Consider the following 230,686-nt stretch of genomic DNA (forward strand, 5'->3'; position numbering starts at 1 on the left):
TTAACAGTGCGGTGCTCTACCACTGAGCTACTTCGGAATAATGTTTAAGTACTTGTCGACTTTTTCTATTATAAAGAGACCTGAGACAATCGTCAATACCTTTTTCATTTATATTTATTATTCTCTGTTTCTTACCAAAACAAAGGAATAGAATAGCAATCAAAAAAGGATGCCCATCCTGCGGACATCCTTTTTCTATTGAAAATGTTATTGTGCTGCCAGCTTTCCTGAACAGCGCCCACATCTATAACGCTCTGTGTTCATTCGGATCTTGCGTGTGTAATTTGTTTTGCATGCTACGCACTGGTAAACATATGATTTTGCGGAACGCTGCTTTGCTTTGTTTTCGAGCATGGAACAAAAGCGCGGTGATCCTGTTCTCTTCAACAATTCTCTGAAATCCTGATCCCGGTGCTTGTATCCTCTTCCTTCTATATGAAGGTGATAATGGCATAGTTCATGTTTAATAATGCCTTCAAGTTCGGCATAGCCAAACTTTTCATAAGAGCTTGGGTTAATTTCGATATTGTGGGAACGCAGCAAGTATCTGCCTCCTGTCGTCCGAAGCCTGGAATTGAAAACACCTTCATGCTTGAATGCCTTCTGAAAGTTTGTCCATGAAATCTCTTTGATTAGTCCAGTCAGTTCTTCGTTGGTCATGTTAACTCCCCTATGTTCCGTGTTAAAGGGTCTGCTCTTTCGGCTGCAGCATCGTCAAAGCAATGCGCCCTTTGTCTTTTTCTACTTTTTCCACCCAGGCGGTAACAATATCTCCAACTGCCACTACTTCCAGCGGATGCTTTACAAAGCCTTTCTTCAATTTCGAGATATGAACCAGTCCATCCTGTTTTACCCCAATATCCACAAACGCACCAAAGTCCACAACGTTGCGGACAGTCCCTTGCACTTCCATGCCCGGCAGCAAATCTTCCATTTTCAAAATGTCATTTTTCAATAATGGCTGCGGGAATTCGTCACGCGGATCACGGAATGGTTTTTTTAAGGCGTCTACGATATCTTTCAACGTAATTTCCCCTACATCCCATTTTCCGCTTAACTCTGGCAATTCAAGCGCTTCGAGCTTTTCAGAGATCCCTGCTTTCCCAACAGATTTCTTGTCTTCTCCAACCAAGTTCAACAACTTTTCTGCGATGTCGTAGCTCTCCGGATGGATGCCGGTTGCGTCCAACGGATTCTTGCCTTCTGGAATCCGCAGAAATCCGATTGCCTGTTCATAGGTTTTTGCACCTAAGCGTGGAATTTTTTTCAGCTGAACACGTGATGTAAAGCGGCCGTTTTCATCCCGCACTTTGATGACATTTTCCGCTACAGTTTTGCTTAATCCAGCTACGTATTGCAACAGCGAGGAGGACGCCGAATTGACGTTGACGCCGACTTGGTTAACAGCGGTCTCTACAACAAAGGTCAATTGATCTGCCAACTTCTTTTGTGAGACGTCGTGCTGATACTGTCCAACACCGACTGCTTTTGGATCGATTTTCACCAATTCCGATAGCGGGTCCTGTAGACGGCGTGCAATCGATGCCGCACTGCGCTCTTCAACTTTCAAATCAGGAAACTCGGCACGGGCGATGTCAGATGCCGAATACACACTGGCACCTGCTTCGTTGACAATGACATACGATATGTCAGCCGACGTTTCTGAAAGAAAATCTGCCACAAACTGCTCGGTCTCGCGTGATGCGGTACCATTTCCGATTGCCATAATTTCAATCGGGTACTTCGCAGTTAAACGCTCCATGATTTTTTTTGATCCTGCTTGGTCTGATTTTGGCGGATGCGGATAAATGACTGCCACTTCCAGCAGCTTGCCTGTCTCATCAATGACCGCCAGTTTACAGCCGGTCCGGTATGCCGGGTCAACACCCAATACCATTTTGTTTTTCATCGGCGGCTGTAACAATAAATTCCGGAGATTTTCCGAGAAAATGTGAATGGCTTGGGTTTCGCCTTTCTCACTCAGTTCGGTCCGAATTTCCCGCTCAACTGATGGTTGGATCAATCGCTTGTAGCTGTCTTCAATCGCTTCTGCTACAGCTTCACTTGCCGCACTCGCCTGCTTCATCCATTTGTTTTTCATCAACGTGACAATGCGATCGGCTGGCGGATTGATGGAAACTTTTAGAACTTCTTCTTTTTCACCACGGTTGATGGCCAAAATTCGGTGTGGGACAATTTTCTGTATGGCTTCTTCGTACTCATAATACATTTGAAAGACTTGCTTCTCATCTTCGTGGTTTTTCTTGGCGACGGTGGCAATCGTTCCGTCTTTTCGTGTCATGTAACGGATTTTTTCGCGGATATCCGGATCATCTGCAAACAGTTCCGCTAAGATATCCTGCGCTCCTTGAATCGCCTCTTCCGTGGATGCGGCACCTGATTCTTCGTTTACAAATGACTGTGCTTTGTCTGCTAACTTTTCATTGCCAGGCTCCATCAACCAGTCTGCCAGTGGCTGCAGCCCTTTTTCTTTTGCAATGGTTGCTTTGGTCCGGCGCTTTTGCTTGTACGGCCGGTATAAATCTTCGACTCGCTGCAAGACAGTGGCATTGTGAATCGCCTTCTCCAGTTCGTCCGTCAGTTTTTCCTGTTCCGAGATGGAACGGATCACGTCTATTTTTCGCTGTTCTAAATTCTGAATGTATGTATATCGGTCATCGATTGCTTTGATCTGGACTTCGTCTAAAGAGCCCGTTGCTTCTTTTCGGTAACGCGCGATAAAAGGCACCGTGTTGCCATCTTCAATCAAGGCAATCACTTGTGCGACTTGGTTATTGCGTACGCCCGTTTCTTTTGCGATTAATGTATGAATCTGTTGCATTTCCATCTGGACACTTCCCTTCAGTTCTTTTTCATTTTAACACATTCGCAAAAGGAGACGCGCGTCACAACCAAGCTGTACAGGAGTCCCCGAAACAATCTCAACAGGTGCTGGACATGAAAAAAGAAGCCTGCTCATTTGAGAAGGCTTCCTGTTATGAATGTTGCATCGTCACCCGTTTCAATGGATGTCAGAATGTCACGATATAATTGCTCTGGCAGTCCGGCTTTGCGCATCATGGCTTTTGGATTTCTTAGATCTACGCCATCGGAATGCATCAAGAACAAATCGTCCTCCACGTATGTGTAAAGCTGTGTCCGTAATTTTTGCGGACGCCCTGACAAATACCCCATCACCGGCAACGGGTAAATGATTTCATCTGTCGCTTTGCGGTACACATAAAATCGGATATTGCCAACGCAGCTGTATTCAAGTGTTTTTTCCTTGAAATCAACTTTAAAAATAGCAACAGCAGCACCGCGCTTTTGGAGCATTAATCCATTAAAACGAAACATTAATTGATCAATGGTTTCATGGTGAAATTCCCGTAAGATTTGAGGAATAACTTGAGACGACTCCCGCGCAATTGGACCACTGCCTAATCCATCAGCTACAGAGCAAATAAAATAATCTTCCGTCAACACGGTATGGTAGCTGTCGCCGGATTCATAATTCCCTTTTTTTGCTTCATTGAAAATATAAGCATCTACAAAACTATGCTGAATCTTTTCCACTACGAAACTCCGCCGGCTGCTAATATAGCTTCCTGAAGTTTTTTAATGGCTTTTCTTTGCAGACGGGATACGTGCATTTGAGAAATGCCAAGCTTATCGCCAGCTTCTTTTTGGCTCAACTGCTCTATGTAGGTGAACTGGATGATTTGCTTTTCCCGTTCAGAAAGCACGCTCATCGCTTCAGCTACAAGCATCCGCTGATCCGCTTTCTCGTATCCGTCGTCTTCCTGGCCGACTACATCAAACAATGTTACGGTACTGCCATCTGAATCTGCCTCCAAAGAGTGGTCCATTGAAAGTGCCTGATAGCTTTTGCCCATTTCCATTGCTTCCAATACGTCGTCTTCTTCAACATCCAGGTATTCGGCAATTTCCCATACTTGCGGCGAACGCTGCAGCTCTGTGGTCAGCACTTCGACCGTCGCTTTAATACGGGGACCCAATTCCTTTATGCGCCGCGGAACATGGATTGCCCATGTCTTGTCACGCAAAAAGCGTTTGATTTCGCCGATAATCGTAGGCACAGCAAAAGCCTCAAAGCTACGGCCAAATGAAGGATCGTAACGTCTGATAGCTCCTAAAAGTCCCAGCATGCCCACTTGCGCAATATCTTCATGATAAGATTTACCATTCGAATATTTACGTGCAATGGATTCGACAAGACGCTTATAATTCAACACTAAATTTGTTTGGGCTTCTTCATCTTCTGTCTTTTGATAAGCTTCAATCCACTCAAGCACCTGCTCTTTAGTAGGCTGATTAGGATGAGACTGTTTCGACATCCTTCTCCACCTGCTCTCCTTCAACATGCTTTGTCATGAAGATTGTTACTCCTTCTTGATGATGAACTTTGACTTCGTCCATCAATGTTTCAATCAAATACAAGCCGAGACCTCCTTCACGAAGAAAAGCACCTTCTTCTTGATCGTGATACGGACCCACTTTTGCCTTTGTTTCTTCGAAATTAAAGCTTTGGCCATGATCCGCTACCATAATTTCAATCTTGTCTTCATAAAGGGCGCAGCCGATGACAACTTCGCCTTCCTCGCCTTCTGTGTAAGCATGTTGGACCGCATTGGTCACAGCCTCGCTTGAAGCGATTTTCAAGTCCTCTATATCATCAAACGAAAAACCGATACGGCTGGCTAAACCTGAAATAGTCAGTCTTGCAACCCCGACATACTGGGATTTTGCAGGAACTCTCATTTCCACATAATCGAAAGGACGCATGTTAGTTACCACCCTTCCCGACAGATTCGATATCCATAATATCGCCTAAACCTGTAATATCGAACAGTCGTTTTAGTCGTGCAGAGAGTCCTTTTAACTTTACATGGCCGCCATTTGCATTGACCGATTTATAAAAAGCCACAAAAACTCCCAATCCTGTACTATCCATATAGTTAACGTCGGAAAGATCCAACTCTGCTTTCAATCCTTGATGATTTTGGTAAGCTTCTAATTTTTCACGTAGGACCGGTGCAGTATGTGCATCGATTTCCCCGCGGATAAATCCGTCTAAGATATTGTTTTCTTCAGTTAAGTCCACTTGAATATTCATTGTGATTCGACACCCCGTTTTTTAAAATTCAATCCGTTCATAAAAAGCTATTCTAAGCCTCTATACCACAAATTGCCTATGCCTAAACCTTGTCTACACTTTTTTATAAATCACCAATGTGAAGTCATCCTGAAACTGAGCGCTTTGCATGCGTTCGAGTTCATCGTAGACATACTGAACAATCATTTGTGCGGATTCTTTTTTCTTTCGTTCAATCAATTCATAAATAACTTCACGCTCAATAAAGCCTTCATCGTTGCGACCTTCTGTTACCCCATCCGTCATCATAATGACAAGATCGCCTTTTTCCAAATCCACTGTATGTTCTTCATAGACGGCTGCCGGAGAAACACCAAGCAATAATCCTTTGGCATTTAACTCGACAAATTCCTCGTCTTTGGCGCGGTAAAGAATCGCTGGTTCATGTCCTGCAGAACCATAAGTCAAGCGCGCCTTCTTAGCATCATAGTTGCTGTAGAACATCGAGACGAACATCGAATCATCCACACTTTTTTCAACAATCCGGTTGATGACGCCCAGAACGTCTTTCGGTAATGCATACGCACTGTTTAAACTGTCCATCCCGAATTTGATCATGGACATGCAAAGAGCAGCTGGCAAGCCTTTACCAATAACATCCGCCACTGCCACTCCAGCATAGCCGTCATGGTCACTGACAAAGTAAATGTAATCTCCGTTCATTTTGCGCGCAGGAATAGAAAGAAGGCCAATTTCCAGACCTTCCAGTACAGGCAATTTGGTTTTCAGCAACGTTTCCTGAACATTTGCTGCAAGATCCATTTCCACTTTCAGTTCTTCCTGCTGTTTCAGTAGGCTTTGCCGTTCCTGAAGCGCCAACCCATAGTTGATCATCATTTCAATTAAAAAATCAAAAGAGTGCCATACAACATCCGGCAATTCACCGTAAAGCTCTTGAATTGCCGCCTTGTGCATGCTGATGACTTCTTCGGGTGCAATATTCTCCAGAATAAGCTGGCGGCTGAAATTTTGGCCGACATATAAATTTTGCTCTGTCTGTTTTTTTGTGTATTCTTTTAAAATTTCTTTGTATTGAACCTCAATTTCTTGAGACATTAGGCGTTCCCCCTAACGAAGCCACTTTGTAGCTCTTATATCTGTACCTTCGCCTAAAATTGTTTCGATTTTGAAATCATCCATTAACCGCTTAACGCCAGGCAATCCTGCTCCTAATCCGCCGGAAGTCGTAAAACCATCTTCCATTACTTTGCGGATATCCGGGATTCCAGGGCCGCTGTCTGCAGCAATGATCAAAATCCCTTTCATGCCATTTTCGGTTAATTGCTGAATTTCAATTCGGCCTTTACCGGCATATAAATAAATATTGCGAGCAAGCTCGCTGATGGCCGTCGTAATGCGGGCCTGGTCAACTGTGCCAAAGCCAAGCTCTTTCGCTACATTGCGTCCGAGTTGTCTTGCAGCAACAATATCCCATTCTGTCAAAATTTCCACCGAGGACTGGTCGCTCATTTTTAAGCCTCCAATTCCAATTGAAGTTTATCCAAACCATTTTCTAAATCTAGTGCTGTCATAACATCTTCAAGTCGAATTCCTAACTCGATCAAAGTGATAGCAACTGCTGGCTGGATACCGGTAATGACTACTCTGGCCCCCATCAGGCTTGACATACTGATGACGTCTCCCAGAACTTTCGCGATAAATGAGTCGATGAAGTCAATGGACGTCAAATCGATTACGACGCCCCGCGCACTTGTTTCATGCAGCTTTGTTAATAAGTCCTCTTGAAACTGAAGAGCTGTCTGATCATCAAGTTCCCATTGAATCGAAACAATTAATGTATCTCTTAACTTTAAAATTGGAATTCTAAAATTCATTAGTCTTCAACCTCCACAATTTTTCGGTTTGTCCAAGCCAGCGCCTGTTCCACGCCCCGCTGCAATGTGCTTGTTGTCGTAAAGTCATTTAAATTGATTCCAAGCGTCACGATGGTCTGTGCAATTTCGGGACGAATCCCAACTAACATACATTTTGCTCCGACCAGGCGAACAGCGTCTGCGGCCTGAATAATGTGATGAGCAACCATTGTGTCGACTACAGGAACGCCGGTAATATCAAGCAGCACCACTTCTGCACGATGCTTCACAACACCTTCCAGCAAATTCTCCATAATTAATTTTGCGCGCTCTGTATCGATTGTTCCGACTAATGGCATAACGGATACTTTTTCAAAAACTGGAATAAGCGAAGCGGAAAGTTCCTGCAACGCAATTTTTTGCAAGCTGACTGTGCGTTCCCACGTTTTAGAATACGCTTGGATGGTGCTTTCGCGAATCGGTGAAATCCAATTGCTGAACTCTTTCACGTAAGCGGCAATATTGCCTTCATGTATTATTTCTTCCTTGCTCATATTGTCATAAATAATTTCAGCAAAATGAGTGATTGCTTTTGTCACGAATGTAATCGACCACCCGAGACGAACCACCTTTTCTGCGAAGTCGTTTAATCGGCTTTCGTAAGCTTGATGGCTTTCGAGTAAATGTGAAATCATCAACTCCGCAAACTCATGACTTGTTTGATTCATCAGTTCTTCAGGCATCATTTGGAAAGAACGTTCGTTTTCCTCTTCTTTCATTTTTTGCTGCCATTGCGAAATGATTTCGGTTAAATTGCCCTGTATATATTGAGCCATCTGTTTATTCATACTGGTAAAAAACCCTCCCTGCGACACTATGTATCTCAAATTTTATCTGCTACTCTTTATTGTATCGGAAATTCGTTTTTTTCACATCTTTTTTGTCGGCAAGCCCATTTACTGGAAAAAAGGCGCCTCGAGAAAAATTCTCGAAGCGCCTTTAATGGAGTATGTATGCTTAAAATTTTACGAGACCCACGCTGATTTCCAATGCTTCATCTACTTTTTCCATCAGTGTATCGTCAAGTTGGGTGATTTTATCGGTTAGCCGCGACTTATCAATGGTCCGCAATTGTTCAAGCAGAATAACTGAATCACGCTCAAAGCCATATTTTTTGGCGTTAATCTCTACGTGAGTCGGCAATTTGGCTTTTTGAATCTGTGCTGTAATTGCAGCAATGATGACAGTGGGACTGAAACGATTCCCTATATCGTTTTGAATCACCAGGACAGGGCGGGTCCCACCTTGCTCAGACCCGACGACCGGTGATAGTTCTGCAAAAAAAACATCCCCGCGTTTTACAATCAAGTTGTCACCCTCCGCTTACGAGTCGCACTGTCGTGTGCTCCGCTTCGTACTCAGCGTGAGAACATTCACAAGCAATCGATAGATTGATTTGTGACATCTCCACGTAGCCCTTGATCATCGCTTCCCGAATATGATATGAGTCGTACAGATTCTTAGTCACTCGATGCGTGGAAACGTAAATAAAATCTCCACTTTCTTGAACACGTTCATCTGAATGAGTTGTCAACTCCGAAATAAATTGTTTTGGCAATTTTACAACCACTTCTTTTGTCTTTGACTTCTCGTACACAGCCGACACCTCCGAAAATCCCGTTCTTCTGTCTTTATCTTTCTTATCTTAACATTGTATCAGGCTCCTGAAAAGGCAAATCGGCAACTTTGGTGCTGTCCGAGTAAACCCGTGGCACCCTTTTTGTTAAAATACAAGGGATTTCATAAGGGATGGTTTCCAGTCTGCGCGCCCATTCATCGATGAAAATTCGCTGCCCGCCCTGACTGCCGATCAACTGGACTTTTTCTCCAACCGGTAATTTTTCAGAAAGACGAACCATGCACTGATCCATGCAAATTCGGCCAACGATTGGCATGCGCCGTCCTTTTATCAGGACATCTTGTCCCTGCAGCCCACGAAGCATGCCATCCGCATAACCAATTGGCAATGTCGCAATCCACTCATCCTGCTCAGCGCGATAAGTTGCTCCATAACTGAGACCTTCTCCAGCCTTTACTTTTTTCACATGAACAATTTCTGTTTCCAGGCTGAGCGCAGGATGCAATTCAAATCCCATTGCCTCTCCTACGTAAGGAGAAGGAGCAATGCCATACAACGAAATTCCAACACGAACCGCGTCACATGACAACTCCGGATTCATGGCCGAAGCTGCACTATTGGATACATGAACCATAACAGAAAGATCGTCTAATTGATCGATCACTTTATTCATTGCGCGCACCTGTTCCAGGAATAGCGGGGAATCCTGCTCATCCGCCGTGGCAAAATGTGTGAAGATCCCTTTAAAGTCAAAATCGTGGCCAGCAATAAAACCAAGAGCCTCGTTCACTTCTTCCAACTGAACACCAATGCGCCGCATTCCGGTATCTACTTTCAAATGAATCTTCAACTTATTCAATTCAGCCGACAAGTGAGCCGCTGCCATCGACAGCCACTCCAAAGAAACCGCAGTAACAATAATATTGCGCTGCTGCGCGACCGGCAAAAACCTCGCCGGGGTTGCTCCCATTACAAGCAGTTCTGTTTCGATGCCTTCGTTTCGAAGAAAAAGCGCTTCATCCGGTGTTGCAACAGCCAGCATGCTCACGCCACTTTCGATTGCTGTCTTGGCAACTGCCAAAACTCCATGACCATATGCATCGGCTTTTACGACTGCGATCACTTGAGCATTGCCGCTTTGCTGTTGAAACGCTATTAAATTCTTTTTGATCGCACCTAAATCAATGACCGCTTTTGTCGGCCGGTATTGTTCTGTCATCGTCACACCGCCCAGTTAATTTGTTTGTATCAGAACTTGCGCTGCCGCAAATTCTTTTGAATGAGTAATGGATACTAGACCCATTTCGATATTCCGGAAATAAACAGACGGTTTGCCTTTGGCATCTTTCCTGATTTCAATATCTTGAAAAGAACATTCACCGCCGATTCCCGTACCATTTGCTTTTGAGAACGCTTCTTTTGCTGCAAAACGGCCCGCTAAAAACTCAATTTTTCGATTTGCTGTTAATTGGTTGTACTCATCTTGCTCGTATTCGGTTAAAATGCGCTCCCGAAATTTTGGGGATTTAGTATCTAATCGCCGGATTCGTGACAATTCAACGACATCCAATCCGATTCCTGTAATCATAAATGTTTCTCCTTTCAATCGCAAACAGGTAACAGGTATAATTAAAGATATGAAATAGAGGTGACAAAATGTTTATTCGTACAGAAAGCTTTAAGCAATACTTGCGTATGTATCCGGTCGTTTCCACCTTGATCGCCCTTAACTTATTGGTTTATCTCTTGGGATTGCTGCCATTATTGGGGGATTGGATTTATTTTTATGGTCTCGGCTCCAACTTTTACATTGCAGAAGGTCAATGGTGGCGCTTCTTTACCCCGATTTTCCTGCATGGCGGATTGATGCATTTGCTGTTTAATATGTTTTCCTTGTTCCTATTCGGACCAGAATTGGAGCGCTTAACCGGTAAAGTTCGCTTTATCACGATTTACCTGCTGGCAGGATTGTTTGCTTCGGCAGCTACTTACTTCTTGCAGCCGCTCGATTATGCTCACGTCGGAGCCAGTGGCGCTATTTTCGGTGTTTTTGGAGCATTCGGTGCATTGGTGTATTACGGAGGACGTGCTTTGCCGCAACTCAAACAAATTATACTCCCAATTATCGTCATTAGTATAGTGATGACTTTCTTGACACCTAACGTCAATGTCACCGCTCATATCGCCGGAATGATTACAGGGTTTTTGATCGGACTCAGTTATTTCCATCCAAAACGAATTGTCAGTTGGCGAGCTAAAAAATAAGAACAGCCGGAATGAATTATTCCGGCTGCTTTTTTTTGGAAATATAATGGTTTAATTTTCAAAGTTTTTGGTTCCAGATGGTTCATACCAGGCCAAAATTCGGCTCGCGTCATCTTTCTCCATGTGCGGAGTGGACGCAGTGGCTCCCATCATACCGGATTTGATTGTCGAATTGATGGAAGCGAGCCCTCTCCGGCGCTGAAAATAGCTTTGCGTCACTTGAACGACTTGCACACGTTTTTTCAGCATGAAGTAACGGTGTTTGCTGATTCCTCTGAATTGCATGGTCAGTTGTTTTTCGCCAAGTGCATAACCTGCTGTCCGGTGCTGCCAAACTCCAATAGCCACAACAAACGGCACGAGAATCAGCGCTAACAGACCGTACGGATAGAAAAAATACCCAACCACCGCTAATACTGGCGATAGCCAAAGCAAGTCCAGTCGGTAGAAAAAGTGAACACTGCGCTTTGGTGCCTTATTCAATTCAGGCGCCCATTCGAGTTCCGGAAACAAATCAGCCAGTATGGGGATCATCCGCTCTGCTTTGACCAGAGGAAACAAGCGGATTTTTTCATCCTTATCTCCAATTGAACCTCCTGCACTTTCAACAAGGACCGTTGCATACCCAAAAATTTCACGCAGCGGATTTTGGCTTACTTTAATCCCTTGCACGCGCTTTAATGGCACAGATACTTTCTTTTTTTCCAGTAATCCTCTCGTAATGTAGATATGGTCTTCATCCCGCTGAATGGTGAATTGGTAGTTTGCTACGATGGTCATCACAACCGAAATAATCCACGCAATCAACAAGACAATAAAGATTGTCAGTACTACAATCAATGCCCCAAAACGCAAAAACAGCATAACTTCCTCGTAAATGGCATCATACGGAATCAGTTCTGAAAACTGCGACAGGAAAAACGCAACCGCCGAAATCACCACTCCGATCCCACCAGAAGTTGTAGCAAGAATCAACAACTCTTTCATGGACATGGTGTAAAGCACTTTTGTTTCTTTTTTAGCCGGAGTCGGTGCTTCTACGTATTCCACCGGTCCCATCACTGGAAGGTCGTCTTCTGGAAGCCGGTATTTTGCCTTTTCCATTTCGTTTTCGATTCGGTCTGCATCTTCTCGGGATATGGCTGTCAACTCAGCCTCGGCCTGTCCTGCTTTGCCAGAACCTCCTGTTTCCACTTTCACTTTTACCAAGCCAAGTGGACGATGGAAGATGCCTTCTGTGTAATTCAGGCTTTGGATCCGGTCAAAAGGAATATACCTCTTTTTCTTCACAAAAAGACCGTACTCAATGCGCAGCTCTCCATCTTCAAACCAGTAAACAAAACGTTTCCACTTAATGATTCCAGCAACCAGCAGGAAAATCAGCGCCACGCTGCTCACGATAAGAGGAATCAAGCCCTGCCACCCTTGGTTAAACATCGAGCTAATGCCGCCGTCTCTAAATATATTGACACCAAAAACGATGACAAACGGAACGATTAATTCTTTCAGACCTTTAATAAAATTTAAAAACGCAGAAATGGGATGCAGCTTATAACGTTCTTCATACATCGTCTTCCGCCACCCTTGCCAATACAGAGATTCTCGCTCTTAATTCATCCGCTTCTGCCGTGACCAATGCGGGAATGGTATGTGTCGTTGCAGCAGTGGAAATGGAGATCTCAGCCAAGTCATACTTTCGCAAAATCGGTCCCTGTTCAGTGTCCACATGCTGCACCCGGACCATTGGCACCAATGTTCGAGTTACGACAAACAAGCCGTGCTGCAATTCGATTTCTTGTTCTCTTACTTCATAGCGCCAGCGTTGCCAGCGAATTTTGGGAAACCAGTAAATCAGCAAAAAGCCCAGCAGCACAATAATTGCGCCATAAACAGCATACAGCCATTGCGGCCAGTCGAAGAAATACGTTAATACCCCAGCTCCAATTGCGATCAGTGCGATTACTGCAGTTTCCATGCTGCCGTATACACGCCAAACAGTTAAGCCTTTACGTGAAATTTGATTTTTTGGTTGGTTGTCCATTTGCTTCTCTCCAATCGCTTTCCTATCCATTATACGATTTGCTCATCGTTACGTTTCATTCAATTGTAACTGATATCCGGACAGCAAAAAAGGATGGATGCAAACAGTTTCCTGTTTGCATCCATCCTCGAGTTGATCGGTATTAAGATTCGCTGCGGCGAGTTGTACGTCCTGGACGTCCGCCGCCAGTTCCACTTCCGCCTTCACGGCGTCGGCTTGCGCCTGAGCTCGCTCCACGGCTTGATGAAGATGGACGAGATGAGCTTGAAGAGCGATTGCCTTTATAGCCGCCGCCTCCGCCACTGCGTCCGCTTCCGCCTTTACCTTTGTATCCGCCGCCTCCGCGTGATGGCAAAGGACGTTCTTCAGAGATAGAGACTGGAACATCTTCCGGTTCTTTAGTCATTGTTTTAAGAGCTGCTGCAATCAAGTCAACTGCTTCGTGTTTTTCCAACATTTGAGTTGCAAATTCACGGTAGTCGCCAAGATTGTTTTTCTCAGTCATTTCAACTAATTGCTCCATAGCAACGCGTTTTTGGCCAAGTACAGCCTCATCAGCAGTTGGAGGAACTAAAGCTTCCATTTTTTTCTTAGTTGTGCGCTCAACGATGCCCAAGTAGCCCATTTCACGTGGTGTTACAAACGTGACTGCGACTCCTTTTTTACCTGCACGGCCAGTACGGCCAATACGGTGAACATAGCTTTCAGGATCTTGAGGAATATCAAAGTTGTATACGTGTGATACGCCTGAGATGTCAAGTCCACGAGCTGCTACATCTGTTGCAACCAAGATATCGATTTTGCCTGCTTTGAACTGCTTCAAAACGGACATGCGTTTTGCTTGGCTTAAATCGCCATGAATTCCTTCAGCCAAATAGCCGCGGATATTCAAAGCTTTTGCTAATTCGTCAACCCGGCGTTTTGTACGTCCAAAAATGATCGCAAGTTCAGGCTGTTGAATATTCAAAAGACGTGAAAGAATGTCGAATTTTTCGCGTTCTACTGATTTAACATAGAATTGCTCAATGTTTTCAACAGTCATTTCTTTTGATTTGATTTTAACGATTTCAGGAGTCTTCATGAATTTCTCTGCAATGCGGCGGATTGCATCCGGCATAGTTGCTGAGAACAACAATGTCTGGCGAGTGTCAGGAACACTTGACATAATTGTTTGAATGTCTTCGATAAAGCCCATGTTCAACATTTCGTCTGCTTCGTCAAGGATCAATGTGTTTACATTGTCCAATTTAAGAGTACGGCGGTTGATATGGTCTAATAGACGTCCTGGAGTACCAACGATAATTTGCGGGCGGTTTTTAAGTGCACGGATTTGTCGGCTAATTTCTTGGCCGCCGTATACTGAAAGAATACGCACGTTTTTATCTTGGCCCAATCTGTAAAGTTCTTCAGAAACCTGGATAGCCAATTCGCGTGTTGGTGCGATGATCAATCCTTGAACATTACCGTCTTTAGTGTCGATTTTTTCAATCAAAGGAATACCAAAAGCGGTTGTTTTACCAGTACCCGTTTGTGCTTGTCCGATGATGTCCTTGCCTTCCATTCCAAGACGGATTGTTCCCTCTTGAATTGGTGTTGCTTCTTCAAACCCCATGCGTTTTACGGACTTTAAAGTTGTTTCGCTAATATTTAACTCTGAAAATTTTACCAAATTTTTTCAATCTCCTTTTGTCTTCATCTGATTTACAAATGGTGTACATTTTAGATGAATAGTGACAAGGGCGAGCCTTTATGAGGAAGTTTCACGTCGAAAATCATACTCTGTAGTTTTAAGTCAGAGGGGATGTGTGAACAGGAAAAGCTCGGGCTTTGCCGAGCGGTCTGAACGACGGGCAGTTAGTACCCTATCTATAGAACAAACCGTTTTGCTCAAAAAAATACTCTTCACAGGGAAGAGTGTTTCAAAAATGTATCCATTGCTTTCAAAAGAATACCACGTTTTTTTATCATTTGCAATCAATCTGCAAAGGTTCTAATAATCAGTTTACTCTGCGCCTTTGTTCATAAACGCATAAACTTCCTTAAACCAATCGTCGCAGTCATCGCTGTAGCAGATCAAGTGCTTGCCCGTTTCTGAATGGACCATGTGTTTTTCATCAGAGCCGATGTGGTCATAAATAAAGTCTGCGGCAGAAGCTGGGACAACACTGTCCTTACCGCCCTGAACAATACAAACTGGAACTTTGATTTTATCGTAGTAGGGTTCCACCATCTTGACGACTCGCAGAAATTCAACAGCTGAACTGACAGGCGTATTTGTTAACTTGTATTCATACAAATGAAAAGATGGGTTTTCCGCTATTCTGCCAGCCAATGCATCCCGCATCGTTTCCTGCACTTCTTCAAAAATCTGTGCAGGGCTAATGTATTTAGCTGCGGCACTTAATAAAACCAGACGATCGATTTTGTAGCGCATCGCTAAGTACATAGCAATTAAGCCACCCATTGAAAAACCAACAATGATGATGCGATCTGCTGATTTTTTTAGCCTTTTGAGCGCCAGTTCTGCTTCCATCATCCAGCTTTCAGCCGAAATACTTTTTAAAGCCAATTTTTCGCCATGGCCGGGAAGCGTTGGTATTTCGATTATCCAATCGGTTTGCTCCGTCAAAAAATCAGCAAATGGTTCAACTTCAAACGGGCCTCCTGTAAAACCATGGATGCAAAGAACGCCAGTCTTCAAATTGTTCTCCTCTTTTCACTGATAAGCAGTATAGCTTTGTGGCAAAGAGCAGCGCTTCGCCAGTGCGTCTTATGCCCGTCGAATCTATACGAGCGCTTGCGCTTTTCTTATTGTCCAGACTCCAGCGCCCAGATTCGATGGGCACTTGCGCTTTTCTTTATTCAGCTTTAGTAAAAGGTTCGATGATGTTTTCCAGTGCCATGCCGCGGGAACCTTTCACTAAAACTACCGAATCTTTATTTGTGTGTTTCTTCAACAGGTCGATAATCGGCCCATAATCATTTTCACTCCACAATAGCTTGCCCGTGTAGTCCGGCTGCAACTTGTCATATAGCCATTTCATACGCGGGCCATAAAGGCAGACGCCAGCCAGACTTTCGGAAATGTATTTGCTGAGCTCTTCGTGATAGGTTTGCTCATCATCTCCGAGTTCCAGCATGTCACCAAGAACGACCCATTTTTTGTCTTTCATCGTCGTTTCCCGGATAAAGTTTAAAGCTGCATTCATCGATGAAGGCGCAGCGTTATAAGCATCATTGATGAACATAGCGCCATTTTCTGCTTGAACCATCTGCATGCGCATATCGGTTAAAGCTGCGTCCTTCAGCGATTTGCGAATTTGTTCTTCTGACAAACCTGCTTCAAGCGCAATTAAAATAGCCGCTAACGTGTTTTTCACCTGATGCTCACCCAATACCGGGATGGTAAAGGCTGCATCGATGATTCCACTGACCATAAAGCTGCTGCCATTTTCAGTGGCTTTGATATCGGTCACTGTCAATTCGTTATTGTCGTCGAATCCAAAAGAAACTCCTTGCGGAAAATCTTCCATGAACGGCTGCAGCAATGGCTCATCGCCGTCATAGAACAGCTTGCCATGTTGCTGGAGACCAGCAGTGATTTCGAATTTTGCTTCTGCAATGGCTTCACGAGATCCAAGATCCTGCAAATGCGCTTCTCCAATATTGGTGATGATGGCATAATCAGGACGGGCCAGCTCAGACAGAAATTCAATCTGTCCTTTGCCGCTCATACCCATTTCCAACACCGCGACTTTGGTATCTTCTTCTAAAGATAAAATGGTTAATGGCAGACCTAATTGGTTATTGAAATTTCCAGGTGTTTTTTGAACCTTGAAATAAGGCTTTAAAACACTGGCCACCAAGTCTTTTGTCGAAGTTTTTCCGTTGGAGCCTGTAATCCCCACAACGAGTGCCGACAATTCGTCCCGATAAGCACGGGCCATTTCCTGCAAAGCGACCTCGCAGTCATCTACGAAAAGCAAAGGCAAATCTTCCGGAGCACCCGGTTCATCGCGCTGCCATAACGAAGCGGCTGCACCTAATTCGATGGCTGAACGGACATATTTATGCCCATTCACTTGCTCGCCACGGAAAGGAATGAACAAATCGCCTGGCTTGAGCGTTCTCGTATTAATTGAGGCCCCTGTTACGTCAAAGCCTTTTAAATTAGTTTTGATATCAAGCCATTTGGCTACTTGCTCAATCTTTTTTTTCATTTGGTTTCTCCACTCAATCTATTTTAACTTGCAGTAATTGTTTATCTTCATGACGTTCAATCGCTAAAGCGATCAGGCGTTCAATCAGTTCCGGATACGGCAATCCGGTATGTTCCCAAAGCAGCGGGAACATGCTGTAAGGCGTGAATCCCGGCAAGGTATTGACTTCGTTAATCAAGATTTCATTGGCTTCTGTGACAAAAAAGTCTGCGCGCACAAGTCCTGAGCAGTCCAAGATTTTAAAGGCTTTTTTGGCGTCTCTTTCCAACTTTTCATAAACTGCATGATCCAGCTCCGCGGGAATAATCATCGCTGTATCGCCATCTTTGTATTTTGCCTGGTAATCATAAAAAGCTTTTAGCGGCTTGATTTCCCCTGCAACTGAACAAGCTGGCTCATCATTTCCAAGCACGCCTACCTCGATTTCGCGGGCAACTACTCCCTGTTCAACGACAATCTTGCGGTCAAATTTCAAGGCTTCTTTTACGGCAGCAATCAATTCTTCACGATTTTCGGCTTTGCTGATGCCAACACTTGATCCTAAATTAGCAGGTTTCACAAATACCGGCCAAGCAAGTTCTGCTTCTACCTTATCCAGCCACAAGCCCTGATCTTTATCCCATTCTCTTCTTATAAAATACACATAAGGCGTTTGTTTTAAACCTGCCTGCTCGAACAGCTGCTTCATGACTACTTTGTCCATGCCTGCCGAAGATGCCAGCACACCGTTTCCGACGTACGGAATATTCATGACCTCAAGCAAGCCTTGAACGGTCCCATCTTCTCCGTTCGGTCCATGCAATAAAGGAATAATGACATCCAGTGCTTTCCCGCTTTCGGCGGGAAGAAATCCGGAGATGTCATTTGGCTTTGACGACTGCCCAGCCAATTGAAGCTGTCCAATCGATTTTGCCGTTTCTTCGAGGCGGTCGCCTTTTCTCCATTCACCATCTTGTGTAATGTAAATCGGATACACTTCATACGCATCAAAATCAATTGCTTTTGTAACCGCAAGGGCTGTTGACAGAGAAACTTCATGCTCTGCTGATTTGCCTCCATATAATAAACCAATTCTTTTTTTCATCCAAGAAACCTCATTTCATTATCCATATTGCTTAGTTTATCACGAACCTTTAACGACGAATATTTTTTTCCTGTCAGCCCCCGAAAATTTTCAAGCCGGCTACTCCGGCAAGGATGCATGACAAGAAAAACAATTTCGCCGGCTGCCGGCTTTCATTAAAAAACAGCATGCCAACCAACACACTGCCTGCAGCCCCGATGCCTGTCCATACTGCATACCCTGTTCCAAGTGCAATAGTCGTCAGAGCCAGCGACAATAAATAGAAGCTGAGTGCACCGGACAAAACGGTCAGGCCAGTATACAACTTCACTTTAAAGCCATTCGATAATTTCATCGTGGTGACAAAAGCGACCTCAAACAATCCAGCAGCAATTAAAATTAGCCAATCTATCATGATTTCACCTGCTTACTTGCCTCTTCTTTTCCATCCATCACTTTTAGCCCAACGATTCCAAACAGCAGCAAACTCAAAAAGAACAGTTTTTCCAAACTGGCATTTTCACCGAATAGCCAAATTCCAAGAATAGCCGTTCCAGCAGCACCAATGCCAGTGAAAACCGCATAAGCCGTACCGATAGGAATCGTCTTCATCGCAATGGAAAACAACAAGAAGCTGATGACGATAAAAACCAATGTGACAAGAGAGGGAGCCAAATTAGTAAAGCCGTCAGCAAGTTTCAAGCCGATTGCCCATACAATTTCTGTGGCTCCTGCAATCAAAAGATAAATCCAAGCCATATGCTTTCCTTCTTTCATTTTCAAACGCATTTAACTTTCATCTCTTTATATAGCTTCCGGCAGGTCAGCAAGCAAAGACTCGCAACTCAACCTATAGTGTAATCAAAAATCAACTCGAAAAAAATAATACCTGTTTCCAGGTATTATTTCCATACTTTTTGTTTTCTGTCGTAGATGATCTTACGTGAAATCCCCTGTTTGGTGTACTCTTCAATATCGGACCAGAACTCGTCGAGAAAAGAGATTTCCTCTACTGGACGAATATGCAATTCAATGGTGCTTTTGGTTTTTTCGGGGTCTGCCAATGAGATGAGCACGCCTTCACGGTAATTTTTCTTCAAGGATTGCAGAATTTCAGCTGGCAGCTCCGGTATCAGGTCCTTAGCTTTTCGACGCCAAAAATTCTGTCCATTCTCTTCCCTGCGAATTAAATACGTGAAATAGTTTCCGACAAGCTCATTCAGGCGTTCTAATTTGCGGAAGTAAATTTTTGTGGTTTCTTCTTCTTCGCTGGACAAATAAACGAATTCATTTTGAAGCGTCGAATAAAACGGCGTCTTCACTGGTTCTTTTTTATGGCCGATGTACAATAATTCGGCCTGCTCCTGGGGCGTCAGGGAATTTAGTTGTTTTTCACTCTTGAAATCAATCCAGCAAAATTCGCTCTTTTTGTTTGCTCGCGCTTTCCGCAATTGCCCGAACTCTTCCTGTGTAGCGAATTCCATGTGAGTGTGCATATTAAAAGATGCATCTTCATATGGGTGTTTTAGCAGCAACAGATTTTTGGGCAATTTCATGGCATCCAAAAAATGGGCAAAGGTAAGTCCGCTGAATAAGGCAAATTGATCAGACTCGTTCAGATAAATATATAAATGCTGTATGTACGCATCCGTGTTCAACGGTTTTTTTACCATATCCCCCACTCCATTCCATTTTCTATTATACGACCAAAACAGCCAAATATGAAACATACCTACTCCAAATGCGTCATTACTTTTGTCATGCGCATATTACAGATATATACGTTATAATATATTCCGACTCATAATAATAAAAAGTACAGGTGGAAAATACATGCAAACTAACAAAAGCTTTACCGACCGCATTGATTGGTCGCTGGCTTTCATCCTATTTCTGTTCTTTATTGTCAGCCTGGTAGCTATTTCTTCTGCCCAAACTTCCGGTCAATATTTGACGAATTTTGTTCCAAGGCAAGCTTTATTTTATATCATTTCCACCGGGATGATTGGAATATTGATGTATTTCGACCCAGAACAATATAAAAAAATGGCCTATTATTTATACGGCTTCGGCATTCTCCTGCTCGTCCTTTTAATGATTTCACCGGATGGGGTAGGCCAAATCGCTGAACCGGTTAATGGGGCAAAAGCTTGGTTCCATACACCATTCGTCAATATTCAGCCCGCAGAATTCATGAAAACCTTCTATATATTGGCATTGGCAAAAATGATCTCTACTCACCACGAACAACATCTGATCAAAACCATCAAATCCGATTTTTATTTATTAGGGAAAATCGCACTTTGTTTAATTATTCCGTTGGGCTTTATTCTTCTGCAGCCCGATTTGGGAACTGCATTAGTATTTATCGCCATTACATTAGCGGTTGTTGTAGTCTCGGGAATTTCCTGGAAAATTATTGCACCAAGCTTTGGCGGGGTCGCTGTTATCGGTGCCTTATTGCTCTGGATGACCATCAATGCCCAAGACTTCCTGTCTAATGTCTTTGGTTTGCAGCCTTATATGTTTGAACGGATTTATACATGGCTTGATCCATACTCCTATGCAGAAGCCGGTGGATACAATCTGATTGCCGCAATGAACGCTATCGGTTCAGGAGAAGTGTTCGGAAAAGGCTACCAAGGACGCCAAGTCTATGTGCCGGAAAATCATACAGACTTTATCTTCACGGTTATTTCGGAAGACTTCGGGTTTATCGGCGCCAGCGCTGTTATCATTCTATTTTTCATGCTAATCTATCACTTGACCAAAGTTACGCTGCAATTCAAGGACACATTCAGCACCTATGTATGCGCAGGAATTATTGCAATGATTACGTTCCACGTATTCCAAAACATTGGCATGACGATTCAACTTTTGCCGATCACAGGCATCCCTCTTCCTTTTATCAGCTATGGAGGAAGTTCGTTAATCGGGAACATGCTGGCTCTCGGGATTGTTTTCAGCATGAAATTCCATCATAAAACTTACATGTTCGATAAAAACAAAAAATAAAAACTCCGACATCCTGCGTCGGAGTTTTTATTGTTGAGACTGTGTGTGAACTGGTTGAGGCAAAGCAATCGCTTTGATTAATTCAACGCGGGATTTTGTGATTTTTGCTTGGATTCCAAGTTTCGACAAATTTGAAACGATATTGCGAACATCTACGTTTTTCGCCATCCATATCACCTCTTTGTGTTTTTCATTACTTATAAAGACGTATTTGAACTTGCCGTGTTTCAGGGGCAAGGTATAAATTGTTGACTTTTCTGTGTCTATGTTTATAATACCATCTTTTCAGGATTTTAAACTTATCATTTTGATGACATTTAAGAATCTGATGTAAATCGGTTGCTTTATATACCCCTTAGAGGTATATTGGGTTTAGAATAAAGATTGGAGGATCTTCAGATGAGCGAATTAATTGAAGAACCCTTTGCACTGGATACCTCTTGCAGGAAAAGCCATCATCCCCTATCTGTCAAAAGAGATTTAACCAATCGATTGAATCGCGTTGAAGGTCAGATCCGCGGCATTAAAGGCATGGTGGAAAAGGACGTTTATTGCGATGACATCATCACGCAACTGGCTGCTACACAATCTGCTTTAAATAGCGTCACCAAAGTTTTGCTGGAAGGCCATTTGAAGGGCTGCGTCAAAGAACGTCTGGAAAATGGAGAAGAAGAAGTGTTGGACGAATTGCTTATTACCATTCAAAAAATGATGCGTAAATAATAGGAGGAATTTTTTATGAAAGAACAAATCAATCTACAAGTTAGCGGCATGACATGCCAACATTGTGTAAGTTCCGTAAAAGACAGCGTTATGGCTTTACCGGGCATAGACAAAGTCGAAGTGTCTTTAGAAAACGGTTCTGTTGACGTCGCTTACGACGCCGCGACAGTTGAAGTCAACCAAATTGCAGAAGCTATTGAAGATCAAGGATACGATGTGGCAATGTTAAGCGAATAACTGCGGAAACGCAGTTATTTTTTTCAAAATAATATACCCCCAACAGGTATATAACTTTAAAAGGACGGGATTGTTATGAGTACTAAACAAACTGAACTGGCGATTACCGGCATGACGTGTGCTGCTTGCGCGAACCGCGTCGAAAAAGGACTGCAAAAACTGCCTGGCGTTTCGGAAGCCACCGTCAATTTTGCCACTGAAAAAGCTTCAGTAACTTATGATGACAACCAGGCATCTATGACCGATGTCCAATACAAAGTAGAACAATTGGGATACGGCGTGCAACAGGAAGAAATTGATTTTTCCATACAGGGCATGACCTGCGCTAATTGTTCTGCGCGCATCGAAAAAGTTTTAAATAAGATGGAAGGTGTCCAATTGGCTAACGTCAATTTGGCAATGGAAACCGGCCATGTATCTTACAATCCTGGAACCGTCACTCCCGAGGACTTTGTCAAACGAATTCAGTCGCTGGGTTACGATGCAGTCCTCAATCAAGAAACTGAAGAAGCGACAGACCACAAAGAACAGGAAATTAAAAAGAAAACACGCTTGTTCTGGATTTCTGCCGCCCTTTCTTTTCCATTGCTATGGACCATGTTCAGTCATTTTTCCTTTACGTCCTGGATGTACGTACCTGAGATTCTCATGAATCCGCTGGTTCAATGGGCATTGGCAACACCTGTCCAATTTTGGATCGGGGCTTCCTTTTACAAAGGAGCCTACTTTGCATTAAGAAATAAATCCGCAAATATGGATGTTCTGGTTGCTCTCGGCACCTCCGCTGCTTATTTCTACAGCGTTTACCTGGTGTTGGCAAATTGGAATATGGGACATAATATGGGCTTGTATTTTGAAACCAGCGCCGTATTAATCACCTTAATTATCTTAGGAAAAGTATTTGAAGCACGTGCAAAAGGCCGTTCTTCTGATGCTATTAAAAAACTGATGAAACTGCAGCCGCAGCATGCTTTGGTTGAACGCGGTGATGAGTTTATCAGCTTGCCGATTTCAGAAGTTAAAACCGGAAATATTTTGTTGATTAAACCAGGGGCATCCATCCCGGTTGATGCGGCTGTCCTTTCAGGCAACTCAGCCGTAGATGAATCCATGTTGACCGGCGAAAGCTTGCCTGTCGACAAAGAGACGGGGGATGCCGTTTTTGCGGCAACGGTCAACTCCAACGGATCGCTTCGTGTGCGAGCCGATAAAATCGGCAAAGATACTGTGTTGTCGAATATCATTCGCGTCGTTGAACAAGCGCAAGGTTCCAAAGCGCCGATTCAGCGGCTGGCTGACAAAATTTCAAGCATCTTTGTTCCAATTGTCGTGGGCATCGCCATCATTACGTTTCTTGTTTGGTATTTCCTTGTGGCACCCGGAAACTTTGCGGCTGCTCTTGAAAGCACCATCGCAGTTCTGGTCATTGCCTGCCCCTGTGCACTTGGCTTGGCTACACCGACTTCAATTATGGCTGGCTCCGGACGGGCTGCCGAACAAGGCGTCTTGTTCAAAACCGCAGAATCTTTGGAAAATACTAAACACATTGATACTGTCGTTCTGGATAAAACGGGCACCATCACCAATGGGCGCCCTGTCGTAACAGATTTTATTCCAGCAGGTAATGTTGATTTGGATGAATTGAAAAACTTGGCGGCCAGTGCAGAAAACCAATCTGAACACCCGGTGGCTCAAGCCATCTCTGAGTTTGGGGAATCCACACTGAACGTTAGTGCTTTTAGTGCAGTGCCAGGCCATGGCATCCGCGCTACCGTAGCGGACCGGGAAGTGGTTATGGGCAACCGCCGCTTAATGGATGGACTTTCGGTTGATGAAGCACAAGCTGAAGCTTTTGAGAGCGATGGCAAAACGGTCATGTTCATCGCTGTAGATGGGCAATACAGCGGCCTCATTGCAGTAGCAGACACCATCAAAGACACTGCAAAACAAGCAGTCCAGGAAATGAAAAGTATGGGGCTTCATGTGGTCATGCTGACGGGAGATCAAGAGCGCACAGCTTCAGCTATTGCCAAACAAGTGGGCATTGATGAAGTGTTTGCTGGGGTCTTGCCTGCGGAAAAAGCAGATGTGGTTTTGAAACTTCAAGCTCAAGGCCGACGCGTCGCCATGGCTGGAGATGGCTTGAACGATGCGCCTGCACTGGCCAGTGCTGACGTTGGCATGGCCATGGGCACAGGAACAGCCATTGCCATGGAAGCGGCCGACATCACCTTGATGCAAGGCGATTTAATGCGTGTGGTCGATGCGATTCGGATGAGCCGACTCACTGTTCGGAATATTAAACAGAACTTGTTCTGGGCACTTGCCTACAACTCCATCGGTATCCCGATTGCGGCAGCTGGTTTTCTGGCCCCGTGGCTTGCAGGTGCCGCGATGGCATTTAGCTCCGTATCAGTTGTCATGAATGCTTTGCGCCTTCAGCGTGTAAAACTGGATAAATGATGATTAGTTTATCGAAGAGGTCCAGAAATGGACCTCTTTTTCCTGTCATTGTTCTATCAGTGAAACAAGAGTAAAATAAGGGCATATTCTTTTGAGAAAGCAGGAATCTCTACTTATGAAAAAAACCATTTTACTGCTGATGTCCGTCCAGTTTTTTGTGTACTTGGGATTCGGCATCATCATCCCTATTTTGCCCGAAGTCGTTGTTCAGCAAGGCTACTCGGAAATCCACGTCGGTGGACTAATCACCATCTATGCCCTGTCTTCCTTTTTTACCGCACCGCTTTGGGGAAAGCTTTCTGATAAGACGGGACGAAAGAAACTGATTCTTGTCGGCTTGGCTGGATTCAGCTTGAGCTTCTTCCTATTTTCGCTGTTCCTTGATAACTTGGTGCTGCTGTATCTTTCACGCATTGTCGGCGGCTTGTTTTCCGGTGCCCTTTATACTGCTGTGACCGGCTATGTGGCAGACATCACGACAAATGAAGAGCGCAATAAATACATGGGGCTTCTCGGCATGTCAATTGGCCTCGGCTTCATTTTTGGGCCTGCAATTGGCGGACTTCTCGGTGCAGTTTCCTTGTCTTTGCCGTTTACGGCTTCCGCAGTTCTGGTCCTCCTGTTAATGGGTTATGCGAGCCTTGTTTTAAAAGAACCTATTCGAAAAGGCGAAGCCGTGAAACGCGCGCTTTTGCCGAAAGGTTCCAGCACACTTTGGCAATTCCGCATCCGCTACTTGTTTCTATTTTCTTTTATGGTGACTTTCCTGTTGGCAGGATTGGAGTCTACCTTCCAACTGTTCCAGATCGACCAGATTGAAATCACACCGCTTCAGCTCGGTTACTTGTTCATGGCCAGCGGATTTGTGGACGCTGCCATCCAAGGCGGCGTTGTTCGCCGAATTAAAGATGGTGCCGAAACAAAATGGATTATTGGAGCACAGATCGTCACAGCTCTCGGCCTAGTGATTCTTCCCTTTACCAGCAGTCTGATTTTTGCAGGGGTTGCCCTCAGTATTTTTACTGCCGGCAATGCCTTGGCACGCACTGCATTGGTATCACTGACGTCAAAAGAATCAGGCGGAAAGTACGGAACGGCTGCCGGCATGACGTATTCAATGGACAACCTTGGCCGCATTATCGGGCCATTGACGTTCACATGGCTCCTGACAATGCAATCCGGCAGCATCTACTATTTATCTGCCGCACTAGCGATTGCCAGCATTCTGCTGATCCTGTTCTACAGATCCTCCACTAAAACTTTGCGAACTGCTGAAGAAACCAGTACTTCTGTATAAAAATTATAAGATCAACTTTAAAGGCATCGCTGAGCGCGATGCCTTTAATATGAAAAAAATATAGCAGCCTTGCTTTACAAATAAAGAGTCAGCCAAAATACATGCAGCAGCAAAATAAGCGTGTATAGCGTGTTAACACCAATAAAAGCGTAACGCCAACCCCGGGATTGGATCCAAACAAACGGTGTGTACAGAAAGGCAAAAAGACAAAGAGATAAAAAAATTTTTATCGCTAAAAGCGTTAGTGGAGAAAATGATGCCAATAATGGATTCGCCTCAGTTACAGCACCCGATAGTAGCCCCACATAAGTCAGCACCCCATCAAGGAAGTTCAAGATCATCAAACTCCAAATATGCTTTTTTAAAGGTGCTTTGCTTTTTCCCATCCCCATGTGCCACACCCTCACTTGATCAGTCATATGCATTTAGTACTGGAATACCCGAATAATAATAATATTATACATCAAAAATTAGGTATTTAATCACAAATTTTTTAAAAATAAATATCAATATCGTATGCAAAAAATAAAAAACCAGAAATTTTGTATTACAAAATTTCTGGCTCGTCTAAAATATTTTTTTGAAGTTTAGGATGCGCTTCTTTCAACACAGATGGGCGCATTAAATAGCTCGTTAGTCCAATTAGGCAAAGGCTGCTTGCACCAACAATGTATTCTGCCGGTACTAAATCGTAGAGTAATCCGAACACCAGATAACCAAGCGGCATCATGGCCATTGCCATGGATTCCAGAATTCCAAAGACGCGGCCACGGTATTCTTCCTCTACATCCTTTTGCATCATGACACCGATCGGCGTATTCACACACACATTGGTGACACCAAACATAAGCATCAGCACAAGGAAATAAACAACGGTTACACCGTAGGACATGCCAATAACGAGCGGAACGCTCATCCCCGCAAGCAGCACAGACATCGCCAATATCCCTCTTTTAGCAAACTGCAAAGGAAACTTCACTTCTTTGCTGACAGAGAAATGGATGGACGCTGCCAGCATACCCACCGCAATCATCGCTTCAATCATCCCGAAATGCGTCGCTTCCACTTGCAGTTGCTGAACTGCAATAAATGGCAGGCCAATCATCAATGAAGAGAAAAAGAAGTTGATGCCGATAGCGGTTGTTACGATAACCATAATGACGCGATTGGATTTCAAGTAAGAAAATCCTTCTTTCATCTCCGTCAACATCGTTTTTTTCTTTTCATCCGCTGGTTTTTCGCCGCGTACTGTAAACAACCGGAAGTTCATCGTCGATTCCAACAAGACAGCAATAGCATAGGCAGCGACTTGAATCAGCAAGAATACGTTCATTGACACAAAACCGAAGAGGATGCCGCCAACCACCGGCCCGCCTATCGTGGCAATCGAAATGGCCGATTGGTTAAAGCCCATTGCGCGTTGTATACGATCCGGGTCAATGAGATTAGCGATTGACGAAGAAAATGTGACACTCGTAAACATCGAACTCACCGACAGAAGCGCAGTCGTCGTGTAAATGGCTGTTAACGACAAGCTGTTCATCAAACCAAACACCAGTAAGCCCGCTACTGCAAGTACACTTGCCAGTTGCGACAGAATTACAATCACTTTTTTCGAATACTTATCCGCAGCGTATCCGGCAAACGGCGCCAATAAAGATCTTGGCAGTATGCTGCAAATCAAGTTAATCGCAAAACTTGCGGCTGAACCAGTCAAGGCTAATACATATAAACTGATGCCAAATGCATAGACAGAGCTCCCAAATGTCGAAATCAACTTGCTGGCCGTAAACGTGTACAAGTGATAAGTCGCCCGTTTGATGCGTACTGCTTCCTGCATGCTTTCACTCCCTTAGAGAAAGTTTAATTTAATTAAACAAAATATAACATAGAAAAATTGGCGCTGCAAGTAAAAGTTTAATATAATTAAACTACTGAAAGGAAAGGTGATCACATGGCTACTTTAGGCGAACGCATCAAAGATTTACGCAAACAAAAGGGCTTGACGCTGCAGTCTTTAGCGGGCAATCAACTGACTAAAGGCATGCTGAGTTTGATTGAAAACAATAAGGCGAATCCTTCAATGGAAAGTCTCGCTTATATAGCAGAACGGTTGGGTGTGGATCGCAATGAACTGCTTGAAGATATCTCGACCAATGAACTGCGAAACTTATTGGAAAAGATCGAACAGCTTTATACGCAGGAAATGATCAGTGATGAGCTGATTGTGAAATACAAAGAAATTGTCCGTGAAATCAAGCCTCACATCGATAAACTGCCTTTTCGCTACGAATCCGCTCGGCTCCTCGAAATCTACAGCCGTTGCAGTTACCATACTAAGCAGGATGGCTGGAAAGAGCATTTAGCAAAAGCCGAGGAAATCTATGAAACTCTGCACATGATTAATCAAAGTGCAGATCTCCATATCTTTAGGGCAATGATGGCTTTCACGGAGCACCGCTACAGCGAGGCTTTGGATATGATCCAAACATCCAGGCGGATTTTTGAAGAGCGCACCGGCATTTTAGATCCACTGAAAAAACTGGATTTTGATTATTATGAGTCTATCCTCTATTCGGCAGTTGGAGATACGGATAGCTCTAAGCGCTTGATGAAAGACGCGATTGATTACTCTAAAAAAAAGCAACTGTTTTACCGTATTGACGCGCTTTATCGACTCGCCGGCTTTCAAGCAGTTTTAAATAACGACACCGCCAACAAAGACCACTATATTTCCAAGCTTCGCCTATTCGCTGATTTTACAGACGATGAAGAAATTAAAGCGGTGGCAGATGCCATCGAAATTCATTACTTAAACTCTTTTGCACACGACTATAAGGCAGCTAACGCACTGATTGAGAAGAATTTGGAGAAGCACCAGGAGGACAAAATCTTTTTATTCGCACTGGAAAAAGGCAAAGCCTTGTATGGCTTAGGACAGTTGGAAGAAGCTTTGGACTGGCTGAAAACACACACACTTTGGGAATTTCTTCATCACCCTTATGATTTATCCATGCATTACGAAAAAGATGCCTATATGGCATTAATTTACATGAAGCTTGGCAACAACGAACTTGCAGTAAAACATGCTACGATCGCTAAAAATTTGATTGAGCCCATGCCTGATTTGCCGTACAAAACATTCATCTTAAATGTTTACGAACAAGTGACTGCATAGCAAAACCCGCCATATTTTTATGGCGGGTTTTGCTATGCATGATAACGCTGATAATTTTTATAAAACTCTCGAAACTGCTGCCAGTCTCGGTCAAATTCTGGTTGAATGCAAGAAATTTGAAAAAGACTGCGGTCTTTTAAATAACTGCTCGCAGCATGAAGTTCAAAACCTGATAAATGAGCGTCCTGAAACAGAAATCGATTTTCTTCAGTCGTCTTAAAAGTCCGGGATGTCGGGTAGCCAGTCGACAGGGATGGCCAATCTTTCGTATCTTCCTGCAATCGCTTTAAACGCTTTTCCAAAATTTCATAACGCTCCGGATAAGCGTTTAAAGCTTGCTTTAGGCTCTCCAGCAAGCTTGATGGAAACGTAAAAGGAATATTTGCGGCGGCATAAAGCCCCAAATCTAAATAACTTGGCAATTTATTATCTGATGTAATTTCATGATGCGCAAAGACAACAGCGATTCCACTCATTGTTCCGACGGCCTTGCCGCTTGCAGCCGTTGCCATCCAAACATCTTTCAAGGAAAATGGCAATGCACCAAAGCTGCTAATGCAGTCCAGGCATAACTTGATCTCCAGCTGCAAACAAACATCAGCTAATAGGTGAAAATTGTTTAGTTGTCCGGTCGACGTTTCACCGTGGACCATAAGCACCCAAGCATAGTTTCCTGTTTGCAGCGTTTGGTCAATTTTTTTACTATCAAAAGCCTCGCCCCATGACGCGCTTTCCACTGTATAGTCCAAACCCATACGTTCTGCTTGATTGACCAATCTTCTGCCAAACTCCCCATTTACCAAAATCAGGCCTTTGGCGTCCAGTCGCTTGATTTGCGCAAGCATCGCTTCATTGGCCAAGGTTCCACTTCCCGCTAGTAAATAAGGAGTCGATCCCGCCATCTCACCGAGCATGCGGTCCACCTCCTGCCGCACACCATGAAAAGCTGCAGACCGATGGGAAATGGGTGGCTGTTGGAAGGTCGCTGCAAGGGACTCCGTCAATATGACTGGCCCAGGCAGGAACAATCGGCGTTTTGTCTGCAGTCTCGCTGCCACAGAATCGTTATACTGACGCCGTGTTGTGACCATCGGAACGAATACTGCCTCGCCTGCGCCCACCGAATCGGCAAATGGCCGAAATCCGAGTTGGCCATATAATTTCAGTTGCTGAGTAGTTCCAGAAATAATGGCCGATTCAAAGCCTTGCTCCAGGCAATAATCAGATAGCGCCCGCGCCAGCAGAAAAAAGACACGGCCGTTGCGATGTGCTTTACGGATAGCCAATAAACGGATTTCACAGACCTTGCCGGCATCCGGCAAAAAATCTTCCACTTTTCCAATTTTCAAATCCAGAGAAAATGGCCGTTCCGATCGCAAGGCAATCATCCCTACTACGTCCTGATCCGACAGCACAATCAAGTAGGTGTTTTGCTCATGAAAAGGATCTGTCCGCCTGCCGCTGGCATCTGCCTGATGTTGAGGAATTTCTTCGACAAATGTTTCATAGTTCAAGCGGGCAATTTCAGCAAACTCCTTTTTTGTCCGGGCAATCTTGCACCAATACACAGCCGGCCGCCTCCCTTTTACTTCCTGAATGCATCCTCTACTTGATAAAGACTTAAATCAATCTCCACAGGTTCCCCGAGAACCAATTTCGCCAATTGGCCACCCAAATAGGGGCCGGCTGTCAGCCCTGAAGCCCCCAACCCGTTTGCTGCAAAAAAGTTCGCATGTCCAGGAACCTGCCCAATAAATGGCAGAGCACTTGTGGTTGCCGGCCGAAAACCTGTTGCCGCACCTGCGATCTCTGCCTGGCTGAGCCCAGGCGCTGCTTCCAGGGTTTTATTCAAAATATGATGCACGCCACCCGCTGTCAGCTTGTTATCAAAGCCAACCCCGTTTTCGTGCGTCGCTCCAGCGACAATTTTGCCATCATCAAAAGGCACGATGTATTGGCCATAAGGCACCATTGCCACTGGCCAGTTGCCAGTTGCTTCGCTTTCCGTCTGCAAATGAAGAATTTGAGCTTTTTGTGGTACGATATCCACGTCAAGCCCCAAAGGCTTGAATAAATCAGCTGCCCAGGCGCCTCCTGTCGAGACGACTCGATCTGCCAATAGGTTCTCCCCATTTATATCTACGCCAACGACTTGCGAATTCTCAATCAGCAATTTGGCATCACCCGTTAAGCGTTTCGCCCCAAGCTTTACCGCTGCGGAAATTAGCGCATCGCGAATGGCCCGCCCATCAACACGAGCTGCCCCGCTGACCCATAATGAACCATATTCTTCTGTTGCAAACGGGAAAAGCGCCCTTGTTTCATCTGGCGATAATCGTTTGATGTCCCCCATTTCGGGTGCATCTATCCGCCGCTCATATGCCTTCTGCTCCATTTTATCGAGCTTGCTGTCTTCGTGGATACTGACAATACCGACTTGTTTATAGCCGGTATTGGTTTCACCCAATGCCTCCAGTTTCCGAATCAATTCCGGGTAGTATTTTGCGCCGTTTTTAGCCAGGCCGTACCAGGCTTTATTTCTTCGCTGTGAAATCCATGGACATACAATGCCAGCTGCTGCTCCAGTGGCCTGCCCTTTGTCTCCGCGATCTACCAATACTACTAAGGCTCCTGCTTTTGCCGCATGATACGCTGCAGAAGCTCCTAAAATTCCTGAACCGATAATTATCAATGATTTCATCTCTACACCTATTTTCACAAAGTCTCGTGCCTCTATTCTAGTCCAGTCAGCCACGAGACTCAAACTCATTCCATAAATTTTACAGCCAACGGATTCAGAATTGAATTTTGGGGTAAAGCTATAATAGGAAGTTACCGGAAGTTTACTAGAGGAGGAATCAGTTTTATGGAAAGAAGTACAGCAACTGAAAACATTTTACCAATGACATCTATTCGAAGCGGGTCTGGAACCGAGATGGCTCCTGACGTATATTGCCATACGGTGCAGGTGGCAAATGTTTTCTTCATCGGGAATCCTAATATCAGCAACGAATGGGTATTGGTCGATGCTGGCATGCCACATTCCGCAACAAAAATACTGAAGGCGGCTGAAAATCGTTTCGGGCCTGACCATCAGCTTAAAGCAATCATTTTAACGCATGGCCATTTTGACCATGTCGGCGGATTGATTGATATTCTGGAGCAATACAAAGTTCCGGTGTATGCACATCCGCTGGAGTTCTCCTATTTGAAAGGCATAACCGATTATCCAGCGCCTGATACTTCCGTTGAAGGCGGGATAGTAGCGAAAATATCAAAAATTTTCCCTACCGAAGCAATCGATATCACCGCTCACATTCACGAGCTCCCGTCAGACGGCACTGTGCCAGCTATGCCTGGCTGGCAATGGGTTCACACCCCAGGCCATTCAGAAGGCCATGTTTCACTGTTCCGTGAGCAAGAACGTATACTGATTGCTGGAGATGCTTTTGTAACGGTAAAACAGGATTCACTATACAAAGTGCTGCGCCAGAAAAAAGAAATTCACGGCCCCCCTGTCTATTTAACAACCAATTGGCGTGCTGCCTGGGAATCTGTCTGCAAATTGGCCGATTTGCAGCCTTCTATCGCCGCGACCGGACATGGCAAACCAATGACGGGTGCCGCGCTTGCTAAAGGCCTGGTCGATCTCGCCAAGAACTTTCAAAAAACTGCTGTACCCGCTTACGGAAAATACGTCCATACAAAATAGACGAATCAAGCGGCAAGAACAGCGGGGACCAAACCGCTGTTTTTTGCTGACTTTAAATAATTCAAAAAAATTTCACAATTAAATGTTTAGCCTTTTGGATATACGGGTAAACAAAGAAAGCAGTCTCTGCTATAACAGAAACGCAAGTAAGTCAAATAAGGAGTTGAGCTTTGATGAGTAAGAAAGCATTATTTATTTCGGATCATGGAGATCCTTTAGCTAAACTCGGTGGCAAACAGGCGGGTGGCCAAAATAACTACGTTAAACAACTAGCACTTGCATTAGAAGATAAAGGATGGCAAGTTGATGTCGCTACACATTGGTGCGATTCTTCTGCCCCTCAAATAGAAACCTTCGGAACTGCATGCCGCGTCATCCGACTCGAAGCAGGACATAGAGGATTTGTCTCAAAAGATGAAATGTACTCAATGCTTCCAGCTTTCTACGAGGAAATGAAAAGTACAATGAATCTTGAATCTTATGATATTGTCCATACACATTATTGGCTTTCGGGCTTGATCGGCAAGAAACTGAAAAAAGACTTTGGTCTCCCATATGTACACACTGCACATTCACTTGGATGGGCAAAAGAAAAAGCAACCGGCGTTCATGACCAACGCAGAATAAACGCAGAAAAAGCAATTTTAAAAGACGCAGACCAGGTATTGGCTACCACCAATAATGAAAAACAATTGATTAAAACTTTTGTTGATTCTCCTTCTCCCATCAAAGTTATCCCCATCGGAGTAGACCAGGCATTCAAAGTGCGTGGCAACCGAACGCATTTACGGAAAAAATTCGGCTACAGCAATCCTCTCTTTGTTTTTGCTGGAAGATTAGAAGTAACTAAAGGTATTTTCACCTTACTAAAAGCTTTTCAGTTACTGGCAGAAAAAACAGGTCCTTCCAACACTCCACACCTAGTAATAGCAGGCGGAGATGCGGATTCCATCGATTTGGAAACCAAACTGCCAAGAGATGAAAAGCTGCGTGAAGCAGTCAGAGGCATCGAGGACCGCATTGAGTTTCTTGGGCCCCAGTCTCAAGCCGAACTTGCTCTCTTATTCAATTCAGCTACAGCAACAATTGTGCCCAGTTTCTACGAGTCTTTTGGAATGGTGGCTGCAGAAGCTCAAGCTTGCGGCAGTCCAATCATTGCATCGGATGTCGGCGGATTGAAAAACGTTGTTCAAGACGGCATCACAGGCTTGCTCGTTGAAACGAAAAACGAAATCGACTTAGCAATCGCGATGGAAGTTTTATCAGCAAATACGCTGTTAACAGAACGGTTGAGCCGTCAAGCGGTGCAAATCGCCCGCAAAGACTTTGATTGGGATTCCATTTCCACTCGCATAAATTCATTGTATGAGGTGATCATCGGTGCACGGAGCAACGCATTTATTAGCAACAGACTTGGACGGAACACTGGTCGGTAATGCCAACAGTTTAAAAGAGCTATTGGCGTTTTACGACAGCCAACCTTATCAAGTTTCCCTAATTTACATTACGGGCCGCCACTATGATTCCGCCTTATCCCTCATTAATGAAGAAAATTTGCCGGTTCCCCAAGTCCTTATTACGGATGTAGGAACCGGGATATATACAGGTAAGCAGCTGCAGCAGGATTTGGAATGGACCAGACGCCTCGAACAGTGCTGGAACCCCCAACAAATAAATTCAGTTGCCAGCCGAGTTTCAGGGCTCTCGTCTCAGAATCTCCCTATTACCAATCGCTGTTCCTATTTCGCTTCCGATACTGCTGTTGTGGAAGAATTCGCTGTGGAGTTGAGTAAAAGTAATATTCCACATAAATTAATTTACAGCGGCGGCCGGGATGTTGATATTTTGCCACCAGCCAGCGGCAAAGGACAAGCTTTGCGGTACATTCTCGATAAATACAATCTGGCTGAAGCAAAGTTGCTGGTAGCTGGTGATTCCGGCAACGATATAGAGATGCTCACCATGGGCTTTCCTTCAGTCATCGTTGGAAATGCACAGCCTGAACTGCTTGAACAAGCAGAACATCCATCTATTTACCGAGCCAAGCAAAAATATGCTGGCGGCATCCATGAGGCATGGAAATATTTTTATACGGACTAACCACTCTCCCCTTTGAGCATACCAATTTGTTCAAGGGGGTTATTTTATTCGCCATTGGAGAAGCCTGCAGGTAATCGTTTGTTTTTTTGCCTATATGGTTTATATTTAGTAAGAAGCCATTTTATAATCAGAAGATTTGTATACATAAAGTTAGTTAACGTCAATTCACAACAGGAGGAAATTGAGATGAGCAAAGTTTCGAATTTACAAAAAGAGTCCTTGGTTATGCTAAAAGAAACAAGCCGGACCTTTTTCATCCCAATCAGCTTTTTGGAACCCACTTTAAAGAAAACTGTCGGCTCTGCCTACCTTTGTATGCGGGCAATTGATGAAATTGAAGATCATCCAGAGCTGGATGATCAAGTGAAAATCAACTTGCTGAGCAGCATTCAACAGATGTTGGCTACTGACTTTGATGAGGCGCGCTATTTAGAACTTGTCACTCCTTATGAACAATTTCTGCCTCCTGTCACCATGCGCCTGGCTGACTGGATCAGCGTATGCCCTGAAGACATTAAAGGAAAAGTCATGGAGTCCACTGCCATTATGGCCGGCGGCATGTCCAAATGGGTAGAAAAAGATTGGGTCATTAAAACAAAAGAAGACTTGGATGAATATACTTATTACGTGGCGGGCCTTGTTGGCACTATGCTGTCAGACATTTGGTACTGGTATGATGGTACTGAGACAGATCCCGATCACGCCATTGCTTTTGGCCGCGGGCTGCAAGCAGTCAATATGCTGCGGAATTATGACGAAGATTTTGAGCGCGGAGTTACATTCGTCCCAGAAGGATGGACACGTGAAGATATGTTCAATTACGCGAAAAATAATTTGGCGAAAGCTGATTTGTATGTGAAGCCAATCAAAAACAAACGAATTTTGATGTTCTGTAAAGTTCCATTAGCTTTGGCGCACAGCACTTTAAAAGCATTAAAGTCAGGAAAAGAAAAAATGAGCCGCCAGGAAGTCGAAGGCATCGTTGAGCAACTAAAACAAGAAGAGCATTTAAGTTGATACATTCCGGCCTTAGCTTTCTGAAGAGGCCGGATTTTTTTGAATTCCTCCGCATTATTTGTATAATATAGGAAGTTTTTTTATAATGAGATAAAAGTTGAACTAGTAATGCCATCTCTTGAGATTCCGCAGCCTGCTATATAAAAATCCGATGCGAAAGTTTAAATGGTGGAGGTTGGCCCTGAGCAATTGCAGTGATGAAGAAAAGTAGATTTCTTTAGCTCAGCTTATACAACAACTATCAGTTAGGAGAATTCCCATGACCGTGACCCTTATCAGTATTTTCACTGCGGCTATTTTTATTTTCAATATTATTCTGGCAGCAGCGCTCGTCTTTCTCGAAAGACGGGATGCATCTTCAACGTGGGCTTGGCTGCTGGTTCTATTTTTTGTTCCCATATTAGGATTCTTTATTTACCTGTTTTTAGGCAGAAAGCTGCGCCAAAAAACGCTTTTCAAATGGGAAGGCAGCGGGAAACGGATTGGCATCGAAAGCCTTATTGCTCACCAAATGAATGAACTGCACGATAACAGTTTTCATTTTAAAAATGCCAATACGAAAAATTACAAAGATTTGATTTATCTGCATCTGCGAAATAATGGTGCTTTGCTGACACAGGATAACAGCATCCAAATTTTTAATGATGGACGTGTTAAATTCGATTCGCTGCTGCGCGATATCGCAAAGGCTACAAACCACATCCATATCCAGTACTATATTTTCCGATTGGATGAACTGGGCACTCGTATTGTGGATGCTTTAACTGAAAAAGCAAGAGAGGGCGTGAAAGTGCGCTTGCTGTACGATGATATGGGTTCGCGCAGCTTGAGCAAACGACATTTCAAGAAACTGACGGCAGCGGGAGGCGAAGTGGAAACTTTCTTTCCTTCCATTTTGCCAATCATCAACCCCCGTCTAAACTACCGAAATCACCGGAAGATTGTTGTAATTGACGGTCAAGTCGGCTATATCGGCGGATTTAACGTGGGGGACGAGTACATTGGTTTAAGCCGAAAGTTTGGTTATTGGCGAGATACTCACCTACGTCTTGAAGGCAGTGCCTTGCATCCACTGCAGACACGCTTTATTCGAGATTGGAACCAGGCTTCTGCACATCACGATATTGAGTATGATGAATTTTTCTTTCCGGTCAAGCCAGCAAGAGGAAACACTTCCATGCAAATCGTTTCCAGTGGCCCTGATGAGGAATGGGAACAGATTAAAGATGGCTACCTAAAGCTAATCAATCTGGCTAGGGAGTATATTTATATTCAAACTCCTTATTTTATTCCAGATGCTAGTTTTTACGATGCGATCCGCATCGCTGCTTTATCAGGAATCGATGTACGCATCATGATTCCAAATAAACCCGATCATCCTTTCGTCTATTGGGCTACTTATTCATACGCTGGACAAATGTTAAGAGCCGGAGCCAGGGTATTTATTTACGACAATGGCTTTCTTCATACGAAAATGATTGTGACAGACAATAAAGCCTCTACTGTCGGAACTGCCAACATCGATGTCAGAAGCTTTAAACTGAATTTTGAAGTCAATGCCTTCATTTATGACGAAAAAGTATCCAGTGACCTGGCAGAACTGTTTCATCGAGACATGAAGCTGTCGACCGAATTAACGTACGAGATGTATTTGCACCGTACCCGAATGATCAAAACCAAAGAATCGATTGCGCGTCTTTTAGCGCCGATCTTATGAAAAACATCGCTTGTCTTTAGCTACCAGCAGCATTTTTCCTCACAAAAAAACGTCTCCTTATTTCTCGGAGACGTTTTTGCTTGTTAAATCCCTAAATATTCTTCCAGTGTGATGCCTTTTTGATAAATTTCCGCAGCCACATCTGTCCCAACATATCGGAAATGCCAGGATTCGTGCATATACCCTGTGATCTGCTCGCTGCCTTCTGGGTAGCGCAGTATAAAGCCGTACTCATGGGCGTTGGCTGCCAGCCATTTGCCACCATCCGTGTCCCCAAAAGATGCGGATGCCCAATGTTGTTCCTGCCCAGCTTCTCCAATATCAAATGCCAGACCTGTTTGGTGTTCTGAATAACCAGGACGTGCGCTGTACCGGTCTGCAGCTTGTTGGCCATCCTTTGCTACATAGCCTTCATACAACTGTTTTTGCCGCGCAAAGTCACGGTAGGTACTGAATGCCGAAAGATTTAAGCCATCTTCGGCCGCTGCAGCTTTCATCGCTTCAAAAGCTGTCCGTGCTTCCGGCACTTCCCCAGGCGCATAAGTTTCGGGCAGCGGATGCTGCTTGTTCGCAAGCAGGACGCCATCAATCAAGGTTGGTTCTGTGGGCAATGCACTGTCTTCCGGATAAACAGTGGCATCAGGCGCCGCTTCTGCTGCAGGTTCTTCCTCCGATGTTGCCGGCTCTTCAGGTTCAGTTGGCACTGCGACTTCCTCTGTTGGCGCTTCTGTTGCCTTCTCTTCAATTGCCGCAGTCTCTGTCAATGCTCTCATGCTCTGCTCAACGTCCCAGTCATGTATGTAAAGCCACACTGCTGCTAATGCAGCCATAATTGCTGACACACTAATCACCGCCCATTTTATATAAAACTTTTTTTCTTTTTGTTTTGCCTTTTCCATAAACTTCATGTTAAGCCTTCCTTCTGTCAACTTGTTATTATTCTACCATTTTTATTACTGAATTTCTTCTTCGGCGGGTGGTATTCCCTCGGTTTTTAATCTGCAACTTTACTAAATGCCACACCGGTTTTCCTACTTCCAAATTCGATCATCCAAGTAAAAAACGACCCCCATAAGACTTATGGTTTTTTCGAATAAATGAGTAGAAACACACAAGGAGTGGGAACAGTGGATCGCATAACTAAACGTGATATCCAGACACTGATGAACCAGTTGGATACACTACTCGAAGAACGAATGAAACAAAAGCACGAATATACAGAGACAGCGCAAGCTCAATAATTGAGTTTGCGCTGTTTTTCAATTTTATACTAAAATAGTTCCTAACACGACAAAGAACAAGATACCGAAAATAACGCTCATGCCAAGCATCCACTTGGCTTCCCGGTGCATGCCTTGGGCTTTCATATGACGATACCGGAAGCTGTTTGTCAGAACAAATAACAAGGTCATGAACAAGACAGCCACTTCCAGATAGCCGAATATCAGAAAAGTTAATGCGGTGACACTCAAAAGAGCAATGCCGATTCCTTGCAAAATTTTCATATTCACGTAAGTATCCCCCAAAAAAGAAAGCCGGCAATATTTGCCGGCTTTTCAATTATTATTTTTTATCTTCTACTGCTTCAAGCGCTATTTCCGGATGATTCGAATAGAATTTACGGCCAATGAAGGTCTGGATGATCAACAAGATCCCTCCGACTGCCCAGTAAACTGGTAAAGCCGCCATCGATGTAAACGAAATGAACATAATCATAATTGGTGAAATGTATACAAACAATTTCATCTGCTTTTGCTGCTGTTCAGGCATAGTCCACAACGAGACTTTCGCTTGGAAGAAATACACAGCTCCAGCAATCAACGTCATGATGACATCGGGTGATCCAAGATTAAACCATAGGAACTCGTGAGAACGAACATCTGGCGAGTACAAAATTGCGAAATAGAGACCCATGATGATTGGCATTTGGATAATGACTGGTAAACATCCCATATTAAGCGGATTTACTTCGTGTTTCTTATAAAGACCCATCATTTCCTGCTGCAGTTTCATCTGCTCTTCTTTGTCCTTTGTTTCTTTCAAGCGCTTTTGGATATCTTCCATTTCGGGACGCATTTTATCCATCTTGACTTTCATTCCTTGCTGACGCTTATATGTGCGCAGCATGAAAGGCATTAAGACCAAACGGATAATGATTGTAATGACAACAATAGCCATACCGTAACTACCGCCAAACAATCCACCTAAATAATCCAAAGAGATATCAAACGGTTTTACAAAGATCGTGTAAAAGATTCCTTCTTTGTTTTCAACAGCCGAACATCCACTCAAAATAACAGCAGCAGCAGCCATCATCATTAATAATGTAATTTTCTTTTTCAATTTAGTCACCTTCACCTTTTTCAACTACTAAGAAGTATAACGATAAGCGCGACAAAATTCAATCCATGGATAGAACACTCTTGGTTTTTTTAATTTTTGTGACAACATTACGGCTTTCCATACCGCAAGATGGATCGCTGATTTACTGCTCAACTATGCATTCGCAGCGCTTGCAGACAGCAATTCCAACAGTTGAAAGACTACTTATTGAATCAGACAAACCCAACTTGACTTAAATGAAAAATGAGCAAGAAAAAAAGGAGAATTTCTTCTCCTTACTTGGCATTAGGCAATGTGTAGCGGAAATATGGAATGTGTTGGCTGTCACGGAATTGCTTTGGTGTGACGGCAGTATATTTTTTGAAAATCCGCGTAAAGTAGCTTTGGTTACAGAAATGAAATTGCTTGGAAATATCGGAAATGCCTTTATCCGAGTGGCGAAGGTAGTATTGAGATTCTTCAACACGGCGAACGTTTAAATATTCAACAAGCGTAATGCCAGCATGTTCTCTAAAAATACGGGACAAATGGCTTGTCGAAATACTGAAGTGCTTGGCGATTTCTTCAACTGATAAATCACGCTCTACTTCATCGTTGATGTAGATCACGACTTTATTTACTGTCTGATGACCAAAAGAAGGCTGTTTGCGTTCAGAGATAATCGATACAAAGAACTCAATCAGTTCATCAGCTACAAACATAAATTCTGAATCATTCATGTGCTTATCTACTAATTCCACACAAGCCGAGTTGAAAGCGAATGCTTTTTTAGGAGGTACACGCATTTCATAAAGTTTGCGTGCCATGACAGAAGATAAAATGATGTAATAGTTGCGGATAGAGCGGATAATGTCTTTTTCCGAACGAAGCGAAAGCATGTCGATTAATTCTCGCAATGTTTCTTTAGCCCGTTCTTTTTCCAAATGATGAATCTCGTACATTAACTGTGTTTCGATTTCAAAAAATTTATCCAACCCTTCAATTTGGTTTAAATTTTCTGTTTCAGTCATAAAAATTTTCGAAACCGTTTCTTGAATAGATGGTGCTGTGATAATATTCATCGTTTCCCCGTCTTTCTTTTTACAAGTTTTTGCAGCAATACCTCAACTATATACTGAAATAGCCAAAAAGAATAGAGTTATGCTGCTAATTTTGTAATTTTTTTATGTAATTTGTTCTATTAATCAAAACCCCCTCTTATGCCATCAGTAATGTTTTAATACAAAATTTATACTATATATAACGTATTCTTTTTAAAAAGGTTTCATTTCACTTTATCTAAGCAAAAGTTTAACAGGAATATAAAGCAAACGTCAGAAAAAGACTGATTGCCCTAAATTCCTGTTTAGCGTCCATTGAATCATTAAGTTTATCCCCAGAAAACTATTCGGTAAAGCATTTTGCTTTCATTCGTCTTTATCAGGTGGGATAAGTGCCCGAATATGCCTCGGCAATACTTCGATGACAAATGGAGTGGTGGCGCCTTCGTCTCCATCTATATTACAAGACAAGGGTTCATTGGTTTTAATCGATACTTTTGTTGTATGGACGGCCTCTACAGAAGGATCTTCTTCCAGCTTCCCTCTTATAACGGAAGTGGCAATGCGGATAAATCCTGGCAAAGCTGCATTTTTTACAATATACAAATGCAAAAGACCATCATCAGTTAATGCTTCCGGTGCCAACTTCTCAAAACCGCCTACTGAATTTGTCAACGCGACCAAGACCAGTTTTGCTTCTCCTGACCATACTCCATGGTCATGCTCGATTTCAAAGTAAGTTTCTGTATCTGCCGTAACGGCTTTTATTCCTTCGACAAAATAGGCTAAAGCACCCAATTTGGTTTTCAATTCAGGATCAACATCATAGGTGGATTCTGCAATATCTCCAATTGCCAATATATTCATAAAGAAATGGTCTCCGACTTTGGCGATGTCCACTCGCTTTTCATAGCCGGTTTTAAGGGCTTCGATAGCCTCCGGCGGATCCAGCGAGATCCCTAAAGCACGTGCAAAATCATTGACAGTGCCCAGTGGGATCAACGAAAACAAGGGCTGATGCGGCTGTTCCGCCAAACCGGATACCGCTTCGTTTATCGTGCCATCCCCACCCATTGCGACAACAAAATCATATTCCTTTTCACAGGCTTCAGCAGCAAAATGGGTAGCGTCTTTTGCCTTCTGCGTTTCTCTTGTATCTACTTCATATCCCATTGAAGCAAGCATTTCTTCTACGTCTTCACGGTATTCCGCAGCACGCTCTTTTCCAGAAGATGGGTTTAATATAAACATTGCTTTTTTCATCATCAGACCTCCGATGGTATAATACAGCTATAGCTATCTTTATCCCGATATCAGGGTGAACAAAACGACTAACTGCGATTTGTCCAAGAAAGTAGGAGCTGTCTTGCGCCTTTTTATTTATGTTATTATCTTTTTCACTTTTTTCGACTTGTTTGCCCAACTTCCCATTATGAGCACTTATGCTGTGTCTTTAGGAGCCAGTCCTTTTATCGCAGGGCTGGCAGTTGGGATGTATTCGCTATCCAATACATTCGGAAACCTTATCTCCGGTATTTTTTCCGATCGAAAAGGTCCTTTTGCAATTTTAGTGATCGGCTTGCTATCGACCAGCATTGCCTTATTTACTTACGCTGCCGTAGATGGACCTTACAGTTTGCTGGCTGTCAGATTTTTTCACGGTCTTGCTGCCGGCCTCACAGTACCTGCAGCTTTTACGTACTTGGCCAACCGCACCGAGTCTTCAAAACGCGGAAAAGGTGCGGCTATATCAGGTGCCTTTGTCGGTTTGGCGGCCATAATTGGACCCGCTTATGGAGCCATTTATGCGAGCCGCAACGATGTTCCCCAAACCATGCTGCTTACAGGCACGCTAATCTTGTTACTGGGAGTTGCTGCATTTTTCACATTGCGGCAAACCATTATAAAGAAAGAGCCCGTTATTAAAAATCATGTTTCGTTTGGAGATGTCCTAAGAAATATCGGATTGATTCGATCTTTTACAGGTGCTTTTTTTCTGATGTTTTCACAAGGTGTTCTCGCTTATATGTTACCGCTTAAAATCGAGTCGCTTGGGCTGAATTCGCAGCTCAGCGGGTTGCTGCTGAGCACCTTCGGAATTTCAGCCATTCTGGTGTTTCTGCTTCCGGTCAACCGGATTTTCGATGCTGCCAAACCAATTTATACGTTAATTGCCGGGTTTGCACTAATGGGCTCTTCTCTATTTTCCCTTAGTGCTGCAGCTGTTGAAACATTGCTCTATGCCAGCATGTGCACTTATGGACTTGGCTTCGCATTATTGTTCCCTTCAATCAATTCCATTTTGATCGACTCGACAAACACTGCATCACGCGGTCGGGCATATGGGTATTTCTACGCCTTCTTTTCGATTGGTGTCGTGGCCGGCTCCAGCATTATAGGATTCTTTGCATTAAACCCGAACCAAGGTTTTCTCGTCAGCGGTTCGCTATTGTTTGTTGTTGCCGCGTTGAATGCGATAAGCCGCAAAAGATAATAGTCAATAAAAAGGATGGTCTGGGACCATCCTTTTCTTATAAGTTATCTGTGCCGATTTTATTTTCTGAAGCGGCTGAAGTGGTGTTTTCAGCTTTTTCACTGCTGTTATCGTTTGACGACAGCTTTACATCGCTTTTTTCTTTATCTTGCTTGTGTTGCTGCTGCTCATTGTAGTATTGAACGCTCGCTGATGCTCCGCCTTCTGCGACCATTTTGTTTTCACGTTTTTCAGTGGTACTTGGCTCTTCAGTAGTTTTCGAAATCGGGTTGCCGTCTTTATCAAGGTTTTGTGATTCCATATAAGAATTCACCTTCACTTTCGTATTATTGAATGCCTTTGTGGCTTTTTCACGGTTTTCGGGATTCTTGAAATATGCATATGCTCCAGCAGCCAATCCTGCCAATAAAAGACCTCTTCCTCTTGCCATTTGCAGCACTCCTCTTTGAATTTTGTTTGATATTTAATATTTACCCTTATATTCATGAAGTTAACCTTCTTTTACATGTCAAAAGTATTACATTTTGATGTGCGTAAGTTTCATATCAATATGTGGAATTCCATCTTCATCGTAACTGTCAGATACAGGTTCAAACCCAAATGATTGATAAAACTCCTGAAGATAAACCTGCCCCTGTAATTGAATGGCGGTTGCCTTCCATTCTGTCAAAATGTAATCAACGCTTCTCTCAATCAATTCTTTCGCCAGTCCACGCCCTCGGGCATCTTTGCGGACAATGACCCGTCCAATAGATGGCAGGTCATATTTGACGTCTGCCGGGACCAATCGTGCGTAGGCCAGAACTTCATTATTTTCACTGTAAAGCAAATGAACAGACTGCTGATCTAAATTATCAAGTTCCGGGTAAGCACAATTTTGTTCCACCACAAATACCTCTACTCGGAGCTTTAATACTTCATATAGTTTTCTCGCTGCTAGTTCGTCGAATTGATAGGTCTTCCAGTTCATATCATGCATCCTCCTTTTGCTTCTATTATTCCACATTAGTGGCTATTGGGCTCTTTTTTTGATATGATTGCAGAAAGAATTTCAGAGGTGATTGCATGATTCGAACCGGTACATCCGCAGATATCACATCTGTTCAGGAAATTGCCAAAATTAGCTGGAATGATACATATGCTGGCATCATTCCCTCTACCGTCCAACAAAGTTTTCTGGATAAGTCTTATTCTACTCCAATGATGGAGATGCGTTTAAAAAGAACAATTATCTTATTAGCAGAACATGAAGGTCAGCCCGTCGGCTTTGCTAATTTTACGAAAGTGGATGAAGATGGCGACGCAGAGTTAATCGCCATTTACATGAAGCCGGAATTTCAGCGCTCGGGCTATGGCAAGCAATTGCTTAACAGCGGCTTAAGCTATTTGCTTAACGGCAACCAGCTATTCGTTTATGTGGAAAGCGAAAATACAAAAGGCCGAAACTTTTATGAAGCAAACGGCTTTAAATTTTTAGAGGAATTCGAAGAGCTATTCGAAGGACATCCTTTGCAAACAGCTAAATATGTTTATCATTTGAAAGAAGCTGCCTTATAGGTGGTTTTTTTTTTGCAGAAACAGTAAAAGAGACGGTTAGGCACGCATGCCTAACCGTCTCTTTCTATTTTCACCTTGTTGCCTCCTTACAGCGGACGGTAAGGTGTATCGTCATCATTGCGTGTTGGCGTCTCATCGCGCCGTACCGACTCTTCTTTTCTGCGAAGCTGATCTTCCTGGTATTTAAAATCATCATCGCGCGAATTTTGATTGGTTTGTACACGTGGTTTGCGAACGAAACACATAATTGCAGCAATGTAGAAAATAATAGATGTTAACGACAACAATCCATCAAAAACCCCAGCAAGAATAAAGAATATACCTGCAGTAGACGCTTTTCCATTTTTCCGAAGATTGACCAAAGCAAGAATTGCAAAGATTGTACTCAATACTAACAGTGCAATTAACGTCCATCCCACTACACCAAAGCTTGAGGAGATCATATCAACAACCATTTGGGCTTCTTCCGGATTTGAGAACGCCGGATCCGACATGATCTCGTCTTCTATAAACTGTTGAAATTCGGGTGTTCCCTCGACACTGGCATAACTCGCCATTGCAAAGCCGATCAATGCAATAACTAAAATGTTTAAAATAATTCCGATAATACCGAGCACTTTCTCTCCCGCTCTGTTGACTGTGTTTTGCTCCATTTAATCCACCTCTTCTTTTTTTACTTTGAATCCCTGCATTAGTATACGTATCAATGGGGATTTGGTTTCTTATATTACAATGTTCCCGTAATAAAATTAATAAAACCTGTTTAAAAAATTGAGGTGCGGGTAGATTATTAATATCAAACATTTGAAAGGGGTTCTAAATAATGGAAAAAAACATCATTTTTAACCAAGCAGATTTCTTGTACGGCATCGGAGGAGCTTCAGTTTTAACGGCAATCGTTTTCTTTATCACTAGCATCTAAAGCGGAGGTACCGAATGAATAACTACATAATGTTTTTTAATTAGAAAAAGCAATCCACTCGACTGACAGCGGATTGCTTTTTGTGTGTTCTTTATTCCGTTCTCGCGAACAGCTGATGGCAGTTTTATGGCATCAGGATCTTTTTTATATTTTGACGTCATCGTATTCTTTGTAACGGTCAAAAGCCGTCACAGCGTACGAGCAAACGGGTTCCATTTTATAATCGTGTTCGCGTGCGTAGTCTGCGGCCCGGTCTAACAGCTTTTTAGCCAATCCTTGGTTGCGCAGCGATTCATCGACGAATGTGTGCTCGATGACCATTACGTTTGCCAATTCTGTCCATGTGATTTCTGCCTTTGTCTTTCCTTCTTCTTCTAAACGATAAGCAAACTCTTCGCTGCCCAATTCGATTAATTTAAAATCCATTTCCCCTTCTCCTCCTATTCACTGATTGATGCTTAATGGCCGAAGAGATGCTTCGATCTCTGCACGTTTCGGCTCTAAGAATGGCGGCAGCGCCAGCTCTTCTCCTAAAGCATCCATTGACTCATCTGTCGCAAATCCCGGCTCATCTGTCGATAACTCGAAAAGAATGCCATTGGGTTCACGGAAATAGATTGCCTTAAAGTAATAACGGTCTACTTCACCTGAAGTGACAAAACCATTTGATCGCAAATAGTCATTCCACTTGCTGTAATCTTCGTACGTTTTCACTCGGAACGCCACGTGATGGACACTCCCTCTTCCCGGACGTTCCGGCGGAAGGTCTGAACGTTCTTCTAAGTGTATTTCGCCAGCAGGCCCTCCTTTTCCTGTCGAAAAGACCAAAATATCTTTTTGTCCTTCTACAGTAGACGGGTAGTCCCCCACTAGTTCAAACCCCATAATGTCTGTCAACACGGATGCTGTTTTCTCACTTTTCCGGACCGTTAAACGAACATGCCCCAATCCGACAATCGCAAATTCTTCCGGAATTCCAGCTCTTTCCCAAGGTATTCCATATCCAATTCCGCTGCCATCGTCAACAACCAGCATTAATCTCGAACCTTCGAAATCCTGGAACGTTAAGGTTGAACGGTTAAAGCGCTTTTCAATATGGCCATGAGGAACCTGCAATTCGTCAAAGCGATTGATCCAGTAATCCAGTGCATTTTCACTCTTTACACGGAATGCTGTGTTGCTGATACTCGAAACCCCTGGATGTGTACGTCCGGCCATCGGAATATCAAAATACGTCATATCAGTGCCTGGAGTTCCCACAGCATCAGCATAAAATAAGTGGTATGAAGATGGATTGTCCTGATTGACACTTTTCTTCACTAAGCGCATGCCCAATATGCGTGTAAAAAAATCATGATTGGCATCAGCATTGGCTGTTAAAGCAGAAACGTGATGAATTCCTTCTAATTTCATTTAAATTCCTCCCATTTATCTTGAATTCGAGATATTAATTTCATATTATCACTGTCTTTTACTGTTCGCAAGCCATTAAACTCCATTAAAAAACGAGCAAGCCTTGTTTTCAAGGTTTGCTCGTTCCACTTAATTCAACCAACCGCGTACTGTATCGGCTATATTTCGGAAGAAACTTTTTACACTTTCCCAAAATCCTTCATCGTTCACAATTGTGCCGATTTGGTCTTCAATGGTTTGGCTCAAATCTTCCAATTGCGTTGACCATTGCGAAAAATCAATATCAAGTTGACGAATGCGGTCCATCAAATCCACCAATAATTGGCGGTCTTCCGGGCTTAACTCGATTTGCAGATTGTTCAACTGATCTTCGACAATTTGTTCCACTTCTTCACGCGTGGCTGGATTTTGTTCAGCAATCTGCTTTTTGATTTCTGTCAACAGTTCGCTGACTTTGGCATCTTCAACGCCGCCGTCTGCAAGTTCAGTTGCAACGGTCAATTCATCATTTGCAACATCTGTCCGTTCCGGGTCCAATTCTTCGCCGTTTACTTCATAGGCTTTATAAATTCCTACAAGTGCTGAATGTCCAGTTACTGCTTTCGGTGCTGCCACTTCGACAGTAGCATTTTCAATACCCGCAGTCAGCATGGCATTGGCGTACATTTCAGAGGTAACTTGTGTAATGTTGTCAGGCGTGACGATTTCAATGACCAAACCTGCTCCTTCATCTTTACGGATAATCTTCGCAGATGAGTACATATTGGCACGGGAATCGCCGTCTTCAATGTAGTTAACCAAATCCTCGCCGGTCACTTCAATTTCTTCCACGTCGGCTTCTCCTGCAACATCCAAGCTATCGGCAACAGATGTTTTTTCATCGGCTGATAAATCGCCTCCGTATACAACGATTGGCAGACCGAACTTTTCATTGATGCCGACATTTGCTGAGCTGTATGACGGCAACGTAACAGACAACGCAAACAGTATGGCTATAACAGTAAGTAGTTTTTTCATTTTTTAATTGCCCCTTCCCCAAATTAATACCAGTTGAACTTAAGAATTATTACGATCTTCCCGCTCTTAGAGCAATATCCGTATCATATGACCCTGAAAGCCGAGCGGTTTTGCAAAGAATCTGTGTAAAAGATTAATAGTTCAACTTCTATAAATACGAAATTAATTTGAAAAGGTTGCGTTACTTGGTCGACTTGGTCCAGCCTTCTTCTTGAATGATCTGGCGGTTTTTATATAATTTGCCGAGCGCACGTTTGAATGCCGCTTTGCTCATGCCAAAAATTTCAAGGATTTCATCCGGCGAAGATTTATCGGTAAATGGCATTTTGCCGCCTGATTCTTCGAGATAACGCATGATTTCATCTGCGTCATCTGACAAGCGCTCCTGTTTTCTTGGAAGCAAAGAACCGTTTAGCGTGCCATCGTCTTTGACGTCAATGATGCGAACCGTTTTTTCTTCACCCAGGCGCGGTTCTTCTTCCCGCTCGGTTTCGTGGACGAAAATCCGGTACATTTCCGGAACAGACAACATGAAGGTACCAACCGGCAACAAGCGATACGCGCGTGCCTGCAGATTTTGGTTAAACGCCGTTTCTGGTGCGGGCTGCATCAATTCCAAAACTTTTTCTTCAGTTGCAAGGCGTCCGTATAGGTCGCCATGGCGATCTGTACGGAGCGTCATGAAAATATGGTCGCCTTGCTGCGGCCATAATTCCAGGATTTGCGGAAGATCTGCAGGCAGTAAGTATACTTCCCGCGTTGTGCCAATATCCACTACGGCGCCTTCTCGTTGAGACACTTTCAATACTTTTGCCCAGCCATACTCACTTGGCAGAATGTGAGGAATCATCGGTGTCGCCGAAACGCCTCCTTGGCGGTTACGGTAAAGGAAAACTTCAATCTCTTCTCCGATTTCCTGTCCCTCTTCTATTTCGGACGCGTTCATCATTACCTCGTCGCCTGAACCATCTGATAAGATCCATTGCGATGTGGAACGGTCTTTTACTTGTAGCATTGCTTTTAATCCTGGATGTAAAGCCATATTATGATCCTCCTATTTTTGTTAACTGTCTTTTCCTTCTTGTTTCAACTGTTCAAGTTTGTCCCTGAAATCCGGGCTTTCTTCCAATAATTGGACCAGATCGGCAATCCGATCGATTGAATTCCAGCTCAAGTGGTGTTCGATTCCTTCCACGTCTCCATAGATGCGTTCTTCTTCCACACCAATAACACGAAGAAACTGCTCAAGCAGGCCATGCCGCTGCAACAGCCTCTTGCCCAATTTTTGGCCTTTTGGCGTCAGTACAAGGCCTCTATAGCGTTCGTAGATCAAGTAGCCATCTTTATCCAGCTTCTGCACCATCTTGGTGACAGAAGAAGGCAACACCGATAAGGCCTCCGCGATATCTGATACGCGCGCATAGCCTTTTTGCTCAATTAATGAGTAAATGATTTCAATATGGTCTTCCATACTTGGAGTAGGCAAAATTCTTTCCTCCCTCACGTAGCTATGTTCAGTTTACTATACCGCCATCATTGAAACAACTGGACTTGAGTGCCCTGACAACAGTCCGTTTTTTCAGAAAGGTTTAACACAATTGTCTTTAGGGTATATTCTACTATACACAAATTACTTATCAACGAAAGGTTAGGTGAAAAACATGGGACGCATTCTTTGGATTATTTTAGCGGTTATTATCGTAGTATGGCTAGTCGGATTCTTATTGGACGTAGCAGGCGGACTAATACACATTCTTTTAATCATTGCAGCAATCGTTTTAGTTATCAACTTGGTTACTGGACGTAAAGGCGTATAGCCTTAGCAACGATTAAACATAAAAAGTTGTCTCAAAAGCTGAAGTAAACGGCTTGGGGCAACTTTTTTATTTGCCTAATAGCTCTAATCAAAACAGGAGAAAACCAATACCGATTGGTTTTCTCCTGTTTTTGAAACGTTTATTATTCCCTAATTTTCGCATACACACAGGTATCCCGAAGTTTGTTGCCGACTCGTGAGACTTTATCGTTGCGCAGAACCCCTTCCAGTTCAAAATGCAGGCGGTTGGCAACTGCGCGGCTGCGGACATTGTCCGGATCGCAGCGAATTTCAACACGGTTAGCGCCGAGTTCTTCAAACGCAAAGCGCGTAATGCGTTCTACTGCCTCTGTGACAAACCCTTGGCCTTCAAATCGGCTGTCGACCCAATAGCCAATCTCAAATTTACGGACTTCCCAGTCAATGCGGTGAAGTCCTGTAGATCCGATAAACTGCCCGTTTTCCTTCAGGAAAAAATGCAGTCGCAAGTCTTTGCGCAGCTTAAAGTCGGCCGCAGCTTCAATCAAAGTCGCTTCCGTTTCAGACAGATCCGGTTTTTGCTGGGCAAATGGCAGCCACGGACGAAACGCTTCCAGCGAATGCATAACCGCTTCGTAGCTCGCTTGCGCATCTTCACGTCTCGGTGCACGGATCAATAGCCGCTCCGATTCGAATTCATCTGGAAAATCGAGCAATACCGGATTGAACGGCGGTTCTTTGGATTCGATGATGGCGTCGTCCCACAGCACCGGCGTTGTGATGCCCGCTTGCCAATCTTCCCGTGTCATGCCATACGTTACCGCATCGTAGTAGCGGTTCTCTCTTGGCGAAAACCAGGCTTGTCGAAGATGTGCTTCTTTCACGAAACCAGTTCGTTCAAAAGCTTTACGCATCGCAAAATTATCATGTCGTGTATTGCCTTCCAATCGAATTTTCTTCTCCGGCAATGAAAAGACAAAGTCAGCGACCAATTTTAATGCTTTTGGGCCGTAGCCTTTGCGGCGGTAAGGATCGGCAATCCGTAAATCAAATAGCGGAATGTCATCCTGCAAATCGAATATTTTTACTAAGCCAATCTGCTGATTTTCTTCATTTTCAATCCAAAACGTTGTCACTTGATCTGACTTATAGCCGCCTTCTTCAATCGTTTTTTCAATCAAAGCCCGGACTGGATGCTCATGTCCATGAAAAGGCCATGAATTTGTCGTCATAAAATGAATCAGCTGCTCTTGCTCTTCCATCGTCCATTCTGTTAACTTCAACACAAAACCCCCAAACGTACCTCACTTCTGAACTTTCACAAGACGCAATGCATTCAAGATTACCAAGAGTGTGGCACCCATGTCTGCGAAGATCGCAATCCACAGTGTTAGCCAGCCCGGAATAATCAACAGCAATGCAAGGATCTTGAGCCCTAATGCAAAGACGATATTTTCTTTTATTATACGCAATGTCTTTCGGCTAAGTCGAATTGTATAGGGAAGTTTCTCTAAATCGTCTGCCATCAAAGCAATATCTGCCGTTTCCAGCGCAGCATCTGTCCCTGCCCCACCCATTGCAATGCCGATACTGGATGCTGCCAGCGCTGGTGCATCGTTAATGCCATCACCGACCATCGCTACTCGACCGTACTGCGTTTTCAACTCTTTAATGGCAGATAGTTTGTCTTCCGGCATTAATCCTGCACGGACATCTGTTACACCGATTTCAGCGGCAATTGCTTTTGCCGTTGCCGGATGGTCGCCAGTCAGCATGATTGTCTGACGAATTCCCATCGCTTGCAACTTTTTGATAATTGAGGGACTTTCGTTTCGGATGGCGTCTGCGACTGCAATCGTTCCAAGCAGCTCCGTTTCTGAAAATACGGCAGTAACGGACTTTCCACTTTCTTGCAATTTCCGGGCCTTTGCCGGAATGCGTAAACCTTTTTCTTCTGCCCAGTCCAAACTGCCAACATAAACGATCTGTCCATTGACATCTGCATAGGCGCCTTTGCCGGTTACAGAATTAAACCCTTCGGAAGCATAGACACCCGCTGATGCTTTTGTAATGGCTTTTGCCAAAGGATGCTGCGACATGGCTTCAACGGATGCTGCCAGTTTCAACAGTTCTTCATCGGTGATTGTGTCCTGGGACGAGACGTCCGTCACTTCCGGATAGCCTTTGGTCAAGGTTCCCGTTTTGTCGAAAGCGATGGCATTGATCCGTCCGGTTTCTTCCAAATGCACGCCGCCTTTAATGAGCACCCCTTGACGCGCAGCATTACCGATCGCTGTGACAATCGCAACCGGGGTTGACACAACCAGCGCACATGGGCAACCTACAACAAGCACTGCCAAGCCCTGGTAAACCCATAGTTCCCAGTTTCCGGTCACAAACCCCGGAATTATAGCGACAAAAAAAGCGATAGCGATGATGGCCGGTGTATAGTATTTAGCAAACTGATCAATAAATTTCTGAGTCGGTGCTTTTTCCGCCTGCGCTTCTTCCACCAGATGAATGATTTTTGCGATGGTGGTGTCTTCCACACGTTTGGTAACGGTCACTTCAAGTGCACCTTCTTCATTCATCGTTCCGGCAAACACATCATCTCCGACAGTTTTGATTGCAGGAATCGATTCTCCGGTAATGGCTGCCTGATTGACGGCAGATTGACCACTGAGAACCGTTCCGTCCATGGCAATTTTTTGCCCGGGTTTGACGATTAAAATGTCTCCAATACGGATGTCTTCCGTATCCATTTCGACCAATTCACCGCTGCGTTGAATGAGCGCACGTGCTGGAGCCAAATCCATCATGCTGCGGATTGACTGGCGCGCTTTGTTCATTGAAAATGATTCCAATGCTTCACTAACAGCAAAAAGGAAAACGACAACCGCGCCTTCACGCCATTCCCCGATAATAACAGCACCAATGATCGCAATGGTCATCAATGTTTTCATATCAAACTGGAAGGTGCTGAGATTTTTCAGCCCTGTCAAAAACATGTGGTAACCGCCAATTGCCATGGAACCGCCAAACAGTGCGATGGACCACGGATGCGTTTCACTAGTCTGGAATGACACAAGAATTCCTGCAATCAGCAACAAGAGCGAAAGAGCCGTCTCGATCGTCTGGCGGCGCTGATAGAACGGAACGTGCTGCAGTTTTTCTTTTTCGGGATAAACCTTTATATGGTCAAAGGCGCCTGCTTTTTCAAGCGCTTCAATCGTTGCATTCCCATCGATTGTCAGTTTGGATGCACCAAAGTTCAAATTGACGTTTTTTATATCTGGCAAATTCCGGATGTTTTTTTCAAACTTGGCCGCGCAGCTGGTACACGATAAGTTTTCAAGGCGGTAGGTTTTAACCATTTCCATTACCTTCTTTCGTGTGTTCATGGGCGATGGTCACCAATTGCCGGACATGATCATCTGAAAGGGAATAGTAAATCTGTTTTCCTTTGCGCTCAGATTTCGCCAAAGCCCGCTCGCGGAGGTAACGCAAATGATGCGATGCTGTGGCTGTAGACGATCCAATAACTGCAGCAATATCACAAACACACATTTCTTCTTCTATTGTTAAGGCGTACGCAATGTTCAATCGCGTTTCATCTGCCAGCGCTTTGAATAAACTTGCAACATCGCTTAAATCGGTCATCTGTTTTTGGACACGTTCGACCGCTTCCGGATGAACTTTCGTCACTTCACATACTTCTTTCATGCCATCACCTCTTCATTCAAATAGATGTTTGATTGTTTTCTTCAGTATATCTACCCACCACCTTACGGTCAAATGGATATTTGAATGAATCATATTTACTTACCTAAAAAAAGGTGATACAGTTTTAAAGTTATTGCATAGAAAGCTTGCGTCGACTAGGAAACAACAACCGGTTCATGACGCACCAGAGAGTAAAAAATCGGCATATTTAATATAGAAGGAAGTGGACGTTTTTGAATACCTTATCTTATAAAGAACAATGGTTCGGCAATATCCGCGGAGACATTTTGGCTGGAATTGTTGTTGCACTCGCACTGATTCCGGAAGCCATCGCGTTTTCCATCATCGCAGGTGTCGACCCGATGGTAGGCTTGTATGCTTCGTTTTCCATCGCCGTCATCATTTCGTTTGTTGGCGGAAGACCGGCCATGATTTCAGCGGCGACCGGTGCCATGGCACTGGCGATGGTCTTACTGGTTCGCGACCATGGACTCGACTATTTACTGGCAGCAACCATCCTGACGGGTGTGCTGCAATTGATTTTCGGCGTACTGAGAGTTGCCCGCTTTATGAAATTCATTCCGCGTGCCGTCATGATCGGCTTTGTAAATTCACTCGCTATCTTGATTTTCATGGCGCAAGTGCCGTTCATTTTTGGGATCAACACGCTCACTTACGTTTTTGTTGGCATCACGCTGGCGATTGTCTACATCCTGCCGCGTTTTTTCACAGCGATCCCGGCACCTTTGATCGCGATCCTCTTTCTCACAGGAATTGTTATGTACGGTGGCATCGACATGCAGAATGTCGGCAGTCTTGGCACTATTTCACAAACTTTGCCAAGCTTCTTTATTCCAAATGTGCCATTCAACTTTGAAACCTTGCAAATCATTTTTCCAACCGCACTGGCTTTGTCTATCATCGGCTTGCTGGAGTCCCTATTAACTGCCTCCATTATAGATGATGCAACAGAAACCGATTCGGACAAAAACCAGGAAGCACGCGGACAAGGCATTGCCAATGTCATTACCGGATTTTTTGGCGGAATGGCAGGCTGTGCCATGATCGGCCAGTCTGGCATCAATGTCCAGTCCGGCGGCCGCGGCCGTCTATCTACCTTTACTGCCGGCGCTTTCCTGATGTTCCTGATCATCGTCCTCGGCAACTGGGTAGTCCAAATTCCGATGCCGGTCTTGGCGGGCATTATGGTTATGGTCTGTATCGGCACTTTTGACTGGGGCTCGTTCAAGTATTTAGCGACTGCCCCGAAAGCAGATGCGATCGTGATGCTGCTGACAGTTGTGGTGGTCGTTTACACCCATGATTTGTCCAAAGGCGTATTTGCCGGCGTTATTTTAAGTGCTTTGCTGTTTGCCGCCAAAATTTCCAAAGTGGACATCCGCAAAGAAGGATTGGAAAGCAATGCGTCGAATAGATATACCATACACGGACAATTGTTTTTCGCTTCTTCCCAGGACTTTGTTTCTGCATTTGATAAAGTAGATGCTTCCGAAGAAATCATCCTGGATTTTTCAGATGCCACTGTCTGGGACGACTCAGGCGTCGGGGCAATCGACCGAGTCATGAATAAACTGCAAGCGCAGGGACAAACTGTCGAAATTGTTGGTTTGAATGCGTCCAGCCAAAAACTCGTAGATAAATTAGCGACTTACGGGCAGGCAGGCAAGAGCACACATTAAGGGGGTTGCTCCAATGTATGAGAAAATTTTAGTGGCAGCGGATGGCTCCGACCATTCAAAAAGAGCCGCTCACGAAGCCGTCCGAATGGCTAAAGCCAATCCACAAGCTTTCGTTACCTTGCTGTACGTCATCGATTACGAAAAAGCACGAACTGAAATTCTTCATGGCCAAAGCAGCGACCAAGTCCACTTGGAACGCCGCAAGCATTTAGTGCCGCTCGAAGAAATCTTTCGTTCTTCTGGGGTTGATTTTGAAACCAAAACACTGCATGGCGTTCCGGGTCCAACCATTGTGAAGCACGCCAATGAAACCGGCTATGATGTCGTATTGATCGGCAGCCGCGGATTGAACGCGCTTCAGGAAATGGTGCTCGGCAGCGTCAGCCATAAAGTGGCCAAACGCGTTCAAGCTCCTGTCATTATCGTCAAATAAACTCAGCCGCTTTTCGTGAACTTGCGAAAAGCGGCTGAGTTTTTGTATGTTTTTAATTTTCGGTCGTTTATCCGGATTTGTGGTCGTTCACGAAAAAACTCCTCCTGCTGGGATCGCAGGAAGAGTCCGAATTTATTGCATCAAGACGTAGCCAAGGCTGAATAATAAAAGGCCGCTCGCTAAAGTGGCAATGATATATCTGCTGCCCTGCAGCCATTTGCCATCTTCAAAATCTTTGACAGCATCTAAAGCCATTGTTGAAAATGTGGTAAAGGCTCCAAGAAAGCCTGTGATCCAGAAAGCCGACAAGCTGCCGCTGCCAACAAACGCGCCAAGCACCAATGAACCGATGCTGTTGACCAGCCAAGTGGCGGCTTTTGGCTGCCACGACCGGCTTTCAACCAGCAAGTAGAACAGATAACGCGTGATGGCTCCTAAAAATCCACCAATCGCAATCCCGATCATAGCGACACCCCTCTTCGGCCAATCCACAGTCCCGCAGCCGCAGAGGCAATGCAAACCACTGTCATGCTCCCAGCAAACATCAGTCCGAACCAAAGGGATGACTCAAGGTAGTGAAACCAGTCAGCAGAAAACGCGGAAAAAGTCGTAAATGATCCTACTAGACCTGTTGACACCAATAACCGAACCTCTGCTGACTGGTGTGCCAAGCGAATTGCCGCTAATCCTATCAAAAAACTGCCCACTATATTGACGATCCAAAGCCCAAGCCCTCCTGCAACCGCCATGTATATACTTGCACGCAACAACGCGCCAATCGTCCCGCCCAGCCCTACCGCCAGTATCCTCTTCATTTCCAAACGCCCCGCATCTGTTTTTCTTCAGTATAACTTATTGAAAAAAACAATGTTTATTTGTCACTTCAAGGACTTTTTCGGCGGCGAGTACTTGGAGAAATTTAATCAGCAGAGTTCCTCTTGTTTTAATTTCATACGGATCAGTTTTAAGCATACATAGAGCAATTAAGCCGGAAAACTGCTTTTCTAAAGCAGCTGACCCGGTTTCTTCTGTTATTCAACTAACTCAGTTTATAAAACCTCATAAGCATCAATCATCTTATTGACATCATTCTTGCTATTGAACATCAATACATCGAGGATCGACAGGCCTTTATGGAAAGATCCCTGTTTTTGGTCATATGGCAGCAATTGCGAAGTGTAGAAAGCCAATTCTATCCCATGTTGGGAATACTTTTCTTTACTATATATCCCTTGCCCTCCTGGAGCATTTATGTACATATTTGCCCCATAAAATTCCGAAAGCTGCAATCCCCAATCATCAGGCTTTTGGATCTCTTTAAACTCAATATTTAAATCAGAAAGCCATTTTATATTATGATCAATCCCTAAAAATTCACACACTTGTATAAGGGCGTTAGTGTTAAATTCTGCTAAACTGTCTGTTGTATAATCCAAACAATTGCTCAAAAGGTTCAAGACTTCGTCATAGTAAGGCGCTATTTTTTTGTAAACTTCCAAGTTTTTCAAAATTGTTTGTTTCCATTCAGCAGATTCACTCAATTTAATTGATTTGATCATCGTATTTTGAGGTGATTTTATCGTGGAAACATTTATGTAAACAGGTTCCCCGCATGGACCCAATATCCGATTTCTGTTTATCCACCCTCTTCTAATGTATTGTGCTGTGTCAAAAACAACAAATACATCTGCATATTTTATTAGAGTAAAATACCCGATATAAGGGAAAAAATAAGGTTGCATCAATACAAGTTTCATATACCCAGAAAAATTTCTTTGCTTTAAATGATCCGCATCCTCTTTAATCCCATACGCCATGTCATTAACTCCTTTCCTAATACTTTCATCCATTCCTTTTGAACAGGGTCTTCACGTCTAGAAATCACTTTATCATAGGTGCTCTATTTACCTATTTCAACGGGCACCCATCCCTCCGTCTATTCTATATTGGCTGCCAGTGATAAATTGGGAATCCTCGCTTGCCAGAAACAAGATCAACTTTGCAACTTCGTTCATGGTTCCATATCTTCCTAACGGGATACGGGAAGATATTCTGCTTCGAACTTCTGAAGGGTCATCGGGATTGATGCTTTCTTCGTTTTTCCGCATCATGTCTGAATCCAATGGGGCCGGATGGATAGAATTGACACGGACTGAGTTACTTGAAGCTTCCAGGGCTGCCGTTTTTGTCAGACCAACAACTGCATGTTTAGTGGCCGAGTAAAGTGAATTCCTGCTGCTGCCCATGAGACCTGATACTGAAGAAGTATTAATGATGCTGCCGCTCTGCTGCTCAATCATGACTGGCATCACATGTTTCAATCCCAGAAAGACTCCCTTCACATTGATATTCATAATCATTTCAAAGTCTTCTACTGTCTGATCCACTAAGGCAGCCACTTTTCCTAGCACCCCTGCATTGTTTAAAAAGATATCTATTCTTCCCCATTTTCCAATCACTTCTTCTACGTAACTCGAAACAGCCGGTTCCGAAGTTACATCTGCCACGATGCCCATCACTTCTCCTCGAAAGCTGAGCTGTTCTACAAGAGTTGACAACGACTGCTCATCGTAATCAACGAGCGCCACTTTGGCCCCTTCCTCTAAAAAAATTTCAGCTGCAGCTTTCCCGAGGGATCCTGCTGCGCCTGTAATCACGGCTACCCGATCTTTTAGTCTATCAGCCACTTTTTTCCCCTCCTTCAGCGTCATCTACCAATAAATTCTCCAGCTGCAGAATCTATAATTTTTTCGTTTTTCCAATACCCGTTTATTTCACAGAGCTCTTCATATTCGCTTTTTAAAATTCCTACTATAAGCCGGTCATAATATCTGTTGTTCCGGTAGGCGTGATCACGGATTCGCCCTTCCTCTACCCAGCCGCATTTTTTAATGAATAAATTATAAGAAGGAATATTATGCTCGACAATATCACCGTCAAGACGATGCAACTGCAGTTCTTCAAAAGCATATTTCATTGTAGTCATAACCGTATCGCGCCCGTAGCCATGCCCACGCATATTCTTTTTCCCAATTAAAATGCCGTGATGGGCAGAGCGATTTTTCAAATCGATATTGGTAATATTGGAAATGCCGATAAAGCCATCTTCTTTTGTGTCAATTGCAAGCCGCAAATTTCGATCGTCGTATGTCAACCGATCAAACCATCTGTTCTGTTGCTCGGAAGAAATTGGAATAGACCAGCCTCCAATGAGATTGGCTATTTCAGGATCGTTATGAAAATTCTTTAACTCCTCCATGTCTTCTCTCTCTAAAGCACGCAGCGTAACTTTTTTTCCTGTAATGTTCATCTTTGCCCCTTCTTTCTGCAAGTATTGGTGAATCGCCTGATATCTTCCACAAGCTCTGGCGACTATAAGCCAAGCATATTACGTTCGCCTTCAATTTTTTGTTTCCTGAAGCATTTCTCTACTTTTACAGCTTAATCAGACTATTTTACTCATTCACCACCTATTAACTCACTTCTTTCTGCTTAAATATCCCATCTTTTTTCATTCTATCATACTTTTGAATCAATATTACTGATAATTTAGAAAATATTTTTAGAGCAATATATAAGTTATCGGCTTTATAGATGTGGACGCTCTGCACTCTACTCGTGCAGAGCAAAATCAACAAATAGCCCCCGATGGAATAAGACAGATCATCCATCAAGAGCTTTAATTGACCTTCGGTTTGATTGATTTTTAATTTGAGCTGAGCACCTCAAAGCACCAACTCTTTTATTTAGACTTCGAACAATAATTCCCTTGAGGGACCAGTAATCCATTCATACTACTTTTATATAAAATTCGCACTCCTCAAACTCGAGCTCCGTTTTAATTCTGCATTGCTACGGAGACCGATGGGGGTACATCCAACATCAAAATGAACCATACCAAACACTTTCAACTCCAACTTACTGAGCTTTTAATAGTAATGTTGCCCCTTCAATATCATCCATAATTTCAGTTTCGTGAAATCTGCCCTCTGCCCAATCGTCCACTTGGTTATGAAAGTAATCCGACTTCATGTGTCCGCTTAAGCCAGGCCCCACGATATGATAAGCACTCGATAAGTCGGCAAGATCCGCTACAAAACGCCAGGAGGCCCCATGATCAACATCGCCTTCCGGTGTCGATGCAGCAGCCTGCACCGTAACATTGGATCCGCCAATTGGCACCCGATCCGGGTTAAGAAACTCTGCAAATATAGGTGAAGCACCGGCAAGCGGATGCGGGAACGTTAATTGATGATGCTCACCCCACGCCCAATCTGCCGAATCATTTCCTTGTTCTTCTTCTATTTCTTCAACTGCCGCTGCCAGTGAATCCACAAGCCATTTTTCAGCGCCGCCGTATTCCGTTACCCAAACGCCTTCTTCGCCGGCAAACGCACTTCGCATCATTTCATCAGTGATGTGATTTTTGCCCGCCAACATATCGAAAACGTCTTCTGGAAATTCAGCCGACAATAAGGTTTCCGGCAGCTGTTTGATCCATTTGTGGAAAATCAGTGGCGCAGCCTGATCTTCACTGTCAACTTGATCCCATTCTTCAAGCACGGTGAGCAGCTCATTGTATTCATCCGTCTCGTTGCGTACGGTGGAAATCATGTCCTCTAAAAATTCAGCTGCATATAAATTCTGTTGGTCCATCTGAAGTTCCATCATATCCTGTGCCGTCAGATCATCCGATGCTTCCAGCACTTCGGCAATTCGTTCGTAGCGATATGGCTGCGCCCAAAAGTCGGTAATGTGATGAGGGTAGGAATCATCAATCACTTCATTGTTTGCTGTGGCAATAAACCCGCTTTCCGGATTGACTGACATCGGCAATTCATCAAACGGCACATAGCCATCCCAGCCGTATTGGGCAGAATCTCCTGGAACTGGCAATTGGCCGTCGCCGGATTTCCGTATTGGGATGCGCCCATTTGCTTTGTAGGCAATTGTGCCATCTGTAGATGCAAAGACAAAATTTTGAGCAGGCGCCTGGAAATCTTCCAGTGCCAATTCAAACTCTTCCCAATTGGATGCTTTGTTAAAGTTCAATACGGCCTGCAGTTCCAGTGTCGGCTCCAGTGCAGTCCACTGCATCGAAAAGACCGCCCCTGGCTCTTCTTCGTCATACAGGACATTGGAAACGACAGGTCCATGCCTTGTTACTAGCACTTCGAACTCTTCGGTTTCCCCGCCTTTCACTTTGATCGGTTCATTTCTGACTTCCGCCTGTTCCCACTCGCCTTCATACTGGAATTGGGTCGGATCATCAGGATTTGGCGTTTCGATGTAGAGATCCTGAACATCCGGTCCGACATTGGTGACGCCCCAAGCGATCTCTTCGTTATGGCCCAGGATGATGCCTGGGATTCCGGCAAAAATAACGCCGCTGACATTTTGTTCCGGTGACTCCAAATGCATTTGGTACCAGATGGACGGCGTGCTGAGCCCAAGATGCGGATCGTCCGCAAGCAATGGTTTTCCGCTTGCCGTTTTGTCTCCGGATACTACCCAGTTGTTGCTGCCGTTAAATTCAGGTGGAATAACCGAGGCATCGAATTCCCCAGCCACTTGGACAGGCTGCTCTTTGTTTGCTGCCAAAATTGACGGTGCAATTTCCGGGTAAGAGATAAACAACTCGCGAGCTTTGTCTTCTGGGAATTCGTTCAACGCCCAGTGGCGGACGGCCAGCGTATTCCAGTGCCCTCCGAGATCGTAGGCCATGAACTTGCCGATTGTCAGGGAGTCGACAGGCGTCCATTCCGTTGGTTCGTAGCCAAGCAAAGCAAACTCAAAGCTTAGTTTGCCATCTTTCTTGGCCTCTTCCATATAGGCATTGACTCCTTCTGCATACCATTCCAAAACCTGTTTGGCTTCTGCATCATAGCCATCCCAGGATTTTTCCGCAGCATCCCGCAAACTGAAAGTCCGAAAAAACTTATCCGTATCCACCGCATCTGCTCCAATTACTTCCGCTAATTTGCCGCTAGCCTGCCTGCGGGACAGGTCCATCTGAAACATCCGGTCCTGGGCTTGCACATATCCTTGCGCCCGGTAAAGATCAGCATCTGTATCTGCTTGAATATGCGGTACACCCATATCGTCACGGATAACCGACACATCGCTGTCGAGTACCGCAACTGCCGCTTCTCCTTCAATAAGCGGTTTCGACTTCCCTATGTAAACGTTTACAAAAATAAGCGCTGCAACTGCAACTGCTGCCAGAATTCCAATAACTCCAAGAAGCCATTTTAGCCATCTTTTGTTTTTCACTTTCTCTCCCATTATCTTGCCCCCTTTTCTTATGGTGCTTTATTCGACTGGCGAAGGATAAATCCCTTTTTTGAAAAGAATAAATCTGTATAAAACAGTTTATTTCCCCACAAAAAAAGACGCCCCGCTATGGGACATCTTTCAATCAAACTTGATCTTCTCCGACAATTTTCACTTCCAACTCTAAATCAATGCCGAATTTTTCTTGTACAGCCGCTTTCACCATTTCAATCGTTTGGATGTAATCGTTCGCAGATGCATTGTTTTTGTTAACAATAAAACCAGCATGCTTCGTAGAGACTTCTGCTCCACCGAAGCCGCGTCCCTGAAGGCCGCTGTCTTGAATTAACTTGCCGGCAAAATTGCCTGGTGGACGTTTAAAAACGCTGCCTGCAGAAGGAAATTCCAACGGTTGTTTTGTTTCCCGCTGAAACGTCAATTCTGTCATTTTGGCATCAATGACCGTTTGCTTGCCGACTTCCAGCTCAAACTCAGCGGATAGGACATAAAATCCTTTTTTCGTAATGATGCTTTTCCGGTAGCCAAGCTCCAAATCTTCTTTGGACAAAATCAGCTTTTCGCCCTCTTTTGAAAGGACAGTTGCCTGTTGAATGACGTCTTTTATTTCTCCGCCGTAAGCACCTGCATTCATCGCCATGGCGCCGCCAATAGAACCTGGTATTCCGCAAGCAAATTCAAATCCTGTCAGCTGTCTGGCTGCAGCAACTTTTGACACTTTTTTAATGTTTGCCCCGCCCTGCGCGTAGACTGTCGTACCGTCAATGGAGATTGCCTGTAAACTCTTTAAAGTCAGAACGATTCCACGAAATCCTCCATCACGGACGACCATGTTTGATCCATTTCCAAGGAGCAGTAATGGAATATTGTTAGTATATGCATACTTCACAGTAAAAGCAGTTTCATCTTCTGTCGTCGGTGTTACAAAAATATCAGCAGGCCCACCCATTTTAGTTAATGTATGAAGGTGTAGCGGTTCATCCATCTTGACGTGATCATCTGCCAAAAAACCTCGCAGATCCGTCAACCATTGTTGTTTCGTCATCTAAAGCAAATCCCTTCTAAACTTATGGCTTCTACTAGTATCCAATTTTCATCCTGATTTGACAAGCAATATAGCCAGGTTCAGGCCAAAAGTCCAATAAAATAATATCTCGAATTCGAGAATTATTAATTAAAAACTATTGACTTTGAGATTTATTGCCGTTATATTTAGTTTAGAACAACATTTCTAGGAGGAATTTAACATGAAAAAATGGACAGTAGACACGGCGCACTCAGAAATCGGCTTTTCAGTAAAACACATGATGATCTCAAAAGTAAAAGGCTCTTTCGCATCTTATGAAGCGAATGTAGAAGCAAACGAAGAAGATCTTCAGAATGCATTGATTGACTTTAAAATTGACGTAGCAAGCATCAACACAAACAATACTGACCGCGACAACCACTTGCGTTCAGCTGACTTTTTTGATGTTGAGCAGTTCCCATACATCACATTCAAAGCTAATGACATCGTTAAAAAAGGCGGCGAGTACGAAATGACTGGCGACCTTACGATGAGAGGCGTTACACGTCCGGCTACTTTTGAAGTAGAATACGGCGGCAAAGGCACGAACCCTTGGGGCGTAGAAGTAGTCGCGTTTAACGTAGAAGGCAAAGTAAACCGCAAAGATTTTGGCCTTACTTGGAACCAAGCGCTTGAAACAGGCGGCGTAATGGTTGGCGAAGACATCAAAATCACATTAGAATTAGAAGGCAACCCAGCATAATAAAGAGACATTCAAAAAGCAGTGTGAGGAATTTTCCTCGCACTGCTTTTTTATTGAACGTTTTTAGTGTCCATATCTTCATTTATCGTCTTATGCCCGTCGGAGGCCCGCAGGATGCAGGTCAGCTAACCGTTGCGACAGGAAGTCGCAACGGTTAGCATCAGATGTTAGGCAACTTTCGCTTTTCTATTTGTCCAGCTCCACCTGCCAGACTCTAGGGTCATAAGCCACTCCGGCTGTGCGGCTGAAGAAACGCCGCTTCGCCGGAGCGTCTTATGCCTGTCGAATCTACACGGCAGCTTTCGCTTTTCAGTATTCCTGCTCAATTTTTGGCAATGGTTTAACTGCCGGACCATTCAGTACATCGCCTGTATAGGAGAAGCGGGAACCGTGGCATGGACAATCCCATGAACGTTCGGCATCGTTCCAATTAACTTCGCAGCCCATATGCGTACAGGCTGTATCCACCAAATGGACCTGGCCGTATTCATCCCGGTATCCGCCCGCTTTTTTCTTGCCGACTTTAACCAGCGCCCCCTCGTCTTTGCCAAGGTCTTCGACGGTTTTTGAGGCTCTTTTTAGCTTTCCTTTGACCAGTTCCTTAGCAACCGAGGCATTGTCTTTCGCAAAGCTCGCAACATCCACCGCTTTCATTTTAGGGCGGGTTGGACTGAAAACAGGTGCGTAGTGATTTTCCTTTTCCAAAATTTGATCGGTCAGCAACATACCGGCTAGTGCGCCGTTGGACATTCCCCATTTATGGAAGCCGGTCGCGACCAATATATTGTCATAGCCGGCAGTGATGGTCCCAATATAAGGAATCTGGTCGAGCGTGGTCATATCCTGAGATGACCAGCGGTATGGGATTTCCTGAATGCCGAAATGTTCCTCGCCAAACTTCTCCAAGTTGTGGTAATGCTCCATCGTTTCGCTTGAACTTTTTCCTGTTGCATGGCCTTCCCCGCCAATCAGCAGCAGCTTTTCCCCATCGTCTCCTGGCGCATAGCGCAGGGAACGGGATGGCATGTCTCCACTGATATACATATCGTTCGGAATGTTGCCACTCACTTTAGCTGCAATGGCGTATGAGCGATTGACCGATAAGCGTGAAAAGTACATGCCGTCAAAATCGTTAAACGGATAATGTGTGGCGACAATCACTTTATTGCACGACAAATGTGACAGGTTTTCGGTTTGAATAACGGGATCTTTTTTGCTCAAAATCTTTACAGCACGGGTCTGCTCGTAGATTTTCCCGCCAAGCCGGTCAATCTCTTTGACCAATCCAGCCAAAAACTTCACGGGATGGAACTGAGCCTGGTTGCGCATGACGATAGCATCTTCCACATGAAACGGCAACTCTACTTCGTCTTTTGCCAGTTCCCCGTCAATGCCCAATTGCAGGTAGGCCTCTGCTTCTTTCTGTACTAGCTTTGCTCCTGCAGTTGTATTGGCATAGACGAAAGAGTTGTGGTGTGAAAAATCGCAATCGATGCCAAGTTCTTTGGCAGTTTCTTCAATAAACTTCAACCCATCCATGTTTGCCTGGTAATACAGCTTCGCTTTTTCCTCGCCTACAAGTTTCACGAGCGGATAATAAAAAAGGCCATGCTGTGCAGTAATTTTTGCTGTTGTATTGCCTGTTACCCCATCGACTAATTTGCCGGCATCGATTAAAGTTACCTTCTTTCCGGCTTTTGCCAATAAGTAGGTGCTGATGATTCCAACCATACCCCCGCCAACAACGGCAATATCTGTTGATTCATTTTCCTGCAATGCGGGATAGCTTGGAATATCTTTGTACTCTCTCCAAAACGATTTCTGTTCTTCTGGAACTCGACTTGCATTATCACTCTGCACCATACCGTTCCTCCTCAAAAAGCTTTTAATAAATGTCTACCCCTAATGAAGAATCCTAATCAAATTAGCAGCCATCAAGTTTCCTATTTTTTGGATAGACTGTTCAGATCGGACGAAATACTGGCCAATTTTCAAAAATACTGTCCGTTGCCGCTCATTTACTGTCCACTACTCCAAGTCTACTGTCCAAACGAAAAAAAGGACCACCCTTAGAGGGCAGTCCTTTATTTAAAAACTTAGGCGTGTACTTTTACTAAAGCATTTGCAGATTGCTCTACGCGTTTCATGCCTTCAGCAACGATTTCTTCTGCACGGTCCGGGTACATATTATGTCCCTCAATGATCACTTCTTCGATGTCAGTGATGCCAAAGAAGTCCATGATCAAGCGAATGTAGTTAACGCTCATTTCAGCAGGAGCCATTTCAGGTGATGAATAAACTCCGCCGCGTGCGTTCAAGATGATGACTTTTTTCTCAGGTACAAGACCGACCGGGCCTTCAGCTGTATACTTGAATGTTACGCCTGCGCGGTAAACGTAATCGATGAATGTCTGCAATGGCGCAGGAATTGTTTTGTTCCATAATGGGAATGCGAATACGACAACATCAGCGTCCATGAATGCATCCATTGCTTTATTGGCTGCCGTTAGAATGCGCTGTTCCAAATCCGTCATTTCTTCAGCTTGTGCTGATTTTTGCATAGCATCAAAGAAATCCTGGCCAAAATACGGCATGTCTTCTTTGAACACATCAAATGTATGAACGTCCAGCTCAGTGCCCATTCCGATAGAATCCATGAATACTTCGTACATTTTACTGGAAACCCCTTCAGATGCAGGGCGGTTGTTTGCTTTTACTACTAAAACATTTGTCATTAAGTTAAAACTCCTTCTATAATTATATTAAAATTATTTATCTCAAATTAAAAGCACTTTATCATCTTAAGAAAATAGAGAGTAAAAGTCAATTACTCTGCCTCCCTGTTATACCCCATCGCAAGAATCGCCTGTGCAATAACTCGTTTTCTTTTTACCCAATGGCTTTAACTTAGGACGAATTCCTTCTTCTTCAGCAATTTGTTCCAACGCTTCAACAAATGCTTCCAACGGCTGCGCACCCGAAATTGCATACTTGCGGTTTACCACAAAAAACGGGACGCCTTGTACGCCAATTTGGCCAGCTTCGGCAATATCAAGCTGAACCTCCGCCATGAATTGATCCGATTCCAGCACTTGTTGCGCCTCGCTGCTTGATAGTCCGACTGCTTCCACGATATTCAATAAGATCCTGTGGTTGCCGACATTTTTTGCTTCAATAAAATATTGATGCATAAGCTGTTCAGTCAGTTCTGCATCTTTATTTTTGGTTTCAGCCCACTTCACTAACCGGTGAGCAGCCAATGTATTGGCTTCCATCATGTTATCAAAATCATATTCCAAACCAACAGAACGGGCATGCTGCGCCACTCCTTCAGTCATCTCTTTTGCTTCTTCAATCGTTTTCCCAAATTTCTTTGCCAAACTTTCATAAGTTGGGACAGCAGAATCAATGGGTGTGTCCGGATTTAATTGATAAGCCTTGAACGAAACTTCTGCCTGGCTTTCGAAGCCTGACTGAACCAACGCGTTTTCCAAAGTTCTCTTGCCTATATAGCAGAATGGGCATACATAATCTGACCAAACTTCAATTTTCATAGTTATCCACCTCGCCATTAACTATAGCAACGAAAACAACAGCGCTCAATTTTTTTGCCTGTGGAAAGAAAAGCGGAGGCGATCGTGTTAGACCTGAGAGAAATTAAGCGCATCACGGAACCACAAAAAAACTGACTCCCTATAGGGAATCAGCTTAATGCTTCTGTAATGACAGGAACAATTTGTTTTTTGCGTGATACGACGCCAGGCAACAGGACACGGTTATCAACTACACTCGTTTTAAAAGCACCTTCGACAATGCCCGCTCGTTCACCCAGAACGATGGCCACTGAATTGTTGTTTAGAATATCCGTAACAGCAAATACGAAAAGATCCAAACCTTTAGCAGAGATGGCATTTTCCATTAGCACTTCAAGCTCTTTTTGGCGGACCATGACTTCTTCTACATCAATTGCATTAACTTGAGCAACTTCAAATCGGCGATCGCCTGCTTCAAATTCTTTTGAGTCCAATGAAATCAAATCTTCTAATGTTTTGTTGCTAAGATCCGCTCCGGCTTTCAATAGGTCCAGGCCGTAATTTTGTACATCCACATTCGCTATGCGCGCTAATTCTTTAGCGGCTTCAACATCTTGCGCGGTACAGGTTGGTGACTTGAAAAGAAGGGTGTCTGAAATAATCGCGGAAAGCATCAATCCGGCAATATTCATTGGTACTTCCACACCATTTTCTTTAAATAGCTTCAGGATAATGGTTGTTGTGCAGCCAACAGGCTCTGCGCGGAAAAAAAGCGGATCCGTCGTTTCAAAATTGGCGATACGGTGGTGGTCCACTACTTCAATCACCTGAACTTCATTGATGTCTTCTGCACTTTGCTGCCGTTCATTATGATCCACCAAAATGACTTGTGCAGCCTCTTTAGCAACCTGCGTCACCAAACGCGGCTGATCAAATTTGAACGTCTCCAAAGCGAATAAAGTTTCATTGTTTACTTCACCTAAACGAACTGGCTCAGCCACCATGCCCATTTCATTCTTCAAGTAAGCGTATGAAATGGCCGAACAAATTGAATCAGTGTCCGGATTTTTATGACCTAATACTAAAACTTTTGACATAAATAATAGCCCCCTGTAAAACTTAGTTTCTGTATTTATTCTATCATAAGTACAGCATTTGAAAAAATTGAACTGACATCCAATAGAAATAAATCTAAAAGAGTATAAAGTTTATAGAATTATCTGTATTTTATAAATTCATCATGTACAATAGCACATACTAATGGTATAATATGACTAACTAATTTAAAGTTAGGTGGAAGGAAGCGATGCCCATGACCATTTTACTGGAAAAGAAATACATTCCTCTGGCCGATTATTTCTCTGGAGCGACAAATCCCTCAATAAAACTAACATTTTCTGAAATCGAACAAATTATGGGCCAAAATTTACCTAATGCCGCCTACTTGAATAAAAGCTGGTGGAAAAAGACGAAAGCACCAGCCAAGCACTTTCATGCATGGGTAGATGCCGGTTATTTTGTTAGTGATGTTGAGCCGGATCGCTTTGTTGTTTTTGATCGGATCGACCTTTCAAATGGCAACGGCAATGGCCATGACGAAGAAGATCAGGACATCCTGCTGATTCGAATAGCTGAGCACGGGGATGCGCGCTCTCTCGCCGCCTTGCAGAAAGCAGTCGAATCCGAATCTGATTACATGTTGTACGCAAAAGACGAACGGACACAATCCACCCAAAAAGTCCGAAAACAAATCATTGAATGGAAACAAAGCGGGCACTCAACCATCATTATTGCCATTCTAAACGGCCAGCATGTTGGCTATTTGATGATCATGGGCAATGACGCAAAGCGCGCTGCACACCGCGCCACTATCGATCTCGGTCTTCAAAAAGAAGCACAGGGCAAAGGAATTGCCAAATCGTTGCTCGATAAAGCAGAAGCATGGGCCAAAGAAAAAGGCATCAGCCGACTTGAGCTGGCAGTTATTGAAGAAAATGAACCGGCACGCAAGCTATATGACAAAGCAGGCTTTGAATCTGAAGGCATTCGCCAAAAATCTATGATGATTAATGGCAAGCCCCATAATGAAATTTATTTAGCGAAGTTTTTGGATTAGAAAAAGAGCGTGTAAGAACCACGCTCTTTTTCAATGGGCTTTAATCATCACAAAATTTCCCCACAATAAAACCCGGACCAGCTTAGCTGATTCGGGTTTTATTCACGTTAAGCTAATTTTTCCAGCAAACGCAGAGACTCGCGGTTGAATGCCGGCAAGTCATCCGGCTGGCGGCTAGTAACCAATTGATCTTGGCACACTGCCACTTCTTCGTCGACTACAGTAGCTCCTGCATATTCCATATCGACTTGAATCGATTTAAAGCCTGTTGCTTTGCGGCCTTCTAATGCTTTAGCCGTAATTAATAACTGAGGGCCATGACAAATTGCAAAGACCGGTTTTTTTGCATCCATAAATGCTTTTGTGAATGCCACAAAACGATCATCTGCACGCAATTGGTCTGGAGAAAATCCGCCTGGCAAGAAAAGCGCATCGTAATCTTCTGGGCTGACCTCGTCAATGCCTTTGTCGATTGTGACAACAGCTTCACCTTGTTTGCCTGTCACTTCATTGCCTGCTTCTTTTTCGATAGTGAAGACTTCGTGACCCGCATCATTAAACGCTTTCGATGGATCTGTATATTCCACATCTTCGAACATGTCTGTAATTAAAGTTGCGATTTTTGCCACTTTCTACCACTCCTTCTGTTTAATCATTCTCTTTCAGTATTCCACCAAAAGATGACATTAAACACAAAACTAGCGAAATTTCGAGACAAATGGATTTTCCGTCTCCCAAAAGCGGTACGGATAGTCGACTGCTTCAAGCGAATTGCCAATACCGACGCGCGGTCCGACCGATACGGCATGAACAGGATCTCCTTGCGCAATATAAAGCGGCTTCTCAGAAAAATGGCTGCCGTAATGGTCCATTGTAATAGCCATTGCCTTGGTCAGTTTGCCCGGTCCGCTGGTCCAATTTTTCATTGGCATGTGCTCGCCGCGCAGTTTCGCCATCAGTTCAATGCCTTCTACCGGTTCCACTGCACGAATCAAAATCGCGCGCGGAGTATCTTGTGGTCCGCTGACGACATTGATCAATGTGTGAGTGTGCATTTGGTACGTATAAATGAGTCCAGGTTTTCCGAACATAATTTCTGTACGCTTGGTACGGCGATTGCCAAAGCTATGGGCCGCCCGATCTTCTGCACCCATATACGCTTCGGCTTCCACAATGCGTCCCGCAACGACGCCTTCCGGCAATTCATGGACCAAAATTTGGCCAAGCAAGTTGCGAGACAACTCCAATGTCGGAGCATGAAAAAATTCTTCAGCGACGGGTGTAAACATAATATCTCCTCCTCCCGGCATTATACCGAATGGATGGCGGTCACTGCCTGGATAAGCGGTTCGAGTTCGTGAATTCGATTATCGTTAAAAGCTTCCACTATAGCACTGCCAACAATAAAACCGTCTACATCATCTCGCAGCATGTCGACATGGCTGCTTTTTGAAATTCCAAATCCAGCGTAAACCGGAACCGGACTTTTGTCTCGGACTTTGCGCATAAAGGCTTTCACATCTTCCGACATTTCGTCACGTGATCCTGTTATGCCTTTGACCGTTACTGCATAAACAAAACCTTCTGCTCCACTCAAAATATCATCCAGCCGCACATCAGTTGTCGTCAATGTTACCAACTGAATCAATTTGATGCCTTCTTTATCTACATGGGGCTGTACCAACTCTTTATGTTCATAAGGAAGATCTGGGATGATGATAGCTGAAACGCCCGCTTTACCGCTTTCAGATGCAAAACGTTCCACTCCAAATTTCAGCACTGGGTTCAAATAAGTCATAATCAGCAGCGGAATTTCAATCTGGAAAGTCCAGGTTTGCATTTCTTCCAGCACTTTCTGCAGCGTCACGCCTTGTTTTAAGGCGCGGTTGCCTGCTGCTTCGATTGTTGGCCCATCCGCTACTGGGTCAGAAAACGGGATGCCGATTTCGATGGCCGTCACCCCTGCTCCCTGCAAGTATTGTACTTGCTCCTTCAAACGGTCAAGACCGCCGTCTCCTGCCATAATGTAGGCAACAAACGCTTTGTTTCCTGAACTCTTGAGCTGTTCCAATCGTTTCATGACAGTCCCTCCAATTGCTCGGCATAGGTAGCTATGTCTTTATCGCCACGGCCTGATACACAAATGATCAAAATCTGATCAGCTGTCATCGTCTTAGCCTGCTTTTCTGCCTCTGCAATGGCATGCGCTGTTTCAAGAGCAGGGATAATTCCTTCCAGACGGGACATGCTAATGACTGCATCAAGTGCTTCCTTATCTGTAATCGACCGGTATTCAACACGGCCGATATCCGCTAAATACGCGTGTTCTGGCCCAATTCCAGGATAGTCCAGTCCAGCAGAGATCGAATGCGCTTCTTGTACTTGCCCTGCATCATCCTGCAGCAATTTCATCATCGCGCCATGAAGTACACCTTCTGATCCCTTTGTTAAGGTCGCAGCATGCTTTTCTGTATCTACACCTTGGCCAGCTGCTTCAACACCGATCAATTGAACGTCTTTATCTTTAATGAATGGATAAAACATGCCGATCGCATTGCTGCCGCCGCCTACGCATGCCAAAATAGCATCAGGCAAACGCCCTTCTTTTTCCAAAATCTGGCGTTTTGTCTCATCACCAATAACGCGTTGAAAATCGCGTACCATCGTTGGGAATGGGTGCGGCCCTAGAGCCGAGCCGATTAAGTAATGCGTATCTTCCACGTTAGAAACCCAGTAGCGCAAGGCTTCATTGACCGCATCTTTTAACGTCGAGCTGCCTTTTGTGACACTTTCCACACGCGCACCCAAAAGTTTCATCCGAAAAACATTCAGTTGCTGGCGTTTAATGTCTTCTTCTCCCATAAAAATAACGCATTCCAAATCAAACAATGCACAGATTGTCGCTGTTGCTACACCGTGCTGGCCCGCTCCGGTTTCTGCGACAATTTTGCGTTTGCCCATGCGCATAGCGAGCAAGGCCTGCCCAATCGCATTGTTCACTTTATGGGCACCCGTATGGTTCAAGTCTTCCCGTTTCAAGTAAATTTTCGGTCCACCCAATGATTCTGTCATACGCTGAGCGAATGTCAGCGGCTGTTCACGTCCAACGTACTCGGACAAATAATGATGGTATTCTTTTTGGAATTCTGGATCTTCTTTTACTTCGTTATAAGCATCTTCCAATTCTTTAACGGCTTTCATCAAAGTTTCCGGCACAAATTGTCCGCCGTACTTGCCGAAAAATCCAACTTTCTCTATTGTCTGTTCCATCGAATCATCCTTTACTCGTTTTATGAATTTCTGGATTTTCACTGTATCTTTACGGCCATCTGTTTCAACACCGCTTGAAACGTCGACCATATATGGTGTTGTCTGTGTAATCGCTGCGTGAACATTTTCTGGATTCAATCCACCCGCCACGATGAGACGTGATGGATCGATATCCGCTCCATCAAGCAGAGACCAATCAAATACCTTGCCGCTTCCCCCGCGGTAATCAGTGCCCGGAGCATCTACCAGCACATAATCAGCAATGGATCTGCCCAATTTGTCAGCATCTTCTTTCGAGCGGATGGAAAACGCTTGAATAACCGGCACCTGAATTGCTGTGATCAACTCATCCGGCTCATCGCCGTGCAGCTGAACCATCGTCAGTGGAACCCGCGCAATCGTATCTTCTATTTCTTCCAAAGAAGCATTCACGAACACACCAATTTTATCGGCATCTACCGGAATGTGTTTGGCCAATTCAGCCGCCTGTTCAATTGTCACCTGGCGCTTACTTGGAGCGAACACAAAACCAATGGCATCTGCCCGCTTCGCCGCTTGAACATGCTGCTCTTCTTTCAAACCACAAATTTTCACTTTCGTCATTGGACTGCCTCCTCACTTGTTGCCTGACGAATCCAATTGCCCGGATCTTCAGATCGCATTAATGCCTCGCCCACCAAAATTCCGGAAGCGCCACTGGCATATGCGAACTTCGCATCCTCTTTGGTATTCATTCCACTTTCACTGATCAGCACCCGTTCGCCGTCAAATGGAAATTTCTCTGCCAATTGCGCCGTCCGTTCAACCGAAACGTCAAAGGTTTTCAGGTTGCGGTTATTGACGCCAATCAGCTTGGCATCCAGCTCCAAAGCTATCTTCAGTTCTTCGTCGTCATGGACTTCCACTAAAACTTCAAGCCCTTTGGACACCGCATACTGATAAAGGCTGTGCAGCTCTTGTTTTTCGAGCGCCGCAACAATCAGCAGGATAATGGTTCCTCCAGCATGTTGCGCACGGTCAATTTGAATTTCGCTGACCATGAAATCTTTGCATAACACAGGAATTGAAACGGCTTGCGCCACTTTGCGCAGGTCATCAATGGATCCTTTAAAATACGTTTCATCGGTGAGCACGGAAATAGCTGCCGCTCCCGCTGCTTCGTATTTTTTTGCCTGAGCTACGACATCCACTCTTGTCTGGATATCGCCTTTAGATGGGGATGCACGTTTTATTTCTGAAATCACGCCATTCCCTTTCTGCAAACGCTGCAGCAATTTTGATTTTTCCGGAAAAGTGATAGTGCTCGGCTCTAGCGGTTTATACGTTTTTATTTCTTCATGTTTGGTTGCAATGATTTTATCCAATATCGTCATACAAATACCTCCGCTGCTAACCGGTGCAAGTCAAAGACACGCGCGGTTTCACCTGATTTAATTGATGCTTTTGCCTGATGCACGCCTTCCGCTACAGTTCCGGCTTTGCCGCTGACATACAGAACTGTTCCTGCATTCAGTGCCACCGTATCCAAGTAAGGGCTGTCTATTCCTGATAAAACATCCATAAAAATTTCAGCATTGCGCTCTGGGTCTCCGCCGCGAATCGCTTCAATCGGCGCAACTTCCAAGCCAACTTCATTTGGATGGATTGTCATGTTGCGTTTGCCATGCTCATCGAAGACGATCAGTTCGTTGGTGCCGGCAAGCGACAATTCATCCAATCCGCCCGCACCGTGAACCAATGCCCCTTTTTTTCTGCCCAGCCGAATGAGCGCATCCGCCATTGGCTCTAACATGTCTAAGCGATAAACACCGGTCATTTGAACCGTAATGGGCAATGGATTTGCCAATGGTCCAACCAAGTTAAAGATTGTCGGAGTTCCAATTTCTCTGCGGATTCGGCGCAAACCACCAAGTGCCGGGTGGATTGCAGGCGCAAATAAAAGAGCAATCCCCGTCTGGTCCAACATTGCCGGAATTGAAGCAATATCGGCTTTTGTCGAAATGCCCAATGCTTCCAACACGTCGGAACTGCCGGTCTTGCTGGAAACACTGCGATTGCCGTGCTTCGCAACGGTCAACCCACAGCCCGCCAAAACGAAAGCGGTCAATGTGCTGATGTTAAAACTGTAGGATCGGTCTCCCCCAGTTCCACAAACATCGACCAGTTCTCCTTCTATTTCAGGAAGTTTCACTGCTTTTTCACGCATTGCTTTAACCAAACCGACCAATTCATCTGCCGTTTCACCTTTTTCATGCAAATCGGATAAAAACTTTTTAATCTGTTGCTCATCTATTGTACCGTCCAGAATTTCCAACGATTTTTCATACATTAATTGTTCGCTCATATTCTCTGCTCTGCTCATCCTGATCTCTCCTCGTCTTGTTTTGGAATACAAAAATCCCCGCAACCAGATGAATCATCTGATTGCGGGGACGGTTAAAACCGCGGTACCACCACGCATTAATGCAATAAACTTTTGCACTCACTTAAACAGGCTCTTCGCCTTTCCCTTTAACGCAGGGCTTACGTCTCCCTTACTCGCTTCCGCTTTCAGGCCAGCTCTCCTAAGTCCATTCGCGCAGTTTATCCAATCAGCTTGCACCAGCCGCTGACTCTCTAAATGAATCTCCCTGCCTACTCGTCTCAATCCTCGATTTATACACTCTTCTATTCTGGTCTTTTCTAGGCTCTTCTCTCAAAAGGACTTGCTTCTCGTACAACAAGTGACCCTAATCTTAAAAGGTTTTGTTTATTCTGTCAAGTAAAAGAAATGCAGAAGCACCTGTAGAGGTCCGACGGGCAAAAAAAGCACCAGTAGCCAGTTTCTCTGGACACTTGTGCTTGAACAAACATGAATCACTGGTAATAGCCATCCAGTTCTTTTCGCAAAGCCGCTTTGAGAAATTTTCCGACTGAGGTTTTCGGCACTTCTTTCAAAAAGACCACATCGTCCGGAACCCACCATTTGGCAAATTGACTCTCCAGGTATGTCAGCAATTCCGATTTCATCGCTTCATCTTCAGCATAGCCTTCTTTCAGGACTACACAAGCAAGCGGACGTTCGAGCCATTTTTCATGGGGAATCGCGACAACAGCTGCTTCAAAAACAGAGCCATGGGTCATCAGCGCATTTTCCAAATCAACAGAAGAAATCCATTCTCCCCCGCTCTTGATCAAATCTTTTGTTCGATCCGTCAACTTGATGTAGCCATCCGGTTCAATGACGGCAATGTCTCCCGTATAAAGCCAACCCTCTTTAAAAGCGTCTTCCGTCCGTTCATCCTTATAATATTCATCGGCAATCCATGCACCTTTGACGTTCAATTCTCCCATCGTTTCACCGTCCCAAGGAGCTTCCCCATTTTCATTCACAATCCGCACTTCCAGCCCCGGCATCGGTAATCCCGCCATTGACCGGCGTTCGATCCGCTCGTCCATCGTCATATCCGCCATAGTCGAAGTCGTAATAGCCAAACTAACAAGTGGTGAAGTCTCCGTCATGCCATAGCCGGTGACAAAAGGCACATTGTATTTTTCTTCAAATGCCCGGATTAACCCTTTCGGTGAAGCCGATCCCCCGCAGATGATCATCCGCAACGTTTCAATATTGCGCGGATTTGCTTCCAACTCTTTTAAGACGCCTAGCCAGATAGTTGGGACACCGGCAGTCAACGTGACTTTTTCTGATTCAATCAAATCCAGCAGCATGCCCGGAGCAAACCCTGGTCCCGGCAGTACTTGCGTAGTGCCGAACAGGACACTTGCAAACGGCAGTCCCCATGCATTGGCATGGAACATCGGGACAATCGATAATGCAATATCGCGTTCAGACAAGCCCATTGCGTCGGACATGCCGAGGGCATAGCTGTGCAGCACCAGCCCCCGATGTGTGTAGACGACCCCTTTTGGATTTCCGGTAGTCGCCGACGTATAGCACATGCCCGCCGGTGTGTTTTCATCCAGATCTTCAGGGAATTCAAAGCTGCCATCCTCAGCCGCCAGCAGCTCTTCGTATGAATGGACATTTTCAAGTGAGATGTCCGGCAAATCTGTCCCGTCTTTCATGACAACAAAATGTTTGACCGTTTTCAGCATTGGCGCCAACTTTTCAATTAACGGGAACAAATCGTGATCAACCACTAGGATTTCATCTTCTGCATGATTGATGACATAAGCGATATGTTCGGGAGACAGCCGGATATTGATCATGTGTAAAATAGCGCCAGCACCAGGCACCCCAAAGTACAGTTCCAGATGGCGGTGATGATTCCAGGCAAAACTTCCAACTTTTGTACCGCGCTCCATACCGATTTTGCTTAAAGCTGCGGCCAATTTGCGGGTGCGTACCGCAAATTCTTTATAAGGAATACGGTGAATCATATTTTCTCCAGTCCGTGAAACAATCAATTTTTCTGGAAAGTAGCGCTCTGCTCTTTTTACGAAAGATGATAATAATAACGGCGAATCCATCATGTCACATCCGACTCCTTCTTCGTTTTATTTCGCTCAATGAAAAACGGGTGCTTGTGCCGCTCATCAGCCTTCAATACAGGTGTAAGACAAGCATCCACGCTGAGTGATAGCCGGTACCATTCCTGCCAGTCTTTTGATTTGAAAAATGCTGCCACTTCTTGGTGTTCGAGACTTCCTACCGGTTTCCCAGCCCACTCCAACCACTCTGACCGTTGGAAAAAATCACAAAAAGCTTGCCAAAATTTATGTTCCAACGCTCCTAAAGTTAACCAGCGCCTGTCTTTTGTTTCATAAATGGCATAACATACCCGAGCACCGCCAATTTCTGGAATGCCCTTTTCCGATATGCCAGCTTCAAAATAAGCATCATGATTGCCAAGAAATTCCGCCATAACTTCAGCCAATGCAATATCTAGATATTGCCCCTGTCCGGTTCGGAACTTTTTCAATAGCGCAGCAAGCAGCTGTTCCGAAGCGATCAAACCTCCAGTAAAATCAGCGAAGGTATTCGTCGGATGAATGGGCCTGCCAGAAGCATCGCTTAATTGATCCAAGGCACCGGACAAAGCCATATAATTCAAGTCATGGCTTCCCAATTCCGCCATTTCACCTGTTTGGCCATAACCTGATAGCGAGCAATAAACCAAATCCGGCTTAACCGTTTTTAGGCTGTCATAATCCAAACCCAGCTTCTTCAAGACACCCGGCCGGAACGTCTCAATCAGCGCATCTGCACCTTTGACCAAATCCAGCATTTCCAGACGGCCTTCCGGAGATTTCAAGTCGATATGAACAATCGTTTTGCCACGGTTGTTCGCCACATGGACGTGCCCTCCGCTCATATAGCGGGCAGGGTCACCTTCTGGCGGTTCTATTTTAATAACTTCCGCACCCAGTTCAGCAAGCCGCATTCCCGCATAAGGCCCCGGAACATAATAACTAACATCCAGGACCCGTACACCTTTTAGCGCATTTTTCATTTACAGCCCCATCCGCTTGGCAATAATGGTTTTCATGATTTCATTGGAACCGGCATAGATTGCAGCTACCGGAATGTCCCGGTACCGGCGCGCAATTTTATATTCTTCCATATATCCATATCCACCATGCAATTGCATGCATTCACCAGAAATCTTTTTGGCTGTGTCGGTCAGCCAGTATTTTGCCATCGATACCTTGGAAACGATATCTTTTCCAGCCATATGGTCTTCAATCAATGATTCCAAGAATGAATGGCCCAGTTCGATTTCCGTCGCCATTTCCACCAGTTTGAACTGCGAGTTCTGAAACGAGCCAATCGGCTTGCCGAATGCTTTTCTCGATTTTACATATTCCAACGTCATTTCAAGCATATCCTCAGAAGCCACCTGTGCCGCTAATGCGACTACCAGCCGCTCCTGCTGCAGTTTTTCCATCAAATAGGTAAAGCCTTTATTTTCTTCGCCAATTAAATTCGAAGCAGGGACGACGCAGTCTTCAAAATACAGTTCGGACGTATCCTGTGCATGAAGGCCTACCTTATCGAGCTTACGCCCTTTCGTAAAGCCAGGTGTCCCCTCTTCTACCATCAAAAGAGAAATCCCCCGGTGTTTCGGTTCTGCCTTTGGATCGGTTTTTACGACCACCAGCACCAACGTCGAATTGATGCCGTTGGTAATAAAGGTTTTCTGGCCATTGACAATATAGGTGTCACCATCCCGTACCGCTGTAGCTGATATATTTGCGAGGTCAGATCCTGCTCCGGGCTCTGTCATGGCGATGGCTGTGATATGATCTCCCGAAACACAGCCCGGCAGCCAGCGCTGCTTTTGCTCTTCGTTTCCGTACGCTTCAATATAAGGAACAGTAATGTCATTGTGCAGGCCAACTCCTGTCAAACTGGCACCCACACGCTCCATTTCTTCACCAATAACAACGGCGTAACGGAAATCAAGGCCAAGGCCGCCATATTGTTCTTCTACCTGGGGACTCAAGAAACCCATATCACCAAGTTTTTTCCAGAATGACTTGGGGATTAGGCGATCTTTTTCCCATTGGTCATAATTCGGGACTGCTTCTTTCTCCAAAAATTTTCGCAACGATTTGCGGAACATCACATGCTCTTCTTCTTCAAAACGGTATTTCGCCATTCTTTCATCTCCCTTATTTTGGCTGCATCCGGATTGCTCCGTCGAGTCGAATCGTTTCGCCATTCAGCATCGGGTTTTCTGTAATGCTTTCCACCAATTGTGCGTATTCAGCAGGTTTTCCGAGACGCGCCGGAAATGGCACTGCTGCCGATAATGAAGCAATTGCCGCATCCGGCAAGCCTTCGACCATCGGCGTCTCCATCAAACCAGGTGCAATCGCCATGACACGAATCCCATCTCTCGCAAGTTCTCGGGCAATGGGCAATGTCATCGATACCACGCCCCCTTTTGATGCACTGTAAGCCGCTTGGCCAATTTGACCCTCATAAGCTGCAACAGATGCAGTCGAAATGATGACTCCCCGTTCACCCTCTATGTTCGGTTCGTTTTTCTGCATAGCTGCTGCCGCAATGCGAATAACGTTAAAACTGCCAACTAAATTCACTTTGATGACTTTTTCAAATTGATCCAAAGCAATCGGTGTACCTCTGGATAACACTTTTCCCGGCGTACCGATGCCTGCACAATTGACAACTAAATCAATGCCACCAAACTGTTCCAGCGTTTCACTGATATTCTGTTCGACCTGCCCTGCATTCGTTACGTCAGTTTCTTTGTAAATAACCGATTCTTCGCCTAACTCTTGAATCAGTGCTCTTGCCCGTTCCGAATTCAAATCAAAAATAGCCGCCTTTCCGCCACTTTCTGCTATACGCCGTACTGTCGCTTCTCCAAGTCCCGATGCCCCACCCGTAACCACTGCTTTAATCTGTGAAAATTCCATTGTCATCCCCCTTAGATTTCAAAACGTTTTAAAGTTTTTCAATAATCGTAGCGTTTGCCATACCCATTCCTTCACAGATTGCCAGCAGACCGTAGCGGCCATTTGAGCGTTCTAATTCATGCATCAACGACACCAACAGCTTGGTTCCCGTCGCACCAAGTGGATGACCGAGCGCAATAGCTCCTCCGTTGACATTCAACTTTTCGGGATCTCCGCCAATATCACGCAACCAGGCAAGCGGGACCGGTGCAAATGCTTCATTCACCTCATAACGATCCATGTCTCCGATTTCAAGTCCTGCTTTTTCCAGCACTTTTTTTGTGGCCGCTATCGGACCTGTCAGCATTAAAGTCGGATCAGAACCGACCACTGTACGCGCCAGTATCCGCGCTTTCGGCTTCAATCCGAGTTCACGTGCTTTTTCAGCTGACATCAATAGCACAGCTGAAGCACCATCACTCATTTGGCTGGCATTGCCAGCAGTAATTACACCTTTGTCATCAAAAACAGTCTTCAATCCAGCCAGAACTTCCAGCGTTGTTCCAGGACGCGGCCCTTCATCCACAGCTGCTATTTTTATTTCCCCGTTTTCGTCTCTCGTTTCAATAGCGACAATTTCACGTTCGTACCACCCTGCCTGAATAGCATGTTGAGCGCGTTCATGGCTTTGCACCGCAAAAGCGTCAAGCTGCTCACGGGTGAATCCCCATTTTTCAGCGATGCGTTCTGCAGATAGTCCCTGATTGATAATTTCGTATTGATCCGTCAGCTTTTTACTTGGTAATATTCCTTGCATATTGGAGAACATCGGGACACGTGTCATGCTTTCGACACCACCTGCAATAACAATGTCCATGTCTCCTGCTAAAATCGCTTGCGCGGCGAAATGTACGGCTTGCTGGCTCGATCCGCATTGGCGGTCGATCGTTACTCCTGGCACGTAATCAGGAAACCCGGCAATCAATGCTGCAGTGCGCGCAATATTTCCGCCTTGCTCACCCGACTGAGAAACACAGCCTAAAACAACATCTTCAACATCTCCTTTTTTTACCCCAGCACGCTGTACTAGTTCTTCCAACACAAAAGCAGCCAATTCATCTGGGCGCGTCGAGGCAAAGAGACCTTTTCTTCTTCCTACCGGAGAACGAACTCCTTCTATAATTACCACTTCTCTCATGCACTTCACCTCATCTCTTATTTTTTGAATCCGCTTTCATTTATCGGAATTGAATGACTATTCACTCATTACAATTATTGTACAAGAACCCTTTAACAAATGCCACAAGAAAAATGGAGACACCTATGCACCCCTAACAGCCATAAGACATGCGGTGCTCTTTGCCGCGTTTCCGATATTTCAATCAAAAAAATTCCGCAGCCTAAGCCACGGAATCATTTCTTATTCTTCAATTAACCCTTTTTCAATAAGGAACTCACGAGCAACGTCAGCAGCTACTTCCTGGTCTACATCAATACGTGAGTTCATGGCCAGCATTTCCTCTTCGCTGATTTGCCCTGCCAATCCGCTCAGTACTTCCTCAAGTTCTGGATATTCTTCAAGTGTCTCCATTCGCACGACCGGTACTGCGTCGTATTTCGGGAAAAATGAAAGATCATCCTCTGTTGTCGCAAGATCGAACAATTCAATGCGGCTATCTGTTGTGAAGGCTGGAATAACATCTACTTCTCCACTTTGAACAGCTTCGTACATGATGGCTGGATCAAAACTTTCGGTAGCAGAAAATTCGAATGGATACGTCGCAACAAGGTCATCAAACCCGTCCCCCTGGCGCTCATAGAAAGGGTGCGGTGCGCCAAAACGCATGTCTTCCGATTGCGATAGTTCCGCTAAGTCCGAATATGTTTCGGCGTCATAACCACTGTCTTTTGAAAATGCCAACGTATAGCCATTTTCAAATCCAAGCGGTTCCAGCCAAGTCGCTCCTAAAGTATCTTCATAGCCTGCTCGAACAATCTCCAACACTTCTTCTGAAGACTGCCCGGGCACGGATTCTTCCTTCAAAACATCTTTCAGACCCGTGCCTGTGTATTCTACGTACATATCAATGTCGCCGTCTTCTAGCGCGGGTGTTAAAATTGCCACTTCCCCAAGGCCATCTTCGTATTCCACTGTGTATTCCGAATTCGCTTCAATGTACTGCCCAAGAATATGGGGCAAAATGTACTGTTCTGTCCATGGTTTACCTCCGATTACAAGCGGTTCCGATGCATCTCCACCTGATCCACATCCAGCAATGACCGCAGTCCCAGCCATTAAAATACCTAATGCTGTTTTTTTCATTTTAATTCCCCCTATGTTTTCAAGCCTTTTGGCGTGGCTTTTTTTTCAATCCACTTTAATATTTGATCAAATCCAATTGCCAGTAAAGCAACCGGAAGTGCACCAGCTAATACCAACGAGTTGTTATACGATTGCAGGCCGCGATAAATGATGTCACCCAATCCACCTGCTCCAACGAATGTGGCAAGCGTCGCGATTCCAACCGTCAATACGGTCGCAGTCCGTACACCGGCCATGATAAACGGCAATGCTAAGGGCAGCTCGATTTGGCGCAAAATTTGCATCCGAGTCATTCCCATTCCCCTGCCGGCTTCGATAGTTGAACCATCGACACCCGCAATTCCAGCATAAGTATTTCGCAAAATCGGCAGCAAAGCGTAAATAATGAGTGCTATCAATGCAGTTGGTGAACCAATTCCTAAAATCGGCACCAAGAAGCCGAACAAGGCAAGACTTGGAATGGTCTGGAAAACTGCAGTCACACCAATAATTGGTTCAGCGTAGCGCCGATAGCGGGTAATGATAATTCCCAGAGGCAATGCAATCGCAATGCCAATGGCCACGGCTACAAATGACAAGTAAATATGTTCCAATAACGCACTGAGAATCATGTCTTGCCGGCTGACAAGGGTATCCAGAAAATTTCTCATGCCAGTGCCCCCGTTTCCTTAGCAAGTGCGGCTTTTAATAAATCACGTTCAGTGGCGTATGCCACAATACGCCCATCTTGAATGATGGCCAAATGATTTTGACTGCTGTGATCCAGCTGAAAAAAAGCTTTTTCAATAGTAGAATCTGCTGTAATTTCCTCAGCGTCTCCAGACCATTCCGTTTTGAACAAGCCCAGAAATTCCAACAGCCTTTTTTCCCCAAATGTCCGTTTTTGATTAATGCGCTCGACACCAATAAAGTTGCGAACAAACTCATTGGCGGGGTTGTCAATCAATTGCTGCGGCGTTCCTGCCTGTTCGACTTGCCCATCGCGCATCAAAATAATGGAATCTGCAATTTTCAACGCTTCATCCATATCATGCGTTACAAAAACAATGGTTTTATTGATAGTTTGCTGAAGGTTTCGGAGTTCGTCCTGCAGCTGTTCCCGGCTGATGGGGTCGAGTGCAGAAAAAGGTTCGTCCATTAACACAATGTTCGGGTCTCCAGCAAGTGCTCGTACGACTCCCACACGCTGCTGCTGTCCACCACTTAATTCGAGGGGATAGCGGTCCATATAAGTCGCTGGGTCCAGGCCGACTAACTCGAGCAACTCACGTACCCGCTCTTCTTTTTTTTCTTTTGTCCATTGGAGCAAGTTAGGGACGAGTGCTACATTGTCCGAAATGGTCATATGAGGAAAAAGCCCAATGCGTTGAATAACATAGCCGATCGAACGCCGTAATTGTACTTCGTCCATTCCATTAATGGGTTTTTCATCGATATAGATGCTTCCGGTAGTCGGTTTTTCCAGTTTGTTAATCATTTTCATCAAAGTTGTTTTTCCACACCCACTGGGACCGATGATGGCAGTCAATTCGTGAGTGGGGAGTACGAGTGAAATGTCTTTTAAAGCTTCCGTTCCATCCTGAAAGCGCTTTGTGACATTTTCAAATCGAATCATAGCATCCGCTCCTTTCTGATTCTTTCAGCCTAGCTTTTTTATACCCTCTAGCAGGTCGCTTTACTCCTCTAAAAGTTTCACGGAATAATTAGTGTTCTCCAAACACGAGATGCACCGGATTAGCAATTTGCGCGTAACCGATTTCTCTGTATATTTTATTGGCGGTGGCGTTGCTCAAATCCGTGTAAAGCATGACAAAGTCAAACTCTAGCAGTAGTTCCTCTGTAACTTCAGCAACCAGCGTCCGGGCATATCCTCTGCCCCGATAGTCTTTCGGAGTAAATACGAAGGATACCGTAATGCCATTTTTAGAAGGACGCGCTTTCTTCATACACGACACGACCACTCCGGCTACTTCCCACACGTAGACTTCCTTTCTTTCTAAAAACTCGGCGATCCGGTGCGCTGCTTGTGTCTGGGTAGAGCGCCCAATCCCCGTATCCTCCTCAAAGAGCCTATACCATTCTTCAAGAAGCTCTGTATCTTTTTTACTGGCAACTCGCCACGCACCCTCACTTTTTTTCAATCCTTTATTTACTGCATCGATGCGATATAACCCCTGGTTCATCATTACTTTTACGTGTTCTTCTGTCGGTTTAGTCCAGGCTTCCGCAAAAAGACGGCTTGTCTCCTGCTCCCCCACAACCCCAGTGATTTCGACTCCAAGATTCTGCAAATGTCCAGCAATCTCTCGTTCAATTTCTGGCAACGGCTGAAAAATGACTAACTGTAAAGCATGAGGCGGCGTCATCAAACAAGCCCCAACAATCTCACCTTCAATTTCTGCAATCGCTAAAAAATACTCTTCATACTGGTTTTTTTGAATCTGGCCAAGCACTCCCAAAAACAAACTATAGATATCTTCATTTTTATACAGTAGCGGTGCAACTTTGTCCGTAAACGTTGCCGAATCAGAGTAGATAAGCAGTTCCATTTCCCCACGCCCATTTCTTTCGTAATTCCTCTTCATAAGTATTAGCTATATTATGGAAAATCTCCTGCTCGTATTTATATTTCTTTCATGAAAAAACAACGTCCTCCGAATAACGATTGGAGACGTTGTTTTTGAGTCGGCTTATTCCAATTCCATTTGCTTTGTTTCGGTCCCTAAAAATGCTACTGCCATTGCTCCAATGAGTATGGAAACACAGAAAATCCCAAAAATCACATTGATGCCAATACCAGCTGTCAGCATTGAGCCAACCAAAAGCGGACCAAGAACGCCGCCAATGCGGCCAAAAGATGCCGCCATTCCGGTTCCGGTTCCGCGAATCACAGTCGGATACTGTTCCGGTGAATACGCGTACAACGCTCCCCATGCTCCCAAGTTGAAGAACGACAGGAAAGCGCCCGCAACAATTAATAAAGTAATAGTATCCGCATTGCCAAACGCCAATGCACTGGCAGCTGTTCCGATTAAATACGTGACCAATACAAATTTTCTGCCGGCACGCTCGATCAACCAAGCTGCAGAAAAATAACCAGGCAATTGTGCCAACGTCATGATTAATACATATTGAAAACTCTGGATAAGGGTGAAGCCTTTAAGCACCATGACACTCGGCAACCAAAGGAACATTCCGTAATAAGAAAAAACAACCGTAAACCAGACAATCCACAGCATTAAAGTAGGACGTCTGTATTTTTTTGACCATACCTCTTTAATATTGGTAGAAACGGATCGTAACACATTCTTTTTCGCTGAGAACTGAGGTGAATCGGGCAAATTGATGCGAAGATACAATGCATAAAATGCTGGCAATGCTGTCAGCAGTAAAGCCACACGCCAACCGTACTCTGGAATGATAAAATACGAAATTACCGCTGCGACCAACCAGCCTGCTGCCCAAAAACTTTCCAAAAGAACAACAACGCGCCCCCGTTCTTTTGCTGGTACACTTTCTGAAACTAAAGTAGATGCTACCGGCAGTTCACCACCTAATCCCATCCCTACAAAAAAGCGCAGGACCAGGAACGCTGCAAGTGTCGTTGTAAAAGCCGAGATTCCACTGGCAATCGAAAACAGCAGCAAAGTAATGATGAAGATTTTCTTTCTGCCCACACGGTCTGCATAAATGCCGAAGACGAAGGCACCAACTGCCATTCCGATTGAGTTGACACTTCCAATCCAGCCCATTTCACTGGAAGTCAGACCCCAATCTTCGTGCAAGGCTGCGATAACAAAAGCTAAGATGCCGACATCCATTGCATCAAAGAGCCAACCCAGCCCTGCAACCCACAATAATTTATTTCTTGAAATAGAACTTGGATTTTTTTCAGCCACAGTCGACATTGTCATTCTCCTTGTCTTTACACATGTATAGTTCTGTCTTTACACACTATACGCTTGTGGCGAATTGGTGACAAGTCCCGTCGAAAAAGTCTTTTTTTTCTAATAAATAAAGATCGGAAAGAGAAGTTTTTTAAAAATCAGTTGGAAGAATTGTTTGAAGTTGAAATCATTGCGGCATTTACACTGATCATCATCGCTGCTTGCTGTGCTTGCATCAAAGTTTCCAGCGAAGTGGCAAACGTCATGGCAGAAATATCCTGTACTTCTATATGGTCCGTCATTGCTTGCTGAACAGCTGTCGAAAAAGCCATATCCTTATACCAGCGAAAAATCTTATTACTTTCCAGTTCACGCGTATTTTCCGCAATCGCTCTCAGTGCCTCCCCATCCACTTGTGTCACCGCTAAAAATCCAAGAATGGGATACTGCGCCAAACGTATTTTAATTTTTTCATCTTTGAAAAATTGGTGGATAGCCAATACCCGCCCTACCATTTTCGGATCATATCCCGGAAGATCAAACGTCATAATTTGGGACAGCCATTGGAGATCATTGCCCATAGTAAAACCTTGCTCGCGAAGATCACGATAATACATATTCATGGTCGCTGCGCGCTCTTCAAGGGAACCTTCCCTGTCGCTAAGCAATGCTGCGTAAGGGATGTCTTCGTTTGATGTAAGAAACTTATGGTGCTCTTTCATCTCTTCGTACAATTCTCTTGTTCGTTCGGCTTCTTCCGGTTTTTTCATTAGCAAAGCTGCGAGATACGTATAGGAAGTTTTCCAGAATCCTGCATCATTCAATGCTTTCTGATTTTGATTGACCAGTTTTAATGAACTTTCCACATCCTCTTCTCTCATCACCATGAAGGCGGCCGCCACATGAAGCAAGTGGGAGCGAAGAGGTGAAGTCCATCCTTCGTTCTTTTTAATGATTTCAACTGCTGCTTCATGGATGTTCTTCTCAAAAGCTTGGTCACGTGATAAATAGATATTCGCGACAGCTAATGCAATTCGTTTGTCTACTGCCCAGCCTGTAGTTGTTGATACTTCCGAGAAAGTTTGTTCAATGCGTTTGATATCCATAAAAAAGCCTCCTTTTCTCTATTATTACGAGAAAAGGAGGTGAGAAGTTTCAAAATCAGACGATCAAGACCAGGCTAACAGCCATGACGGCCATACCGGCTACTAGTCCATAGATAGACAGATGCGCTTCATCATAGCGTTTGGCAGCAGGCAACAGTTCATCAAGTGAGATGAAGACCATGATGCCGGCTACGCCTGCAAATATAATTCCAAACAAAGTATCACTTAGAAATGGCATCAGGAAAAGCCAAGCAGCAATTGCTCCGACGGGTTCTGAAATCCCCGAAAGAAAACTGTATTTAAAAGCCTTCTTTCGGCTTCCGGTTGCATAATAAATTGGGACCGATACAGCAATCCCTTCCGGAATATTATGAATTGCTACCGCAATGGCGATGGCGATTCCGAGCGCTGGATCCTGTATCGCTGACATGAATGTCGCAATTCCCTCCGGAAAATTGTGGATACCAATTGCTAAAGCAGTAAAAATACCCATCTTGCGAAGCCGGGCATATTCATCATTGGTAGGTCCGTCATCCATATCCTCTACTGTTTTGACTTCATGCGGATTTCCAAGTTGAGGAAGAATCCGATCTAATACCGCCATAAATACCATCCCGCCAAAAAAGCCAGCCAGAGTCAGCCAATATCCCATACTTTCGCCATGGGCATTCGTCAGAGAATCTTTTGCTTTAACAAAGATTTCAATTAAGGAAACGTAAATCATCACACCAGCTGAAAAACCCAGCGACACTGAAAGGAATTTTGTATTAGTGCGGGATGCAAAAAATGCAATTAAACTGCCAATCCCTGTTGCCAGCCCAGCAAAAAGAGTTAACCCTAGCGCAAATAAGACTGTACTGTCCATAGACATGCCTTCCTCCCGATTCTAGTGAATAAGGTTATTGTACGCCAAAAGTTTCCTTAGTGCAACTTTTTTTAATAAGGAAAGATTTTCAATTATTCATTTATCTCACTCTTCCAAGCAAGGATTTCAGCTTTCTCCAATCTTCATCCTTTAACTCGCGGACAGGCGGATTATAAAATACGCTGGCTGGATGAAAAGTTGGGAATATGTGATAAACTTCGGCAGTTTCTTTAAAAGCTCCTTCTTTGTCATCCCAATATAAAATGGGCGTTTCCATTAAGGCTCCGTGAAGTTCCGTGACTTTTGCCTTTGGCCCGATCAATCTTTGCAATCCCACATTTCCTAAGGTCACAATCAGCGGAGGCTGAACATCCCGAATCTCTGTATCCAGTATCGGTGCATGTGCGATAATTTCCTTTTTGCTTGGCGCCCGGTTGTATTTTCTTTCAAGAGTCTCCCCGTTGCGTTTGGTTTTGGTTCCCCACTTATAGGGACGGCTCCGCACCGCACTTGTAATATAAACATCTTCTCTTGCCAATCCGACACTTTCCAAAGATGCCATTAATTCTTTTCCAGCCCGTCCCGTAAAAGGAATACCGGTTTCTACTTCGTTTTCTCCTGGCGCTTCTCCCACCAACATGATTGCAGGATTTTCAGGGCCACTTCCCCAGACAAAGCCCTCAACAGGGTAACCTTCGATTCTTTTTTTCCCCAGTGCAGCTAGTTCTTCTGAAATTCTATACATTCGAATCCACTCCAATTCCTAATACGTCAGGAAACCTAACATTAAAATAAAATAACACTTGCATTATCAGAAAATATAAACTAATATGTTAACAAACCTAACATTAAGGAGGAAAAGACATGAAAAAGATTGAAACGATTATTCGGCCCTCTGTTTTCGCGGATGTTCGCCAGGCTTTGGCGCTTGAAGGAATAGACGGTTTGAGTGTAACGGAAATTGCGGGAATCGGAAAGCAGGAAGGCCGAGTCGGTTTATTCCGTGGCAATGCCTACACGATGGAATTTTCTCCGAAACTAAAATTGGAAATGGTAGTGGATGACGATAAGGTCGAAGATATCATCCAAGCTTTACTGGAATACGCTTCAACCGGACAAGTTGGAGATGGCAAAATTTTCATTTTACCTGTCGAAGAAGCAATACGAATCAGAACAAAAGAACGCGGCATTGTCGCGATTGGATAAGGAGGAGATTAGATGGAAGCAGTTCAAAGTTCAGTAGATATGTTGTGGGTAATGCTTGGGGCTATGCTGGTATTTTTCATGCATGCAGGATTCGCTATGGTGGAGTCGGGCTTTACACGTTCTAAAAACACCTTGAATATTTTAATGAAAAACATGATTACTGTTGCACTTGGGTCGATTCTTTATTTTATCGTTGGATACGCTCTTATGTTTGGCCCGTCGGCTTTCGGATTAATCGGCACAGAAGGGTTTGCCCTATCAGGGGTTGAAGACATTGGGTTCTTTGTCTTCCAGGCAGTTTTTGCCGCCACATGTGCAACGATCATTTCGGGTGCGGTAGCTGAACGGATGCATTTATCTGCTTATATCCTGTTGACAATCGCCATGACTGCTGTTATTTATCCAGTCGTCGGACATTGGGTATGGGGCGGCGGCTGGCTGTCAGAAATCGGCTTTATTGATTTCGCCGGATCTACGGTAGTGCATTTAACTGGTGCAGTTGCTGCATTTATTGCTGCTTGGAAAATTGGCCCCCGCATTGGCAAGTACAGCGGCAAGTCCGTCAATACGATTCCTGGCCACAGTTTACCGCTTGGCGCACTAGGCGTCTTCATTCTTTGGCTCGGCTGGTTCGGATTTAATGGTGGCAGCACCTTGGCAGCTGATCCTGCACTCGTGCCTCCAGTAATTGCCAATACACTCTTGGCCGCTTCTGCCGGCGTCCTTGCTACTGCAGGATATACACGCCTGCGCTATGGCCGCATTGATGCTTCATTGACCATGAACGGTGCGCTCGCAGGTCTCGTCGGAATTACAGCAGGTGCGGCAAACGTTTCCCTTATTGGCGCCATCGCCATTGGTTTGATAGCGGGAGTCATCATGACCGAAGCAATCCGTTTGTTGGATTCTAAAATTCGTGTCGATGATCCGGTCGGAGCTATTTCTGTTCACGGTATTGCAGGTATCTGGGGGACGCTTGCAGTCGGCTTGTTTGATACTACCAACGGTTTATTTTATGGAGGCGGCGTAGAAATTCTTGGACTCCAGGCAGTGGGAGTTTTGGCAGTAATTGCATGGGCTTCCATTTCAACTGGACTGGTGTTGTTCGCTATTGGCAGCCTTGTGCCACTCAGAGTGACTGCTGAAGAAGAAGAAGTTGGCTTAGACTTTTCAGAGCATGGCTCTCAGGCTTACTCCATGCAGGATGTCCTGCTTGGTTCACCGACTGGTGGCAATGATTCATTTGCGCATCGACTGAACCAGCTGGGTGACGCACCAACTTCTCAAAAACCAACTTCATAAATAAAACAAAAAAGAGGGAAATCCGGTTACTCCGGAAATCCCTCTTTTTTTCGTTCCTCCACTCTTTTTCGAAACTGGCGCTCACGCAACTCATACCAGACAGCTACTGCCACAAACCAGGAATAGCCAACAAACAAGCCGGCAGTTATATCAGAGAAATAATGCTCGCCTCCTGCCACTCTTGATAAAGCGACAAGTACCGATAGCCCGACAGCCGACAGCCAAATAAGCGTTTTGGTTTTTTTGGAGGCACTGCCTTCGGAAAGAAAGTAAGCCAGTGTAAACAAGTACAGCATACCAACCATCGAATGATTGGATGGGAAACTGAAAGATTCAAGGCCGTGTTGCAAATCTGGACGCGGACGTTCAATCCATTCTTTCATTACTTGATTCAACACATTTCCTACACCCACAGCCAAGAAGACAAACAACATTCCCCGGTAATTTTTCCGGAACAGCCACAGGTAAATAAGCAGGGCCAGACTTACACCAGCAATCATCCAAGGCTCTCCTAAAACTGACATGCCGTCGAGCAGCGGTTGTCCACCCAATAGTCCGGCCGCTCGCTGATCGATTCGAATCATAGCTGGCTCAGAATAGTTTACAAGTATGGCAAAAAAACCAAGTAAGGTCGCTACTGCCAACGGATAAAAAAGACGCTTCACGATCTCCACCTCTTCCCTCATTATTTACAGTTTATCATAAGCAAACTAAAAACCCCGCTCACCATTTCGGCAAGCGGAGATGATTGTCAGTTTCGTTATTGGCGTTCCATTACCCCATCAACCATTTTGTATACTTTGTCGCAATAATCGACTAGCCGAATATCGTGAGTCACCACAATCGTGGTTGTTTTCTTGCTTTTTGTTTCTGTCTTCAATAATTCCATTACCTCATAAGCCCGGTCCGAATCTAAAGAAGCGGTCGGTTCATCTGCTAAAATGATGGAAGGATTGCTGTATAACGCTTTAGCAATTGCCACCCGCTGGCGTTCGCCTCCCGAAAGATCCGATGGATATTTGCCCCGGAGGTCGCCAATCCCCAAATCTTTATAAAGCTGTTCAAGCTGTTCTTTGGACATATTATCTTTTTTTACTTTATCCAATAGCTTCAACTGTTTTTCCACCGTCAAGAACGGCACCAAATTAGATGCCTGCAGAATAAAACCAATTTCTTTCAAACGAATTTTAGAAAGCTGTTTATCGTTTAGCGCGGAAATGTTTGCGTTGTTAATTAAAACTTCTCCACTTGTTGGAGACAAAAGCCCGCCGGCAACCGTTAAAAAGGTGCTTTTGCCAGAACCTGAAGGCCCAATGACCGCGATCAGTTCTCCTTGTTCTGCACGAAAGTCCGTTTCTTTCAATGCGTCCACTTGTTTATGTCCTGTACCGAATGATTTTTTCACTTGTTTCATTTCCAATACCGGCATGAGTTAACCTCCAATCGCTTTTAATGGATCAATTTTTACAATCGTCAACACAGAGAAGACGGCTCCTAATATGGCAACCAAAATCAGAATCCCTCCATAGATCAGCATTATTGGTATATCAAACGATACCGGAACTGCAGCCGGCAAAAAAGCACCTGTCAGAAGCGTTAGTCCGAGGCCTACTACCACACCAATCGCAGCTAAAATGGCTGTTTGCGCAACAACTGACCGCGCCAGATAGCTGCTCGGAATTCCCTGTGCTTTCATCACGCCAAACATGCTGATTTTCTGGACAGTCAGGACGTAAAGGAATATCGCAACGATTACAGAGGAAATAACAAACAAGAAATAAATCATAAAATTTAACGTCAAGCTTTGTTCTGTATAGCCAGGAAGGCTTTCAATGAAAGTTTCCGTCTCGATTACAGCCAAATCTTGCTCATCTGTTACCTCGGAAAGATCGGCTGTCCGCACGACAACACCGCTAATTTGGCTATCAGCTTCAACATCTTCACCAAACTTCACGCGTTCAAATGTTTCCAAATCTGTATACAAAACAGGTGCGGCGTTAAAACGTGCTTCATCTGTAAATCCAACAATTTCCAAGGATTCTTCTGTAGAAGATAAGCTTAAGGTATCTCCTAACTCAAAACCATCATCTTTCAGAGAATCTCCAGCAATCACTTCATTGCCGGTGGTAAATGCAGTGCCTTCTGTTATTTCCGGCATAATAAATTCATCACTGTCAATTCCAAAAATCGACACATTGGCTTTTTGATCCCCGGTTTGCGCAATGGCATTGAGCTGTCCAAGCACAGCCGTTTCTTCAGCATTGATGCCGTCAGCTAAATCGATGGCAAAAGAAGACTGTGTCAGGCTTTGATCCGACTCCTCAGTCAATACGATGGCATCTGCTTCCCATTTGTCTACGGCTTCTCTGTTTAAGCTTGCCAGTCCGTTTGCTAAACCCGACAAGAAAAACACTAAATAAGCGACCAACATCAAAACACCGATGATCAATGTAAACCGAAGTTTATTTTTCAAGATTTCATTCCATGCCAAAAACATCTTTTCACTTCCTTTTCATTGATTAAAACAGGTGGAACTAATACTTCGTTTGTTGTACTGAAAAAAGATAACGAACCCTTCTCATAAACTAAGTATGAAACAACCAAAAAAGCTGTGTTCTTTAGTCCAGTATACTTTTTGTTATTCTCCATTATACTGCATACGCGTATCTCTTTCCTTTATCAACCTTATATAAATATAATATTTATTGCAGATTTGTGAAAACTCATCAAAAAAGGCGAACCGCTTGGGGTTCGCCTTTTCTCATCTTACAGCGTGAACGTGATAGGTGTTTTGCGATGACTCGATAACATGATCGGGTTTCGGTTTGCCGATATTGGCTTTGTGGCCTGCAATATGATCAGGATGCTTCTCCCAATTTTTCCAGTCACTTTCTGATTTCCAGCGCACATAAACGATTACTTCTTCGTCGCCTCTGCGCACATTTTTCTTCAGTACTGTACGGTCGATATAACCTGGCTGTTTTTCAAGCTTGCCTTCGCCAGAAAAGCGATTTAATACAAGTTCTGCAAATCCTTCTTTTACGACAATTCGCTTCATTTGAACGAACATACAATCCGCTCCTTTGTGTTTATTCGAATGCCGTTTGCACATCCGTTACCATTTGCGCGACAGACTGCAATCCGCCACCCGACAGGTACCAGAAGTCTGGATCCAAGTAGATGATTTTATCATTTTCATAAGCAGTTGTTTTTTGAACCAATTCATTTTCTAGAGAATCTGCAGCGCTCGCTTCGTTTCCGACAGCCGCGTTGCGGTCAACAACGAACATCATATCCGGGTTAGTTTCCAGGATGTATTCAAAAGAAATGCTTTGCCCATGAGTCGAAGCTTCAATGCCTTCATCCGCTTGTTGAACGCCGAACACATCATGAATAATTCCGAAACGAGAAGCTGCACCATAAGCACTTACTTTTCCTTCATTCGCCAAAGTAATCAATGCTTTTTCATCCGACTCACTTACTGTTGCTTTTACTTCTTCGATTTGTGCATCAATCGCTGCCAGTTCTTCAACGACTTGATCTTCTTTAGCGAAGATTTCGCCAAGAGTGGTCATGTTCTCTTCAAATGATTCCATATAATTTTCTGTATCTACTGCCATATGAATCGTTGGTGCAATATCCGAAAATTCTTCATACATTTCAGCCTGGCGCCCAGAAATAATAATCAAATCAGGCTCCATCGCATGAATCGCTTCAAAATCTGCTTCTTTTAATGTACCGACATTTTCATATTTCTCTGTGTTGCCATATTCTTCTTCAAGGTAAGCAGGAACGTTCGCTTGAGGAACCCCTGCAACAGCGTCAATTTCTAATTGGTCCATTGAATCCAGTACACCAAAGTCAAAAACCACTACCTTTTCAGGATTTTTGTTGAATGTCGTTTCTCCAAGCTCGTGTGTTACTGTCATTTCTTCTGTTTCTTCTGCTCCAGCGTTTGCCGTGTCAGATTCAGTTGTTTCTTCAGTTGATCCACAAGCCGCCAGGAAAGCGACCATCATTAGGGTGAAGGCTGTTAATAACCATTTTTTCATGTTGTTTTGAGCTCCTCTTTTTTAAGAATTGAAATACACACAAATCCGGCAATCGTTCATCTGCTGAATTGGAATATCCATATCATAGATTTCTTTTAATGCTGCACTTTGAATAATTTCTTCTGTTGTTCCATCTTTCACCACACGGCCGTTTTTCAATGCCACGATACGGTCCGAATAGACAGAAGCAAAGTTGATGTCATGAAGAACGATAACGACTGTTTTGCCGAGGTCATCGACCAAGCGGCGCAAAATTTTCATAATTTGGACCGAATGCTTCATATCCAAGTTATTCAACGGTTCATCCAACAGGATGTAATCCGTATCCTGTGCAATGACCATGGCAATAAATGCTCGCTGTCGCTGTCCTCCTGAAAGTTCATCCAGGTAGGAGTTTTCCATTTCCTTTAAATCCATGTAGTCGATTGACTGGTCCACCATTTTTTCATCTTCATCGTTCAGGCGGCCTTTTGAATAAGGAAAGCGGCCAAAAGAGACAAGCTCGCGAATGGTCAAACGGACATTCATAAAGTTGGACTGCTTTAAGATCGATACGCGTTTTGAAAATTCATTGGACTTCAACTTTTTGGTATTGGTTGAATCAATCAGCACTTCGCCGGTATCGGCATCCAACAGCCGGCTGACCATCGAAAGCAGGGTCGATTTCCCAGCGCCGTTCGGCCCGATAAAGGATGTAATCTGGCCGCGTTGAATGTTCACAGAGACATTTTCCACCACTGTTTTTTTCCCGTACAGTTTTGTCAATTCACGAACTTGGATCATTTAGATCGACTCTCCTTTAATAGTAGATAGATGAAATAAATCCCACCGATGAAATTGATGATGACGCTCAATGTCGTATTGAACGTGAAGATCCGCTCCACTACCCACTGGCCACCGACTAAGGCCACTATGCTAATGACAATCGACCCTATCAATAAAACCGAATGTTTGTATGAGGTAAAGAATTGATAGGACAAGTTGGCGACAATCAAACCGAAAAAGGTAATCGGTCCAACCAGCGCCGTGGCAATGGCAATCAATACTGCTGATAGCACCAGCATCTGTTTTACCAAGGCGTCGTAATCTACGCCCAGGTTGATGGCTGTATCACGCCCCAGCGTCAGAACATCCAGCGATGAATTTTGTTTCCAGGCAAATGCAATCAACAGGGTGATGATGACGAGGGAGGTCCACACCAAATCTGAATTGACATTATTAAAGCTGGCAAACATCCGGTCTTGGATGATTGAAAATTCATTGGGATCGATTAAGACTTGCAAGAAAGTCGTGATACTGCCAAAGAACGTTCCACAAATGATGCCGACCAACAGGAGAAAGTAAATCGGCCGATCATTCTTTTTGAAAAGCAAGCGGTAAAACAACAATGCGAAGATAACCATGACAGCAATCGACAGCATGAAATTCACTTGCTTGTTCACAATGGTTACATGATCTGATCCGAGGAAAAAGATTAACACCGTCTGAAGCAGCATATACAAGGAATCCAAACCCATAATGCTCGGCGTCAGGATCCGGTTATGGGTAATTGTCTGGAAGACAACTGTCGCATAAGCGATGGCGACTCCTGTCAGCACCATGGCAAACACTTTGACGCCACGCCGCGGCAATGCATAATCAAAACTTCCATTCAAATCATGGAATAGATAAACGCCACAAGCTGCTAAAGCCAAGCCGACTAAGATCAGCATTTTATGTAGGTCACGCATATGCTTTCCTCCTAAACAACAAGAAGAGGAAAATGAAGCTTCCGATAACGCCGACCATCAAGCTGATGGAAATCTCATACGGGTAAATCAGCACTCTTCCCAAGATATCGCACACCAGCAAGAAAATGGCTCCAAGCATTGCAGTATGCGGCAATGTTTTTTGTAAATGATCTCCTTTGAAGATCGAGACAATGTTCGGAATGATCAACCCAAGGAATGGGATAACCCCTACCGTCAAAACAACCGTCGCTGTAATCAAAGCCACGAGCACCAAACCGATGTTGACGACGCTCCGGTACTTCATCCCCAAATTTTTGGAGAAGTCTTCGCCCATTCCTGCGACCGTAAAGCGATTGGCATAGAGATAAGCGATAACAAAGACCGGAACGCTGATGTAGAGAAGTTCATAACTCCCCTTCATGACCATCGAAAAGTCACCTTGCAGCCAAGCGGACATATTTTGGATCACGTCCGCCCTGTAAGCGAAAAACGTTGTAATGGAAGACAGGATGTTCCCGAACATCAAACCAACTAAAGGAATGAATATAGCATCTTTGAATTTGATGCGGTTCAGTATTTGCATGAAAAGAAACGTGCCGGCAAGCGCAAAAGCGAACGCCACTGTCATTTTTTCCAGCATCGATGCGTTTGCAAACAACAGCATCGACACGAGAATCCCAAGCCGAGTGGCGTCTAATGTACCTGCCGTCGTCGGAGACACGAACTTATTGCGGCTTAACTGCTGCATGATGAGTCCTGCCATACTCATTCCTGCACCAGCCAGCAAAATCGCGACCAGCCTTGGCAGACGGCTGATCAGGAATATTTGTGTCTCTTCCGACTGAAAGTCAAACAAATCAACGATGCTGATACTGCTGACTCCGACAAACAAGGAAACAATCGACAGTATGATTAATGTTGGTATTAAATAACGTTTTTTCATTACTGTCCCTCATCTGTCCTCAATAAAGAATATTGATTATTCGATAATGATAATCATTATCACTTACTTACAAGTTTTAGTATAGCATGATGTAAGAAAGAGTCAATAAATAATTGAGAATTATTTTCATTTAGATGAGAAAGTTAGTCACACACGAAAGAGTGCCATCGAAAAAAGAGCGTGCCAGAAAATGGCACGCTCTTTTTCAATATTTAGCCGCTTTGCTTCTTCAGTCATCTCACAGGAATCGCCTTGCCCGATTAACCTGCAATTTCCTGAGCTTGCTCCAGCACTTCAGCAGGCACGGTGATTGCTTCGATCTCGTTGTATTCACTGTATTCAGCCTGAACATCCGACTTGATATTCATCGTTTCGCCTTCAATATTCATGTCCATATCCATCATCATGTCCATGCTCGTAGTCAGGAACGTTTCTTTGTCGATATAGATAACGTAGTTGACCGAATGAATAGTCATGTCTTCGAGTACCATCTGTGCTTCTATTTCCATTTGTCCTAAGGTTTTTTCCAATTGTTGATCCATCAACTCCTGGAATTTTTCCCCTGATGCATCGAGAGTGAGAATGTATTCCTCTTCAGACTGTTCAAATGTAAAATCTTCCTGGAACTCGGCCAACTCTTCAAGCTGTTGAGAAGGATCGGCGGTTTGCTGATCAGCCAAGCCCTTTAAATCCTCAATGCTCTCGTCTGGCATTTTCAGCCAAGTAGCCATCGTTCCTTCATACATAAACATGCCCTGATCCGTAAAATACATCTCCATGCTCATCGGATCAGCATTTTCTATATCCTCGGATACAATAGAGGTTTCTGCAGTTTGATGAAATGCCAATGGCTCAATCGTCATATCCATCGCAGAATCCATTGTCATGTTCATTTCCATGCCCTCAGCTTCCATAGCCATTACCTGATCGGTTAAAATATCTGCGTGCAAACTGGTAATTCCCTCAGAAGCTTCCATCGATTTTGTATACACCTCTTCAGCCGTTAACTCGCTGTCTTCCCCTTGTGCGGCTTCGTCTCCAGAAACCGGTTCCGCTGTTTCGCTGCAAGCAGATAGCCCTATGGCTAAAGTAGCTGAGCTCATAAACATGATCCATTTTTTCAAAACGTTCACTCTCCTCTAAGTCGTATTGGTTACCGTTCTTTTCAACACTCAACGCAATCAAACAAGTTCGTTGAGTTAGTCTCCTTAATTCTTTACGAAAAACATTGGAAATAGTTTCATATTCCTTGTTTACCCAAATTCTATTCGTTTATTTCTTCAATTTAGATTATACTTTTCATTGTGACAAGAAAAACGAGGTGGATTTTTTGAGATTAAAACATTTTTTCAGCTATTATAAGCCGCACAAACGGCTGTTTATTATTGATTTTTCAAGTGCTGTGCTCGTAGCGATTCTCGAGCTTGCATTTCCAGTGGCTGTTCAATGGTTCATTGACGACCTGTTGCCAAGCGGTGACTGGGGAACCATTACGACAATCAGTTTCCTGCTGTTGGCCGTTTTCCTATTGAGTACATTTTTACAGTATATCGTCAGCTACTTGGGCCATAAACTAGGGATCAATATCGAAACAGATATGAGAGAAGAGTTATTCACTCACGTTCAACGGCAATCTTTCCGGTTTTTTGATAACACCAAAACCGGCCATATCATGAGCCGCGTTACCAATGATTTATTTGACATCGGCGAACTTGCCCATCACGGGCCGGAAGATTTCTTTATCGCCATTATGACCTTTTTCGGAGCATTCGGCATCATGTTTTGGATCAATCCGAAACTTGCACTCGTGACGCTGATCGTCATTCCATTCCTGATTTGGCTTATCACGTTCTGCAATATTAAGATGAATCAAGCATGGGGCAGCATGTACGGCAAAATTGCTGACGTTAATGGACGTGTAGAAGACAGTGTTTCAGGAGCACGTGTGGTTCAGTCGTTCACAAACGAAGAGTTTGAAATCGAACGCTTCAAATCAGATAACGACCGTTTTCGCTTGGCAAAACTGATCGCATACAAAGTGATGGCAGCCACACATTCGAGTATTTATATGATGACCCGCCTTCTGACTTTGGTCGTCCTTGTTTATGGTGCATGGCTTAACTTCCAAGGTGAGTTATCTTACGGAGAACTTGTCAGTTTCGTCCTGTTCCTAAACGTTTTGATCAAGCCAATCGATAAAATTAGTGCATTGCTCGAGCTTTATCCAAAAGGCATGGCCGGCTTTAGCCGCTTCCGCGAATTGATCGAACAAGCACCTGACATCAATGACCGTAAAGGCGCCGTCGCTGTCGGGAACTTAACCGGTAATATTACATTTGAAGACGTTCATTTCGGTTATGATGACAACAAGCCTGTGTTATCAGGCATTGATTTGAACTTGCGTGCCGGAGAAACTGTTGCCTTTGTTGGTCCTTCAGGCGCCGGCAAAACAACCATTTGTTCATTGATTCCACGATTTTATGACATCCAGGAAGGCAGCATCTCCATTGATGGCATGGATATCCGTGACATGACCAAACATTCGCTGCGCTCACAAATCGGCATCGTTCAACAGGATGTCTTCTTGTTTACAGGAACCATCCGTGAAAACATTGCATACGGCAAACGGGATGCCAGCGAAGAAGAAATTTTAGCAGCTGCTAAAAAAGCTCATTTGGAAGATTTCGTGCTGAAATTGCCGCAAGGCTATGATACGCAAATCGGGGAACGTGGATTGAAATTGTCCGGCGGCCAAAAACAGCGCCTGGCAATCGCGCGCATGTTCCTAAAAAATCCACCAATCCTGATTCTGGATGAAGCGACATCTGCACTTGATACGCAGACAGAGCGCGTCATCCAAGAAGCATTAGCAGAGCTTGCGGAAAACCGCACAACTTTGATTATCGCGCATCGCCTCGCTACAATACGTGATGCGGATCGTGTAATCGTCGTGACAGAAGATGGGATTGCCGAGCAAGGCGGCTACAGCGAACTGCTGGAAAGCGACGGCATTTTCGCCAACCTCCATCGCATTCAGTTTCAGCAATAAAACCATTTGAATTGTGATGGCGATATAAACAAACTAGTTTAAGAGCAAGTAAAAAAGACGCATCTCATAAAAATGAGATGCGTCTTTTTCTTTTTAGCTGCCGACGACAAATTCCTGGTAGCGATCGTAATCCTCGTGGCTCATTTCTACTTTTAAGACTGTGCCTTCTTCTTCGTATTCCGTCTCCAGAATGCTGGCTTGTTCGTTCAAATAAGCGACAATGTCCCCACGATCGAATGGAATAACCATACGGCATGTAACATAATCTGCAAAAATTCGTTTTTTGACGACTTCCAGCAGTTCGTCGAGTCCTTTGCCTTCTTTTGCAGCAATCCATACACCGTCTCCGGTAACTTCTGGATAACGGACACCGGCCAGATCTGATTTATTGTAAACGTACAGCGTGGGCACATTTTCTACTCCAACAGCCTGCAAAGTCAAATTTGTCACTTCCATCATGTAGCGGTGTTCTTCATTGGAAACATCCACTACATGCAGCAGCAAGTCCGCATTTCTCGCTTCTTCCAACGTGGAACGGAACGCTTTTACCAAGTGATGCGGCAGCTTGCTGACAAACCCTACTGTATCTGTCAGCAGGAAACTTTTATTGTCTTCTAAGCGAATCTGGCGGACAGAAGTTTCGAGTGTAGCAAACAGCATGTCTTTTTCAAACACTTGCTTTTCTTCATTTTGTCCAGTTTTTGTCAACAATCCGTTCATGATTGTCGACTTTCCAGCATTCGTGTAGCCGACCAGCGAGACGACAGGCATGCCCTTTTTGGTGCGTTGTTTGCGCTGTGTAACGCGTTGGTCTTTAATATGTTCCAGCTCTTTGTGCAGTTTTGAAATCTGTTCTTCGATTTTCCGGCGGTCCAGCTCCAGCTTGGTTTCACCGGCTCCACGGTTGGCTACGCCTCCGCTGCTGCTCCCGCCTTGGCGACCAAGCGACGCACGCAAGCCAATCAATCGCGGCAGCATGTATTGAAGCTGCGCCAGTTCTACCTGAACTTGTGCTTCGCGCGTTTTTGCACGCCGCGAGAAAATATCCAAAATCAGCATCGTTCGGTCAATTACTTTGCATTCCAGGTCTTCTTCAAGATTCCGGATTTGCGATGGCGACAGCTCGTCATTAAAGATAACCAGATTCGCGTCGGTTTCTTCATAAAAAGCTTTGATTTCTTCAACTTTTCCGCTTCCCACATAATGGGAAGGATTGATGCGATCCAGGTTTTGAGTAATTTCACCGGCCACTTCAACATTGCAGGCTTCTGCTAAATTGCGCAATTCTTCCATTCCATATGCGAAATGAAGGTCTTTTTGAAGCTGGACACCGACAATGACCGCTTTTTCTTGTAATTCATCCATTTATCATGTCCTCCTAGTTCAGGAAAGAAAACTCCCTATTCGATTCCTTCATTTTACCACAGTTTCTCTGCTGCCCGGCTACAAGCGGGGCAGCCAGTACTCACCTTGTTCAAATTCAACCGGCTCTACACCTTTTTCAAAATGCACTTCTTCCAGCCGCTCTTTTGAACGACCGGTTTTTCTGAATTCAATTTGGCAATTCTCCAGCTCTAAGCTGCCGCCCAGGAGTTTCTGCCACCTCTGCACAGCTTCCTCAGGATTCCATACCCCAAAAACACAGCGTTCAATTGCCAGTTCTGCATTTGATTGCAGAATAGCGCCGTTTTCCTTTAATTTCTTGTAACGCTCTTGGTCTGATTCCTGCCATTCAATGAAAAATGGAGAAGGGAGCTGAGATGATGCCTCTTCCTCAATGAACAGCATTTTCCACTGGATCAGTTGGCCGGCTTCAGTACGCCGTTCAGCATCCAGAACGCCTGAAGTACGGATTCCCCGTTCTTTTAAATCATCATTTACTGACCGAATATTGCTGGTGCGCAAACAAACTGTCCCAAAGCCTACCTGGTCATGGAGCAGCTGCCGGGTAAGTGGATGATCGGCGCGGGAGGCAACTTCCTCCTTCTCGACCGACAACCATTCGATATAACAATCTTTTACATACAACAGCGCGTTATGTGTTCCCCAGTTGATATGCTGGCCCCCTACAGCCGCATGGAATCCTTTTTCTCTCCAGAGAGCGGTTGCCTCCTGTGGATTTTTTCGAACGAAATGAACAATATGATCCAACTTCATAAAACACCTCACAATTTTGTCATGCTATACCGTTCGCCATCTTTTCGTCAGTTTCCTTTAAGTAGTGAGAAATTGAAAATCTAAACAGGTAAAACAAAGATTTTAACAATAATTTTGATTTTTTTACCAATATGGGTGGTTTTTACGCCGCATATTCGGTAGGGTAAACTATAGAAAAACTTATAGGAGGTCACGATGGATAAAAAATTATTGAAAAATCCCGTATTTATTGTATCCGCCGCTGTTATTCTCATACTAGTTATTCTAGGCGCGGTTACACCAAATCAGTTCGGGGAAGTAGCGGGAAGTTTGTTTAATTTCACCACCTTGAATTTTGGCTGGTTTTACTTGCTTACTGTATTTGTTATCACCCTCTTCCTTATTATCATCGCATTGTCCAAATATGGCGGCATTCGGCTTGGAGCCGACAGCGACCGTCCGGAATTCCCCTTCTTTACTTGGATCGGCATGCTGTTTTCTGCCGGATTTGGAGCAGGTCTCGTCTTTTGGGGCGTAGCTGAACCAATGAGCCATTTTTTCACCACTCCTTTCGGCAATGAAGCACAAACGCCGGAAGCCGCGAGAATTGCCATGGGCTACTCATTTTTCCACTGGGGCGTCAGCCAATGGTCGGTATTTGCCATTGTCGGACTCGTTATTGGATTTCTGCAATTCCGCAAAAAGAAGCCAGGCCTGGTTTCCACAGCTTTAGAACCAGTACTCGGCAGCAAGCCGTTGGTCAAACATTCTATTGATTCTCTTGCAGTCATCGCAACTGTTATGGGAATTGCTACATCTCTTGGCCTGGGTGTTCTCCAAATGAACGGCGGACTCAATGCAGTATTTGGCATCGACAATGCTTTTCCCGTACAGTTGGGAATTATTGCAGTCATGTTCGCAGCTTATACCTTATCTTCTTCTACTGGCTTGAAAAAAGGGATTGCCTATTTAAGCAATTTGAATCTTGGATTGGCTTTGGTTCTCATGGTATTTGTTTTTATTGCAGGTCCAACCGTCTTCATTATGGAGACCTTCACATTGGCGATGGGCGACTACATCACCAACTTTGTCACTTACAGCCTTCGCCTTGAACCTTATGCAGATGGCAGTTGGGTGCAAGGGTGGACAATTTTCTATTGGGCTTGGGCAATTGCCTGGTCACCATTTGTCGGCGCCTTTGTCGCACGTGTATCAAGAGGACGGACAATCCGTGAATTCGTCATGGGCGTACTTGTCATTCCCCCGGCAATCGCTTGCCTATGGATCGCAGTCTTTGGCGGAACGGCGCTTTGGTATGACTTGAACCAAGGTACTGGTATCGCTGAAGCTGTCAACAACGACTTAACATCTGCTTTGTTCCAAACTTTTGATGTTTTGCCGCTGACAACCATTATGTCGGTTCTTGCTATTTTGCTGATTTTCACGTTCTTAGTGACTTCTGCCGACTCGGCTACTTACATTTTGGCTTCTATGACCAGTTTCGGAAGCTTAAATCCACCAACAGCGTTTAAAATTGTGTGGGGCATCTTGATGTCTGCGATTGCAGCTGTTTTGCTTTATGCAGGCGGACTCGAAGCTCTTCAAACAGCTTCGCTCATATCGGCTCTGCCGTTTACCGTACTGCTCGTATTAATGCTTTGGTCCTTCACGAAAATCATTCGCACAGAATCACCGCCAATTCGAAAATCTGAATTGCAGCGATTCAAGCGTATGGAACAGGAAGCCCGAAAGCAGCGGAATAAATGATCAACAAAAAAGCGTGTGGCTCTTCCAACTGGAAGAAGCCGCACGCCTTTTTGTTTAGAAAATTATTTATCTTCGTTGATCAAACGAACTGTTTCATCAAATTCCTTATCAATTTGTGCATCAGGTTTGTAAGTCACCAGACTGACGAGCCAAGTCACAAGAAGACACAGGAAGAAGCCTGGAATGATTTCGTAAACACTGCCAATAAAATTGGATGTTTCAGTTGCTCCAGGATCTTCTGCAACAGTACCGAGTGAATCCCACACGATAACTGTTACCGCTCCGACAATCATCCCGGCCAAAGCACCTTTTGAAGTAAGCTTGCGCCAGAATAGAGACAGTAAGATAATTGGCCCGAAAGCAGCACCAAATCCTGCCCACGCATAAGCAACCAGACCTAAGATCGTGTTGTTTTGTTCCCATGCCAGGTATGCGGCAATAACGGCAATCAAAGCAACAGCGATGCGCCCTAAATTTACATAGCCTTTTGGAGACGATTCTTTCTTAAAAGCAATCTTGTATAAGTCTTCAATCAAAGCAGAAGAACTGACCAATAGCTGCGACGAAATTGTACTCATAACCGCAGCCAGAACTGCTGCCAATACAAATCCAGCAATCAGCGGATGAAACAGAATCTGGCTCAAGTCCAGAAAGACTGATTCAGGATCCACTAGAGTTGCTGAAGGATTTTGCTGGAAGTAAGCAATCCCGATAAGCGCAGTTGCCGTTGCTCCGAGAAGACTGAAAATCATCCAGCCCATACCGATACGGCGGGCTATACGAACTTCTTTCAGTGTTTTAATAGCCATAAAACGGACGATGATATGCGGCTGGCCAAAGTAACCAAGTCCCCAAGCTACCGCAGAAATAACTCCGATTGTAGAGGCTCCCGAAACCAAACTCATCATATTTGGATCCACTTCGCGGATACTGGCAGCTGTTTCGCCAAATCCGCCTGTCGCAAAAATCCCTACTGCTGGAACTGCGATCAAAGCGACTACCATCATGATGCCTTGGACGAAATCCGTGTAGCTGACAGCGAGGAACCCGCCGAACAGCGTATAGGCTACAACAACAATTGATCCCAGAACTAACCCTAAATGATAGTCCATTCCGAATGAACTTTGGAAGAACAGACCCGAAGCGACCATTCCGGAAGAAACGTAAAATGTAAAAAATATTAGAATGATAATACCGGCAACAATTCTTAATAATCGGGATTTGTCTTTTAAACGATTCTCCAAGAAACTTGGAATTGTGATAGAATCACTGGTCACAAACGAATAAATTCGTAAGCGAGGCGCCACAAAGAACCAGTTTAAAAAGGCACCGATTGTTAAGCCGATCGCGATCCACACTTCAACCAATCCACCAAGATAGATCGCACCTGGCAAGCCGAGCAAGAGCCATCCGGACATATCGGAAGCCCCGGCACTAAGTGCAGCAACTGCCGGCCCGAGTCCCCTTCCCCCTAACATGTAGTCGGATAAATCGGCAGTTTTTCGATAAGCATACCAGCCAATAAAGAGCATGGCAGCCAGATAAATAGCTAAAGCAATGATTTGATATGTAGTATCTGTCATTTTATCCCCTCCTTGTTTTACAGTGTAACATTATTGACACATTTTTAAAGTCCCATTTTTGGTTTTACCGTTTGCACTAGCGGGGAAAAGAATCTCAAGGAGGAGATTATGATGCCATGGAGCAAAAATGATTACCCGGATTCGTTTAAAAACCTGGACACCGCTGTCCGCAACAAAGCCATTGAGATCGCTAACGCATTGCTCCGGGACGGTTACGAGGAAAATCGCGCCATTCCGATTGCTTTAGACCGAGCTCAAAAAAGTGTGACTGGAGATGAAGACCGACCGGTTTATGAAATCAGAAAACACGACGAAGGCTGGCAGCTAAAGAAAAAGGATAGCAAGAGAGCCATTCTGATCGAAGAAACCAAGGAAAGCCTGATGGGAGAAGCCAAGCGCTACGTCAACAAAAATCACGGAGAGCTTCACATTTATAACGAAGACAACTCGCTTTCTGATACCCTCTATGAATAAAGATAGAATAAAAAACGCCGCTGTTACTCTGTAATATTAAAACAAGTGATTGTACATGGGGACTCATCTTTTCGTATCTTGTTTATAATGTTACACACATAATAAAAATACACATCACTAAAAATTACTTTTAGTAATGTGTATTTTTATTTCGATTAACTTTACATATGTTTATTAAACGGTTAAACGTTTTACAATTGTGGCAAAAAGATATTAAAATAGAGTGAATACTCTTTTTTTACGGATTATTAATTGAGTGAGCATGAGTACTGTCCGAAATATGTTGAATGTAAGTATTAGATAGTAGTATTTAAAGATAATCACCCCTTCTACCTCCGACAGATTAAATTGTTTTAATCTACTTTTTCTTCAATGAGTCATAGTACTAATTTTTGAGATAATTACTATTTGTATAAGAAGGGGGCGCTGATATGGAGAGATTAGATAATTCCCGTTGGAAAATGAGTATGGCTGGCTTTACTGCGTTTGTGTTAGCTTCTATTTTCTTCTTAATAACGGGTCCTAATTATGCTGGAATACTTGGCTTTTTAATATCCGCAATAGTATTGTTTATTCTAAACGTTATTTACGTTATTTATACAAACAAGAAATCCGGGAAACAAAAAAAACAGTTATAGACTAACTACTGGACCTGGTTTTTTCATTATTTAAAGTTGTTCTAATCTCCATCTACTTACTTTTTAAAAGAATTTTATAAATTAATGTAATAAGGAGTTCTGTGCTCCTCGTTGCACAGATTTGTGAATAATAAGTTAAATAACGTTATTATCTGTTTACATCAAATGTGACACTCCTCCCTATTTCAGGCAATTCATTTTTCTACCGGAATTGGAACAGCAACAAAAAGAAGGCCCGTAAGTGTATCAAAACACTTCACAAGCCTTCTTTTCATTTTAATAAATATTAGTTTAGCCAAAAAAGTTCAATACAATGTTGCACATTTTATAAAGGTTTCAACTATAGCAAGTCTATTGCAACATCTCTATACTTTTAATAAAACAGCAGACAGCGGCATTTTATTTGAACCAGCCTTTTTCTTTAAAACGGGAAATAGCTTCAATCCGATTACTGACCTCGAGCTTGTCCAGAATGGTCGAAATATAATTTCGAACAGTTCCCGTTGTGATAAACAGTTCTTTAGCGATTTCTTTCGTGCTTCGCCCCTCGGCAATCAGTTCCATCACTTGGCTCTCACGTTCAGTTAATGGATTTTCGTCAGCATAAGCTAAGTCCACCAGCTCTGGCGCGTAAATACGGCGTCCATCCATAATCGTCCGAATGGATGTGGCCAAATCTTCACTTGGGCTGTCTTTCAGCAAATAGCCGCTGACTCCCGCTTTTCTTGCACGTTCAAAATAGCCTGAACGTGCAAAGGTAGTCAAAATAATGATTTTACAAGGCTGCTCCTTCAGGATTTCTGCGGCATCCAACCCACTCTTTAACGGCATTTCAATGTCCATGATGCAAATATCAGGCTGCAGCTTTTCCACAAGCTCAATGACCTCTTCGCCATTTGCCGCTTTGCCAACCACTTCCAGATCATCTTCCAGATCCAATAACGACCCTAAAGCTCCCAGCATCATGCGCTGATCTTCAGCTAATACGATTCGAATCATTTCACCGCCTCCTTTGAACTATACAAAATCACATTTGGCACACGAATATTCAAAGTTGTGCCGTCCATTTCTTTAATATCCACCGAACCGTTGACAAATTCCAAACGCTCACGCATACCAGCAAGACCGTTCCCCTTCAAGGAAGTATTTCCTTCCGGGAATCCTTTGCCGTCATCCTGTACCTGTACCAATATCTCTTCAGGATTTTGTTTGATCAACACGCTGCAGCGTGTCGCATCGCTATGTTTGACTACGTTTGTCACGGCTTCTTTCAGGCACATGCTGAGGACATTTTCCACCAACAGTGGTGTATTGGTCAGCTGCGGCGAACCGTAGAACACAAAATCGATTTCTGCAGCATTTAAAATTTGCTGGATTCGGAGCAATTCTTCATCCAGCTTGGTACCTCGCATATTGGATACTAGCTCCCGCACTTCTTTTAGCGCCGTACGGGCTGTCTGCCGGACATCATTGATTTCATTTAAAGCAGATTCTGGATCCCTGTAAATTAATTTACCCGCCAGATCACTTTTTAATCCAATCAACGACAACTTTTGGCCTAACGTATCGTGAAGGTCACGCGCAATCCGTTCACGCTCTTCGATGATCACCAATTGGGAAATCCGCTTATTGGCGTCTTCGAGCTGGCCTTCCAGTTTCTCCCGCTTATTGCGGTTATACGTATTAAAAGGCAAAAGAATTACGCCCAAAATACTGAGCACGATAAACGGCAGCTGAGAAAGATACAGTTCACTGTGTTCAAAAAAGCCAAATACCACAGCTGCAATCGTTGTCCCAATATGGATGCCATAAATAATGAAGAAGCCAACTTTATTGCGCAGGTTGCCAATAAAAAAAGCAACAAAAATTGATAGGTAAACATAGCCGAACAACAAGATCATCCCAATATTAATCGCCATTTCAAAGCTTACCCACACATACACAAAACCGGTTCGTGAGTTGAAAGAAAGCCTGTATGCAATGAAGAACAACAGCAAAAGTAAAATGCCGAAAATAATTTCAGGCATCAAAGAAGAGCGAAAAATAAAAAAGAAAGGCAAAATACAAAAGATAACCCAAGCATATAAACTTAGCCAAGGATTTTTAGGAAATATTTGATACCAGCTATGCATATGATCCTCCGCTTCCTTTCTATAGTAGTTTCATCATAGCAAATAATAGGCAAAAGAAAAAACCATTCCGCTAAGAATGGCTTTTGCTCGTTTTTACTGTTGAACCGTTTTCGAACTGCCCAACAAGTGCTTGATATCACCAAATGTAACGAATGTTTTATTTGGCGCATCATACAATTTGTAGCGCAAAGACTTAAGGCTCGATTTAATATTGATTGTTGTTGCTTGTTGAAGCGGCGGAGTAGACACATGTGCTTTCTCCAAGTTGTAGTTAGGAACACGCGGGCTCAAGTGATGCACGTGGTGGAAACCGATATTTCCTGTTACCCACTGCAATACTTTTGGAAGCTGGTAATACGAGCTTCCTTCTACCGCTGCTTTTACATAATCCCATTCGTTTTCGTCTTCGAAATACGAATCTTCAAATGTGTGCTGAACGTAGAACAACCAAATACCGAATGCTCCAGCAATAAACATTGTAGTTCCTTGAACGATCAAGAATGCCTGCCAACCGATTATCCAAATCAAAAGCGAATAGATGGCAACTAGAGAAAAGTTAATCAAGTATGTGTTATTGCGTTCTTTTTTGCGTGCATCTTTACGATTGAAACGGCTTGAAATCAAGACAAGGAATAGAGGCCCAATTCCGAACATGACCAATGGGTTGCGGTACATGCGGTATTTAAAACGTTCCCATTTTGAAGCTTCTACATATTCTTCTATTGTCATAACCCAGATATCGCCGACTCCACGCTTATCAAGATTACCACTTGAAGCGTGGTGAATTGAGTGCTCACGTTTCCACTTTTCATAAGCAAAAAGTGTCATAATGCCTGTGATGGTGCCGACAACTGCATTTGCTTTTTTGTTTTTGAAAAACGATCCGTGCGTACAGTCATGGAAAATGATGAATGTGCGGATAACGAATGCGGCAGCTACTGCTGATAGCGCAATGGTCAACCAAATTGAAACATCAAGTGCTTGGTAAGCCAAAAACCAGGCCAATATAAAAGGTGGAATCGTGTTTGCTATTTGTCTTACACTTGCTTTAACGTCTGCTTTTTCGAAAGGGGCGACAAATTTGCGTAACTGCGCTGTTTTTTCTCTGCTCATGTCTTCAACTTCCTCCTTGAACGGACTTTTTGGTCCGAATAACTTATTACCCTAATCATAAAGGGAAAGCCGACTAGCTTTAAGACACAAACGTCTATATTTCTATATGACAGTTGTCATGTATTTCAAGAAAACTGCTTCTTTAAAATTACAAGCGATATGTGTATACTAAACATAATCAGAAAAATCAGAACGGAGTGAGTCATATGACTGGTCTTGTAGCCGTCATCATGGTCTTTTCGATACCACTCGCAGGAATCATCAGCGCACACCTCCAAACGCAGGCAAAATTAAAGCATAAGATGATTGAAAGCGAACTCGAGCTCGAAAAGCTGAAACACGAAAATTTTGTCATCGAAACACAGAAAATGCGCCTCGAACTGGAACAAATGAAATTGGAAGATGCTAAAAAGAACGAGCATCTCCTGCTTAAATGACACCAGAAAAAGACCCGCCACTCAAAATGTGGCGGGTCTTTTTCTGTTCTACAGATCTTTGGGTCATAAGCCATGCCGCTTTGCCGGTCTGCCTTATGCACGTCAGAGTTACACGGGTGCTTCCGCTTTTCTTTGATGTCCAGACTCCAGCACCCAGCTCTTCGGGGTCATAAGCCAGACCGGCTGTGCGGCTGAAAATACGCCGCTTCGCCGGTCTGTCTTATGCCCGTCAGAGCTACACGGATGCTTCCGCTTTTCTAGGCGAATACACTGTTTTCGATTTGTTTCAATTGATGGAAATACGACTTTCTTTCCATTAGTTCTTCGTACGATCCGCTTTCTACGATGCGGCCGTTCTCCATGACGATAATTTGATCCATTTTTTCAAGCCCTGCCAAATCATGACTGATCGTAACAAATAGATCTTCCTTGCCTTGCTGGAATAGTTCATTGTAAATGGCTTGGCCGGTTAGGCTGTCTACCGAAGAAACCGGTTCATCAAGAAGCCATAATGATTGGCCTTTCAGGAGAGCACGTGCAATTGCGAGACGCTGCTTTTGGCCGCCAGACAAATTTTGCCCTTTTTCTTCTACGGCCATTGACAGTGGAAACAATTCAAGTTGAACTTGGGCTAAAGCTGATTCCATTTTTTCATCACTTGCTTCCGGGTCGGCAATCAGCAGATTGCTGCGTACCGTACCATAGAAAAAATGATTTTCCTGGAGCACGACATTCATTTTCTGCCAGATGGTTTCCTGTTGAAGCGTTTCGACAGGTTTTCCGCCAATTGATAATTGCCCGTGTTCAAGTGGGAAAACGTTCAGCAGCAACTGCATGAGCGTCGATTTACCTGAACCGCTGGGCCCGACAATTGCGGTTTTTGTGCCTGGCTCTAAGTGGATGGAAACATCGTCAATTGCAAGTTTCTTTTCTCCTGGATAGCTGAAAGAGGCTCCTGTCAGTTTTATATCAAGCGGCCCTTCCGGAAGCTGTTCGGTTCCTCGAGGCGTAAGCGGTTCTGCAACAATTTCTTCTAAGCGCACGGCAGCTTTTCGGCTTTCTTCAAAATATGCCGGAAATGCCGCCATTGGGGCTACATTTTCAAAAGCAGCAATGGATATCATAACGAGCATCGCCAAATACAACCCATTCAGCTCACCTGCTGCGACAAAATACGCACCGACACCCAGTACGAAAAATGATACCAACAATGCCACCAGCGAATTGATAGACTGGGCCAGGTTTTCTTCCAGTCCTTCTTTTCGCTGCCCTTCATTATATTGCCCCGCATCATTTGCCAGCTGCAGTTCTTTGGCATTAAGTTGCTGATGGATTTTCAGATCCCTAAAACCATAAAGAAATTCTGTCGCTTCAATTGCTAAACTTCCGCGCTTGGCTCTTGTTTGTCCATCTGTCCGGCGTTTTCGAATCGAAAAAAGAGCCGGAACCACGACAACCGTCAACAGCATTCCGATGAACATCACAGCTGCAATTCCCATGGAGAAGAATGAACTGAAGAAAATGGTGCTTAAAAAAACAATGCCCAGTACAACCGGCGGGTAAAAAACGCGCAACAGAAAATTCTGCAGGCTTTCTACGTCCCCAACGATTCGGGACAGTAAATCCCCACTCCGGTACTTGCCAAATATTCCAGGCGCAAGCGGAGAGAGCCGATCAAAAAAGGACACTCTTAAATGGCTAAGCATAGTGAATGTTGCTCGGTGGGAATACAAACGCTCCCCGTAGCGGCTCAATGCCGAAATAAAACCAAATAATTTTAGGCAGGCTGCCATCACAACTAGAGTTGTCATTTGAGAAGTCAGGGCAGCTTTGGAAATTAAATAACCGCTTGATCCCATCAATGCCACACTCGCTACACCTGCTATAAATCCAAAAAAGATGGCGATGGATACATCCTTTTTCTCAATCAATGTTAATTTCAAAACATGCTTTAATTCGTTCATCGCACGCCACCTCCCTGCTGTGCTGCGAGCATCTCTTGGTAGGGACTATAATATTGCAGCAGTTCATCATGGCTGCCCGCAGCTTCTAGTTTGCCGTTTTCCAAAAAGAAAATCAGATCCGCCCCTTTAATTGTGTGAAGGCGATGAGCAACCGTGATAACTGTGGATGTTTTTTGCAACTCACGGAGTGAAGCCTGCAGAATTTGTTCGGTCCGCAGATCCAAACCGGTTGTCGGTTCATCAAATAGGATGAGCGACGGTTTCTTTAAGAAAGCGCGTGCCAGCGCAATCCGCTGTTTTTCTCCACCTGATAGTCCGCGTCCCGCTTCACCAATTGGCGTTTCAAATCCGTGTTCAAGCGTTGAAATCATCTCTGCAATGCCCGCCTTTTCAGCAGCAGCCAGCACTTCTTCATTGCTGACTTGACGGTTGGCACCCATCTCCATATTTTCCCGAATGGTTCCAGCAAACAGATAAGGATTTTGAGAGATATAGCTTAACTGGTCAAACCAGGACTTTTCACTGACGGTTTCACGTGGAACTCCGTTGATCATCAAGCTGCCCTCACCTTGCGGCAACAAGCCAGCCAGTAAGTGCATCAATGTCGTTTTTCCGGAGCCGCTTTTGCCAACAATCGCCACTTGGCTGTAAGGTCCGATTTCTACACTTAGTGGAGCAAGCGCAAACCCTTCTCCATATTGAAAAGACAAGCCTTCCAGAGACAAATGAGGCGGCTCAGGCGCAATGGTTTCAGTTCCCCAAGTTAACGGCGAGTGATTTTTTTCAAGCTCTGTCCCCAACTGCTTAGCTGCTGATACACTGCCGCGTGCCGTATGGAAAGCACTTCCGAAATCCTTCAGTAAATTAAAGAAATCCGGTACTAAAATCAAAATGAAAAATGCAGTGAAAAAGCTGATGCTGTCAAAAACGACAAGGCGCAGACCAATTTCCAATGCGACAATCCCGATGCTCAGCATGGAAATGTACTCCAGCATCAATGATGATAAAAATGCTGATTTTAATACTTCCATCGTTGAATCGCGAAAGCTTAAACTGCTTTTCCGAATAGCTTTTTGCTGCTTTTCAGCCTGTCCAAATAATTTGAGCGTGGACAAGCCTTGCAAAACATCCAGAAAAGTACCGGAGAATTGGTTGAGCTGCTCCATTTTTTCATCGGCTTTTTTCTTTGTTCCTTTTCCGACCATGGCCATGAAAATTGGAATAAACGGCGCCGTGATTAAAATGATGACACCGGTCGTCCAGTTCTGAGTGAAGATAACACCCAATAACAAGAGTGGAATAATATAAGTTTGGATCATTTGTGGAATGTATTTACTGAAAAAGCCATCTACTTCATCCACCGCATCCATTAACAGACTAACTTTTTGGCCAGACTGTCCTTGAGCTGCAGACAGCAATGGATTTTCAGCAAAAGACTTGATTAAGTTGGTTCGAAATTCATGTTTCACATCAGCAGCCAGATTGACCCCTGCTCTGCCGATGGCGTATCCAGCTCCTACACGCAGCAGAATTGCTGCGAACAATCCACCAAACAGTGGCAACAAGCTTTCGAATGCTGCATTCTGAAGAAAAACACGATCTGCAATAAACACAAAAAATAAGGCTTGTCCGATTGTAGCGATTCCTTTTAAAAGCGATGCCGCTGCCAGAAAGGCCATCATGTTTTTCCGTTGGAATGCCAGCTGTTTTAAGTCGTTCATGCCATTCTCTCCTTCGCTTTACCTCCTCTTATTATAAAGCATGCGATGTCCAAACCCCCGTCAAGTGCCCACGCCAACGGCATTAATCCGAAGCTTTGTTACAGTATTGTTCACAAATACTTAAGTTGTCTCGACATAAAAAACCTTGCGGAAATTTGGACCGCAAGGTTGGATTATTACTGTTCAATTGTCTCTTCATAAGAATTTATTGAAAAAATGGCCGTTCTTAACCAAACCATGTCTTCTTGTATTTTCAGTTTCAAGGATTCATCAACACATCTTCGGTATTCATCCATTAGCTTAAACAGTTCATATTCGAAAATGGCGAACTCTTCTTCTGTGATCACTGCAACCACCCTCTTATGGTAAGCCGTTATATACACTAAGCTTTATTACCCATCACCATAAGTCTATTATACCAAAAAACTCATATTTTACTATTATAAAAAAGTCTATTCCTCATAAAAATAACAATAAAATAGAATATGACGTTAATCCGACACAAAAAGAGAGCAAACTGCTTTCCCTTTCTTCTGGCAGTTCTTCTTTCAAGACGTTTAAAATAACACCGCCTGCCAAGAAAGCGGTAAGCACCGAAATAATCCACTCGTGGACATCTGCAAAAGCTCCAATTGCCCATCCCACAAGAATTGCTGCAGCCAACAGCCATCTGCCGTATTGATCGTACTCTTCTTGATGAGTGGCACGCAATCCCTTGTCATTGGTTATAAAATGAACCCCCATTGCTATAAAGAACAAGAACATTCCCCAAGCATCTCCATATTCTTCCCTGACGAGGAGATAGCTGATGACACTATTGTACAAAGCGAACGAAATAATATGAACCCAGAAAACACCTGACGCCGCTTTCGGCTGACCTGAATGTTTGTTCTTTCTCTTGGAAGTTTTGACTGAATGCTCTAAAGCATAAAAAATTACCAGCCCGGCCATTGCAATCAAGTATATATGATTTTCCAGAAATTGCAGGCTGCTGTTTTCGAGCTCTCCTTGGAGCTCTTCTTGGAAAACGCTCAGTTCCGGCAATAAATGCAAAAATACATAAGCAACTGATATGCCACCGGCGATCGAAAGAAATCGACTGCGCGGCAACACCTTCAACAACTTTAAACGTTTTGAGAAAAGATGAATCAATACAAATCCAATGGCAAAAATAAAACTAAGACCAAGCATCCGTTTTCTCCTTTCGGTTGGTGTGGATCGTTCAGAATCGGATACTCTCTTGTGTAAGATTTCTCGCTTTACTAGTTGTCTCCCCTCAGCAGCAATGGTGTAAACAACACGGATGATTTGTGCCTCTTTCTTGTATAAAACTTCAAAAATAAAAAAGCGTCCTGAAAGACGCTTTTACTCCATACCCTTCTCTCCCTTAGACTTCTGCTTGCCGACTATGCTCAACGGATAGTTCACGCAGCTTAAACTTCTGGATTTTTCCGGAAGCCGTCATCGGATATTCTTTGGTGAATTCAATGTAACGCGGTATTTTGTGGCGTGAAATTTTACCCTTGCAATAAACTCTCAACTCTTCTGCATCCAGCTCTTGCCCTTCTTTCAGGATTACCCACGCCATCAATTCTTCTCCATACTTCGGATCCGGTACACCAACCACTTGAACATCTTGAACGGAAGGATGCTGGTAAAGAAATTCTTCGATTTCGCGCGGATAAATGTTTTCTCCTCCGCGGATCACCATATCTTTGATGCGTCCGGTGATGGCAATATAGCCGTCTTCGTCTTCAACCGCAATGTCGCCGGTATGAAGCCACCCTTCAGAATCGATGGCGGCTTTGGTGGCTTCTTCATTTTTATAATAGCCTTTCATAACATGATAGCCTCTTGTACAAAGCTCTCCGGGGATGCCTGTCTCAACTCTTTCACCTGTCACTGGATCGATAATTTTCACTTCCACTCCAGTATGCGGCTTGCCGACAGTGGATACCCGCTTTTCAATATCGTCATCTGCCCGCGTCTGCGTGATGACTGGCGACGATTCGGTTTGCCCGTAAGCGATGGTGATTTCCGAAGCGCCCATATCATGGATGACTTTCTTCATGACTTCAATCGGACAAGGCGATCCTGCCATAATGCCCGTGCGAAGCGTGGATGTATCAAATGACGCAAATTCCGGATGGTTCAATTCGGCAATGAACATCGTCGGTACGCCGTGAAGCCCCGTGCATTTTTCGTCCTGTACCATCTGCAGGACGCGTTTTGGATCAAACTGCTCCGCAATGACCATCGTTGTGGAATGCGTCACCGCTGCCATTGTTCCAAGAACGCAGCCAAAACAATGGAAAAAGGGCACCGGAATGCATAGCCGGTCTTTTTCCGTCAAGTTCATGGTGTCCCCTATCAGCTTGCCATTGTTGACGACATTGAGATGTGTCAGCATCACGCCTTTGGGAAACCCGGTCGTGCCGGACGTATATTGAATGTTAATGACATCGTCAGGATCCATCGAACGGAAGCGCTCCTCAAACTGCGCGTCGCTGACTCCATCAGCAAAAGCCTCGAACTCATTCCACGAGTAAATTCCTGGATAACTGTTGCTGCTCATGACAATAACCCGCTTCAGATGAGGTAGCTTCTTGCTGCTGATTTCTCCTTTATCGGCTGTTGCGAGTTTAGGACAAACCGTGTTGAGAATGTCTATATAGCTGGTCCCTTTAAACTCTTCTCCCAATATTAAAGTTGTCGCGTCCGACTGCTCCAATAAATATTCCAGTTCGCTGGACTGGTAGCTGGTATTGACTGTCACCAGCACACCGCCCATTTTGCCGGTGGCGAATTGACTTAAAAGCCACTCGCGCTTGTTGTCTGACCAAATGGCCACATGTTCCCCTTTTTCAATGCCGATGCCGATAAACGCTTTTGCCAGACGATCGGTTTCTTCGTCAAATTCCTTATAGGATTTTCGGATGCCGTGCTCTGGGTAGACATAAGCTTCCGTTTCCGGATGTTGCGCGGCCTGTTCTTTTACTACTTGCCCAACTGTCTTCTGTAAACTAACCATTTTCCATCCCCCTATTTGAAAACGCTCTCATTCTTCTATATATTATCATAAAATTCCAAATTGCTTGCTCCTGCTCTGCGTCCAAAACGGACAACTCGCCCTTACCTTGCGCGGCATGATAAACTAAAAGAACTACATGCAATGGAAGGGATCGACCATGGACTTACAAACAATGCACGACCAACTTACCGAACGCCTTTTGCAGCAGCAACTGGTGTCTGCAACCATCAGCCAGCCAAGGCTCAAATCAAGTGACATCAAGCGAATCAAGCTAAAGCCCGTTGAGATAAAAAATGAATACCTAATTCAATTCGAGTATCAGCACGAGCATGTCTTAAAACATGAAAATCTGCCAGTTGAAGAAGCAACGAGAAAGTTGGCTGCTTTGTTCGCCGATTTTCGCCAAGCCTTGTTTCAGTTTACAGACGAAAAAGTACAGATTCAATTGACCAAGAAATTCAAAGTCAGCTGGAAAGCAGAACAAACCGGCGAGAAACAGGCAGTGCTGTCGCACAACCGCAAAAAGCAGTACCTGCTGGAAGATGGCATACCGTATCCGTTTCTCGTTCGCCTTGGCGTGCAAAGTTCAGACGGCAAAGTGAAAAAACAGAAATACGATAAGTTCCGCCAAATCAATCGCTTTATCGAGTTTATTGACGATGCACTTGCCCACTTGCCGCAGGACCGCACTGTCCGGATTCTCGATTTTGGCTCTGGAAAATCCTATTTGACCTTTGCGCTTTACCACTATTTGCGCATCGAAAAAGGACTGGATCTCCGCGTCACCGGCCTTGATTTGAAAAAAGAAGTGATAGAAGAATGCCAGCAAATCGCACAGGACCTCCGCTACGAACAGTTGGAATTCCTGGTTGGCGACATCAACGATTACAATGATGAGTCAGCAGTTGATATGGTCGTCACTTTGCACGCCTGTGACGTAGCGACGGATATGGCCCTAGCACGCGCCGTTAAATGGGATGCCAAAGTTATTTTGAGCGTTCCTTGCTGCCAGCATGAGTTAAACAGCCAAATCGATGCACCGGAACTTGGCATTATGCTTCAGCACGGACTGATTAAAGAGCGGTTCAGCGCTTTGGCGACCGACTCTATCCGTGCCGAACTGCTGTCGCTGGTCGGTTATGAAACACAATTGATGGAATTTATCGATATGGAGCATACCCCAAAGAACATTTTGATCCGCGCTTATAAAACCGGTCGCAAACCGGCTGCTGGACAATTTGAACGCTACCGCCAGTTTGCTTCGCTCCTATCAGCTAAACCGTTTCTTGAAAACGAATTAAAGGAGTATTTATGAAACAAAAAAACCTGGTAAATGGCATTATTTTAGCTTTTTCGGTCGTTTTGATTCGCTTTATCGATGTCCGCATTTACGACATGAACCTTGTTGTAACTTTGCTGCTACTGGTTGCCCTTATTTACGGAGCCATGCGCATTGTCGAACGGTTTCCCTCTCTTGACAAACCAGTCAGCAAACGGGCATCTTTTGCGGTCAACACATTGGTCATCATCTCTATTTTTCTGGCGTTTTTCATCTTCAAGTTGTAGCAATTCAAAAAAAAAACGACAGCCATAAGTGGCCATCGTTTTTTTTTAGTTTTTAAGGAGAGTTTTCGTTCGGCTTTTGCTGTGCCTGCTGCTCAATGGTTTTGTATACGTAGTTCTCTACCGGTTTTAACGTGAACTTTAGATTGCTGGTTTTCAGGTTGTTTTCCAAATAATCCAATTGATGTTCCTCTACTGCATCGGATTGGAGATTTAAAATGCTGTTAACGTACAGCATTCCCTCATTCGTTGCCATTGGACTGTCCTGTCCCTCTTTTTCGCGTTCCAGCACTTTTTCAATTCCAAAAACTAGCCCTTCATCTGTCAGTTCTTGCATTGCAGCTACGTATCTTTCTTCGCCTACTTCCTGCAATAGGTGCTGATCCAATTGTTTGATATCCTGAACGCTCGCGCCTTTGTAGTATTGGGTATAATATGCTATTAGAATCTGTTCTTTGTCCTTCAATTCCTCCATCGCCAATCCCTCCATCATTTTTCTATGTTGTTGTTATTCCCCTTTCTTGGTTGTATTATGCACTCATTAGTCCACATCATTGATAAAAGTGAAACTTTACCCCTTCTGGTTCGTTATTACTACTGGCACAAATATAGAGAAGGCAGGTGTATGATATGGCTGAACAAGCGATCGTTCAAATCAAAAAGCTATCGAAAACGATCGGAAACAAAAAAATCATCAAAAACCTCAACCTGGATTTGCACAAAGGCGAAATTACAGGATTTCTGGGGCCCAACGGAGCCGGGAAAACCACAACTATCCGAATGATGGTCGGCCTAATGAAGCCCACTGAAGGAGAGGTTTGGATTGATGGCAAATCTGTACAAGGGGATTTTGAGAACAGCATTCGGAACGTCGGAGTGATTGTCGAAAATCCTGAAATGTACAAATACATGTCAGGCTATAAAAACCTGCTTCATTTTTCCCGAATGCACAAAGGCATATCCAAACAACGAATTGATGAAGTCGTCAAACAAGTTGGCATGCAGAATCGAGTCAAAGAGAAAGTAGGCTCTTATTCGCTTGGCATGCGCCAACGGCTCGGACTCGCACAAGCACTATTGCACGATCCAAAATTCCTTATTCTCGATGAACCGACCAACGGCCTTGACCCGGCCGGCATCCGTGAATTCCGAATGTACCTGCAGAAAATCGCTCGCGAAAGTGGTGTCGCAGTTTTCGTCTCAAGCCATCTATTGTCCGAAATCGAATTGTTATGCGACCGGATCGCCGTTATTCAGAATGGTGAATTGATCGATATTAAAAACGTTAATGAACTCCAACAATCCCGCTACTATATTCAAGCAGAACCACTGGAGCTTGTCGGCGAAGTACTGACGGGCGCAGGATTTCCAGCAGTATTGCATGACAAAGGCTACTTAATCGAATCTGGGGCAGAGCACATACCGGGAGCCATTAACTTATTGGTCGGCGCCGGTGCCAAAATTTTTGCCGTTCAGCCGTATCGGGAAACCTTGGAAGCCCAATTCCTCGAAATGACAGGAGGCGGAGAAATTGCTCAGACTCATACAGAATGAATGGATGAAGTTATGGAGCCGGAAAATGACCTGGATTATGGTCATCGTGATGGTTGGTATTGTGTTTGCTGGCATTGGTATTACCAAGTGGTTGGACTCTACAGCCACCTCCACTGAAGACAGTGTTGGAAGCTGGCAGGAGACGACACAAGCGGAACTCGACGGCAGAAGCCTTTTGCTGGAACAACCTGATCTGAGTGAAACACAGATCGATTATTACGAAGGGCAAATTGCCATCGCCGAGCATCGTTTGGAAAATGATATTGCCCCACTCGAATACACCAGCATGCAGCAGCAGGTGGTCGATACACACATGATGATGTCACTCGTAACCTTGTTGACCGTTATTGTGGCAGCCGGTATTGTAGCCACAGAATTTTCTCAAGGAACTATTAAAATGCTGCTGACACGGCCGGTAAAGCGCTGGAAAATTCTCACTTCCAAATACATTACGATTTTACTGTTCGCGGTGCTACTGAGTTTAATTATGCTGCTTTCTACAGCACTTGCCGGACTGCTCTTTTTCGGCATTGGAGACGGTACTCTCCTTACGTGGAATGGTGCTGAAGTAGTGGAAGCGACTTTCTGGTTAGAAGCCATCAAGCTGGCCACCCTGAAATTTTCAAGCATCTGGATGATCAGTACATTTGCCTTTATGCTCGGAACCGTTTTCCGTTCAAGCTCCTTAGCAATCGGCTTATCGATTTTCCTTATGTTTACAGGCGTTCAAGCGGTCTTCTTTTTGCAGGATTACGAAATCGTCAAATACTATTTATTCACCCATACCGATTTGACGCAATTTTATACAGGCAATTTCATGATGCCGGGCATCACCATGACGATGTCTCTGCTCGTACTGGCTGTCTACTTCCTAGTATTCATGGTTATCAGCTATTGGACATTCGAAAAAAGAGACATCACAGCTTAATAGAAAAGCGCAAGCGGCCGTGTAGATCCGACGGGCATAAGACAGACCGGCAGTGTGGCGTTGTTTGCCACGCAGCTGGGCAGGCTTATGACACTAGGATCTGGGCGCTGGAGTCTGGACANTAGATCCGACGGGCATAAGACAGACCGGCAGTGTGGCGTTTTTTGCCACGCAGCTGGGCAGGCTTATGACACTAGGATCTGGGCGCTGGAGTCTGGACACCGAAAAGCGCAAGCTCAAAACATACGAGATAAACAAAAACTGACCCGGAATCTACGGGTCAGTTTTTGTTTATCCATTCAATTAATGCTTCTGCCACTTGATCTTGTTGTTCAATTGCTGTGATGTCGGCCGGATTGTCACCTGTTTGTTCCCCGTATAACCCAAACTGCGCATGATTTCCGCCTTGAATTTCCACAAACAGACTGTCATCCGGGAATAGTTCACGGCTCTCGTCTATACTGGCAACCGTGGACAATCCATCCAACTCCCCATAGATCGACAGCATCGGCAACTCGCTTTCCGAAAAGTCACTTGCTGGATAGGATCCGAGAAAGAAGAGTCCAGCGAGCTTTCGGGATGGGTCTTCCGCATAAAATGACGCCGCTACCCCACCCAAAGAATGGCCGCCAACAAACCATTCCTCCACTTCCGGATGCTCCTCTATTACAGCACCTGCAGTCCCAGAACCAAGAATCCCAAAATTCAATGGCAATTGCGGAATCGACACCACAAATCCTTGCTCACGTAAAGATTGGGCCAGATAAGCGTACGCTTCTTTTTGGACTTTAGCGCCTTGGTAGAGGATCACTCCCTTGCCGTTTGGCGATTCCGGCTGGAAAATCAGCCCTTCTCCATCACTTTCAACTGCAGATAAATCTACGTTTTCGGTTAAGACCTCACTTGGCCCATAATCAAATTGAGCATAAACAACAAAACTGATCATCGCAATTATCAATAGCGCTAAAAGACTCAATACAATACGCAACAGCCACTTTTTCATTTGGCCACCTTCTATCTGAGCCTGTCAGTAAGCCAAGCCTACACGGCTCTGAATAAATTCCTGTGATTCGAGCAGACGATAGGCGAATTCTGCTGTATCACCAACTGTGATTTCTTTGCCGTCTTCAGGCAACAAGTCTTTTTCCGCACGGTAATTGCCACGCGCTTCACCGTCCGGCAAGTATGTAGGGCACACAATGGTCCAAAGAAGTTCGGTTTTTTCAAACAACCGGTAAACTGCTTCGTGCTCTTCTGCAGCAAAAGTCAATTTCCGCTTGGAATCCCCACCTTCATATCGAAGCAGCCCAGGGCTTAGCCGACTGTCCAGAATTCCAGCCGTTCCAATAGTGATTATTTTTTGAATATTGTGGTCTCCCATTGATTTGACAATCAGCGGTGCAGCTTCAGACAATGTTGTGGTCCGGTCTGTCCCAATCGCACTAAAAACTGCCGCTGTCCCTGCGATGGTCTTTTCAATATCTTCCACGTTTCGCACATCACCCAAAATAATCTCCAGGTTCGGATGTGCTTCGAGTTTTTCGGAACGGACCAAGGCCTTTACGTGGTGGCCGTCTGCAAGCGCTCGTTTGAGAATTTCGCCCCCTACTCGGCCAGTCGCACCAAATATCGCCAGTTTCATTGCTATTCCTCCTCCTATTTAGTCTATGAAAATCACGGTTTATTTGAAATGATATCCCTTTTTCGCCAGTATTTCTTTCAACTCTTCTCGATGCGGCTTGTTCAAAAAATCTGCCATCTGCTGAGTCCAAGTTGCTGTTTTTTGGTTTGAACCGCGGCTGGCGTAATAGGCTTGGATTGTCTCGTCGTATTCTGGCAAAAGAGTTGCGTATTTTGCCTCATCGTATTCATTTTCGTGCAGGATGGCTTCAACCGGCAAGCGCGGTTTAACTCCATTGGCTTCGTTTGGCACACCTACCGTCAAACCATAGACAGGGAAAACACCTTCGGGCAATCCGACCAGTTCGCTGATTGCTTCCATATTATTTCGGACACCGCCAATATAGCAGATGCCGTACCCTTTCGATTCGGCTGCAAGTGCCAAATTCTGTGCCAGCAAGCCAACATCCGTAACAGCAACAATCAAGTTTTCTGCACGGTCAAAAATGATTTCCTGGCCTTGTAATTCCCCTGCATGCTGCAGGCGGTTGTAATCCGCACACATTAAAAAGACCGCTCCTGCTCCTTCCATTTGCTTAGCATTTTTGGACAACTCGCCCAGTTTTTTGCGCTTTTCGGGATCAGTTACCCAAACAATCGAATAAGCTTGAACAAAATGGGAGGTCGCCGCGTATTGTGCAGCCTCAACCAATTCGCTGACTTCCTCACGTGACAATTGTTTTTCTTTGTAATCCCTAACAGACGCATGTGCTTTCATTAATTCGATAACCATTGATCGTATCCCCTCTCCGTTCCTTTCTTCTATCGTACCAAATTCTTTGCCGCGATACTCTTTTGGTGATTTTTGCTACAATAGAGTCTACAGAGGTGAATCGATTTGAAAAATACGAAGACCGCTTTTTCCATCCTTTTCTTATTGGTTCTTGGCGGTTTCTTATTCATATGGCTTGAAAAAGAGTTGGCGTTTCGAAAAGAGTTGGATCAACGGTCTTTGCCTTCCGGATTGCATCCCATAGTAGAAGAAAAACGGGACTTGCTCGTTGCCCAAGCAGCTGAGATCGACATTGACATCCTCATTACAGATGGCCATCGTTCACCAGAAGAACAAGACAGCCTCCACAATCAAGGCCGTGGCTCTTCAGGATCTATTGTGACCTATGCGGAAGCAGGAGAATCCTATCACAATTACGGATTGGCCATAGACTACGCACTGCGCCTGGCTGACGGATCAGTCGTATGGGATATTGAACGGGACGATAATGGCAACGGGAAAAGTGATTGGTTTGAAGTTGCAGAAATTGGCAAAAATCTAGGATTTGACTGGGGCGGTGACTGGCAGCGCTTTAAAGATTATCCTCACCTGGAGATGACGTTTGGCTTATCGATCCGCGAACTGCAGCAAGGGTGGCGGCCTGAAGATAAAATGGAATAGACATTGTTAGTAAACAACGGTCTGCACACCCTTCAGGATCGCATCACAAACCACAACAGCCCCGTTCAGCCGAACGGGGCCTTTTTATCTTCCGAACAAAGTCATCGACTGTCATGTTCATGCGGATTAAACAATGGAGTTATGTAATAAAGTTCCTCTGGACATTTTTGAGAAATTTTATAAAGCTCCCAAAACAGTTTTCCAGAGATTTCAAATCGCTCGACTGAGTCCGGCATCTTTTTCATTTTTACTGAAGCCGCATCGTACTTTACTTCTTGTATATCTACCCAGAAGGTTTTACTTTCACCTGCGCCTACTGGATTTTCAGAAGAAAAAATTTCTAAACTTAAACGTGCAAATAACGTAATAAAATACTCTCCAGCCTCTTCATGCGTCCCTTTGGATTTTGAAAAATAAAAATAAACTTTCTTTTCGCAAGTAGATGGATTTTTCGACACGTGCTCCATCGCCCTTTCTATTTAAAGTTTTTCGATTTGAACAAACAAAAAAGCCGAAAAGCCCTCTCATCGAGAGACGCTTTTCGGCTTTGCTGGCAGCTCTATTCTCTGCAGCATTTGACCAAAATTTTCGATTGTGTCAGTATACATTCCAGTTGAAACCTGCTAGACGGAAACACTATTGTTTTCCTGGTACTTCTAGATTATCGAAGTTGAAAGAAATAGTAAAGAGCTTCTCTTAAATAATCTAATAATTCAATGAAATAGCCTTTGTAACAAAGAATTTCACCATAACCAAAAATAAAGAGGAAGAAATCAATGATTCCCCCCCCTTTATTCCTCTAATGAGTTGCTGGACTGACTTGATTATTTATTTACTTCACTGTCTGTCGAGCTTTCTTTCATCCAAACCTCTCCGTCCCGGTAAACCATTTCTTCCGGATAACGCAGATCCATTACTTCTTCCTGTGTTTCTTTAGAAGGAGCTTTAGTTGCCAATGACACCACAATAATGGTGATGATCGCAGCAGCGGCGCCAAATACCCCAGCACCTGTATCAATGATTCCAAACACGGTAAATCCGCCATATTGAGCAGAGAAAATATAGATGAGAGTGACGGTCAGTCCGACCAGCATTCCGGCAATAACGCCTGGACCGTTTGCCCGTTTCCACCAAACCCCTAAAATCAAAGCAGGGAAGAATGTCCCTGATGCCAATGCAAATGCCCATGCGACAATTTGCGTGATAGCACCCGGAGGATCCAGTGCCACAATCCCAGCAGCGACAGTCGCAATAATAATTGACCAACGCCCAACCAATAGACGTTGTCTTTCCGTTGCCTTTGGATTAATCGAACGGTAGTAAATATCCTGAGAAAGGGCAGCAGAAATGGCAATCATTAAACCGCCTGCCGTCGAAAGGGCAGCAGCCATGGCGCCAGCGGCCATCAAACCGACAACGAAAACACCGAGGTTGGCAATCTCCGGAGTCGCCATGACGACAATGTCCCGGCTGATGACCAATTCAGACCATTGCAAAATGCCATCGCCGTTTTGATCAGCTATGGAAAGTTCCCCTGTATTCACCCAGGATGTCGTCCAAGCAGGCAAATCAGCAATTGATGAACCCGCAACCTGGGTCATCAGAATAAAACGAGAAAATGCTGCATATGCTGGTGCTGAAAGATAAAGCAAACCAATGAACAACAATGCCCATGCTCCGCTCCAGCGTGCTGCTTTCATAGTCGGCACCGTATAAAAACGGACAATGACATGAGGAAGCCCAGCTGTTCCGGCCATCAATGTAAACATTAAAGCTAAAAACTGCCAACGTGTCGCTTCTGTAAAAGGCACCACATATTCTGAAATTCCCAATTGCACATCCAATACTTGAAGCTCACTGATAATCTGGCCATATGAAAGCCACGGCAACGGATTGTTTGTAAGCTGCAGCGACATGAAAATCACAGGAATCAAATACGCTATAATCAGGACCAGGTATTGCGCCACCTGAGTCCACGTAATTCCTTTCATCCCACCCAATGCCGAGTAAAAGGCAATCAATGCTACACCGATTATGGTTCCGATTGCCGTGTCTACCTCTAGCAATCTCCCAATTACTACACCAGATCCCGAAAGCTGGCCAATGGAATACGTAAAACTAATGATGATGGTAGCAACAGCGGCTATCAAGCGTGCCGTACTGCTCGTGTAACGATCTCCGATAAATTCCGGAACTGTATAACGTCCTGACTTTCTCAATTGCGGAGCCAACAGGAAGGTTAGCAACAAGTAGCCTCCTGTCCAGCCCATGATATAGGCAAGACCATCGTATCCAAGAAGCATGACGGTTCCAGCCATCCCAATAAAGGAGGCGGCACTCATCCAATCGGCACCGATGGCCATTCCATTAAAGATAGCTGGCACATTGCGTCCTGCCACGTAAAAGTCCGATGTTTTTCTGGCTAAATTATAAAAAGCGATTCCAATATATAATCCAAAAGTTCCCAATATAAGCGCAAGTGATACAAGAAATTGTGTATCCACCAAATTCCCCCTTATCAAGTCACTAGAAAATTTACCTGGTTGCTTTTTCGTCTTCTGTTTTTGAAGCACTTATGCAGCTGGCCATTATTTCTTGCTGTCTTGACTCAGGCCAAATTTTTTGTCAATGCGGTCATTAACTATGGCGTTGATGAATAGCAGCAAGATAAAAATCAATACGGCTCCTTGTGCCCCCATGAAATAATGGAAAGGGAATCCATTTACGCTGAAACCAGAAAGTTCTTCTGCAAAAAAGACCACCACAAATGATGCACTAAACCCAATCAGCAAATAAATGGCCACTAAGGTTGTACGAATACGAAAATAAGCATCTGCTTCCTTTTTATCAATCTTTCTCAAAAGTTTCACCCCATTCGTTTAATGGCGAACCGAATCTGTCATTATTCAACCTTTCAAGTAAAAAATAAAACGAACTGTCTCCATGAACGGCAAAGGAACCATAATTATTTTCACCAACACAAAAGCAAAAATGGATCCAAAAGGAAGCAGGAAGAAAAGCGGCTTCCTTTTTTTCAGCCCCATTATGACAGAAAGAATCGTAATCAAACCAAAAGCGATTACCCAGATCATGTCAATCCCCCTCTAAATTTGGAAGCGTCTTCATATCGATAATCTACATTTTTGTTAAAATAAACTTTTAATATCCCCTCCCTGCCATTTTTAGTATTTTTTAGCTCTATCAATATTTAATTATTCTAAACTTTCGAACTATTGTCAACCGTTTCTTTTGTGTAATTTGAAGCGGGTGATAGCTGCAAGAAATCTAAAAAAGACGCCCCTTTGAGTAACCGAGCACTCAAAATGGACGTCTTTTATGTCTAAAGTTCTTAACAGCTGGATGAAACAAATTGCTTTATCCTCCATGCGCCCAAGCAATGCGCGGATCAATCTGCCTTGTCATACGGACCATGATAGGCTGAAATCCCATTCGCGGCCAAAAATAAGCGGCTAGTTGATTAGGCGTATGCCAATCTGCAAAAATATAATCGAATCCTTGCTTCTTCATTTCGCCAAAACAATGATTGGCCAATGCACGTCCTACTCCCCTTCCGCGCAAATCAGGATTTGTGGAAGCTGCAGGAAGCTCTGCACAATTTTCAGGTGTTACCAGACTCATCGGATCATCTTTGCGGAAATAAACATGGAAACCGACAATTTGATCTCCTTGCTCAGCCATCCACAAATAAGCATCTTGGTCCTCACTCAATGCTTCATAGCTCTCTTTAACATCTTCCAGCGTTTCCCGCGTAATCGGCAGCCAGGAGGGCGCTGCAGCTTGGTGGATGCTGTTCCACATCGCCATTTTGTTTAACAAAGATGCATCTTCACTCTCGCCTTTTCGAAATTCCAAATTCGTCAGCGTACCATTCTGGGGTTCAAAATCGTCAAGTGAAAGAATGCCGTATTTTTGATCAAAGCTAAAGGATTGGTCCAGCCATTGGTCAATAACTCTTTCGTTGCCGAGCGGAGCCAGCAACACATGATGAAAATAGCCATGCTTGACCCACTCTGCTCCAGCATCTGCATACAACAGCCTCAACAACCGGGGATTTTCATGTTCACTGATTGCGATGGATTCATAATCCATCCACACGTAACGGCCGTGCTTGGCATCCTCTTTAAATTCGTAAAGCAGGTAGCCGATGACATCGATGCCTCTGACCGCTACAATGCCATTGATGAACGGCCGCTCCAATATCTTCCGAAGGACTGCTTCTGTGTCATCGATTTCTTCAAATCTCTCAGGCAGAAAGCTAAAGATTTTTCGTTCCCGTTCATGTCGTTTCGCTAATAGCACTGACATCTGGCGAATATGCTTTTCTTCCATCCCTGTCATTTGAATCATCCACAATCACTCCTCTGAATCGAGTTTCACTTCCAGGATTCCGTAATTGCCGGCGTTCACTTTTTCTCCGAACCGAACAGGAACTGGCTCTACAAAAATAGGGCCATCTACTATAATGGTATGAAATTCCCCTTCTTCCCCGCAGGCATCTACACCTGCTGCTTCCAGTTCACCAATCAGTTCGTGTGTAAACTCACGCCCCAAAAAGCTCGTGTCCAATCGTTTCGTATCAACCACGGTAATGACCGCTTTGAATCCTTCATCAATCAATTCTTCCAATAGTTTTTTTCTCGGCTCTTGCCAAAGCGGATGGCTCACGTCGATGTCTGCTTCCGCACTGACTTTTTGCACCCAATCCAAATGATCCTGCAAATCGATATCGCCATAAACCCCCATACCGATTCCCTGCGATTTGAAGCTCTTCAGCTGTTCAATAAATTCCTTTTCATAACCGGACCAGCTGGCTTTTCCAATAATCAAAGGCAAGCCCATACGTTCGGCCTGTGCCTCCATAACTTCCAGCGGCAACCCATGTGAACGCGATTTCGTGCCATCTTCTTCAAACATTGTAAACAAAGCAACTGGCACATGCCCTTCCAGTACTGCACGATAATAAGCAAGTGCCGAATCTTTTCCGCCGCTCCATGACATCACAAATGATTTTTGCATACTACACCTCTTCTTTTTAATTCGCTGTTGCTGTAACTAGTTCGCCACAGCTTTAGGAAACTCCTTTTGCACTTAGTGATTTTGATATTTTTAAAATACAAATCGCTCTGTAGCAAGCTGCAAAGAGCATTTTACTTTTTATCGTCTTTTTCCCTGTTTAATCCACTAAAGCACAGGGAAAACTTCACTATACCCAAAGGAGGCCAAAACATGCAACAGCATAAATTATATGTAAACGGCGAATATACAGAATCTGCAGGAACTGAATGGATTGACATCATTAACCCTTCAACTGAGGAAGTTATTTCACAAATACCTAAAGGTACGGCAGAAGATGTCGACCGCGCAGTTGAGGCTGCATCTCAGGCCCAAAAAGCATGGGAACTGACACCAAACATCGAACGCGGTAAAATTGTCCGTAAACTTGGCGATAAAATTGCGGAGCGACGCGATACGTTTATCGACCTGTTGCAAGAAGAACAGGGAAAAAGCTATGAATTGGCAAGTGGCGAAGTTGACCTGGCCATAGACTATTTCCATTACATGTCCGAATGGGCACGACGCATCGAAGGTGAAATCGTCCCAAGTGATCGCCCGAACGAAAATATCTTCATCTATAAAAAGCCGATTGGTGTCGTAGCCGGCATTGTCCCATGGAACTTCCCGGTCTTTATTTTGGCAAGAAAAGTAGCAACTGCTTTTGTCACTGGCTGCACAATCGTCCTGAAACCAAGCCAACAAACACCGAACACTGCCATGGAATTCACGAAAATCATCCACGAAATGGATGAAGTGCCAGCAGGTGTCTATAATGTGGTTACAGGAACAGGCTCTGAGATTGGCAACGCCCTTGCTTCACATGAAAAAGTGCAAATGGTAACGATGACCGGCAGTGTGCCAGCAGGTACCAAAGTAATGGAGGCTGCAGCGAAAAACATTACCAAAGTGAATTTGGAATTGGGAGGCAAGGCTCCCGCTATCGTTACGCAAAATGCGGATCTTGATCTGGCAGCTGAAGCCATCGCCACTTCCCGCTTGGCAAACAACGGGCAGGCTTGCACGAATGCTGAACGGGTCTACGTACACGACAGTGTCGCAGATGAATTCACGAAAAAACTTATCTCTGTGTTTGAATCAAAAGTTTTGGGAGATCCACGCGAGAACAAAGACGCAGACGTTGGTCCGCTTGTCAGCCAAGACCGTCTCGATACAGTCCATGACATGGTTAAGCAGGCTGTGACTGAAGGTGCCACTGTCGCCATTGGCGGCGAACGCGACAGCAGCCGTTCCGGCTTTTTCTACAAGCCAACCATCTTAACAAGTGTGGAGCACGATTCGACTATTATCCGTGATGAGATTTTTGGTCCTGTCTTGCCGATCACCACGTATAGCACGTTAGAAGAAGCAATCGACAAAGCAAACGATACAGAATTCGGTCTTTCATCGGCTGTCTACACAAATGACTTGAACGAGGCTATGCAAGTAGTTAACGAAATGAAGTTTGGCGAAACCTATGTAAATCGTGAAAACTTTGAAGCGGTTCAAGGTTATCACGCCGGTATGCGCAAATCCGGACTCGGCGGCGCAGACGGCAAACATGGCATGGAAGACTTTTTGGTTACACAAGTGGTTTACATGCAGTATCAAAACGGCAAATAAATATACACAAAAAACACTCTTCCTTTATCGGGGAAGAGTGTTTTTGCTGTTTCTTGATAGATTAGAAAAAGCGGCTGGGATAATCCCAGCCGCTTTTTTTTATTTCCCTACCATGTTCTCCGGTTTTACCCATTCATCAAACTGGTCAGCAGTTAAATGACCGCTGTTTACGGCAGATTCTTTTAACGTTGTGCCGTCTTTATGTGCTTGCTTGGCGATTGCAGCCGCCTTCTCGTAACCGATATGCGGGTTTAATGCCGTAACCAGCATCAACGAATTGCTGACGTGGTTTTGGATAACATCCAGGTTGGCTTCAATGCCGACAGCGCAGTGGTCATTAAAGCTGATCAAGCTATCTGTCAACAGACGGACAGACTGCAGGAAATTGTAGGCAATGACTGGCTTGAAGACGTTCAACTCGAAGTTCCCTTGGCTTGCAGAGAAACCGATAGTTGCATCATTGCCCATTACTTGAGCTGCAACCATCGTCAGTGCTTCACTTTGGGTTGGGTTGACTTTGCCAGGCATGATCGAGCTTCCGGGTTCGTTGGCAGGAATCGTAATTTCACCGATTCCGCTGCGGGGACCACTCGCCAGCCAGCGTACGTCATTGGCGATTTTCATAGCATCTGCAGCCAGTGCTTTAATGGCACCATGTGTGTAAACCATTTCGTCATGGCTTGTCAGTGCATGGAATTTGTTTTCTGCAGAAGTGAAAGAAGTTCCAACTGCTTCGCTGATGAATTCAGCAACAGAAGGACCAAAAGTTGGATCCGCGTTGATGCCTGTTCCAACAGCTGTGCCGCCGATTGCCAATTCACGCATATGTTCCACACTTTCGCGAATCATGCGCTCGCTTTTTTCAAGCATATGTCTCCAACCGCTAATCTCTTGGCCAAGTGTCAAAGGCGTTGCATCCTGCAAATGCGTACGGCCAATTTTGATAACCTCGTCAAATTGCTGTGCTTTTTCATCCAAAGTTGCTTTTAGCTTTTGGACAGCCGGCACCAGATTTTCAGTTACAGCCAAAACTCCTGCAACATGCATGGCTGTTGGGTACGTATCATTTGAGCTTTGAGACATGTTCACATCATCATTGGGATGAAGTTTTTCGTCAGAATTTTGTTCTGCCAGGATTTCGTTGCCGCGGCGCGCCAGAACTTCGTTCATGTTCATATTAGATTGTGTACCGCTCCCTGTCTGCCAGACAACCAATGGAAAATGATCGTTCCATTTGCCTTCGATCACTTCATTTGCAGCAAGTTCAACGGCTTTCATCTTCGCTTCGGACAACTTCCCAAGTTTATGATTCGCTTTTGCTGTCGCCTTTTTTAATTGGGCAAAAGCCATAACGACTTCATGCGGCATGCGTTCTGTACCGATTTCAAAATTCTGTACGCTGCGCTGCGTTTGAGCGCCCCACATTTTGTCCGCTTCAACTTGAATTTCACCAATGGTGTCTTTTTCTGTACGATACTGCATTCCATTCACTCCAATTCTGATGTCTATGTATTCTTCTCTTCTATTATAACCACACCCGAGCGCAAAAAAGCGACCTTCGCAGTTAAAAATCGCCCGTTTTGCTGCTGAAAAATTCTTCTATAATCGCTTCATCAGAATGCGGAATATATTCGCCTTTAACGATTTGTGCACCGTTGATCGAACCGCTGGAAAGAAGGATTAAATCATCCGGGCCGCTTTGCTGCAAGGCTGCAAGCACTGCTTCACGCCGAGAATTGGCTGTCACCACCTGCTGCTTATAAGGAATTGTGAACCCATCCAATACCGCATCAATCACGGTACTCGGCTCATTGTCGCCTGGATGGTCGACAGTGACCACGAGAACGTCAGCTTTCCCTTCAGCTGCTCTGGCCATTTTTGGCATTTTTGAAAAGTCCCGTATGCCAATGCCTGCAATCAGTGCAATCAGCCGGTTATGCGACAACTTCTTTACTTCTTGCAATACAGAGGCTAGCGCCACCGGAGTATGGGCATAATCCAGAATGATTTTACGGTTTTCAGGGCCATGGATCACTTGAAAGCGGCCTTCAACCTGAGGCATATTTGGAAGAACCGTTAAGATATCTTCTAATTGAACATCTGACAAAAGTGCCGTGCCAATCGCTGCAGTCAAATTAGCCGCGTTGTATTCACCATAGAGCGGCACGTGTATCGGAAATCTCTTTTCTTGATAGCACAAATCAAACTTCAATCCTGTGTCCGAAGATTCACAATCTGTCCAAATCAAGTCAGCACCAGAATCCAGTTGGTTGCTGTATGTCAAAAAAGGATAATCAATCACTTCCAGAATGTCTTTAGCCATGCCTTCATCATCAATGTTCACTACGGCAGCCTTGGCTTGCTTGAATAGCAACAGCTTAGACTGAAGATAATGAGTAAATGTCTTATGGTATTCCAAATGCTCTTCTGAAATATTGGTGTGGATAGCCACATCAAAACTGATGCCTTCTACACGCTTTTGGTCTAATGCAATAGAAGATACTTCCATTGAGACGGCCTGATCGCCTTCTGTTACAAACTTGTCAAAGATTTTGTGAATATCAGATGAAATTGGGGTGGTAGGGGTGCTTTTGTAGAAAGGAATTTTGCCGTTGGCCCCGATAATTCCTGTTGTTCCAATAAAACCGCAAGCTATGCCCAAGAGATTGAACAAATTATACACATAAGTAGCTGTGGTTGTTTTGCCATTGGTTCCCGTAACTCCTATTTTCAACAGGTTTTTTTGAGGGGAATCGTAAAAAAAGTCGGACATATGGGCAAGTGCAGTCCGTACATTTGCTACTACTGCAAATGAAAGGTGTGGATTTTTTTGGGCATATTCATCGATTATTCCTTTGTTGGAACCGATAATTGTGGACGCTCCGTTTTCGATCGCTTCTTCAATATACAAATGTCCATCGGTATTTTCTCCTGGGACACAAAAGAAAGCACAGTCCTGAGTGACTTGTGTTGAATTGTATTCAATTGAACTGATTTTAGATATTTCAGGTCCAAACTGATCGATTACGGGGAAAGATGGAATGCTAGTGAGTTGTATCTCCATATAAAAGGCTCCTTAGGGAAAAAAATTATGTCAAATACCTATAGTTTCACAGGAACATGTATCATTATTCTATCATTTCCCTGTTATACCGCCAACATTTTAAGTCGAATTAAGTCGAATTTTTCTGAAACGCAGTTTTTTTCTGTACTTTTTTATAACAAAAAAAGCCTGTTGCTCCAATGATATCTTGGAGCAGCAAGCCTCTTTATTTTTAAATACAAAATTCTTATGCCCATCAAAAACCTCGGCATCCCAATAAAAAAGAGAGTCAATCTTAACTTTGATATAAGATTTTCATTTTTTTAGACAGGTTAATGGTTTACTGGTCTGGACATATAAAATACCGTTATTCACTTCGACAATCCATACTTTTGCATCTTGGCCAATGGATTCATTGTCATAGCCAGTTGCACGTTTTGAAATCATTCCGGCACAATTCTCCAGTACCACTTCTCCATATCCGTCGACAGGAATTGGAATGATCACCTTGGCTGTTTGTCCAGGCAACGGATCTTCCGAATAGCCGATTGATGAATCTGCAGTAGAAAGCGGCAATAAAATAAAGTAATAAAGCAATAAAGCCAAGACGGCTGCGACTCCTGCAGCAATCGCCAAAACTGTCCATTCATTAAATTCCGTTGCTGTTTCCATCAAAAAGCCGATTGCAGAACCAAAGGTAATGAAAGTCAGGATTACAGCTGGGTCGAGTTTTGGCAATGGCTTTCCATGATTGGCAATGTCCCCGAAAAACACATACAGTACGGTCATTGCTCCTGCTGCAAGCAAGACATACATGTAGAGTTGTTCCATAGACAAGCCAAAAATAAACATTCCAAAACCTCCCATTCCAGTAAGTTAAATTCCATCTTACTAAGTAATAACGAATAACTTAGGAGGAAGTTTCAGAATTCTTTAAGATTCTATAAAAAACCCGTTCTTTTACAGAACGGGTTTCGCAAATTGAAGTTCGTGAAAGCCATGTACCAGTTGAAAGCCAATCCCCAAATATCCATCATCGAGCAATAGCTTCTGCTTTTCGAGATCGTCCAACTTTACGGTAACGTAGTCGCTATAGTGGTCTAGTGAGAGATTCAAGTCTTTCACCAAAATATAACGGGTTAATCCTGCATACTTTTCCTTCAAAGCAGCAATGTGCATCCCCTGCGTAAACTTGTCTTTCAAACTTGGAATATTCATGGGTGCGACAGTACAACAGACATAGCGGAATTCTTCATCAAGATTCGGCAATTCCTTCATGATAACCTCAGCCAGTTTCTGCTGTAAACGATTCCCACGATACTCAGGAAGCACTACGGAAATTTCCTGGTAAATTACTTTCCCCAATTGCTCTGGCGGAAGACCAATATCCCAGCCCAAATGCTCTTTATCAATTTCAGGAATCAATAATGCCCGGAAACCAATCAGCTCGTTTTCGACAAATGCTCCCACCACCAGTCCACGCTCATTCAGAATAAAAAGGAATTCCTCAGTAGTCAGCGGTTGAAGAGTGTCCTTCTCGGAAAGCGATTCAATTACTTTTGCTTGAATCTGTTCGATTACGGGCAAATCTTCCAAGTAAAGCCGCTTCATAGAAAAGGGAAGCTTTTTATGAAGCACTTGATTGGTTATTATGCCTTCATGCAGCAACTTCATCAGCCATTCTCCTCCATATTTTTTGTAGCTATAGAATACCACCTTCATTCCGAAACGTCTGCAAGTTTTTTCGGTCGCTTATCCGTTCAACTATTTTGGTGAAGAATCAGCAAACAGCTTAACAGCCTTCTCTTTTAAAAACCTGTCAATTTCCTTTCGAGTGCGCAGAAAAATAACTTGATTTTGTGGATTTTCTTCTATAAAGTGTTCCATTCGCTTTCTCATCTTTACTTTTCTGGCGCTGTATGTGGAAACAATGAATCTCAAAAAGCCTCCATCCAGCTTTTCTGGACAACCAGCTGCCATATCGGGTCGGGTTTTTCCATGGTTCAGGATGCGGCGCTTAACGACACGGTACAGGCACACAGCTAAAGGCAGTTCTAAATAGATGATGGTGTCCGCCCTCTGCTTTCGAATCTCGTACGTGGCTGTGTAGTTTCCTTCTATAATCCAGCAATCGTGTTCAACGAGAATCTTTTGTTTTTCACCAAATTCTTGATCATCGCTTTCCACCCACCCCGGCTTCCAAAAATAAGCATCCAAATGATGGACCGGAATTCCCGATAGATCTGCCAGTTTTCTTGAAAAGCTTGATTTCCCGACTCCTGCTGATACGCCAAGCACCATGATTCTCTGCATAACTGCTCCTCCCCACTCTCTATATCATTTAGTTTTCCCATTATAATTCAAGGCTCGAATGAACAATAGCAAAAAGAATATTTCATAATCCCTTGCAATATATGTAACTCCGTGTTATTCTAAGGAAGAATTATTTTTGTTCGGATAACTTTTTACAAAGTGTCAGATGTCCATCTGCAAGATTTGAGCAAGGATAGTAATACAATGTATGCTTACGCATACGAGGAGGAAACACACATGGAACAAGGTAAAGTAAAATGGTTTAACTCAGAAAAAGGATTTGGCTTCATCGAACGCGAAGGCGGCGACGATGTATTCGTACATTTCTCTGCAATCCAAAGCGAAGGCTTTAAATCACTTGACGAAGGTCAAGAAGTAACGTTTGATATCGAGCAAGGCCAACGCGGTCTTCAAGCTACTAACGTACAAAAAGCTTAATCTAAAGCAAAACTATCAATGAGCTCTTCTTCGGAAGAGCTCATTTTTTATGCGTTTTTTTAAAAGTACAACACAAAAGATACTGAGTGCAGCTTTTATGAGCTCTTTGTGATCTGTTCCTCCTCAATTTCTCACATAGCTCCGACCTTCAAATCCAATTTTCTTTTGGAAACGAAAGCGGTATGTGCCCAGAAGGCACATACCGCTTTAATTTTATCTAATTTAACCAAAAGTATAGCTGGAAAACTCCAAAAATCAAAATACATAAGCCAATCGTTCCAAAAACAATTCCCAGTGCCAATTTTTTTCCGGTCATGCCGTCACTCCTTCTTCATTTTCAACTCTTCAATGGTTTCGGTAATTTCATAAGCTCCCGAACCTTTATTCGACAAGACCGTCAGAATGTTGCCGTCTGCCGGATAAAATGCGGAATGGAAACTGACGCCAGGATCATACCCCGAAACATGATACTTCATCGCTCCATCCTCTTGGCTCTGAATCCATAGTCCATAGCCATAGTCGCCGTCTTTCCCAGACGCATGAACTTGCAGCATCGTTTGCAGCAGCTCTTTGGCTAACAAGGTGCCATTCATTAAGCTGGTCCAAAAATTCCCCATATCACTCGCTGTGACATAAGCGCCACCGTCAGCACCTCCACGAATGGGGATGGCGTATTGATTCGTACGCCACGCTTCATCTTCTTCAATATAGCCAAAGGCCGTTTCGCCAGGCAGCCGGTCTAAACGGAAATAACCTGAGCTCTGCATCCCGGCTGGACCAAAAATTTGCTCTTCCACTACTTCGGTAAACTCTTTTCCAGTTACTTGCTCTACCACGAGACCCAGCGCGATAAACCCAGCATTGTTGTAATAGAAGCTTTCACCCGGCTGGAACATCATGGGCTGGTCTTTAAATAACGGAATAAAATCGGAAGCAGTTTGCATGGTGTACATCGGCCGATTTTTCCAAAGGTCTTCGTAATCATTCATGACTTGTTCATCAAAATAATCCGGTATGCCGGATGTATGCGTCAATAATTGATGGATCGTGGCATCAAAATGTGGAAACGCCTGCGGCAGCAACTGGGATAGCTTGTCGCTGAAATCAAGCTTTCCTGCTTCCACCAATTGACATACAGCAACAGCGGTGAAAATTTTGCTGCCAGATGCAATACCGAACCTTGTATCGACAGCATTTGGCCGTTCGTCAGCACGATTGGCAAATCCTCTCGCAGCAGTCCAGGTTTCCTCTTTATACAAGTAGGCGACTCCTGAAAAATCAATATCGTCCATCTTGTCCATAATGGGCGTAGCTGGTTTCTCCTGCTCGAATCGTCCGTCCTCTGTAATGTTAATCTGCCGGCCATCCAACAGCTCAATCGACAGCGGATGCGTCTCGCTTTTTTGTTTTGAAAAATACCAGAGGCGCTTTGGCGCAACTAATAATATATAGGCGTGTCCACTTCCTAGAAAATTCAATGCATTTGGATCAATCCCTTTGTAGCCCCGCACCGGAATGTCCATCTTTTCAAGCTGTCTGCCTACTTCTTCAACATGCGGTGTCGTGATGCTCACTTCACTGATGCTAAGCAAAGAATCGACGGTGAAATTCCCCATACGATCCACGCTGCGCCGCGCAATAAACTCAATAACATTGCCTGCGGGATCCTGAAAATAAAATGCATCGGCATCAAAATTGGCGTAGAACACTTCGTCCATGCCCTCTTGACGATTTAATGTAACCCGTTCCCCCGCCCACCATTTCGCAAGCGTAAACTGATTGCCTGGAATGTTCAGCGCATAGTGATAAATCGCAGGACTTTCTGATTCCCGAAAAACCAATTGAGATTCACCAACCGACAGCGTAAAGCTGCTTTCATCTTCTTCAACAATCCGGAAGCCCAATTGGTATTCATAAAAGCCCTTCATATCTTCTAACTGATTTGTGTATAAGGTCACCTTTTTAAACATGTCCTCACTCCTTGCCTTTAGCATACCGAAAATTCCAAGTTTTTACCTCTTTTAGCCACAAAAAAAAGAGCCCAAGAGCTCTTTTTTGGTACTTCTGCCAAAACTGTAGGCAGTCAATTGCGCAGTGTGCAGCGAAGCCTTATCATGTCCCGGCATTCGATGCCATTCTCAAAAATCGGCTCCGGATAATTCCGCCTGAAAAAATCAAAATCGATCGCATGCATGCGGAATCCACATTTCTGATAAAGCGCCAGTTGGCCGAAACTTGAATTGCCAGTGCCGATCTCGACAACCTCGAAACCACGTTGCGCTGCCTCACCCAACGCATGCTGGATAAGCTGCCGTCCATACCCTTGGCCACGGCTATTTTCGGAAACTGCAATATTCTTAATCTCCACCGTTGTTTCTGACAGGGCGAGCAGAACGTAAACACCGACAACCGAATCCTCTTGCTCGCCAATCATACACCAGCCGGACTCACAATAAGCCCGCACCAAGCTTTCAGAAGGATCCGCTTCGAGCAGCAAGTCCATCGGCAGTGATTCATGAGCCTGCAGCTGACGGAATCGCATCATTTCTTTTCTTTAAAGCCTTGATCCATTAAATAGTTTTCGGCATCATCAAAAGTCCCGAAACTTTCCTCCAGGTTTTTGCCTGTGTAAATATTCCAAAATGGTTCTTCGTAAACCAAATCCAATTTCACATCGTCACGGCTAACCCAAGTTTTATCATATGGCGGTTCCGGTTCTAACGACAAGTAATCCAAAGAATCGGCCAAGACGCTGCGCAATTCCTTTTCCGAAAAGTCACGGACATTAACGAAGCCTTTTTTGTCTGCTTCATAATGCGGCAAGTTTCCTACATAGACAAACCCATTGCCTGTCGGATGCAGATGGTAAACAACGATTTTCTTATCATACAAGCTCTCTTCAAAATGAAAGTTCACACGTTTCATCGATACATCTTTTCTCGTCAGTTCCGGAAAAGATTCAATGATTTCCAACTTTTGTTCAAATGTTAACAATCTCATTACCTCATTTCTTAGTTTCAGTACTTCATCAAAAACATTCGCAAGATCCAAAATATAAAACTGCCTGCTGAAAGCTTACAGAAATATATGGTTACACCCGTACCGCATTTTTAATTACCATTTAGTATAACATGCCAGGCTCAATCCCACATCCATAGAAAAAAGCTGCGCGAACGCAGCTTCGGAATTTACTATAAAGTTGAAAAATAGTTTTACTTTTTCTTACCAAACGGCCACCAGACACCCCGGTCAAAGGATACTGAAATCGCCGGTATCAATAATGGCAAGACAATCAAGCCGTACAGCAGCAAACCAGTAATGACAATGGTTGCGATTTGCACAAGGCTCAAGACGCCAGAAGGCATCATGGCACCGAATGTACCTGCTAAAATAATGGCTGCTGTGATGATGACCGTTCCCATTTTTGCCATGGATACGCGCATAGCATCGCGAACGGTAACGCCATTAAATGACTCTTCACGGAACCGGTCAAGCAGGAAGATGGAATAATCGACTCCCAGCGCGACTAACATGACAAAACCAAAGAATGGCACTGCCCAGCTGATGCCATCATAGCCCAGGCCGTTAACAAAGATCAATTCCGCAATGGAAATCGATGTATAATACGTTAACAACAATGATCCGATCATATACAAAGGCATGATCAACGAACGGAAAAGAATAGCCAAGACAACGAACAAACTGATCAGCATGATGACTACCGTATTCGTAAAGTCATTGGAGGATACTTCTTCCAAATCACTGTTGATGCTTGAGATTCCGCTGAAGGCAATTTCTGCACTTTCAAGCGGTGTTCCTGCAACAGTGCGCTCCACTGTTGCTTTGATGTCAGAAGTGATTTCGATGGCTCCATGAGAATATGGATCTTCAGAAAGGACGACTTCCATCATCATTCCTGTACCATCCGCAAACGAATAACGATCTAATACCTGTTCAAAATCTTCGCTTTCCAAGGTTCCTTCTGGAATAAACAAGCCGGTATCGCGCACAGCTTCACTGCCGCTCATTTCTTCCATCATGTCGACAGCTTCCGTCAAGCCGGCTTCAATTTCTCCAAGACCGTCGTTTGAAGCACCGACTCCGTCTGCCAATTGCGTTAATCCGGCACTAAGTTCCGCTGTTTGCCCAGCTGCTCCAGCCAAACCTTGCTGAATTTCTGACAAGCCACCGTTAATCTGCGCCAAAGCACCAACAGTTTGCGGGATGTTGCCTGTCTGCTGCAGCCCCTGGGAAACCTGATCTAATTGTTGATTGATCTGGCCGAGCCCTGCTGCTGCTTCTTCCAGGCCTCCGGCATCACCGGCTTGCTCACTGATAGCAGTTAAGTTGGTCTGGACTTCTGTCAGTCCTGCCTGCACTTCACCGATTCCATCACGAGCTTCGCCAAGCCCATCGGCTAATAGGCCGAGCTGTTCATCAACGTAAAGTTCATCAATTACCTCACCTGTTGGACGCGTAATCGATCGAACCGTTTCCACACCATCAATTTTTTCGATTTCTTTACTTAATGATTCAAAATAAGGAACAATTGATCGGTCTGTCAAAGAGTCATCAGACTTCACGATTACTTGGACAGGCAGCGAATCCCCTTGGCCAAATCCTTCTTCAATCGCACGCAAACCTTGCACTGATTCATATTCCGAACCAATTTCGTCCACTGTATTAAACGACAAAGAATTATCGTATGTAAACAGCAACGGTACCGTGATAATTGCTACCACCAACATGGACAGCAACGGACGGTTAATGGACAGCTTGCTCATGGTCACCCATAGTTTGCTGTCGTTGTGGGAAGCCGATTTTTTAGCCGGCCAAAATAATTTTTCCTTCAATAACGACATGAAAAATGGCACGATTGTATATAAAACCAGCAGCAGGACAAATATCCCAACGGCTACCGCTACAGCAGATTTAAAAATCGGGAATTCAGCAAAACCGATGGCGAAAAACCCAATAAATACGGCGATTCCGCTGATCAGCAAGGTTCTTCCTGCTGTTTTATACGTATTGACGATGGACTGCTCTACACCATGTCCTGCTGAGAGTTCTTCTTTATAGCGGCTCAACAGCAAGATGCAGTAATCCGTTCCAATTCCGAAAAGAATTGCCACCAGGAATATTTGCGTATAGTTGGATACGGGGAATCCAAACCAATCGATGAAAAACGCCACCAATGATTGGCTCAATAAATAAGTAATCCCAACAGCCACAAGTGGAATGAACGGCGTCACAATGGAACGGAAAACGGCCAGCAATAATCCAAAGATCAAAACAACCGTAATGATTTCCGTACGTTTCAAGCCTTCTTGTGCACTGATATTAACATCATTATTAATGATGGCTTCTCCCGTCACATAGGCGGTCAAATCTTCGGGAATAATGGTTTCCCGGATGGTATCCGCAACGGCGTTTACTTCTTCGTCCGTTCCATCAACTGTCACCGGCATTAAAACCGTTTGGCGATCTTCAGAAATCAACTGATTTTCCAACTCTTCGCTTTCAACTGGATTTAACACGCTCGTTACCGGGTCACCAAGTGCCTCGATGTCCGTTACCATTTGTTCGAGCGTTTCCCGCATTGAATCGGTCAGTTCGCTTTCCAATGGCATGACCAAAGAGATGGTTTGTTCAGAGGCATCCGCATCTGTCAAAATTCTTGAAGCGATTTGTGAGGAGGCTTCGTCAGACAACTGAAACGAACCTGCCTCTTCTGCCTGTTCCGTTAAATTAGGGGCTAATAAGAATAAGACGACCGTTAGCACAATCAAACCGATTGCGATTGGCCATTTGAATTTTAATACGCTATGCATTTATTACACTCCATCCATTTTTATGATCGTTTTCAACTTGCGGAAAATCGTGAGAAATTGGTCTATTTCTTCATCCGCAATATTTTCGGACATCAGCTTCTCGATATAATCCGTCAACACTTTATCCAGCTCCATTAAAATGGCCTGGCCTTTGTCCGTTAGCTCAAGCAATTTTTCACGCTTGTCTGTCGCTTCTACAACTTGAACCACTTCTTTTTGCAACAACTTTTTTATGCGGCTCGAAATCGCACTTTTATGTACGGCCTGCAAAATCGCCAGTCTTGCCGATGTAATGGGCTGTTCCTTGCTGATCATCTTCAACAGCTGAATTTGTTCAGGCGAGTACTCTTTCCATAAAGGATGATCCACCGATTTAATAACCCGCTCAGTTCCATAAATCATAACCTCTTGAAACAGATCCACCGCCTCTTGTATTCGTGTATCCATAATAGTTTACCCCCTCAACCAATATTAATAGTTTAGGGGGTAAACCTTCTGAGGTCAAGAAAGAATCGTATTTTCCATAAAAAAACCTGTGAACAAAAAGTTCACAGGTTGCGTTTATTCAATATCACGTGTAGCGGTATTGCGAATTTCAGTTCGTCTTGCATAAATATTTTTAGCAATCGTCTTAATCACTGCGTAGACAGGAATTGCTAAAATGATTCCCCACAAACCAGCAATATTTCCTGCTGCTAGAATCAAAGTAATAACCGTCAGTGGATGCACATCGAGCGATTTCCCCATTACGTTCGGGGTGATGAAATTGCTTTCGATTTGCTGCGCAACCAGCATAATAATGGCAACATATACCGCCATTATCGGATCTTGCACAAGTGCAATAATAATTGCTGGAATGACTGCGATATAAGGCCCAAGGAACGGAATAACATTGGTCGCCATACCGATCAATGCCAACAGCAAGGCATAGTCCAGTCCAATAATCAAATAACCGATCAGCAGCATAAGCCCTACAAGGAAACTGACAAACAGTTGCCCTTGGATGTAGGCTCGCAATGTTTCATCGATATCATGCAGAGTTTTGCGAATCCATCCTTTACGCTCTCCGGAAAAGAATCCGGAAACGAATGGAACAAATTTCTTATGGTCGACCAATAGATAGACCAGGAAAAAGGGCACTAAAACCAGGGTAATGACACCAGAAACAAAACTCGTGATAAAGGCCAGAACCCATCCACCAACATCACCGAGACTGTCACCGATTTGGCCGGTCATACCGTTTAACTGCTCTTCAATTGAATCTGGTAGACGATCACGCTGGTCGAAAATATACTGACCGTACTCTTCCACACTCTCAATAATTTCCGGTCCATTATCTACCAGTGCATTGATTTGATCTGTAACAATCGGACCAATCATGACATAGAACAAATAGAAGACTAGGACAATCGCCAGCAGAACAGTAAGGACTGCAGACCATTTCGGAAATTTTTTCTTCATTAGAAAATTTAAAATTGGCCTTGTCAGATAGAACAGGACGCCTCCCAACAACAAAGGAACAAAAATTGTTCCAGCGATAATAAATAAGGGATCAAAAATTCCTTGTACTTCAATAAATAATCGAATAATGACTAAAGCTAGGATAATTCCTACTCCCACTTGAAACCAAAGCTTGTTCGTCAAGCGTTTCACTCCCTTTCTTTCAATAGTATACCCAGTTTATCATGAAAGTATGGTATTATATTTTTTTATGTGACTTTGAAGTTGACGCAAAAAAATGAAACGCTGATATCCAAAACCAGTGATCAAGTAATGGAGGATTTATTCCTATGGACCAATTATGGCTTACAATTAAATTTCTGCTTCTCGGCTTATTTCAAGGACTAACTGAGCCAATCCCTATCTCGTCAAGCGGACATTTATTGATTGCGCAGTATTTTCTGGACGTACAGATTGAAGGAAGTGTTTCCACTTTCGCCTTGCTCGTCAACAGTGCTTCGCTGATTGCAGTATTGATCATTTACCGCGAAGATATCAAACGTCTGGTCGTTAACGGGTTAAAGTACTTTACCGTTAAAAACGCGGAAACAAAGCGCGACTTTATGTTTGTTGTGTACCTTGTAGTCGCAACAATCCCTGCTGCCGTCATTGGTCTTCTATTCCAGGATGCTATTGACGAAAATCTTTCGACCATTGTCACAGTTGGTCTGACCTTAATCGTGACGGGTTTTGGCCTTTGGTGGATCCGCAACATGCGCGGACAGCGCAAAGATGGCAATATGACGATGAAAGATGCTGTCATTATTGGCGGTGCTCAGGCAGTGGCACTTATTCCCGGAATTAGCCGAAGCGGTGCTACAATTGTGGCCGCTATGGCACGTGGCATTAATCAGGAAACCGCATTGCGTTTTTCTTTCCTGTTGTTTATCCCGATCAGTCTGGGCGGTGCGGTCCTCAGCATTACCGATATTGTCAACGATGATAACCTGGCTTCTATGGCCGTCCCTTATATCATGGCATTCCTGGGATCTCTCGTAGCTTCTTATTTCTCACTGAAATGGTTTATGAATATTATGGCAAAAGGCCAGTTAAAGTATTTTGCAATTTACTGCTTTATCGTCGGCCCGCTTGTTGTTTTGGCATGGATCGTATTAAATTAATAAAAGAGACGCCCTTTCATTTTTTGAAAGGGCGTCTCTTTTTTATCGATTGAAAAAATTGGCTGTGTAATAAGGTTGGTTTTCTGCATTGAATGCTGTGCCTATCCCTAAGTATCCAAACTCGGGTTTCACAATATTTTCACGGTGCCCCATGGAATTCATCAGGCCTTCGTGCGCAAAAATGCTGCTATATTGACCATATGCCAAATTTTCACCCGCCACATAAAAATCAATGCCGTCTTCATTCATCCGGTCAAATGGTGATTGGCCGGCAAGGTTCGTATGGCTAAAATACTGATTTTCTGCCATGTCATCGCTGTGCTTCCGAGCTGTAAGTTTTGTCTGTTCATCCCACCTTAACAGTGGCAGACTGCGTTGGATACGAGCAGAATTGGTTAATTCAAAAAGCAGATATTCGTATCCTTCTTTTAAGTCATCGTTCGCTTCTGCATATATTCCAGCCCGCGCACCCTCCAACTCTTCATGGATTACTTGCACAGCAGTAACCGTATCTCCTTCATGAATATCATAAAAAACAGTCGTATAAGTATTTTCGGTTTTGAATACATCGTATTCATCTCCGCTATCGAGTATATATTGAATATTTCCTTTTTGAAGGCTTTTCAGTGGAGTTCCAAGCAATGAACGAACTTCAGTTTTGGTGGAGTCCATCGTAATGCCTTCTGTCGAGGAAATTAAATCTTGATTGGTGAACATTCCATTCACTTTTCCACCTTCATTATACGATAACAGCACATAGTTCTGATAATCCTGATGGTAGCTGTGCCAGTCAGTACCATACTCATTGCGCATCAAACGCAGTGGCATGCCGACCTTTTCCTGCGCTTCGTCCTTATCCATCCCCAACGTGACATTGTGAATTGCAAATAAAGAATCCGTTTCCGCCAGCTCCGGTTTTGCCACAGCCTCCGGCATTTCAAGCGAGCCCGAAGCGATCATAGAACGCAGCTCAGTGCCCACACGCGAAGTAAAATTCCGGGCGCCATCAAATGCTTGGGACACTTCCGGATCTTCGGTGATGTTTTCAATTGTGCGATCGACAGAATCCAAGAAACCTAAATCGACGTATTCACCAACCGGCTCTTCCCAAATCGGGCGCGCAAAAAAGAGCGCCAGCAACAAAACCATCAACCAAAAAACTTTCCGCACATCCATCACCTCTTACCCTACAGTTTAATCGCAAACGCATCATCCACAAAACAAAACGCCTTTGATCAAGAAAAGTGTAGGCTCCCGTGTAGCTCTGCCGGTCATAAGCCATTCTGGCTTATGACCCTAGAATCTGGAAACTGGAGTCTGGACATCAAAAAACCGAAGCGCATTTAACTCAAAAAGAGGGACCATCACAAATGATGGTCCCTCTTTTATTCAATTAAAACTCTTCTGTAATAGCGGTTTTTTTAGGTGAACTAAACAGCAAGGTAAATACCAAGCCCAGAGCAAATGTTACCAAACTCGTAATGAGCGTGGCTGAATCTGCCGCAAAACCAGGGAATACCACGAATAGAGAACCGATAATCAGACCGATAATCGCTGCGTAAGTAACATAGGTAAAGTGCTCCAATAAGTATTGAATCGCCTTGCTACTAACAATAAAGCCAACGATAACGCCGGCACCAATAGCCAGCGCAACCGGAATGTTCAACGTAGATAAGGCGTTGATAGCAGTTGAGTAGACGCCCAACAACAACAGAATAAACGAACCGCTGATTCCCGGCAGCAACATTGCCATACTGGCCAGCCAACCAGAGAAAAACAGCATGAAAAACACAGGCACTGTAAGTGAAGTAATTGGTGCCAAATCGTCTTCTGTCGGTATAAAGGCAGTTGCCGCCAATGCTATTCCAATAACCACTAAAATAATCAAATGACGTGAAGTGAAATTCTTTTTAACTTCTGCTTGTTTCATGATGTAGGGAATAACACCAATAATCAGCCCCATGAAGAAAAACTGCGTCGCTTCGTAATGCTGTTCTAATAAATATTCGATAACCCGGCTAAACAACAGCAAGGTTATCACGATTCCAAGACCAAGTGGCACCAAAAACCCTAAATGCTTTTTCCAATCACGGCTGAAAAAGCCACTAATAGATTCTAATAATCGATCGTAGATTCCTAAAATAAAGGCAATTGTACCTCCACTAACGCCCGGGATCAAATCGCTGATGCCCATTAAGATGCCACGGTATATATTCTTCCATTCCATTCGTCTAGTCTCCTTGTTTTAAAAAATCACTTTAATCAGTATAGCATGTGCGAAATGGAAACTCGAGCCTCACTTGGTTCAGCACGATCCTGCAAAAATTAGTCTAGTATCCTTTTTGCTTCTTCCACAATGCTCTGAACAATTTCTGCGGCAGCTACTTCTTGAGTCAAACTTCGAGTGGATTGGCCAGCCCATAATGACATGAATTCAGGATCTTCAGCCTTTGCTGCAGCTGCCCGTATGTCTTTGGTGATTGTATTTTGGGAAGGAAAGGGCAAAGGAATGATATTCGTTTTTTCGAATTCTTCAATAAAGTGATTTTTGATCCCACGTGCCGGACGCCCTGAAAAGCTTTTTGTGACAACTGTGCTTTCCTCATCACTTTTCAATATTGCCTGTTTATACACTCGATGCGCGCCGGATTCTTTGGAGCTGACAAAGCGAGTGCCGATTTGGACGCCTTGTGCCCCGAGAACAAGCGAAGCAACCAGTCCTCGTCCATCTACAATACCGCCTGCCGCAATCACTGGGACGGTGACAGCATCCACTACTTGCGGTACTAATGACAAAGTTCCGATTTGCGCACCTATCGGATGCCGATCAAGTGAAAATGTACTGCGATGTCCCCCTGCTTCGCTCCCTTGTGCCACTATGGCGTCGACTCCAGACGCTTCTGCCTGTTGCGCTTCTGCTACTGTCGTCACCATCGCCACAATTTTAATTTTTCGCTCTTTAGCAATTTTCATTTGTTCAACTGACAGACAGCCAAAAGCGGTACTAATGATAGGCACACCTTCTTCAACACAAATGGCGAACTGTTCTTCGCTCCAATCCGGCGATTGATAAGAGAATTCAACTTCTTCAATTTCCAGCTTCGAACGGAAAGGACTCAGCGCCTTCTGAACTTCTGGCAGGCGGCTAAAATCATCTTTCACTGGTGTTGCAAAGATATTGACGCCAAATGGCTTTTCAGTTGCCGATTGAATTTCTTTAATTGCTTGCCGCAATGCATGGGGGGCCATATAAGCTGCCCCTAAGGTTCCGAGTCCTCCTGATTTGCTGACCTCAACGACCAGTTCTACCGTTGTTGGTCCCCCTGCCATACCTGCTTGAATAATTGGCCAATCAATTTTGAACAATTGACAAATTCCCGTTTCCAATGAAATCACACAAGGTCCCTCCTCGCTTCACTTTGAATGCATTTATTGTTGCTCCAAGTATCCCGTATATGGCAATATACAGCAATAGGGAACTTTCTTATAAGTTGTGGCGTTCCTTATAGTAAGCAAACATGAGAAGGCGGGATTTATTATGAAGGGATTCCTTTCACTTTTGGGCATCACTTTAATTGTTGGAGCATGTGGATTAATCCTTTTCTCTTTCTACGGCAACCCTTTAGAAAAGGTCATCAGCCAGGAAAGAATGTACGCATATACCGAAACGCGCCAGAATGATTTACCGGAAATACCATCGAAAAATCAGGTGACGACTGAAATTCCTGAACAAGCTGCTTTCACCACGACGGCTTTTGCAGCAATTGACAACAGTTGCGACGAAGACTCTTTAAATGATAAAAACCGACTCGAATAACGAGTCGGTTTTTATCATTTAGAAACAACTAGGCGAATGGAATTGCCGGAAGGATCTTTCACTTCCCAGTAATCGTTCAGTTCGGCAATTTCTATTCCTGCGGAGCGCAGGTTGTTGGCCAGTTTTGTGCGTTTTTCACTTTCCAGCATCAAGGTGTAGTAATGCAGGCCAGCCTTGTTTTCGGGCAACGCTGGAATATCCTTGCCATTCCATACATTCACACCGATATGGTGGTGGTATTTCTGGTTAGCCAAGAATAGAGCCTGATCACCCATACTTGCAACTACGTCAAAGCCTAATCCATCCACATAAAAATTTCTGGCTTCGTTTAAGTTGGAAACATGCAAATGAATATGCCCCATCACTGCAGCTGCAGGTAATCCACTCCACGGTTCTCCAGATTTTTGTGCTGCTTCTATTAAGCCTTTGGCGTCAATGGGATCCACTGCCATGGAAACTTCATCGTTGCTCCAGTTCCATTGCTCTGGCTCACGATCGCGGTAAATTTCGATGCCATTGCCTTCTGGATCTGATAAATACACAGCCTCACTGACAAGGTGATCCGAAGAACCAAGCTGAATACCATTTTGATGCAGGTGGACAAGAACTCTTCCTAAATCTTCTCTGGTGGGCAGCAAAATGGCATAATGGTACAATCCGGCATAGCGACTTTGTTTTGGTGTAATTCCTTCTGTTGCTTCGAGCTTGAGCAAAGTTTTTCCACCAGCACCTAATTCCACACTACTTTGACCCTCAGAAATCACTTCAAATCCAATTATTTCTTCGTAGAACTTTTTCATTTTATTGATATCCATTACTTTTAATCCTACTTCACCTACGTAAGTTACGGGATGTTGATGAAAGCTCATGCATATACCTCATTCCTTTTAGTTACTTTATGTAACCAATTATATTTATAATACTTAGGACTGTCAAGTAACTTAATTCCTTTAAAGCATTAGCTTTTTATGCTATTATAAATACCAAAGGAGTGAGGAATATGGATACTTCCGTCATTTGTCCCCGTTTTGAGACTGCTATTTCCCTGCTCAGCCAACGCTGGACGGGTTTGATTATTTACCAATTACTATCTGGTCCTCAACGTTTTAGCCATTTAACTGAGATCATCGGTATCAGCGGCCGCCTGTTATCCGAACGATTAAAAAACCTTGAAGCACAAGGGCTTGTCACACGAACCGTCTACCCGGAAACTCCCGTACGGATTGAGTATGCATTGACCGAAAAAGGAATTTCCTTAAAACCGGTCATGGACGAAATCCAAAACTGGTCACAAGTATGGGTAGAACCAACTGAAAGTAGAAAAGTGTAGACAGCCGCTTAGGCCCGACAAGCACTATTATTTTGCGGAAGTTTTTTAAAACCATTCACAATTCAATTGATAAAGCACGATGATTTCCTTGAAACAAACAAGAGCTTATCCAATTTACTGGATAAGCTCTTGTTTTATGTGGTCTGCAATTGCATGATGTGTTTCAAGCCTTCGTGGGCTGTACTGAATATTGGCGTCTTGCTGTCCAATTGGACAATTGACATGGCGAGCTTCGGACTGATGCCAACAAGAATACAAGTAGCCCCAATCAAGCTCAATGTATCCGTCATCATTTGAATCTGATAGCGAACCTGGTTTTCAAATTCTTTAATGCCGCTCAAATCAATCAAAACATATTCGATTTGCTTTTCGGAACATTCCATTAGCACCGTCGCAATCAGTTGATCTGTACGGTTTCTGTCAAAGTCACCGATTAGGGGTAAAGCAATCGTCTTGTCCCAAATGTTAAGAATGGGGATAGATAATTCTTTGATCAACTGTGCATTCCGTTTCTGCTCTTCTGCTTGCATCGTAACATCCATCAGCATGACGATATACCCTTCAGGTTCATCGGCGTTCATAATCGGAGTGACGACAATATCTGTCATAACCTGATCGCGTATGGTAATGCGGGTCCGGTGAACTCCGGTTAGTTTCTGCATAATTTGCTTTTGATGCTGAGGGCGTCCATGGAAATCATCCATGTTCATCCCAATCATCGCTTCACAATCGGCCATGCCATACAGCAGGGCAATATCGTTCATCAAACGGCAGGCTTCAGAATTCATCCATCTGATGGTATACGAACTATCTGCAATGATAATGGTTTCCCCGATTACATCCAGGGCATTCAATAAAGATATATTTTCCGGGATCTTTCCTATAGCTGGCATTTGTTACCACCTTATCTCCTGATTTCCACTTGCTTGTGCCCATCTATTATGCCACAGCAAGACAAAAATTAACCATTCTTTCATAACTTTATTTTATAGATATTGCTGCTTTTTCACGTGCAGTCGAATAGTTTCCATCATACCGGTCGACTGTTTCATTTTTCAGCCAGTAGGTTACCGGGAACAGTTTATCCAAAAAATAACGGTCATGGGAAACCGCGATAATGGTTCCTGGAAATTCACCCAATGCATCCTCCATCACTTCTTTTGCTTCCAAATCGAGATGGTTAGTAGGCTCGTCCAAAATCAGCAGGTTGTGGTTTTGATGCATCAGCTGCGCCAGCCGCAGCCGCATTCGTTCGCCTCCGCTAAGCTGCCGAACCGGCTGAAACACCATATGGCCAAAAAACAAAAATTTTGCCAGCATTGGCCGTGCATCGTATTCTGATACAGCAACAGCATCGCGGAATTCTTCGATGATGGTTCGATCATTGTCCATCTCCAAGGTATGCTGCGACAGGTAGCCGATTGACAAACCACTGCCCATTTTTACGTTGCCAGCATCAGCATGCTCTTTTTCTACTAGCATGTTGAGCAAAGTTGTTTTTCCGGTTCCGTTGGAGCCCACAATTGCCGCGTGCTCTCCATAGCGGATATGCATCGAAACGTCGTGAAACAAAATCCGTTCTCCAAATCCCTTCCAAACCCCATCTAGGAAAACGACGTCTTTTCCGCTTCGTCCATCCAATTTGAAATCCAATGCCATCTGTTTTTTTGCCAACACCGGACGGTCGAGGATTTCAATTCGATCCAACGCCTTTTCTATACTTTTCGCTTGCCGGTGCATTCCTGCATTTGGTGGATTGGCTCGGTTGGCCCACTCTTTCAGCCTTTTGATGGTTTCTTTCATTTTTTGAATTTTCTTTTGCTGATCCTGATACTGCTGGAATTCGATCAGTAAGCGGGCTTCCCGTTCTTTGACATAGTTCGAATAATTGCCGGCATATTGAATCAGATCCCCTTGGTCCAGCTCCCAAATGTGAGTAACGGTTTCATCCAAAAAATAACGGTCGTGGGAAACCAAAACAATCGTGCCTTTGTAGTGGCTGATAAACGTCCCTAGCCACTCAATAGCTTCCAAGTCCAAATGATTGGTCGGTTCATCCAACAGCAGCAAGTCGGGTTTCTGCAAAAGTAATTTTGCCAGACCCACTTTTGTTTTTTCGCCGCCGCTTAAATGTCCCCATTGTTCAAACTTCAGTTGCTTGATTTTCAACCCATTCAGTACTTGATCAATCTTCACATAAATGTCGTAGCCGCCGCGCTGAATAAAATCGTCTTGCACTGTGCCATAGCGCAGCAACAAGCGTTCCAAATCTTTTTGGGAAGCATTAACCATTTGGTGTTCCATCTCTGTCAGCCGTTTTTGAAGAACAATCAATTCCGAAAACACATCGACCATCAAATCCTCGACAGTCCTTTCTTCTTGCTCAGCAGGCGACTGCTCCAACAGGCCGATGCTGCAGTTTTTTTTCCACGTCACAACTCCTTCGGTAGGTTGCAATTTCCCGGCCAACACATTCAGCAAAGTTGTTTTCCCTTCCCCGTTTCTTCCAACAAGACCAATGCGCTGGTCTTGCATCACTTCTCCTTTTATGTGGTTGAATAATTTTTGTGTCGCAAAATGGCATAGTATTTGTTGAAATTGGCTAATAATCATGATTCTCTTCCTCTCCATTGAAGAGACCCATGCACAGCAAAAAAGGCACGCCAGGAGGCATGCCTTTGCTAAAATCCGTTTGCAGGCAGATGTCTCTTACTGGTAATTTTCACTCGATGCAGTTGGCTGAAAAAGGACAGACTTCTCCCGTACAGCTGCTGCAGTGAAAGTGACGCCATGAAGAATGTAGAGATATTCCTGACACTCTGTCATGCGCTTACCAGTTTGATTCATCTTACCCACCTCCTTCGTATATTTCTTATATCATACATTTCATGCAGTTTTCCGTCAATATTTTGACGGAATATTCTTTTTATCTTCTATTCTGCTCAAAATTAGGTATAAATTCCTTGAAATCGGGAATCATGAAAGTAACAGCATTTCATCGGAAGGGGGATCAGTAAATGTCCATGTATTCCAGATTGGCTTTTGACAACGATACCCGAAAAGTAGAAAAAGCGTTAAAAAAGTACGAAGACAAAAAAACAGAAGCATTGGTGTTGCTGGCGGAAATTGACATGCTCGAAAAAATGGAAGGTGTCCAAGATGCAGAGTTATGGAGACGGCAGTCAATGAAGGAAAAGTTGGTAGCAGTAGAACGTCAACGAAAAGGTTTAAAGGAAACCATCACAAATTACGTAGAAAAATACGGCGACCAGGACCTGCATCGCTACACGGAATTGTTGTTGGAACTTGAAAATGACAAAGCAAAATAAAAAACAGGAGTCCTAATGGATTCCTGTTTTTTTATTTTTTCCCCGATGGGTTTCTGCCAATCGACTGAAGGATGTCCCCCATCCATCCTTTTCGTTTCAAATAAAGATACAAAACGAAGGTTGTAACAATGATCACCAGCAGTGCTCCGAAATAACCGAGCTGCCATTTTAATTCAGGCATATTCTCAAAGTTCATTCCCCAAAGAGCACCCCATGCCATGACCGGCGTGAACAACGTGGTAAGAACTGTCAAGGTTTTCATAATTTCATTGCCTCGGTAGTTGGCTACTACATTTTCAATATCCACCATGTTATTGATTTCATCTTCGTATGAATTGACGAGCATGACACAGCGTGCAATGCGGACGGCCATTCGTTGATATTGCACTTCCTCTGTCACACTTTTTCCAAACGTTTCTTCGATAGCCATTTTAATTTCTTGAAACCCCATAATCAGGTGCTTCCATAAGAGAATTTCGTGTCGGACATTTTCAATTTCTTCTAAAGTCTTTCGATTGTTTTTTTCTTTGATTGCCCATAACAAATCATGCAGCCGCTCTTCAAAACTATCTATTTTATGTAAAATGGAAGCTACCATTTCTCCCAGTATAATCATCATCACTTCTATGGAAGAAGAGACGTTTTCCATTTGGAGCAGTACTTCTTCTTTCTCAGCATCTGCATCCTTCTCAAAATCAATTTTGTTCGAGACTAAGACATTGTGAGAAAGATAGAAATGAAAAACTTCGCGCGAGCCTTCAGACTTGGCACTTTGTCTGTAAATCAAGGAGCCCCACAGCGCTTCTTTTCCACTCTCAATTGTGTGTGTATGAAGAATGTTCACCGCAGGATTTTGCGATTTGTCGATCCATTTGAGCATTTTTTCATTTTTCGGTAGGAGTTTGCGGAAGTCATGATCTTCGACACCTTCCTCCTCATGCCAAACAGCATTTTTGAATGTATATTGGGGCATTATTATTTCTCCTTTCGGCCGTTCAGTACGATGCAAAAGGCAAGCCAGTACTTGGCTTGCCTACTTTTTTTGCTGTGTATTGTCCCTGTATTTTTCATTTGAGTTTTCCTTGTACTCCAGGTCCCTATTCGGCATTGGATCCATGTCCTTTTCAGGCGGCATATTTCGGCGGGGTTCGACTTCTGGAATCAGTTCTTCGCCTTCTTTGCTTTCACGGTCTTTGGTCATCCAAAACACCTCCTTGGACTGTTGTTATACTCCAATTACCCGTTTTATTTTTTTATAATCCAAGAAAACGGTTTTGCTTATTGAACTGCCAGCGATTCAATAAGTGCCGCATCATCCGGATACGCCATCTCCAATTTCTCAAGTTCAGAAATCGGTTTCCAAGCAACCTCTTCGATCCATTCGTCGCCTTCTTGTGTGGTAATTGCCCCACCCATCACTTCCACTTTGAAATAAGTAACTTCAAAGGACACCGCCGAGTCTTCATACTCCCCAGCCCGAACGTTCAATTTTTCTCCTACATGAACTGTTAGACCCGTTTCTTCGAAAAATTCCCGTGCACAACATTGCTCAAGCGTTTCCCCTTCCTCAACGCCTCCTGCCGGCACTGTCCACTTCTTATCCTCACCTGGAACACCTTGCAAGACCAATAAGACTTCGTTTTTTTCATTGACGCATACGCCTGCTGCGCCTTTCCAATTCGACATTTCCATGAAATCTCTCCTATAGCCTTTTTCTATGTTAACAGCCTTTTCCACACCTTCTCGGCTGTCCGTTCTTTTTACGTTACCACATATTTCAGCCAACTGGGGAAGCTTCCACAAATAATTAAAAACAAAAAACGGCCTGCCGAAGCAAACCGTTTTACCAGGGGCCTTACTCGGCCTTTTTTCTTTGTTCCTGCTCTAACACTATACCGTGCGTGGCATCCGGCAAACCCAAATCTCCTGAGAACCCATTTGCTCTGTAGAAAGCATCTGCTGAAGAGGAGTCTGTCCGAACCACAAGTTCTCGAAAATGACCATGAGCATCTTTCAGAATCTGCTGCAATAGTTTTGTGCCAATCCCTTGTCTGCGCGCACTTGCCGAAATATAAAATCTCCGCAGCCTGCCAACTCCTTCTTTAGTGGAGTACGGATCTCGATTTAAGCCACCGATTGCTACTAGATGATTGTGGTGGTCCCATACTCCATACAACACTTCCCCCGTTTTATTGAATGTATTGCTACCATCTTCATATTGATCGATGAGCCTTCTCAGAAAACGATAACCCTCTGCTTCACTTTCTTCCACCAGTTTTAAAACTTCCACTTGGTTTAAGTCTTGAATTTCTTTGATCTCCACTGCCATGTCGCATCCTCCTCATTATGGATATACTTTTCCACTTGCGGATTTCCAGCCAATTGCTTGCTCTTTCAGTGTATAGCAGTTAGGATTTGATTGCCAATAAATATCAGAATTTTCTTTTAATAAATAAAAAAGACTGCTGTAACATGCAGTCCCTTCTACAATACAGTATCTTCGATTGCTGACTTTCGGTCTTCCGTTTTTTTGATAATGAAAATACTGGCTTCATAAAGACCGGCCATTGGAATTAAAACCAGCAGTTGGCTCAGAAAATCCGGTGGGGTGATCAAGGCAGACACAATCGCCAGTACAAGATACGACCACTTTCTGACTTTTTTCATTGAAACGGATGTCAGTACCCCAATAGATGATAAAAACAAAGCAATAATCGGCATTTCAAAAAGCAATCCGAGCGGAACCGTTGTCATAATCAAAAAGTGAATGTATTCATTTGCAGAAATCATGACATCAAAATTCGCCATTCCCAACCCGATTAAAAACTGAAAGCTCAGAGGATTAACGATGAAATATCCGAAAGCAATCCCCAAAACAAATAACAAAAACATGACCGGCGAATAAAGGCCTAAAAAACGCGCTTCTTTTTCTTCCAAGCCTGGTTTCACAAATTGCCAAATGAAATGAATCAAAAATGGCAGCGACAATCCTAAAGCCAGCGTCGCAGATATGGACGTATAAAATTTAACGACCTCTAAGGGGCCTAAAATAACCAGGTTATTGCCTTTAACAATGTAAGGAAACCAAAAATTTAAAGTTGAAAACACAACCAGCAAGAAAAACAGGAAAACAAGCGCGCTTTTAATGAGCTGCTTCCGCAATTCTCCTAAATGGTCAACTAAAGTTTCCACTTGTAAAGCCGGTTCCTCTGCCGGTGGCTCAGGCTCTCTAACAGGAGGCACTGGAACCCTTTCCGCAGGCTTTTCTGGCTGCGCCGCTTTTTTACGCAATGGACTTGTTAAGTTTCTGTCTCCATACGGATCCATCTAACCACCTTCATAGCTTTTCAGATTTTTTAAGATCCTTGTCTTCGACGGTTTCTTTCTTTACTGTTTCTTCATCGTCATCGTCCATGAGACCCTTAGTTGAACGCTTAAATTCAGAAAATGTTTTTCCAACCGCTCCGCCAATTTCCGGAAGTTTTTTCGGTCCAAAGATGATTAAAACAATCACTAAAATGATGATCAATCCTGGTACACCAATTGAAGCTAATCCACCCATATGATTTTCCTCCTTTATTAAACAAGTGATCCGCCTTCACGGCTATAGCGAATTATTCCTTCAGCACAGCGATAAGCCAATGCCCCGACAGTACCCGTCGGGTTGTAGCCGCCGTTGTGGGCAAAGTTGCCTGCTCCTATAACGAACAGATTTTCAGCATCCCAATGTTGCAGGAAGTTATTAACTACGCTGGTAGCTGGATCGGCTCCCATAATAGTCCCTCCCGTATTGTGGGTAGTTTGGTAAGGAACGATATCGTAATCAGAAATAGGACTTCCAGCTACTACTGTATTTGCACCCATTTCCTGCATGATTTCGCCAGCTCTTTCCGTAAGGTAACTGTGAAGCGCACGATCCTGATCAGTAAAATTGTAAGTCAATTGCAGCAATGGAACGCCATAAATATCTTTATAAGTACTATCCAGCGACATATAATTGTCTCTATGAGGCATGGAAGCTCCCTGTCCGCCAACATTTAAAGTTCTAGTGTAGTTTTCAATTGATGCTCGTTTAAAATCCGCTCCCCAGGAAGGGGTATCCGGTGGAATCGGATTGTGCAAGATTGGCCGCAAGCCGGTCTGGGTCATGGATAAACTGGCTCCGTGTATAAAGTCCAAATCCGCATGGTCGAAAGAATCTCCATTAAAATCATCAACAGTCATTCCAAGAGCTCCAGCACCCATAAAGGTATTCATTTGTTCTTCGAAGAAACCGGACGCTCCGGGAAGAATCTGGTACGCATAGTTTTTCCCAAGTGTTCCTTGTCCGGTTTCTGGATCGTACTGCTCACCAATTTGGGACACCATCAACAACTTGGCATTGTTCAACATATAACTTGTCAAAACAACGACATTTGCCGGCTGGATAAATTCCTCAAAAGTTTCTGTATCATAATAGCGGACGCCTGTTACACGATCGCCTTCTTTCATGACTTCAACCACGTTGGCATTAAATTTGATTTCGTAATTGCCTGTTTCTCTGGCAGTTGGAACGACGGTGATTTCCGGCGAGGTCTTCGCCCCATATTCACACCCAAAGCGTTCACAAAATCCACAGTATTGGCATGCATTGATTTGCTGGCCATCCGGATTTTCATAAGCTTCGGACAAATTGGCGGATGGCATCATGAACGGCGATAACCCTAAATTCGAAGCTGCTGTTTCAAAGCGCTGCAACAGCGGCGTCTTCTTCATTGGCGGTGTCGGATAAGGACTTGAACGCTGGCCCCAAAATGGATTATTATCTTCTCCCGAAATACCGGCAGTTTTTTCAAACCGATCAAAATATGGCTCTAGTTCATCATAGGTAATCCCCCAATCCTGAATGGTATATTCAGGGGGCAGTTTATTAGCCCCGTATTTTTCATCCGTCATGGTTTTAATCTGGAAATCGTAAGGAAGAAAACGCCAATTCTGACCGTTCCAGTGCGTTCCGGATCCGCCCAGCCCTTCTCCCAATAAGAAAGATCCCATTTGGCGCATTGGCAACGCACGTTGCTGACGACTATTACGAAACGTAATCGTTTCTCTCGATAAGTCTTGCATCAATTCATAACGAATGGCATAGCGATATTCATCATGCACAATGCTAAAATCTTCCGTGCCCCGCTCACGACCGCGTTCGAGCCCCACAACACTTAGCCCTTCTTTTGCACATTCAGCGGCAATGATTCCGCCTGTCCATCCGACACCTACTGTTACAACATCTACACTATCCAAAGTCGTCACCATATAAGTTCCCCCTTTTCGATTAATGCTCCATGCCCAATGATTGAGGTTCAATTTCTACAAAATCTTCACTTTCGATTTCGTTAATATAAGCTGCTTGGTGGCCGGGGAAGTTTTTCATACGCCAACCATCCATATTGTGATTGCCGCCATAAATAGGATCTGCATAAGCCCCTTCAAGGGTGGCCTGTCTTAGGAGCCTGAAAAAGAACTGAGCGGTGGTACCTCTCATCTGAATCTCATCTTCTTGGAACGCTGTCAGAATTTCATCCATCTGTTCGCCTTCCAAATCAACAAAGTTTGCGTTAAAACGGCTTTGTGCTTCCTGCTGCATCAGCTGAATGCCTTGTCGAAACATTTCATTTCTCTTGAGTCGGCTTTGGTAGCCCTGTGTAGCCTCGCCTTCATAGAAAGGCGGCTGCATATATTCTTTTGAATTTTCGCCGTAACTGCCTGCCAGCTGCTGGTCAATAAAATAGGATACCCCTAAACCGATAGCTCCAGGACCAAGATCATCCTCAGGAAAAATACGCTCGGTGGCTTGATTTAAGATTTCAAATTCTGCGTTATTCTTAAAGAAAGTCAGCCCGCGTACCCCGCCGGCTGCACCCATCGACTCTTCGGGCGTTCCAGGCTCTGCAGTTGATGCAGTATCCTGCTGATTGGTATTGGCGCCGATCAAGCCGCCAATAATTCCTCCGCCAATCAATGCGCCTGTTGCAATGCCAGAGGTTTTCAAAAAATCACGGCGTGAAAAATTCTTCTCTTTTTTTGCCATCTTGCTGTCCTCCTTCTGAGTAAAGAAAATTCTGAATATTTCATACTATACCCCTTTCTATGTTTATTAGCCATAACTTTAAAGAAATTTATGACATTCTTATTAAAAAAATAAAAGGCGACTTCTGAGTTTTTTCAGAAGTCGCCTTTTATTTATGAGCATAAAAAAGCCAAGGGAATGAACACCTCGGCTGTGTAGCATCGTACTATTAGTTTAAGACTTTGATTGTGATGTCTTTACGGCCCCATTGTAGAGCTGCATCTTGCGATGGAATGAAGACATCAATTTTGTTGCCTTTGATTGCGCCGCCAGTATCACCAGCGATTGCTTCTCCGTAACCTTCAACCCATACTTTAGAGCCTAATGGAATTACTGAAGGATCAACTGCGATTACTTTTTGGTTTGGGTTTGAACGAAGGTCAATTCCAGTTGCTGTAGTTCCTGAACATCCTATGCAATAAGCTGTATAAGCCGTAGCAGAAACTGTCATTGTTTTACCAGACTGCGTTGAAGCTGCTGTTGGAGCTTTTTCTGCAGGAGCGCTTGCTGGTGCTGGAGTCTGTGCTGGTGCTGCTGATTTGGCCGGTGCTGGTGCTACTGCTGCAGTTTTAGCTGGTGCTTTTTCTGCTACAGCTGCTCCGCCTTTAACCACCAATTGCTCACCCGGATAAATCAGGTGTCCAGAAACGCCATTCCAGCTCATTAAGCTATCCAATGAGATTCCGTTTGCACTAGCGATTTTGAATAATGTGTCTCCAGCTTTTACTGTATATGTTGAGTTGTCCGCTTTTGGTTCCGATGTTGCTTGTCCATCAACTTTAAGTTCTTGGCTTGGCAAGATCAGATCTGAGGATAAGTTGTTTAACCCTTTTAAAGTTTCTACTGATACGTTCTTATCTTGTGAAATTCCCCAGAGAGTATCTCCTGATTGAACTGTATACGATGATGCACTAGCTGACGTAGCTGCTCCCACACTTAAAGCTGCGATTGCAGTTAGTGTAACGATTTGCTTTTTCATAAATTGAAATTCCTCCTTTTCACTAACAAGAACGATCATAACACCTCCACATTTCAGGAACATGACAGAACGTCAGATAGAACATAACAATTGCATGACACGAAAAACTCTTTTATTACATGTTGTAATAAAACTGACAACTCGTTATCCATCTTCGAAACTTTTAGAAAACTTTCTGTCTTTCTCTACACCATTAAAGAGGGGAAGTTGTGTTGAAAAGCGATATAACGACGCTGATTTACCAGCCCAAATCAATATCCTCCTTTTTTAGTAAGAAATTATATCTAAGCAGTTTATCTCCCATCCATTAGGGAATATTAAAAAGTTATTTGTAGAATTGAAAGGGGGAAATCGCTTGAAAAATGTCACAATAGTTTTTTGGATTTCATTTATGATTTGTGTGGGTGCAGTTACTTGGGGATTGGCTTCACCTGAAGGATTTAAAACGCAGACAGGCCAGTTAACAGCTGCAATATCCAGCACATTCGGCTGGTATTATCTCCTGACAGTCTTTCTAATTTTGATTTTCTGTGTATATTTGATCTTCTCTAGATTTTCTAATTTAAAATTAGGCAAACCGGATGATAAACCAGAATTTTCGCTGGTATCATGGTTTGCCATGTTGTTCAGCGCTGGAATGGGGATGGGACTGGTTTTCTGGACAACAGCTGAACCGATTTCCCATGCCTTTATCAGCGCTCCTCGATCTGAACTTGGGTCAGATCAGGCAATTCAGGAAGCCATGCAATTCTCTTTCTTCCATTGGGGATTACACGCATGGGCCATATACGGAATTGTTGCACTCGTTTTGGCTTACTTTAAGTTTCACAATGATGCACCTGGGTTGATCAGTGCCACATTGATTCCTTTATTCGGCAAAAAATTGATGGCTGGACCACTCGGTATCCTGATTGATACCTTGGCTGTTTTCGCGACTGTTATCGGCGTAGCCTCAACGCTTGGTTTCGGTTCTGCCCAAATGAATGAGGGGATCTCCTTCCTATTTGGCACACCGAATACATTTGCTTTCCAAATGTTGATCCTGGGTGTTGCTACTGTTCTTTTCATTCTTTCAGCCTCTTCCGGTATCGGACGCGGCATCAAGTACTTGAGCAACATCAATATGGTTCTTGCTTTTGTTCTGCTTTTGCTGTTATTGATCGTTGGACCGACACTTTATATTTTCAACTCATTTGCCGATGCCATCGGCGGATATATGAACAATTTCTTCTCCATGAGCTTTAACCTTGAGCCAATTAATGAGGAACGTCGGGCGTGGGTAGATGGTTGGACCGTCTTTTATTGGGCTTGGTGGATTTCGTGGGCACCATTTGTCGGAATCTTCATTGCGCGTATTTCCCGCGGACGGACAGTCAAAGAGTTTATGCTTGGCGTCCTGCTAGTACCATCTTTGGTATGTTTCATCTTTTTCGCCGTATTCGGTGTTTCTGCATTGAATCTTGAACAAAACGGCATTGCGAAAATTTCCGAATACAGTTTAGAGACTGCAACATTTGGTGTTTTGCAATATTATCCTCTTGGAACTTTATTATCGATTATTACGCTGCTGGTTGTTGCGATTTTCTTCATTACATCCGCAGATTCAGCGACGTTTGTACTCGGGATGCAGACAACTGGCGGCATGTTGAACCCACCAATTTTAGTCAAGATCACATGGGGACTTATCCAGTCTGCTGTTGCTGCTATTGTTATTTATACCGGCGGCACACAAGGACTGCAGAATGCCTTGATCATCGCAGCCTTGCCATTTTCTGTCGTCATTATTTTAATGGGCGTTTCCTTCCTCAAGGAAGCTTCTCGGGATCCATTGGTTAAAAAAAATAAAAGACATTAAAAAAGATCCGGCACATTTTCATGTGCCGGATCTTTTTATATTATTTAAATACGCTGGTACTGTGTAATGGCTGAACTTTAGATTTTGGATCCAGGTAAGATTTTGCGTTGTTGATGGCCGTCGGCGCTTCACCAAAGCCTACCGCAATCAGTTTAACCTTACCTTCGTAAGTTGCAATGTCACCTGCTGCATAGATGCCCGGAATGCTTGTTTCCATTTTGGAATTAACGATGACTGAGTTTTTATCCATCTCAAGTCCCCATTCCTTAATGGCACCTAGTGACGTAATATTGCCGTAGTTGACGATTACGTGATCCACATCAAGGCGTTCTTCATTGCCTTCTTTATCGATCAATACAAGTTCGCTGACTTGTCCGTTTTCACCAACCAGCTCTTTCACGCCATATGGTTTTTTTACTTCTACTTTGGATTCCATCAACGTATCGATATTGGCTTCGTGAGCTGTCATTTTGTCTCTGCGGTGGCTCAATGTCACATGGGATGCTACATTTTCAAGCATCATTGCCCAGTCAACTGCAGAATCGCCGCCCCCTAAAACCACTACTTTCTTGTCGCTGAAAACTGCCAAGTCCTTAACGCCGTAATGAAGGGTCTTGCCTTCAAAAGCTTCGCAGCCATCAACAGCAAGTTTACGCGGCTGGAATGCACCAACGCCTGCAGTCAGCAGAATGGCTTTCGTGTAATGCAACCCTTTGTCTGTTTGAATGACAAAATGATCGTCGTGGCGCTCAGCTGCTGTAACAGTTTCTTCCAAGCAAATTTCAGGATCGCCGTATTTCGCTTGCTGTACCAAGTTGTCCACCAGGTCTTTCGCCAGTACTTTCGGAAATCCACCAACATCGTAAATAAACTTATCCGGATACAGTTCAGTCAACTGGCCGCCAAGCTGTGGCAGGCTGTCCAAAATCTTTACTTTCATTTTGCGCATACCACCGTAAAAGGAAGCAAACAGGCCAGTTGGCCCGCCGCCGATAATTGTAATATCAAAAACTTCGCGTTCTTCCATTTATAACACTCCTAATCTAATCAATATCTATATCCTATCATATCTACCATAGATTCACGCCATTGGACTTATGGCGGAAATTAAAAATAATAAAAGTTTGAATTATCAGTCTCTATTCCTTAAACTGAGGAATGGATGGGTTAAGAAAGGATGAGCGCTAATGGATTTAGGAATCAAGGAAAAAGTAGTAGTGGTGCTGGCTTCAAGCAAGGGTCTGGGCAAAGCGACGGCACTTGAATTTGCCAAAGAAGGGGCAATTGTCATCATTTCAAGCCGCAGTCAACAATCGCTGGATGCTGCTGCTGCTGAAATAAAGGAAGCCTCCGGAAACCTGCAAGTGCACGCGCATGTTTGTGACGTTTCCAAAGAACAGGATATACAGGAATTATTCCAATTCGCCTCTGATCAGTTTGGCCGCATCGATGTGTTAATTAATAATACCGGCGGTCCAAAAGCAGGCGGATTTGACACAATCGCAGATGCCGATTGGTACCAAGCATTTGACCAAAATTTGCTGAGCTATATCCGAACCTCACGCACGGTACTTCCTTATATGAAGAAACAGCAATTCGGACGCATTATCAACATTTCATCTTCTTCAACAAAAGAAGTAATCGACGGCTTGATCCTGTCCAATACTTTCCGCGCAGGAATGGTCGGATTTGCGAAAACATTGGCCCGTGAAGTAGCGAAAGACAATATTCTGGTCAACACTGTGGGGCCCGGGCGATTCAGCACAGACCGCGTAGCTGAACTGGATCAAATTGCTGCAGACAAACAAGGCGTTCCGATTGAACAAATCATTGAAAACAGCGAGGCAAGCATTCCTGCTGGCCGCTACGGAGATCCCGAAGAATTCGCGAAAGTCATTGTTTTTCTCGCTTCCGCAGCCAACTCCTATCTGACGGGCCAGTCCTTGGTTATTGAAGGTGGTTCATTAAAAGCACTGTAATGTACCAAATGATTATACAGCCAAGCGAAAAATCGATATACTGGGAAATGAACCAATTATAAAGGAGATGTTTTTAGAATGGCGAAAAAAGGACACATCCACATGGAAAACGGCGAAATCATCGAATTCGAACTTTTCCCGAACGAAGCACCCAACACAGTTGCAAACTTTGAAGAGCTTGCAAACTCAGGCTTTTACAACGACGTAACATTCCACCGCGTAATTCCTGGCTTCGTAAGCCAAGGCGGCGATCCGACCGGCACTGGTGCTGGCGGAAGCGGCAAAACAATCAAATGTGAAACAGATGGCAACCCGCATAAGCACCAAGCTGGAAGCTTATCAATGGCGCATGCCGGCAAAGATACTGGCTCAAGCCAATTCTTTATCGTTCACGCACCACAGCCACACTTAGATGGCGTTCACACAGTCTTCGGACAAGTGACTTCAGGCGTAGAAGTTGCCAAAGCAATGAGCAATGGCGACAAAATGACGAAAGTCCACGTTTTTGTCGAAGAATAAATCGCTATAAACTTAACCGGCCTGGATCTCGAAGATCCAGGCCGGTTTTTGTTTGTTTTTGGAAAATACGTTCCGTTGAGCGTGAAATACGGTCCGCAACAGTACAAATACGATCCATAACAAGCTAAATACGATCCGTTGCTTCTAATTTACGATTTTACCGGTAAAACACCACAAAAAAATACGCCCTCAGGCGCATTTTTTATAACACTTTGCTCAAAAACGCTTTCGTCCGCTCATGTTGCGGATTGCCGAACAATTCCTTCGGCACGTTTTCTTCCACGATATAACCACCATCGATAAACAGTACGCGATCTCCCATTTCAGCGGCAAATCCCATCTCATGCGTAACAACGACCATCGTCATGCCTTCACGTGCCAATTGCTTCATAACATCCAGCACATCCCCTACCATTTCAGGGTCAAGCGCGGAAGTTGGTTCATCAAAAAGCATGATTTTTGGATCCATCGCGAGTGCGCGGGCAATCGCCACACGCTGCTTCTGGCCGCCAGAAAGCTCGCCCGGATAAGCCTTCGCTTTTTCACGCAATCCGACTTTATCCAGCAATTCGTAAGCCTTTTGCTCACTGGCTTTTCTGTCACTTTTCTTCACTTTCATCGGTGCCAGGATGACATTTTCCAGCACCGATTTATGAGGAAACAAGTTAAACTGCTGAAATACCATGCCGACATCCTGACGAATTTGATTGATATCTACTTTTGGGTCTGTAATATCTACACCCTCAATATAGACATGGCCACCCGTAATTTCTTCCAGGCGGTTCAGGCAGCGAAGAAATGTACTTTTCCCCGAACCCGATGGCCCAATCACGCAAATAACTTCTTTTTCTTCCACTACTGTACTCATATCTTTTATGACTTCCAGATTGCCGAATGATTTTTTTAAATTTTCTACTCTGATCATAGTCATCGTAAGACAAACTTCCTTTCTACAAAGCTCGCCAGCATGGAGAGCAAGTATATGATGACGAAGTAAATAATCCCCAGAATCAAGTACACATTAAATGCGTCAAATGTTGCACTGGCCTGAATCCGGCCTTCTTGCGTTAGATCTGCCACTCCAATAACTGATAGCAAGGATGTATCCTTTAATGAAATAATCGCTTGGTTGGTGATGGTCGGCAGCATCCGTCTGAAGGCCTGCGGCAAAATAACATAGCGCATATTCTGTGTAGAATTCAAGCCCAGAGAACGCGCTGCCTCTGTCTGCCCTTTATCAATTGATTGAATACCTGCACGGATAATTTCCGAGAAATAGGCTCCTGCGTTGATAGCCACTGTGACAATTCCGGCTGTTGTACTGTCCAAAGATATGAAATCCAATGAATTAAGGCCAAAATAAATAAAGAATAGCTGAACGATAAACGGAGTCCCTCGAATCGCATCAACAAAGATTTTGGCAATCCAGTTCAAGATTTTTAATGGCGCCAATCTGAACAGTGCAACAACCAAGCCAATTAAGAATCCGAAGACGATGGCAATAGCAAAAATATATAGCGTGACTTGCAGCCCTTCCATTAAATACGGAAAAGCATTAACAATTGTATCCATACACCTATCCCCTTTACATAAAAAAATGCAGCGCACTCCCGCGCGCTGCATTCATTTTTTTACTCTGCGATATACTTCGCTAGAATTTCATCATATTCTCCACTGTCGCGCAATTCCTGAAGGCCCGCGTTGATCTGTTCAAGCAGTTCTGCATTTTCGCCTTTCAATACCGCAATGCCGTATTGATCTCCAGTTAAACGATCACCAACAGTTTTCAAAGAAAGTTCACTCTCAGCAATTGCATAGGCAATGACCGGATAATCTTCCAGAAGAACATCGGCATTGCCGTTTGAAACTTCTTGGAACATAGATGGACTATCTTCGAATTGTGAAACTGTATAGCCAAATTCGTCTTCATTGTCGCGAGCGAATTGAGCACCTGTTGTTCCGCTCTTCACCGCTACAGTTTTTCCTTCAAGATCTTCCAAAGCCATGATATCCGTATTGTCTTCCGCAACAACTAGAGACAATCCTGCATCAAAGTACGGATCTGAAAAATCAACTACCGCTTGGCGTTCTTCTGTAATACTCATGCCAGCAATTGCGACATCCAACTGATTAGCTTGCAAGGCTGGGATGATTCCGCCAAAGTCCATTGGGCTGAACTCAATTGTAAAGCCCTGATTATCAGCAATGGCATTGATCAAGTCAATATCGATTCCTGTATATTCGCCGTCTACTTCAAATTCAAAAGGTGGATACGTGGTATCAATTCCTACTGTATACGTTTCCCCTTCACCGCCGCCTTCTCCGCTTGTCGTACCTTCTTCACTTTCATCGGATCCACATGCAGCGATCACGAGCATCATAGCAATCAATAGTGCTAAAAGACTCCACTTCTTCATTTAATTTCCCCCTCATTTTCTTTCATCGGTCTTTCTGAATACTAATATATCACAATCTTCTCAAATTCAGAACCTTTGATAGAAAATAACTAACTTCCAACCGATGCCACGCTACTAAATAACTGTTTTATTCGTCGCCACTTCTCTTTTTTTCCGCAAGCGATTAAACAGACGGAAGTTATGAACAAGTGTCTTCAAAACGGCATATGCTGGAATAGCAATTAGAATTCCGATAAAGCCATACAATGCACCTGCAATCATCAGCAACAGAATAATAGTCAACGGATGAATATTCAATCGGTTGCTCATAATGTTTGGAGTAACCAAATTCCCTTCAAGTTGCTGGACGACCAACAAAACCAAAATTACTTTTACGGCCATCCACATGTCGCCGCTCATCAGCGCAACAAAAAGCGCTGGAATAACGCCAATCAACGGACCTAAAAATGGCACAATGATTAAGAACATCGCAAAAATGGCTAAACTAAGGGCGTAGTCGAGTCCAATAATCAAATAGCCAATATACATTAAAGTTCCCACTACAGCCGCTACAATGGCTTGTCCAACGATAAATGCCGATAAAGTGCGGTCCACATCTTTTAATAGTTTTTCCCCTTCAAGCTTATGCTCCTCAGGCAAATACTTGATGAGGTGGGGCACGAATTTTTCATCATCCTTTAATAGGAAAAAGAGGACAAAAGGAACAACAATCAGTACGATGGCGATGTTCATGACCATCGCTAAAATACCCATTACGTTGCTCACCAAGCCTTCTGACAGGTTCTCTAAATAAGACAAAGCCCACGCTTTTATTTCTTGGCCCGTGACTCCTCCTAATTGAAAATCAGCCAGCTTATTGTTCGATTCTTCCGTTACTTCTTCCACTGTTGAAGGTGCCAAATTTACTAAACTTTCGACTTGACTAGTAAGTACAGGGCCGAAGAAATAAAGCAGGACGGATAAAGTTAAAATAATGGCGGTAAACACAATTCCGATCCCAGCGATTTTTGACATATAACGCATCAACAATTTCACAAATGGACGCAATAAATAATATAGAAGTCCGCCGATTAAAACGGGGGCAAAAATCGTAGCGATGATGATTTGCACCGGCTCAAAAATATAATCAATCTTCCCAAGAAAAAACAACGTGATTGCAACAAGCAAAATCGCTGTCGTGTATTCGAAAAACGGTTTTTTAATCCACATAATTATTCCTCTTTCTGATTTGAAATCGGGATTTTTTGCACACAAAAAAGCGAAAGCAAAAAGAAGCTTTGCTTTCGCTTTTTCTGATGTTTTTATTTATCTTCTTCAAGTTCGCGCATTTCTTTATGAGTTTGTGGGAATGCATTAGCCTGCCATTCTTCACGATAAGCTGAATCCAATTGGGATAAGCCTTGCTCTGTAGAATCTTCCAGAACGCTAACACTTTCGCGTTCATCTACTTCTGAGCTGTTGCGCATATCTGTGTCTTCTATTACACTCACAGTATTTTTTGCTTGGTACGCTTTGTAAACAAAAATTGCAGAGGCTGCTGCAAGTGAGCTGCCAATAAGAGTATTCATTGTTGATTTTTTCATTTTAAGTCCCTCCAAAAATACATGTTTTTTTCACTTCTACTTGTATACCCTATATATGATTTTTTAACTAGCTCTGTGTAACTTTTTTATTTATTCATGATTTTAATTGCTGCAACGCCTTTTCTTCTGCAGGAATTCGTACAAGAAGTAGCAGAAGTGCATTTGCAGCAGTGAAAATTAAAGCAGTTCGCCACGCGCCAAAAATGAGCGGCAATGCAGCGATTTCCATAGCAACAACCAGGTAATTAGGGTGCGGCAGCCAACGGTACGGACCCTTCTGTACCAAATCTGCTCCAGGCAAAATGAGGATTTTCGTATTCCAAAAGCGCCCTAGTGAAGCTAAAGCCCAAAAGCGGAGCAGTTGTGCAACTACGAAAACCATTAAAAAGATTTCCCATGCATTTCCCAGTCCGGTTCCGAATGTCCAGGCTTCGAAAAATAGTGAAAAGAAGAACAGCACATGAAGCAAAACAATCCATTTATAATGTCCTGCACCAAATTCAATGGCTCCTTGTTTTCTCATGGCTTTTTCGTTAAATCGCGCATACACCACTTCCAACAGCCGCTGTAAAATGACAAAACCGATTAATAGATAAAAGAAGGTCATCGCACCGACTCTCCCCATTCCAGCCATAGCATTTCCGAACTAAACCCGGGGCCTAGAGCAGTAAGCAATCCTTCTTCTCCCTGTTTAGGTTTCGTTTCCATGAAGTCTTTCAGCACATAGAGCACAGTAGGTGAAGACATATTGCCATACTTAGCGAGCACCGCTCTTGAAATGTCTGTTTTATCCGTTGTCAGGTCAAGTGACTTTTCATAAGCCGTCAACACCTTTTTACCGCCGGGATGTGCAATGAAATGCGTAATGTCCAATGAAGATTTTGAAATCTTTTCTAAAAACAAATCGACATTAGGCTTGAGCCATTTTTCGATAATTTTCGGAATATCCCGCGAAAAAACGACGTGAAGCCCTTCATCTTTCACATCCCATCCCATAACATCCTCGGAATCACGCATTAATGTTGATTGTGAATTTTTTATGTGAAATCCTTCACCTGGCAAGCTCACCTGGTCTCCTGTTACTAGAGCACAGGCAGCACCATCAGCAAACAGGGACGTTCCAATTAAGTTGCTTTTCGAACGATCAGAGCGCTGAAACGTTAAACTGCAAAGTTCGAGGCAAAGAACTACGACGACGGCTTCCGGATAAGCGCGGCAATAGTCGGCAGCGCTGCCGAGGCCTGAGGCGCCTCCTGCACAGCCAAGTCCCCATAAAGGAATGCGCTTCACATGAGGAGGCATTTCCAGGACATTCATGATTCGGGCATCAATCGTTGGCGTAGACATGCCGGAACTTGATACAAAGATAAATGCATCGACATCTGCTTTATCCACTCCTGCCTCTTTCAGACAATTTGCGACAGCGCGACTTCCCATTTTTACGGCTTCTTCTACATAAAGGCGATTTTTTTCTTCCAATCCCCGCTCTTTTTCAAACCAATCCAAAGGAGCAGCAAAATAGCGCCCTTCAATCTGGCCGTTTCCAAATACCTTCAGCAACCTTTCGATGTCGTCGTAATTCCCCCCAAATAAACTTCGTACCACCCCAACGATTTCTTTTTGATCTACATAATATGGAGCATTTTCTGTCACTACTTTTCGAATCATCGCCATTTGCAGTTCCTCCTCTATGTCGCAATTCTAAACCATGTCTATTGGGCTATGTGCCACATTGACACTTTACAGCCGCTGGCAACACGCTAATGAAATTCTCAATAAACTTGCGAATGTTAATTTGTAGACATCGAACTTAGGAATTCTCATGACCTCTCCCCACTTTAGGCGTAGCTGCTGGTCGATGCTGCGGTATAGATTAATAATTCAACTGAATATAGTATACTTAAAGAAGATTAGGAGGAAGATTATGACGTTGAACCAACAGATACTCGGGTGGCATTTAAACAGCTACACCGATTTCCTAAAAGCTTTACAGGAAAAGCAGCAGCCGTTGACTCCCGTTGCCCATCGTGGCCTTTGGAACCCCGCTCCTGAAAATTCATTTCCTGCTATTCAAAACTGCATTGATAACCACATTTATTTAATCGAGCTGGACATGCAATTGACGAAAGATGGACATATCGTTCTCATGCATGACACGACCGTTGACCGGACAACAAATGGTTCGGGAGAAATCGACCAGCTGACGTTGTCGGAAATAAAGAAATTGTCATTAAAAGAATTGAATGGTGGACCGAACGCAAAAACCACGAATGAAAAAGTCCCCACTCTTCTCGAAATACTGCCGATGATCAAAGGTAAAGCGATGATCAATGCAGATAAAGCCTGGAAATTGCGGTATGAACTTTACGAGCTCGTTGAGCAGCATGACTTATTTGATCACTTTCTGCTAAAAAGTGATAGACCTGTGGAACAATTGACTGCTTTTTTTGATTCACATCCACGCAACATGTCTTATATGCATAAGCTGAGCGACAACAACCTTCACCAGCTTGATTTATTGCTTGAGGTCATTTCTCCAACGGCAATTGAACTTCTCTTTTACACAGAGGATGACGAAGTGGTTTCAGATGCTGTTATCGCCAAGCTCAAAGGCCGAACAAACTTATGGGGCAATGCACTTGATTTTGCCGAAAATGCCCGGCACTCTGACTCTTTGTCTATGCTTGATCCTGATAAAGGCTGGGGCTGGTTGATCGACCGAGGCATTGGCCTGATCCAAACCGATTATTCATTGCAATTTATGGCTTATGCCGAAAAGAAAATGAAGACAGACAAACCCGGCTGATCGTTAAGTCGGGTTTACTGCGTTTAACAAAGCACTGTTTTTCTGTATGTGTGGCTCCGGCATGTGCCGCATCCGTCACAGCAATCATTTTTTCTGTTGACAATCTCCTTTCAGTTTAATCTTCCTTATCCTCCTTTATTCCCTGTCCGCCAAAAAACTACTCTTTACCTAAATCTTAATCATTTTCTTATTTTATATAACATTTTAATATTACTATTTACTTTTCAATGTGGTAAAATAAGATCAAATAGGGAGGGATAAATATGAAGACCTTGTTGTCTTTATTGGCTGCTGTCATCCTGATGTTCAGTTCGTTTTCGTCTCCCGCCAAAGCGATAGTGTTATTTGATGATGTATTTGCCAATCACTCGTTTGCTTTTGAGATTGCTTACTTGTATGAAGAAGGAATCATCAATGGATATCCTGATGGAACCTTCAGACCCAATGATCCTGTTACTCGTGCTCATGCTGTCGCCATGATCGGACGTGCTTTGAATTTAGACGATACTCCACGCTCCACCGGCTTCAGAGATGTATCTGCGAGCCATCCTTTTTCCGGTTATATTGCTTCTGCTGTTGAAGAAGAGATCATTTTTGGATTCCCGAATGATTATTTCCGTCCCAATTGGACTGTTACCCGTGGCCAAACCGTGGCCATGCTGGACAGAGCTTTCTACTTCCCTGAAGCCCCAGACAATAAGTTCCGTGATATGACCGAAAATCATTTTGCGTTTGACGCGGTCTCGAGGCTCGCTTACCAAGGCGTTGCACGCGGTTATCCCGACAATACTTTCCGTCCCGATCTTGCTGTCACTCGTGCTCAGTTCTCTGCATTTCTAGCCCGAGCCATCGAACCGGCTTTCATTCCTGAAAAACAGGAACTGCTGACAACAGCCAATGAAATTCTGGCAGATCTGCAGGCCGAAGACTTTGGTGATGTGGCGGCCTTTGTCAGTACTGCAGATGGATTGACTTTCTGTCCTTACAGCGGCGGCTGCATTGATAATGGCGGTGTCACTTTCACCAAAGCCCAGTTGCCAAGCTTCATGAACAATCCCAATGATTATTTTTGGGGCTATCAGGACGGCAGTGGATTTGAAATCAATTTGACACCTGCCGAATATTACGATGCATACTTGCTGGATACAGATGCGACTTATACCGCCAAAGAACGATATGGACGAACCATCCAGCCAACTACACATGAGTTTATCCACCGTTTGTATCCAGAAGCGACCATTGTCGAGTTCTATTTCCCTGGCACAGAGCAATATGACGGAATGGACTGGCAAAGCCTGAATATGGTATTCGAGAAAAATAGCAGCGGTGACTGGATATTGGTGGCGATCATCAATGATCGCTGGACCATCTAGTTAAAAGACAGATAAGACCTGGCATTCTGGTTGCCAGGTCTTATCTGTTTTCAGTTATTTTTATTAAGAGCGTTGTTAAAGACTCTTCAAATTTTTCATTGTCTTCGATTCGCCGCTTTTTCGGACCCTTCATCCTGCCGCCGCCTTGTCTAATTTTTTTGGCGACATGGCGGCCGTGGAGCAATTGTTCAATATTTTCATCAGAATAAACACGCCCATTTTGATCAATTGGAATGCCTCTTTTGGCTAGCACCATTGCCGCCAGTCCATAATCTTGGGTAACGACAACATCGCCTTTATCGACTCGGTTAACTAGAACGAAATCGACAGCATCTGCACCTTTTGAAACGGTAATGGTTTCCGCTCCTTCCCTATGCATTTCGTGGGAAGTGTCGCAAATCAAGATGACCGGCAAGCGGTAAGCTTTAGCCAAATCAATGGTTTGCCCGACGACCGGACAGCCGTCTGCATCAATAAGAATTTTGACCACTATTCACCTTCCCCTTTCGCCATTCCATCTACTAACTTCTCAGCTGCTCTCCGGTAAAGATTGCTGGTATGCACCAATGACGCAATCAGCAGGACGCGCTCCAGTTCATCAGAATCTTCCACACCCGACACCTGCGCCGCAGCGTCTTGTGCTTGTTGCTTTAAGGCCTCTGCAAAAATTTCTGCATTGCCCTGCTGGAGATTCAAGTAACTTTGGTAAAATTCCACAAGATCGAGCTCTTTTTGCGCCGCCTTTTCATTGATGCCATTTAGCACAAGCTTGACATCATTGATTGATAACGCGCTTTTCATCTGGTAAATCAAACTAATCAGCATGACATGATTGCGGCTGTATTTTTTATTTTGCACCGGATAAAACAACTTTCCTTTCGCATAGTTGTTGATCATGGTTTTGGTCAGAATTTTCTCATCCGGATGCCGCTTCGATTCGGCAAAGCTGGATTCAAACAATTGAATAACCTGATCAATATACAAGTCAATCTTTGGAATGTCTTCCGGCAAAATTTGATTATGGAAAGCCATCTCTTCAATGATTTCATTTGCATTTCCCATGTTGCTTCACACTCCCCGAGGTATTTCATACGCCTTATTTTACATGATTATCAGAAATTCTCCAAACTTGACTCTGTTTATTAATACGAGTATCTTTATATGTAGTTTCAATAACCACATATAAAGAGGAGCTGTTTTGCATGAACACATATATCCGAGAACCTTTTAATGCGTTATCCCACCTCGCAGGGGCTGTATTGTCATTGGTGGCGCTTTTAGCAATGGTCATCAAAGCCGCCTATGCCAATGAACCCTTTTTGCATGTTGTAGCAGTCTCTATTTTCGGCATCAGCCTGATCTTGCTGTATACAGCTTCGACAATCTATCATTCGGCTCTTTCGCAGCCTTACATTATTGCGTTCTTACGAAAACTCGACCACTCGATGATCTTCGCTTTAATTGCAGGCTCCTACGCCCCTTTTTGCCTGATTGCTCTTGGCGGAACACTGGGTTGGACGTTGTTTTCGCTTGTCACCATTTTGGGACTGAGCGGCATCTTCTTTAAAATGGTCTGGTTCCATTCCCCAAGGTGGTTGTCTACTGCTATCTACATTGCCATGGGCTGGATTATTATTTTTGCTGTTGTGCCACTTTCGGACAGCTTGTCGCTGACCGGCTTATTGCTCCTTGTCGCAGGAGGAGTTTCCTATACCGTGGGCGGAGTTATTTATGGACTAAAGCCTGACTTTCTGTCTTCCAAATACTTAGGCTTCCATGAAATCTTCCACCTCTTCATCCTATTCGGAAGCCTCTGCCATTTCTTAGCTGTTTATTTTTATGTGCTATAACTAGAAAAGCGCAAGCGCCCGTGTAGGTCCGACGGGCATAAGACGCTCCGGCGAAGCGGCGCTCTTTGCCGCACAGCTGGAGTGGCTTATGACCCTAGGATCTGGGCGCTGGAGTCTGAACACCAAAGAAAAGCGGAGGCAGCCATGTAGCTCTGACAGGCATAGTGATATGATAGGAGCTAACTCAGCTGAAAGGGGCATATCTATGAAAAACTTGGATTCTCATCAAACTGAAATGGCTGCCATTTTATACGACGCGTACAAAACCGGGCACACCATTGCGAAAGATCGGATACCAGCTGCTTTAGAGAAGAACCCCGCATATGCAATCCAACACGCTGTTACTGCCAATAAAACAAATGCGGGCCAGGAAGAATTGAAGGGCTATAAAATCAGCTTGACAAGCAAAGAAACTCAGACTCTTTTCAACTCGGAAACACCGCTTTATGGCGCTCTGACGACTTCTTCCTTGTCAAATGGCGTCATCGAACTTGATTCGCTGGCTTCGCCATTAATTGAAATCGAATTAATGTTCATTGCCAAGGAAGATTTGGCTGTAGCTGACGATGTTCATGCATTGCTGGAGAAAACCCGGGTTGCGCCAGGCATTGAAGTGCCCGATTCCCGCTTTGACGACTGGTTTCCTAAAATCACACTCGGACAAGTGATCGCCGATAGCGCAGTGGCCGGAAAGATCATTACAGGGCTGCCGCTCGACAATATCCATTACGGACAACTGGAGAATTTGGCCGGCACATTGACATTGAACGGCAAAGAAATTGCTTCAGGCAATTCTTCTGAAGTGCTGGAGCATCCCATCCATTCAATCAAATGGCTCGTCAACGAGTTAGCCGGGCATGGCTTAACTGTCAAAAAAGGCATGGCCATTTCATCCGGCACGTTCATTTTGCCAAAACCTCTGGAAAAAGGACTTTACGAAGCGAGCTACGGTGAGCTTGGTTCGGTAAGCTTGACCGTCGAATAGCAAAAAAGTGGTGCACAATTTTCTTTGTGCACCACTTTTTCTATTCCTCTTGTCTTCCACGGGAAGAATGCTGTTCTTTCGGCATCATCCACATATAGTAAAAGACAATGAGAATGACAAAAATCCCTAGCATCAAATACAGATTCGCATAGCCCGCGATTCCTGCAAGAATTCCGAGTGAGACTGATCCTACGGCAATTCCGCTGTCGTACAAAGCAAAAAAGGTGCCTGTGGCATAGCCGCTGCGATGCTTATCAGCGGCTTGAATGGCCAAGGTTTGAAAGCTCGGCAGCAAAGTTCCATAACCAAGGCCGACCAGTGCACCTGAAGCGAGAAGCATCCATGAAGATTGCGTAAAACTCAACGAAATCAGTCCTATCCCGAAGATTACAATAGAAGGGATGATGACAACGCTTGGTCCCACTCCGTCAAATAATCTTCCGGTAAGCGGGCGCACAACAAGCATGGCGATCGCATACACCACAAAGAAAAAGCTCGCCGCCTTGATGAGTCCAAGCGACTCCGCATAGACGGAAATAAACGTCAGGATGCTGGCATAAGCAAATGAGATAAAAAAACCGACACTGGCAATTGGCAACGATTTCTTCTCCAAAAAATCGTTAATCGTCAGTTTATGCTTGTCATTTTTTGCAATAGCCTCTTCTTCCACTCCAACACCTAAAGCGCATAGGAAACCAATCACCATAATAACTGCGAGTACAATAAAAACCATCTGCGCCGGCACATAAAGCTGAAGCGTTAACGCGATAAAAGGTCCGGCAACTACGGCCAGATTCATTGCAATGCCGTAGTAGCCTAAACCTTCCCCGCGCCGCTCTGGCGGAATGATGTCCGCTGCGATGGCACCCGCTACAGTCGTGACTAAACTAAACCAAATTCCCTGGAAAAAGCGCAGCAGCAAAAGCACTGCGAAACTTCCGACAAATACATAAAAGACCGTACTGATCGTAAACAAGAAAAGCGCAATGATCAGGATTTTCTTCTTGCCGAATTTCTCAAGAATCATTCCAGCGAAAAAACGCATAATAATGGCTGACAGCAGGAAAATCGAAACGGCCACTCCGCCTTCAGCAGCTGTACCGCCTAAATCATTTAACACATATAGCGGCATGAACGTCAGCAACGCATAGAAAACCACAAAAATAAAAAACGTGCTGATTGAAATATTAATAAAACTTTTTGTCCAAATGGGTCTTTTTTTAGCCATTTCTTACATCCTTTTCTTCAGAAACCATTATTCCTATTTTGTTCAGCAACATCTGCAACTGATCTTTTTCTTCATCTGATAGATTTGAAACTAAGCTTTCTTCTGTTTGGCGAATCCGATGTTGAATAGCCGGCATCTGACGTTCAGCATAGGGGGAAAGCTGAACAATGCGCTCGCGTTTGTCTTTTCCTTCACGGCGAACGATCCAACCGCTTTTCTCCAAACGGGCAATGGTTCTGGTCACAGTCGGTGCCTCGACATTCAAGTATTGCCAGATCTCTTTTTGAGTCATCGAACCATATTGATTTAAACAAAATAGAATCGACCACTGAGAGCTGTATAAATCAAATTCCTTAAGAGCTTCGTTTACTTCTTTGATTGATAAACGGGATTTTTGATGAAGTTCGTGAAACAGCAAGTTTTTCATGCGTCCCATCCTTTCGATATACTTACCTAGGTAAGTATAGGGTCAATAAATTTCTTTGTAAAGAAAAGTATTTTCATATAAAAAAGCCATCTCCATTATGGAAACGGCTTTTTCATCAAATCAAAAATCCTTGTTTTTTTGCATCGAACAATAATTCTTCGCGGAATTTTGGATGAGCAATGGCTGCCAGACGCTTGGCGCGCTCTGAAATGGATACGCCATGCAACCGGGCAACTCCATATTCCGTAACAATATTGTCCACGTCATTTTTGCCGGTGGTCACTACCGACCCTGGAGTCAGGTTCAATTTGATGCGCGACAAAGTATCGTCTTTGGCAGTTGATGGCATGCAAATATAGCCTTTACCGTTTTCAGCGAACCGAACACCGCGCGCGAAATCGACTTGTCCACCGCTTGATGAATAATACTTGCCGCCAACCGTCTCGGACGCACATTGGCCAAACAAATCTACTTCAGTGGTTGAGTTGATGGAGACAATATTCTTTTCTTTGGCTATTTCTCTTGGGTCATTGACGACGCTAACCGGCTGGAATTCAACGGCTGGGTTGTTGTTGATAAAGTCGTATAGTTTTTTTGAACCAAAAGCGAAAGTCGCCACAATTTTTCCGGGATTGGTAAACTTCCGTGTTCCGTCTACGGCACCTGCAGCGACAAGGTTTGCGACGCCGTCCGGCAGCATTTCCGTGTGGATTCCTAAATGCCGGTGATCTTTGAGCATGCTGATGACCGCATTGGGAACAGAACCGATGCCGATTTGCAGCGTATCGCCGTCTTGGATGTCTTGAATAATTGAAGAGGCAATGAGCAGGTCCTTATCATTTACTTCCATAATTCTTTCTTCTGAAAGAGGGGCATGATGCTGCACATATCCTGAAATTTGGCTGACGTGAATTTGGTTTCGCCCGAATGTCCGTGGCATTTGGTCGTTTACTTCCAAGATAAACGGCACTTTTCCGATAAAATCAGCAATATAATCGGCTTGCGTTCCTAACGTGAAATAACCGTGTTCATCCATTGGCGAAGCTACTGTCAAAATCATCGACATTTTGGTGACTTTCTGCAGAATGCGCGGCATTTCGTGAAAGTTGTTTGGAACCAGTTCCATTTTCGCTTGTTGGTAAACTTTTCGCGTGGCCCCGCTCAGAAAATACGAAACATGCTTTAATTGCTCTATTTCGCCTTGTATGTAAGAACGTGAACGCAATGCCAGCATTTGATGAATTTTTACTCCATCCAATTGCTCAGCGTTTTCTTCCAATATGTCGAGCAAGCGGATCGGTTCTCCATTCGCAATCGGAATGATCAAATCTGCTTGCGAATCGATTAGCTCAATCACTTCTTGTGGCGTTAATTCTTTCCCCATTTTACAGCCTCCCCATTGTGTGTAGTCATGATACAACTTTACCATATATTGTGCAGACCTCATTATTTCCGAAATTTCTGCACTATTTCGTATTCTCCATAGAAATAAAAAAAACCGTCAGTTTTTCTGACGGTTTCGATTTTTCAATGCATACACAACTCCAGCCAAGCCAAATAATGCCATCAGCGCCCATAAGACTACTAAAATAATAGCACCTATTCCATTAGACCCTTGCAACACAGCTATCAGCTGCAACGTGAAGAACGCCAGGCTAACCAAAGCAATTGCACCAAAATAAAGGATTCGTGCTTTAAAACTAAAGTTCTTCATGTTTTTGGACTCCTTCGGTTTTCATAGTTTTCTAAGTAAAGCCCCTTACCATTCTCGACATTTTATCTCATTATGTCTACCATTCACTTTTCAACGCGAATTTAAACGTCCGGAAATTTGCTGGATAAGTTAAATTTAAATGCCTTCGATTGATAGGTCTCTTTATTTAATGACAAACTTTGTCCGGCTATAACCTTCTTTGGATTTTTCGACTTCCAGTATGGCGGGCATGGCTGCTTTTAGTTCCTGTACATGCGAAATGACCCCAATCATGCGTCCTGATTTCTGCAAATCAATCAACGTTTCAATCGATTTATTGAGTGACTCTTCATCCAGTGACCCGAATCCTTCATCGATGAACATTGTATCGATTGAGACATTGCCTTGGAAGCTTTGAATGACGTCTGCCATTCCGAGTGCCAAACATAGCGAAGCGTTAAATTTTTCTCCGCCTGACATGGTTTTTACATCACGCGTCTGCCCGGTATAGGCATCGTAGACATCCAGCCCAAGACCACTTTGTTTGCCGCGTGCTTCTTGACGATCGCTGCGGATCAAGTGAAATTGGCCATTCGACAAATTCTTCAACCGCTCATTAGCCGACAGAATAATTTGTTCCAAGTATTCGATTTGCAGATAGCGCTCAAACGACAGCTTCAAGCCATTTTGCCCCCGAATCATGTCATGGAGATCGGCGATACGATTTAAAGTTTGCTCAGCTTCAAGCGCTTTTCCGATTACCTCATGGATGCTGTCAATCAAGCCCAATCCAAGCTTTTCGAAATCCCGGGACCGGTTGCGCTCAGCAAGCGCCTGCTCGTATGCATTTTTCAGTTCCACCAACTCTTCTTCTGCTTGGCCCAAATCCCTGCGGCTTTGAGAAGCCAGCAATTCTTCCAGCTCGCTGACCTGCTGCATTAATGTATGGTGAGTTTGGTTAAACTCCAGAATATCTTTTTTCAAAGCTGTGAACGCGGTCTCAGTCATTTTAGCCTGCTGATAAGCGGCTTCGGAATCGAACGATGACTTTGTTAAAGCTTCAGCAAATTGCTGGTGAGCCCGCTCTTTTTTCTGTGTGATTTCTTCTGCTGTATCTTTGGCATGGTGCACGGAAACCAAGGCACTCGCCAAACGCTCTTTTGATTGCTGAAACTGCTCCTGTGCGCTGAGCCAATTTTGCTCCAATTGCTGCTTGTGTGACTTAGCTTGCTGCAGCTGCTGATTTAAAAAAGAAAGCTCCCGCAGATTTTCCGGCACTGAAGCTAATTCGTTTTCAAAAACGGCTTTGGCTGTTTCGTAGGAAGATTGCTGTTTCTGTACTTCTTCCGCCAATCCGTGTTTGGTTTGTTCTAATTGCTCAATCTTGCGCGCGTAAACAGCCAATTGCTCTTTCCATTTCCGCAGCTCAAGTTTAACCCTTTGCTGTTCTTTTAATTGCTCAGTTAACTGGCGCTTGGTTTGTTCCAGCCCAAGCGACTGTTCTTCTGCCTGCTCCGCAATAAGCTCCAGAGTTGTAAGTTCTTTCTCCTTGGTTTGCAACTGTTCCTGCAAAGCGAACAATTTAGCTGACGCGTTGCGGTATTCTTCATCCACTGCGTCGAACTCAAATTTCGCGGCTTCTACTTGTTCTTTTGATGCCACTTGCTCTGCGGTTTTCAAGCCGGTTCCAGGGTGCTCCAGACTCCCGCAGACCGGACAAGCTTCCCCGTCATGCAATTGGGCAGCTAGAATATGTGCCTGACCTGCAAACCATTGAGCTTCCAGCTGCCGATACGAAAGCTCTGCCTGGTCAAATGCTGCCCGTTTGGTTTCCAGGAAGGCTCCTTGCTGTTGTCTTTGCTGCTTCAATAAAAGATACTCAGCTGCTATACGGGATTTTTCTGTGACCATTGCCAATTCCTGCTGCGTTTCATCAGACGATTCCAGAAAAGCCTCGAATTCTGAGACTTTTTCATCCAGTTTCTGCTTGGCGTCTTTTTGGATGCGGTATTCGTTTTCCGCCTCTTTTAGACGAACTCCTGATTGCAGCGACAGTTTCTCAAGACGTTCCAAGTTTACTTTTTTCTGTTCCAACTCCTGAATGACTGGCAGCAGCTGCTCCAAATAAGTGATCTTATCCCGCAGCTTATCCCGCTCGTCTTGAAGTTCCTTTTCGGCAGTAAACGTCTGCTCCGCATCAAGTTTGCTTTGCTCCGACTGCTTTTGCTGACGAATTGCTGCCGCAAGTGCCTGTTTTTTCTCAAGTTCATTGGTTTGCAGTTCTTGGAATACGTTTTCAATCCCCGCAATGTAACTGGCGCGTTCCGCTAACTGCAGAGCCGTTTCTTTTTCTGCATACTGGGGCAGCAGCCCTTCAATTTGTTCCAGCTGCTGCTTTTTGCCATCCAATTCGCCAAAGCGGTCGTTCCATTTTTTCGCTTCATGGTACGCAGTCATTTTATCCGAATGAAGCCCATAAACTTCCTGGTATTTTTGTTCATCCACATCAATTTTTTTGTTGTAATAGGCTGTTTCATTCTTAAGTCCATCCAGCACTTGATGGATGTTCATGTGCTCACGGCTCAACACCTCAAAAAGTTCTGAATCGCGCTCAGGAAAGGAGGAAGTGATCCGCTGGATATAGCTGCTCAAGACATGCTGTTCGCGCTCAAAAAGTTTGGTGGCCGCTTCTTTCTTTTGCTTAAGCCGTTCACTGATTAACTTATAAGGCTCTGTTTTAAAAATTTTGCGGAGAATCTCTTCTTTGTTGTCTGTTTCAGACGTCAGCAGCTTGCGGAATTCGCCTTGCGGCAGCATAACAATCTGGCTGAATTGGTTTTGTGTCAGGCCGAGTATTTCTTCAACACGCCGATTGATTTCTGAGACGATTTGCCGTTCGACACAGGGCTTTTCCCCTTCTTCATTGCGTTCAAAAAACTCGTAGCGTTCACCGGTTGCGCTTTTATTGCCTTTTTTCACATGGCCCATTTGGCGCAAAATCCGGTAAATCGTGCCGTGAATTTCAAATTCCATTTCAACACACGTATGCGTTGCATCATCGGCGAAATCACTTCGCAAAATACGTGATTCGCTGCGGTCAGAACCACTGGCAGAGCCGTACAAGGCAAAACAGATGGCATCAAAAATGGTGGTTTTTCCTGAACCGGTACTGCCTGAGATGACAAACAGCTGGTTTCCCTGCAAATCGGCAAAATCAATTTCTTCGGTTTGTTTATAAGGACCAAAAGCAGTCATTTTTAATTTTAAAGGTCTCATGACTTCACCCCTTTTTTCTCAGCCGGTTCCTCACGCAAAAATTCCTGAAGAACCTCTTCAAAAATCTCAGCTGTTTGAGCTGTCGCTTTTTCGCCTTTCACTTCTTCATAAAAGGCATGGAACAGGGACAATGAATCCATTTTCCGACGCGAACCTGTCTCGGTTTGGGTCATGTTCCCCGAAAAATTTCTCCGTTCTACGTGCATGGCATTCGGATACACGGAGCGTATTTTTTCCATCGGAAACAGTACAGGCGCATCATCCAGTAAAGTTACAAAGACAAAATCGTCACTGATTTCGTGGAGCAAAATCTCAGCCATGGTCCCCTCAACCGTGCGCAAATTGCGTCTCGGTGAAAACAACCGTTTGGTTACTGATACACCGCCTTCAGCGTCCATTTCAACAATATGGAACCCTTTTTGGTGATGTTCTTCTGAGATTGAGTATTTTAACGGTGACCCCGAATAACGGATGGTTTCATTCAATACGTAATGGGCTTTGTGCAAATGCCCGAGCGCGGTGTAATGGAAACCATCGAAATGATGGGCATCCACATGTTCCGCTCCCCCGATGGAAAGCGGCCGTTCCGAGTCACTCGTGTTTTCTTCCTGTTCGCCATGCGGCGTTGCAAAAGCATGGCCGATTAATACATGGCGAGCCTGCGGATCATATCCGGCTTTAATGTTGTCGGTAATGGCTTTCATCGCGTCATTATGCGTGCGGATGCTGTCGTCTGCAAACTCATGGCGAACCATAGACGGATCTGTATAAGGGACCAGGTGGAAATGGACTTCCCCAAAGCGGTCAGCCAGAACCACTGCTTGATGGTCTTTATCGACATGTCCCGCAATATGGAGGTCGTTCATTTTCATCAGCCGGCTGCCAAAATTCAATCGGCCAGGACTGTCATGATTTCCTGCTACCGCAAGGACTGGCGTCTTCAATTCCAATACGATTTTCGCCAGTACGTCATCCAATAAATTAACGGCGTCAGTTGGCGGTACGGCGCGATCGTAAAGGTCCCCCGCAATGATCACCGCATCCGGCTGCTCTTCTTGTATAGCCTCTATAAATTGCTCAATTACTATCTGCTGTTCTTCTGTCATATAAATTCCTTGCACCAGCTTGCCTAAATGCCAATCCGCGGTATGAAAAAACTTCATCAGAATGCCCCTTTCTCAACTTGCAAAAGAATATATGTTCGTTCTATTATACACGATGCTAGCAGCTTGTTTAAATTGAGTTTATGTTTTATAATGAGAACAAACGTTCTTACTAAAGGGAGGGTTACTCATGAAAGCACAAATTTTGAAGGCTTTTAACTACCAGCAGCTTGTCGACATGATGTACATGGCGAATGATGGAAGCATCAGCAAACGGCGCATTAAAATTTTGCGGGTCTACGAAGATTCATTTCAAGCTTATTGTTTTTTGCGGCGCAAGAAGCGCACATTCAAAATGGACAATGTGCTTTCATTGATGCCCGTGATCCACAAAGAACGCCAGATCATTTAAGTGGGTCGGCCCTTGTGATACACTGAAAGAAATGTGTTTTGGAGGGTGAAACGATGAGACTCACTGTTTATCTTGCTGGGGAAATTCACAGCGCCTGGCGTGAAGAAATCAAGAAAAAGTCTGCCGCTTTGGATTTGCCGATAGATTTTGTTGGACCAATGGAAGTTCACGAACGCTCGGATAACATTGGCGAAGATATCCTTGGTACACAATCTGATGCTATTGCCAAAGACCAAGCAGCTTCCAATTTCAACAACTTGCGCACCGGTGTCCTGATGCACAAAGCCGATTTGGTCATCGCACTATTCGGTGAACAATACAAGCAGTGGAACACAGCGATGGATGCCAGCACAGCTCTTGCTGCCGGCAAGCCGGTCATACTCATCCGCCCGGAGAAATTGCACCACCCATTAAAAGAACTGTCACAAAAAGCGAGCGCCACAGTCGAAACTTGTGACCAGGCAATCAAAGCTTTAGCTTATATTGTCGAATAAAAACAGCTGCTCTCCCCTTATGTCTTTTAAGGTGAAGAGTAGCTGTTTGTTGATTTCCTATCTTTTATAAAAATATGGGAAGTACAAGTACATATGAATACTCATTAGATTTTTAAACTTATGTCCGTTTCCATACTAGCTTCTTCGCAATAAAAAAAGCCCCTCGGGGCTTTTTTTATTGGTACCAGCTTCCGACGATTGGATAATCGAATTGTTCGTTGTTGAGCGCTCTGATAATCCCCATAATTGGAATGATGATGCCCATCAATCCAAATACGACCAGCATCGGAATTCCGATAATGAAGACAATCAGCAAGCTTGAGATGAAAATCAGCACACCTAAAGCAAGTTGGAACAACAGTGCCTGGATCGACAGCTTCTTGACTTCTTTATCTTCCGAAATCAGAAACACAATCACCGGGACAAGAAACGGAGCGAAAAATGCACTGGCATGGACGAGGATTTTCAAACCTGTGTTTTCCATCACACAACCCTCCAGTCGAATCTTTCTTATACTTTATCATACGGATGGCCAGCTAAAAAGTTTCACCTTTTATGGGTTAATGGTTAATGCCACTTTGCCGAATTGATTGCCAGCAGCTAAATGGTCAAACGCTTCTTGTGCTTGGTCCATTGGAAATGCTTTGTCGATCACTGGCCGCATCGCAGTCGATTCCATATGCGCCAGCATCGCACGCAACTCTTCTCGGCTCCCCATAGTTGAACCAAATAATTGGTACTGCCCGTAAAAAAATTGGCGAAGATTAAAATCGACATTGTCTTCTGTAGTAGCCCCAAAAATAACGATCCTTCCACCTTTTTTCAGCACTTCAAGCGAGCGATTGAACGTAGCTCCGCCTACACTGTCGATGACCAGATCAATCGTTTCATCTGCCAACTCCGCTGTCCAATCGCTGTCAGTAGGAATGGCGAGATCGGCGCCAAGCTTTTTGGCGTGCTGGCGTTTTTCTTCACTGCGTGACGTGACAATCACTCGGGCTCCCACGTTTTTCGCAAATTGAATCAAGAATGTTGCCACACCACTGCCGGCACCCGGAATAAACAATGTATCGCCTTTTTTCAACTGCCCTTTCGTAAACAAGGCGCGGTAGCCGGTTACGCCTGGCAAAACCAGACTCCCTGCCTCTTCCCAGCTTAAATAACGAGGCTTTTTTTCCAACTGATCTGCAGGTATCGCAATTTTTTCAGCAAAGGTCCCATGATCGGGCATCCCCAAAATATCGAACTCTGGCGGTGGTGCTTCGCTGTTTGTGTACCAACGCAAGGCGGGATTAATAATGACTGCATCGCCTGCCGCAAAATCGATGACATCTTCGCCCACCGACTCCACGACACCGGCTCCATCAGAACCAATAATCAAGGCTGCAGGATTGTCCCCGTAGCGTTTAATCAAGCCCAAATCTCTTCGGTTTATCCCTGCTGCTTTCAAAGACACGACTACTTCTCCTGGCTTCGCTTTGGGTTCTTCCATTTCTTTCAATTTTAATTCACCAGATTCAATTACAAATGCTTTCACCCTCTTCACCCTTTCTTAAAGTATTCACTGAACAGCTCTAATTGCATCTTGCTGACAATGTCTTGTGAAAATAACGGCACATAAACAAGTTTTTGTTTTGGAAAAGTTTCTTCAATCTGCTGCATGTATTTTTTCTCATGCTTTTTTCGTTCCATTAAAAATTCACCGTCTGCTTCTTTTGGCAGCACTTTGTTGATGATAAGGGTATTCACATGTAAATGATAATTATGCAGCAGCTCCAGCGCTTTTTTCGTCTCCAATATAGGCAGCCGTTCCGGATTCAGTACAAAAATAAAACCGGTCTTCTGTTCATCAAGCAAGAGATCACGTGCTTTTGAAAAGCGCTCTTGCCGCTCTCTCAACACATCATAAATGGGGTCTTCCCGCGGTTCTCCGTCATTCAGCAACTGTGTGTAATTGGCATTGGTTTTGCGGCGTTTTTCAAGAAGCCCTTCAATCCACACCCCCATCAATTCCGGCAGCGTCAAAAGCCGGATGGTGTGGCCAGTCGGAGCAGTGTCAAACACCAATTTATCAAAGTTTTGCCGCTCTTCCAAAATGATATGAATCAGCTTGTCGAACAATGCCGCTTCATCTGCGCCGGGAGAAGCTTTGGCCGTATCCAATTGGCGATTTACTTCTTCCATCATACTGGAGTGAACCGTTCCTTTAATATTGGCTTTTACGGTTTTAATGTAATTATCCGTTTCAATTTCCGGATCAATTTCGAGGGCATAGAGGTTGTCAGCAATGGCTTTTGTTTTGCCTCCGATTTTCTGGTTGAAGATGTCGCCCACGTTATGGGCTGGATCTGTGGAAATCAACAAGGTTTTATTGCCGTCTTTGGCTGATCGCCATGCAATGGCTGCAGCAGATGTCGATTTTCCAACACCGCCTTTGCCCCCGACAAAAATAATGCTTTTTGATAATACATCCATGATTCTACTCCCTCATTCCTAAAGAAACTAACAGCAGCGAATGCCAGTTAATGGCGATTTGTCCATGCCCATACGCAAATGCCAGTCATGAAATTCTTCAATCATGTACGGATACAATTCCAAGGTATAGTAATACACCGGATTGGGTATCCCGAGCATCTCCGAATAAAGCATCAGGAGAAAAAGATCGTCTTCATCCCGAAGTTCACGGGCAATTTCAGTGCGATGCGGCAATTCAAGAACGGCTTCATAAAAAGCGATCAACTGTTTTAATTTGTCGAACACCAACATAATCAGCACCTCTTCTTTTTAAAAACAGAAGGGACCACAAAACGCATGATCCCTTGGCTGCTTCTCTATTTTCTTCGTTTTTGCAGGCTGCGAATATGCGGCCTTACTCAGTTGAGTTAGTCTTCTTCTGAAAAGTTAGGATCGGTCTTTTTCAATAATGCCTGAATAGCTGTCAGGATAATCCACAATGTAAAGACGAAAATGATGGCGCCAAAGACGAACAGCAGGGTACTTGGCTGGTCAGCGTACCAAGCCCATTGCAGGAATACCTGCTGGAACATGGCCCAAAGCGTCATGAACATTAAGAAAATCATCGGAATGATGGTGATCATGTAATTGCGTCCGAGTTTTCGCAGCCAGATGGAAATCAGCAATAGACTGATGCCCGCGAGCAGCTGATTGGCTGTACCGAACAGCGGCCACAGTAAGTAACCGCCTGAACCAAATCCATTTGGCCCTTCAGGAAGAAGAACCAATGCGGCGCTTGCTCCAACAGCGATCGTTGTCGCCACATGCTTTTTCTCAAGAGACGGAATTTTGTATTCCACCCCTAATTCCGAAATGATGTAACGCATTAAGCGAACTGACGTATCCAAAGTAGTAGCCGCAAATGAAACAACAATGATGGACACAATCGTTGAAGCAACTTCCGGCGGAATCAGTAAACCTTGTGCCAAATTGGTAGCCCCTTCGATAAAGGCGCCTAATCCAGCTCCATTGGAAGCCTGGAAACTGCTGTAAGTGGCAAAGAACGATTCGCGGTCTGGGAACAAGGTGATGACCGCAATGATGGAAATCAAAGCCAAAACCCCTTCACCCACAGCTCCTAAATAACCGACAAAACGGGCATCGGTTTCTTTATCCAGCTGCTTTGATGAAGTACCCGAAGAAACAAGTCCGTGAAAACCGGAAATGGCGCCACAGGCAATCGTGATGAAGAGTAACGGGAACCAGGAAATGTCCGCATCCGGATTGGTTGCCGGTGCCGTAATTTCGGGATTGGTGAACAACAACCCAAGATAAAGAATACCAAGTCCAACGATTAGTTGGTGGGAGTTGATAAAATCACGCGGCTGAAGCAATTTCCAGACCGGCAACGTGGAAGCGATGTAAACATAGACCATCAAAACAATGATCCATATAAAGAAGGCTGTTGAGATCGAGCCAAGACCGAACAATCCGGCACCATCTTCTCCGCCCATATATTCCACAAGGTCAATTTGAAGAAAGCTCACTTGGCTCGCAACAATGGCTGTTATGTACATGACTGCCAAGGCAACAAGCGAGGGAATCAACATTTTTTTGTTTTTCTTATACACAGCATACCCGATCCAAATCGCTAACGGAATTTGAATAAACACCGGGATGACGCTGGCCGGATAAGAGATGAATAAATTCGCGATAACCCAAGCAAATACGGCATTCACCATTAGAACCAGGATGAGGATAATGAATAAGAACAAAATCTTGCCGCGCTGGCCGATCAAGCGATGTGCAAGCGTCCCAACTGATTGTCCTTTGTTCCGGACTGATAAGACCAGTGTGCCGAAATCATGCACACCTGCCGCAAAAACAGTACCCAGTACAACCCATAAAACTGCCGGCAGCCAGCCCCAATAAACAGCAATGGCTGGACCTAAAATCGGCGCAGCTCCTGCGACGGAAGTAAAATGATGCCCCCATAGCACAAATTTATTGGTAGGCACAAAATCCACACCATCTTTAAAACGATGCGCGGGTGTCACATAATTTGGATCAAGCCTAAAAATCTTTTCTGCTATAAATTTGGAATAAAAGCGGTACCCCAGTATAAATATAAAAATTCCAATAGCAGCTAATGCAATCGCATTCACAACCCCAACCCCTTTTCTCATTTTTTGCAAGCGCTACCAAAACGCTTGTAACTTAATCATAGAGGAGTGACACAATAATGTAAATGTTCTGATAAATTTATCATTTCACGATACTGGCACTTTGCACAGTTGTTTCCACCGGTCAGATGTGGAGCAACCCAGAGCTTCTTCTTCCAGTTTCCGCTCAAAGGAGTTGCTCGGAACTGTTTAACCGGTTATTCCAGCTCTTATTTTCAAACAGTTTGCTGATCCGTATTTATTTGCTGTTCATAAAGTTGGAGTTTAGTGTAAATGATTTCAAGAATGGGAACTGCCATCTCCATTTCTCGAGCACGGGCAAACAGGTAGCCTTGCAGATGTTCGACTTCAGTAGGCTGCAACTTTTCAATATCTCGCTGCATGGATGATTTCATCCCTGCTGCCATACTGTTGATTCGCTTTAATTGCGTATCTGCAATTCCAGATTGAATCGGAGCTTCCATCTTTTCCATAATTGCCACAAGCTCCTGCAGAAGCATGCGGATCGTGCGCTGGCCTGTTTCAAGATCCCGTATTGGCCCGATAGGTGATTCCATCATGGAAGTGATTCCTGACAACGCGGTGATAAACAAATACTTGTGCCACATGTCCTGATCGATGTTATCGCTTTTGATAAATTCTGCTTGGGTTCCTGTAAAGATCTGTTCCAGCTTGTCAATCCGCTCTGTTTTTTTGCCCATTCGCTCTCCGTACACCAATTGATGAACAGGGCTCGTCTGAACAATTGTGCCGTCCTCTGCTAAAGTGGTTTCGATAAAACACAATCCGCCAAGGACTCTTTTTTCACCAAAAGCTTCGATCAGCGTCTGCAAATGGGAAATTCCGTTTAGCAACGGCAAGATCATGGTTTCTTCACCTACGAATGGCTGAATATCGTTTATTGCATCGCCAAGTTGATAGGATTTTGTGGACACCAATACAACATCAAACGGCGAACTTTGTTCCGATTTGGTGATTAACTTCGGTTTCAAGTGGAGATCTCCATGGTTGCTTTGGATGTTCAAACCTGTTTGGTCAAGCTTCTTCTTTCTGCCTTCTCTTACCAAAAAAGTAACGTCCTCTCCTTTTTCCAGTAAGCGGCCGCCAAAATAGCCCCCAATTGCACCTGCGCCAACAATTAAAATCTTCATTCTTCCACTCCTTTGTTTTGCTTTCCGTCTGAATCTATAGCATTTGCAGCCCTTTTATTTCCGATCAATTCTATGGCTTCAGTACTAGCTTGCCAATGGTCTTTCTCCCTTGCAGCGATTGATGTGCTTTTGCAGCTTCTGCGAGCGGATAGGTCGCTCCAATTGTTAAAATCAGTTGTCCGCTCTTCATATAGCCCAATAATTCACTGAAACTCTGTTGGAACAGTTCTGGGTACCGCATGATTTGAGGCAGGAAAAACCCAATCACTGACTGATTTTTACGCATTAACTGGCCCGGGTTGAAAGTTGCTTGTTCGCCACTGGCAGCTCCGAATATTACAAGACGCCCAAAAGGTGCGAGGCATTTTACTGTTTGGTTGAAGACTTCGCCTCCTACCATTTCAAGCGCTAAGTCGACGCCTTTGCCGTCAGTAATGGACTTCACTTTTTCAACCCATCCTTCTTCCGAATAGTTGACCAGATGAGTTGCTCCCATTTTTTGTGCATGAAACAGCTTTTCTTCCGTACTCGCGGTGGCGATAATTTTTCCGGCGCCGAAAATCTTCGCTAATTGCACTGCAATGGCTCCAACCCCGCCGGCCGCAGCATGAATGAGCACTGTTTCTCCATTTTGAAGCCTGCCCATGGTTTTCAAAATATGATAAGCACTTAGCCCCTGCAATGGCAATGCGACAGCTTGATCAAAGCCGACACCTTCCGGAACTTCTGTTAGCACACTTTGATCGACGGCGGCATATTCTGCATACCCTGCAGAACCGATGAGTGCTACAACGCGATCACCTGCTTTAAAGTTCTCCACATTTTCTCCAACCTCAACAATGACGCCAGCTACTTCTGACCCTGGAATATATGGCAACTCAGTGGGCACCACATACTTGCCCTCGCGTCTTGCTGTATCGGCATAATTGACGCCAATTGCCTTCACTTCAATAATGACCTCTGTAGTTGCTGCGTCCGGCTTCTCTGCTTCCACAAACTGCAGTACGTCTGGTCCACCGTATTCTTCAAACTTGATCACCTTCATGACTGTCTCCTCCTAACAACTATAATGTCCTGCCTCTATCAGTTCCTCTGCTATTTGCCGTTTTACTTTATCCAGCCCACCGCGCTGCAGCCGAATCAACTCGTTTGTTACAACTGCCGTATTCTGTGTCAATTGTTCTTCAGCAGAAGCTGCCTGCATCAATTTCCGCGCAGCCATCTCAACTTCTAGTAACACATCTCCAGTCAATGCCTGCACCATAAGAACTTTTAAAGAAGACGGGTCTTTTTCCATAGTTTTCGCTGTCCTCATTACGGCAGACTCCAAAGCATATAATGCAATAGCGATATCGGCCAATGCCATTAAAACTTCTTGTTCGCCACCTAAACCGCTGCCATATGAATCATAGGCAATTCCTGTACTAAGCAGAAATATGCGGCGTATCGCCTCTACAGCTTCTATTTCCCAGGAAATCGGACCATGAGCTAAAGGACACGGTGACTTCATGTCTTGAATAGCTGAAGCCATCAATTGCGGCAATTGCACCTTTCCTTTTGAGGCCTGCTTCAACAGATTTCCAGGAATCAGCAATCGGTTGACTTCATTTGTCCCCTCAAAAATCCGGTTGATCCGCGAATCCCGATACATTTGCTCCACTTTATACTCTTTGATAAAGCCATAGCCACCGTGCAATTGCAGTGCTTCATCCACGACAAAGTCAAGCGTCTCAGAGCCATGCACTTTGCAAACTGCGCATTCGACGGCATACTCCATAAGCTTTTTGGCGATGATGCCATGATCTGTTGCCTCATCAAGACCACCAAGCACATTTTCCAGATATCCCGCAGTTCGGTACTGAAGAGATTCGGAAGCAAAAATTCGCAGCGCCATGTTCGCCAGCTTTTCCTGCGTCGCTGTAAATTCAGCAATTGCCTTCCCAAATTGCCGGCGCTCTTTGGTGTACTTCAATGTCAGCTCCAGACCATATTTGGCTGCACCCATACAGGCAGAACCCAAGTTATAGCGCCCCAAGTTCAAGACATTCAATGCGATAACGTGGCCTTTTCCAACCTCCCCAAGCAAATTCTCGACGGGAACCTCGCAATCTTCGAAAATGACTGCGCGTGTAGAAGAACCCTTTATGCCCATCTTTTGTTCCTCGGGTCCAAGCGACAAGCCAGGATGGTTTTTTTCAACAATGAAAGCCGTAAAAGCTATGCCGTCGACTTTCGCATAAACGATAAACGTATCGGAAAACTCCGCGTTGGTAATGAACATTTTCGTTCCGTTTAATAGGTAATGAGTTCCTGCATCATTCAATTTGGCTGTCGTTTTGGCAGACAGGGCATCCGATCCTGCTTCTGGTTCTGTCAGGCAATATGCACCGATAAATTCGCCAGAAGCTAGTTTCGGCAAATATTTTTCTTTTTGCTGAGAAGTTCCAAAATAAGTGATGGGCAAAGTTGCAATACACGTATGGTTGGAATGTGCCACTCCATAGCCTCCAGCTGAACCGAGCGACTCTCCGACCAAGCCTTTACTGATTTTATCCAGCCCAAGGCCACCGTACGCCTCGGGGATACTGTGGCCCAGCAACCCCAGCTCGCCTGCTTTTCCAAAAAGTTCCTTCACTAAACCAAAGTTCTGATTTTCAATCTCTTCGTTGTTTGGCCGAATTTCTTTTTCTAAAAAAAGCTTTGCTGTTTTGGCAATCAGTCGATGTTCATCGGTGAAATCTTCCGGTATGAAAAATGGCTCAGAAGGTTGGTAAAGAAAAGCCGTGCCTTTATATGTGGTTGTTTTAACTTCCATGATGGCTCACCCCCATGACTAATTTTTTGCCGCCAAAGATCAACACCAGACAAATGGTAAGTTGATCCATTAGTTGTATCTCCTTTAAACATCAAGCAATGCCGTGGAAAATTAAATCGCTATATATACCAGCCAGCCGATCAGCTGAAATCCCGCCGGTTGGATTAAACCACTGATAACTCCAATTGGTGACACCTAAAATGGCAAAAGCAACCATCTCCGGTTCAAGCTCTTGCCGAAATTCATGTTTTGCAATGCCATCACTTATAATTCTTTCAAGATTTTTTCGGAACTTCTCCCGTTTCGCTTTCACTTGTACCGCATGATCTTCGCACAGATGGCGCATTTCTCTAAAAAACACTTTCCCACTCGGTCCGTGGTTCGCAATATCTGTAATTAATAACGCAACCAACTGCTCCAGCTTTTTTCGATTACTGGACTGGCTTTGTTGGATCTTTTCCTGGCGTCCCAACAGGTCATCGATATACCCCAGGTGAATGTCCATTAGCAGCTGCTCTTTGCTCGTAAAATAATAGTAAAACGTTCCTTTCGTTACACCCAACACTTCAACAATGTCCTGTATCGAGGTCTCACTAAAGCCTTTTCTCTCAAATAGGAGAATGCTTTGCTGTTTGATCTCTTCTTTCATGACTATTCGCCGCCATTCGTTTTGCGTAATTTAAAGTGCGTGCATTCCGCCGTCGACAACAACCACATCACCAGTAATGTAGTCGGACGCTTTGGATGCCAGAAACAACGCCGTTCCTTTCAAATCCTCTTCTGTACCGAAGCGATTTAAAGGCGTCCGTGCAAGCAGGCCATCCTGTCCTTTTTCCATCACCGCTTTTGACATTTTAGTTGGAAAGAATCCGGGAGCAATAGCGTTTACGTTGATGTTGTGCTGTCCCCATTTAGCCGCAAGATCTTTCGTAAAAGTAATGACGGCTCCCTTGCTGGTGTTGTAGCCGATGGTATCCATGAGCGTCGGATCAATTCCACCCAGCCCTGCGACCGATGAAATGTTGATAATTTTCCCGCTCTTTTGCTCAATCATCTTCTTGCCAACTTCCTGGCTCATCAGAAATGTACCAGTAACATTTACGTCCATAACTTTCCTCCACGCATCCAACGGCATATCGACCACAGGGGTCCCCCATGTTGCACCAGAATTATTCACCAGGATATCAATGGAACCAAACTTCTCAATTGTTTGGTGAACCACGTTTTCGACATCTTTCGGATTGGTAACATCACAAGCCAACGCCAGCGTGCCAATTCCCATTTCACTCAGTTTGTCAGCTGTTTCCTGGCAAGCTTCCACTTTCCGTGAGCACAGGACAACGTTCGCACCTGCCTCAGCAAAAGCCTCTGCCATCATCGCGCCAAGGCCGCGACCTCCCCCAGTGATAATAGCGGTTTTGCCATCAAGCTTGAATAACTCTAAGACGTTCATTTTTTATCCCCCTGACGAATAATTAAAATTGATACTAACTAGTTGGTATGTTCAGAATACTCAAACTTTATGTTACCGCTTTCAATTTTGGATTACAAGGAGAGATTACATAAAATTACAGTTCACTTCTCGGCTGTCTTACGGTTTCAATGATGCAAGTATTCAATCCACTCCCTTTCCTGTAGACTAAGATTGCAAATCCCTGAAAAGGAGTGAAGACATTGTTGAAGCGATTGGTCGTTACCGGATACAAGCAACATGAATTGGGAATATTTGATGAAAAAAATCCAGGCATCCGATTTATTAAAAAAGCGCTGGAGAACCGATTTCGCGCATTGCTCGATGAGGGGTTGGAATGGGTTATTTTAAGTGGACAACTTGGAGTTGAAACATGGGCTGCAGAAGTCGTGATGGACATGAAAGAAGAATTTCCAGAGTTGAAGTATGCTGTGCTGACCCCTTTTCTGGAACAGGAAAAAAGATGGAATGAAACTAAGCAAGAACAATATCGGTTAATTCTTTCTAACGCTGATTTTCATCGCAGCTTGACCAGCAAACCATATGAAGCACCCTGGCAGTTTATCGAAAAAAACAAGTTCTTTCTGCGCAATTCCGATGGTATTTTAATCGTCTATGACGAAGAAACCGATGGCTCCCCAAAGTTCATCAAAAAAGAAGCCGATCGTTATGCAGAAACCACAGACTATCAGGTATTAACTATAACTGGCGATGATTTGCGTGTGGTAACAGAAGAAGAACAAATGAATGAGTGGGATACCTAAAACCCGTCAACGCGCCTTCCAGTTGACTATATGCGAGCTTTTCGGTAACCTTAACAACTATGTTAAAATAATTACTTCGGGAGGAACTATGAAGAAAGCTTCGAAAGTCTTTTACATCACATTCGCATTAGTCATTCTCACTGTCGCTTTCGGTGTCATTGCGCCGGAAACCTTTGAAACCGCCACTGGAAATATCCGCAGCTATATCAATACCGCATTTGGCTGGTATTACTTACTGATTATGGCCGTGCTATTAATTTTTGTTGCCATCATCATGGTCAGCCCATACGGAAAAATCCGTCTTGGGAAAGACTCAGATCGTCCTGAATTTTCTACGTTCAGTTGGATTTCGATGTTGTTTTCAGCAGGAATGGGAATCGGCCTTGTTTTTTATGGTGCTTCCGAACCTCTTTCTCACTTCGCTATTCAACCAGCGACTGCAGAACTTGGTTCCGACGAAGCTTTTAAGGAATCTTTACAGCGTTCTTACTATCACTGGGGCATCCATGTTTGGACTATGTATGGAATGGTCGCTTTGTCTTTAGCCTTTTTCCAATTTAGAAAAGGCCAACCTGCATTAATTTCATCAACACTGAAGCCGATTTTTGGCGACAAGATGAACGGTCCTTTAGGAACGTTTGTTGACGTACTCGCTGTTTTTGCTACCGTCTTTGGCGTAGCAACTTCACTCGGCTTTGGCGCTGCTCAAATTAATGGAGGAATTTCCTACCTGTTCGGTGCACCTCAAGAATATTGGGTTCAAATGGTCATCATTGGTGTGGTCACTATCCTGTTCATCATTTCCGCATGGTCAGGGCTGAACAAAGGGATTAAATATTTGTCCAACACCAACATGGTTTTGGCCGTCATTTTACTTGTTCTGGTACTTGTACTAGGTCCAACTCTATTAATCTTGAATATGTTCACGGAAACTTTCGGAGCATATGTCCAAAATCTGATCAGCTTGAGTTTTCAATCTGCGCCTCTGGATGCAGAAAACCGCAGCTGGCTGGATGGCTGGACTATCTTTTATTGGGCTTGGTGGATTTCTTGGGCGCCATTTGTCAGCATGTTTATTGCCCGCATTTCCAAAGGCCGTACCATTCGTGAATTCTTGGCAGGCGTAGTGCTTGCCCCAACAATTTTTGGATCGATTTGGTTTGCCGCTTTCGGAACAACTGCCATCAACATCCAAAAAAGTGGCATTGATTTAACGGCATTCCCAACCGAACAGACTTTGTTTGCAATGTTTAACGAATTGCCTTTAGGATTTCTCATGTCGATCGTCGCTATTTTGCTGGTCAGCACGTTCTTCATTACATCCGCTGACTCTGCCACTTTTGTGCTGGGAATGCAATCAACGCGCGGTTCCTTGCTGCCAAGTAACCAAATCAAGATTCTTTGGGGAATTGCCCAGTCAATGGTCGCTGCCATCCTGCTATCAGTAGGCGGCTTGACTGCTGTGCAAAACACCATCATTATTGCGGCTTTGCCGTTCTCTTTTGTAATAATTTTAATGGTGTTTGCTTTATTTAAAGCTTTGAATCTGGAATTGCAATTGATGAAGAATAAGAAATAACTAGCTGCCGTTTCCGAGGACCTTCCCGGAGGCGGCTTTTCCATTGATTAAAGAAACATGGAGTGGGTATAAGATAACTAGACCATACACTTGGAGGTGTCCCGGATATGCAAACAGAAACCCAAAAAATCATCCAGGAATCACTGGATGCACTGCTAGAAAACGACTCGTTTTTGCCCGATTTAACAGACCGAAAACAAGCTTTCGCTTCACTGAGCGCCATTCTTTCCACTCCCGACAAAATACATAAGTCTTTCCTTAGAGTTCCATTGGACAACGGAAGCGTCGTGCGCATTCCAGCTTATCGTGCACAACACAACGATGCGATGGGACCTTATAAGGGCGGCATCCGCTTTCACGAAAGCGTCAATGAAGAAGAAGTCATCAACTTGGCATTTTTGATGACTTTAAAAAACGCCTTGCATAAAGTACCATTTGGAGGCGGTAAAGGCGGCATTGAAATCAATCCACGTGAATTCTCGGAAAAAGAGCTGAACTTGATTTCCAGAAAATATGTTCGGTATTTTTCGGATGTTATCGGTCCTGATAAAGACATTCCCGCGCCAGATATGGGATCAGGCGAACGCGAAATGGATTGGATGATGGCCGAATTTAAGAAGGTCCATCATGGTACTCCTTACCTCGGAAGCTTTACCGGCAAAAGTGTCGTAAACGGCGGTTCTCTCGGAAGACGGGAAGCAACCGGCAAAGGCGTTTATTTCACATTCCGTTACTTGTTGCACGATTATGTAAAAGAAAATGAACAACTGCTGGCCCAAAGCGATAACCGCTTTGCCAAAACCACATTGTCTCTTTACGACCGTCCATTGAAAATGGCCGTTCAGGGCTTTGGGAATGTTGGTGCAGTGGCAGCTCTCGAAGCTTACAACTGTTCTTTGATCAACCATAAAATTGTGGCCGTGAGTGATCGCAATGTCACTTTATTCAACGAAGACGGACTGGATATTCCGGCATTGATTGAATTCACGAAAACAAGCCGTGGGGACTTGCCATCAACAGAACAGCATCTGCAAGGTGCCGGCATTAAAGCCGAAATAAAAGAACGGGACAGTCTCGTCACATTGCCTGTGGATATTCTGCTGCTGGCGGCATTGGAAAACCAAATCCATGAAGGCAATATGAAAGACATTCAGGCGCGGATCATTGTCGAAGGCGCAAATGCTCCGACTACTGCACAAGCTGATGAATACTTGAATGAACAGGGAGTTGTCATCATACCGGATATTTTGGCAAATGCCGGAGGGGTTATCGTTTCTTACTTTGAATGGCTGCAAGGCCGCGAAACACAATTCTACACAGAAAAAGAAGTTTACCGGTTATTGATTGAAAAAATGCAGGAAACGATGGACATGATTCTCCCGCAATACTACGGAGATCCCTACGCCCTACGCCAAAATTGCTTTATCCATTCCGTCATGCGATTATCGACGGTGATTTACAAACAAGGCAAGCTTTACTAGAATGCAGAAACGCACAGCCAGTGGCTGTGCGTTTTTACATTTCGGAAATTCTCCGCTGATGGGAGATGGTGTATGCATCGTGGCGAAAGTTTAAGATGCGGTCTTCCGAACATTCGATGCCTTCCGTCATTAGCGTTGGGTCGTACATGACCGCTTCTGCTGCCGGTGCTTCTTCAAAAATTTCTAAATAGCCAATCGATAGCGTTTCACGATCTTTCGGCCATTCTTTTGTCGGGTCGTCAGTCGGATCTCCTGGCTGTCCCAGTACGATGTCCAGCCGGAATTTTACAGGCGCTCTTACTACCCGATCTTCAATATCCGCTTCAAAAAATCCGATTGGCAAAGCGGCTGCATCAAGCGGCGATAAGGTTTCCACTCCACTTTCCGGTTCCCAACGATACTTGATTGGCTGCCGCTGCCCTTCTTCACTAATAAAATAAAATGCATGAATCGAATGGTATTGCCCAGTTGCAAAGCTGGCGGGTGCCTGCATTTTTCGGATATTGGCAATCATTGCACCGCTTTCTGGATAATCCGCAAGCAAACCTCCCAATTCTGTTAAACTGGGTTTGCCTTTTTTGAACGATTCGACGACGCCAAGCATTTCGGTAAAAATCTCGGGTGTTTTAGCAAAGAAAATAGGCGACGTGACACCCACAATATTGGTAGCTTCTCCATTTGGCAATTGGAACTGGACCGCCATTCCTTTAACTGGAGACATTGCATCGGCCCATGTTGGATTTGGAGAAAAATGCGAAAAACGCACAACTGAATCGCTTTGTCCTTTTTGAAAATGCGGAGCAGTCGTCCATCGGCTAGCGGAACCGTTCGCCGTGAAGCGCGCCTTATAACTTTTCCCTCGCGCATGGGCTCGCCGATAGCGCGGATACGTACCAAATATTTTTTCAATCCGATCAATGGCTGTGTTTGCCAATTTATCCATTTGCATCACCTCTTATATCGTTTCATACCCGTTTTCACATCTTTAAACGGCTCGATACAGATATACTTAAAACTAGTAAACAGTGGCAGCTACTGGAATCACCTTCGTTCTTCCGTACTGACAAAGATATTAGTAGGGTTCCTAAACAAATTCCTTCGAATTTCTTGAATATTCATAGGCAGAGAGGGAATAAAAAGAGAGATAAGCAATAAAAAGGAGGCAATAGCCATGGATTTTAAACACGAAAACAATAAGTTCTCGGCTCTGGAAAATTCTGAAGAATTGGCTTTCCTGAGCTATATACCAAATGGCGATGTACTGACTGTCGACCACACCGAAGTTTCTCCGCAACTGGAGGGTCAAGGAGTTGGCAAGAAGTTAGTAGAGCAGGTTGTTGAATATGCCCGCAGCGAAAACAAGACGATTGATCCCCAATGTCCATTTGCTAAAAGCGTAATCGAAAAGACACCTGAATTCCAAGACGTATTGGAAAAATAATTAAGCATCCGCTCTCAGCGGATGCTTTTTTTATACCTTGTTTGTAGGAAGCACAAGCGGGAACATGAACAGTAAAAAGGGGTTGGACAAGGTGAAGACATCTCTTGAGGAAGCAGTCCGGATGCATGCACAGCCATTCAATTCGATCGAAGACTTAGCACCTCTTATCCAATCAATTGGAGATGCAAAGTTTGTCCTTCTTGGAGAAGCAACACATGGTACATCTGAGTTTTATACATGGCGGGCAGCTTTGACCAAAAAACTGATTCTGGAAAAAGGGTTTTCGTTGATTGCAGTTGAAGGCGATTGGCCGGCTGCCCAACAAGTAAATCGCTACATCAAAAACTTTTCCTCAAAAGAACAACAGCCGTATGAAGTACTTGGAGCCTTTCAGCGATGGCCTTCTTGGATGTGGGCCAACGAAGAAATAGCTGATTTTATCCAGTGGCTGAAAGCGTATAATGATACCACTCACCAAAAGGTCGGTTTTTATGGCATCGACATTTACAGCCTTTGGGAATCCATGGAGGAGATTGTACATCGACTGGCAGATATAAACCCTACCGGCGAAGATATGAAATTGGCCAAAAAAGCACTGGCTTGCTTCGATTCTTTCCATCGTGTACCGGAAAATTATTCTGCCGCTGCCGTCGACTCCTTAAAATCCTGCGAGAAAGCCGTATCTCAATTGCTGGCATCCGTTTGGTCCAATGAAGAACTGTACAAAGATTCTCACGAAAGCGATCTGGATTTAAAGATCAATGCATTGGTCGCAAAAAATGCCGAAAACTATTACCGAGCCCTGGTAAAAAGCGACGAAGTTTCTTGGAATATCCGCGATGAGCATATGACAGAAGCCATCAACGAAATACGCGACTATCACGGCAAAGAAGCAAAGATCATCGTCTGGGAGCACAATACCCATATCGGCGCTGCCAATGCTACGGAAATGAAAAATGAAGGCATGACCAATGTGGGGCAAATCATTCGGGAACAAAACCGGAAAGAAAATGTTTACGCAGTTGGTTTTGGCACCCATTCCGGCACCGTCGTTGCGGCACCTTCCTGGGGAGAACCTTATGAAATAATGACAGTACCTCCTGCTAAGCCTTATACATGGGAAGATCTTTTGCATCAAACTGGTGCATCGGACAAGTTTCTGTTGTTCCATTCGCAAAACTTTGCTTTGTTTGATCGCTGGGTCGGCCATCGTGCAATTGGCGTCGTCTATAATCCGGAATTTGAATCGTATGGCAACTATGTGCATTCCAAAATGGCACGGCGATATGATGCGTTTATTTTCATCGATCACAGCCATGCATTATTTCCACTTTAACCGACTGCGAAAAATAGACGATTTGAGCATTTTTACACGTACTTTAAATTTCGAATGTTATGATAAAACAAGACTTGCTTGGTGAAACACCACGCACTGAGCTAAGCAGAAAAAGAATGACCATCAAAGGAGCTGGACTGACAATGACGGAACAGAAGAAACAACTTGGAAATACGGGCTTGTTCATCAACCCAATCGGCCTTGGCATAAACGCTGTTGGCGGGCACAACCTTTACCCTGATTTAAATGAAGACACTGGCAAAGAGCTGGTCCACGCCGGCATCGACAACGGATTAAATTTCATCGATACGGCCTATGCATACGGATATGGGCGTTCAGAAGAATTGCTGGGCGAAGTGCTTCAGGAATCCGGTGCGCGCCAGGAAATGGTAGTTGCGACAAAAGGGGCTCAGCGCCGTCAAGGTGAAGAGCACATTACCGACAACTCGCCTGCATTTTTAAAACAGTCAGTTGAAGATAGCTTGAAGCGACTTCAGACCGATTACATTGATTTGTTCTACATCCACTTTCCCGATGAACAAACACCAAAAGCTGAAGCTGTGGGCGCTCTGCAGCGCTTGAAAGAAGAAGGAAAAATCCGTTCCATTGGCGTATCAAATTTTTCAATGGACCAACTAAAAGATGCCAATAAAGATGGCTATGTCGACGTTTTTCAAGGAGAGTACAATCTGCTGAAGCGCGAAGCAGAAGAAGATTACTTTCCTTACGTAAAAGAACACGGAATCTCTTATGTTCCGTACTTCCCGTTTGCTGCAGGTTTGCTTGCAGGCAAATACGATAAAAATAAAACCTTCAATGACTTGCGGACGAATATGCCCCATCTTCAAGGGCAAGAATTTGAACGCAATTTAGAAAAAGTCCGGAAACTCAAAGCGCTGGCAGAAGCAAAAGGTGCCGAAACCGCACATGTAGTGCTTGCCTGGTACTTGGCACGCCCTGAAATCGACGGCGTTATTCCAGGTGCTAAACGTGCAGATCAAGTATTATCCAATTTGAGCGCATTGGATGTTCAGTTGAGCACCGCAGAAATTCTCGAAATTGGCTCTATTTTTAACGACTGACACAAATAAAAGGCGGCCCACGAGGGGCCGCCTTTTATTTTGTTTATCTGAATTCGCCGTCTGTAATGTTGTACAAATAACTCCAGTTGTCCGCTTTGTAGAGCTCATTGAAAGAAAGCCGATCCCCAGTGCCGAGGGTCACTTCTTCTCCAACAATCGCTACTACCATAGCCGTCCCTGTATTATCCAAGTTCAAGTAAACATCTCCGATAGAAGGACGAATTGCGTTTTTCTCGCGCAATACTTCTTCCAATTGAGCATCCTGCTCCAGCTGGTCAGCTGAAACTTTGGATTTATCAAAGTATACGATATCGTTGCTGCCCGCTTCTTCGCCAGGAACCATTACAAAAAATTCTTTTGATTTCACGGTGTTTTGTCGAGTAGTAATGACATTCTTGCCCTCGACCGATTCAACTTTTTCGAACTCGTTCAATGAATAATGGTCCATATAATCTGGATCCGGTTTTGTGATTAGGATGTAGCCGCCTTCTTCTGCTTGGCGATCATCACGCAAGGTGTAGCGTGCTCCAAAGAATAAGAATGAGTCCATGTTCTTCGGTTTGTAAAACGTAACTTCATCAGCCTTGCTTGCGACTTGCTCCATGTCTTTGACGCGGAACATAAGCACCGACTTTTTAGCCAGCGGTTTTACAGAGTATACCTTGTGCAATTCATTTTGAAAATAAACGAATTGTCCTTTTCGTACTTGCAATAATTTCATAATTTACCCTCCGATACTGTCATTGCCATAATTTCATTCTAGAGGAAAAAAGGATAGAAGTCCATGCAAGCACTCAGATTGTTTGGTATGCTTCTATCACAAAAACTTTTAATGACGGAGGTGCCTTGAATGGATATTGAAAACCGTGATGAATTTATCATCAAAAAGTATCAGCAGGAAGAACAAATTATGGTCCAACTGTTTGTCCAATGGTGCACGAATCATCAGCTGAATCCGGCTGAGCTTTACCAGCGTGCCTATCCGGGACAACCGCAAAGCGCGGTGTTGGCTGCCGCAATCGATGAGAATGATACAGAAGTATTGGACATCGACCATGAAACTTTGCTGGACGTCCTGCAAATGTTCGGAAATGATGATTTGGCTTTTGTTGTTTCAGAAGAAATCGAAAAACTCCCTAAAAAATAAAAGATCCAGTGCAACAGCACTCGATCTTTTATTTTTTGCGTTTCCGCAATTCTTTTGCCTTATTTTCAATATGGCTGGTGCGCAAATTTTCGAATCGGTTAGATGCGATATTGCTGTAAATTTTATCAAACTTCGACTTATCTTTGGCTGGTTCAACTTCTGTTTCTTCGATTTCATCTGCCTCTACAGGTTCTGGACGTGCTTCTTCTTTTTGATCATTAACCATTTGGCCTTCACTCCTTTTCTTAATGCACTCTTACTTTAAAAGTTTCCCTTGATTGCTTTATGATAAACACTAGAAAAAACGGCCATCTCGCGTTAAAAGATGGCCGCACTTTCTATCAAACAGTTAGTTTCGTCGCTTTTAATTCTTTTTCGAGAAACTTGGCAAGTTCCAGCATGCCATATTTCCCAGCTTCTGCTTCTGCATCGGCATTGTAGTTGGTGTTGGTGTTCACGTCATAAGTAAAGATATCTCCCGCAGCGTTGCGAATAAATTCAATTCCGGCTACATTGATATTGTTTTGCTGCAGAAACGCTTCATACTTTTCAAGGATTGGATCATTAAAGCCTTGAATCACTTGGAATTTCGGCTTTTCTTCCACTTCTTCCCCTACCGGACAAAATAAATCATCAATCCGGCAAGCATCCGCTGGACATAATTCAAACCCTTCAGATGTATCGACTTGCACAGCATAAACAAATTTCCCGCCGACAAATTCACATCGGGTGATAAATGGTTCCGGGGCTTGAATATACTCTTGGATCAAGGTAATTCCGTCAATAGACGGTTCAAATTCAGAGCCTTCAACGTATTCTTTCAAAGCTTCGTGCGAATGGAACAAACGCACGCCCAACCCTTTTCCGGCACGATTGTGCTTCGTAATAAAAGATGAAATATCCATTTTTTCAGCAGCTTTTAAAATCTGCTCTTGTCCGTTTACAGCAATCGTTTTCGGCGTTTGAATTCCTGCAGCATTTAATGCCATGTATTGGTTCACTTTGCTGACTTCCAAACGCAAAGCGCGGCTGCCATTAAAGACTGTGCGGCCATGATGCTCAAGCCATACCAGTAAGGACTCTGTCAGCTCAGGCGCAAACCGATGGCCTCTTGTATGGGAAGATGCGCTCATTCGGCTATAAAAAATGCCTTCAGGCGGTGCTTCGTTCAAGTCGACTAACCCCTCATCAATAAACCAATCTTCGTAAGGCAAGTTCAGTTGATCAAGCCGTTTGAATAGGTGGGTGGTCCATTCTTCATTTTCGTGAATCACGTAAATTTTTTCTGACATCTTGTATCCTCCTAGATATTCAACGCGCTAATCGCATTTCTTTTTTCTTCAACCAATGGCATTACTTGTTTTGAAAAGCGTTCCATTTCTTCCAATTGCGGTGAAAATTGCAGCAGCAGCAAATCCAGCCCTGCATCTTCAAAAGCGAGTATCCGATCTGCAATCTGTTCAGGCGTACCGATTAAGTTCGGGCGCAGTCCACGGTTGGATACCGAGTAATCCGCCAGCTTTATTTGCTGCTCCAACTGCGACTTACTGACAAAATCATCATACCCGACATAGCCATCTGATTCTTTGACATCGGTGATGCGTGCATATTCTTCAGCGACTTCCTCTTCCGTATCACGGCAAATGATATATGCCGCCATGCCGAATGTCTGCAAAGGAGAGCCGCCAGCTTGTTGCCGCAACTCTTTCATGCCACTGATTTTTTCCTGAATCTCTTCCACCGTTCCCCCATGCATCACATAGGAATCGCACGATTCAACAATGGATTTCTTGCCGCGCGGGCTTTCGCCGCCAGCGTAAAGAATTGGATGCGGACGCTGAACTGGCTTTGGTGCCAGACGCGCATTTTGAATATCGTAATATTTCCCTTTAAATGAAAATTCCTCTTGTGTCCACATGCCTTTGACGACCTTTAAAAACTCGTCTGTCCGGTCGTAGCGTTCGTCGTGTTCCGTGAACTCCCCGCCGTATTGCTTCGCCTCTTCCGCCCACCAAGCTGACACTACATTCAGTGTAAAGCGGCCATTGGAGATTTGATCAATATTGGCAGCCATCTTTGCTGCGATAGCCGGGTTATGAAACGCCGGACGAATGGCGGTCATAATTTCGATTTTTTCCGTCACTGCCGCAAGTGCTGCTGCTGTAGACCAAGCATCAAGAGAATCCGCTGCCATTCCTTTAATATCATTTAAATTCAATTCTGCGATCAAGGTTGTATCGTAACCCCATTCTTCAGCAGATTGAACAACTTTTTTTGCATACTCAAATGTTGGCGGCATTTGTTCATCTTCTACGTTTCGCAGCCAACCACCAAAAATCGGCAACCAAAAACCATATTTCATCTTTACCCACACCTTTCACTCTCGATTCGACTTCTCGAAAGATTCACTCTTTTAAAAGAATAAAGTTAGTATACAATAAAACAAACAATACTTACCAGTAAACTCGACTTTAAATTTTTCATAAGTAAAAGGGCGGGTTTTAAACTTTATTTTATCTTGTTATGTTGCGAAGGAAGCAGGCATGACTACAGCGACAACTTCACCTGTTGCACACAATGTATTGCCGGCGTAAACCTCTGTCACCACTTTGAATTTCTTCGGGTGGATTTCTTCAATTTTCCCCACCGCCTTCAACACAACCCCTTGAGGTGTTGGTTTCAAGTAATCGACGTGCAAAGAAGCCGTAACAAATCGCGGTGGTTCTTCGCCACTACCAGGCTCAAATCCGTTTTTGCGGTGCAACGCTAAAGAAGCAGAACCGGTCCCGTGACAATCAACAAACGACGCGATCAAGCCGCCATAGACAAAGCCGGGAATAGCCGTGTGCACGGGCTTTGGTTCATATAAAGTAATGGTCTCATCACCATTCCACACTGTTCGGAAATGGTGTCCCTCTTTATTGAGTCGGCCGCAGCCGTAACACCAGGCAAAGTCTTCTGCATATTCGTCCTGTATGGCAATTGCTGAATGTCCATTCATCGTTTATCCCTCTTTTCCACAAAATATGGAGTCTTAGTTTGTCCTTAATAATGTCCAAAAGAAAAAGCATGATCCTTTTCATCAGATCATGCTTTCCCTTTTTCCACCCCTCGAAAATCCTGAGAGGTTTTTGCACGCGGAAAATTGTATTAAATTCTTTCTACAAACTGTCCATCTCTGACGAATACGAAACTCTCGTCATTCCAGTTTAGTTGCGCTGACTTGCGTTTGCCGGTAGGGCAATTAGGTTCACATGTACTTCTCAGTGAATTTTTGATCTGCAGCCAGGCTTTCAATTGCACTTCCACAAAAAACTTACGGCTTACTGTTTGAAACACTTTCCGGATAGAAACCTGAGTAACGTTGGTTCCTGACAAGAGTGAATATCGTCAGCAAAGCAAATTTCCCGCCAAGGCTGTGCAGTTTCTCGTCTGAAGGCGATTCTGGATCGAATCCAGTCGTATCTTCCGACGGTGATTCCGCCTTGTACTCATATTATACCCGCACTCCATCTAAAACTAAACCACTTTTTTATAATTTATTAATAAATTCTGAATAATATTTTTACATTTCTATGTTCTCCCTATATACTGATAATTAGTTCGAAAGCCGTAATACATAGAGGAGAGATTATATGGTGAAAAGTTTGCCGATACGTTCAGCTATTCCCGTCGAAGAAACGTGGGATTTATCCAGTTTATTCAAGAGCTCTGCCGAGTTTGATCAAGCCTTGAAAAGCTTGGAAAAAGAAGCCGAAGCTTTCAATCAAAACACACAAGGAACAATTGTCGATGTGCCTACTGTTATCAAGGCATTGACCGGTTACATGGCTTTTCTTGAAAAACTGGTTGTGGTAAGCACTTATGCAAGTTTGACCATCAGCACCGACCAAACCAATGATGAAGCCCAAATGCAGTCCAGTAAATTCAGCGCAGCCTCTGCCAAAATCAGCAGCAAGCTGTCTTTCATCAACAGCGAACTTCTCGCTTTGCCAAAAGAAACTTTAGAGCAGGCAATGCAGGAGTCTGCAGAGTTTAACGTATTTCTGAAAAAACTGCTTCGACGAAAACCTCACCAGCTGCACCCTGAGGTGGAAAAAAGCCTTGCTGCTTACTCTTCTACTTTCAGTGCGCCATACGGTCTTTACAACACCACAAAAATGGTCGATATGAACTTTGAGGATTTCGAAGTAAATGGCGTAGCCTACCCGCTCAGTTATGTCTCTTTTGAAGGAGACTGGGAGGCAGAACCGGATGCAGAGCTTCGCCGGGCAGCATTCGATGCTTTTTCCAAAAAGCTGAGAGATTATCAGCACACGACTGCCAAAACTTATGACATGCAATTGCAGACAGAAAAAACCACAGCGGACCTTAGAGGCTACGACAGTATTTTTGACTCGCTCCTGTTCAACCAGGAAGTCGACCGCTCGCTTTACAACCGCCAAATTGATTTGATCACTAAGGAACTGGCACCGCATATGCAGAAATATGCCAAGCTATTGCAAAAAGCTCATGGCCTGGACCGCATGACGTTCGCCGATTTAAAAATTTCCTTAGACCCGAGCTACGAACCGGAAATTACTGTAGAAGAATCCAAACGATACATTGACGATGCCCTTTCAATAATGGGTCCAGACTACATTGAAATGGTGGACCGGTCGTACTCTGAACGATGGATCGACTTTGCCCAAAACAAAGGAAAATCGACTGGCGCTTTTTGTTCGAGCCCATACGGCGACCATCCTTATATCTTGATTTCCTGGACTGGCCGCATGAACGAAGTCTTCGTGCTGGCTCATGAACTTGGCCATGCAGGTCATTTCTATAACGCCAACCGTGAACAAAACATCTTGAATGCACGGCCGTCCCTTTACTTTATCGAAGCACCCTCAACGATGAATGAAATGCTGGTCGCCAACCACCTGCTGAAAAGTTCAGAAGATCCGAAATTCAAACGATGGGTGATTTCATCGATTGTCGCCAGAACTTATTACCATAACTTCGTCACACATTTGTTGGAAGCTGCCTATCAGCGCAAAGTGTATGAACGGATTGATGAAGGCAAGAGCGTCAATGCCGGCATTTTAAATGCCATAAAACGCGGTGTACTGGAAGAATTCTGGGGAGACGCTGTCGATATTACAGATGGCGCCGAATTGACTTGGATGCGCCAACCGCATTATTACATGGGCTTGTACCCGTACACTTACAGTGCCGGATTGACCATTTCCACTCAAGTATCCAAGCGGATCTTGAATGAAGGCCAGCCAGCTGTAGATGAATGGCTTGAGGTTCTTAAAGCCGGCGGCACCAAAACGCCAGTGGAACTTGCACAAATGGCTGGAGTCGACATCACAACCGAACAACCGCTGCGTGACACCATTGCCTATATTGGCGAACTGGTGGACGAACTGGAGCGTTTGACTGAAGAAATTGAGCAAACCGTATAGATTCTTAAGCATTAACTAAATAAAGCCGTGCGCAGTTCTTTTGCGCACGGCTTTTCAAGTTGTCAAAAGTTTACCATTTGCCTCTGGATTCTTTATTTGAGCGACTGCAAAGAAAGCCTGAAAACTTCTCATGCTTTCTTTTTGCGCCACAACAGGAGCTGTTCCACAAAAATAGCGATCAGGGTTCCCGTAATCAGACCATTTGATAAAGTAGCGGCCACAACCGATGGCAGGTTCGCCATGCTTTCAGGCGGAACGAACATGATGCCGACCCCGCTCATCAAGCCAAACGCTGCCACTTTGTAAGAATGCTGGCGATCTGCTTCATTTTCCAGTTCCGTAAAGGCCATCTCCACCATTTGGGTAAATACGGCAAATATGACCGCATATGCTACAGGAGCCGGCAGCGATGCAAGAATCGCCATGAGTGCCGGAAAAAAACTGATCAGTACGACGATGATACTGCCCAAGATAAACGGCTTTAGTGCTGGAGTTCTGGTGGCGCTGACAAATCCGGCTGCCCCTGAAATTGGCACGGGTCCGATGGATGAAAACAAACCGGCAAGAATGTGGTTAATTCCGGAGGCTGCAGAAGCCTGTTTGATGCGATCCGGGGGATGAATCGAGAAAGAATTTTTAAGTACACTCTCCATTACCCGCAATGACGCCATCATATTGGCAATGAGCAAGATGGTTAAAAACAAAGCCGTAACAAACATGCCACTGTCCCATATCAGTGGTCCAAAAACCAGCATTTCCGGCAAGGAAACCAAGGTACTTGCTCCGCCTTCAGCTTCCGGCGATTTGCCGAGTACCCAGAAAATCAACCAGCCTGCGGCAATTGCAAATAAGATGGAATAGCGGCTGACCCAGGGCACGTTGTGTCCCATAAAAAAGAAAGTCAACAAGATGACCGCAATGCCGCCGACCAGCACCAGTCCGTCTACTGGATCGCCTTTTGAAACGATACCCAATAGCCCCGCCAAAATCGACTCGCTGATTTGAAGCACCAACAGCAGCAAGTAAACAAACGTGATGGTTGGCGTAAAGAATATTTTCAGCTTATCCACCAGGCCGGTATAAGTAAATACGATAAACAGCACACCGCTATACAACAAGCCGCTTTGCAGCGCTTGAAGCGATTCTTCCATCGAGGCATACATTATTCCAACTAAGCCCGCGTAAACAATAAAAATTCCCCACCACAAACCAGCAGGTCCTTCGTTGATTGGCATGCGATGGCCGATAGATGCCTGCACCAAACAGGCAAGTCCCAGCACAAACATAGTTCGTTGGACGAACAGTGCTGTATCGGTCGTATCCATGCCAAAAATGCTGGCAATGGCAATTGGTGCTGCAATCGAAGAGGCAACTAAAAAGACCGCCCACTGCACACCACCAAAAAGATTTTTCATAGCCATTTTCCCCACTTTTCATTCTGTCAATTGCTTACAGTATACACCTTTTGAAAACACCAAAAAAAGCCCTGACAGTTGTCAGGACTTTGGTTTATTGCGAGCTGCCTTTTCCTCATTCACTTTGCGGACTGTTTCTTGAGGATCTGCAACTTCTTCAGTTTGTTTTCCTGAGTCCAAACCGTCTCTGTAGACGACTGGGTACCCCTGGTCTTCCAACTGCTTTACTTGCTTTCGTGATGCCTTGATCAATAGCCGTACAATCAGTACGGATAGAATGAATATAATTACGACAGAAATAATCCCTGGGATGTATTCCGATTTGTCTTCCGGAAAATATAAAAAATCCATCTTGTTGATTCCCACCTTTAATATATGAAGTTTCACTTCATTATACATGATTCTTGCTTCTGCTCTTTGGAGGAAGGTGAACATTTCATGGCAAGTTTGGTGGCCCGAATGCGTATTTTCGAGCCATAAAAAAAGCCGATCTAAGAAAGATCGGCTTTTCCGAAAGGTCAATGATTTTCCGAAACGACGGTAAACCGTCTATTCTTATGTTCACCACTTTCAATTTCATCGACCAGCGCAATCGCGTAATCTGCATAGCTAATGTAGCTTTTCCCTTTGCTATTGACGATAAATCCATCATCGCCTTTTTGGTAGCGCCCTGTCCGGCGGCCTTCGGAATCGAAAAATGCGGCTGGACTCAAAAATGTCCAGTGAATTCCTTCGGACGCTTCCAAGTCGGCTAAATTTTGCGCTTGGCCGTTGGTAATTGATTTGAATGCTTCAGGAAACTCAGGCGTTTCTGCCAGACGGGTTGTCCGAGCTTCATCGACAAACAAACTGCCAGCGCCACCTACCACAATCAAACGTGTTTCAGGCGTTGCTTTAAGTAATTCAATCAGCAGCCTGCCAGCTTCAATATGCTGGTCCGCCTTTTCAGGAGGCACACCAAATGCGTTGACTACTGCATCAAAAGGAGCCAAATCTGCTGATGACAAACTGAATATATCCTTTTCCAGCACTGGGATATCCAACTTCTCGATTTTTTGAGAATTTCTGACGATGGCCGTCACTTCGTGTCCCCTTTTCAGGGCTTCTTTTAAAATTAAATTCCCAGCTTTTCCGGTTGCACCAATAATCCCTATTTTCACTTACTTCTCCTCCCGTCTCTATCATTCTTAATAGATAAACAAAAAGATTAGCCTTGAAAGAAACAGATCCGCATCTCTTTATGCTTTTAAAGAGGCGGAGTCCTGATGGATTAAGTTAAACTTGCTGGTAGCTTGCTTCAAAATTTCGAATGAACGTTTTCTTTTTTCTTGATCGTAAATATAGGAAACTGCAATCACTTCATCAATCTGCAATTCCGCTACAAATGTCCCTAGATGCTCGCTAATTGTTTCCTCATTGCCTTGGAAAGTATATTGCGACATGCCGCGCACCATCATTTCCTCACGGTAGCTCCATTGGCCGTCCATGGTTTCGAGTGGCGGCTGCAACAGATTTTTGCTGCCTCTCACAACATTTAAATAAAATTGGTCACTGGATGTCGCCAGTTTATCAGCTTCTTCGGTCGAGTCCGCTGCAACGACATTCACACAAACCATCACATACGGCTCAGCCAAGTATTCAGAAGGCTGGAACTCGCTGCGGTAAATCTGCAGTGCCTGTTGCAGCTGCTGCGGTGCAAAATGCGCCGCAAAGACATATGGCAAGCCAAGGCTGGCAGCAAGCTGGGCACTTGAGGTACTGGATCCAAGGATATATACCGGCACTCCTGTACCAACACCCGGATACGCTCGGACAGGTCCTTGCTCGTCAAGCGGCTTTAAGTAATTTTGCAATTCAACAACATCCTGCGGAAAAGCAAATGCTGTTTCCTGAGTCGTTCTCCGAAGTGCGTGTGCCGTCTGCATATCCGTTCCTGGAGCACGTCCGAGACCGAGGTTTAAGCGTCCTGGATGCAAGGTTTCCAAGGTACCGAATTGTTCGGCAACCACCAAAGGTGTATGGTTTGGCAACATGATGCCGCCCGACCCGACTTGAATGGATTCGGTGTTTTCAAGCACCTTGGAAATCAAAATTGCTGTAGCAGAACTGGCAAGCGTGGCTGTATTGTGGTGTTCAGACAGCCAAAATCGGCGATAGCCCAGTTTTTCTACATGCTGAGCAATGGCGACCATTTCATCTAATGCATCTTTCGTTGTTCCGCCTTCACGGACTGGAACCAAATCCAAAACGGAGACTGGGAATGAATCTATAGGTTGTGACATTTGTTTAACTTCCTTTCATCCTTCTTATTCTCTAAGGATAAAAGGAAAATATCCGGTACACAAACTATCTGCCTGCCCATCGCCAATCAAATTGTGTAACTTTTTCCGATGACAGCAAACTCCACGTCGCCAGAGTAGCTGGACTTTGCTGCCTGCAAAATTTCATCCAGTTCCCCGTATTGCGGCAGATGTGTCAGCAGCAATTGCTTGGCACCGGCGCGTTCAGCAAGCTCTCCCGCTTGGCTGCCGCTTAAATGCCCTTGAATGATTCCAATGTATTTTTCGTAAAGATTGGATTCAGCAACAAGCAAATCTGCTCCCCGCGAAAAATCGACCAGCTCTTCTTTCCAGCTTGTATCTGCAGTGAACACTGCGCTTCGTCCGTTGGCAGTAAACTTCATGGCCAAACAATACACCGGGTGAATCGTCTCACAGAATGTCACTTGCCATGGACCTAGTTCAAGCGTTTCAGCAGCCTGTATCGCTCGTCCTTCTGTCACACCTTTGTATGAAAGCTTTTCAAATTCAGCAGCATCCTTGTCATGCGCATGGATAAACAAAGGTGTATTCCACTCTTTCAGCTGCATGCCCACCATCGCTGCATGCTGCAGCACACCAATATCAGCAATGTGATCCGGGTGATAATGGCTGATGACAACTGCATCCAAGTCACGCAATGCCGTGTAATTTTGAACCGCTGCCAACACACCGCTGCCGCAATCAATCAGGCAGCGGAAACCATCTTGTTCAATCAAAAAGGCTGACGTTGCTTCATTTTTATTCGGATAGCCGCCCCAAATGCCAATCGGTATAATCTTCAAAACACCACTCCCCATCTCTAATTTTCTTCAGTATAACTGATTCTTTAAAGTTCCTGTTGTTTAACCCGCTGTTTGGGTGGTATACAAAGAGTAAGATAGAAATTTACTTTGGAGGGATTACATTGACTTTAAAAATGACAGTTGAAAACGCCGTACAGGCAAAAAAAGAAATCGAGAAATTAGAAACACAAGGATACACACATGACGACATCTACATCTTCGCACACGACAAAAAACGCAGCAAAGACATTACAAAAGCGTTAGACACAGAAGAAGTCGGTATGAAAGAGCAAGGTTTCCTAAACAGCATGAAGAATATGACTAGCTCACGCGGTGACGAACTTCGTGCGAAACTAGCAGCAGCTGGTTTATCTGAACAGGAAGCTGCACAATACGAAGAAGAGCTCGATAAAGGAAAATTAGTTATTGTCGCGAATAAAGACGTTAAGTAATTCATTACCAAAGCACCGCCTATCCACTAGGCGGTGCTTTTTTGTGCAGCAATATGACCCCGTCACCATTAATTAACTATTCTAATATTTTATTTTTAACCGAATAACTAATATAGGTATATCTCTTTATATATATAATTAGCGGTCTTTACCCATTGTTTCCACATATGACTTTTGCTATATTTAAATAGGGATTTTTTAATTTTTAAAAAACTTATCAATGCACTGAATCGCACCAAGGGGGAACAACATGAAAAGTTTAAAAATAGGTAGCGCCTTTGTCGGCATTATCGTCGGAGCCGGATTTGCTTCTGGTCAAGAAATTTTACAGTATTTCACTAGCTTCGGCTATATGGGGACAATCGCAGCAATTCTTGCAACCGCTTTATTTGCGTATTTCGGGATGAGCTTGACGCGTCTGGGGAGCCGAATGAAAACCACTTCTCATAAAGAAGCGGTATATGGCATTAGCGGAAAAATAATTGGCAGCATCGTGGATTACATCATCATTCTCACTTTGTTTGGCGTAGGAGTCGTAATGATCGCGGGAGCCGGTTCTATCTTTTCCCAGCAATTCGATTTGCCGGCACCACTCGGCAGTACGGTCATGGTGATTCTAGTCGTCTTGACCATCATGATGAATGTCCAAAAAATTATCACCATTATTGGCAGCGTTACACCTTTCTTAATCATTGCAGTCATTGGATTAGCTGTCTACAGCTTGATGACAATGGATTCTACATTCTCGGCACTGGATCCCATTGCCAACGAACAAGCATCAACCTTGCCAAACTGGTTCCTGTCTGCCATCAACTATGTATCATTGAATATTGCACTCGGTGCCTCAATGGCTATCGTTATGGGCGGTACGGAAAAAGATGAAAAAGTGGCGGCACGCGGTGGATTTATCGGCGGGCTTATTCTCGGCGCTTTGATCATCCTGAGCCATTTGGCGATTTTCTCTAAAGTGGATATTGTGGGCAACGCAGAAATGCCATTGCTGCAAATTGCCGATGACATTTCACCTGTTCTCGGGGTCTTAATGTCGGTTATCCTTTTCGGCATGATTTACAATACGGCAGTCAGCATGCTGTTTTCGTTCTCAGCACGCTTTGTCGTAACGGGTACAAAAAAATTCCGCATATTTGTCACAATTGTCGGCATTGTTGCGTACATCTTAAGTTTTGTTGGCTTTACAGAGCTGGTAAGTCTGTTCTATCCGATTGTTGGGTACCTTGGCTTTTTCCTAGTCGGTGCGTTAATTTTTGCTGACATCCGAAAACCGCATAAAAAGAAACTTTCATAAGCGGGGTTTTCTCGCTGATATCCAAGCCGCCAAAGCCTGCTGCACTGCTTTGGCGGCTTTTTTATGGTACCGTTAATTTAGAAAAGCGGAAGGGGTCCCTTTATGAACCAGTTTATCAAAACACCTAAACAGCAAGCATTGGTCGATCAGCTGCGCACGTTAACGCCTACTTTCCTGGCACGCGAGCCAGAACTGGATGCACTCGGCTCTTTTCCTTTTGAAAACATCAAAGACCTTAAACAACTGAACTACCATACCATGACCTTGCCAAAAGAGCACGGCGGCCAAGGGTTAGGGCTGTACGAATATATATTGGCACAAGAAGCCATCGCCGAAGGATCTGGAGCGACCGCACTTTCCATCGGGTGGCACGTCGGCATTGTTCTGGAATACGCTGAAAATCGTCATTGGGATCCAAAATCTGCTGATTGGCTGATGGCAGAGATTGCAAACGGGGCGCTGATTAACACCGCAGCAACAGAAGCCAATGCAGGCAGCCCGGCTAGAGGCGCTTTGCCACAAACAACTGCTGTTGCCGATGGAAACCACTATGTTGTCACTGGTGAAAAAACCTATACGTCCATGGCTCCTGTACTCGATTATATTTTCGTGACCGCGGCAACAGAAACGGATGAAGTCATCACCCTGATCATTCCACGCCATGCTGAGGGAGTGTCGATCAACAAAACTTGGGACATGCTGGCGATGAGGGGAACGGCGAGCCACACATTGGTGCTTGATGGTGTCCGAATTCCGAAAACCCATATTTTAAAATCGTCTGGAGTCGCGGCCGCTGCGAAAGGCTGGCTCCTCCACATACCGGCTTGCTATATTGGGATCGCGGCTGCAGCCCGATCCTACGCAGTCGAATTTGCTGCAAATTACCGTCCTGCATCTCTTGACAAGCCGATTGCCGAGACACCCGCTATCCAGCAGGCCATCGGTGAGATGGAGCTGGAACTTGCTACTGCCCGCCATCTTCTATATGGTACTGTGGAACGTTATATCCACGCTGCCAACAAAGCAGAAATGGACGAAGCCTTGAATATCACCAAAATTGCCGTTACTCAAGCTGCTATGGAGATTGTTGACAAGGCTATGAAAATCGTTGGCTCACGCGCCCTTTCAGCAGACAATCCGATGCACCGGCACTATCTCAACGTCCGCGCCGGGCTCTACAACCCACCGATGGAAGACATGGTCAAAGCCCATCTGGCAGCTCAGGCAATCCAATTATTTAGCCAACACTCAAAAACAGAGGTGAAATAGACGATGGAAACCATAGTTTGGATTAATGATACCGAGATACATGCTTTAAATTTTAAAGAAGAGGTGAGCAACAAACCCAATTCTGAACAGCCCATAAGAAAAGTCTCATTTGACTTTAAAGTAACCAGTGAAGAGTATCACGACATTGCCGTGCTGCTGTATGAAATGAATTTTCAAATCCGTGTTCCAGCACAAAACCTTGAATTTGATGCCTCCATTTCCAATTATTCGACTTCGATTACTGATTTGTACAAACCAGGACAAGTCGCTGATTATTACTTGGAATTGGTTGAACAGGCATAGATGGATTCCTGTAGAGATCCTGCAAACCAATTGTACTTTCATAAGTTATGCTAAAAAGCCCGAGACCTCCTTTAGGTCTCGGGCTACAGACTGTCGAGAAACTTCTAACAAGTCGTGGATTTCCGAAGCTTACCGTTCACTTTCGGGCCCACAGGATGTGGGTCATGCAGCAGGTGCGACAGGACGTCGCGTCCCACCTGCTGCCCGGGCTCGCGTCCAAGCCTCCTCGGTCACTCCGTTCCCTGCGGGGTCTCGGCCGTCTCGCTTTCCCGCTGGAGTCGAACGGACGCTTCTCCAAACCACTTAGTAAATGTTCTCTTTTTTAACTGTAGCGGAAGGCGGCGACTCCTACGGGAACAGTGATGGAGCAAAGCGACAGAGCGACACGAGCTGGAGCCACTGGACTGAGCGCAGCGAGGGAAGCGGCAGAAGCCGGGCCCGTGGAACGCGTCCGCCTGAAGCGAAATGAATGGGTGATGCCTTTTTCAACAAGCTGAAGCCCGAGACCTCCTTTAGGTCTCGGGCTACTTTTCAGTTGCGCTTAAAGCGGCTGCCTTTTTTCTTTGTACGCAGCTTGTCCATCAGCTCTTCTGCTCGCACATTTTTCATAAAGCTTGTTTCTTCATCCAAAGTGACTGCCAGTTGACCATTTTCAGCATCAATAGTAAACCAGGAATTGATTCGGCTTCCATCTGGCAGGCAATTGGCGGGCAAAACCAATTCAAGCCCTTCGTCCTCTACTAAAATGACAGCATAGATGCCGTCTTCAATTCGATCCAAAATCCCTTTCATTGCCTTACCCTCCTACACAAGCCAGGTTCTGTTCTTGAATTGCATCCAGTGTCCCTTGGCCAATTCCTTTAATATCGAGTAATTCTTCCACGCTTTCGAATGGCCGTTGATCGATGATGGACTGTGCATAAACTTCGCCGACTCCTGTAATCTCTTGTAATTCTGCTGAAGAGGCTATGTTTAAATCAATGCACCGGTTCTCACCTTCCGTTGGCACCCCTTCCTGCTGCGTTTCCACGCGGTAGGACTTGCCATCTGTTTTTACGAGAATCGTGCCATTAACATCGGTGCCGAACACTTCGGCCCCTTCATTTTCTGCTGCAGCAATCACTTCTGCATGCGGATGGCCGTAGGAATTGTCAGCACCGGCACTGTAAATCGCTACTTCAGGAGCTACTGCCTTTAGAAAAGGCGTGCTTGTCGATGTATTGGAGCCGTGATGCCCCAAATGCAAAATTTCTGCTTCGAGATCCATGCCGCTGTCGATCATTTCCTGTTCCTCTTTAATGCCTGCGTCCCCGGTAAAAACAAAACGGACATCGCCATAGGTCATTCTTAATGATATCGACTCTTCGTTTGCAGCTCCGGTAATTTCGTCGGGATACAACACTTCAATCTCCATACTTCCCACATCAAAGCGGTCCCCGCTTCTTGGCTCCACGTAATCCGAACCGCTCGCTTCAATGGCTTGCAGCGCGTTGAGGAACGTATTGGAGCTGCTCGTATTGCCGGACATCCATACTTCTGCAACATCGAATTCACCAACCACCCGCGCCAGCTGCCCAATGTGGTCCGCATCGGGATGAGTCCCAACGACGATGTCAATATCATCGATGTTCTGTTGCTTTAAGTAATCTACTGCTTCAGTCGAATTCCAATTGCCAGTATCAATTAGCATCGTAAACCCTTCAAATTCGAGCAAGGTGGAATCTCCTTGCCCAACCTCGATGTAATGTACCGTCAAACCATCCGAATCAACTTCTTCTGCCGCAGGCTCTTCCGCTTGCGGCTGTTGTTCTGTTTCTTCATTATTGCGTTCTTCGTCCGGTTGCACAGCTATCTCCGTACAAGCTGCAAGCAGCATAAAAATTAGGATTGCCAATACGGCCCATCTGATCTTTTTCAAAAACTCACTCCTCTTTCTCCAGTGAATTTTACCATAAGCAAACCAAAATGAATAAAGCAGACTAAGGAAATTCCTTAGCCTGCCTCTATTTAGGTAGACATATAGTCCCCACCGTTCATATGCAGAAATTGGCCCGTCATATAGGAATTCTGCGGATCAGCCAGAAACACATAGGCTTTCACAAGTTCGTACGGTTGTCCCGGACGTCCTGCTGGCACATCTTCACCAAAACCTTCAGCCACATTTGGATTTAGCCCACCAAAAGTTTTGGTAATCAATGGCGTCCAGATGGGTCCGGGAGCTATGCCGTTCACAGCAATTTCTTCCCGCACCAAACGTCTGGCCAAAGACCGGGTCATGGCCACCATTGCGCCATTGGCACCTGCATAATCAATCAAGTCTGAATGGCCGCGATAAGCATTGATAGAAGCGGTATTGATAATACGCGAGCCTTTTTTCAAATGCGGCAAGGCGGCCCGCGTTAAATAAAACATCGCGAAGGCCTTGATTTCAAAGGTTTTTAGCATTTGCTCATCAGTAATGTCCAATGGTGAAGTTTGAGGATATTGATAGCCTGCGTTGTTGACCAAGATATCCACTTGGCCAAATTCCGTTAACGTGAACTGTACCAATTGGTCACAGTTTTCCGATTTCCCTAAATCTCCACTCAGCGCTTTGGCTTCGCCGCCATAGCCTTCAATTAGTTCGATGGTTTTTTGCGCACCCTCGTCATCACCCAGATGCCCAATAACCACTTTGGCACCTTCTTTAGCGTAAGCAATCGCCACTGCCTGGCCGATGCCGCTGCTGGCACCCGTAACAATGGCTACCTTGCCAGCAAGTGCCCCACTGGCTTTATAATCCTTCAAGTCCGTATTATCAAACCCCGTATCGGCCATACTTCCACCCTTTCAGTCTCTAATATAAACTGGGAATTTTCGTTAAATGCCAGACATCGTCCGAATATTGCTGGATGGTGCGATCACTTGAGAAAATGCCGGAAGCTGCGATGTTTTTGACGCACATCTCCGCCCACTTTTCCGGATGCGCATAAGCGTCCAGAATTTGTTCATGCGCTTTTGAATAACTGCGAATATCTTTCAATACAAAAAAAGGATCTCCAGCATTCAGCAGCTGTGCAACAATAAAATCGACATTTGTTTTGCCTTCTGTCCATTCCCCTTTGATCAGCTCTTCCATCAATTGCCCAAGTTCTGGATCCGATTCAATTATTTCTTTCGGATCATAAGATTTTTCTTTTTCGTATTGCATGACCTGCTCAGCACGCATGCCGAAAACAAAGGCATTTTCTTCGCCAGCCTGCTCAAATATTTCGACATTGGCACCGTCAAACGTACCGATTGTCAATGCGCCATTCATCATCAGCTTCATATTGCCTGTTCCTGAAGCTTCTTTAGAAGCTGTTGATATTTGCTCGCTGACATCTGCCGCCGGAATCAGGTACTCGGCTTGTGTCACATTGTAGTTTTCAACAAAAACAACATGAAGATGCTTTCTTGCCAAAGGGTCATTGTTTACTTTTGCAGCTACTGTATTGATCATCTTGATCACTTGCTTAGCAAAGTGGTAGCTCGGTGCTGCTTTTCCGCCAAAAAAGAAAGTCCGTGGGTATGGCCGATAGGTTGGATCCCGCTTGATTCGATCGTACAGCATTTGGATATGAAGGATATTCATCAATTGGCGCTTGTAGCCATGGAACCGTTTAATGTGAATATCAAAAATCGAATCAGGATCCACGATGACGTTTTGGTTGCGTTGAAGATGATGGATCAAGTGCTCTTTTTTTAAGCTTTTGATTGCTTGGAAGTCCTGAAGGAAGGCATGGTTTTGCGCAAAATAATGCAATTCGTTCAATCGCTCAGGTTCCTTGATCCATTGCGGACCAATCGCTTCGGTAATCAAACCGGACAATTCGCGGTTTGATTTGACAAGCCAGCGGCGATGCGAAATGCCGTTGGTTTTGTTATGGAATTTATTTGGAAACTGTTCATTTAGTTCTTTCATTTCACGTTTTTTCAAAATTTCCGTATGCAATTTTGCCACACCATTTACTTTGTAGCTTCCCACTACAGCCAGCACCGCCATTTTAATGATGCCGTTTTCGATGATAGACAATTTGTGAAGAGCTTCTTCATCGAGGTTCTGCTGCTGCAGGCTTTCTTTAAAGCGCTGGTCAATTTCTTGAATGACCATATAAATTCTTGGAAGCAAGGATTGGATCAAACGGCTGTCCCATTTCTCCATTGCTTCTTCCAGAATCGTATGATTTGTATAAGAAATAGTGCGGGTGGTGATATCCCAAGCCTGTTCCCAGTTTAAGGCATGGTCATCAATCAACAAGCGCATCAATTCCGGAACCGCCAAGGCCGGGTGCGTGTCATTGATTTGGATGGCAACATTTTCGGGAAGCTCTTCTATAGGAAAGCTGCGTTCATTTAAAATAGTCTGCAGTGATGCACTGCATAGGAAGTATTGCTGTTTCAAGCGCAGAATTTTCCCAGTATCTAGAGAATCATCCGGGTACAACCGATCTGTAATTTTGGCCGTTTCGTGCTCATAAACCGCGTAATCTTTGTGGCCTGGAAGCGGATGATCTGAAACTTCCGCTTGCCACAATCGAAGAGTATTGACGGTACCGCCATTGGCCCCAACGACCGGCATATCATAAGGCACTGCTTTGACCCACTCCGGGTTCTCTAATTTGACCTTAAGCCCGTCCTGGCCCATGACCAACTGGACATCCCCGTAATACGGAATCTCCACAGCCAGATGATCGCGGCGAACATCGACATTGTGCTTTTCCTGGATCCACTGGGTAGGCTCTTCGGTCTGGTGGCCATTCACGAAATGCTGAGTGAACAATCCGCCTTTATAGCGCAGCCCATATCCATGGCCTGGCAGCTCAAGAGAAGCCAGAGAATCTATAAAGCAGGCCGCCAATCTTCCCAGCCCACCATTGCCAAGACCAGGTTCCGTTTCGAGTTCTTCTATCTCTGACAGTTGAAGACCCAATTCATCAAGCCCTTGTTCAACCAGGTCATAGCAATCCAAATTGATCAGATTCTGCCCCAAAACACGTCCGATCAGAAACTCGATAGAAAAATAATATAGCTGTTTTTCGTTATTGTCTTTGTACAATTGATTTGTCCGGTTCCAACGGTCTTGAATACACTCCTGAGTCATTTCCCAAAGGGTTTCATAGACCAGTTCTGAAGTTCTTTCCATTCCTTTGTGTTCTATTCGAGTGACAAAGCTTTTCTTAAACGCTTCTTTGGAAGAAAACATAATTGGCACACCCCTTTAGATTATCCTTTCATAGAGTTTAGCGTATTCTGCCGCAGAGCGCGACCAGGAATAATCACCTTTCATGCCATTTTTTTTGATGGCTTCCCAGTGCTCAGGCTGCTGGTAGAAAGCCAGACAGCGAGCGAGGGCAAGCCCAAATGGCTTGCTCTTTGAAAAATCGCTTAAAAATCCATTTCCGGTCTTTAGCTGTTCATCGTATTCGGTTACCGTGTCTTTCAGGCCGCCCGTTTTATTGGCTACCGGGACGGTTCCATAACGCATCGAAATCAACTGACTCAAGCCGCAGGGCTCAAAATGAGACGGCATCAGAAAAATGTCCGCTCCTGCATACAAGAGATGGGCAAAAGCTTCATCAAAGCCTACATGAATATAGACTTTGTCAGGAAAATCGGCCGCAAGTTCGCGGAAAAACTGTTCGTATTTCTCTTCTCCCGAACCCAGCAACACAAATTGCAGGTTCTCTTCTGCCAATAAACCAGGAAGCACTTCCTGTAAAACATCAATGCCTTTTTGTCCTGCCAATCTGGAGATCATGGTTAGTAAAGGGACGTCCCCACGCTCTGGAAGTCCGGCTCTCATTTGGATTGCCCGTTTGTTGACCTGCTTCCCTTCCAAGCTCATGGCATCAAATTCCCGTTCAATAGACAAGTCGGTCGCAGGGTTGTAAACTTCGATGTCGATGCCGTTTAAAATACCAACCAAATCCTGCTCTTTTTTTTGGAGGAAGCTGTTCAATTTTTCTCCATAAAAATCTGTTAAGATTTCATTTCGGTAAGTGGGGCTGACGGTCGTCACTTTATCGACGTAGGAGATGCCCGTTTTCAATGAATTAAAATCACCTTGCCACTCCACGTTCCCATCATCATAGTGATGTGCCGCCATTTCGAAGTTTTCCATAAAGTCCTGTTTTGAGAACTTCCCTTGGAATTGCAGATTATGAATCGTCAAAACCGTTTTTATTGCTTTAATCGCTGCATACCGCTCATCTTCCTTCAATAGGAATGGCGTCATCGCGGTATGCCAATCGTGCACATGGAGCAAATCTGCCGGCTGTTTCTGACGCAAAATAATTTCCAGCACCGAACGGTTAAAAAAAGCATATCGCTCTATTTCATTTTCTGCTCGATAGATCTGGTCACCTTTAAAATAACGATCGTTTTCTACAAACAGGAATTTCACACCTGCGTTCTCATATTCGAAAATCCTAAACTCTATTTGCTGTCCTTTAAAATCGAACGTCACCAATTCTTTCGCAACGAATTCAGCGGCATATTCTTCTTCAATTAAACTGTATTTAGGGACGATGACATTGACTTCATGGCCTAATCTTGTAAGCTCTTTCGGCAGCGCACCCATGACATCCGCCAGTCCACCGGCTTTAGCAAAAGGCGCGCATTCTGCTGCTGCCATAATGATTTTCATCGCATGTCCTCCTTAGTGACCTTTTCCCCTTTGCGCAATACAATCGGCTGTTCCGCAGTTCCGTGCAAAACGACCCCTTCACCGATATAAACGTCTTTGTCTGCAATGACATAAGACAAATCACAATTTTCTTCAATAACGCATTTTTGCATAATGATGCACTTCTCGATACGCGCGCTTTTTTTAATATAGACGGCACGGCTAATGATGCTGTCCCTCACTTCGCCCATAATCGTGCTGCCATTTGCGACAAGCGCACGCTCTACATGAGAGCCATTGACGTATCGTGTCGGCGGTTCGTCTTTTACCTTTGTATAAATCGGACAATTCGGCAAAAAGAGCTGTTTTCTATTTTCTTCGTCCAATAACGCAAGTGACGCCTGAAAATAACTTTGAACAGAATCAATAATTGCAAAATAACCTTTGTATTCGTATTCGTTAAATGTATAAGGACTCTTCTTCAAATTAACTACATCTTCGACACTCACTACTTTTTTATCGCGGTGGGTCTGAATCAGTTCAATCAGTAGTTCTTTAGACAAAATATAAGTTTTTAAAGAAACACCATCACTTACAGCTTCTGTAATATCTGCTCCTGAGCGAATATGCTGTTCCAGCATGTCCTTGAAATTCAATTGGCTGACAATAAAACTATTAACCACAACTGCATAAGGCTGAGTGCTCTTCGTGAAAAACTGCATATGCTCTTCTAAGGCCGCAAATGCTCCTACACTTGATATGCCGCCATCTCGCTGTGTAACGGGAAGGAAAAAGAGACCATTTTTTCTTCTGTCCAAATCCCAGCTCTTGCCGACGCCAATATGATCCAGCAAGGAGGCAAAAGGATACGTAGGAAATACACCAACCGTATTCACTCCGGCATTTACAAGATTCGATAGCGGAAAGTCGATTAACCGATAGCGTCCCGCAAATGGCACAGAAGAAACAGTCCGCTGCATGGTCAGATCCTGCAGCCCTTCTTTTTTAACAGAGGCGTCCACTACTGCCATTAAGTTCATTTTTCGCCACGCTCCTTCCACTCATCCAATTGCTCTTGAGTCAATAAAACCACTTCGTCTTTCTGGTTCGATACTTCAAATCCTGCTGGCACATCAAATCCAGGCGGCACAATTGCTCGATGAAGCTTGACGTTTTTCCCAATTGTCACTCCGCTCATGACCACACTTTCCGAAAGTGAAGCACCTTCTTCAACCTTTACTTTTTGAAAAATAACCGATTTTGAAACTTCACCAGAGATGATGCACCCCTCATTTACCATGGAGCCTTGAACATTTCCAGTTTCCGTAATGACTTGCGGGGGGAGCTGCGGATTTGAAGAAAAAATACGCCAGCCTGGATCATGCAGGTTCAGTCCGGAATTCAAGTCCAATAAATCCATATTTGCTTCCCATAGGCTTTCGACGGTTCCAACATCTTTCCAATAGCCTTTAAATGGATAGGCAATCATCTTTTCGCCTTTTTGTAGCATAGCAGGCAGAATATCCTTTCCGAAGTCATGGGAAGATGATTCATCAACATTATCTGTCTCCAAATACTCTTTCAACTTTTCCCATTTGAACACATAAACTCCCATGGAAGCCAGGTTGCTTTTTGGATTTTCGGGCTTCTCGTCAAATTCCTTCACGTCCATTTGATCGTTGACGTTAATGACTCCAAATCGGCTGGCTTCCTCCCATGGGACTTCCAAAACGGAAATTGTCACATCCGCATCACGCTCTTTATGGTAATCGACCAATAATTCATAATCCATTTTGTAAATATGGTCTCCTGAAAGAATCAGCACATATTCCGGATCACAGGATTGAAGAAAACTGATGTTTTGATAAATCGCACTGGCTGTTCCGGCATACCATTTGATGCCGTCAATTTCTGCATAAGGCGGAAGCATGGTGACGCCGCCATTGTGGCGATCCAAATCCCACGGAGTGCCCAATCCAATATACTCATGCAAAACATGGGGCTGGTACTGCGTCAAAACACCGACGGTTTCAATGCCTGAATTTGTGCAATTTGATAGTGGAAAATCGATGATTCGATATTTTCCGCCAAACGGAAGTGCGGGTTTGGCTATGGTATAAGTTAATGACTTCAACCGGCTTCCTTGTCCGCCGGCCAATAGCATTGCGACTACTTTATCGTTCATCATGCTTCACTCCCATCCTGTTTTTGTTTCCATATGCTAAGCGTAAATGCAGGTAAATCCATTTCCACGGAATATGGCAGGTCATCGTATGGATCGTCTAACGTTCCAACAATATCTCCTTGGCCATCGTTTCCTGTTGTAAAAATTTTTTCATATTTTGTGTTTTTCGGAACACCCAGCTTAAATTTTTCATAACGATGGCTCGAAAAATTGCAGACAATAATGCGCTCATCCTCCGGCATGTACCCTCTTCGAATGAAAGCCGCAACACTTTGCTCATTATTATCTGCATCAATCCAGGAAAAGCCGTCTGGATGGTCATCTAATTCAAAAAATGCTTTTTCCGTTTTGTAAAAATCCAGCAGCTCTCTTGTATAATCAGCCATCTTCTTATGTTCTTCTGCTTCCAATGAAGCCCAGTCCAACTCTGGTTTAAATTCCCATTCTTCAAAATGGCCAAATTCCTGGCCCATGAACAATAATTTTTTGCCGGGATGAGCAATCCAGAATCCGAGGAGCAGCCGCAATTGAAGAAAGCGTTCATCCAGCGTTCCTGGAAGTTTGTTTAGCAGTGAACCTCTTCCATTCACCACTTCATCATGTGACAATGCCAGAAGATAGCGCTCCTCGTACTGGTAGACGAGAGAGAAATTCATTTTTTGATGTGCTTCAGAACGTTCGGAAGGCTGGATTTCCATGTAATCCAAGGTGTCGCGCATCCACCCAAAATTCCATTTATAGTGAAAGCCGACTCCCCCTTCAGAAACCTCATGGGTTACTTTTGGATAATGCCAGGCATCTTCGGCAATCAATAAGGTTTCCGGATAAAACTCCCTTAAACTATTCGTCAGTTTCCGTAAAAAATCGGTGCCTTCTTGGTTATGTGGACGCTCTTTTCTGTTTGGAATGAACAACAAACAAACCAGTGCATCCATCCGGAAACCATCAAACTTAAACTCCTTTAGCCAATAATGGGCGCTGGACATCAGAAAACTGACAACTTCTCCTTTTTGAATATCAAAGTTCAAAGTTCCCCAGTCAGGATTGGCACGCCGCTCTTCACGCCCATCCTCGTACAAGAGACTGCCATTAAATAGAGCCAACGCATGTTCATCGACACAGAAATGGCCAGGGACCCAATCCAGAATCAACCCAATTTTATTTTCTGCACATTGTGCGATAAAGTATTTTAAATCATCCGCTGTGCCATAACGGCTGGTTGCCGCAAAGTAGCCAGTAGTTTGGTATCCCCAAGATTCATCCAATGGATGCTCTGTAATGGGCATAATTTCTATATGGGTAAAACCCATATCCAAAATATACGGAATCAGTACTGAAGCCAGTTCACGGTAGTTTAAAAAACCGCCATGTTCGTTGCGCTTCCACGTTCCGATATGTAATTCGTAAATTGCCATCGGTTTTTCGCGGTGATCGTTGTTTTGAATTTTCTTTTGCTGCAAAACGGCTTTCGTCCACGTATGCTTGGAGGGTGCGGCCACTACCGATTTTGTTTTTGGCCTCGTCTCTCCTTCAAGTGCATAAGGATCTGACTTTCGTAACTGCTTGCCATCCGTCGTTTCGATAAAGTATTCATATGAATAACCAGTCATGTTAAGAGGAGTCTGGGTATGCCAGACTGTTGCATCCAATGGGTGTTGCTCCATTTGAAAAATCTCTTCTTCAAGACTTTCAGGACCTGTACAAGCTACCGCTACCTTGGCCACATCCGGAACCCAAAGCGTAAATCTTGTTTCATCTGCAGTTGCATGTGCTCCAAAATATAGATAAGCATCTTTCATCAGCCCAGCATGGAAAGAATCCAGCAGTTCCTGAGTAAGACGGCTTTGTAGGTCATTCATGTTCACACCTCCACATTTTTTACAGTTTCGCGTCTTCTGTTAATTCTACGCAAGCGCTGCAAATTCCTTGTTATAATAGATAATTGTTCAAAAATTTAGATAAATTGAGACGTGTGTACACTTTCTGTTCGAAATGTTTACACATTTCTTTTCTCCTATACCCTTGTTTGAAGAAAGAATATCCTCTACTCTTAGAAAGATAGCTGTTTTATTGAAAGAGAGGCTTAAATTTGTGCGAAAATATAGAGCATTATTGCTGGCTGTTTTCTTTAGCTTTTTTTTAGCTGCATGCAACCAAGGCATTGAAGACCCGCTCGAGTGGGAACTAGAAGAATTTACTTTCACCAATCATAATAACGAAGATTTTGGCCTGGCTGACTTAGAAGGCGAAGTTTGGCTTGCTGATTTTGTGTTTACTAACTGCACCACAGTCTGCCTCCCAATGATGGCCAATATGACAGACTTGCAGACACAACTGGAAGCTGGAGGATTGGATGTCCAAATTGTCTCTTTTAGTGTAGATCCAGCGTTTGATAAGCCCGAAATTTTGAAATCCTATGCGGAAAATTACGGTGCTGATTTATCCAGCTGGAACTTGCTGACTGGCTATACACCTCAAGAAATCGATGAGTTTGCCATGGATAATTTTGAGACGTTAGCAAGAAAACCTGAAAATGATGATCAAGTCATTCACGGCACTTACTTTTATCTGATCGATCAGGAAGGTGTCATCATGAAATCATATGACGGATTAAATCCACCGGTTGAAGAGATTTTAGCGGATGCGGAAATCCTATTGGCGGAGGAATAGCAGATGAAACAGAAGAAAATTTGGATGATTGTGGCCTTTCTTGCTGCTGCCGTGTTGCTTGTACTGTTTTTCATTCCCCGTGAAAATGTTCCGGCACCAGAAAGCCGCGTGATTCTGGAACATTCGTTTAGAACGTATATCGCACCATCCTGTTTCGAACAGGCAGATGCCACGAACTTCCTGGAAGAATCGACCTTGGAGGCAGCCCAAGAACTCAACTATCCTCCACATTCCCCCTGCACCGAAAAAGCATTTGCCGGCAATCAGGACAGCGGGTTTATCCAACTGCTGAAAGAATTGGGCATTATGGAAAAAGAATCAACGGATTGGTAATAAAAAACAGCCAGAGAAGAAATTCTCTGGCTGTTTTCCGTTATTCACTTCACTTAATGACCTTGACGCAAACTGGAGCGGTGGTCTGTACGGTATTTTCAACAGTACAAGGAGCACCTGAATCGACGATTTTTAAAACTGCGAGTGTGTGTGAATTTTCATTCGCCACTACCATCCAAACATTTCCGGGAATTAAAGCAAAGTGTCTCGGTCCTTCCCCTCCTGAACCGGTCAGTCCGATGTTTTCCAAGGTCCCATTTTCTTGAATGGCAAACGATGCAATGCTGTCATGTCCGCGGTTGGATGCATAGACAAAAAGGCCATCGCTTGAAACAGCAATTTCTGCGCTGGTATTTTTTCCAGTATAGCCGTCAGGTATTAGGGGCAGCAGCTGCAAAAATTCCAATTGCCCTTCCCCGTTGATCTTGTAAACCAACAGCGTGGAATTAATCTCGTTTAAGGAATAAACAAAAGGTTTGTTGGGGTGAAAGCTTAAATGACGCGGACCCGCCCCTGCTTCTGTTTGCACTTTGTATTTTAACGTTAATGCCCCCGTATCAGCGTTCAGTTTATAAGTGGTGATCGTATCTGTTCCCAAATCCGATACAAGAAACAGGTTTTTCCCCGGAACTTGTATAATGGAGTGCGGATGAGCGGCATCTTGTCTTTCTGCATTCGGTCCGGACCCTTCGTGTTTCACTGAAGCAGCCAATTCGCCTATCGCTCCATTTGTATGGAGAGGATAAACATTAACAGTCGCGCCCGAATATGTAACAGCTAGCAGCCATTGCCCAGTTTCATCGATGGTGACATGAGCTGGATGATCGCCATTTGAGCTTTGGCGATTGATCTCCACTATTTTTTGTGCTGCTGGATAGATCCAATAACTGACAAGTTCGCCATTGCCCACTTCACTGGTAGCAACAAAACTCGTGCCAGTTGGATGGACAGCGATAAAAGAAGGACGTTCGATTCCCGATATCCCCATTACTTCTGTCAATTCTCCTGCAGTATCTTCAAATTCCCAAAGTTTGATGCCTGGTTCTGTTTCTGACGAATACGATCCTGTTAGCAGGTAGCTGGATGCCATCAAATTTCTCCTTGATTTCGAA

Annotated in this window: 238 protein-coding genes, 1 pseudogene and 1 other annotated feature; of the genes and pseudogenes, 61 read left to right on the forward strand and 178 right to left on the reverse strand. The window is 44.2% G+C overall.

What is annotated here, in order from left to right; genetic code table 11:
• Window positions 1-207 precede the first annotated feature (207 nt).
• From AC4EG4_RS12625 to acpS, 14 genes are all read right to left on the reverse strand, one after another.
• The gene (locus tag AC4EG4_RS12625) at window positions 208-660 is read right to left on the reverse strand and encodes a SprT family protein (protein WP_490988046.1); all 453 of its coding nucleotides are present in this window, start codon (window positions 658-660) and stop codon (window positions 208-210) included.
• 22 nt (window positions 661-682) lie between these two features.
• Window positions 683-2,848, reverse strand: a complete 2,166-nt coding sequence (locus AC4EG4_RS12630; protein ID WP_490979761.1) for a Tex family protein — start codon at window positions 2,846-2,848, stop codon at window positions 683-685.
• A gap of 128 nt (window positions 2,849-2,976) precedes the next feature.
• Window positions 2,977-3,576: a PP2C family serine/threonine-protein phosphatase gene (locus tag AC4EG4_RS12635; protein WP_490979760.1), complete on the reverse strand. Its 600-nt coding sequence runs from the start codon at window positions 3,574-3,576 to the stop codon at window positions 2,977-2,979.
• A complete protein-coding gene (gene sigB, locus AC4EG4_RS12640) occupies window positions 3,576-4,358 on the reverse strand; it encodes an RNA polymerase sigma factor SigB (RefSeq protein ID WP_490979759.1) in 783 nt (260 codons plus the stop codon). The genes AC4EG4_RS12635 and sigB overlap by 1 nt, the downstream gene beginning before the upstream one ends.
• Entirely contained in the window at window positions 4,336-4,806 is a 471-nt protein-coding gene (rsbW, locus tag AC4EG4_RS12645; RefSeq protein WP_490979758.1) for an anti-sigma B factor RsbW, read from the reverse strand. The genes sigB and rsbW overlap by 23 nt, the downstream gene beginning before the upstream one ends.
• 1 nt (window position 4,807) lies before the next feature.
• The gene (locus AC4EG4_RS12650) at window positions 4,808-5,137 is read right to left on the reverse strand and encodes an anti-sigma factor antagonist (RefSeq protein ID WP_490979757.1); all 330 of its coding nucleotides are present in this window, start codon (window positions 5,135-5,137) and stop codon (window positions 4,808-4,810) included.
• 93 nt (window positions 5,138-5,230) lie between these two features.
• Entirely contained in the window at window positions 5,231-6,232 is a 1,002-nt protein-coding gene (locus AC4EG4_RS12655; protein WP_490988047.1) for a PP2C family protein-serine/threonine phosphatase, read from the reverse strand.
• A 12-nt stretch (window positions 6,233-6,244) separates the two neighbouring features.
• Window positions 6,245-6,646 (reverse strand): anti-sigma regulatory factor, encoded by a 402-nt coding sequence (locus tag AC4EG4_RS12660; RefSeq protein WP_142827250.1) that lies wholly within the window; start codon window positions 6,644-6,646, stop codon window positions 6,245-6,247.
• 2 nt (window positions 6,647-6,648) lie between these two features.
• Window positions 6,649-7,011: an STAS domain-containing protein gene (locus AC4EG4_RS12665; RefSeq protein WP_008432419.1), complete on the reverse strand. Its 363-nt coding sequence runs from the start codon at window positions 7,009-7,011 to the stop codon at window positions 6,649-6,651.
• The gene (locus tag AC4EG4_RS12670; RefSeq protein WP_490979755.1) at window positions 7,011-7,838 is read right to left on the reverse strand and encodes an RsbT co-antagonist protein RsbRA; all 828 of its coding nucleotides are present in this window, start codon (window positions 7,836-7,838) and stop codon (window positions 7,011-7,013) included. Before AC4EG4_RS12670 ends, AC4EG4_RS12665 begins: the two co-directional genes overlap by 1 nt.
• 169 nt (window positions 7,839-8,007) lie before the next feature.
• A complete protein-coding gene (locus tag AC4EG4_RS12675; protein ID WP_008432415.1) occupies window positions 8,008-8,358 on the reverse strand; it encodes a type II toxin-antitoxin system PemK/MazF family toxin in 351 nt (116 codons plus the stop codon).
• Between the two features lie 4 nt (window positions 8,359-8,362).
• The gene (locus tag AC4EG4_RS12680; protein ID WP_490979754.1) at window positions 8,363-8,647 is read right to left on the reverse strand and encodes a transcriptional regulator; all 285 of its coding nucleotides are present in this window, start codon (window positions 8,645-8,647) and stop codon (window positions 8,363-8,365) included.
• A 43-nt stretch (window positions 8,648-8,690) separates the two neighbouring features.
• Window positions 8,691-9,848: an alanine racemase gene (gene alr / locus AC4EG4_RS12685; RefSeq protein WP_490979753.1), complete on the reverse strand. Its 1,158-nt coding sequence runs from the start codon at window positions 9,846-9,848 to the stop codon at window positions 8,691-8,693.
• A 15-nt stretch (window positions 9,849-9,863) separates the two neighbouring features.
• Complete coding sequence (acpS, locus tag AC4EG4_RS12690; protein WP_490979752.1) at window positions 9,864-10,217, reverse strand: holo-ACP synthase; 354 nt, start codon at window positions 10,215-10,217, stop codon at window positions 9,864-9,866.
• Between the two features lie 68 nt (window positions 10,218-10,285).
• Between acpS and AC4EG4_RS12695 the strand changes: the two genes are divergently transcribed.
• Window positions 10,286-10,894, forward strand: coding sequence for a rhomboid family intramembrane serine protease (locus tag AC4EG4_RS12695; protein WP_490979751.1), 609 nt, complete (start codon window positions 10,286-10,288; stop codon window positions 10,892-10,894).
• 51 nt (window positions 10,895-10,945) lie between these two features.
• Here AC4EG4_RS12695 and AC4EG4_RS12700 read toward each other — a convergent pair whose 3' ends face one another.
• The 9 genes from AC4EG4_RS12700 to AC4EG4_RS12740 all read right to left on the reverse strand — a co-directional run bounded on the left by AC4EG4_RS12700 (window position 10,946) and on the right by AC4EG4_RS12740 (window position 19,891).
• Window positions 10,946-12,463, reverse strand: a complete 1,518-nt coding sequence (locus AC4EG4_RS12700; RefSeq protein ID WP_490988048.1) for a PH domain-containing protein — start codon at window positions 12,461-12,463, stop codon at window positions 10,946-10,948.
• Window positions 12,456-12,935, reverse strand: a complete 480-nt coding sequence (locus AC4EG4_RS12705) for a PH domain-containing protein (protein ID WP_490979749.1) — start codon at window positions 12,933-12,935, stop codon at window positions 12,456-12,458. The genes AC4EG4_RS12700 and AC4EG4_RS12705 overlap by 8 nt, the downstream gene beginning before the upstream one ends.
• A 142-nt stretch (window positions 12,936-13,077) precedes the next feature.
• Entirely contained in the window at window positions 13,078-14,604 is a 1,527-nt protein-coding gene (gene cshA, locus AC4EG4_RS12710) for a degradosome RNA helicase CshA (RefSeq protein WP_490979748.1), read from the reverse strand.
• Window positions 14,605-14,937: 333 nt separating this feature from the next.
• Window positions 14,938-15,636: an alpha/beta hydrolase gene (locus tag AC4EG4_RS12715; RefSeq protein WP_490979747.1), complete on the reverse strand. Its 699-nt coding sequence runs from the start codon at window positions 15,634-15,636 to the stop codon at window positions 14,938-14,940.
• Between the two features lie 157 nt (window positions 15,637-15,793).
• A complete protein-coding gene (locus AC4EG4_RS12720; protein ID WP_490979746.1) occupies window positions 15,794-17,155 on the reverse strand; it encodes a UDP-N-acetylmuramoyl-tripeptide--D-alanyl-D-alanine ligase in 1,362 nt (453 codons plus the stop codon).
• 13 nt (window positions 17,156-17,168) lie between these two features.
• On the reverse strand, window positions 17,169-18,239 hold the full coding sequence (locus AC4EG4_RS12725; protein ID WP_490979745.1) for a D-alanine--D-alanine ligase: 1,071 nt from the start codon (window positions 18,237-18,239) through the stop codon (window positions 17,169-17,171).
• A 73-nt stretch (window positions 18,240-18,312) separates the two neighbouring features.
• Entirely contained in the window at window positions 18,313-18,630 is a 318-nt protein-coding gene (locus tag AC4EG4_RS12730; protein ID WP_490979770.1) for a DMT family transporter, read from the reverse strand.
• Window positions 18,630-18,977: a DMT family transporter gene (locus AC4EG4_RS12735; RefSeq protein WP_490979744.1), complete on the reverse strand. Its 348-nt coding sequence runs from the start codon at window positions 18,975-18,977 to the stop codon at window positions 18,630-18,632. The genes AC4EG4_RS12730 and AC4EG4_RS12735 overlap by 1 nt, the downstream gene beginning before the upstream one ends.
• A gap of 143 nt (window positions 18,978-19,120) precedes the next feature.
• The gene (locus AC4EG4_RS12740) at window positions 19,121-19,891 is read right to left on the reverse strand and encodes a hypothetical protein (RefSeq protein ID WP_490979743.1); all 771 of its coding nucleotides are present in this window, start codon (window positions 19,889-19,891) and stop codon (window positions 19,121-19,123) included.
• Between the two features lie 160 nt (window positions 19,892-20,051).
• Between AC4EG4_RS12740 and AC4EG4_RS12745 the strand changes: the two genes are divergently transcribed.
• Window positions 20,052-21,233, forward strand: coding sequence for an FtsW/RodA/SpoVE family cell cycle protein (locus AC4EG4_RS12745; RefSeq protein WP_490979742.1), 1,182 nt, complete (start codon window positions 20,052-20,054; stop codon window positions 21,231-21,233).
• 27 nt (window positions 21,234-21,260) lie between these two features.
• Here the strand turns inward: AC4EG4_RS12745 and AC4EG4_RS12750 are convergent, their stop codons facing one another.
• Window positions 21,261-21,401, reverse strand: coding sequence for an Lmo0850 family protein (locus tag AC4EG4_RS12750; protein WP_490979741.1), 141 nt, complete (start codon window positions 21,399-21,401; stop codon window positions 21,261-21,263).
• Between the two features lie 231 nt (window positions 21,402-21,632).
• On the opposite strand from AC4EG4_RS12750, the gene AC4EG4_RS12755 reads away from it, so the two are divergent.
• The 4 genes from AC4EG4_RS12755 to AC4EG4_RS12770 all read left to right on the forward strand — a co-directional run bounded on the left by AC4EG4_RS12755 (window position 21,633) and on the right by AC4EG4_RS12770 (window position 25,953).
• Window positions 21,633-21,956 carry a metal-sensitive transcriptional regulator gene (locus AC4EG4_RS12755; RefSeq protein ID WP_490979740.1) on the forward strand — a complete coding sequence of 108 codons (324 nt, stop codon included), beginning with the start codon at window positions 21,633-21,635 and terminating at the stop codon, window positions 21,954-21,956.
• 15 nt (window positions 21,957-21,971) lie between these two features.
• On the forward strand, window positions 21,972-22,193 hold the full coding sequence (gene copZ, locus AC4EG4_RS12760; RefSeq protein ID WP_490979739.1) for a copper chaperone CopZ: 222 nt from the start codon (window positions 21,972-21,974) through the stop codon (window positions 22,191-22,193).
• Between the two features lie 75 nt (window positions 22,194-22,268).
• Complete coding sequence (locus AC4EG4_RS12765; RefSeq protein WP_490988049.1) at window positions 22,269-24,656, forward strand: heavy metal translocating P-type ATPase; 2,388 nt, start codon at window positions 22,269-22,271, stop codon at window positions 24,654-24,656.
• Between the two features lie 115 nt (window positions 24,657-24,771).
• Window positions 24,772-25,953: an MFS transporter gene (locus tag AC4EG4_RS12770; RefSeq protein ID WP_490979737.1), complete on the forward strand. Its 1,182-nt coding sequence runs from the start codon at window positions 24,772-24,774 to the stop codon at window positions 25,951-25,953.
• Window positions 25,954-26,027: 74 nt separating this feature from the next.
• Here the strand turns inward: AC4EG4_RS12770 and AC4EG4_RS12775 are convergent, their stop codons facing one another.
• Both AC4EG4_RS12775 and AC4EG4_RS12780 read right to left on the reverse strand, forming a co-directional pair.
• A complete protein-coding gene (locus tag AC4EG4_RS12775) occupies window positions 26,028-26,345 on the reverse strand; it encodes a DUF5658 family protein (protein WP_490979736.1) in 318 nt (105 codons plus the stop codon).
• Between the two features lie 155 nt (window positions 26,346-26,500).
• Entirely contained in the window at window positions 26,501-27,793 is a 1,293-nt protein-coding gene (locus AC4EG4_RS12780; protein WP_490988050.1) for an MFS transporter, read from the reverse strand.
• Window positions 27,794-27,907: 114 nt separating this feature from the next.
• On the opposite strand from AC4EG4_RS12780, the gene AC4EG4_RS12785 reads away from it, so the two are divergent.
• The gene (locus AC4EG4_RS12785) at window positions 27,908-29,131 is read left to right on the forward strand and encodes a helix-turn-helix domain-containing protein (RefSeq protein ID WP_490979734.1); all 1,224 of its coding nucleotides are present in this window, start codon (window positions 27,908-27,910) and stop codon (window positions 29,129-29,131) included.
• A gap of 32 nt (window positions 29,132-29,163) precedes the next feature.
• Here the strand turns inward: AC4EG4_RS12785 and AC4EG4_RS12790 are convergent, their stop codons facing one another.
• Window positions 29,164-30,699 carry a GNAT family N-acetyltransferase gene (locus AC4EG4_RS12790; RefSeq protein WP_490988051.1) on the reverse strand — a complete coding sequence of 512 codons (1,536 nt, stop codon included), beginning with the start codon at window positions 30,697-30,699 and terminating at the stop codon, window positions 29,164-29,166.
• Between the two features lie 17 nt (window positions 30,700-30,716).
• Window positions 30,717-31,832 carry an NAD(P)/FAD-dependent oxidoreductase gene (locus AC4EG4_RS12795; RefSeq protein WP_490988052.1) on the reverse strand — a complete coding sequence of 372 codons (1,116 nt, stop codon included), beginning with the start codon at window positions 31,830-31,832 and terminating at the stop codon, window positions 30,717-30,719.
• 165 nt (window positions 31,833-31,997) lie between these two features.
• Between AC4EG4_RS12795 and AC4EG4_RS12800 the strand changes: the two genes are divergently transcribed.
• The 5 genes from AC4EG4_RS12800 to cls all read left to right on the forward strand — a co-directional run bounded on the left by AC4EG4_RS12800 (window position 31,998) and on the right by cls (window position 37,677).
• Window positions 31,998-32,843: an MBL fold metallo-hydrolase gene (locus AC4EG4_RS12800; protein ID WP_490988053.1), complete on the forward strand. Its 846-nt coding sequence runs from the start codon at window positions 31,998-32,000 to the stop codon at window positions 32,841-32,843.
• A 173-nt stretch (window positions 32,844-33,016) separates the two neighbouring features.
• Window positions 33,017-34,279 carry a glycosyltransferase gene (locus AC4EG4_RS12805; protein WP_490988054.1) on the forward strand — a complete coding sequence of 421 codons (1,263 nt, stop codon included), beginning with the start codon at window positions 33,017-33,019 and terminating at the stop codon, window positions 34,277-34,279.
• A complete protein-coding gene (locus AC4EG4_RS12810; protein WP_490988055.1) occupies window positions 34,224-34,943 on the forward strand; it encodes an HAD-IIB family hydrolase in 720 nt (239 codons plus the stop codon). Before AC4EG4_RS12805 ends, AC4EG4_RS12810 begins: the two co-directional genes overlap by 56 nt.
• Window positions 34,944-35,129: 186 nt before the next feature.
• Window positions 35,130-35,960: a squalene/phytoene synthase family protein gene (locus AC4EG4_RS12815; RefSeq protein ID WP_490979728.1), complete on the forward strand. Its 831-nt coding sequence runs from the start codon at window positions 35,130-35,132 to the stop codon at window positions 35,958-35,960.
• 259 nt (window positions 35,961-36,219) lie between these two features.
• Window positions 36,220-37,677, forward strand: coding sequence for a cardiolipin synthase (cls, locus tag AC4EG4_RS12820; RefSeq protein WP_490979727.1), 1,458 nt, complete (start codon window positions 36,220-36,222; stop codon window positions 37,675-37,677).
• Between the two features lie 83 nt (window positions 37,678-37,760).
• Here cls and AC4EG4_RS12825 read toward each other — a convergent pair whose 3' ends face one another.
• From AC4EG4_RS12825 to AC4EG4_RS12845, 5 genes are all read right to left on the reverse strand, one after another.
• Window positions 37,761-38,585 carry a M15 family metallopeptidase gene (locus AC4EG4_RS12825; RefSeq protein ID WP_490988056.1) on the reverse strand — a complete coding sequence of 275 codons (825 nt, stop codon included), beginning with the start codon at window positions 38,583-38,585 and terminating at the stop codon, window positions 37,761-37,763.
• Between the two features lie 357 nt (window positions 38,586-38,942).
• Window positions 38,943-39,182 carry a hypothetical protein gene (locus AC4EG4_RS12830; RefSeq protein WP_490988240.1) on the reverse strand — a complete coding sequence of 80 codons (240 nt, stop codon included), beginning with the start codon at window positions 39,180-39,182 and terminating at the stop codon, window positions 38,943-38,945.
• 58 nt (window positions 39,183-39,240) lie between these two features.
• Window positions 39,241-40,020: a membrane protein insertase YidC gene (gene yidC / locus AC4EG4_RS12835; protein ID WP_490979725.1), complete on the reverse strand. Its 780-nt coding sequence runs from the start codon at window positions 40,018-40,020 to the stop codon at window positions 39,241-39,243.
• A gap of 275 nt (window positions 40,021-40,295) precedes the next feature.
• Window positions 40,296-41,081 carry a helix-turn-helix domain-containing protein gene (locus AC4EG4_RS12840; protein ID WP_490979724.1) on the reverse strand — a complete coding sequence of 262 codons (786 nt, stop codon included), beginning with the start codon at window positions 41,079-41,081 and terminating at the stop codon, window positions 40,296-40,298.
• Window positions 41,082-41,426: 345 nt separating this feature from the next.
• Window positions 41,427-42,323, reverse strand: a complete 897-nt coding sequence (locus AC4EG4_RS12845; RefSeq protein ID WP_490988057.1) for a diacylglycerol/lipid kinase family protein — start codon at window positions 42,321-42,323, stop codon at window positions 41,427-41,429.
• 103 nt (window positions 42,324-42,426) lie between these two features.
• Between AC4EG4_RS12845 and AC4EG4_RS12850 the strand changes: the two genes are divergently transcribed.
• Window positions 42,427-43,554, forward strand: coding sequence for an MFS transporter (locus AC4EG4_RS12850; protein WP_490988058.1), 1,128 nt, complete (start codon window positions 42,427-42,429; stop codon window positions 43,552-43,554).
• 37 nt (window positions 43,555-43,591) lie between these two features.
• On the opposite strand, the gene AC4EG4_RS12855 is transcribed toward AC4EG4_RS12850, so the two are convergent.
• Both AC4EG4_RS12855 and AC4EG4_RS12860 read right to left on the reverse strand, forming a co-directional pair.
• Window positions 43,592-43,984 (reverse strand): YbyB family protein, encoded by a 393-nt coding sequence (locus AC4EG4_RS12855; RefSeq protein WP_490988059.1) that lies wholly within the window; start codon window positions 43,982-43,984, stop codon window positions 43,592-43,594.
• 87 nt (window positions 43,985-44,071) lie between these two features.
• On the reverse strand, window positions 44,072-44,524 hold the full coding sequence (locus AC4EG4_RS12860) for a GNAT family N-acetyltransferase (protein WP_490988060.1): 453 nt from the start codon (window positions 44,522-44,524) through the stop codon (window positions 44,072-44,074).
• Between the two features lie 95 nt (window positions 44,525-44,619).
• On the opposite strand from AC4EG4_RS12860, the gene AC4EG4_RS12865 reads away from it, so the two are divergent.
• Window positions 44,620-45,111 (forward strand): GNAT family N-acetyltransferase, encoded by a 492-nt coding sequence (locus AC4EG4_RS12865; protein WP_490979719.1) that lies wholly within the window; start codon window positions 44,620-44,622, stop codon window positions 45,109-45,111.
• Between the two features lie 86 nt (window positions 45,112-45,197).
• Here the strand turns inward: AC4EG4_RS12865 and AC4EG4_RS12870 are convergent, their stop codons facing one another.
• The 6 genes from AC4EG4_RS12870 to mntR all read right to left on the reverse strand — a co-directional run bounded on the left by AC4EG4_RS12870 (window position 45,198) and on the right by mntR (window position 49,949).
• On the reverse strand, window positions 45,198-45,764 hold the full coding sequence (locus tag AC4EG4_RS12870; RefSeq protein ID WP_490988061.1) for a DUF4064 domain-containing protein: 567 nt from the start codon (window positions 45,762-45,764) through the stop codon (window positions 45,198-45,200).
• Between the two features lie 413 nt (window positions 45,765-46,177).
• Window positions 46,178-46,459: a GNAT family N-acetyltransferase gene (locus AC4EG4_RS12875; protein ID WP_490988062.1), complete on the reverse strand. Its 282-nt coding sequence runs from the start codon at window positions 46,457-46,459 to the stop codon at window positions 46,178-46,180.
• 18 nt (window positions 46,460-46,477) lie between these two features.
• Window positions 46,478-47,446: a ring-cleaving dioxygenase gene (locus tag AC4EG4_RS12880; protein ID WP_490988063.1), complete on the reverse strand. Its 969-nt coding sequence runs from the start codon at window positions 47,444-47,446 to the stop codon at window positions 46,478-46,480.
• A gap of 129 nt (window positions 47,447-47,575) precedes the next feature.
• A complete protein-coding gene (locus AC4EG4_RS12885) occupies window positions 47,576-48,463 on the reverse strand; it encodes a DUF1002 domain-containing protein (protein ID WP_490988064.1) in 888 nt (295 codons plus the stop codon).
• A gap of 181 nt (window positions 48,464-48,644) precedes the next feature.
• Entirely contained in the window at window positions 48,645-49,505 is an 861-nt protein-coding gene (locus AC4EG4_RS12890) for a CvfB family protein (RefSeq protein ID WP_490979714.1), read from the reverse strand.
• Window positions 49,506-49,526: 21 nt separating this feature from the next.
• Complete coding sequence (mntR, locus tag AC4EG4_RS12895) at window positions 49,527-49,949, reverse strand: transcriptional regulator MntR (protein WP_490979713.1); 423 nt, start codon at window positions 49,947-49,949, stop codon at window positions 49,527-49,529.
• Between the two features lie 175 nt (window positions 49,950-50,124).
• On the opposite strand from mntR, the gene AC4EG4_RS12900 reads away from it, so the two are divergent.
• Window positions 50,125-50,280: a lmo0937 family membrane protein gene (locus AC4EG4_RS12900; RefSeq protein ID WP_142827293.1), complete on the forward strand. Its 156-nt coding sequence runs from the start codon at window positions 50,125-50,127 to the stop codon at window positions 50,278-50,280.
• 142 nt (window positions 50,281-50,422) lie between these two features.
• On the opposite strand, the gene AC4EG4_RS12905 is transcribed toward AC4EG4_RS12900, so the two are convergent.
• Genes AC4EG4_RS12905 through AC4EG4_RS12915 form a run of 3 tightly spaced genes read right to left on the reverse strand, consistent with a single transcriptional unit; the run spans window position 50,423 to window position 53,981 of the window.
• Window positions 50,423-51,541: a GNAT family N-acetyltransferase gene (locus AC4EG4_RS12905; protein ID WP_490988065.1), complete on the reverse strand. Its 1,119-nt coding sequence runs from the start codon at window positions 51,539-51,541 to the stop codon at window positions 50,423-50,425.
• A gap of 21 nt (window positions 51,542-51,562) precedes the next feature.
• The gene (locus AC4EG4_RS12910) at window positions 51,563-53,632 is read right to left on the reverse strand and encodes a heavy metal translocating P-type ATPase (RefSeq protein WP_490988066.1); all 2,070 of its coding nucleotides are present in this window, start codon (window positions 53,630-53,632) and stop codon (window positions 51,563-51,565) included.
• On the reverse strand, window positions 53,625-53,981 hold the full coding sequence (locus tag AC4EG4_RS12915; protein ID WP_490979710.1) for an ArsR/SmtB family transcription factor: 357 nt from the start codon (window positions 53,979-53,981) through the stop codon (window positions 53,625-53,627). Before AC4EG4_RS12915 ends, AC4EG4_RS12910 begins: the two co-directional genes overlap by 8 nt.
• Window positions 53,982-54,214: 233 nt before the next feature.
• Between AC4EG4_RS12915 and AC4EG4_RS12920 the strand changes: the two genes are divergently transcribed.
• Together AC4EG4_RS12920 and AC4EG4_RS12925 are read left to right on the forward strand one after the other, a co-directional pair.
• Window positions 54,215-55,681: a SulP family inorganic anion transporter gene (locus tag AC4EG4_RS12920; protein WP_490988067.1), complete on the forward strand. Its 1,467-nt coding sequence runs from the start codon at window positions 54,215-54,217 to the stop codon at window positions 55,679-55,681.
• Between the two features lie 13 nt (window positions 55,682-55,694).
• Entirely contained in the window at window positions 55,695-56,114 is a 420-nt protein-coding gene (locus AC4EG4_RS12925) for a universal stress protein (protein ID WP_490979708.1), read from the forward strand.
• A gap of 132 nt (window positions 56,115-56,246) precedes the next feature.
• On the opposite strand, the gene AC4EG4_RS12930 is transcribed toward AC4EG4_RS12925, so the two are convergent.
• The 7 genes from AC4EG4_RS12930 to murB form a co-directional block, all read right to left on the reverse strand.
• On the reverse strand, window positions 56,247-56,579 hold the full coding sequence (locus AC4EG4_RS12930) for a fluoride efflux transporter FluC (RefSeq protein WP_490988068.1): 333 nt from the start codon (window positions 56,577-56,579) through the stop codon (window positions 56,247-56,249).
• Complete coding sequence (locus tag AC4EG4_RS12935; RefSeq protein WP_490988069.1) at window positions 56,576-56,929, reverse strand: fluoride efflux transporter FluC; 354 nt, start codon at window positions 56,927-56,929, stop codon at window positions 56,576-56,578. The genes AC4EG4_RS12930 and AC4EG4_RS12935 overlap by 4 nt, the downstream gene beginning before the upstream one ends.
• A gap of 234 nt (window positions 56,930-57,163) precedes the next feature.
• Window positions 57,164-57,931, reverse strand: coding sequence for a WbqC family protein (locus AC4EG4_RS12940; protein WP_490979705.1), 768 nt, complete (start codon window positions 57,929-57,931; stop codon window positions 57,164-57,166).
• 96 nt (window positions 57,932-58,027) lie between these two features.
• Window positions 58,028-58,801 carry an SDR family NAD(P)-dependent oxidoreductase gene (locus tag AC4EG4_RS12945; RefSeq protein WP_490988070.1) on the reverse strand — a complete coding sequence of 258 codons (774 nt, stop codon included), beginning with the start codon at window positions 58,799-58,801 and terminating at the stop codon, window positions 58,028-58,030.
• Window positions 58,802-58,821: 20 nt separating this feature from the next.
• Entirely contained in the window at window positions 58,822-59,424 is a 603-nt protein-coding gene (locus AC4EG4_RS12950; RefSeq protein ID WP_490988071.1) for a GNAT family N-acetyltransferase, read from the reverse strand.
• Window positions 59,425-60,032: 608 nt separating this feature from the next.
• Complete coding sequence (locus AC4EG4_RS12955; protein WP_490979702.1) at window positions 60,033-62,399, reverse strand: penicillin acylase family protein; 2,367 nt, start codon at window positions 62,397-62,399, stop codon at window positions 60,033-60,035.
• A 133-nt stretch (window positions 62,400-62,532) separates the two neighbouring features.
• Window positions 62,533-63,450: a UDP-N-acetylmuramate dehydrogenase gene (gene murB / locus AC4EG4_RS12960; protein WP_490979701.1), complete on the reverse strand. Its 918-nt coding sequence runs from the start codon at window positions 63,448-63,450 to the stop codon at window positions 62,533-62,535.
• A gap of 202 nt (window positions 63,451-63,652) precedes the next feature.
• On the opposite strand from murB, the gene AC4EG4_RS12965 reads away from it, so the two are divergent.
• Window positions 63,653-64,174, forward strand: coding sequence for a YceI family protein (locus AC4EG4_RS12965; protein ID WP_490979700.1), 522 nt, complete (start codon window positions 63,653-63,655; stop codon window positions 64,172-64,174).
• A 309-nt stretch (window positions 64,175-64,483) separates the two neighbouring features.
• Here AC4EG4_RS12965 and AC4EG4_RS12970 read toward each other — a convergent pair whose 3' ends face one another.
• From AC4EG4_RS12970 to AC4EG4_RS12985, 4 genes are all read right to left on the reverse strand, one after another.
• Window positions 64,484-66,037, reverse strand: a complete 1,554-nt coding sequence (locus AC4EG4_RS12970) for an FAD-dependent oxidoreductase (protein ID WP_490979699.1) — start codon at window positions 66,035-66,037, stop codon at window positions 64,484-64,486.
• Between the two features lie 233 nt (window positions 66,038-66,270).
• Window positions 66,271-66,909 (reverse strand): FMN-dependent NADH-azoreductase, encoded by a 639-nt coding sequence (locus tag AC4EG4_RS12975; RefSeq protein ID WP_490979698.1) that lies wholly within the window; start codon window positions 66,907-66,909, stop codon window positions 66,271-66,273.
• Between the two features lie 108 nt (window positions 66,910-67,017).
• Entirely contained in the window at window positions 67,018-67,728 is a 711-nt protein-coding gene (locus AC4EG4_RS12980) for a DsbA family oxidoreductase (protein WP_490988072.1), read from the reverse strand.
• A gap of 149 nt (window positions 67,729-67,877) precedes the next feature.
• The gene (locus tag AC4EG4_RS12985; RefSeq protein WP_490979695.1) at window positions 67,878-68,804 is read right to left on the reverse strand and encodes a manganese-dependent inorganic pyrophosphatase; all 927 of its coding nucleotides are present in this window, start codon (window positions 68,802-68,804) and stop codon (window positions 67,878-67,880) included.
• Window positions 68,805-69,019: 215 nt separating this feature from the next.
• Here AC4EG4_RS12985 and AC4EG4_RS12990 point away from each other — a divergent pair, with 215 nt between their 5' ends.
• The gene (locus AC4EG4_RS12990) at window positions 69,020-69,823 is read left to right on the forward strand and encodes a GNAT family N-acetyltransferase (protein WP_490979694.1); all 804 of its coding nucleotides are present in this window, start codon (window positions 69,020-69,022) and stop codon (window positions 69,821-69,823) included.
• A 107-nt stretch (window positions 69,824-69,930) separates the two neighbouring features.
• Here AC4EG4_RS12990 and AC4EG4_RS12995 read toward each other — a convergent pair whose 3' ends face one another.
• The 19 genes from AC4EG4_RS12995 to AC4EG4_RS13085 form a co-directional block, all read right to left on the reverse strand.
• The gene (locus AC4EG4_RS12995; protein WP_490979693.1) at window positions 69,931-70,452 is read right to left on the reverse strand and encodes a type 1 glutamine amidotransferase domain-containing protein; all 522 of its coding nucleotides are present in this window, start codon (window positions 70,450-70,452) and stop codon (window positions 69,931-69,933) included.
• 69 nt (window positions 70,453-70,521) lie between these two features.
• Window positions 70,522-71,112 carry a DNA-3-methyladenine glycosylase gene (locus tag AC4EG4_RS13000; protein ID WP_490979692.1) on the reverse strand — a complete coding sequence of 197 codons (591 nt, stop codon included), beginning with the start codon at window positions 71,110-71,112 and terminating at the stop codon, window positions 70,522-70,524.
• Window positions 71,113-71,132: 20 nt separating this feature from the next.
• On the reverse strand, window positions 71,133-71,903 hold the full coding sequence (gene trpA / locus AC4EG4_RS13005; protein ID WP_490979691.1) for a tryptophan synthase subunit alpha: 771 nt from the start codon (window positions 71,901-71,903) through the stop codon (window positions 71,133-71,135).
• Entirely contained in the window at window positions 71,900-73,696 is a 1,797-nt protein-coding gene (trpB, locus tag AC4EG4_RS13010; RefSeq protein WP_490979690.1) for a tryptophan synthase subunit beta, read from the reverse strand. The genes trpA and trpB overlap by 4 nt, the downstream gene beginning before the upstream one ends.
• On the reverse strand, window positions 73,693-74,466 hold the full coding sequence (gene trpC / locus AC4EG4_RS13015) for an indole-3-glycerol phosphate synthase TrpC (RefSeq protein ID WP_490979689.1): 774 nt from the start codon (window positions 74,464-74,466) through the stop codon (window positions 73,693-73,695). Before trpC ends, trpB begins: the two co-directional genes overlap by 4 nt.
• The gene (gene trpD, locus AC4EG4_RS13020) at window positions 74,463-75,455 is read right to left on the reverse strand and encodes an anthranilate phosphoribosyltransferase (protein WP_490979688.1); all 993 of its coding nucleotides are present in this window, start codon (window positions 75,453-75,455) and stop codon (window positions 74,463-74,465) included. Before trpD ends, trpC begins: the two co-directional genes overlap by 4 nt.
• Window positions 75,456-75,518: 63 nt before the next feature.
• Window positions 75,519-75,753, reverse strand: a binding site (T-box leader).
• Window positions 75,754-75,949: 196 nt separating this feature from the next.
• A complete protein-coding gene (locus AC4EG4_RS13025) occupies window positions 75,950-77,566 on the reverse strand; it encodes a long-chain fatty acid--CoA ligase (protein WP_490979687.1) in 1,617 nt (538 codons plus the stop codon).
• Window positions 77,563-78,546 (reverse strand): CaiB/BaiF CoA transferase family protein, encoded by a 984-nt coding sequence (locus AC4EG4_RS13030; RefSeq protein WP_490988073.1) that lies wholly within the window; start codon window positions 78,544-78,546, stop codon window positions 77,563-77,565. Before AC4EG4_RS13030 ends, AC4EG4_RS13025 begins: the two co-directional genes overlap by 4 nt.
• Window positions 78,547-79,695 (reverse strand): acyl-CoA dehydrogenase family protein, encoded by a 1,149-nt coding sequence (locus AC4EG4_RS13035; protein ID WP_490988074.1) that lies wholly within the window; start codon window positions 79,693-79,695, stop codon window positions 78,547-78,549.
• A gap of 13 nt (window positions 79,696-79,708) precedes the next feature.
• The gene (locus AC4EG4_RS13040; protein ID WP_490979684.1) at window positions 79,709-80,479 is read right to left on the reverse strand and encodes a 3-hydroxyacyl-CoA dehydrogenase; all 771 of its coding nucleotides are present in this window, start codon (window positions 80,477-80,479) and stop codon (window positions 79,709-79,711) included.
• A gap of 28 nt (window positions 80,480-80,507) precedes the next feature.
• Window positions 80,508-81,656: a thiolase family protein gene (locus AC4EG4_RS13045; protein ID WP_490979683.1), complete on the reverse strand. Its 1,149-nt coding sequence runs from the start codon at window positions 81,654-81,656 to the stop codon at window positions 80,508-80,510.
• 222 nt (window positions 81,657-81,878) lie between these two features.
• Entirely contained in the window at window positions 81,879-82,781 is a 903-nt protein-coding gene (locus AC4EG4_RS13050) for a glycine betaine ABC transporter substrate-binding protein (protein WP_490979682.1), read from the reverse strand.
• A gap of 11 nt (window positions 82,782-82,792) precedes the next feature.
• Entirely contained in the window at window positions 82,793-83,431 is a 639-nt protein-coding gene (locus AC4EG4_RS13055) for an ABC transporter permease (RefSeq protein WP_490979681.1), read from the reverse strand.
• Window positions 83,428-84,396, reverse strand: coding sequence for an ABC transporter ATP-binding protein (locus AC4EG4_RS13060; RefSeq protein ID WP_490979680.1), 969 nt, complete (start codon window positions 84,394-84,396; stop codon window positions 83,428-83,430). Before AC4EG4_RS13060 ends, AC4EG4_RS13055 begins: the two co-directional genes overlap by 4 nt.
• 88 nt (window positions 84,397-84,484) lie before the next feature.
• The gene (locus AC4EG4_RS13065; protein ID WP_490979679.1) at window positions 84,485-85,330 is read right to left on the reverse strand and encodes a GNAT family N-acetyltransferase; all 846 of its coding nucleotides are present in this window, start codon (window positions 85,328-85,330) and stop codon (window positions 84,485-84,487) included.
• A gap of 141 nt (window positions 85,331-85,471) precedes the next feature.
• Window positions 85,472-86,689 (reverse strand): MFS transporter, encoded by a 1,218-nt coding sequence (locus tag AC4EG4_RS13070; protein ID WP_490979678.1) that lies wholly within the window; start codon window positions 86,687-86,689, stop codon window positions 85,472-85,474.
• 137 nt (window positions 86,690-86,826) lie between these two features.
• Entirely contained in the window at window positions 86,827-87,774 is a 948-nt protein-coding gene (locus AC4EG4_RS13075) for a DUF4003 family protein (RefSeq protein ID WP_490988075.1), read from the reverse strand.
• A gap of 55 nt (window positions 87,775-87,829) precedes the next feature.
• Window positions 87,830-88,639, reverse strand: coding sequence for a zinc transporter ZupT (gene zupT, locus AC4EG4_RS13080; RefSeq protein WP_490979676.1), 810 nt, complete (start codon window positions 88,637-88,639; stop codon window positions 87,830-87,832).
• Between the two features lie 100 nt (window positions 88,640-88,739).
• Window positions 88,740-89,384: a uracil-DNA glycosylase gene (locus AC4EG4_RS13085; RefSeq protein WP_490979675.1), complete on the reverse strand. Its 645-nt coding sequence runs from the start codon at window positions 89,382-89,384 to the stop codon at window positions 88,740-88,742.
• 119 nt (window positions 89,385-89,503) lie between these two features.
• Between AC4EG4_RS13085 and AC4EG4_RS13090 the strand changes: the two genes are divergently transcribed.
• Window positions 89,504-89,845 (forward strand): P-II family nitrogen regulator, encoded by a 342-nt coding sequence (locus tag AC4EG4_RS13090; protein WP_142827327.1) that lies wholly within the window; start codon window positions 89,504-89,506, stop codon window positions 89,843-89,845.
• Between the two features lie 12 nt (window positions 89,846-89,857).
• A complete protein-coding gene (locus AC4EG4_RS13095) occupies window positions 89,858-91,147 on the forward strand; it encodes an ammonium transporter (protein ID WP_490979674.1) in 1,290 nt (429 codons plus the stop codon).
• Between the two features lie 26 nt (window positions 91,148-91,173).
• Here the strand turns inward: AC4EG4_RS13095 and AC4EG4_RS13100 are convergent, their stop codons facing one another.
• From AC4EG4_RS13100 to AC4EG4_RS13140, 9 genes are all read right to left on the reverse strand, one after another.
• Complete coding sequence (locus tag AC4EG4_RS13100) at window positions 91,174-91,812, reverse strand: phosphatase PAP2 family protein (protein ID WP_490979673.1); 639 nt, start codon at window positions 91,810-91,812, stop codon at window positions 91,174-91,176.
• A 95-nt stretch (window positions 91,813-91,907) separates the two neighbouring features.
• Complete coding sequence (locus AC4EG4_RS13105; RefSeq protein WP_490979672.1) at window positions 91,908-92,576, reverse strand: ABC transporter ATP-binding protein; 669 nt, start codon at window positions 92,574-92,576, stop codon at window positions 91,908-91,910.
• Window positions 92,577-92,579: 3 nt separating this feature from the next.
• Window positions 92,580-93,644, reverse strand: a complete 1,065-nt coding sequence (locus AC4EG4_RS13110; protein ID WP_490979671.1) for an ABC transporter permease — start codon at window positions 93,642-93,644, stop codon at window positions 92,580-92,582.
• A 264-nt stretch (window positions 93,645-93,908) separates the two neighbouring features.
• Complete coding sequence (locus tag AC4EG4_RS13115; protein ID WP_490988076.1) at window positions 93,909-94,217, reverse strand: antibiotic biosynthesis monooxygenase family protein; 309 nt, start codon at window positions 94,215-94,217, stop codon at window positions 93,909-93,911.
• Between the two features lie 19 nt (window positions 94,218-94,236).
• Window positions 94,237-95,199 (reverse strand): siderophore ABC transporter substrate-binding protein, encoded by a 963-nt coding sequence (locus AC4EG4_RS13120; protein WP_490988077.1) that lies wholly within the window; start codon window positions 95,197-95,199, stop codon window positions 94,237-94,239.
• A gap of 21 nt (window positions 95,200-95,220) precedes the next feature.
• Window positions 95,221-95,982, reverse strand: coding sequence for an iron ABC transporter ATP-binding protein (locus AC4EG4_RS13125; protein ID WP_490979668.1), 762 nt, complete (start codon window positions 95,980-95,982; stop codon window positions 95,221-95,223).
• The gene (locus AC4EG4_RS13130) at window positions 95,979-96,929 is read right to left on the reverse strand and encodes an iron chelate uptake ABC transporter family permease subunit (RefSeq protein WP_490988078.1); all 951 of its coding nucleotides are present in this window, start codon (window positions 96,927-96,929) and stop codon (window positions 95,979-95,981) included. Before AC4EG4_RS13130 ends, AC4EG4_RS13125 begins: the two co-directional genes overlap by 4 nt.
• On the reverse strand, window positions 96,922-97,872 hold the full coding sequence (locus AC4EG4_RS13135; protein ID WP_490979666.1) for an ABC transporter permease: 951 nt from the start codon (window positions 97,870-97,872) through the stop codon (window positions 96,922-96,924). The genes AC4EG4_RS13130 and AC4EG4_RS13135 overlap by 8 nt, the downstream gene beginning before the upstream one ends.
• A gap of 260 nt (window positions 97,873-98,132) precedes the next feature.
• Entirely contained in the window at window positions 98,133-98,996 is an 864-nt protein-coding gene (locus AC4EG4_RS13140; RefSeq protein WP_490988079.1) for a DUF6612 family protein, read from the reverse strand.
• A gap of 206 nt (window positions 98,997-99,202) precedes the next feature.
• Here AC4EG4_RS13140 and AC4EG4_RS13145 point away from each other — a divergent pair, with 206 nt between their 5' ends.
• A complete protein-coding gene (locus AC4EG4_RS13145; protein ID WP_490979664.1) occupies window positions 99,203-100,921 on the forward strand; it encodes an ABC transporter ATP-binding protein in 1,719 nt (572 codons plus the stop codon).
• 93 nt (window positions 100,922-101,014) lie between these two features.
• Here AC4EG4_RS13145 and hflX read toward each other — a convergent pair whose 3' ends face one another.
• Together hflX and AC4EG4_RS13155 are read right to left on the reverse strand one after the other, a co-directional pair.
• On the reverse strand, window positions 101,015-102,286 hold the full coding sequence (hflX, locus tag AC4EG4_RS13150; protein WP_490988080.1) for a GTPase HflX: 1,272 nt from the start codon (window positions 102,284-102,286) through the stop codon (window positions 101,015-101,017).
• A gap of 78 nt (window positions 102,287-102,364) precedes the next feature.
• Window positions 102,365-103,078, reverse strand: coding sequence for a VOC family protein (locus AC4EG4_RS13155; protein WP_490988081.1), 714 nt, complete (start codon window positions 103,076-103,078; stop codon window positions 102,365-102,367).
• Window positions 103,079-103,273: 195 nt separating this feature from the next.
• Between AC4EG4_RS13155 and AC4EG4_RS13160 the strand changes: the two genes are divergently transcribed.
• Complete coding sequence (locus tag AC4EG4_RS13160) at window positions 103,274-104,824, forward strand: BCCT family transporter (RefSeq protein WP_490988082.1); 1,551 nt, start codon at window positions 103,274-103,276, stop codon at window positions 104,822-104,824.
• Between the two features lie 62 nt (window positions 104,825-104,886).
• Here the strand turns inward: AC4EG4_RS13160 and putP are convergent, their stop codons facing one another.
• A complete protein-coding gene (gene putP, locus AC4EG4_RS13165; protein WP_490979660.1) occupies window positions 104,887-106,407 on the reverse strand; it encodes a sodium/proline symporter PutP in 1,521 nt (506 codons plus the stop codon).
• Between the two features lie 111 nt (window positions 106,408-106,518).
• On the opposite strand from putP, the gene AC4EG4_RS13170 reads away from it, so the two are divergent.
• Together AC4EG4_RS13170 and AC4EG4_RS13175 are read left to right on the forward strand one after the other, a co-directional pair.
• Window positions 106,519-106,881 carry a DUF2188 domain-containing protein gene (locus tag AC4EG4_RS13170; protein ID WP_490988083.1) on the forward strand — a complete coding sequence of 121 codons (363 nt, stop codon included), beginning with the start codon at window positions 106,519-106,521 and terminating at the stop codon, window positions 106,879-106,881.
• A 431-nt stretch (window positions 106,882-107,312) separates the two neighbouring features.
• Window positions 107,313-107,519 (forward strand): hypothetical protein, encoded by a 207-nt coding sequence (locus AC4EG4_RS13175; protein WP_490979658.1) that lies wholly within the window; start codon window positions 107,313-107,315, stop codon window positions 107,517-107,519.
• A gap of 399 nt (window positions 107,520-107,918) precedes the next feature.
• Here AC4EG4_RS13175 and AC4EG4_RS13180 read toward each other — a convergent pair whose 3' ends face one another.
• From AC4EG4_RS13180 to desA, 3 genes are all read right to left on the reverse strand, one after another.
• Window positions 107,919-108,518, reverse strand: a complete 600-nt coding sequence (locus tag AC4EG4_RS13180; protein ID WP_490979657.1) for a response regulator — start codon at window positions 108,516-108,518, stop codon at window positions 107,919-107,921.
• Window positions 108,515-109,651 (reverse strand): sensor histidine kinase, encoded by a 1,137-nt coding sequence (locus AC4EG4_RS13185; RefSeq protein WP_490979656.1) that lies wholly within the window; start codon window positions 109,649-109,651, stop codon window positions 108,515-108,517. The genes AC4EG4_RS13180 and AC4EG4_RS13185 overlap by 4 nt, the downstream gene beginning before the upstream one ends.
• 93 nt (window positions 109,652-109,744) lie before the next feature.
• Window positions 109,745-110,764, reverse strand: a complete 1,020-nt coding sequence (gene desA / locus AC4EG4_RS13190) for a Delta(5) desaturase DesA (protein ID WP_490979655.1) — start codon at window positions 110,762-110,764, stop codon at window positions 109,745-109,747.
• Between the two features lie 206 nt (window positions 110,765-110,970).
• Here desA and AC4EG4_RS13195 point away from each other — a divergent pair, with 206 nt between their 5' ends.
• On the forward strand, window positions 110,971-111,201 hold the full coding sequence (locus tag AC4EG4_RS13195) for a hypothetical protein (RefSeq protein WP_490979654.1): 231 nt from the start codon (window positions 110,971-110,973) through the stop codon (window positions 111,199-111,201).
• Between the two features lie 257 nt (window positions 111,202-111,458).
• On the opposite strand, the gene cydC is transcribed toward AC4EG4_RS13195, so the two are convergent.
• From cydC to AC4EG4_RS13220, 5 genes are all read right to left on the reverse strand, one after another.
• Window positions 111,459-113,165, reverse strand: a complete 1,707-nt coding sequence (cydC, locus tag AC4EG4_RS13200; RefSeq protein ID WP_490988084.1) for a thiol reductant ABC exporter subunit CydC — start codon at window positions 113,163-113,165, stop codon at window positions 111,459-111,461.
• Window positions 113,162-114,886 carry a thiol reductant ABC exporter subunit CydD gene (cydD, locus tag AC4EG4_RS13205; protein ID WP_490979652.1) on the reverse strand — a complete coding sequence of 575 codons (1,725 nt, stop codon included), beginning with the start codon at window positions 114,884-114,886 and terminating at the stop codon, window positions 113,162-113,164. Before cydD ends, cydC begins: the two co-directional genes overlap by 4 nt.
• A gap of 176 nt (window positions 114,887-115,062) precedes the next feature.
• Window positions 115,063-115,233, reverse strand: coding sequence for a hypothetical protein (locus tag AC4EG4_RS13210; protein WP_490979651.1), 171 nt, complete (start codon window positions 115,231-115,233; stop codon window positions 115,063-115,065).
• A gap of 112 nt (window positions 115,234-115,345) precedes the next feature.
• Window positions 115,346-116,077, reverse strand: a complete 732-nt coding sequence (locus AC4EG4_RS13215) for a hypothetical protein (protein ID WP_490988085.1) — start codon at window positions 116,075-116,077, stop codon at window positions 115,346-115,348.
• Between the two features lie 196 nt (window positions 116,078-116,273).
• A complete protein-coding gene (locus tag AC4EG4_RS13220; protein ID WP_490988086.1) occupies window positions 116,274-117,917 on the reverse strand; it encodes an AMP-binding protein in 1,644 nt (547 codons plus the stop codon).
• Window positions 117,918-118,074: 157 nt separating this feature from the next.
• On the opposite strand from AC4EG4_RS13220, the gene AC4EG4_RS13225 reads away from it, so the two are divergent.
• Both AC4EG4_RS13225 and AC4EG4_RS13230 read left to right on the forward strand, forming a co-directional pair.
• Entirely contained in the window at window positions 118,075-119,232 is a 1,158-nt protein-coding gene (locus AC4EG4_RS13225; protein ID WP_490979648.1) for a class I SAM-dependent methyltransferase, read from the forward strand.
• A complete protein-coding gene (locus AC4EG4_RS13230) occupies window positions 119,229-119,483 on the forward strand; it encodes a hypothetical protein (protein ID WP_490979647.1) in 255 nt (84 codons plus the stop codon). The genes AC4EG4_RS13225 and AC4EG4_RS13230 overlap by 4 nt, the downstream gene beginning before the upstream one ends.
• Before the next feature lie 52 nt (window positions 119,484-119,535).
• On the opposite strand, the gene AC4EG4_RS13235 is transcribed toward AC4EG4_RS13230, so the two are convergent.
• Complete coding sequence (locus tag AC4EG4_RS13235) at window positions 119,536-119,955, reverse strand: hypothetical protein (protein WP_490979646.1); 420 nt, start codon at window positions 119,953-119,955, stop codon at window positions 119,536-119,538.
• 155 nt (window positions 119,956-120,110) lie between these two features.
• Between AC4EG4_RS13235 and AC4EG4_RS13240 the strand changes: the two genes are divergently transcribed.
• Both AC4EG4_RS13240 and AC4EG4_RS13245 read left to right on the forward strand, forming a co-directional pair.
• Complete coding sequence (locus AC4EG4_RS13240) at window positions 120,111-121,034, forward strand: ABC transporter ATP-binding protein (protein WP_490979645.1); 924 nt, start codon at window positions 120,111-120,113, stop codon at window positions 121,032-121,034.
• Window positions 121,012-121,962: a DUF2705 family protein gene (locus AC4EG4_RS13245; protein WP_490979644.1), complete on the forward strand. Its 951-nt coding sequence runs from the start codon at window positions 121,012-121,014 to the stop codon at window positions 121,960-121,962. Before AC4EG4_RS13240 ends, AC4EG4_RS13245 begins: the two co-directional genes overlap by 23 nt.
• A 280-nt stretch (window positions 121,963-122,242) precedes the next feature.
• On the opposite strand, the gene AC4EG4_RS13250 is transcribed toward AC4EG4_RS13245, so the two are convergent.
• From AC4EG4_RS13250 to AC4EG4_RS13260, 3 genes are read right to left on the reverse strand one after another with little or no spacing between them, the layout of a single operon-like run.
• A complete protein-coding gene (locus AC4EG4_RS13250) occupies window positions 122,243-122,965 on the reverse strand; it encodes an alpha/beta hydrolase (RefSeq protein WP_490988087.1) in 723 nt (240 codons plus the stop codon).
• 24 nt (window positions 122,966-122,989) lie between these two features.
• Window positions 122,990-123,604: an NAD(P)-dependent oxidoreductase gene (locus AC4EG4_RS13255; RefSeq protein WP_490988088.1), complete on the reverse strand. Its 615-nt coding sequence runs from the start codon at window positions 123,602-123,604 to the stop codon at window positions 122,990-122,992.
• 39 nt (window positions 123,605-123,643) lie between these two features.
• A complete protein-coding gene (locus AC4EG4_RS13260) occupies window positions 123,644-124,375 on the reverse strand; it encodes an NADPH-dependent oxidoreductase (RefSeq protein WP_490979640.1) in 732 nt (243 codons plus the stop codon).
• A gap of 105 nt (window positions 124,376-124,480) precedes the next feature.
• Here AC4EG4_RS13260 and AC4EG4_RS13265 point away from each other — a divergent pair, with 105 nt between their 5' ends.
• Window positions 124,481-125,035: a M15 family metallopeptidase gene (locus tag AC4EG4_RS13265; RefSeq protein WP_490988089.1), complete on the forward strand. Its 555-nt coding sequence runs from the start codon at window positions 124,481-124,483 to the stop codon at window positions 125,033-125,035.
• Between the two features lie 101 nt (window positions 125,036-125,136).
• On the opposite strand, the gene AC4EG4_RS13270 is transcribed toward AC4EG4_RS13265, so the two are convergent.
• From AC4EG4_RS13270 to AC4EG4_RS13295, 6 genes are all read right to left on the reverse strand, one after another.
• Window positions 125,137-125,493 carry a hypothetical protein gene (locus tag AC4EG4_RS13270; protein WP_490979638.1) on the reverse strand — a complete coding sequence of 119 codons (357 nt, stop codon included), beginning with the start codon at window positions 125,491-125,493 and terminating at the stop codon, window positions 125,137-125,139.
• Window positions 125,494-125,859: 366 nt separating this feature from the next.
• A complete protein-coding gene (locus AC4EG4_RS13275; RefSeq protein ID WP_490979637.1) occupies window positions 125,860-127,539 on the reverse strand; it encodes a sodium:solute symporter family protein in 1,680 nt (559 codons plus the stop codon).
• Window positions 127,540-127,623: 84 nt separating this feature from the next.
• The gene (locus AC4EG4_RS13280; protein WP_490979636.1) at window positions 127,624-127,896 is read right to left on the reverse strand and encodes a DUF4212 domain-containing protein; all 273 of its coding nucleotides are present in this window, start codon (window positions 127,894-127,896) and stop codon (window positions 127,624-127,626) included.
• Window positions 127,897-127,941: 45 nt separating this feature from the next.
• A complete protein-coding gene (locus tag AC4EG4_RS13285; RefSeq protein WP_490979635.1) occupies window positions 127,942-128,127 on the reverse strand; it encodes a hypothetical protein in 186 nt (61 codons plus the stop codon).
• Window positions 128,128-128,410: 283 nt separating this feature from the next.
• Window positions 128,411-129,403 carry a GNAT family N-acetyltransferase gene (locus tag AC4EG4_RS13290; protein WP_490988090.1) on the reverse strand — a complete coding sequence of 331 codons (993 nt, stop codon included), beginning with the start codon at window positions 129,401-129,403 and terminating at the stop codon, window positions 128,411-128,413.
• 6 nt (window positions 129,404-129,409) lie between these two features.
• Window positions 129,410-130,072: a Dph6-related ATP pyrophosphatase gene (locus tag AC4EG4_RS13295; RefSeq protein ID WP_490988091.1), complete on the reverse strand. Its 663-nt coding sequence runs from the start codon at window positions 130,070-130,072 to the stop codon at window positions 129,410-129,412.
• Between the two features lie 210 nt (window positions 130,073-130,282).
• Here AC4EG4_RS13295 and aldA point away from each other — a divergent pair, with 210 nt between their 5' ends.
• A complete protein-coding gene (gene aldA / locus AC4EG4_RS13300) occupies window positions 130,283-131,731 on the forward strand; it encodes an aldehyde dehydrogenase (RefSeq protein WP_490988092.1) in 1,449 nt (482 codons plus the stop codon).
• A 99-nt stretch (window positions 131,732-131,830) separates the two neighbouring features.
• On the opposite strand, the gene fumC is transcribed toward aldA, so the two are convergent.
• The 5 genes from fumC to AC4EG4_RS13325 form a co-directional block, all read right to left on the reverse strand.
• Window positions 131,831-133,213: a class II fumarate hydratase gene (fumC, locus tag AC4EG4_RS13305; protein WP_490988093.1), complete on the reverse strand. Its 1,383-nt coding sequence runs from the start codon at window positions 133,211-133,213 to the stop codon at window positions 131,831-131,833.
• Window positions 133,214-133,295: 82 nt separating this feature from the next.
• Complete coding sequence (locus AC4EG4_RS13310; RefSeq protein WP_490979630.1) at window positions 133,296-134,795, reverse strand: UDP-N-acetylmuramoyl-L-alanyl-D-glutamate--2,6-diaminopimelate ligase; 1,500 nt, start codon at window positions 134,793-134,795, stop codon at window positions 133,296-133,298.
• Window positions 134,796-135,089: 294 nt separating this feature from the next.
• Window positions 135,090-135,626 carry an NfeD family membrane protein gene (locus tag AC4EG4_RS13315; protein WP_490988094.1) on the reverse strand — a complete coding sequence of 179 codons (537 nt, stop codon included), beginning with the start codon at window positions 135,624-135,626 and terminating at the stop codon, window positions 135,090-135,092.
• 108 nt (window positions 135,627-135,734) lie between these two features.
• The gene (locus AC4EG4_RS13320; protein ID WP_490979628.1) at window positions 135,735-136,448 is read right to left on the reverse strand and encodes a hypothetical protein; all 714 of its coding nucleotides are present in this window, start codon (window positions 136,446-136,448) and stop codon (window positions 135,735-135,737) included.
• Between the two features lie 90 nt (window positions 136,449-136,538).
• The gene (locus AC4EG4_RS13325) at window positions 136,539-137,087 is read right to left on the reverse strand and encodes a P-loop NTPase family protein (RefSeq protein ID WP_490979627.1); all 549 of its coding nucleotides are present in this window, start codon (window positions 137,085-137,087) and stop codon (window positions 136,539-136,541) included.
• Between the two features lie 237 nt (window positions 137,088-137,324).
• Between AC4EG4_RS13325 and AC4EG4_RS13330 the strand changes: the two genes are divergently transcribed.
• A complete protein-coding gene (locus AC4EG4_RS13330; protein WP_006830093.1) occupies window positions 137,325-137,525 on the forward strand; it encodes a cold-shock protein in 201 nt (66 codons plus the stop codon).
• A 320-nt stretch (window positions 137,526-137,845) separates the two neighbouring features.
• Here AC4EG4_RS13330 and AC4EG4_RS13335 read toward each other — a convergent pair whose 3' ends face one another.
• The 7 genes and pseudogenes from AC4EG4_RS13335 to AC4EG4_RS13365 all read right to left on the reverse strand — a co-directional run bounded on the left by AC4EG4_RS13335 (window position 137,846) and on the right by AC4EG4_RS13365 (window position 145,000).
• Window positions 137,846-138,826, reverse strand: coding sequence for a serine hydrolase domain-containing protein (locus AC4EG4_RS13335; RefSeq protein ID WP_490979768.1), 981 nt, complete (start codon window positions 138,824-138,826; stop codon window positions 137,846-137,848).
• A gap of 135 nt (window positions 138,827-138,961) precedes the next feature.
• Window positions 138,962-139,519: pseudogene (locus AC4EG4_RS13340) on the reverse strand (serine hydrolase); the annotation flags it as partial.
• 89 nt (window positions 139,520-139,608) lie between these two features.
• On the reverse strand, window positions 139,609-140,070 hold the full coding sequence (locus tag AC4EG4_RS13345; protein WP_490979626.1) for a GNAT family N-acetyltransferase: 462 nt from the start codon (window positions 140,068-140,070) through the stop codon (window positions 139,609-139,611).
• Window positions 140,067-140,519 (reverse strand): hypothetical protein, encoded by a 453-nt coding sequence (locus AC4EG4_RS13350; protein WP_490979625.1) that lies wholly within the window; start codon window positions 140,517-140,519, stop codon window positions 140,067-140,069. The genes AC4EG4_RS13345 and AC4EG4_RS13350 overlap by 4 nt, the downstream gene beginning before the upstream one ends.
• A gap of 218 nt (window positions 140,520-140,737) precedes the next feature.
• Window positions 140,738-143,356: an MMPL family transporter gene (locus AC4EG4_RS13355; protein WP_490988095.1), complete on the reverse strand. Its 2,619-nt coding sequence runs from the start codon at window positions 143,354-143,356 to the stop codon at window positions 140,738-140,740.
• A 3-nt stretch (window positions 143,357-143,359) separates the two neighbouring features.
• Entirely contained in the window at window positions 143,360-143,803 is a 444-nt protein-coding gene (locus AC4EG4_RS13360) for a MarR family winged helix-turn-helix transcriptional regulator (protein WP_490979623.1), read from the reverse strand.
• Between the two features lie 114 nt (window positions 143,804-143,917).
• Window positions 143,918-145,000, reverse strand: a complete 1,083-nt coding sequence (locus tag AC4EG4_RS13365; RefSeq protein ID WP_490988096.1) for an AI-2E family transporter — start codon at window positions 144,998-145,000, stop codon at window positions 143,918-143,920.
• 146 nt (window positions 145,001-145,146) lie between these two features.
• On the opposite strand from AC4EG4_RS13365, the gene AC4EG4_RS13370 reads away from it, so the two are divergent.
• On the forward strand, window positions 145,147-145,977 hold the full coding sequence (locus tag AC4EG4_RS13370) for an undecaprenyl-diphosphate phosphatase (protein ID WP_490979621.1): 831 nt from the start codon (window positions 145,147-145,149) through the stop codon (window positions 145,975-145,977).
• Window positions 145,978-146,019: 42 nt separating this feature from the next.
• On the opposite strand, the gene AC4EG4_RS13375 is transcribed toward AC4EG4_RS13370, so the two are convergent.
• From AC4EG4_RS13375 to AC4EG4_RS13385, 3 genes are all read right to left on the reverse strand, one after another.
• The gene (locus AC4EG4_RS13375; RefSeq protein ID WP_490988097.1) at window positions 146,020-147,147 is read right to left on the reverse strand and encodes a CAP domain-containing protein; all 1,128 of its coding nucleotides are present in this window, start codon (window positions 147,145-147,147) and stop codon (window positions 146,020-146,022) included.
• A gap of 223 nt (window positions 147,148-147,370) precedes the next feature.
• Window positions 147,371-148,204 (reverse strand): DUF368 domain-containing protein, encoded by an 834-nt coding sequence (locus tag AC4EG4_RS13380; RefSeq protein ID WP_490979619.1) that lies wholly within the window; start codon window positions 148,202-148,204, stop codon window positions 147,371-147,373.
• A gap of 98 nt (window positions 148,205-148,302) precedes the next feature.
• Window positions 148,303-149,373: an NAD(P)H-dependent flavin oxidoreductase gene (locus AC4EG4_RS13385; RefSeq protein ID WP_490988098.1), complete on the reverse strand. Its 1,071-nt coding sequence runs from the start codon at window positions 149,371-149,373 to the stop codon at window positions 148,303-148,305.
• 142 nt (window positions 149,374-149,515) lie between these two features.
• On the opposite strand from AC4EG4_RS13385, the gene AC4EG4_RS13390 reads away from it, so the two are divergent.
• A complete protein-coding gene (locus AC4EG4_RS13390; protein ID WP_490979617.1) occupies window positions 149,516-149,794 on the forward strand; it encodes a hypothetical protein in 279 nt (92 codons plus the stop codon).
• 14 nt (window positions 149,795-149,808) lie between these two features.
• Here the strand turns inward: AC4EG4_RS13390 and AC4EG4_RS13395 are convergent, their stop codons facing one another.
• Window positions 149,809-150,663 (reverse strand): VOC family protein, encoded by an 855-nt coding sequence (locus AC4EG4_RS13395; RefSeq protein ID WP_490979616.1) that lies wholly within the window; start codon window positions 150,661-150,663, stop codon window positions 149,809-149,811.
• Between the two features lie 131 nt (window positions 150,664-150,794).
• Here AC4EG4_RS13395 and AC4EG4_RS13400 point away from each other — a divergent pair, with 131 nt between their 5' ends.
• Window positions 150,795-151,124, forward strand: coding sequence for a winged helix-turn-helix transcriptional regulator (locus AC4EG4_RS13400; RefSeq protein WP_490979615.1), 330 nt, complete (start codon window positions 150,795-150,797; stop codon window positions 151,122-151,124).
• Window positions 151,125-151,258: 134 nt separating this feature from the next.
• Here AC4EG4_RS13400 and AC4EG4_RS13405 read toward each other — a convergent pair whose 3' ends face one another.
• The 3 genes from AC4EG4_RS13405 to AC4EG4_RS13415 form a co-directional block, all read right to left on the reverse strand.
• Window positions 151,259-152,017 (reverse strand): STAS domain-containing protein, encoded by a 759-nt coding sequence (locus AC4EG4_RS13405; protein WP_490979614.1) that lies wholly within the window; start codon window positions 152,015-152,017, stop codon window positions 151,259-151,261.
• A gap of 88 nt (window positions 152,018-152,105) precedes the next feature.
• On the reverse strand, window positions 152,106-153,737 hold the full coding sequence (gene abc-f, locus AC4EG4_RS13410; RefSeq protein WP_490979613.1) for a ribosomal protection-like ABC-F family protein: 1,632 nt from the start codon (window positions 153,735-153,737) through the stop codon (window positions 152,106-152,108).
• Window positions 153,738-153,833: 96 nt separating this feature from the next.
• A complete protein-coding gene (locus tag AC4EG4_RS13415; RefSeq protein ID WP_490979612.1) occupies window positions 153,834-153,971 on the reverse strand; it encodes a hypothetical protein in 138 nt (45 codons plus the stop codon).
• A 170-nt stretch (window positions 153,972-154,141) separates the two neighbouring features.
• Here AC4EG4_RS13415 and AC4EG4_RS13420 point away from each other — a divergent pair, with 170 nt between their 5' ends.
• A complete protein-coding gene (locus tag AC4EG4_RS13420) occupies window positions 154,142-154,453 on the forward strand; it encodes a hypothetical protein (protein ID WP_490979611.1) in 312 nt (103 codons plus the stop codon).
• A gap of 31 nt (window positions 154,454-154,484) precedes the next feature.
• Here AC4EG4_RS13420 and AC4EG4_RS13425 read toward each other — a convergent pair whose 3' ends face one another.
• From AC4EG4_RS13425 to AC4EG4_RS13465, 9 genes are all read right to left on the reverse strand, one after another.
• Window positions 154,485-155,426 carry a magnesium transporter CorA family protein gene (locus AC4EG4_RS13425; RefSeq protein ID WP_490979610.1) on the reverse strand — a complete coding sequence of 314 codons (942 nt, stop codon included), beginning with the start codon at window positions 155,424-155,426 and terminating at the stop codon, window positions 154,485-154,487.
• 60 nt (window positions 155,427-155,486) lie between these two features.
• Window positions 155,487-155,654 (reverse strand): hypothetical protein, encoded by a 168-nt coding sequence (locus tag AC4EG4_RS13430; protein WP_490988099.1) that lies wholly within the window; start codon window positions 155,652-155,654, stop codon window positions 155,487-155,489.
• A gap of 77 nt (window positions 155,655-155,731) precedes the next feature.
• A complete protein-coding gene (locus AC4EG4_RS13435) occupies window positions 155,732-156,145 on the reverse strand; it encodes an NUDIX hydrolase (RefSeq protein WP_490979608.1) in 414 nt (137 codons plus the stop codon).
• Window positions 156,146-156,308: 163 nt separating this feature from the next.
• A complete protein-coding gene (locus AC4EG4_RS13440) occupies window positions 156,309-156,782 on the reverse strand; it encodes a GNAT family N-acetyltransferase (protein ID WP_490988100.1) in 474 nt (157 codons plus the stop codon).
• A 155-nt stretch (window positions 156,783-156,937) separates the two neighbouring features.
• Window positions 156,938-157,780 carry a twin-arginine translocase subunit TatC gene (gene tatC, locus AC4EG4_RS13445; RefSeq protein WP_490979606.1) on the reverse strand — a complete coding sequence of 281 codons (843 nt, stop codon included), beginning with the start codon at window positions 157,778-157,780 and terminating at the stop codon, window positions 156,938-156,940.
• Between the two features lie 10 nt (window positions 157,781-157,790).
• Complete coding sequence (gene tatA / locus AC4EG4_RS13450; RefSeq protein WP_298832818.1) at window positions 157,791-158,015, reverse strand: twin-arginine translocase TatA/TatE family subunit; 225 nt, start codon at window positions 158,013-158,015, stop codon at window positions 157,791-157,793.
• 17 nt (window positions 158,016-158,032) lie between these two features.
• Window positions 158,033-159,745, reverse strand: coding sequence for a GMC family oxidoreductase (locus AC4EG4_RS13455; protein ID WP_490979605.1), 1,713 nt, complete (start codon window positions 159,743-159,745; stop codon window positions 158,033-158,035).
• Window positions 159,746-159,764: 19 nt separating this feature from the next.
• On the reverse strand, window positions 159,765-160,520 hold the full coding sequence (locus AC4EG4_RS13460) for a gluconate 2-dehydrogenase subunit 3 family protein (RefSeq protein WP_490979604.1): 756 nt from the start codon (window positions 160,518-160,520) through the stop codon (window positions 159,765-159,767).
• A gap of 208 nt (window positions 160,521-160,728) precedes the next feature.
• The gene (locus AC4EG4_RS13465; RefSeq protein WP_490988101.1) at window positions 160,729-161,538 is read right to left on the reverse strand and encodes a 3D domain-containing protein; all 810 of its coding nucleotides are present in this window, start codon (window positions 161,536-161,538) and stop codon (window positions 160,729-160,731) included.
• Window positions 161,539-161,893: 355 nt separating this feature from the next.
• Here AC4EG4_RS13465 and AC4EG4_RS13470 point away from each other — a divergent pair, with 355 nt between their 5' ends.
• Complete coding sequence (locus AC4EG4_RS13470) at window positions 161,894-163,393, forward strand: BCCT family transporter (RefSeq protein WP_490979602.1); 1,500 nt, start codon at window positions 161,894-161,896, stop codon at window positions 163,391-163,393.
• Between the two features lie 40 nt (window positions 163,394-163,433).
• Here the strand turns inward: AC4EG4_RS13470 and AC4EG4_RS13475 are convergent, their stop codons facing one another.
• Window positions 163,434-164,420 (reverse strand): NAD(P)/FAD-dependent oxidoreductase, encoded by a 987-nt coding sequence (locus AC4EG4_RS13475; RefSeq protein ID WP_490979601.1) that lies wholly within the window; start codon window positions 164,418-164,420, stop codon window positions 163,434-163,436.
• A gap of 160 nt (window positions 164,421-164,580) precedes the next feature.
• Between AC4EG4_RS13475 and AC4EG4_RS13480 the strand changes: the two genes are divergently transcribed.
• Together AC4EG4_RS13480 and AC4EG4_RS13485 are read left to right on the forward strand one after the other, a co-directional pair.
• Complete coding sequence (locus tag AC4EG4_RS13480) at window positions 164,581-165,372, forward strand: SDR family oxidoreductase (protein WP_490988102.1); 792 nt, start codon at window positions 164,581-164,583, stop codon at window positions 165,370-165,372.
• 78 nt (window positions 165,373-165,450) lie between these two features.
• Entirely contained in the window at window positions 165,451-165,891 is a 441-nt protein-coding gene (locus AC4EG4_RS13485; protein WP_490988103.1) for a peptidylprolyl isomerase, read from the forward strand.
• 202 nt (window positions 165,892-166,093) lie between these two features.
• Here the strand turns inward: AC4EG4_RS13485 and AC4EG4_RS13490 are convergent, their stop codons facing one another.
• From AC4EG4_RS13490 to AC4EG4_RS13520, 7 genes are all read right to left on the reverse strand, one after another.
• Window positions 166,094-166,822: an amino acid ABC transporter ATP-binding protein gene (locus AC4EG4_RS13490; protein WP_490979598.1), complete on the reverse strand. Its 729-nt coding sequence runs from the start codon at window positions 166,820-166,822 to the stop codon at window positions 166,094-166,096.
• Window positions 166,819-167,463 carry an amino acid ABC transporter permease gene (locus tag AC4EG4_RS13495; RefSeq protein WP_308787780.1) on the reverse strand — a complete coding sequence of 215 codons (645 nt, stop codon included), beginning with the start codon at window positions 167,461-167,463 and terminating at the stop codon, window positions 166,819-166,821. The genes AC4EG4_RS13490 and AC4EG4_RS13495 overlap by 4 nt, the downstream gene beginning before the upstream one ends.
• A gap of 59 nt (window positions 167,464-167,522) precedes the next feature.
• Window positions 167,523-168,308, reverse strand: a complete 786-nt coding sequence (locus AC4EG4_RS13500) for a transporter substrate-binding domain-containing protein (protein ID WP_490979597.1) — start codon at window positions 168,306-168,308, stop codon at window positions 167,523-167,525.
• Between the two features lie 114 nt (window positions 168,309-168,422).
• Window positions 168,423-169,517, reverse strand: coding sequence for an AI-2E family transporter (locus AC4EG4_RS13505; protein ID WP_490979596.1), 1,095 nt, complete (start codon window positions 169,515-169,517; stop codon window positions 168,423-168,425).
• Window positions 169,518-169,609: 92 nt separating this feature from the next.
• Window positions 169,610-169,891: a hypothetical protein gene (locus AC4EG4_RS13510; RefSeq protein WP_490979595.1), complete on the reverse strand. Its 282-nt coding sequence runs from the start codon at window positions 169,889-169,891 to the stop codon at window positions 169,610-169,612.
• Between the two features lie 94 nt (window positions 169,892-169,985).
• Window positions 169,986-170,498: an isoprenylcysteine carboxyl methyltransferase family protein gene (locus AC4EG4_RS13515; protein WP_490979594.1), complete on the reverse strand. Its 513-nt coding sequence runs from the start codon at window positions 170,496-170,498 to the stop codon at window positions 169,986-169,988.
• Entirely contained in the window at window positions 170,495-171,565 is a 1,071-nt protein-coding gene (locus AC4EG4_RS13520; RefSeq protein WP_490988104.1) for a type III polyketide synthase, read from the reverse strand. Before AC4EG4_RS13520 ends, AC4EG4_RS13515 begins: the two co-directional genes overlap by 4 nt.
• Window positions 171,566-171,815: 250 nt before the next feature.
• Here AC4EG4_RS13520 and AC4EG4_RS13525 point away from each other — a divergent pair, with 250 nt between their 5' ends.
• Window positions 171,816-172,697: a glycerophosphodiester phosphodiesterase family protein gene (locus AC4EG4_RS13525; RefSeq protein WP_490979592.1), complete on the forward strand. Its 882-nt coding sequence runs from the start codon at window positions 171,816-171,818 to the stop codon at window positions 172,695-172,697.
• 263 nt (window positions 172,698-172,960) lie between these two features.
• Complete coding sequence (locus AC4EG4_RS13530) at window positions 172,961-174,070, forward strand: S-layer homology domain-containing protein (RefSeq protein WP_490988105.1); 1,110 nt, start codon at window positions 172,961-172,963, stop codon at window positions 174,068-174,070.
• Window positions 174,071-174,110: 40 nt separating this feature from the next.
• Here the strand turns inward: AC4EG4_RS13530 and AC4EG4_RS13535 are convergent, their stop codons facing one another.
• Both AC4EG4_RS13535 and AC4EG4_RS13540 read right to left on the reverse strand, forming a co-directional pair.
• Window positions 174,111-174,560, reverse strand: a complete 450-nt coding sequence (locus tag AC4EG4_RS13535) for a YaiI/YqxD family protein (protein ID WP_490979590.1) — start codon at window positions 174,558-174,560, stop codon at window positions 174,111-174,113.
• The gene (locus AC4EG4_RS13540; RefSeq protein WP_490988106.1) at window positions 174,560-175,132 is read right to left on the reverse strand and encodes a DUF1836 domain-containing protein; all 573 of its coding nucleotides are present in this window, start codon (window positions 175,130-175,132) and stop codon (window positions 174,560-174,562) included. The genes AC4EG4_RS13535 and AC4EG4_RS13540 overlap by 1 nt, the downstream gene beginning before the upstream one ends.
• Before the next feature lie 140 nt (window positions 175,133-175,272).
• Here AC4EG4_RS13540 and trhA point away from each other — a divergent pair, with 140 nt between their 5' ends.
• Window positions 175,273-175,920 (forward strand): PAQR family membrane homeostasis protein TrhA, encoded by a 648-nt coding sequence (trhA, locus tag AC4EG4_RS13545; protein ID WP_490979588.1) that lies wholly within the window; start codon window positions 175,273-175,275, stop codon window positions 175,918-175,920.
• Window positions 175,921-176,125: 205 nt separating this feature from the next.
• Window positions 176,126-176,905, forward strand: a complete 780-nt coding sequence (locus tag AC4EG4_RS13550; protein ID WP_490988107.1) for a 2-keto-4-pentenoate hydratase — start codon at window positions 176,126-176,128, stop codon at window positions 176,903-176,905.
• Window positions 176,906-176,945: 40 nt separating this feature from the next.
• Here the strand turns inward: AC4EG4_RS13550 and AC4EG4_RS13555 are convergent, their stop codons facing one another.
• The 6 genes from AC4EG4_RS13555 to AC4EG4_RS13580 form a co-directional block, all read right to left on the reverse strand.
• Complete coding sequence (locus AC4EG4_RS13555; RefSeq protein WP_490988108.1) at window positions 176,946-178,133, reverse strand: MFS transporter; 1,188 nt, start codon at window positions 178,131-178,133, stop codon at window positions 176,946-176,948.
• Window positions 178,126-178,569, reverse strand: a complete 444-nt coding sequence (locus AC4EG4_RS13560) for a MarR family winged helix-turn-helix transcriptional regulator (RefSeq protein ID WP_490988109.1) — start codon at window positions 178,567-178,569, stop codon at window positions 178,126-178,128. Before AC4EG4_RS13560 ends, AC4EG4_RS13555 begins: the two co-directional genes overlap by 8 nt.
• Before the next feature lie 106 nt (window positions 178,570-178,675).
• On the reverse strand, window positions 178,676-179,944 hold the full coding sequence (locus tag AC4EG4_RS13565) for an acetyl-CoA hydrolase/transferase family protein (RefSeq protein WP_490988110.1): 1,269 nt from the start codon (window positions 179,942-179,944) through the stop codon (window positions 178,676-178,678).
• A gap of 117 nt (window positions 179,945-180,061) precedes the next feature.
• Window positions 180,062-180,274 (reverse strand): hypothetical protein, encoded by a 213-nt coding sequence (locus AC4EG4_RS13570; RefSeq protein ID WP_490988111.1) that lies wholly within the window; start codon window positions 180,272-180,274, stop codon window positions 180,062-180,064.
• A gap of 162 nt (window positions 180,275-180,436) precedes the next feature.
• Entirely contained in the window at window positions 180,437-183,529 is a 3,093-nt protein-coding gene (locus AC4EG4_RS13575; RefSeq protein WP_490988112.1) for an AAA family ATPase, read from the reverse strand.
• Entirely contained in the window at window positions 183,526-184,692 is a 1,167-nt protein-coding gene (locus AC4EG4_RS13580) for an exonuclease SbcCD subunit D (RefSeq protein ID WP_490988113.1), read from the reverse strand. The genes AC4EG4_RS13575 and AC4EG4_RS13580 overlap by 4 nt, the downstream gene beginning before the upstream one ends.
• A 130-nt stretch (window positions 184,693-184,822) precedes the next feature.
• Here AC4EG4_RS13580 and AC4EG4_RS13585 point away from each other — a divergent pair, with 130 nt between their 5' ends.
• Window positions 184,823-185,044 carry a transcriptional regulator gene (locus tag AC4EG4_RS13585; RefSeq protein WP_490979580.1) on the forward strand — a complete coding sequence of 74 codons (222 nt, stop codon included), beginning with the start codon at window positions 184,823-184,825 and terminating at the stop codon, window positions 185,042-185,044.
• Window positions 185,045-185,097: 53 nt separating this feature from the next.
• Window positions 185,098-185,538 (forward strand): YtoQ family protein, encoded by a 441-nt coding sequence (locus AC4EG4_RS13590; RefSeq protein ID WP_490979579.1) that lies wholly within the window; start codon window positions 185,098-185,100, stop codon window positions 185,536-185,538.
• A gap of 175 nt (window positions 185,539-185,713) precedes the next feature.
• Here AC4EG4_RS13590 and AC4EG4_RS13595 read toward each other — a convergent pair whose 3' ends face one another.
• From AC4EG4_RS13595 to AC4EG4_RS13640, 10 genes are all read right to left on the reverse strand, one after another.
• Window positions 185,714-186,022 (reverse strand): magnetosome magnetite crystal formation protein family, encoded by a 309-nt coding sequence (locus AC4EG4_RS13595; RefSeq protein ID WP_490979578.1) that lies wholly within the window; start codon window positions 186,020-186,022, stop codon window positions 185,714-185,716.
• A gap of 69 nt (window positions 186,023-186,091) precedes the next feature.
• Entirely contained in the window at window positions 186,092-187,075 is a 984-nt protein-coding gene (locus AC4EG4_RS13600) for a zinc-binding dehydrogenase (RefSeq protein WP_490988114.1), read from the reverse strand.
• 5 nt (window positions 187,076-187,080) lie between these two features.
• Window positions 187,081-188,013 (reverse strand): ArsA family ATPase, encoded by a 933-nt coding sequence (locus AC4EG4_RS13605; protein ID WP_490979576.1) that lies wholly within the window; start codon window positions 188,011-188,013, stop codon window positions 187,081-187,083.
• A gap of 27 nt (window positions 188,014-188,040) precedes the next feature.
• The gene (locus AC4EG4_RS13610; RefSeq protein WP_006829350.1) at window positions 188,041-188,304 is read right to left on the reverse strand and encodes a cory-CC-star protein; all 264 of its coding nucleotides are present in this window, start codon (window positions 188,302-188,304) and stop codon (window positions 188,041-188,043) included.
• 116 nt (window positions 188,305-188,420) lie between these two features.
• Window positions 188,421-190,157 carry a carbon starvation CstA family protein gene (locus AC4EG4_RS13615; protein ID WP_490979575.1) on the reverse strand — a complete coding sequence of 579 codons (1,737 nt, stop codon included), beginning with the start codon at window positions 190,155-190,157 and terminating at the stop codon, window positions 188,421-188,423.
• A gap of 233 nt (window positions 190,158-190,390) precedes the next feature.
• A complete protein-coding gene (locus AC4EG4_RS13620; protein ID WP_490979574.1) occupies window positions 190,391-191,326 on the reverse strand; it encodes a ketopantoate reductase family protein in 936 nt (311 codons plus the stop codon).
• A gap of 70 nt (window positions 191,327-191,396) precedes the next feature.
• Window positions 191,397-192,371, reverse strand: a complete 975-nt coding sequence (locus tag AC4EG4_RS13625; protein WP_490988115.1) for a quinone oxidoreductase family protein — start codon at window positions 192,369-192,371, stop codon at window positions 191,397-191,399.
• Window positions 192,372-192,383: 12 nt separating this feature from the next.
• On the reverse strand, window positions 192,384-194,141 hold the full coding sequence (locus AC4EG4_RS13630) for an acyl-CoA dehydrogenase FadE (RefSeq protein WP_490988116.1): 1,758 nt from the start codon (window positions 194,139-194,141) through the stop codon (window positions 192,384-192,386).
• A gap of 91 nt (window positions 194,142-194,232) precedes the next feature.
• Entirely contained in the window at window positions 194,233-194,790 is a 558-nt protein-coding gene (locus tag AC4EG4_RS13635) for a TetR/AcrR family transcriptional regulator (RefSeq protein ID WP_490979571.1), read from the reverse strand.
• Window positions 194,791-194,820: 30 nt separating this feature from the next.
• Entirely contained in the window at window positions 194,821-195,594 is a 774-nt protein-coding gene (locus AC4EG4_RS13640; protein ID WP_490979570.1) for an SDR family oxidoreductase, read from the reverse strand.
• 221 nt (window positions 195,595-195,815) lie between these two features.
• Here AC4EG4_RS13640 and AC4EG4_RS13645 point away from each other — a divergent pair, with 221 nt between their 5' ends.
• From AC4EG4_RS13645 to AC4EG4_RS13655, 3 genes are all read left to right on the forward strand, one after another.
• Window positions 195,816-196,376 carry an SLOG family protein gene (locus tag AC4EG4_RS13645; RefSeq protein WP_490979569.1) on the forward strand — a complete coding sequence of 187 codons (561 nt, stop codon included), beginning with the start codon at window positions 195,816-195,818 and terminating at the stop codon, window positions 196,374-196,376.
• An 88-nt stretch (window positions 196,377-196,464) separates the two neighbouring features.
• Window positions 196,465-197,955 (forward strand): glycine betaine uptake BCCT transporter, encoded by a 1,491-nt coding sequence (locus AC4EG4_RS13650; protein WP_490979568.1) that lies wholly within the window; start codon window positions 196,465-196,467, stop codon window positions 197,953-197,955.
• 107 nt (window positions 197,956-198,062) lie between these two features.
• A complete protein-coding gene (locus AC4EG4_RS13655; protein ID WP_490988117.1) occupies window positions 198,063-199,436 on the forward strand; it encodes a Glu/Leu/Phe/Val family dehydrogenase in 1,374 nt (457 codons plus the stop codon).
• Between the two features lie 34 nt (window positions 199,437-199,470).
• On the opposite strand, the gene AC4EG4_RS13660 is transcribed toward AC4EG4_RS13655, so the two are convergent.
• Entirely contained in the window at window positions 199,471-200,379 is a 909-nt protein-coding gene (locus tag AC4EG4_RS13660; protein ID WP_490979566.1) for a catalase family peroxidase, read from the reverse strand.
• A 228-nt stretch (window positions 200,380-200,607) separates the two neighbouring features.
• Between AC4EG4_RS13660 and AC4EG4_RS13665 the strand changes: the two genes are divergently transcribed.
• The 3 genes from AC4EG4_RS13665 to AC4EG4_RS13675 all read left to right on the forward strand — a co-directional run bounded on the left by AC4EG4_RS13665 (window position 200,608) and on the right by AC4EG4_RS13675 (window position 203,295).
• Complete coding sequence (locus AC4EG4_RS13665; protein WP_490979565.1) at window positions 200,608-200,877, forward strand: GNAT family N-acetyltransferase; 270 nt, start codon at window positions 200,608-200,610, stop codon at window positions 200,875-200,877.
• A gap of 91 nt (window positions 200,878-200,968) precedes the next feature.
• On the forward strand, window positions 200,969-202,213 hold the full coding sequence (locus AC4EG4_RS13670; protein ID WP_490988118.1) for an erythromycin esterase family protein: 1,245 nt from the start codon (window positions 200,969-200,971) through the stop codon (window positions 202,211-202,213).
• A 143-nt stretch (window positions 202,214-202,356) separates the two neighbouring features.
• Complete coding sequence (locus tag AC4EG4_RS13675; protein WP_490979767.1) at window positions 202,357-203,295, forward strand: aldo/keto reductase; 939 nt, start codon at window positions 202,357-202,359, stop codon at window positions 203,293-203,295.
• Between the two features lie 43 nt (window positions 203,296-203,338).
• Here AC4EG4_RS13675 and AC4EG4_RS13680 read toward each other — a convergent pair whose 3' ends face one another.
• Window positions 203,339-204,016, reverse strand: coding sequence for a hypothetical protein (locus tag AC4EG4_RS13680; protein ID WP_490979562.1), 678 nt, complete (start codon window positions 204,014-204,016; stop codon window positions 203,339-203,341).
• 129 nt (window positions 204,017-204,145) lie between these two features.
• On the opposite strand from AC4EG4_RS13680, the gene yxiS reads away from it, so the two are divergent.
• Complete coding sequence (gene yxiS / locus AC4EG4_RS13685; RefSeq protein ID WP_490988119.1) at window positions 204,146-204,442, forward strand: protein YxiS; 297 nt, start codon at window positions 204,146-204,148, stop codon at window positions 204,440-204,442.
• A 28-nt stretch (window positions 204,443-204,470) separates the two neighbouring features.
• Here yxiS and AC4EG4_RS13690 read toward each other — a convergent pair whose 3' ends face one another.
• The 4 genes from AC4EG4_RS13690 to AC4EG4_RS13705 all read right to left on the reverse strand — a co-directional run bounded on the left by AC4EG4_RS13690 (window position 204,471) and on the right by AC4EG4_RS13705 (window position 207,443).
• Window positions 204,471-204,668 carry a hypothetical protein gene (locus AC4EG4_RS13690; RefSeq protein WP_490988120.1) on the reverse strand — a complete coding sequence of 66 codons (198 nt, stop codon included), beginning with the start codon at window positions 204,666-204,668 and terminating at the stop codon, window positions 204,471-204,473.
• Between the two features lie 115 nt (window positions 204,669-204,783).
• Entirely contained in the window at window positions 204,784-205,734 is a 951-nt protein-coding gene (locus AC4EG4_RS13695) for an ATP-grasp domain-containing protein (RefSeq protein ID WP_490988121.1), read from the reverse strand.
• 11 nt (window positions 205,735-205,745) lie between these two features.
• Window positions 205,746-206,804 (reverse strand): LLM class flavin-dependent oxidoreductase, encoded by a 1,059-nt coding sequence (locus AC4EG4_RS13700; RefSeq protein WP_490979558.1) that lies wholly within the window; start codon window positions 206,802-206,804, stop codon window positions 205,746-205,748.
• 159 nt (window positions 206,805-206,963) lie between these two features.
• The gene (locus AC4EG4_RS13705; RefSeq protein WP_490988122.1) at window positions 206,964-207,443 is read right to left on the reverse strand and encodes a PaaI family thioesterase; all 480 of its coding nucleotides are present in this window, start codon (window positions 207,441-207,443) and stop codon (window positions 206,964-206,966) included.
• Window positions 207,444-208,077: 634 nt separating this feature from the next.
• Here AC4EG4_RS13705 and pepF point away from each other — a divergent pair.
• Window positions 208,078-209,892, forward strand: coding sequence for an oligoendopeptidase F (gene pepF / locus AC4EG4_RS13710; RefSeq protein WP_490988123.1), 1,815 nt, complete (start codon window positions 208,078-208,080; stop codon window positions 209,890-209,892).
• Window positions 209,893-210,020: 128 nt separating this feature from the next.
• Here pepF and AC4EG4_RS13715 read toward each other — a convergent pair whose 3' ends face one another.
• The 5 genes from AC4EG4_RS13715 to AC4EG4_RS13735 form a co-directional block, all read right to left on the reverse strand.
• On the reverse strand, window positions 210,021-211,307 hold the full coding sequence (locus AC4EG4_RS13715; protein WP_490988124.1) for a purine/pyrimidine permease: 1,287 nt from the start codon (window positions 211,305-211,307) through the stop codon (window positions 210,021-210,023).
• Between the two features lie 81 nt (window positions 211,308-211,388).
• A complete protein-coding gene (locus tag AC4EG4_RS13720; protein ID WP_490979554.1) occupies window positions 211,389-211,658 on the reverse strand; it encodes a hypothetical protein in 270 nt (89 codons plus the stop codon).
• A 167-nt stretch (window positions 211,659-211,825) separates the two neighbouring features.
• Window positions 211,826-212,467 (reverse strand): NAD(P)-dependent oxidoreductase, encoded by a 642-nt coding sequence (locus AC4EG4_RS13725; protein WP_490988125.1) that lies wholly within the window; start codon window positions 212,465-212,467, stop codon window positions 211,826-211,828.
• Window positions 212,468-212,545: 78 nt separating this feature from the next.
• Window positions 212,546-213,589, reverse strand: coding sequence for an LLM class flavin-dependent oxidoreductase (locus tag AC4EG4_RS13730; protein ID WP_490979552.1), 1,044 nt, complete (start codon window positions 213,587-213,589; stop codon window positions 212,546-212,548).
• An 86-nt stretch (window positions 213,590-213,675) separates the two neighbouring features.
• On the reverse strand, window positions 213,676-214,410 hold the full coding sequence (locus AC4EG4_RS13735) for an MBL fold metallo-hydrolase (protein WP_490988126.1): 735 nt from the start codon (window positions 214,408-214,410) through the stop codon (window positions 213,676-213,678).
• 122 nt (window positions 214,411-214,532) lie between these two features.
• Here AC4EG4_RS13735 and AC4EG4_RS13740 point away from each other — a divergent pair, with 122 nt between their 5' ends.
• The 5 genes from AC4EG4_RS13740 (at window position 214,533) to AC4EG4_RS13760 (ending at window position 218,237) form a co-directional block, all read left to right on the forward strand.
• Window positions 214,533-214,862: a YflT domain-containing protein gene (locus AC4EG4_RS13740; RefSeq protein WP_490979550.1), complete on the forward strand. Its 330-nt coding sequence runs from the start codon at window positions 214,533-214,535 to the stop codon at window positions 214,860-214,862.
• A gap of 250 nt (window positions 214,863-215,112) precedes the next feature.
• Window positions 215,113-216,168 (forward strand): YkvI family membrane protein, encoded by a 1,056-nt coding sequence (locus AC4EG4_RS13745; protein ID WP_490988127.1) that lies wholly within the window; start codon window positions 215,113-215,115, stop codon window positions 216,166-216,168.
• Between the two features lie 102 nt (window positions 216,169-216,270).
• The gene (locus AC4EG4_RS13750) at window positions 216,271-217,437 is read left to right on the forward strand and encodes an acyl-CoA dehydrogenase family protein (RefSeq protein WP_490988128.1); all 1,167 of its coding nucleotides are present in this window, start codon (window positions 216,271-216,273) and stop codon (window positions 217,435-217,437) included.
• A gap of 3 nt (window positions 217,438-217,440) precedes the next feature.
• Window positions 217,441-217,740, forward strand: coding sequence for a DUF3219 family protein (locus tag AC4EG4_RS13755; protein ID WP_490979547.1), 300 nt, complete (start codon window positions 217,441-217,443; stop codon window positions 217,738-217,740).
• A gap of 362 nt (window positions 217,741-218,102) precedes the next feature.
• Window positions 218,103-218,237, forward strand: coding sequence for a hypothetical protein (locus tag AC4EG4_RS13760; protein ID WP_490988129.1), 135 nt, complete (start codon window positions 218,103-218,105; stop codon window positions 218,235-218,237).
• Window positions 218,238-218,271: 34 nt separating this feature from the next.
• Here the strand turns inward: AC4EG4_RS13760 and AC4EG4_RS13765 are convergent, their stop codons facing one another.
• The 8 genes from AC4EG4_RS13765 to glgB all read right to left on the reverse strand — a co-directional run bounded on the left by AC4EG4_RS13765 (window position 218,272) and on the right by glgB (window position 228,430).
• The gene (locus AC4EG4_RS13765) at window positions 218,272-218,532 is read right to left on the reverse strand and encodes a DUF3006 domain-containing protein (protein ID WP_490979546.1); all 261 of its coding nucleotides are present in this window, start codon (window positions 218,530-218,532) and stop codon (window positions 218,272-218,274) included.
• Between the two features lie 4 nt (window positions 218,533-218,536).
• The gene (locus AC4EG4_RS13770; protein WP_490988130.1) at window positions 218,537-219,658 is read right to left on the reverse strand and encodes an MBL fold metallo-hydrolase; all 1,122 of its coding nucleotides are present in this window, start codon (window positions 219,656-219,658) and stop codon (window positions 218,537-218,539) included.
• An 89-nt stretch (window positions 219,659-219,747) separates the two neighbouring features.
• Window positions 219,748-220,557, reverse strand: coding sequence for an SDR family oxidoreductase (locus tag AC4EG4_RS13775; protein WP_490979544.1), 810 nt, complete (start codon window positions 220,555-220,557; stop codon window positions 219,748-219,750).
• A gap of 19 nt (window positions 220,558-220,576) precedes the next feature.
• Complete coding sequence (gene glgP, locus AC4EG4_RS13780) at window positions 220,577-222,964, reverse strand: glycogen/starch/alpha-glucan family phosphorylase (RefSeq protein ID WP_490988131.1); 2,388 nt, start codon at window positions 222,962-222,964, stop codon at window positions 220,577-220,579.
• A gap of 15 nt (window positions 222,965-222,979) precedes the next feature.
• Window positions 222,980-224,407: a glycogen synthase gene (locus AC4EG4_RS13785; RefSeq protein ID WP_490988132.1), complete on the reverse strand. Its 1,428-nt coding sequence runs from the start codon at window positions 224,405-224,407 to the stop codon at window positions 222,980-222,982.
• On the reverse strand, window positions 224,404-225,426 hold the full coding sequence (locus tag AC4EG4_RS13790; RefSeq protein ID WP_490979541.1) for a GlgC family sugar phosphate nucleotidyltransferase: 1,023 nt from the start codon (window positions 225,424-225,426) through the stop codon (window positions 224,404-224,406). Before AC4EG4_RS13790 ends, AC4EG4_RS13785 begins: the two co-directional genes overlap by 4 nt.
• On the reverse strand, window positions 225,423-226,574 hold the full coding sequence (locus tag AC4EG4_RS13795; RefSeq protein WP_490979540.1) for a glucose-1-phosphate adenylyltransferase: 1,152 nt from the start codon (window positions 226,572-226,574) through the stop codon (window positions 225,423-225,425). The genes AC4EG4_RS13790 and AC4EG4_RS13795 overlap by 4 nt, the downstream gene beginning before the upstream one ends.
• Window positions 226,571-228,430: a 1,4-alpha-glucan branching protein GlgB gene (gene glgB / locus AC4EG4_RS13800; RefSeq protein ID WP_490988133.1), complete on the reverse strand. Its 1,860-nt coding sequence runs from the start codon at window positions 228,428-228,430 to the stop codon at window positions 226,571-226,573. Before glgB ends, AC4EG4_RS13795 begins: the two co-directional genes overlap by 4 nt.
• A 232-nt stretch (window positions 228,431-228,662) precedes the next feature.
• On the opposite strand from glgB, the gene AC4EG4_RS13805 reads away from it, so the two are divergent.
• Both AC4EG4_RS13805 and AC4EG4_RS13810 read left to right on the forward strand, forming a co-directional pair.
• On the forward strand, window positions 228,663-229,241 hold the full coding sequence (locus tag AC4EG4_RS13805; RefSeq protein WP_490988134.1) for an SCO family protein: 579 nt from the start codon (window positions 228,663-228,665) through the stop codon (window positions 229,239-229,241).
• A 3-nt stretch (window positions 229,242-229,244) separates the two neighbouring features.
• Entirely contained in the window at window positions 229,245-229,574 is a 330-nt protein-coding gene (locus AC4EG4_RS13810) for a hypothetical protein (protein WP_490979537.1), read from the forward strand.
• Between the two features lie 49 nt (window positions 229,575-229,623).
• Here AC4EG4_RS13810 and AC4EG4_RS13815 read toward each other — a convergent pair whose 3' ends face one another.
• The gene (locus tag AC4EG4_RS13815; RefSeq protein ID WP_490988135.1) at window positions 229,624-230,664 is read right to left on the reverse strand and encodes a lactonase family protein; all 1,041 of its coding nucleotides are present in this window, start codon (window positions 230,662-230,664) and stop codon (window positions 229,624-229,626) included.
• Between the last annotated feature and the right edge of the window lie 22 nt (window positions 230,665-230,686).

This window comes from Planococcus sp. TJ-201, assembly GCF_058268495.1.

Coding starts and splice junctions, on each gene's coding strand:
- AC4EG4_RS12625 (WP_490988046.1), bottom strand. CDS start 660: ATGACCAACGAAGAACTGACTGGACTAATCAAAGAGATTTCATGGACA.
- AC4EG4_RS12630 (WP_490979761.1), bottom strand. CDS start 2,848: ATGGAAATGCAACAGATTCATACATTAATCGCAAAAGAAACGGGCGTA.
- sigB (WP_490979759.1), bottom strand. CDS start 4,358: ATGTCGAAACAGTCTCATCCTAATCAGCCTACTAAAGAGCAGGTGCTT.
- rsbW (WP_490979758.1), bottom strand. CDS start 4,806: ATGCGTCCTTTCGATTATGTGGAAATGAGAGTTCCTGCAAAATCCCAG.
- AC4EG4_RS12650 (WP_490979757.1), bottom strand. CDS start 5,137: ATGAATATTCAAGTGGACTTAACTGAAGAAAACAATATCTTAGACGGA.
- AC4EG4_RS12655 (WP_490988047.1), bottom strand. CDS start 6,232: ATGTCTCAAGAAATTGAGGTTCAATACAAAGAAATTTTAAAAGAATAC.
- AC4EG4_RS12660 (WP_142827250.1), bottom strand. CDS start 6,646: ATGAGCGACCAGTCCTCGGTGGAAATTTTGACAGAATGGGATATTGTT.
- AC4EG4_RS12665 (WP_008432419.1), bottom strand. CDS start 7,011: ATGAATTTTAGAATTCCAATTTTAAAGTTAAGAGATACATTAATTGTT.
- AC4EG4_RS12670 (WP_490979755.1), bottom strand. CDS start 7,838: ATGAATAAACAGATGGCTCAATATATACAGGGCAATTTAACCGAAATC.
- alr (WP_490979753.1), bottom strand. CDS start 9,848: ATGACAGAACAATACCGGCCGACAAAAGCGGTCATTGATTTAGGTGCG.
- acpS (WP_490979752.1), bottom strand. CDS start 10,217: ATGATTACAGGAATCGGATTGGATGTCGTTGAATTGTCACGAATCCGG.
- AC4EG4_RS12695 (WP_490979751.1), top strand. CDS start 10,286: ATGTTTATTCGTACAGAAAGCTTTAAGCAATACTTGCGTATGTATCCG.
- AC4EG4_RS12700 (WP_490988048.1), bottom strand. CDS start 12,463: ATGTATGAAGAACGTTATAAGCTGCATCCCATTTCTGCGTTTTTAAAT.
- AC4EG4_RS12705 (WP_490979749.1), bottom strand. CDS start 12,935: ATGGACAACCAACCAAAAAATCAAATTTCACGTAAAGGCTTAACTGTT.
- AC4EG4_RS12720 (WP_490979746.1), bottom strand. CDS start 17,155: ATGAAAAAAAAGATTGAGCAAGTAGCCAAATGGCTTGATATCAAAACT.
- AC4EG4_RS12725 (WP_490979745.1), bottom strand. CDS start 18,239: ATGAAAAAAAGAATTGGTTTATTATATGGAGGCAAATCAGCAGAGCAT.
- AC4EG4_RS12735 (WP_490979744.1), bottom strand. CDS start 18,977: ATGGCTTGGATTTATCTTTTGATTGCAGGAGCCACAGAAATTGTATGG.
- AC4EG4_RS12740 (WP_490979743.1), bottom strand. CDS start 19,891: ATGGTAAAAAAACCGTTGAACACGGATGCGTACATACAGCATTTATAT.
- AC4EG4_RS12745 (WP_490979742.1), top strand. CDS start 20,052: ATGCAAACTAACAAAAGCTTTACCGACCGCATTGATTGGTCGCTGGCT.
- AC4EG4_RS12750 (WP_490979741.1), bottom strand. CDS start 21,401: ATGGCGAAAAACGTAGATGTTCGCAATATCGTTTCAAATTTGTCGAAA.
- AC4EG4_RS12755 (WP_490979740.1), top strand. CDS start 21,633: ATGAGCGAATTAATTGAAGAACCCTTTGCACTGGATACCTCTTGCAGG.
- copZ (WP_490979739.1), top strand. CDS start 21,972: ATGAAAGAACAAATCAATCTACAAGTTAGCGGCATGACATGCCAACAT.
- AC4EG4_RS12765 (WP_490988049.1), top strand. CDS start 22,269: ATGAGTACTAAACAAACTGAACTGGCGATTACCGGCATGACGTGTGCT.
- AC4EG4_RS12770 (WP_490979737.1), top strand. CDS start 24,772: ATGAAAAAAACCATTTTACTGCTGATGTCCGTCCAGTTTTTTGTGTAC.
- AC4EG4_RS12775 (WP_490979736.1), bottom strand. CDS start 26,345: ATGGGGATGGGAAAAAGCAAAGCACCTTTAAAAAAGCATATTTGGAGT.
- AC4EG4_RS12780 (WP_490988050.1), bottom strand. CDS start 27,793: ATGCAGGAAGCAGTACGCATCAAACGGGCGACTTATCACTTGTACACG.
- AC4EG4_RS12785 (WP_490979734.1), top strand. CDS start 27,908: ATGGCTACTTTAGGCGAACGCATCAAAGATTTACGCAAACAAAAGGGC.
- AC4EG4_RS12795 (WP_490988052.1), bottom strand. CDS start 31,832: ATGAAATCATTGATAATTATCGGTTCAGGAATTTTAGGAGCTTCTGCA.
- AC4EG4_RS12800 (WP_490988053.1), top strand. CDS start 31,998: ATGGAAAGAAGTACAGCAACTGAAAACATTTTACCAATGACATCTATT.
- AC4EG4_RS12805 (WP_490988054.1), top strand. CDS start 33,017: ATGAGTAAGAAAGCATTATTTATTTCGGATCATGGAGATCCTTTAGCT.
- AC4EG4_RS12815 (WP_490979728.1), top strand. CDS start 35,130: ATGAGCAAAGTTTCGAATTTACAAAAAGAGTCCTTGGTTATGCTAAAA.
- cls (WP_490979727.1), top strand. CDS start 36,220: ATGACCGTGACCCTTATCAGTATTTTCACTGCGGCTATTTTTATTTTC.
- AC4EG4_RS12825 (WP_490988056.1), bottom strand. CDS start 38,585: ATGAAGTTTATGGAAAAGGCAAAACAAAAAGAAAAAAAGTTTTATATA.
- AC4EG4_RS12830 (WP_490988240.1), bottom strand. CDS start 39,182: ATGAAAATTTTGCAAGGAATCGGCATTGCTCTTTTGAGTGTCACCGCA.
- AC4EG4_RS12840 (WP_490979724.1), bottom strand. CDS start 41,081: ATGAATATTATCACAGCACCATCTATTCAAGAAACGGTTTCGAAAATT.
- AC4EG4_RS12845 (WP_490988057.1), bottom strand. CDS start 42,323: ATGAAAAAAGCAATGTTTATATTAAACCCATCTTCTGGAAAAGAGCGT.
- AC4EG4_RS12855 (WP_490988059.1), bottom strand. CDS start 43,984: ATGGCAAGAGGAAGAGGTCTTTTATTGGCAGGATTGGCTGCTGGAGCA.
- AC4EG4_RS12860 (WP_490988060.1), bottom strand. CDS start 44,524: ATGAACTGGAAGACCTATCAATTCGACGAACTAGCAGCGAGAAAACTA.
- AC4EG4_RS12865 (WP_490979719.1), top strand. CDS start 44,620: ATGATTCGAACCGGTACATCCGCAGATATCACATCTGTTCAGGAAATT.
- AC4EG4_RS12870 (WP_490988061.1), bottom strand. CDS start 45,764: ATGGAGCAAAACACAGTCAACAGAGCGGGAGAGAAAGTGCTCGGTATT.
- AC4EG4_RS12875 (WP_490988062.1), bottom strand. CDS start 46,459: ATGGATTTTAAATTAATCGAATTGGGCAGCGAAGAGTTTGCTTATCGT.
- AC4EG4_RS12880 (WP_490988063.1), bottom strand. CDS start 47,446: ATGAAATTAGAAGGAATTCATCACGTTTCTGCTTTAACAGCCAATGCT.
- AC4EG4_RS12885 (WP_490988064.1), bottom strand. CDS start 48,463: ATGAAAAAACTACTTACTGTTATAGCCATACTGTTTGCGTTGTCTGTT.
- AC4EG4_RS12890 (WP_490979714.1), bottom strand. CDS start 49,505: ATGGCTTTACATCCAGGATTAAAAGCAATGCTACAAGTAAAAGACCGT.
- AC4EG4_RS12900 (WP_142827293.1), top strand. CDS start 50,125: ATGGGACGCATTCTTTGGATTATTTTAGCGGTTATTATCGTAGTATGG.
- AC4EG4_RS12910 (WP_490988066.1), bottom strand. CDS start 53,632: ATGGTTAAAACCTACCGCCTTGAAAACTTATCGTGTACCAGCTGCGCG.
- AC4EG4_RS12915 (WP_490979710.1), bottom strand. CDS start 53,981: ATGAAAGAAGTATGTGAAGTGACGAAAGTTCATCCGGAAGCGGTCGAA.
- AC4EG4_RS12925 (WP_490979708.1), top strand. CDS start 55,695: ATGTATGAGAAAATTTTAGTGGCAGCGGATGGCTCCGACCATTCAAAA.
- AC4EG4_RS12930 (WP_490988068.1), bottom strand. CDS start 56,579: ATGATCGGGATTGCGATTGGTGGATTTTTAGGAGCCATCACGCGTTAT.
- AC4EG4_RS12935 (WP_490988069.1), bottom strand. CDS start 56,929: ATGAAGAGGATACTGGCGGTAGGGCTGGGCGGGACGATTGGCGCGTTG.
- AC4EG4_RS12940 (WP_490979705.1), bottom strand. CDS start 57,931: ATGGCGTATGGGATTAAAGAGGATGCGGATCATTTAAAGCAAAGAAAT.
- AC4EG4_RS12950 (WP_490988071.1), bottom strand. CDS start 59,424: ATGAACATTACAGGAAAAAAAGTTACGCTGCGTGCTTTAGAGAGAGAA.
- AC4EG4_RS12955 (WP_490979702.1), bottom strand. CDS start 62,399: ATGGGAGAGAAAGTGAAAAACAAAAGATGGCTAAAATGGCTTCTTGGA.
- murB (WP_490979701.1), bottom strand. CDS start 63,450: ATGACGAAACAACAATGGTTGACGGATCTGCGAGGTTTTTTGGCAGAT.
- AC4EG4_RS12965 (WP_490979700.1), top strand. CDS start 63,653: ATGAAAAAATGGACAGTAGACACGGCGCACTCAGAAATCGGCTTTTCA.
- AC4EG4_RS12970 (WP_490979699.1), bottom strand. CDS start 66,037: ATGGTGCAGAGTGATAATGCAAGTCGAGTTCCAGAAGAACAGAAATCG.
- AC4EG4_RS12975 (WP_490979698.1), bottom strand. CDS start 66,909: ATGACAAATGTTTTAGTAGTAAAAGCAAACAACCGCCCTGCATCTGAA.
- AC4EG4_RS12980 (WP_490988072.1), bottom strand. CDS start 67,728: ATGAAAATTGAAGTTTGGTCAGATTATGTATGCCCATTCTGCTATATA.
- AC4EG4_RS12985 (WP_490979695.1), bottom strand. CDS start 68,804: ATGTCAAAAGTTTTAGTATTAGGTCATAAAAATCCGGACACTGATTCA.
- AC4EG4_RS12990 (WP_490979694.1), top strand. CDS start 69,020: ATGACCATTTTACTGGAAAAGAAATACATTCCTCTGGCCGATTATTTC.
- AC4EG4_RS13000 (WP_490979692.1), bottom strand. CDS start 71,112: ATGTTTACACCCGTCGCTGAAGAATTTTTTCATGCTCCGACATTGGAG.
- trpA (WP_490979691.1), bottom strand. CDS start 71,903: ATGAAACGATTGGAACAGCTCAAGAGTTCAGGAAACAAAGCGTTTGTT.
- trpB (WP_490979690.1), bottom strand. CDS start 73,696: ATGACGAAAGTGAAAATTTGTGGTTTGAAAGAAGAGCAGCATGTTCAA.
- trpC (WP_490979689.1), bottom strand. CDS start 74,466: ATGACGATATTGGATAAAATCATTGCAACCAAACATGAAGAAATAAAA.
- trpD (WP_490979688.1), bottom strand. CDS start 75,455: ATGAGCAGAGCAGAGAATATGAGCGAACAATTAATGTATGAAAAATCG.
- AC4EG4_RS13025 (WP_490979687.1), bottom strand. CDS start 77,566: ATGATGGATTCGCCGTTATTATTATCATCTTTCGTAAAAAGAGCAGAG.
- AC4EG4_RS13030 (WP_490988073.1), bottom strand. CDS start 78,546: ATGAAAAATGCGCTAAAAGGTGTACGGGTCCTGGATGTTAGTTATTAT.
- AC4EG4_RS13035 (WP_490988074.1), bottom strand. CDS start 79,695: ATGGCGAAATACCGTTTTGAAGAAGAAGAGCATGTGATGTTCCGCAAA.
- AC4EG4_RS13040 (WP_490979684.1), bottom strand. CDS start 80,479: ATGGAATTTTCACAGATTAAAGCAGTGGTTACGGGTGGGGCATCGGGA.
- AC4EG4_RS13045 (WP_490979683.1), bottom strand. CDS start 81,656: ATGAGAGAAGTGGTAATTATAGAAGGAGTTCGTTCTCCGGTAGGAAGA.
- AC4EG4_RS13050 (WP_490979682.1), bottom strand. CDS start 82,781: ATGAAAAAAACAGCATTAGGTATTTTAATGGCTGGGACTGCGGTCATT.
- AC4EG4_RS13055 (WP_490979681.1), bottom strand. CDS start 83,431: ATGAGAAATTTTCTGGATACCCTTGTCAGCCGGCAAGACATGATTCTC.
- AC4EG4_RS13060 (WP_490979680.1), bottom strand. CDS start 84,396: ATGATTCGATTTGAAAATGTCACAAAGCGCTTTCAGGATGGAACGGAA.
- AC4EG4_RS13065 (WP_490979679.1), bottom strand. CDS start 85,330: ATGGAACTGCTTATCTACTCTGATTCGGCAACGTTTACGGACAAAGTT.
- AC4EG4_RS13070 (WP_490979678.1), bottom strand. CDS start 86,689: ATGTCGACTGTGGCTGAAAAAAATCCAAGTTCTATTTCAAGAAATAAA.
- AC4EG4_RS13075 (WP_490988075.1), bottom strand. CDS start 87,774: ATGGATATCAAACGCATTGAACAAACTTTCTCGGAAGTATCAACAACT.
- zupT (WP_490979676.1), bottom strand. CDS start 88,639: ATGGACAGTACAGTCTTATTTGCGCTAGGGTTAACTCTTTTTGCTGGG.
- AC4EG4_RS13085 (WP_490979675.1), bottom strand. CDS start 89,384: ATGTATAGAATTTCAGAAGAACTAGCTGCACTGGGGAAAAAAAGAATC.
- AC4EG4_RS13090 (WP_142827327.1), top strand. CDS start 89,504: ATGAAAAAGATTGAAACGATTATTCGGCCCTCTGTTTTCGCGGATGTT.
- AC4EG4_RS13095 (WP_490979674.1), top strand. CDS start 89,858: ATGGAAGCAGTTCAAAGTTCAGTAGATATGTTGTGGGTAATGCTTGGG.
- AC4EG4_RS13105 (WP_490979672.1), bottom strand. CDS start 92,576: ATGCCGGTATTGGAAATGAAACAAGTGAAAAAATCATTCGGTACAGGA.
- AC4EG4_RS13110 (WP_490979671.1), bottom strand. CDS start 93,644: ATGTTTTTGGCATGGAATGAAATCTTGAAAAATAAACTTCGGTTTACA.
- AC4EG4_RS13115 (WP_490988076.1), bottom strand. CDS start 94,217: ATGTTCGTTCAAATGAAGCGAATTGTCGTAAAAGAAGGATTTGCAGAA.
- AC4EG4_RS13120 (WP_490988077.1), bottom strand. CDS start 95,199: ATGAAAAAATGGTTATTAACAGCCTTCACCCTAATGATGGTCGCTTTC.
- AC4EG4_RS13125 (WP_490979668.1), bottom strand. CDS start 95,982: ATGATCCAAGTTCGTGAATTGACAAAACTGTACGGGAAAAAAACAGTG.
- AC4EG4_RS13130 (WP_490988078.1), bottom strand. CDS start 96,929: ATGCGTGACCTACATAAAATGCTGATCTTAGTCGGCTTGGCTTTAGCA.
- AC4EG4_RS13135 (WP_490979666.1), bottom strand. CDS start 97,872: ATGAAAAAACGTTATTTAATACCAACATTAATCATACTGTCGATTGTT.
- hflX (WP_490988080.1), bottom strand. CDS start 102,286: ATGGATGAATTACAAGAAAAAGCGGTCATTGTCGGTGTCCAGCTTCAA.
- AC4EG4_RS13155 (WP_490988081.1), bottom strand. CDS start 103,078: ATGAAGTTGGATCATATTGTTCATTTCGTTCGAAAAAATCCACAGGAG.
- AC4EG4_RS13160 (WP_490988082.1), top strand. CDS start 103,274: ATGGATAAAAAATTATTGAAAAATCCCGTATTTATTGTATCCGCCGCT.
- putP (WP_490979660.1), bottom strand. CDS start 106,407: ATGACAGATACTACATATCAAATCATTGCTTTAGCTATTTATCTGGCT.
- AC4EG4_RS13170 (WP_490988083.1), top strand. CDS start 106,519: ATGCCATGGAGCAAAAATGATTACCCGGATTCGTTTAAAAACCTGGAC.
- AC4EG4_RS13175 (WP_490979658.1), top strand. CDS start 107,313: ATGGAGAGATTAGATAATTCCCGTTGGAAAATGAGTATGGCTGGCTTT.
- AC4EG4_RS13180 (WP_490979657.1), bottom strand. CDS start 108,518: ATGATTCGAATCGTATTAGCTGAAGATCAGCGCATGATGCTGGGAGCT.
- AC4EG4_RS13185 (WP_490979656.1), bottom strand. CDS start 109,651: ATGCATAGCTGGTATCAAATATTTCCTAAAAATCCTTGGCTAAGTTTA.
- desA (WP_490979655.1), bottom strand. CDS start 110,764: ATGAGCAGAGAAAAAACAGCGCAGTTACGCAAATTTGTCGCCCCTTTC.
- AC4EG4_RS13195 (WP_490979654.1), top strand. CDS start 110,971: ATGACTGGTCTTGTAGCCGTCATCATGGTCTTTTCGATACCACTCGCA.
- cydC (WP_490988084.1), bottom strand. CDS start 113,165: ATGAACGAATTAAAGCATGTTTTGAAATTAACATTGATTGAGAAAAAG.
- cydD (WP_490979652.1), bottom strand. CDS start 114,886: ATGAACGACTTAAAACAGCTGGCATTCCAACGGAAAAACATGATGGCC.
- AC4EG4_RS13215 (WP_490988085.1), bottom strand. CDS start 116,077: ATGCTTGGTCTTAGTTTTATTTTTGCCATTGGATTTGTATTGATTCAT.
- AC4EG4_RS13220 (WP_490988086.1), bottom strand. CDS start 117,917: ATGGTTAGTTTACAGAAGACAGTTGGGCAAGTAGTAAAAGAACAGGCC.
- AC4EG4_RS13225 (WP_490979648.1), top strand. CDS start 118,075: ATGGACTTACAAACAATGCACGACCAACTTACCGAACGCCTTTTGCAG.
- AC4EG4_RS13230 (WP_490979647.1), top strand. CDS start 119,229: ATGAAACAAAAAAACCTGGTAAATGGCATTATTTTAGCTTTTTCGGTC.
- AC4EG4_RS13235 (WP_490979646.1), bottom strand. CDS start 119,955: ATGGAGGAATTGAAGGACAAAGAACAGATTCTAATAGCATATTATACC.
- AC4EG4_RS13240 (WP_490979645.1), top strand. CDS start 120,111: ATGGCTGAACAAGCGATCGTTCAAATCAAAAAGCTATCGAAAACGATC.
- AC4EG4_RS13250 (WP_490988087.1), bottom strand. CDS start 122,965: ATGAAAAAGTGGCTGTTGCGTATTGTATTGAGTCTTTTAGCGCTATTG.
- AC4EG4_RS13255 (WP_490988088.1), bottom strand. CDS start 123,604: ATGAAACTGGCGATATTTGGTGCGACTGGCCGAGTAGGGGGCGAAATT.
- AC4EG4_RS13260 (WP_490979640.1), bottom strand. CDS start 124,375: ATGGTTATCGAATTAATGAAAGCACATGCGTCTGTTAGGGATTACAAA.
- AC4EG4_RS13285 (WP_490979635.1), bottom strand. CDS start 128,127: ATGATCTGGGTAATCGCTTTTGGTTTGATTACGATTCTTTCTGTCATA.
- AC4EG4_RS13290 (WP_490988090.1), bottom strand. CDS start 129,403: ATGATTCAAATGACAGGGATGGAAGAAAAGCATATTCGCCAGATGTCA.
- AC4EG4_RS13295 (WP_490988091.1), bottom strand. CDS start 130,072: ATGCAAAAATCATTTGTGATGTCATGGAGCGGCGGAAAAGATTCGGCA.
- aldA (WP_490988092.1), top strand. CDS start 130,283: ATGCAACAGCATAAATTATATGTAAACGGCGAATATACAGAATCTGCA.
- fumC (WP_490988093.1), bottom strand. CDS start 133,213: ATGCAGTATCGTACAGAAAAAGACACCATTGGTGAAATTCAAGTTGAA.
- AC4EG4_RS13310 (WP_490979630.1), bottom strand. CDS start 134,795: ATGGAGATACAACTCACTAGCATTCCATCTTTCCCCGTAATCGATCAG.
- AC4EG4_RS13315 (WP_490988094.1), bottom strand. CDS start 135,626: ATGTTTATTTTTGGCTTGTCTATGGAACAACTCTACATGTATGTCTTG.
- AC4EG4_RS13320 (WP_490979628.1), bottom strand. CDS start 136,448: ATGAAGTTGCTGCATGAAGGCATAATAACCAATCAAGTGCTTCATAAA.
- AC4EG4_RS13325 (WP_490979627.1), bottom strand. CDS start 137,087: ATGCAGAGAATCATGGTGCTTGGCGTATCAGCAGGAGTCGGGAAATCA.
- AC4EG4_RS13330 (WP_006830093.1), top strand. CDS start 137,325: ATGGAACAAGGTAAAGTAAAATGGTTTAACTCAGAAAAAGGATTTGGC.
- AC4EG4_RS13335 (WP_490979768.1), bottom strand. CDS start 138,826: ATGGACAAGATGGACGATATTGATTTTTCAGGAGTCGCCTACTTGTAT.
- AC4EG4_RS13345 (WP_490979626.1), bottom strand. CDS start 140,070: ATGATGCGATTCCGTCAGCTGCAGGCTCATGAATCACTGCCGATGGAC.
- AC4EG4_RS13355 (WP_490988095.1), bottom strand. CDS start 143,356: ATGCATAGCGTATTAAAATTCAAATGGCCAATCGCAATCGGTTTGATT.
- AC4EG4_RS13360 (WP_490979623.1), bottom strand. CDS start 143,803: ATGGATACACGAATACAAGAGGCGGTGGATCTGTTTCAAGAGGTTATG.
- AC4EG4_RS13370 (WP_490979621.1), top strand. CDS start 145,147: ATGGACCAATTATGGCTTACAATTAAATTTCTGCTTCTCGGCTTATTT.
- AC4EG4_RS13380 (WP_490979619.1), bottom strand. CDS start 148,204: ATGGAATGGAAGAATATATACCGTGGCATCTTAATGGGCATCAGCGAT.
- AC4EG4_RS13390 (WP_490979617.1), top strand. CDS start 149,516: ATGAAGGGATTCCTTTCACTTTTGGGCATCACTTTAATTGTTGGAGCA.
- AC4EG4_RS13395 (WP_490979616.1), bottom strand. CDS start 150,663: ATGAGCTTTCATCAACATCCCGTAACTTACGTAGGTGAAGTAGGATTA.
- AC4EG4_RS13400 (WP_490979615.1), top strand. CDS start 150,795: ATGGATACTTCCGTCATTTGTCCCCGTTTTGAGACTGCTATTTCCCTG.
- AC4EG4_RS13405 (WP_490979614.1), bottom strand. CDS start 152,017: ATGCCAGCTATAGGAAAGATCCCGGAAAATATATCTTTATTGAATGCC.
- abc-f (WP_490979613.1), bottom strand. CDS start 153,737: ATGATTATTAGCCAATTTCAACAAATACTATGCCATTTTGCGACACAA.
- AC4EG4_RS13415 (WP_490979612.1), bottom strand. CDS start 153,971: ATGAATCAAACTGGTAAGCGCATGACAGAGTGTCAGGAATATCTCTAC.
- AC4EG4_RS13420 (WP_490979611.1), top strand. CDS start 154,142: ATGTCCATGTATTCCAGATTGGCTTTTGACAACGATACCCGAAAAGTA.
- AC4EG4_RS13425 (WP_490979610.1), bottom strand. CDS start 155,426: ATGCCCCAATATACATTCAAAAATGCTGTTTGGCATGAGGAGGAAGGT.
- AC4EG4_RS13430 (WP_490988099.1), bottom strand. CDS start 155,654: ATGACCAAAGACCGTGAAAGCAAAGAAGGCGAAGAACTGATTCCAGAA.
- AC4EG4_RS13435 (WP_490979608.1), bottom strand. CDS start 156,145: ATGGAAATGTCGAATTGGAAAGGCGCAGCAGGCGTATGCGTCAATGAA.
- AC4EG4_RS13440 (WP_490988100.1), bottom strand. CDS start 156,782: ATGGCAGTGGAGATCAAAGAAATTCAAGACTTAAACCAAGTGGAAGTT.
- tatC (WP_490979606.1), bottom strand. CDS start 157,780: ATGGATCCGTATGGAGACAGAAACTTAACAAGTCCATTGCGTAAAAAA.
- tatA (WP_298832818.1), bottom strand. CDS start 158,015: ATGGGTGGATTAGCTTCAATTGGTGTACCAGGATTGATCATCATTTTA.
- AC4EG4_RS13455 (WP_490979605.1), bottom strand. CDS start 159,745: ATGGTGACGACTTTGGATAGTGTAGATGTTGTAACAGTAGGTGTCGGA.
- AC4EG4_RS13460 (WP_490979604.1), bottom strand. CDS start 160,520: ATGGCAAAAAAAGAGAAGAATTTTTCACGCCGTGATTTTTTGAAAACC.
- AC4EG4_RS13465 (WP_490988101.1), bottom strand. CDS start 161,538: ATGAAAAAGCAAATCGTTACACTAACTGCAATCGCAGCTTTAAGTGTG.
- AC4EG4_RS13475 (WP_490979601.1), bottom strand. CDS start 164,420: ATGGAAGAACGCGAAGTTTTTGATATTACAATTATCGGCGGCGGGCCA.
- AC4EG4_RS13480 (WP_490988102.1), top strand. CDS start 164,581: ATGGATTTAGGAATCAAGGAAAAAGTAGTAGTGGTGCTGGCTTCAAGC.
- AC4EG4_RS13485 (WP_490988103.1), top strand. CDS start 165,451: ATGGCGAAAAAAGGACACATCCACATGGAAAACGGCGAAATCATCGAA.
- AC4EG4_RS13490 (WP_490979598.1), bottom strand. CDS start 166,822: ATGACTATGATCAGAGTAGAAAATTTAAAAAAATCATTCGGCAATCTG.
- AC4EG4_RS13495 (WP_308787780.1), bottom strand. CDS start 167,463: ATGGATACAATTGTTAATGCTTTTCCGTATTTAATGGAAGGGCTGCAA.
- AC4EG4_RS13500 (WP_490979597.1), bottom strand. CDS start 168,308: ATGAAGAAGTGGAGTCTTTTAGCACTATTGATTGCTATGATGCTCGTG.
- AC4EG4_RS13505 (WP_490979596.1), bottom strand. CDS start 169,517: ATGTGGATTAAAAAACCGTTTTTCGAATACACGACAGCGATTTTGCTT.
- AC4EG4_RS13510 (WP_490979595.1), bottom strand. CDS start 169,891: ATGAAAAAATCAACAATGAATACTCTTATTGGCAGCTCACTTGCAGCA.
- AC4EG4_RS13515 (WP_490979594.1), bottom strand. CDS start 170,498: ATGACCTTCTTTTATCTATTAATCGGTTTTGTCATTTTACAGCGGCTG.
- AC4EG4_RS13520 (WP_490988104.1), bottom strand. CDS start 171,565: ATGGCGATGATTCGAAAAGTAGTGACAGAAAATGCTCCATATTATGTA.
- AC4EG4_RS13525 (WP_490979592.1), top strand. CDS start 171,816: ATGACGTTGAACCAACAGATACTCGGGTGGCATTTAAACAGCTACACC.
- AC4EG4_RS13530 (WP_490988105.1), top strand. CDS start 172,961: ATGAAGACCTTGTTGTCTTTATTGGCTGCTGTCATCCTGATGTTCAGT.
- AC4EG4_RS13540 (WP_490988106.1), bottom strand. CDS start 175,132: ATGGGAAATGCAAATGAAATCATTGAAGAGATGGCTTTCCATAATCAA.
- trhA (WP_490979588.1), top strand. CDS start 175,273: ATGAACACATATATCCGAGAACCTTTTAATGCGTTATCCCACCTCGCA.
- AC4EG4_RS13550 (WP_490988107.1), top strand. CDS start 176,126: ATGAAAAACTTGGATTCTCATCAAACTGAAATGGCTGCCATTTTATAC.
- AC4EG4_RS13555 (WP_490988108.1), bottom strand. CDS start 178,133: ATGGCTAAAAAAAGACCCATTTGGACAAAAAGTTTTATTAATATTTCA.
- AC4EG4_RS13560 (WP_490988109.1), bottom strand. CDS start 178,569: ATGGGACGCATGAAAAACTTGCTGTTTCACGAACTTCATCAAAAATCC.
- AC4EG4_RS13565 (WP_490988110.1), bottom strand. CDS start 179,944: ATGGGGAAAGAATTAACGCCACAAGAAGTGATTGAGCTAATCGATTCG.
- AC4EG4_RS13570 (WP_490988111.1), bottom strand. CDS start 180,274: ATGAAGAACTTTAGTTTTAAAGCACGAATCCTTTATTTTGGTGCAATT.
- AC4EG4_RS13575 (WP_490988112.1), bottom strand. CDS start 183,529: ATGAGACCTTTAAAATTAAAAATGACTGCTTTTGGTCCTTATAAACAA.
- AC4EG4_RS13580 (WP_490988113.1), bottom strand. CDS start 184,692: ATGAAGTTTTTTCATACCGCGGATTGGCATTTAGGCAAGCTGGTGCAA.
- AC4EG4_RS13585 (WP_490979580.1), top strand. CDS start 184,823: ATGAAAGCACAAATTTTGAAGGCTTTTAACTACCAGCAGCTTGTCGAC.
- AC4EG4_RS13590 (WP_490979579.1), top strand. CDS start 185,098: ATGAGACTCACTGTTTATCTTGCTGGGGAAATTCACAGCGCCTGGCGT.
- AC4EG4_RS13595 (WP_490979578.1), bottom strand. CDS start 186,022: ATGGAAAACACAGGTTTGAAAATCCTCGTCCATGCCAGTGCATTTTTC.
- AC4EG4_RS13605 (WP_490979576.1), bottom strand. CDS start 188,013: ATGGATGTATTATCAAAAAGCATTATTTTTGTCGGGGGCAAAGGCGGT.
- AC4EG4_RS13610 (WP_006829350.1), bottom strand. CDS start 188,304: ATGTTGGTGTTCGACAAATTAAAACAGTTGATCGCTTTTTATGAAGCC.
- AC4EG4_RS13620 (WP_490979574.1), bottom strand. CDS start 191,326: ATGAAGATTTTAATTGTTGGCGCAGGTGCAATTGGGGGCTATTTTGGC.
- AC4EG4_RS13625 (WP_490988115.1), bottom strand. CDS start 192,371: ATGAAGGTGATCAAGTTTGAAGAATACGGTGGACCAGACGTACTGCAG.
- AC4EG4_RS13630 (WP_490988116.1), bottom strand. CDS start 194,141: ATGGAAGTTAAAACAACCACATATAAAGGCACGGCTTTTCTTTACCAA.
- AC4EG4_RS13635 (WP_490979571.1), bottom strand. CDS start 194,790: ATGAAAGAAGAGATCAAACAGCAAAGCATTCTCCTATTTGAGAGAAAA.
- AC4EG4_RS13640 (WP_490979570.1), bottom strand. CDS start 195,594: ATGAACGTCTTAGAGTTATTCAAGCTTGATGGCAAAACCGCTATTATC.
- AC4EG4_RS13650 (WP_490979568.1), top strand. CDS start 196,465: ATGAAGAAAGCTTCGAAAGTCTTTTACATCACATTCGCATTAGTCATT.
- AC4EG4_RS13655 (WP_490988117.1), top strand. CDS start 198,063: ATGCAAACAGAAACCCAAAAAATCATCCAGGAATCACTGGATGCACTG.
- AC4EG4_RS13660 (WP_490979566.1), bottom strand. CDS start 200,379: ATGGATAAATTGGCAAACACAGCCATTGATCGGATTGAAAAAATATTT.
- AC4EG4_RS13665 (WP_490979565.1), top strand. CDS start 200,608: ATGGATTTTAAACACGAAAACAATAAGTTCTCGGCTCTGGAAAATTCT.
- AC4EG4_RS13675 (WP_490979767.1), top strand. CDS start 202,357: ATGACGGAACAGAAGAAACAACTTGGAAATACGGGCTTGTTCATCAAC.
- AC4EG4_RS13680 (WP_490979562.1), bottom strand. CDS start 204,016: ATGAAATTATTGCAAGTACGAAAAGGACAATTCGTTTATTTTCAAAAT.
- yxiS (WP_490988119.1), top strand. CDS start 204,146: ATGGATATTGAAAACCGTGATGAATTTATCATCAAAAAGTATCAGCAG.
- AC4EG4_RS13690 (WP_490988120.1), bottom strand. CDS start 204,668: ATGGTTAATGATCAAAAAGAAGAAGCACGTCCAGAACCTGTAGAGGCA.
- AC4EG4_RS13695 (WP_490988121.1), bottom strand. CDS start 205,734: ATGTCAGAAAAAATTTACGTGATTCACGAAAATGAAGAATGGACCACC.
- AC4EG4_RS13700 (WP_490979558.1), bottom strand. CDS start 206,804: ATGAAATATGGTTTTTGGTTGCCGATTTTTGGTGGTTGGCTGCGAAAC.
- AC4EG4_RS13705 (WP_490988122.1), bottom strand. CDS start 207,443: ATGAATGGACATTCAGCAATTGCCATACAGGACGAATATGCAGAAGAC.
- pepF (WP_490988123.1), top strand. CDS start 208,078: ATGGTGAAAAGTTTGCCGATACGTTCAGCTATTCCCGTCGAAGAAACG.
- AC4EG4_RS13715 (WP_490988124.1), bottom strand. CDS start 211,307: ATGAAAAATCTTTTTGGTGGTGTGCAGTGGGCGGTCTTTTTAGTTGCC.
- AC4EG4_RS13720 (WP_490979554.1), bottom strand. CDS start 211,658: ATGGATTTTTTATATTTTCCGGAAGACAAATCGGAATACATCCCAGGG.
- AC4EG4_RS13730 (WP_490979552.1), bottom strand. CDS start 213,589: ATGTCACAACCTATAGATTCATTCCCAGTCTCCGTTTTGGATTTGGTT.
- AC4EG4_RS13745 (WP_490988127.1), top strand. CDS start 215,113: ATGAAAAGTTTAAAAATAGGTAGCGCCTTTGTCGGCATTATCGTCGGA.
- AC4EG4_RS13750 (WP_490988128.1), top strand. CDS start 216,271: ATGAACCAGTTTATCAAAACACCTAAACAGCAAGCATTGGTCGATCAG.
- AC4EG4_RS13755 (WP_490979547.1), top strand. CDS start 217,441: ATGGAAACCATAGTTTGGATTAATGATACCGAGATACATGCTTTAAAT.
- AC4EG4_RS13760 (WP_490988129.1), top strand. CDS start 218,103: ATGGAGCAAAGCGACAGAGCGACACGAGCTGGAGCCACTGGACTGAGC.
- AC4EG4_RS13765 (WP_490979546.1), bottom strand. CDS start 218,532: ATGAAAGGGATTTTGGATCGAATTGAAGACGGCATCTATGCTGTCATT.
- AC4EG4_RS13775 (WP_490979544.1), bottom strand. CDS start 220,557: ATGGCCGATACGGGGTTTGATAATACGGACTTGAAGGATTATAAAGCC.
- glgP (WP_490988131.1), bottom strand. CDS start 222,964: ATGTTTTCTTCCAAAGAAGCGTTTAAGAAAAGCTTTGTCACTCGAATA.
- AC4EG4_RS13785 (WP_490988132.1), bottom strand. CDS start 224,407: ATGAAAATCATTATGGCAGCAGCAGAATGCGCGCCTTTTGCTAAAGCC.
- AC4EG4_RS13790 (WP_490979541.1), bottom strand. CDS start 225,426: ATGAACTTAATGGCAGTAGTGGACGCCTCTGTTAAAAAAGAAGGGCTG.
- AC4EG4_RS13795 (WP_490979540.1), bottom strand. CDS start 226,574: ATGATGAACGATAAAGTAGTCGCAATGCTATTGGCCGGCGGACAAGGA.
- glgB (WP_490988133.1), bottom strand. CDS start 228,430: ATGAATGACCTACAAAGCCGTCTTACTCAGGAACTGCTGGATTCTTTC.
- AC4EG4_RS13810 (WP_490979537.1), top strand. CDS start 229,245: ATGAAACAGAAGAAAATTTGGATGATTGTGGCCTTTCTTGCTGCTGCC.
- AC4EG4_RS13815 (WP_490988135.1), bottom strand. CDS start 230,664: ATGGCATCCAGCTACCTGCTAACAGGATCGTATTCGTCAGAAACAGAA.